The sequence below is a fragment of the Thermotoga caldifontis AZM44c09 genome (genome assembly GCF_000828655.1).
Taxonomy (GTDB): domain Bacteria; phylum Thermotogota; class Thermotogae; order Thermotogales; family DSM-5069; genus Pseudothermotoga_A; species Pseudothermotoga_A caldifontis.
In genome coordinates, this window is sequence record NZ_AP014509.1 from 1 (window position 1) to 230,686 (window position 230,686).

At 50.8% G+C, this 230,686-nt stretch carries 223 protein-coding genes, 3 tRNA genes, 1 pseudogene and 1 CRISPR repeat array (1 of these 228 cut by a window edge); of the genes and pseudogenes, 112 read left to right on the top strand and 115 right to left on the bottom strand.

Going from position 1 to position 230,686, the window contains the following annotated elements; genetic code table 11:
- The first annotated feature begins 151 nt into the window (after positions 1–151).
- Positions 152–1,474, top strand: coding sequence for a chromosomal replication initiator protein DnaA (gene dnaA, locus TSP01S_RS00005; RefSeq protein WP_041075394.1), 1,323 nt, complete (start codon positions 152–154; stop codon positions 1,472–1,474).
- Here the strand turns inward: dnaA and TSP01S_RS00010 are convergent.
- The 10 genes from TSP01S_RS00010 to TSP01S_RS00055 form a co-directional block, all read right to left on the bottom strand.
- Positions 1,443–2,453, bottom strand: a complete 1,011-nt coding sequence (locus TSP01S_RS00010; RefSeq protein WP_041075396.1) for an NAD(P)H-dependent glycerol-3-phosphate dehydrogenase — start codon at positions 2,451–2,453, stop codon at positions 1,443–1,445. The genes dnaA and TSP01S_RS00010 overlap by 32 nt on opposite strands.
- Complete coding sequence (gene trmB, locus TSP01S_RS00015; protein ID WP_052463414.1) at positions 2,450–3,379, bottom strand: tRNA (guanosine(46)-N7)-methyltransferase TrmB; 930 nt, start codon at positions 3,377–3,379, stop codon at positions 2,450–2,452. Before trmB ends, TSP01S_RS00010 begins: the two co-directional genes overlap by 4 nt.
- On the bottom strand, positions 3,379–4,539 hold the full coding sequence (locus tag TSP01S_RS00020; RefSeq protein ID WP_041075398.1) for a tetratricopeptide repeat protein: 1,161 nt from the start codon (positions 4,537–4,539) through the stop codon (positions 3,379–3,381). Before TSP01S_RS00020 ends, trmB begins: the two co-directional genes overlap by 1 nt.
- Positions 4,536–6,074: an NAD(P)H-hydrate dehydratase gene (locus TSP01S_RS00025; RefSeq protein WP_331708170.1), complete on the bottom strand. Its 1,539-nt coding sequence runs from the start codon at positions 6,072–6,074 to the stop codon at positions 4,536–4,538. Before TSP01S_RS00025 ends, TSP01S_RS00020 begins: the two co-directional genes overlap by 4 nt.
- Complete coding sequence (locus TSP01S_RS00030; protein WP_041075402.1) at positions 6,071–6,553, bottom strand: lytic transglycosylase domain-containing protein; 483 nt, start codon at positions 6,551–6,553, stop codon at positions 6,071–6,073. Before TSP01S_RS00030 ends, TSP01S_RS00025 begins: the two co-directional genes overlap by 4 nt.
- A gap of 23 nt (positions 6,554–6,576) precedes the next feature.
- The gene (locus tag TSP01S_RS00035; RefSeq protein WP_041075404.1) at positions 6,577–7,290 is read right to left on the bottom strand and encodes a prepilin peptidase; all 714 of its coding nucleotides are present in this window, start codon (positions 7,288–7,290) and stop codon (positions 6,577–6,579) included.
- Positions 7,275–8,348, bottom strand: a complete 1,074-nt coding sequence (locus TSP01S_RS00040; protein WP_041075406.1) for a tetratricopeptide repeat protein — start codon at positions 8,346–8,348, stop codon at positions 7,275–7,277. The genes TSP01S_RS00035 and TSP01S_RS00040 overlap by 16 nt, the downstream gene beginning before the upstream one ends.
- 320 nt (positions 8,349–8,668) lie before the next feature.
- A complete protein-coding gene (locus TSP01S_RS00045; RefSeq protein ID WP_231848568.1) occupies positions 8,669–9,451 on the bottom strand; it encodes a DUF4895 domain-containing protein in 783 nt (260 codons plus the stop codon).
- A gap of 2 nt (positions 9,452–9,453) precedes the next feature.
- Positions 9,454–10,632, bottom strand: a complete 1,179-nt coding sequence (locus TSP01S_RS00050; RefSeq protein WP_041075410.1) for a vWA domain-containing protein — start codon at positions 10,630–10,632, stop codon at positions 9,454–9,456.
- Positions 10,629–11,693 carry an AAA family ATPase gene (locus tag TSP01S_RS00055; RefSeq protein WP_041075412.1) on the bottom strand — a complete coding sequence of 355 codons (1,065 nt, stop codon included), beginning with the start codon at positions 11,691–11,693 and terminating at the stop codon, positions 10,629–10,631. Before TSP01S_RS00055 ends, TSP01S_RS00050 begins: the two co-directional genes overlap by 4 nt.
- Positions 11,694–11,834: 141 nt before the next feature.
- On the opposite strand from TSP01S_RS00055, the gene rlmN reads away from it, so the two are divergent.
- Genes rlmN through ltaE form a run of 8 tightly spaced genes read left to right on the top strand, consistent with a single transcriptional unit; the run spans position 11,835 to position 20,562 of the window.
- Positions 11,835–12,848: a 23S rRNA (adenine(2503)-C(2))-methyltransferase RlmN gene (rlmN, locus tag TSP01S_RS00060; RefSeq protein WP_041078201.1), complete on the top strand. Its 1,014-nt coding sequence runs from the start codon at positions 11,835–11,837 to the stop codon at positions 12,846–12,848.
- Positions 12,845–13,327, top strand: coding sequence for a PASTA domain-containing protein (locus TSP01S_RS00065; protein WP_231848569.1), 483 nt, complete (start codon positions 12,845–12,847; stop codon positions 13,325–13,327). The genes rlmN and TSP01S_RS00065 overlap by 4 nt, the downstream gene beginning before the upstream one ends.
- The gene (gene rsgA / locus TSP01S_RS00070) at positions 13,302–14,201 is read left to right on the top strand and encodes a ribosome small subunit-dependent GTPase A (protein ID WP_171816790.1); all 900 of its coding nucleotides are present in this window, start codon (positions 13,302–13,304) and stop codon (positions 14,199–14,201) included. The genes TSP01S_RS00065 and rsgA overlap by 26 nt, the downstream gene beginning before the upstream one ends.
- Positions 14,198–14,854 (top strand): ribulose-phosphate 3-epimerase, encoded by a 657-nt coding sequence (gene rpe / locus TSP01S_RS00075; RefSeq protein ID WP_041075417.1) that lies wholly within the window; start codon positions 14,198–14,200, stop codon positions 14,852–14,854. The genes rsgA and rpe overlap by 4 nt, the downstream gene beginning before the upstream one ends.
- Positions 14,842–15,426 (top strand): RdgB/HAM1 family non-canonical purine NTP pyrophosphatase, encoded by a 585-nt coding sequence (rdgB, locus tag TSP01S_RS00080; protein ID WP_041075419.1) that lies wholly within the window; start codon positions 14,842–14,844, stop codon positions 15,424–15,426. The genes rpe and rdgB overlap by 13 nt, the downstream gene beginning before the upstream one ends.
- Before the next feature lie 14 nt (positions 15,427–15,440).
- Entirely contained in the window at positions 15,441–17,888 is a 2,448-nt protein-coding gene (gene leuS / locus TSP01S_RS00085) for a leucine--tRNA ligase (RefSeq protein WP_041075421.1), read from the top strand.
- A 38-nt stretch (positions 17,889–17,926) separates the two neighbouring features.
- Positions 17,927–19,516: an N-acyl-D-amino-acid deacylase family protein gene (locus tag TSP01S_RS00090; protein ID WP_052463594.1), complete on the top strand. Its 1,590-nt coding sequence runs from the start codon at positions 17,927–17,929 to the stop codon at positions 19,514–19,516.
- Between the two features lie 11 nt (positions 19,517–19,527).
- Positions 19,528–20,562: a low-specificity L-threonine aldolase gene (gene ltaE, locus TSP01S_RS00095; protein WP_041075425.1), complete on the top strand. Its 1,035-nt coding sequence runs from the start codon at positions 19,528–19,530 to the stop codon at positions 20,560–20,562.
- A 3-nt stretch (positions 20,563–20,565) separates the two neighbouring features.
- Here the strand turns inward: ltaE and TSP01S_RS00100 are convergent, their stop codons facing one another.
- Positions 20,566–20,883, bottom strand: coding sequence for a cupin domain-containing protein (locus TSP01S_RS00100; protein WP_041075427.1), 318 nt, complete (start codon positions 20,881–20,883; stop codon positions 20,566–20,568).
- Between the two features lie 69 nt (positions 20,884–20,952).
- Here TSP01S_RS00100 and fdhF point away from each other — a divergent pair, with 69 nt between their 5' ends.
- From fdhF to TSP01S_RS10355, 5 genes are all read left to right on the top strand, one after another.
- Positions 20,953–23,643 carry a formate dehydrogenase subunit alpha gene (fdhF, locus tag TSP01S_RS00105; RefSeq protein WP_041075429.1) on the top strand — a complete coding sequence of 897 codons (2,691 nt, stop codon included), beginning with the start codon at positions 20,953–20,955 and terminating at the stop codon, positions 23,641–23,643.
- The gene (gene mobA / locus TSP01S_RS00110) at positions 23,640–24,206 is read left to right on the top strand and encodes a molybdenum cofactor guanylyltransferase (RefSeq protein ID WP_041075431.1); all 567 of its coding nucleotides are present in this window, start codon (positions 23,640–23,642) and stop codon (positions 24,204–24,206) included. The genes fdhF and mobA overlap by 4 nt, the downstream gene beginning before the upstream one ends.
- Positions 24,197–24,883: a formate dehydrogenase accessory sulfurtransferase FdhD gene (gene fdhD, locus TSP01S_RS10000; RefSeq protein ID WP_052463415.1), complete on the top strand. Its 687-nt coding sequence runs from the start codon at positions 24,197–24,199 to the stop codon at positions 24,881–24,883. Before mobA ends, fdhD begins: the two co-directional genes overlap by 10 nt.
- Positions 24,880–25,683, top strand: coding sequence for a formate/nitrite transporter family protein (locus TSP01S_RS00120; RefSeq protein WP_041075433.1), 804 nt, complete (start codon positions 24,880–24,882; stop codon positions 25,681–25,683). The genes fdhD and TSP01S_RS00120 overlap by 4 nt, the downstream gene beginning before the upstream one ends.
- A 326-nt stretch (positions 25,684–26,009) precedes the next feature.
- Positions 26,010–26,213: a hypothetical protein gene (locus TSP01S_RS10355; RefSeq protein WP_231848570.1), complete on the top strand. Its 204-nt coding sequence runs from the start codon at positions 26,010–26,012 to the stop codon at positions 26,211–26,213.
- A gap of 596 nt (positions 26,214–26,809) precedes the next feature.
- Here the strand turns inward: TSP01S_RS10355 and TSP01S_RS00130 are convergent.
- The 3 genes from TSP01S_RS00130 to TSP01S_RS00140 all read right to left on the bottom strand — a co-directional run bounded on the left by TSP01S_RS00130 (position 26,810) and on the right by TSP01S_RS00140 (position 29,099).
- Complete coding sequence (locus tag TSP01S_RS00130; RefSeq protein ID WP_041075437.1) at positions 26,810–27,580, bottom strand: glucose 1-dehydrogenase; 771 nt, start codon at positions 27,578–27,580, stop codon at positions 26,810–26,812.
- The gene (aguA, locus tag TSP01S_RS00135) at positions 27,574–28,665 is read right to left on the bottom strand and encodes an agmatine deiminase (RefSeq protein WP_041075439.1); all 1,092 of its coding nucleotides are present in this window, start codon (positions 28,663–28,665) and stop codon (positions 27,574–27,576) included. Before aguA ends, TSP01S_RS00130 begins: the two co-directional genes overlap by 7 nt.
- Before the next feature lie 167 nt (positions 28,666–28,832).
- Positions 28,833–29,099, bottom strand: coding sequence for a cupin domain-containing protein (locus TSP01S_RS00140; protein ID WP_041075441.1), 267 nt, complete (start codon positions 29,097–29,099; stop codon positions 28,833–28,835).
- A 61-nt stretch (positions 29,100–29,160) separates the two neighbouring features.
- Here TSP01S_RS00140 and TSP01S_RS00145 point away from each other — a divergent pair, with 61 nt between their 5' ends.
- Positions 29,161–29,496: a cupin domain-containing protein gene (locus TSP01S_RS00145; RefSeq protein ID WP_041078207.1), complete on the top strand. Its 336-nt coding sequence runs from the start codon at positions 29,161–29,163 to the stop codon at positions 29,494–29,496.
- Positions 29,493–30,146: a DUF429 domain-containing protein gene (locus TSP01S_RS00150; protein WP_041075443.1), complete on the top strand. Its 654-nt coding sequence runs from the start codon at positions 29,493–29,495 to the stop codon at positions 30,144–30,146. The genes TSP01S_RS00145 and TSP01S_RS00150 overlap by 4 nt, the downstream gene beginning before the upstream one ends.
- A gap of 48 nt (positions 30,147–30,194) precedes the next feature.
- Here the strand turns inward: TSP01S_RS00150 and groL are convergent, their stop codons facing one another.
- Both groL and groES read right to left on the bottom strand, forming a co-directional pair.
- Entirely contained in the window at positions 30,195–31,811 is a 1,617-nt protein-coding gene (gene groL / locus TSP01S_RS00155; protein ID WP_041075445.1) for a chaperonin GroEL, read from the bottom strand.
- A 15-nt stretch (positions 31,812–31,826) separates the two neighbouring features.
- The gene (gene groES, locus TSP01S_RS00160) at positions 31,827–32,096 is read right to left on the bottom strand and encodes a co-chaperone GroES (RefSeq protein ID WP_041075447.1); all 270 of its coding nucleotides are present in this window, start codon (positions 32,094–32,096) and stop codon (positions 31,827–31,829) included.
- A gap of 184 nt (positions 32,097–32,280) precedes the next feature.
- Here groES and TSP01S_RS00165 point away from each other — a divergent pair, with 184 nt between their 5' ends.
- Genes TSP01S_RS00165 through TSP01S_RS00180 form a run of 4 tightly spaced genes read left to right on the top strand, consistent with a single transcriptional unit; the run spans position 32,281 to position 35,102 of the window.
- The gene (locus TSP01S_RS00165; protein ID WP_052463416.1) at positions 32,281–33,171 is read left to right on the top strand and encodes a YitT family protein; all 891 of its coding nucleotides are present in this window, start codon (positions 32,281–32,283) and stop codon (positions 33,169–33,171) included.
- Between the two features lie 14 nt (positions 33,172–33,185).
- Complete coding sequence (locus tag TSP01S_RS00170; RefSeq protein WP_041075451.1) at positions 33,186–33,386, top strand: hypothetical protein; 201 nt, start codon at positions 33,186–33,188, stop codon at positions 33,384–33,386.
- Between the two features lie 43 nt (positions 33,387–33,429).
- Positions 33,430–34,440, top strand: a complete 1,011-nt coding sequence (mreB, locus tag TSP01S_RS00175; protein ID WP_041075453.1) for a rod shape-determining protein — start codon at positions 33,430–33,432, stop codon at positions 34,438–34,440.
- Positions 34,440–35,102, top strand: coding sequence for a hypothetical protein (locus TSP01S_RS00180; RefSeq protein ID WP_041075455.1), 663 nt, complete (start codon positions 34,440–34,442; stop codon positions 35,100–35,102). Before mreB ends, TSP01S_RS00180 begins: the two co-directional genes overlap by 1 nt.
- Here TSP01S_RS00180 and TSP01S_RS00185 read toward each other — a convergent pair.
- From TSP01S_RS00185 to TSP01S_RS00215, 7 genes are read right to left on the bottom strand one after another with little or no spacing between them, the layout of a single operon-like run.
- Positions 35,050–35,880, bottom strand: a complete 831-nt coding sequence (locus TSP01S_RS00185) for a tetratricopeptide repeat protein (protein WP_041075457.1) — start codon at positions 35,878–35,880, stop codon at positions 35,050–35,052. The genes TSP01S_RS00180 and TSP01S_RS00185 overlap by 53 nt on opposite strands.
- Before the next feature lie 10 nt (positions 35,881–35,890).
- Positions 35,891–38,245: a lipase family protein gene (locus tag TSP01S_RS00190; protein WP_041075459.1), complete on the bottom strand. Its 2,355-nt coding sequence runs from the start codon at positions 38,243–38,245 to the stop codon at positions 35,891–35,893.
- Positions 38,246–38,249: 4 nt separating this feature from the next.
- Positions 38,250–39,092 carry a polyprenyl synthetase family protein gene (locus TSP01S_RS00195; RefSeq protein ID WP_041075461.1) on the bottom strand — a complete coding sequence of 281 codons (843 nt, stop codon included), beginning with the start codon at positions 39,090–39,092 and terminating at the stop codon, positions 38,250–38,252.
- Positions 39,073–39,627 (bottom strand): bifunctional nuclease family protein, encoded by a 555-nt coding sequence (locus TSP01S_RS00200; protein WP_041075463.1) that lies wholly within the window; start codon positions 39,625–39,627, stop codon positions 39,073–39,075. The genes TSP01S_RS00195 and TSP01S_RS00200 overlap by 20 nt, the downstream gene beginning before the upstream one ends.
- A gap of 12 nt (positions 39,628–39,639) precedes the next feature.
- Complete coding sequence (locus tag TSP01S_RS00205) at positions 39,640–40,377, bottom strand: lysophospholipid acyltransferase family protein (protein ID WP_041075466.1); 738 nt, start codon at positions 40,375–40,377, stop codon at positions 39,640–39,642.
- The gene (locus TSP01S_RS00210) at positions 40,374–41,042 is read right to left on the bottom strand and encodes a HesA/MoeB/ThiF family protein (protein ID WP_052463417.1); all 669 of its coding nucleotides are present in this window, start codon (positions 41,040–41,042) and stop codon (positions 40,374–40,376) included. Before TSP01S_RS00210 ends, TSP01S_RS00205 begins: the two co-directional genes overlap by 4 nt.
- 1 nt (position 41,043) lies before the next feature.
- Positions 41,044–41,331 carry a hypothetical protein gene (locus TSP01S_RS00215; protein ID WP_041075470.1) on the bottom strand — a complete coding sequence of 96 codons (288 nt, stop codon included), beginning with the start codon at positions 41,329–41,331 and terminating at the stop codon, positions 41,044–41,046.
- Positions 41,332–41,362: 31 nt separating this feature from the next.
- Here TSP01S_RS00215 and TSP01S_RS00220 point away from each other — a divergent pair, with 31 nt between their 5' ends.
- A complete protein-coding gene (locus TSP01S_RS00220) occupies positions 41,363–42,148 on the top strand; it encodes a PfkB family carbohydrate kinase (RefSeq protein WP_082021606.1) in 786 nt (261 codons plus the stop codon).
- Here the strand turns inward: TSP01S_RS00220 and TSP01S_RS00225 are convergent.
- From TSP01S_RS00225 to TSP01S_RS00235, 3 genes are all read right to left on the bottom strand, one after another.
- Positions 42,132–42,593, bottom strand: coding sequence for a hypothetical protein (locus TSP01S_RS00225; RefSeq protein ID WP_041075472.1), 462 nt, complete (start codon positions 42,591–42,593; stop codon positions 42,132–42,134). The genes TSP01S_RS00220 and TSP01S_RS00225 overlap by 17 nt on opposite strands.
- Before the next feature lie 51 nt (positions 42,594–42,644).
- On the bottom strand, positions 42,645–43,208 hold the full coding sequence (locus TSP01S_RS00230) for a hypothetical protein (RefSeq protein WP_041075474.1): 564 nt from the start codon (positions 43,206–43,208) through the stop codon (positions 42,645–42,647).
- Positions 43,209–43,269: 61 nt separating this feature from the next.
- Complete coding sequence (locus tag TSP01S_RS00235; protein WP_041075476.1) at positions 43,270–43,899, bottom strand: HAD family hydrolase; 630 nt, start codon at positions 43,897–43,899, stop codon at positions 43,270–43,272.
- A 130-nt stretch (positions 43,900–44,029) separates the two neighbouring features.
- On the opposite strand from TSP01S_RS00235, the gene cysE reads away from it, so the two are divergent.
- The 8 genes from cysE to TSP01S_RS00275 all read left to right on the top strand — a co-directional run bounded on the left by cysE (position 44,030) and on the right by TSP01S_RS00275 (position 51,604).
- Positions 44,030–44,656: a serine O-acetyltransferase gene (cysE, locus tag TSP01S_RS00240; RefSeq protein ID WP_041075478.1), complete on the top strand. Its 627-nt coding sequence runs from the start codon at positions 44,030–44,032 to the stop codon at positions 44,654–44,656.
- Positions 44,559–45,434 (top strand): cysteine synthase A, encoded by an 876-nt coding sequence (gene cysK / locus TSP01S_RS00245; protein WP_041075480.1) that lies wholly within the window; start codon positions 44,559–44,561, stop codon positions 45,432–45,434. Before cysE ends, cysK begins: the two co-directional genes overlap by 98 nt.
- Entirely contained in the window at positions 45,431–45,814 is a 384-nt protein-coding gene (locus TSP01S_RS00250) for a GIY-YIG nuclease family protein (protein WP_041075482.1), read from the top strand. Before cysK ends, TSP01S_RS00250 begins: the two co-directional genes overlap by 4 nt.
- A gap of 4 nt (positions 45,815–45,818) precedes the next feature.
- Positions 45,819–46,952, top strand: coding sequence for an anhydro-N-acetylmuramic acid kinase (locus TSP01S_RS00255; protein ID WP_197538902.1), 1,134 nt, complete (start codon positions 45,819–45,821; stop codon positions 46,950–46,952).
- Positions 46,953–46,955: 3 nt separating this feature from the next.
- Positions 46,956–48,035, top strand: a complete 1,080-nt coding sequence (locus tag TSP01S_RS00260) for a radical SAM protein (protein ID WP_231848571.1) — start codon at positions 46,956–46,958, stop codon at positions 48,033–48,035.
- Positions 48,036–48,129: 94 nt separating this feature from the next.
- Positions 48,130–49,812 carry a 2-oxoacid:acceptor oxidoreductase subunit alpha gene (locus TSP01S_RS00265; RefSeq protein ID WP_041075484.1) on the top strand — a complete coding sequence of 561 codons (1,683 nt, stop codon included), beginning with the start codon at positions 48,130–48,132 and terminating at the stop codon, positions 49,810–49,812.
- Between the two features lie 2 nt (positions 49,813–49,814).
- A complete protein-coding gene (locus TSP01S_RS00270; RefSeq protein ID WP_041075486.1) occupies positions 49,815–50,645 on the top strand; it encodes a thiamine pyrophosphate-dependent enzyme in 831 nt (276 codons plus the stop codon).
- On the top strand, positions 50,642–51,604 hold the full coding sequence (locus tag TSP01S_RS00275; protein ID WP_041075487.1) for a redoxin domain-containing protein: 963 nt from the start codon (positions 50,642–50,644) through the stop codon (positions 51,602–51,604). The genes TSP01S_RS00270 and TSP01S_RS00275 overlap by 4 nt, the downstream gene beginning before the upstream one ends.
- A gap of 106 nt (positions 51,605–51,710) precedes the next feature.
- Here the strand turns inward: TSP01S_RS00275 and TSP01S_RS00280 are convergent, their stop codons facing one another.
- Positions 51,711–52,976: a sensor domain-containing diguanylate cyclase gene (locus TSP01S_RS00280; protein WP_041075489.1), complete on the bottom strand. Its 1,266-nt coding sequence runs from the start codon at positions 52,974–52,976 to the stop codon at positions 51,711–51,713.
- A gap of 164 nt (positions 52,977–53,140) precedes the next feature.
- Here TSP01S_RS00280 and TSP01S_RS00285 point away from each other — a divergent pair, with 164 nt between their 5' ends.
- From TSP01S_RS00285 to TSP01S_RS00295, 3 genes are read left to right on the top strand one after another with little or no spacing between them, the layout of a single operon-like run.
- Complete coding sequence (locus TSP01S_RS00285) at positions 53,141–53,905, top strand: metallophosphoesterase family protein (RefSeq protein WP_041075491.1); 765 nt, start codon at positions 53,141–53,143, stop codon at positions 53,903–53,905.
- A gap of 25 nt (positions 53,906–53,930) precedes the next feature.
- Positions 53,931–55,127, top strand: coding sequence for an FprA family A-type flavoprotein (locus TSP01S_RS00290; RefSeq protein ID WP_041075493.1), 1,197 nt, complete (start codon positions 53,931–53,933; stop codon positions 55,125–55,127).
- A 5-nt stretch (positions 55,128–55,132) separates the two neighbouring features.
- Positions 55,133–56,212 (top strand): NAD(P)/FAD-dependent oxidoreductase, encoded by a 1,080-nt coding sequence (locus tag TSP01S_RS00295; RefSeq protein WP_041078215.1) that lies wholly within the window; start codon positions 55,133–55,135, stop codon positions 56,210–56,212.
- Between the two features lie 3 nt (positions 56,213–56,215).
- Here the strand turns inward: TSP01S_RS00295 and TSP01S_RS00300 are convergent, their stop codons facing one another.
- The 6 genes from TSP01S_RS00300 to zwf form a co-directional block, all read right to left on the bottom strand.
- On the bottom strand, positions 56,216–57,517 hold the full coding sequence (locus TSP01S_RS00300; RefSeq protein WP_041075495.1) for a DUF438 domain-containing protein: 1,302 nt from the start codon (positions 57,515–57,517) through the stop codon (positions 56,216–56,218).
- An 87-nt stretch (positions 57,518–57,604) separates the two neighbouring features.
- Positions 57,605–57,766, bottom strand: coding sequence for a rubredoxin (gene rd, locus TSP01S_RS10130; RefSeq protein ID WP_070098349.1), 162 nt, complete (start codon positions 57,764–57,766; stop codon positions 57,605–57,607).
- Positions 57,767–57,775: 9 nt separating this feature from the next.
- The gene (locus TSP01S_RS00305; protein ID WP_041075497.1) at positions 57,776–58,171 is read right to left on the bottom strand and encodes a class II SORL domain-containing protein; all 396 of its coding nucleotides are present in this window, start codon (positions 58,169–58,171) and stop codon (positions 57,776–57,778) included.
- 11 nt (positions 58,172–58,182) lie between these two features.
- Entirely contained in the window at positions 58,183–58,695 is a 513-nt protein-coding gene (locus tag TSP01S_RS00310) for a rubrerythrin family protein (protein WP_041075499.1), read from the bottom strand.
- 85 nt (positions 58,696–58,780) lie between these two features.
- Positions 58,781–59,446 (bottom strand): 6-phosphogluconolactonase, encoded by a 666-nt coding sequence (gene pgl, locus TSP01S_RS00315; protein ID WP_041075501.1) that lies wholly within the window; start codon positions 59,444–59,446, stop codon positions 58,781–58,783.
- The gene (gene zwf / locus TSP01S_RS00320; protein ID WP_041075503.1) at positions 59,431–60,939 is read right to left on the bottom strand and encodes a glucose-6-phosphate dehydrogenase; all 1,509 of its coding nucleotides are present in this window, start codon (positions 60,937–60,939) and stop codon (positions 59,431–59,433) included. The genes pgl and zwf overlap by 16 nt, the downstream gene beginning before the upstream one ends.
- A 173-nt stretch (positions 60,940–61,112) precedes the next feature.
- On the opposite strand from zwf, the gene TSP01S_RS00325 reads away from it, so the two are divergent.
- The 7 genes from TSP01S_RS00325 (at position 61,113) to TSP01S_RS00355 (ending at position 69,584) form a co-directional block, all read left to right on the top strand.
- Positions 61,113–62,426: an HD domain-containing phosphohydrolase gene (locus tag TSP01S_RS00325; RefSeq protein ID WP_041075505.1), complete on the top strand. Its 1,314-nt coding sequence runs from the start codon at positions 61,113–61,115 to the stop codon at positions 62,424–62,426.
- Between the two features lie 20 nt (positions 62,427–62,446).
- Complete coding sequence (locus TSP01S_RS00330; RefSeq protein ID WP_041075506.1) at positions 62,447–64,267, top strand: heme NO-binding domain-containing protein; 1,821 nt, start codon at positions 62,447–62,449, stop codon at positions 64,265–64,267.
- A 224-nt stretch (positions 64,268–64,491) separates the two neighbouring features.
- The gene (locus TSP01S_RS10005; RefSeq protein WP_052463419.1) at positions 64,492–66,792 is read left to right on the top strand and encodes an HD domain-containing phosphohydrolase; all 2,301 of its coding nucleotides are present in this window, start codon (positions 64,492–64,494) and stop codon (positions 66,790–66,792) included.
- A gap of 2 nt (positions 66,793–66,794) precedes the next feature.
- Positions 66,795–67,853 carry a sensor domain-containing diguanylate cyclase gene (locus TSP01S_RS00340; RefSeq protein WP_041075508.1) on the top strand — a complete coding sequence of 353 codons (1,059 nt, stop codon included), beginning with the start codon at positions 66,795–66,797 and terminating at the stop codon, positions 67,851–67,853.
- Between the two features lie 86 nt (positions 67,854–67,939).
- Positions 67,940–69,343 (top strand): alpha-glucosidase AglA, encoded by a 1,404-nt coding sequence (aglA, locus tag TSP01S_RS00345; RefSeq protein WP_082021608.1) that lies wholly within the window; start codon positions 67,940–67,942, stop codon positions 69,341–69,343.
- A gap of 67 nt (positions 69,344–69,410) precedes the next feature.
- Positions 69,411–69,503 (top strand) — tRNA-Ser (locus TSP01S_RS00350).
- A gap of 4 nt (positions 69,504–69,507) precedes the next feature.
- Positions 69,508–69,584 (top strand) — tRNA-Arg (locus tag TSP01S_RS00355).
- A 141-nt stretch (positions 69,585–69,725) separates the two neighbouring features.
- On the opposite strand, the pseudogene TSP01S_RS10405 reads toward TSP01S_RS00355, so the two are convergent.
- Positions 69,726–70,436 (bottom strand): annotated as a pseudogene (locus TSP01S_RS10405) (Ppx/GppA phosphatase family protein); the annotation flags it as partial.
- Between the two features lie 62 nt (positions 70,437–70,498).
- Here TSP01S_RS10405 and TSP01S_RS00365 point away from each other — a divergent pair.
- Genes TSP01S_RS00365 through TSP01S_RS00415 form a run of 11 tightly spaced genes read left to right on the top strand, consistent with a single transcriptional unit; the run spans position 70,499 to position 80,856 of the window.
- Positions 70,499–71,491 carry a MotE family protein gene (locus tag TSP01S_RS00365; protein ID WP_231848572.1) on the top strand — a complete coding sequence of 331 codons (993 nt, stop codon included), beginning with the start codon at positions 70,499–70,501 and terminating at the stop codon, positions 71,489–71,491.
- 23 nt (positions 71,492–71,514) lie between these two features.
- Positions 71,515–73,539, top strand: a complete 2,025-nt coding sequence (locus tag TSP01S_RS00370; RefSeq protein WP_144380591.1) for a flagellar hook-length control protein FliK — start codon at positions 71,515–71,517, stop codon at positions 73,537–73,539.
- Positions 73,523–74,179: a flagellar hook assembly protein FlgD gene (locus TSP01S_RS00375; RefSeq protein ID WP_052463420.1), complete on the top strand. Its 657-nt coding sequence runs from the start codon at positions 73,523–73,525 to the stop codon at positions 74,177–74,179. Before TSP01S_RS00370 ends, TSP01S_RS00375 begins: the two co-directional genes overlap by 17 nt.
- Before the next feature lie 6 nt (positions 74,180–74,185).
- The gene (locus tag TSP01S_RS00380) at positions 74,186–75,856 is read left to right on the top strand and encodes a flagellar hook protein FlgE (RefSeq protein ID WP_041075514.1); all 1,671 of its coding nucleotides are present in this window, start codon (positions 74,186–74,188) and stop codon (positions 75,854–75,856) included.
- Between the two features lie 11 nt (positions 75,857–75,867).
- Positions 75,868–76,092 carry a flagellar FlbD family protein gene (locus TSP01S_RS00385; protein WP_041075516.1) on the top strand — a complete coding sequence of 75 codons (225 nt, stop codon included), beginning with the start codon at positions 75,868–75,870 and terminating at the stop codon, positions 76,090–76,092.
- A 3-nt stretch (positions 76,093–76,095) separates the two neighbouring features.
- On the top strand, positions 76,096–76,884 hold the full coding sequence (locus tag TSP01S_RS00390; RefSeq protein WP_041075517.1) for a motility protein A: 789 nt from the start codon (positions 76,096–76,098) through the stop codon (positions 76,882–76,884).
- The gene (locus TSP01S_RS00395; RefSeq protein WP_041075520.1) at positions 76,884–77,753 is read left to right on the top strand and encodes a flagellar motor protein MotB; all 870 of its coding nucleotides are present in this window, start codon (positions 76,884–76,886) and stop codon (positions 77,751–77,753) included. Before TSP01S_RS00390 ends, TSP01S_RS00395 begins: the two co-directional genes overlap by 1 nt.
- 10 nt (positions 77,754–77,763) lie before the next feature.
- Complete coding sequence (locus tag TSP01S_RS00400) at positions 77,764–78,267, top strand: flagellar basal body-associated FliL family protein (RefSeq protein WP_041075522.1); 504 nt, start codon at positions 77,764–77,766, stop codon at positions 78,265–78,267.
- A 14-nt stretch (positions 78,268–78,281) separates the two neighbouring features.
- Positions 78,282–79,265 (top strand): flagellar motor switch protein FliM, encoded by a 984-nt coding sequence (gene fliM / locus TSP01S_RS00405; RefSeq protein ID WP_041075524.1) that lies wholly within the window; start codon positions 78,282–78,284, stop codon positions 79,263–79,265.
- Positions 79,262–80,260 (top strand): flagellar motor switch protein FliN, encoded by a 999-nt coding sequence (gene fliN, locus TSP01S_RS00410; protein ID WP_041075526.1) that lies wholly within the window; start codon positions 79,262–79,264, stop codon positions 80,258–80,260. The genes fliM and fliN overlap by 4 nt, the downstream gene beginning before the upstream one ends.
- Positions 80,257–80,856 carry a hypothetical protein gene (locus TSP01S_RS00415; protein ID WP_041075527.1) on the top strand — a complete coding sequence of 200 codons (600 nt, stop codon included), beginning with the start codon at positions 80,257–80,259 and terminating at the stop codon, positions 80,854–80,856. The genes fliN and TSP01S_RS00415 overlap by 4 nt, the downstream gene beginning before the upstream one ends.
- Here the strand turns inward: TSP01S_RS00415 and TSP01S_RS00420 are convergent.
- On the bottom strand, positions 80,841–81,587 hold the full coding sequence (locus tag TSP01S_RS00420) for an MBL fold metallo-hydrolase (protein ID WP_041075529.1): 747 nt from the start codon (positions 81,585–81,587) through the stop codon (positions 80,841–80,843). The two genes, TSP01S_RS00415 and TSP01S_RS00420, sit on opposite strands and share 16 nt — an antisense overlap.
- Before the next feature lie 57 nt (positions 81,588–81,644).
- Here TSP01S_RS00420 and TSP01S_RS00425 point away from each other — a divergent pair, with 57 nt between their 5' ends.
- A complete protein-coding gene (locus TSP01S_RS00425) occupies positions 81,645–82,649 on the top strand; it encodes a polysaccharide pyruvyl transferase family protein (RefSeq protein ID WP_041075531.1) in 1,005 nt (334 codons plus the stop codon).
- Here TSP01S_RS00425 and TSP01S_RS00430 read toward each other — a convergent pair whose 3' ends face one another.
- Positions 82,650–83,435 (bottom strand): family 1 encapsulin nanocompartment shell protein, encoded by a 786-nt coding sequence (locus tag TSP01S_RS00430; protein ID WP_041075533.1) that lies wholly within the window; start codon positions 83,433–83,435, stop codon positions 82,650–82,652.
- 1 nt (position 83,436) lies between these two features.
- Positions 83,437–83,778 carry a ferritin family protein gene (locus TSP01S_RS00435; RefSeq protein ID WP_041075535.1) on the bottom strand — a complete coding sequence of 114 codons (342 nt, stop codon included), beginning with the start codon at positions 83,776–83,778 and terminating at the stop codon, positions 83,437–83,439.
- 137 nt (positions 83,779–83,915) lie between these two features.
- On the opposite strand from TSP01S_RS00435, the gene TSP01S_RS00440 reads away from it, so the two are divergent.
- Genes TSP01S_RS00440 through TSP01S_RS00470 form a run of 7 tightly spaced genes read left to right on the top strand, consistent with a single transcriptional unit; the run spans position 83,916 to position 91,944 of the window.
- On the top strand, positions 83,916–84,764 hold the full coding sequence (locus TSP01S_RS00440) for a VIT1/CCC1 transporter family protein (protein WP_331708172.1): 849 nt from the start codon (positions 83,916–83,918) through the stop codon (positions 84,762–84,764).
- 3 nt (positions 84,765–84,767) lie between these two features.
- Entirely contained in the window at positions 84,768–85,568 is an 801-nt protein-coding gene (locus TSP01S_RS00445; protein ID WP_052463421.1) for a helical backbone metal receptor, read from the top strand.
- Positions 85,569–85,573: 5 nt separating this feature from the next.
- Positions 85,574–86,830 (top strand): SLC45 family MFS transporter, encoded by a 1,257-nt coding sequence (locus TSP01S_RS00450; protein WP_041075537.1) that lies wholly within the window; start codon positions 85,574–85,576, stop codon positions 86,828–86,830.
- Positions 86,831–86,846: 16 nt separating this feature from the next.
- Positions 86,847–87,983 (top strand): aspartate aminotransferase, encoded by a 1,137-nt coding sequence (aspC, locus tag TSP01S_RS00455; RefSeq protein ID WP_041078228.1) that lies wholly within the window; start codon positions 86,847–86,849, stop codon positions 87,981–87,983.
- Between the two features lie 4 nt (positions 87,984–87,987).
- Positions 87,988–89,715: an ABC transporter ATP-binding protein gene (locus tag TSP01S_RS00460; protein WP_144380592.1), complete on the top strand. Its 1,728-nt coding sequence runs from the start codon at positions 87,988–87,990 to the stop codon at positions 89,713–89,715.
- Entirely contained in the window at positions 89,712–91,286 is a 1,575-nt protein-coding gene (locus TSP01S_RS00465) for a hypothetical protein (RefSeq protein ID WP_041075540.1), read from the top strand. The genes TSP01S_RS00460 and TSP01S_RS00465 overlap by 4 nt, the downstream gene beginning before the upstream one ends.
- The gene (locus tag TSP01S_RS00470; RefSeq protein ID WP_052463423.1) at positions 91,258–91,944 is read left to right on the top strand and encodes a tRNA1(Val) (adenine(37)-N6)-methyltransferase; all 687 of its coding nucleotides are present in this window, start codon (positions 91,258–91,260) and stop codon (positions 91,942–91,944) included. The genes TSP01S_RS00465 and TSP01S_RS00470 overlap by 29 nt, the downstream gene beginning before the upstream one ends.
- On the opposite strand, the gene ackA is transcribed toward TSP01S_RS00470, so the two are convergent.
- The 13 genes from ackA to glgD are packed head-to-tail and all read right to left on the bottom strand — an operon-like array spanning position 91,931 to position 103,184.
- Positions 91,931–93,151, bottom strand: a complete 1,221-nt coding sequence (gene ackA, locus TSP01S_RS00475; RefSeq protein WP_041075542.1) for an acetate kinase — start codon at positions 93,149–93,151, stop codon at positions 91,931–91,933. The two genes, TSP01S_RS00470 and ackA, sit on opposite strands and share 14 nt — an antisense overlap.
- 6 nt (positions 93,152–93,157) lie before the next feature.
- Positions 93,158–94,177, bottom strand: coding sequence for a DNA-processing protein DprA (gene dprA, locus TSP01S_RS00480; RefSeq protein ID WP_041075544.1), 1,020 nt, complete (start codon positions 94,175–94,177; stop codon positions 93,158–93,160).
- Positions 94,164–94,451: an RnfABCDGE type electron transport complex subunit B gene (locus TSP01S_RS00485; RefSeq protein ID WP_041075546.1), complete on the bottom strand. Its 288-nt coding sequence runs from the start codon at positions 94,449–94,451 to the stop codon at positions 94,164–94,166. The genes dprA and TSP01S_RS00485 overlap by 14 nt, the downstream gene beginning before the upstream one ends.
- Positions 94,452–94,460: 9 nt before the next feature.
- Positions 94,461–95,036 carry an electron transport complex subunit RsxA gene (gene rsxA / locus TSP01S_RS00490; RefSeq protein WP_041075548.1) on the bottom strand — a complete coding sequence of 192 codons (576 nt, stop codon included), beginning with the start codon at positions 95,034–95,036 and terminating at the stop codon, positions 94,461–94,463.
- Complete coding sequence (rsxE, locus tag TSP01S_RS00495; RefSeq protein ID WP_041075550.1) at positions 95,033–95,635, bottom strand: electron transport complex subunit RsxE; 603 nt, start codon at positions 95,633–95,635, stop codon at positions 95,033–95,035. Before rsxE ends, rsxA begins: the two co-directional genes overlap by 4 nt.
- On the bottom strand, positions 95,632–96,300 hold the full coding sequence (locus tag TSP01S_RS00500; protein WP_041075552.1) for an RnfABCDGE type electron transport complex subunit G: 669 nt from the start codon (positions 96,298–96,300) through the stop codon (positions 95,632–95,634). Before TSP01S_RS00500 ends, rsxE begins: the two co-directional genes overlap by 4 nt.
- The gene (locus TSP01S_RS00505) at positions 96,297–97,271 is read right to left on the bottom strand and encodes an RnfABCDGE type electron transport complex subunit D (protein WP_041075554.1); all 975 of its coding nucleotides are present in this window, start codon (positions 97,269–97,271) and stop codon (positions 96,297–96,299) included. The genes TSP01S_RS00500 and TSP01S_RS00505 overlap by 4 nt, the downstream gene beginning before the upstream one ends.
- Positions 97,268–98,581 (bottom strand): electron transport complex subunit RsxC, encoded by a 1,314-nt coding sequence (rsxC, locus tag TSP01S_RS00510; RefSeq protein WP_041075555.1) that lies wholly within the window; start codon positions 98,579–98,581, stop codon positions 97,268–97,270. The genes TSP01S_RS00505 and rsxC overlap by 4 nt, the downstream gene beginning before the upstream one ends.
- The gene (locus tag TSP01S_RS00515) at positions 98,581–99,471 is read right to left on the bottom strand and encodes a radical SAM protein (RefSeq protein WP_041075557.1); all 891 of its coding nucleotides are present in this window, start codon (positions 99,469–99,471) and stop codon (positions 98,581–98,583) included. The genes rsxC and TSP01S_RS00515 overlap by 1 nt, the downstream gene beginning before the upstream one ends.
- Positions 99,468–99,761, bottom strand: a complete 294-nt coding sequence (locus TSP01S_RS00520) for a hypothetical protein (RefSeq protein ID WP_041075559.1) — start codon at positions 99,759–99,761, stop codon at positions 99,468–99,470. The genes TSP01S_RS00515 and TSP01S_RS00520 overlap by 4 nt, the downstream gene beginning before the upstream one ends.
- Positions 99,758–100,798 carry a DUF4899 domain-containing protein gene (locus tag TSP01S_RS00525; protein WP_041075560.1) on the bottom strand — a complete coding sequence of 347 codons (1,041 nt, stop codon included), beginning with the start codon at positions 100,796–100,798 and terminating at the stop codon, positions 99,758–99,760. The genes TSP01S_RS00520 and TSP01S_RS00525 overlap by 4 nt, the downstream gene beginning before the upstream one ends.
- A 6-nt stretch (positions 100,799–100,804) precedes the next feature.
- Entirely contained in the window at positions 100,805–102,067 is a 1,263-nt protein-coding gene (locus tag TSP01S_RS00530) for a glucose-1-phosphate adenylyltransferase (RefSeq protein ID WP_041075562.1), read from the bottom strand.
- A gap of 10 nt (positions 102,068–102,077) precedes the next feature.
- Entirely contained in the window at positions 102,078–103,184 is a 1,107-nt protein-coding gene (gene glgD, locus TSP01S_RS00535) for a glucose-1-phosphate adenylyltransferase subunit GlgD (protein WP_041075563.1), read from the bottom strand.
- 60 nt (positions 103,185–103,244) lie between these two features.
- Between glgD and TSP01S_RS00540 the strand changes: the two genes are divergently transcribed.
- The 4 genes from TSP01S_RS00540 (at position 103,245) to TSP01S_RS00555 (ending at position 108,151) form a co-directional block, all read left to right on the top strand.
- Positions 103,245–104,045 carry a GTPase gene (locus TSP01S_RS00540; protein ID WP_041075565.1) on the top strand — a complete coding sequence of 267 codons (801 nt, stop codon included), beginning with the start codon at positions 103,245–103,247 and terminating at the stop codon, positions 104,043–104,045.
- 64 nt (positions 104,046–104,109) lie between these two features.
- Positions 104,110–105,669 carry a tetratricopeptide repeat protein gene (locus TSP01S_RS00545; protein ID WP_231848574.1) on the top strand — a complete coding sequence of 520 codons (1,560 nt, stop codon included), beginning with the start codon at positions 104,110–104,112 and terminating at the stop codon, positions 105,667–105,669.
- Complete coding sequence (locus TSP01S_RS00550; protein WP_041075567.1) at positions 105,645–106,853, top strand: 2,3-bisphosphoglycerate-independent phosphoglycerate mutase; 1,209 nt, start codon at positions 105,645–105,647, stop codon at positions 106,851–106,853. The genes TSP01S_RS00545 and TSP01S_RS00550 overlap by 25 nt, the downstream gene beginning before the upstream one ends.
- Positions 106,850–108,151, top strand: a complete 1,302-nt coding sequence (locus TSP01S_RS00555; RefSeq protein ID WP_041075569.1) for a ComEC/Rec2 family competence protein — start codon at positions 106,850–106,852, stop codon at positions 108,149–108,151. The genes TSP01S_RS00550 and TSP01S_RS00555 overlap by 4 nt, the downstream gene beginning before the upstream one ends.
- Here the strand turns inward: TSP01S_RS00555 and TSP01S_RS00560 are convergent.
- The 4 genes from TSP01S_RS00560 to TSP01S_RS00575 form a co-directional block, all read right to left on the bottom strand.
- Positions 108,076–108,537, bottom strand: a complete 462-nt coding sequence (locus TSP01S_RS00560) for a Fur family transcriptional regulator (RefSeq protein ID WP_041075571.1) — start codon at positions 108,535–108,537, stop codon at positions 108,076–108,078. The genes TSP01S_RS00555 and TSP01S_RS00560 overlap by 76 nt on opposite strands.
- 13 nt (positions 108,538–108,550) lie before the next feature.
- Positions 108,551–109,585 carry a transcription termination factor NusA gene (gene nusA, locus TSP01S_RS00565; RefSeq protein ID WP_041075573.1) on the bottom strand — a complete coding sequence of 345 codons (1,035 nt, stop codon included), beginning with the start codon at positions 109,583–109,585 and terminating at the stop codon, positions 108,551–108,553.
- A 12-nt stretch (positions 109,586–109,597) separates the two neighbouring features.
- Positions 109,598–110,041: a ribosome maturation factor RimP gene (gene rimP, locus TSP01S_RS00570; protein ID WP_041075575.1), complete on the bottom strand. Its 444-nt coding sequence runs from the start codon at positions 110,039–110,041 to the stop codon at positions 109,598–109,600.
- A 48-nt stretch (positions 110,042–110,089) separates the two neighbouring features.
- Positions 110,090–110,180: transfer RNA gene (locus TSP01S_RS00575), tRNA-Ser, on the bottom strand.
- A gap of 110 nt (positions 110,181–110,290) precedes the next feature.
- On the opposite strand from TSP01S_RS00575, the gene TSP01S_RS10140 reads away from it, so the two are divergent.
- The 3 genes from TSP01S_RS10140 to TSP01S_RS00590 all read left to right on the top strand — a co-directional run bounded on the left by TSP01S_RS10140 (position 110,291) and on the right by TSP01S_RS00590 (position 115,907).
- Positions 110,291–112,033 (top strand): HD domain-containing phosphohydrolase, encoded by a 1,743-nt coding sequence (locus tag TSP01S_RS10140; protein ID WP_070098366.1) that lies wholly within the window; start codon positions 110,291–110,293, stop codon positions 112,031–112,033.
- Between the two features lie 49 nt (positions 112,034–112,082).
- Positions 112,083–114,086 (top strand): methyl-accepting chemotaxis protein, encoded by a 2,004-nt coding sequence (locus tag TSP01S_RS00585; RefSeq protein ID WP_041075577.1) that lies wholly within the window; start codon positions 112,083–112,085, stop codon positions 114,084–114,086.
- A 414-nt stretch (positions 114,087–114,500) separates the two neighbouring features.
- The gene (locus TSP01S_RS00590; protein WP_041075579.1) at positions 114,501–115,907 is read left to right on the top strand and encodes an MATE family efflux transporter; all 1,407 of its coding nucleotides are present in this window, start codon (positions 114,501–114,503) and stop codon (positions 115,905–115,907) included.
- Here TSP01S_RS00590 and TSP01S_RS00595 read toward each other — a convergent pair.
- Entirely contained in the window at positions 115,900–116,799 is a 900-nt protein-coding gene (locus TSP01S_RS00595; RefSeq protein ID WP_041075581.1) for a hypothetical protein, read from the bottom strand. The genes TSP01S_RS00590 and TSP01S_RS00595 overlap by 8 nt on opposite strands.
- Positions 116,800–116,832: 33 nt before the next feature.
- Here TSP01S_RS00595 and TSP01S_RS00600 point away from each other — a divergent pair, with 33 nt between their 5' ends.
- On the top strand, positions 116,833–118,191 hold the full coding sequence (locus TSP01S_RS00600; RefSeq protein WP_041075583.1) for a serine hydrolase: 1,359 nt from the start codon (positions 116,833–116,835) through the stop codon (positions 118,189–118,191).
- A 4-nt stretch (positions 118,192–118,195) separates the two neighbouring features.
- Here the strand turns inward: TSP01S_RS00600 and TSP01S_RS00605 are convergent, their stop codons facing one another.
- Positions 118,196–119,287, bottom strand: a complete 1,092-nt coding sequence (locus TSP01S_RS00605) for a hypothetical protein (protein WP_041075585.1) — start codon at positions 119,285–119,287, stop codon at positions 118,196–118,198.
- A 68-nt stretch (positions 119,288–119,355) separates the two neighbouring features.
- Between TSP01S_RS00605 and TSP01S_RS00610 the strand changes: the two genes are divergently transcribed.
- Together TSP01S_RS00610 and TSP01S_RS00615 are read left to right on the top strand one after the other, a co-directional pair.
- A complete protein-coding gene (locus TSP01S_RS00610) occupies positions 119,356–120,141 on the top strand; it encodes an SAM hydrolase/SAM-dependent halogenase family protein (RefSeq protein ID WP_041075587.1) in 786 nt (261 codons plus the stop codon).
- A complete protein-coding gene (locus TSP01S_RS00615) occupies positions 120,138–122,771 on the top strand; it encodes a CBS domain-containing protein (protein WP_041075589.1) in 2,634 nt (877 codons plus the stop codon). The genes TSP01S_RS00610 and TSP01S_RS00615 overlap by 4 nt, the downstream gene beginning before the upstream one ends.
- Here TSP01S_RS00615 and kamE read toward each other — a convergent pair.
- Together kamE and kamD are read right to left on the bottom strand one after the other, a co-directional pair.
- On the bottom strand, positions 122,734–123,477 hold the full coding sequence (kamE, locus tag TSP01S_RS00620) for a lysine 5,6-aminomutase subunit beta (protein WP_041075591.1): 744 nt from the start codon (positions 123,475–123,477) through the stop codon (positions 122,734–122,736). The two genes, TSP01S_RS00615 and kamE, sit on opposite strands and share 38 nt — an antisense overlap.
- Positions 123,474–125,042: a lysine 5,6-aminomutase subunit alpha gene (gene kamD, locus TSP01S_RS00625; RefSeq protein ID WP_041075592.1), complete on the bottom strand. Its 1,569-nt coding sequence runs from the start codon at positions 125,040–125,042 to the stop codon at positions 123,474–123,476. The genes kamE and kamD overlap by 4 nt, the downstream gene beginning before the upstream one ends.
- A gap of 100 nt (positions 125,043–125,142) precedes the next feature.
- On the opposite strand from kamD, the gene TSP01S_RS00630 reads away from it, so the two are divergent.
- The 10 genes from TSP01S_RS00630 to TSP01S_RS00675 are packed head-to-tail and all read left to right on the top strand — an operon-like array spanning position 125,143 to position 134,838.
- A complete protein-coding gene (locus TSP01S_RS00630) occupies positions 125,143–125,646 on the top strand; it encodes a DUF6512 family protein (RefSeq protein WP_231848575.1) in 504 nt (167 codons plus the stop codon).
- A gap of 48 nt (positions 125,647–125,694) precedes the next feature.
- Positions 125,695–127,443: an aspartate--tRNA ligase gene (gene aspS, locus TSP01S_RS00635; RefSeq protein ID WP_041075594.1), complete on the top strand. Its 1,749-nt coding sequence runs from the start codon at positions 125,695–125,697 to the stop codon at positions 127,441–127,443.
- Positions 127,440–127,772, top strand: coding sequence for an STAS domain-containing protein (locus TSP01S_RS00640; RefSeq protein WP_041075596.1), 333 nt, complete (start codon positions 127,440–127,442; stop codon positions 127,770–127,772). Before aspS ends, TSP01S_RS00640 begins: the two co-directional genes overlap by 4 nt.
- A 1-nt stretch (position 127,773) precedes the next feature.
- Positions 127,774–128,448 carry a (d)CMP kinase gene (gene cmk / locus TSP01S_RS00645; RefSeq protein WP_041075598.1) on the top strand — a complete coding sequence of 225 codons (675 nt, stop codon included), beginning with the start codon at positions 127,774–127,776 and terminating at the stop codon, positions 128,446–128,448.
- Positions 128,429–129,259, top strand: a complete 831-nt coding sequence (gene ispH / locus TSP01S_RS00650) for a 4-hydroxy-3-methylbut-2-enyl diphosphate reductase (RefSeq protein WP_041075600.1) — start codon at positions 128,429–128,431, stop codon at positions 129,257–129,259. The genes cmk and ispH overlap by 20 nt, the downstream gene beginning before the upstream one ends.
- A gap of 6 nt (positions 129,260–129,265) precedes the next feature.
- Positions 129,266–130,873 carry a 30S ribosomal protein S1 gene (locus TSP01S_RS00655; RefSeq protein WP_041075602.1) on the top strand — a complete coding sequence of 536 codons (1,608 nt, stop codon included), beginning with the start codon at positions 129,266–129,268 and terminating at the stop codon, positions 130,871–130,873.
- 3 nt (positions 130,874–130,876) lie between these two features.
- Positions 130,877–132,187: a ribosome biogenesis GTPase Der gene (gene der, locus TSP01S_RS00660; RefSeq protein WP_041075604.1), complete on the top strand. Its 1,311-nt coding sequence runs from the start codon at positions 130,877–130,879 to the stop codon at positions 132,185–132,187.
- A gap of 4 nt (positions 132,188–132,191) precedes the next feature.
- Complete coding sequence (plsY, locus tag TSP01S_RS00665) at positions 132,192–132,791, top strand: glycerol-3-phosphate 1-O-acyltransferase PlsY (RefSeq protein ID WP_041075605.1); 600 nt, start codon at positions 132,192–132,194, stop codon at positions 132,789–132,791.
- Positions 132,788–134,386, top strand: coding sequence for an NHL repeat-containing protein (locus TSP01S_RS00670; RefSeq protein WP_041075607.1), 1,599 nt, complete (start codon positions 132,788–132,790; stop codon positions 134,384–134,386). The genes plsY and TSP01S_RS00670 overlap by 4 nt, the downstream gene beginning before the upstream one ends.
- Positions 134,383–134,838: a tetratricopeptide repeat protein gene (locus tag TSP01S_RS00675; protein ID WP_041075609.1), complete on the top strand. Its 456-nt coding sequence runs from the start codon at positions 134,383–134,385 to the stop codon at positions 134,836–134,838. The genes TSP01S_RS00670 and TSP01S_RS00675 overlap by 4 nt, the downstream gene beginning before the upstream one ends.
- Here TSP01S_RS00675 and TSP01S_RS00680 read toward each other — a convergent pair whose 3' ends face one another.
- From TSP01S_RS00680 to TSP01S_RS00735, 12 genes are all read right to left on the bottom strand, one after another.
- Positions 134,839–135,465: a sigma-70 family RNA polymerase sigma factor gene (locus TSP01S_RS00680; RefSeq protein ID WP_052463426.1), complete on the bottom strand. Its 627-nt coding sequence runs from the start codon at positions 135,463–135,465 to the stop codon at positions 134,839–134,841.
- Between the two features lie 4 nt (positions 135,466–135,469).
- Positions 135,470–136,267 (bottom strand): HAD-IIA family hydrolase, encoded by a 798-nt coding sequence (locus TSP01S_RS00685; RefSeq protein ID WP_144380593.1) that lies wholly within the window; start codon positions 136,265–136,267, stop codon positions 135,470–135,472.
- Between the two features lie 153 nt (positions 136,268–136,420).
- The gene (locus tag TSP01S_RS00690; RefSeq protein ID WP_041075611.1) at positions 136,421–137,710 is read right to left on the bottom strand and encodes a glycosyltransferase family 4 protein; all 1,290 of its coding nucleotides are present in this window, start codon (positions 137,708–137,710) and stop codon (positions 136,421–136,423) included.
- Complete coding sequence (locus tag TSP01S_RS00695) at positions 137,707–138,534, bottom strand: MurR/RpiR family transcriptional regulator (RefSeq protein WP_082021611.1); 828 nt, start codon at positions 138,532–138,534, stop codon at positions 137,707–137,709. Before TSP01S_RS00695 ends, TSP01S_RS00690 begins: the two co-directional genes overlap by 4 nt.
- Positions 138,524–139,717: a glycosyltransferase gene (locus tag TSP01S_RS00700; protein ID WP_052463427.1), complete on the bottom strand. Its 1,194-nt coding sequence runs from the start codon at positions 139,715–139,717 to the stop codon at positions 138,524–138,526. Before TSP01S_RS00700 ends, TSP01S_RS00695 begins: the two co-directional genes overlap by 11 nt.
- Positions 139,717–142,242, bottom strand: coding sequence for a glycoside hydrolase family 38 N-terminal domain-containing protein (locus TSP01S_RS00705; protein ID WP_231848639.1), 2,526 nt, complete (start codon positions 142,240–142,242; stop codon positions 139,717–139,719). The genes TSP01S_RS00700 and TSP01S_RS00705 overlap by 1 nt, the downstream gene beginning before the upstream one ends.
- A gap of 2 nt (positions 142,243–142,244) precedes the next feature.
- Positions 142,245–143,318 carry an ABC transporter ATP-binding protein gene (locus TSP01S_RS00710; protein ID WP_041075615.1) on the bottom strand — a complete coding sequence of 358 codons (1,074 nt, stop codon included), beginning with the start codon at positions 143,316–143,318 and terminating at the stop codon, positions 142,245–142,247.
- 8 nt (positions 143,319–143,326) lie between these two features.
- Complete coding sequence (locus TSP01S_RS00715; RefSeq protein ID WP_041075617.1) at positions 143,327–144,121, bottom strand: carbohydrate ABC transporter permease; 795 nt, start codon at positions 144,119–144,121, stop codon at positions 143,327–143,329.
- Complete coding sequence (locus TSP01S_RS00720; protein WP_041075619.1) at positions 144,118–144,972, bottom strand: carbohydrate ABC transporter permease; 855 nt, start codon at positions 144,970–144,972, stop codon at positions 144,118–144,120. Before TSP01S_RS00720 ends, TSP01S_RS00715 begins: the two co-directional genes overlap by 4 nt.
- 60 nt (positions 144,973–145,032) lie before the next feature.
- Entirely contained in the window at positions 145,033–146,295 is a 1,263-nt protein-coding gene (locus TSP01S_RS00725) for an ABC transporter substrate-binding protein (protein WP_041075621.1), read from the bottom strand.
- A gap of 389 nt (positions 146,296–146,684) precedes the next feature.
- Entirely contained in the window at positions 146,685–147,197 is a 513-nt protein-coding gene (locus TSP01S_RS00730) for a hypothetical protein (RefSeq protein WP_041075623.1), read from the bottom strand.
- 69 nt (positions 147,198–147,266) lie between these two features.
- Positions 147,267–147,914 (bottom strand): class II glutamine amidotransferase, encoded by a 648-nt coding sequence (locus TSP01S_RS00735; RefSeq protein ID WP_041075625.1) that lies wholly within the window; start codon positions 147,912–147,914, stop codon positions 147,267–147,269.
- A gap of 143 nt (positions 147,915–148,057) precedes the next feature.
- Here TSP01S_RS00735 and TSP01S_RS10395 point away from each other — a divergent pair, with 143 nt between their 5' ends.
- Positions 148,058–148,186, top strand: coding sequence for a hypothetical protein (locus TSP01S_RS10395; protein WP_269450319.1), 129 nt, complete (start codon positions 148,058–148,060; stop codon positions 148,184–148,186).
- 7 nt (positions 148,187–148,193) lie between these two features.
- Here the strand turns inward: TSP01S_RS10395 and TSP01S_RS00740 are convergent, their stop codons facing one another.
- Positions 148,194–148,964 carry an SDR family NAD(P)-dependent oxidoreductase gene (locus TSP01S_RS00740; RefSeq protein WP_041075627.1) on the bottom strand — a complete coding sequence of 257 codons (771 nt, stop codon included), beginning with the start codon at positions 148,962–148,964 and terminating at the stop codon, positions 148,194–148,196.
- 188 nt (positions 148,965–149,152) lie between these two features.
- Here TSP01S_RS00740 and TSP01S_RS00745 point away from each other — a divergent pair, with 188 nt between their 5' ends.
- From TSP01S_RS00745 to hflC, 13 genes are all read left to right on the top strand, one after another.
- Positions 149,153–149,419, top strand: a complete 267-nt coding sequence (locus tag TSP01S_RS00745) for an ArsR/SmtB family transcription factor (protein WP_041075629.1) — start codon at positions 149,153–149,155, stop codon at positions 149,417–149,419.
- A gap of 22 nt (positions 149,420–149,441) precedes the next feature.
- Positions 149,442–149,654, top strand: coding sequence for an ATP-binding protein (locus TSP01S_RS00750; RefSeq protein WP_041075630.1), 213 nt, complete (start codon positions 149,442–149,444; stop codon positions 149,652–149,654).
- Complete coding sequence (locus TSP01S_RS00755; RefSeq protein WP_041075632.1) at positions 149,647–150,003, top strand: hypothetical protein; 357 nt, start codon at positions 149,647–149,649, stop codon at positions 150,001–150,003. Before TSP01S_RS00750 ends, TSP01S_RS00755 begins: the two co-directional genes overlap by 8 nt.
- A 283-nt stretch (positions 150,004–150,286) precedes the next feature.
- Positions 150,287–151,213: an aspartate carbamoyltransferase catalytic subunit gene (locus tag TSP01S_RS00760; protein WP_052463428.1), complete on the top strand. Its 927-nt coding sequence runs from the start codon at positions 150,287–150,289 to the stop codon at positions 151,211–151,213.
- Positions 151,176–152,297, top strand: coding sequence for a dihydroorotase (locus TSP01S_RS00765; RefSeq protein ID WP_041075634.1), 1,122 nt, complete (start codon positions 151,176–151,178; stop codon positions 152,295–152,297). Before TSP01S_RS00760 ends, TSP01S_RS00765 begins: the two co-directional genes overlap by 38 nt.
- Positions 152,269–152,925, top strand: a complete 657-nt coding sequence (locus tag TSP01S_RS00770; RefSeq protein ID WP_041078243.1) for an iron-sulfur cluster-binding protein — start codon at positions 152,269–152,271, stop codon at positions 152,923–152,925. The genes TSP01S_RS00765 and TSP01S_RS00770 overlap by 29 nt, the downstream gene beginning before the upstream one ends.
- Entirely contained in the window at positions 152,916–153,719 is an 804-nt protein-coding gene (locus TSP01S_RS00775; protein ID WP_041075636.1) for a HisA/HisF-related TIM barrel protein, read from the top strand. The genes TSP01S_RS00770 and TSP01S_RS00775 overlap by 10 nt, the downstream gene beginning before the upstream one ends.
- A 14-nt stretch (positions 153,720–153,733) precedes the next feature.
- A complete protein-coding gene (locus TSP01S_RS00780) occupies positions 153,734–154,891 on the top strand; it encodes an iron-containing alcohol dehydrogenase (protein ID WP_041078245.1) in 1,158 nt (385 codons plus the stop codon).
- Between the two features lie 15 nt (positions 154,892–154,906).
- On the top strand, positions 154,907–155,515 hold the full coding sequence (gene pyrF, locus TSP01S_RS00785; protein ID WP_082021612.1) for an orotidine-5'-phosphate decarboxylase: 609 nt from the start codon (positions 154,907–154,909) through the stop codon (positions 155,513–155,515).
- Entirely contained in the window at positions 155,508–156,062 is a 555-nt protein-coding gene (pyrE, locus tag TSP01S_RS00790) for an orotate phosphoribosyltransferase (RefSeq protein ID WP_041075638.1), read from the top strand. Before pyrF ends, pyrE begins: the two co-directional genes overlap by 8 nt.
- Before the next feature lie 86 nt (positions 156,063–156,148).
- Positions 156,149–157,204, top strand: coding sequence for a hypothetical protein (locus TSP01S_RS00795; protein WP_041075640.1), 1,056 nt, complete (start codon positions 156,149–156,151; stop codon positions 157,202–157,204).
- A 48-nt stretch (positions 157,205–157,252) separates the two neighbouring features.
- Positions 157,253–158,170 carry an FtsH protease activity modulator HflK gene (gene hflK / locus TSP01S_RS00800; protein WP_041075642.1) on the top strand — a complete coding sequence of 306 codons (918 nt, stop codon included), beginning with the start codon at positions 157,253–157,255 and terminating at the stop codon, positions 158,168–158,170.
- Entirely contained in the window at positions 158,167–159,015 is an 849-nt protein-coding gene (hflC, locus tag TSP01S_RS00805; RefSeq protein WP_144380594.1) for a protease modulator HflC, read from the top strand. The genes hflK and hflC overlap by 4 nt, the downstream gene beginning before the upstream one ends.
- A gap of 6 nt (positions 159,016–159,021) precedes the next feature.
- On the opposite strand, the gene TSP01S_RS00810 is transcribed toward hflC, so the two are convergent.
- On the bottom strand, positions 159,022–159,462 hold the full coding sequence (locus TSP01S_RS00810) for a GNAT family N-acetyltransferase (protein ID WP_041075644.1): 441 nt from the start codon (positions 159,460–159,462) through the stop codon (positions 159,022–159,024).
- Positions 159,463–159,527: 65 nt separating this feature from the next.
- On the opposite strand from TSP01S_RS00810, the gene TSP01S_RS00815 reads away from it, so the two are divergent.
- The 5 genes from TSP01S_RS00815 (at position 159,528) to TSP01S_RS00835 (ending at position 164,638) form a co-directional block, all read left to right on the top strand.
- A complete protein-coding gene (locus TSP01S_RS00815) occupies positions 159,528–160,736 on the top strand; it encodes a M48 family metallopeptidase (protein ID WP_041075646.1) in 1,209 nt (402 codons plus the stop codon).
- Between the two features lie 67 nt (positions 160,737–160,803).
- Complete coding sequence (locus TSP01S_RS00820; protein ID WP_041075648.1) at positions 160,804–162,291, top strand: ABC transporter substrate-binding protein; 1,488 nt, start codon at positions 160,804–160,806, stop codon at positions 162,289–162,291.
- Entirely contained in the window at positions 162,288–163,241 is a 954-nt protein-coding gene (locus TSP01S_RS00825) for an ABC transporter permease (RefSeq protein ID WP_041075650.1), read from the top strand. Before TSP01S_RS00820 ends, TSP01S_RS00825 begins: the two co-directional genes overlap by 4 nt.
- Positions 163,242–163,244: 3 nt before the next feature.
- A complete protein-coding gene (locus TSP01S_RS00830) occupies positions 163,245–164,066 on the top strand; it encodes an ABC transporter permease (RefSeq protein ID WP_041075652.1) in 822 nt (273 codons plus the stop codon).
- Positions 164,067–164,116: 50 nt separating this feature from the next.
- On the top strand, positions 164,117–164,638 hold the full coding sequence (locus TSP01S_RS00835; RefSeq protein ID WP_041075654.1) for a hypothetical protein: 522 nt from the start codon (positions 164,117–164,119) through the stop codon (positions 164,636–164,638).
- Between the two features lie 584 nt (positions 164,639–165,222).
- Here TSP01S_RS00835 and TSP01S_RS00840 read toward each other — a convergent pair.
- From TSP01S_RS00840 to TSP01S_RS00870, 7 genes are all read right to left on the bottom strand, one after another.
- Positions 165,223–166,023 carry a carbohydrate ABC transporter permease gene (locus TSP01S_RS00840; RefSeq protein WP_082021705.1) on the bottom strand — a complete coding sequence of 267 codons (801 nt, stop codon included), beginning with the start codon at positions 166,021–166,023 and terminating at the stop codon, positions 165,223–165,225.
- Positions 166,024–166,079: 56 nt separating this feature from the next.
- The gene (locus TSP01S_RS00845; RefSeq protein WP_052463430.1) at positions 166,080–166,970 is read right to left on the bottom strand and encodes a carbohydrate ABC transporter permease; all 891 of its coding nucleotides are present in this window, start codon (positions 166,968–166,970) and stop codon (positions 166,080–166,082) included.
- A gap of 58 nt (positions 166,971–167,028) precedes the next feature.
- On the bottom strand, positions 167,029–168,255 hold the full coding sequence (locus tag TSP01S_RS00850) for an ABC transporter substrate-binding protein (RefSeq protein ID WP_041075657.1): 1,227 nt from the start codon (positions 168,253–168,255) through the stop codon (positions 167,029–167,031).
- 91 nt (positions 168,256–168,346) lie between these two features.
- The gene (locus tag TSP01S_RS00855) at positions 168,347–169,042 is read right to left on the bottom strand and encodes a hypothetical protein (RefSeq protein WP_041075659.1); all 696 of its coding nucleotides are present in this window, start codon (positions 169,040–169,042) and stop codon (positions 168,347–168,349) included.
- A complete protein-coding gene (locus tag TSP01S_RS00860; RefSeq protein ID WP_171816791.1) occupies positions 169,030–170,046 on the bottom strand; it encodes a LacI family DNA-binding transcriptional regulator in 1,017 nt (338 codons plus the stop codon). Before TSP01S_RS00860 ends, TSP01S_RS00855 begins: the two co-directional genes overlap by 13 nt.
- 113 nt (positions 170,047–170,159) lie before the next feature.
- Complete coding sequence (locus tag TSP01S_RS00865) at positions 170,160–171,578, bottom strand: DUF4127 family protein (protein ID WP_041075663.1); 1,419 nt, start codon at positions 171,576–171,578, stop codon at positions 170,160–170,162.
- Positions 171,575–172,924, bottom strand: a complete 1,350-nt coding sequence (locus tag TSP01S_RS00870) for an FAD-dependent oxidoreductase (RefSeq protein WP_041075665.1) — start codon at positions 172,922–172,924, stop codon at positions 171,575–171,577. Before TSP01S_RS00870 ends, TSP01S_RS00865 begins: the two co-directional genes overlap by 4 nt.
- Positions 172,925–173,649: 725 nt before the next feature.
- Between TSP01S_RS00870 and TSP01S_RS00875 the strand changes: the two genes are divergently transcribed.
- Genes TSP01S_RS00875 through TSP01S_RS10200 form a run of 5 tightly spaced genes read left to right on the top strand, consistent with a single transcriptional unit; the run spans position 173,650 to position 180,970 of the window.
- Entirely contained in the window at positions 173,650–175,356 is a 1,707-nt protein-coding gene (locus tag TSP01S_RS00875) for an NAD(P)/FAD-dependent oxidoreductase (RefSeq protein ID WP_052463431.1), read from the top strand.
- The gene (locus TSP01S_RS00880) at positions 175,346–176,998 is read left to right on the top strand and encodes an FAD-dependent oxidoreductase (RefSeq protein ID WP_052463432.1); all 1,653 of its coding nucleotides are present in this window, start codon (positions 175,346–175,348) and stop codon (positions 176,996–176,998) included. The genes TSP01S_RS00875 and TSP01S_RS00880 overlap by 11 nt, the downstream gene beginning before the upstream one ends.
- Positions 176,976–178,529, top strand: a complete 1,554-nt coding sequence (locus TSP01S_RS00885; RefSeq protein ID WP_041078255.1) for an FGGY-family carbohydrate kinase — start codon at positions 176,976–176,978, stop codon at positions 178,527–178,529. Before TSP01S_RS00880 ends, TSP01S_RS00885 begins: the two co-directional genes overlap by 23 nt.
- A gap of 10 nt (positions 178,530–178,539) precedes the next feature.
- Entirely contained in the window at positions 178,540–180,240 is a 1,701-nt protein-coding gene (locus TSP01S_RS00890) for an FAD-binding oxidoreductase (RefSeq protein ID WP_041075669.1), read from the top strand.
- 16 nt (positions 180,241–180,256) lie between these two features.
- A complete protein-coding gene (locus TSP01S_RS10200; protein WP_082021615.1) occupies positions 180,257–180,970 on the top strand; it encodes a GntR family transcriptional regulator in 714 nt (237 codons plus the stop codon).
- 464 nt (positions 180,971–181,434) lie between these two features.
- Here the strand turns inward: TSP01S_RS10200 and TSP01S_RS00905 are convergent, their stop codons facing one another.
- From TSP01S_RS00905 to TSP01S_RS01035, 26 genes are all read right to left on the bottom strand, one after another.
- Entirely contained in the window at positions 181,435–181,986 is a 552-nt protein-coding gene (locus TSP01S_RS00905) for a hypothetical protein (RefSeq protein ID WP_144380596.1), read from the bottom strand.
- Positions 181,987–182,701: 715 nt separating this feature from the next.
- Entirely contained in the window at positions 182,702–183,733 is a 1,032-nt protein-coding gene (locus tag TSP01S_RS00910) for a reverse transcriptase family protein (RefSeq protein WP_041075673.1), read from the bottom strand.
- A gap of 234 nt (positions 183,734–183,967) precedes the next feature.
- Positions 183,968–184,674: direct repeats of the CRISPR family, unit length 36 nt; unit sequence CTTTCAATTCCGTTCTACGGAATTTGGTCTTGAGGC.
- Between the two features lie 182 nt (positions 184,675–184,856).
- A complete protein-coding gene (gene cas2, locus TSP01S_RS00915; protein WP_052463434.1) occupies positions 184,857–185,144 on the bottom strand; it encodes a CRISPR-associated endonuclease Cas2 in 288 nt (95 codons plus the stop codon).
- Complete coding sequence (locus tag TSP01S_RS00920; RefSeq protein ID WP_041075675.1) at positions 185,141–186,727, bottom strand: CRISPR-associated endonuclease Cas4/Cas1; 1,587 nt, start codon at positions 186,725–186,727, stop codon at positions 185,141–185,143. Before TSP01S_RS00920 ends, cas2 begins: the two co-directional genes overlap by 4 nt.
- 9 nt (positions 186,728–186,736) lie before the next feature.
- Positions 186,737–188,758 (bottom strand): type I-D CRISPR-associated helicase Cas3', encoded by a 2,022-nt coding sequence (gene cas3, locus TSP01S_RS00925; RefSeq protein WP_041075677.1) that lies wholly within the window; start codon positions 188,756–188,758, stop codon positions 186,737–186,739.
- A 14-nt stretch (positions 188,759–188,772) separates the two neighbouring features.
- Positions 188,773–189,498 (bottom strand): type I-D CRISPR-associated protein Cas5/Csc1, encoded by a 726-nt coding sequence (gene cas5d, locus TSP01S_RS00930; RefSeq protein WP_041075679.1) that lies wholly within the window; start codon positions 189,496–189,498, stop codon positions 188,773–188,775.
- 6 nt (positions 189,499–189,504) lie between these two features.
- Entirely contained in the window at positions 189,505–190,491 is a 987-nt protein-coding gene (gene cas7d / locus TSP01S_RS00935; RefSeq protein ID WP_041075681.1) for a type I-D CRISPR-associated protein Cas7/Csc2, read from the bottom strand.
- Positions 190,466–193,030: an HD domain-containing protein gene (locus tag TSP01S_RS00940; protein WP_041075683.1), complete on the bottom strand. Its 2,565-nt coding sequence runs from the start codon at positions 193,028–193,030 to the stop codon at positions 190,466–190,468. Before TSP01S_RS00940 ends, cas7d begins: the two co-directional genes overlap by 26 nt.
- A gap of 66 nt (positions 193,031–193,096) precedes the next feature.
- Complete coding sequence (locus TSP01S_RS00945) at positions 193,097–194,089, bottom strand: helix-turn-helix transcriptional regulator (RefSeq protein ID WP_041075685.1); 993 nt, start codon at positions 194,087–194,089, stop codon at positions 193,097–193,099.
- A complete protein-coding gene (gene cas6, locus TSP01S_RS00950) occupies positions 194,064–194,801 on the bottom strand; it encodes a CRISPR system precrRNA processing endoribonuclease RAMP protein Cas6 (protein WP_041075687.1) in 738 nt (245 codons plus the stop codon). Before cas6 ends, TSP01S_RS00945 begins: the two co-directional genes overlap by 26 nt.
- 247 nt (positions 194,802–195,048) lie before the next feature.
- Complete coding sequence (locus TSP01S_RS00955) at positions 195,049–195,624, bottom strand: sulfurtransferase TusA family protein (RefSeq protein WP_041075689.1); 576 nt, start codon at positions 195,622–195,624, stop codon at positions 195,049–195,051.
- A gap of 71 nt (positions 195,625–195,695) precedes the next feature.
- Entirely contained in the window at positions 195,696–195,959 is a 264-nt protein-coding gene (tusB, locus tag TSP01S_RS00960; protein ID WP_041075691.1) for a sulfurtransferase complex subunit TusB, read from the bottom strand.
- Positions 195,960–195,970: 11 nt separating this feature from the next.
- The gene (locus TSP01S_RS00965) at positions 195,971–196,324 is read right to left on the bottom strand and encodes an intracellular sulfur oxidation protein (RefSeq protein ID WP_041075693.1); all 354 of its coding nucleotides are present in this window, start codon (positions 196,322–196,324) and stop codon (positions 195,971–195,973) included.
- A gap of 9 nt (positions 196,325–196,333) precedes the next feature.
- Positions 196,334–196,690, bottom strand: a complete 357-nt coding sequence (locus TSP01S_RS00970) for a DsrE/DsrF/TusD sulfur relay family protein (RefSeq protein ID WP_041075695.1) — start codon at positions 196,688–196,690, stop codon at positions 196,334–196,336.
- A gap of 25 nt (positions 196,691–196,715) precedes the next feature.
- Positions 196,716–197,714 (bottom strand): YeeE/YedE family protein, encoded by a 999-nt coding sequence (locus tag TSP01S_RS00975; RefSeq protein ID WP_041075697.1) that lies wholly within the window; start codon positions 197,712–197,714, stop codon positions 196,716–196,718.
- 15 nt (positions 197,715–197,729) lie between these two features.
- Positions 197,730–197,969 carry a sulfurtransferase TusA family protein gene (locus tag TSP01S_RS00980; RefSeq protein WP_041075699.1) on the bottom strand — a complete coding sequence of 80 codons (240 nt, stop codon included), beginning with the start codon at positions 197,967–197,969 and terminating at the stop codon, positions 197,730–197,732.
- Positions 197,970–198,257: 288 nt separating this feature from the next.
- Positions 198,258–199,103: a MurR/RpiR family transcriptional regulator gene (locus tag TSP01S_RS00985; protein ID WP_041075701.1), complete on the bottom strand. Its 846-nt coding sequence runs from the start codon at positions 199,101–199,103 to the stop codon at positions 198,258–198,260.
- A gap of 168 nt (positions 199,104–199,271) precedes the next feature.
- Positions 199,272–200,177 carry an ROK family protein gene (locus TSP01S_RS00990; protein ID WP_052463435.1) on the bottom strand — a complete coding sequence of 302 codons (906 nt, stop codon included), beginning with the start codon at positions 200,175–200,177 and terminating at the stop codon, positions 199,272–199,274.
- Positions 200,161–200,790, bottom strand: a complete 630-nt coding sequence (locus TSP01S_RS00995; RefSeq protein ID WP_041078265.1) for a bifunctional 4-hydroxy-2-oxoglutarate aldolase/2-dehydro-3-deoxy-phosphogluconate aldolase — start codon at positions 200,788–200,790, stop codon at positions 200,161–200,163. The genes TSP01S_RS00990 and TSP01S_RS00995 overlap by 17 nt, the downstream gene beginning before the upstream one ends.
- A gap of 2 nt (positions 200,791–200,792) precedes the next feature.
- Entirely contained in the window at positions 200,793–202,283 is a 1,491-nt protein-coding gene (locus tag TSP01S_RS01000) for a tripartite tricarboxylate transporter permease (protein ID WP_041075703.1), read from the bottom strand.
- 12 nt (positions 202,284–202,295) lie between these two features.
- Positions 202,296–202,850 carry a tripartite tricarboxylate transporter TctB family protein gene (locus tag TSP01S_RS10410; RefSeq protein ID WP_082021617.1) on the bottom strand — a complete coding sequence of 185 codons (555 nt, stop codon included), beginning with the start codon at positions 202,848–202,850 and terminating at the stop codon, positions 202,296–202,298.
- A complete protein-coding gene (locus TSP01S_RS01010) occupies positions 202,771–203,706 on the bottom strand; it encodes a tripartite tricarboxylate transporter substrate binding protein (RefSeq protein WP_041075707.1) in 936 nt (311 codons plus the stop codon). The genes TSP01S_RS10410 and TSP01S_RS01010 overlap by 80 nt, the downstream gene beginning before the upstream one ends.
- A 324-nt stretch (positions 203,707–204,030) precedes the next feature.
- On the bottom strand, positions 204,031–204,723 hold the full coding sequence (locus TSP01S_RS01020) for an ABC transporter ATP-binding protein (RefSeq protein WP_041075711.1): 693 nt from the start codon (positions 204,721–204,723) through the stop codon (positions 204,031–204,033).
- A gap of 12 nt (positions 204,724–204,735) precedes the next feature.
- Complete coding sequence (locus TSP01S_RS01025) at positions 204,736–207,360, bottom strand: FtsX-like permease family protein (RefSeq protein WP_041075713.1); 2,625 nt, start codon at positions 207,358–207,360, stop codon at positions 204,736–204,738.
- 315 nt (positions 207,361–207,675) lie between these two features.
- Complete coding sequence (locus TSP01S_RS01030) at positions 207,676–209,445, bottom strand: GmrSD restriction endonuclease domain-containing protein (protein WP_041075715.1); 1,770 nt, start codon at positions 209,443–209,445, stop codon at positions 207,676–207,678.
- A 200-nt stretch (positions 209,446–209,645) separates the two neighbouring features.
- Positions 209,646–209,846, bottom strand: a complete 201-nt coding sequence (locus tag TSP01S_RS01035; RefSeq protein WP_231848576.1) for a nucleotidyltransferase domain-containing protein — start codon at positions 209,844–209,846, stop codon at positions 209,646–209,648.
- A 164-nt stretch (positions 209,847–210,010) separates the two neighbouring features.
- Between TSP01S_RS01035 and TSP01S_RS10340 the strand changes: the two genes are divergently transcribed.
- Positions 210,011–210,181 carry a zinc ribbon domain-containing protein gene (locus TSP01S_RS10340; RefSeq protein WP_144380598.1) on the top strand — a complete coding sequence of 57 codons (171 nt, stop codon included), beginning with the start codon at positions 210,011–210,013 and terminating at the stop codon, positions 210,179–210,181.
- A gap of 206 nt (positions 210,182–210,387) precedes the next feature.
- Here the strand turns inward: TSP01S_RS10340 and TSP01S_RS01040 are convergent, their stop codons facing one another.
- Positions 210,388–211,287, bottom strand: a complete 900-nt coding sequence (locus TSP01S_RS01040) for an AraC family transcriptional regulator (RefSeq protein ID WP_144380599.1) — start codon at positions 211,285–211,287, stop codon at positions 210,388–210,390.
- A gap of 128 nt (positions 211,288–211,415) precedes the next feature.
- Between TSP01S_RS01040 and TSP01S_RS01045 the strand changes: the two genes are divergently transcribed.
- The 6 genes from TSP01S_RS01045 (at position 211,416) to TSP01S_RS01070 (ending at position 216,833) form a co-directional block, all read left to right on the top strand.
- A complete protein-coding gene (locus TSP01S_RS01045; RefSeq protein WP_041075719.1) occupies positions 211,416–212,417 on the top strand; it encodes an aldo/keto reductase in 1,002 nt (333 codons plus the stop codon).
- Positions 212,418–212,428: 11 nt separating this feature from the next.
- The gene (locus tag TSP01S_RS01050; protein WP_041078267.1) at positions 212,429–213,628 is read left to right on the top strand and encodes an MFS transporter; all 1,200 of its coding nucleotides are present in this window, start codon (positions 212,429–212,431) and stop codon (positions 213,626–213,628) included.
- Positions 213,629–213,651: 23 nt separating this feature from the next.
- Positions 213,652–214,512 (top strand): aldo/keto reductase, encoded by an 861-nt coding sequence (locus TSP01S_RS01055; RefSeq protein ID WP_041075721.1) that lies wholly within the window; start codon positions 213,652–213,654, stop codon positions 214,510–214,512.
- On the top strand, positions 214,439–215,572 hold the full coding sequence (locus TSP01S_RS10365; RefSeq protein WP_231848577.1) for an alpha/beta hydrolase: 1,134 nt from the start codon (positions 214,439–214,441) through the stop codon (positions 215,570–215,572). The genes TSP01S_RS01055 and TSP01S_RS10365 overlap by 74 nt, the downstream gene beginning before the upstream one ends.
- A gap of 236 nt (positions 215,573–215,808) precedes the next feature.
- The gene (locus tag TSP01S_RS10370) at positions 215,809–216,411 is read left to right on the top strand and encodes an alpha/beta hydrolase (RefSeq protein WP_231848578.1); all 603 of its coding nucleotides are present in this window, start codon (positions 215,809–215,811) and stop codon (positions 216,409–216,411) included.
- A gap of 14 nt (positions 216,412–216,425) precedes the next feature.
- Positions 216,426–216,833 carry a cupin domain-containing protein gene (locus TSP01S_RS01070; RefSeq protein WP_041075723.1) on the top strand — a complete coding sequence of 136 codons (408 nt, stop codon included), beginning with the start codon at positions 216,426–216,428 and terminating at the stop codon, positions 216,831–216,833.
- A 281-nt stretch (positions 216,834–217,114) separates the two neighbouring features.
- On the opposite strand, the gene TSP01S_RS01075 is transcribed toward TSP01S_RS01070, so the two are convergent.
- Genes TSP01S_RS01075 through TSP01S_RS01095 form a run of 5 tightly spaced genes read right to left on the bottom strand, consistent with a single transcriptional unit; the run spans position 217,115 to position 222,410 of the window.
- The gene (locus TSP01S_RS01075) at positions 217,115–218,056 is read right to left on the bottom strand and encodes an ABC transporter ATP-binding protein (RefSeq protein WP_052463436.1); all 942 of its coding nucleotides are present in this window, start codon (positions 218,054–218,056) and stop codon (positions 217,115–217,117) included.
- Positions 218,032–218,982 carry an ABC transporter ATP-binding protein gene (locus TSP01S_RS01080; protein WP_041075727.1) on the bottom strand — a complete coding sequence of 317 codons (951 nt, stop codon included), beginning with the start codon at positions 218,980–218,982 and terminating at the stop codon, positions 218,032–218,034. Before TSP01S_RS01080 ends, TSP01S_RS01075 begins: the two co-directional genes overlap by 25 nt.
- A gap of 5 nt (positions 218,983–218,987) precedes the next feature.
- Positions 218,988–219,800 (bottom strand): ABC transporter permease, encoded by an 813-nt coding sequence (locus TSP01S_RS01085; RefSeq protein ID WP_041075728.1) that lies wholly within the window; start codon positions 219,798–219,800, stop codon positions 218,988–218,990.
- A 6-nt stretch (positions 219,801–219,806) separates the two neighbouring features.
- Positions 219,807–220,781 (bottom strand): ABC transporter permease, encoded by a 975-nt coding sequence (locus tag TSP01S_RS01090; RefSeq protein ID WP_041075732.1) that lies wholly within the window; start codon positions 220,779–220,781, stop codon positions 219,807–219,809.
- A gap of 51 nt (positions 220,782–220,832) precedes the next feature.
- Complete coding sequence (locus tag TSP01S_RS01095; protein WP_041075734.1) at positions 220,833–222,410, bottom strand: ABC transporter substrate-binding protein; 1,578 nt, start codon at positions 222,408–222,410, stop codon at positions 220,833–220,835.
- Positions 222,411–222,906: 496 nt separating this feature from the next.
- Here TSP01S_RS01095 and TSP01S_RS01105 point away from each other — a divergent pair, with 496 nt between their 5' ends.
- Complete coding sequence (locus tag TSP01S_RS01105; RefSeq protein ID WP_041075738.1) at positions 222,907–224,679, top strand: DUF505 domain-containing protein; 1,773 nt, start codon at positions 222,907–222,909, stop codon at positions 224,677–224,679.
- Between the two features lie 269 nt (positions 224,680–224,948).
- Positions 224,949–225,425: a hypothetical protein gene (locus TSP01S_RS01110; protein WP_269450323.1), complete on the top strand. Its 477-nt coding sequence runs from the start codon at positions 224,949–224,951 to the stop codon at positions 225,423–225,425.
- A gap of 361 nt (positions 225,426–225,786) precedes the next feature.
- Here TSP01S_RS01110 and TSP01S_RS01115 read toward each other — a convergent pair whose 3' ends face one another.
- On the bottom strand, positions 225,787–226,869 hold the full coding sequence (locus TSP01S_RS01115) for an AAA family ATPase (protein ID WP_041078273.1): 1,083 nt from the start codon (positions 226,867–226,869) through the stop codon (positions 225,787–225,789).
- A gap of 157 nt (positions 226,870–227,026) precedes the next feature.
- Between TSP01S_RS01115 and TSP01S_RS01120 the strand changes: the two genes are divergently transcribed.
- Positions 227,027–228,415 carry a winged helix-turn-helix domain-containing protein gene (locus tag TSP01S_RS01120; RefSeq protein WP_041075740.1) on the top strand — a complete coding sequence of 463 codons (1,389 nt, stop codon included), beginning with the start codon at positions 227,027–227,029 and terminating at the stop codon, positions 228,413–228,415.
- A 697-nt stretch (positions 228,416–229,112) separates the two neighbouring features.
- Here TSP01S_RS01120 and TSP01S_RS01130 read toward each other — a convergent pair.
- The 3 genes in view from TSP01S_RS01130 to TSP01S_RS01140 are tightly spaced (at most 23 nt apart) and all read right to left on the bottom strand, a layout consistent with a single transcriptional unit that may run on beyond the window.
- Entirely contained in the window at positions 229,113–229,355 is a 243-nt protein-coding gene (locus TSP01S_RS01130; RefSeq protein ID WP_041075743.1) for a thioredoxin family protein, read from the bottom strand.
- Positions 229,356–229,368: 13 nt separating this feature from the next.
- Positions 229,369–230,439: a permease gene (locus TSP01S_RS01135; protein WP_052463599.1), complete on the bottom strand. Its 1,071-nt coding sequence runs from the start codon at positions 230,437–230,439 to the stop codon at positions 229,369–229,371.
- Positions 230,440–230,462: 23 nt separating this feature from the next.
- Positions 230,463–230,686 carry the 3' portion of an ArsR/SmtB family transcription factor gene (locus TSP01S_RS01140; RefSeq protein WP_041075747.1) on the bottom strand. Its footprint extends 103 nt past the window's final position, so only the last 224 of its 327 coding nucleotides appear in the window; its start codon lies off the right edge, out of view; it ends in the stop codon at positions 230,463–230,465.

Here is a 230,686-nt window from a genome sequence, read left to right on the forward strand (position 1 = left end):
AAAGAGGCGGACCTCCGCCTCTTTTCTTTTCCCTCTCACCCCGGTGGAAGTTTTTTAGAACATAAACAATTCTGTTCCTTGATCCACCCCATCTGCTGGATAGATAATAATAGTGCTCGCTCACTCTCTCAGACAGATTGGGGTCTCATTCATGAAAGAAAAGATCGTAGAGGCGCTCAAAGCCAAGCTGAACCGTCGAACCTGGGATAGCTGGTTCAGCACGTTCGATGTCAAAGAAATAGGGGAAAATCTTGTCGTCTTCGAGGTTGGCAATCTCTTCATAAAGGATTGGCTCGAGATGAAGTATGGTAGTCTCATAGCCCGTACGCTGAAAGAGGTCTTCAATCGCCCGATGGAGTTCAGGATAGAGCACGCACCGCTACAGAACCAGCCCGAAGAAGACGAGCGTGAGCCTTTGGTCAGGAAAAGGCCGCTCGTTCTCACCCCACTGAATCCCATCTTCACGTTCGAGAACTTCGTGGTGGGACCTGGCAACATGTTCGCTTACAGTGCCTGTTTGGAAGTTGCGAAGCATCCGGGCAAGTACAATCCTCTGTTCCTGTATGGGGGCGTGGGGCTGGGAAAAACTCACCTTCTGCAGGCCATAGGCCATTATCTGTTCAAGCACCAGCCAGAGATGAGGGTTGTCTATTTGACCAGCGAGCGGTTCTTGAACGAGCTGATAGAGGCCATCCAGAGGGGTACCGCTCAGGAATTCAGGGAGCGTTACAGAACGAAGATAGACGTGCTGTTGCTGGACGATGTACAGTTCCTCATCGGTAAGAACGGCATTCAGACTGAGCTGTTCCACACCTTCAACGAACTCCACAACGCCGGTAAACAGATCGTGATATGTTCCGACAGAGACCCGCAAATGCTCGACGGATTTCAGGATAGACTGATAAGCCGCTTCCAGATGGGTGTGGTTGTGAAGATAGAAAAACCGGACGTTGAAACCTGCTTCAAGATCGCTCAGAAGATGGTCAAACTCGAAGGAGGAGACCTGCCAGACGACGTCTTGATGCTCATCGCGGAGAAGTTCAACGACAACATGAGAAGACTGAAAGGCGCCATCGCGAAGCTCCTGATGCACAAGCAGATCTACAACGAGGATATCAACGTTTCAAAGGCGAGACAGATACTCTCGATTGAGCCAGAAACGGTGAAAAAACCCATAGAAGAAGAACTCTTCGAAGTCCTATGTACGATCTTCAACGTTACACAAGAAGAACTCAAAGGGAACAGCAGAAAGAGTAACGTTCTCATCGCTCGCCAGCTCGGTATGTACGTGGCGAAGAATTACCTCGGACTATCCCTGAGAAAGATAGCGGAGACATTCAACAAATCCCATCCCACGGTGTCCAACGCCATCGAAAGGTTCGCGCTGAATCTGAAGAACAACAAATCGCTTGAATCGGCTTTGAACAAGGTTCTTGAACACTTCAGAGGCAAAACGGCGAACCAATTGATGTGAGACTGCTCTCCACCTTCAAGGGTCTTTTCATCAACTGCTGAATGCTCAATTCTGGATTCTTCCTTTCGAACAGTATCTCGTAAACCTGTTCACATATTGGCATCTCGACGTTCAAGCTCTTCGCCAGTTTCAACAGTGGTCCTACGGTGTGAACGCCTTCCGCAACCATCTTCATCTGTGAGAGCACCGCGGACAGTTCGAACCCTTTCGCGACCATCTCACCGACATACCTGTTTCTGCTGTACGGGCTGTTGCACGTCACCACGAGATCCCCAACACCGGCGAGCCCCATGAACGTGAGAGGACTCTCCGCGCCGAACGCCAGTCCGAAGCGGGCCATCTCGTGCAGACCCCGCGTGATCAACGCGGCCTTGGCGTTGTACCATCCTCCCAATCCATCCACGACACCCGCAGCGATCGCGATAACGTTTTTGATCGCTCCGCAGACCTCCACACCGATCACATCGTGACTGATGTAAGATCTGAAATAGGAATTGCTGACAGCTTTCTGTAAGATTTCGGCCTGCCTCAAATCCTTCGATGCGATGACCACGGCTGTCGGGCGTCTGCTGGCCACTTCCACGGCATGACAGGGGCCTGAGAGCACCGCGTAGGTCGTTTCAGGCCAGATTTTGCGAACGATCTGACTTACCGTTTTCAGATCCTCGTTGATCCCCTTCGACAGATTCAGAACCACTTTCGGTGCAGGGTGTATTCTTTGCAAGATCTCTTCTGTGTGTTTCACAGGTACGGCTATAACCAGGAGATCGGAAAAATTTCGTATTTCCTCGAGATCGTTCGTCGCCCTCAGCTGATGCGGAAGCTCCATTCCTTCGAGGTATTCACTTCTGTGCTGTTCGTTGATCGAATCTGCAGTTTCAGTTCTTCTTGCCCACAAAAGAACCTCGTGACCGTTTTCGACGAGCAATTTCGCGAACGCGGTTCCCCAGCTGCCAGCACCAAGAACTGAAAATCTCAAGTGCTTATCACCTCTGCAACCTTCCTGACAGAGAACTTCACAACGAAGGTTCTGTACGCAAACGCATCTGGATCGAGCTTGACGAGCCATCCTTCAGGTTTCTTCTCGACACTGATGAAGTATCTCTGCTGGAAGTTCGACTCGCTGGAGACGATCCTCAGCAGGTATTCGTTTTCCGAGGTGTAGACATCCTTGACGACGAACACACCCCGTTCGTGCTTGAACACCTGCTCCTTCAGTCCGAGCAATTTTTGTCTGTCCACATCTTTGACGTGTACGTGTGGCACGGTTGTCTCCCCCCAGGTCCATCTCTCAACCGTTCTGTGATCGGTTTTGACAGCCCTCAACGTGTAACTCACTTTCCCTTGAGACAACCATTTTCTCTCGTAACGTGTTCCCAGCACGATGCGATCGTTTGTGAAAATGGAGACTTCCCCGAAGCATCCGTTTTCCTCCATGAGCGAGGCCATATCGCGAACGTACCATTCAACATCGCTCGTCAGATGGAACCTTCCACCCTTCTTCAGAACCGCGGCCACGGTCGTGACGAAAGCCTGGTTTGTGAACCTTCTCTCCGCGTGCGCCTTCTTGGGCCAGGGACAGGGAAAGTTTATGTAGATTTCCTGCACGGAATTGTCCTCAAAGAACTCCCTCAAACCGAAATGTCCATCAACCATGAAAACGCGAACGTTGTTCAAACCTTCAGAATGAATCTTTTTCTGGATCTTGACAATGCTCGTGAGGGACGTTTCAAAACCGATGTAGTTTCTCGAAGGATCCTGCTTGGCGAGTCCGACCAGGAATTCCCCATTACCAAAACCGAGCTCAACTACGAGCTCGGCTTCTCTGTTGAACAAACTTTCCCAATCTATTGGAAGCGGCAGCTTTCTCGCGTCGATACAGTAGGAAAAGACTCCAAGATCCATCACTCAATTTTACTCAGAAAATATCTGGCGTGTGGTGCGTAGAGACTCTCTGGATACCTTCGCAGAAAGTCTTCAAACGTTTTCTTCGCTTCATCCTTTTTGCCTGCAGAGTAATAGCTCAGCGCCATGTAGTAATACACATCGTCCTTGAAGTAAACCTCATCGCCCAGCTGGTCAAAAAGGTTTTTGAGAATCTCTGCAGCATCCAGATAATAGCCCCTCTTGTAAAGATCGTATCCGAACAACCAGAACGAACGCGCTGTGTTGAGATCGAACTTCGAATGCACGCTGTACTGAGCTTTTTCGTTGGCCGCACCTGTACCAGCCAGCCGATCGATTCGTCCCGATAATTGCCTGATTTCGTTCATGATTTCATCGCTCTTCTGTTCGCCAGACTGAATCCTCGCAACGATGTCGTTCACGCTGAGCTTCAGTTCCACGAGACTCTGCGACAGCTCGAGCTGTGTCTTTGACATCCCTTCAAATTTCGATTCTAAGCTCGTCAGGCTCTCGGCCAACCGATTCGATGTTTCTCCCAATCTTTCAACCTTTTCGGAAACGGGTGATATCTGTTCCTTCACGACCGCCTCGATCGCAGCCTTGCTGGGTCCTGAACGTAACAGTCCAACGACGCTGAAAACCAACGTAGCACAGATGAGGACTAAGATGACGAGATCGAAAGATCTTTTCTGTGTCCCCTCCACCCTCCTTGAGAGGGATGGATGCGACGCATCGAGCTTCCTCAGGAGCTCTTCGAAGATCTTCTCGCGCGCTTTGTCCCCCTTCCTGCGAGCAAGCTCCAGTTTCAGTGCAACGACTTCTACCAGCTCCGGATAAGACTTGGAAACGGCCTCCAGGATCGCCATCGCACCTTCAAGGTTCGCCCTGTCCATCTCTTCGAACGAGTCTTTGACGTCTTCTTTGTAGTTCTCCCTCACCCTCTCTTGAGCAGTTTTGTAGAGCGTCTTGTACTCTTCCTTCTTTTCCTCGCTCAAACGCTCGTAAATTTTTAAAACAGCCATCCAGTTTCCAGACGCAGCCTCGAGTTCGAGCAGAAGGTGAGGATAATCGTCATGAAAGATACTCAGAACTCCCCTGGCGCGTGAAAGTTGATTTTCCCTGATCAGATCCCTCACCAATCTTTCAACGGCGTCACTCATCTGGCCACCTCCTCAATGGCGTACGGTATGAGATCCGGCAGCTCGCTGACGAGCATCGTACCTTCACTCGCGTTGTACTTTTCACTCGCAAGACCGTGAATGTAAACGCCAAGGATGCTCGCTTCCAGCGGTGTTACACCTTGAGCGAGAAAGCCACCGATCACGCCGGCAAGGACATCGCCACTACCCGCCTTGGCGAGCGAAGTGTTTCCTGTAAGATTGTAATACGTGTTCTTCCCATCTGTGACGATCGTCGTTGCTCCTTTGAGCACCAGAATGACACCATAACGATGCGCAAACTGCTCGGCCAGCACGTAGTTGTATCTAACCTGTTCGACAGGTTGCTTCACTAAACGGGCAAACTCTCCAGGATGCGGTGTCATGACGATGGGTGCGCTCAGTGAACCGAGGACGCTCAGATCGCGTGAAAGACAGTTCAAACCGTCCGCATCGATCAGGATAGGCTTTTCAACCTGTTTCAAGAAGTTCACAACGAACTCGCACACGCTCGGCTCGTCGGTCAAGCCCGGTCCCAGTACGATCGCATCCGATTCCTGTGCGAGTTTCAACGCCGTGTCGATGTCCTTCGGTGAGAAACTGTCAGCCTCGATAGCCGTGAACACCAATCCAGGTTCCCGACCAACCGCGAGTTTCCCGACTTCTTCACAGCTGAGCAGCCTCACGTAACCACACCCTGCCCTCAGTGCCCCCAGGCACGTGAGCACAGGGGCGCCGAGATACCGACGAGAACCCGCTATTACGAGCAGACTACCGAAGGTTTTCTTGTGAGAATCTTTCTTTCTCTCCGGCAGGATCTTCTTCACCATTCCCTTGGTGACGATGTTCCTCCTCAGGTTCATGGACTCACAAAGGACTCTGGGTATCCCTATGCTCGCGACCTTCAACTTACCGGTGAGTTCCCTTCCGGGAAACAGCACGTGGCAAGGCTTTGGAAACGCGAACGTAACGGTCAGATTCGCCCTGACGGCCATACCGAGCACCTTTCCTGTATCGCACTCCACGCCGGAAGGGAGATCTACAGAGACAACGTAACTCGCGTACAGGTTCACGAGCTTTATAACGTCCAGAATCGGGTTTTTCACCTCACCACGTGTGCCGGTACCGAGCAGGGCATCTATCACTACATCGCTCTCCTTGATCAACTCAGCCAGGCCGTCAAGATCGATGTCTACCCCTAACTTCTTGATATCGACGCCGAGTGACTTCAACCTCTCAAAATTTTCGCGAGTCAGGCTGGTCATCTTTTCCTCTTCGCCCACAACCACACAGCTGACCATGTCGGTGTGGTCCAGCAAATTCCTCGCCACGACCAGGCCATCGCCGCCGTTGTTACCGGTCCCACACAGCACCAAGAAAGATCTGTTGGAAAGCTCGCCGAACTCCTGCTCGAGCGCTAAGACCACCGCGAGCCCTGCACGTTCCATGAGAAAAGATGCCGGAATCTTGAACGACTCTTCCGTCAGGCGTTCAAGTGTCTTCATCTCTTCGGAGCTGATGACTTTCAAGTGTCTCACCTCAACCAGAAATACAGGATCTTGTAAACTCTGTAGTAATTCATAACCTTCTTAACGTAAGCGGCGGCTTCACGTTCAAACTCTCCCACCCTGGATGGTCCAACGTAGTAGGCCGCCAGCGCCTTTTCAAGATCACCATTGTACAGGTTCAGCAGATAGCTCAAATAGAGCAAACCAAAAGTGATGTTGTCTTCAACCCGGTGAATGTCTCCTTCCAGCTTGAACCTCTCTTTCAACCAGGAGAACGTTGAAGGCATCAGCTGCATCAATCCCACAGCGCCAGCCGGAGAAACTGCGTCTTCCCGAAAACCGCTTTCAACCTTTATCAATGCCATGACGAGCAAAGGATCGATCCCCTGAGCTTCTCTGACCACTGTATTGTAATACCTTATGGGGAACAGTTTGTAAAGCACAAGGATCGAAACAAACACTGAAAAGATAAAGAAGGCAAGAAAGTATTTGAGGCTCGATTTCTCCATCGCTGACCCCCTTCAGAACACCCTTACACGAGTGAGTTCACCAGCAAGATCGCGTACCCAGCCGGTGCCAGAAAGGTTCCGAAGGGAATCTTCTGTTTCGGATCGAGTCTTCCTTTTCCCTTCACGAGTGCGTAGATTATGGCGGACACCGATGACGCCAAGAGCACGTAGAAAGATTCGATGAACCCCACTCCTATTCCTATCGCTCCTATCAGGACTACGTCTCCTTCCCCCATTCCTCCTCTGTAAACGATCCCAAGCAGCCACAGAAGAAACATCGCTGCAGCGGCTCCGACAGCGTTCCAGACAGGGAAACCCTTCATCCACCATACCAGAAAACCTGCAACCCAGCTGAGAACGAGTGTCACGTCGGGTATGGCTAAGAATTCGAAATCGATGCAACTCATCACTATGGCACAGGAGGCGAACAGACATAAAGAGAGATAGACCACCAAATTCGGTACGAAAGAGTTGGCCAGATAAGCCAGGGCACTCACCGTTTCGACCAGAGGATACCTGACACTTATTGAAGAACCGCAGTTTCTGCACTTTCCTCTCAGAATGAAATAACTGAGGATAGGTATGTTGTCGTACCACGCGATCTGTGCGCCACACTTCGGACAGATCGACCTTGCAGGCTTAAGAATGCTCAAATGACTCCTCGGCAGTCTGTATATCACCACGTTCAGGAAACTCCCTATGATCGCTCCCAGCACGAAGTTCAAAAGATGCCACAAGTGCGCATCTCCTCCTCGTTCATGAACTCTGACAAGAATTCCCTATTACCGTACAGGAACCACGGGCTGTGATCTTTGACCTCGAGGAACGCCTGCCTGGCTTTCTCCAGCTTTCCTTGTTTCAAATCACAGAGCGCGGACAGCAGTTTCACATAAGGCTTCATTCTTTCTGTGTCTGGCAGCAGGTTCAGAAATTCCTGGACACGCTGGTAGTTACCGTGTTTCAGCTGAACTCTGGCCCACGGTTCGATATCCTCCGCACGGGTCGGCCTCGTTTCAAGGATCCTCTGTTCGATACGTTGTGCGTCTTCATGCCTTCCGGCATCCCTGTAAGCCTGAGCGAGCTGGAACATCGCCACGATACTTTCAGGATCTCTCTTCAACAGTCTTTCTAAAACGTCGCAGACTTTGTCGTAAGCTTTGATCTTCCTGTATGCATCCGCGAGCATGAAGTAGGTGAGTCTGTTGTCCGGCGCGTACTCGATCTCCCTTTCCCAGTAGGAAGCCGCTCTCAGGTAATCTCCACTGTTGTAATACGCCTCTCCAAGCGAAGCGTAAGCCGGTACCAGCCACGGATCGATCTCGATCGCTTTGTCCAAATACTTGATACCCTGCTCTATTTCTCCCTTCTCGATGAGAAGAGAACCGTAAAGTTCGTAGGCGGGAGCATAATTCTTGTCTACCTCCAGCATGTACCTGACCACTTTGAAAGCTTCCTCGTGCAAATCTCCGTCGGCGTAGTCCAGTGCCAGATCGTAAAGTCCCGCCAGCGAGGCATGAACGAAATCCTTTGGCAATATGTTCTTCTCCTCGAACCAATGTTTCAGCTCATCGAAGCACACAGGTTCGTATATGATCTCGTTCAGCGATACCACGTTCTCCTCGATGAAAATGCACTTCTCGATCTCTTCGATTATGTCCTTTTTCTCCTTCAAATCCTGCATCATCGTGTGCCAGTCTCCATCGTAGAACAGATCCCTCACCATCACCACCAGGGGTGTATCAGTGGTGATTTCGATGTTTCTGTCACGAATGATGAGATCGATGACTCGTCCCACCGAACCACTCCCTTGAAATCTTTGCTTTACCTCTACTTCACATTATAACCCATGCTTTCAAGATTTCACACCCCAAGAAATATGAATGTGCGGATCATGTACCCCGATTGAGCATCTTTTTCGAACCGATCTGATGGCAAATTAAAGGATCGCAGAAGAAATACATGTTACACCACGCAACACAGTAGAAAAGCGAGGATTAAGGGACTGAAAAACGCCTCAGGGAGATGTTATCATGGAAGTGAAAGCGCGGACGGCCACCAGCAACCTCTACCCATACAAGCACCTTCTCACACGTTGGGGGGCGTTGCCCCCGTTTTTTAAATACTTTTTATCACACACCGATAAGCTTCCATCAATTTCTTTGAAAACTCGTGGCAAAAGTCTTTCACATCGAAACCAGAGAACAACCTTTCGTACTCGATGCAAACGCTCGTCAGAACAGGTGAAGTGAAATTGATGCTCTGATACTTCGCCTTGCACGCGAATCTGTATTTAGATTTGAGCAGTTGCGCGATTTCCGCGAGCAAGGGAACGTGCGATCTATCCACATCCTCTGGCGCTCTCAACAAACACAGGATCCCCTCATCCAGCAGGCGAACCGTCACCAGGTCTATCGAAGCGTTGTTCAAAGACAGCAGCTGTCTGTAGATAGATTCATCAACGAGTTCCGCGAAAGACAGTTTTCTCTCTCCATAAATCTTCTCCTTGAAGATCTCCTTACCGAGAAAATCTTCATCGCCCACACCGCAGATCATCTTGAAATCGAACGGGAGCCTCACGATGCCGCATCTGTGAAAAGCTGGGCTGACCGAGAACAAACGTTCGTAAACGTCTTCAACTTCCACTCGCGACTTCAACGAATATATCGGTAAATTCTTCTCGAAGGGATTCACGATCGACAAACCCGCCGTTCTTCTTCCAAGATGGTCCACGGCCACGAAAAGGTGAAAATTCTCTGATCTTCCAGCAGAGAAAAGCACCACGTGCCTGTGGTACTGGTCCAACTTCTCCTTGAAGGCTTCCATCTGAACCAGGAAATCGCCGACCTCGATCCTTTCGAACACCCTTTTCAATTCGTTCGCAACACTGGCTGGCCCCACGCTCACCAATCCAGAACCACCACGCTCGAACGTCCGTACGTCTCGCGTGCCTGCATCAAGAACTCGTCGCTGTGATATTTGGACAGAACGAAGAGAACTCTCCTTCTCACCTTTGGAAGGTCCGCATACCCGTCCGTGAAGATCACCAGCCCCTCGGGCCTGTAGTTGTGCTCGAGGTAATCCACGGCAGGTTGAAGGTCCGTCTCTCCACCACCGACGATCTGCAAGTTCCTCCACATGCCCCTGGAGTAGTTCACTTTCAAATTCACCGCTCTGTCGACCTGCACGAGCACCAGACTCGTGTCCACGTAGCGTGACAGCGCCTCTATCTCGGTGAAGAAGGCATCCAACTCTTCCTGAACTATGCTACCACTCGTGTCGACGATGAGCCCGAGCCTGGCCGCACGTTCCACTTTCCAGCCTGGCTGATCCTCGTAACGCCTGTTCGGTTTCAGAGGGGTCATGTACCTCTCACCGTATTCGGAAACGCCGGCGAACCGCCTGAGAGTGTCTCGCCAGTTCAAAACAGGTTTGAGAATGGAAAGTTCCACCATCCTCCTCACACCCGAGGGCAGTTCCCTGCCGTAAAGGTTGAAAGCCTTGGAGAGCATGCTTTGACTCAACTCGAGCATCATGTCCACGTTGTCGCACGTGCGCATCTGCTGGTGAGAATCCAGACTGCTTTCTCGCAGTTCTGCAACGACCAGAACATCGAACTTGCCGAGTCTTTCCATCTCCTGCAGGATCCAGTTGTGGTATTCTTCTGCGGACCTGTCTGGCATCCAGTCGGGAGGGAGAACGAAGAGGTTCTCGTTGTCCACACCGTGACCTTCTTCGACGAGCAGGTTCAGAGGGACACCGAACGCGGCCAGCTCCGGGATGTGCTGATTGATGGCGGCATCCATCGCCAAGTCCCATATGGCCCTGTCCCGATCGTCCTTCGGTTTGATGAGAAAATGCAGGTTTATCAAATGCATGAGCTGGTGGAGCAGGAAAGCCTCAACGAACTGCTCGGACTTTCGCTCGATCCAGCGCGGGTTGTAAACGATGGTGAATCTGCCGTTTTTGAAAGACAGATAGAGCTTCTCCGCTTCGAGTGAAGGCTGAACCGACATGTTCAGAAGCAGGTACATGTAGAAAGGGGAACGTCTGGCGAGGTTGATGAAAATCTTTTCGATCATAGATCCTTCAGCGCCGCCCTCGTGTTGTCAAGGTTTGAGAGCCTTTCGAGCAGTTTTTCGAAGAATTCGGAGTTACGCTCGTCCTTGTTCGCCCTGTCCACGATGAACCTCACCAACGCATAGAAAGAGTCCTTCGGCAGTATCGAAGCGAGTCTATCTATATTCTGAGCCACCCTCGAAACGTGTGCGATCAGAAGTTCTGCTTCCTCACTGCTCAATTTGGAGAAGTAGTCTATCAGTCTGAGGATCAACGAGTTGGATCTGTCGAGATCGCTCTTGTAAACTTCCTCAACACCTTCGAGCAGAACCTTGCGCGGCATGGGTACAGATTCGGACCTTTTGAACTCGATGAAGGCCTTCGCCGCCTCGGCACCCACTATCGCCGATGCGAGTGTGTAGCCGTACTTTTCGATCTCCTCTTCCGACATGTATTTCAAAACCTTGCTGAGCTTGTACCAGCTCCTCGGGCTCGGTCTCAGCTCGGCTCGAAGGGACAACGGATTGCTCGCATAAAGGAACTCTGGATAGTTCGTGATGAACTCCAACACCTTCGAGTCGACACCGTTGAGTTGCGCCCACTCTCTCCATTCCTCCACCGTGGGGTTCACGTAAAGGACGAAGAAGCGCGACAGAAAGGCTGGATCCGTTATGAGGTCGGCCTGGTCGTACTCTTCGTCTGGCGGGTTCATCGTGGCCATGATCCAGACTCCGTCCGGTAGAACATGGTTGTGAATGCGCCTGTCTATAAGGAGCTGCATGATCGCGTTCCTTATCGATCTGTGAGCGCGGTTTATCTCATCCAGAACTATCAGATAATCCCCGTTCTCCGGCCACCAGTCTGGTTTCAGGAAACTCGTTCTGTCTTCTTGCTTCGAAGGAAGTCCTATGAGGTCTCCGGGCTCCATCTGTGAGAGGACCAATACGACGATCTTCCTGTTCGTCTCGGCGGCGATCTGTCTGGCCACGTCAGTTTTACCAACGCCGAAATGTCCAACGAGCAGGGGAACTTCTCCCGCCTGCATGATCTTCTTGCACAAAAACTTTGCTTCGTTCACCGTCAAATTCATCACTCCCGATCACAAGATTATAGAACAACTACGAGAGGCTTTTTTGTGTTCAAAACACCATCGAACAAAATTCATCCAGAGTTCTTCCACGCAGTCTATAATCATTGTTGAGGTGAGAGTTTGAACCTGCTCGAGATGAGTTACGATGAAGTGGTCAATGCCGTAACCCAGATGGGCCTTGAAAGGTATCGTGCAGATCAACTGCTCGACTGGGTCTACAAAAAACGTGTCTTCACCTTCGAGGCCATGACGAACCTATCCAAAGAACACAGGGCCCTGTTCAGGGAGAAGTTCACCATAAGATTGCCCAAACTGCTCGAAAAGAGAGTGTCGAAGATAGACAAAACGACAAAGTTTCTGTACGAACTCGAGGACGGCAACACCATCGAGTCGGTCCTTCTGTTCCACGAAGGGTACGCCACCGCGTGCATCTCCACGCAGGTGGGTTGTCCCATAAAGTGCACCTTCTGTGCCACGGGTCAGAGCGGTTTCGTGAGGAATCTGACCGTGGATGAGATCGTGGGACAGGTCCTCGCGGTAGAGAACGATTCTGGAAGAAACGTCAGAAACATCGTTTACATGGGCATGGGAGAACCGTTCCTGAACTACGACAACGTGGTGAAGAGCATCAGGATGTTGATACATCCGAAGATGAAGGACGTCGGAGTTCGCAGGATCACGGTCAGCACGGTGGGTATCCCGGACAAGATAGTGAAGTTCGCCGAAGAGGGGCTCGACGTTCGACTCGCCATATCGCTTCACGCGGCGAGCAACGAAAAACGGGACGCGATCGTCCCCATCAACAGAAAGTATTCCATCGAAGAAATACTGCACGCGGTCAAGATATACCAGGAGAAAACTGGCAGGCGTGTCACGATCGAGTACATACTCATAAAAGAGTTCAACGATTTCGACGAGGACGCGCGAAGGCTCGCGAAGCTCCTGAAAGATCTGAAAGTGTATGTCAATTTGATTCCCGTTAACCCCACGATGGCCGGCTTCGAAAAACCATCCCGATGGAAGATGACGAGGTTCAAAGAGATTCTCCTCGAGAACGGGATCGAAGCAGAACTAAGGCAGGAGAAAGGAGCGGACATCGAAGCGGCATGCGGTCAGCTCAGGCTCAGAAAACTTCAAGCAAAGTCTTGAGAAACATCCTCAATTTCACCGTCTTCTTGTTCATCGGTTCCTTCCTCGGTGCACTGGCTTTCTTCATCTTCTTCTGGATCAGGCCGGCACAGACGGTCGTTCCCAACGTGGCCGGCACGAGTGTTGAACAAGCGAGGAAGATGCTCGAAAACGCTGGCTTGAAGGTCGGTCAAGTCCATGGGGAAGGGACCGTTCAATTCACCGTTCCGCAGGCGCAGAGTAAAGTGCGAAAAGGCAGAACGGTGAATCTGTTCTGTGAAGAACCGCGCAAATTTGTGGTACCGAATCTGGTCGGGGTACCGAGAGAAACGGCCGAAACCATATTGCGGGGTATGGGTTTTAAAGTTAGAATAGTTCAAATGCCCTTCAAGGGCGTGGATGGTAGAGTGATGGGCATACACCCACCGCCAGGCAGCGAGTTGAAAAAGGGTGAGGAAGTCTCCATTCTCATAGATGTGGGTGAACCGGGGAGGGATTGACATCAGGAACAGAGGCATAGTGGTCAAATTCATGTCGAACGCTCTGCTCGTGGAAGACATCAACACCAAAGAGAGGATAAGGTGTGTGCTGAGAGGAAGGTTCAGACTGTCGAACCTCAAACCGGTCGTCGGAGACATCGTCGAATACGTGCGCGTACACGACACGGGCGTGGTGGAGTCCATACTGAAGAGGAAGAACGAACTTCCAAAACCTAAAATCGCGAACGTGGATCAGGTGGTCTGCGTCTACACGTTGAAGAGACCTGAAGTTCCACTGCTCGTACTCGACAAACTCCTTGTGCTCGTCGAGGAAGCGAACCTGAACGCACTCATCGTTCTCAACAAGATAGACTTGCTCGGCGAGGAAGATGAGGAGAGGAAAAGATATTTTCTGGAAACGTATTCAAAATTGTATCCCGTGGTGATGACGAGTGCCAAGACCAAGGAAGGCATAGACAAACTCGTGGAACATTTCAAAGATAAAGTTTCTGTCTTCGCGGGGCTTTCCGGTGTCGGTAAGAGCAGTCTGCTCAACGTCATCTGCCCGGGTGCCAATTTGAGGACGCAGGAAGTTTCAGAAAAGCTCGAGCGTGGTCGGCACACCACCACGGCCGCCGAACTGCTACACCTTCCCTTCGGTGGTCTGGTCGCCGACACACCCGGTTTTTCACTGATAGAGATCGATCACATAAGACCGGACAAGTTGAAGTACTACTTCAAAGAAATCAGAGAGCACGGAAACTGCCTCTTCAAGGACTGCAACCATGTGGATGAACCGGGATGCAGGATAAAGGAACTCGTCGAAGAAGGTGTGATAGCCAGAACCCGCTACGAAAACTACCTTGAAATGTTCAGGGAAGTGAGCAAAGGATGAGGATGATTTCTGCTTCCATCCTCGCCTGCGATCTTTCAAGGCTCGCCGAAGAAATCAGGAGGGTTCAACCCTACGTGGACATGATCCATCTCGATGTGATGGATGGCGTGTTCGTGCCGAACATCACTTTCGGTTTTCCACTGCTGGAAGCGGTCAAATCCTGCACGAACTTGCCGATAGACGTTCATCTGATGATCATCGATGCAGACAAATACGTAGAAAGTTTCGCCAGATCTGGGGCATCGTGGATCGGGGTTCACTACGAAGCGTGTGTGCACCTCCATCGCACAGTACAGAAGATAAAGGAAAACGGTGCAAGAGCGTACGCGGTTCTCAATCCGCACACGCCCGTGGAGGTACTCACGGACATCCTTGTGGAACTCGACGGCGTGCTCGTGATGACGGTCAATCCCGGTTTTTCGGGTCAGAAGTTCATAGAGTGGACCGTTGAGAAGATCAAACGGCTCAGGCGCATGATAGATGAAAGGTCGCTGGATGTGAAGATCATGGTCGATGGCGGTGTTAACGAAGAAACGATGGAAAAAGTTGTCTGCGCCGGTGCCGAAATACTCGTCATGGGTTATGGCATATTCAGAAATCCAGATCCAGCTTCGGTGAGAAAGATGCTGGAGGGGATCGAATGCTCCTGTTAGCGACCAGGAACGAACACAAAGTCGAAGAAATCAGGAGGTTCGTCCCTGAAGGTGTAAAGATCGTCACGCTGAAGGATCTCTGTATTAAAGCTGAAGCCGAAGAAGATGGAGAAACTTTCACGGAGAACGCCGTAAAGAAAGCGATGTTTTATGCAAGAAAAGCGAATCTTCCAACGATCGCTGACGATTCTGGTCTGGTGATAGATGCACTCAACGGATTTCCAGGCGTTCATTCTGCGAGGTTCATGCCGAAAGCCAGTTACGAAGAAAAGATGAGGTTCATCCTGAAGATGCTCGAAGGTAAGACTGATAGAACCGCACGATTCGTCTGCGCCGCTGCTTACTACGATCCTGTTGGAAAGCTGCTGGTCTGCACAGAAGGGATCGTCGAAGGGCACATAAGTGAGGAGATACGTGGAAAATATGGTTTCGGTTACGATCCGATCTTCATCCCAGAAGGTTTTGCTCAAACGTTCGGAGAACTCGGCCAGGAGAAGCATAACGTGAGCCACAGGTACAGGGCGTTTTCGAAGCTCTTTTCGTTGCTGAATGATATAATCTTAGCTAAGTAGCTGGAGGTGGTGCTGTGCCGAAGTACGAACCGAGTGAAATAGAACCGAAATGGCAGAGGTACTGGGAGGAGAGAGGCCTTTTCAGAACACCTCAGAGGAGTGAAAAGCCCAAATACTACATGCTCGTCATGTTCCCTTATCCTTCTGGAACACTGCACGTCGGACACGTTAAGAACTACGTGATAGGCGATGCAGTTGCGCGTTACAAGCGCATGCGTGGTTACAACGTGCTGCATCCGTTCGGTTACGACGCCTTCGGATTGCCCGCGGAGAACGCCGCGATCGAAAGGAAGATCCATCCAAAGGACTGGACTCTGAACAACATCAACACGATAAGAAAACAGATAAAACGTCTCGGGATCAGCTACGACTGGGATAGAGAAATAATCACGTGTCTCGAACCTTACTACAAGTGGACCGAGTGGGTCTTTCTGAAACTGTACGAAGCAGGTCTTGCGTACAAGAAGAAGGCTGCCGTGAACTGGTGTCCAAAGTGTATGACCTCGCTCGCGAACGAGCAGGTGAAAGATGGAAGATGTGAGCGCTGCGGAACTCCCATAACGATAAGGCACCTTGAACAGTGGTTCTTCAAGATAACCAATTACGCAGAAAGGCTTTTGAAAGATCTGGATAAGCTCACGGGCTGGCCCGAGCACGTCAAAACGATGCAGCGAAACTGGATCGGTGAGAGCAAAGGTGCGAAGGTGAAGTTCAAAGTCGAGGGACTCGATGTCGATATCGAGATATTCACAACCAGACCGGACACGCTCTGGGGTGTCACTTTCATGGCCCTCGCGCCGGAATCACCGTTGGTGGAACAGATCGTCCTGCCAGAACTCAAACACGACCTTGAACAATTCCTTGTACGCGTCAGCATGCAGGACAGGCACAGAAGGGGTGCGCTCGAAGCAGAAAAGGAAGGCTTCTTCACCGGCAGGTACGCGATAAATCCCGTGAACGGTGAGAGGGTTCCCATCTACGTGGCGAACTACATCCTCATGGAGTACGGTACCGGCGCGATCATGGGAGTGCCGGCACACGATCAGAGAGATTACGAATTCGCGAAGAAGTACGGCATACCGATAAGGCAGGTCATACAGCCTTCCGAACCGTTCAACGAAGATAGAGCTTACGATGGGCCGGGCATCATGGTGAACAGTGGACCATTGAGTGGAACGAAGGTTCCGGAAGAGATGGAGAAGGTCATAGAATGGCTCGAAGAACGTGGGATCGGAACACGCTCGGTACAGTACAAATTGAGGGACTGGCTCATATCCCGCCAGAGATACTGGGGTGCCCCGATACCCATCATCTACTGTGAAAAATGTGGCGTAGTTCCAGTGCCTGAGAAGGATTTACCCGTGACGCTCCCGTACGACGTCGAATTCCTGCCGACGGGACAGTCCCCACTGGCGCTGAAAGAAGAATTCAAGAGAACGACCTGTCCGAAATGTGGTGGTCCGGCCACGCGCGAAGTGGACACGATGGACACCTTCGTCGATTCCTCATGGTACTTCTTGAGGTACATCAATCCCGATTTGGAAGACGCCCCGTTCAAAAAAGAAGACGTGAACTACTGGTTGCCGGTCGATCAGTACGTTGGCGGAGTGGAACACGCCATACTCCATTTGCTCTACTCGAGATTCATCACGAAGGTCCTGCACGACCTTGGTTATCTCGACTTCGACGAACCCTTCACCAACCTGTTCACGCAGGGCATGATATACAAAGACGGTGCAAAGATGAGCAAGAGTAAGGGGAACGTCGTTTCTCCCGACGACATGATCGAAAAGTACGGTGCCGACACGTTGAGGCTCTACATACTGTTCATGGGACCTCCCGAGAAGGATGCCGAGTGGAGCGATGCGGGCATCGAGGGTGTACACAGGTTCATCAGAAGGGCCTGGAACCTCATAGACAAGATCATTTCACTCGAACCTAAGAATTCGTCGAACTTCGGTCCTCGAGAAAGAGAACTCAGAAGGAAGTTACATTCTGCCCTGCTGAAGATCACGCAGGACATGGAAGGCGGTTTCAAATTCAACACGGCCATCAGTGGCTTGATGGAACTCGTCAACGACGTGTCGGATTATCTTCAGGAAGTTCCGGAAGATTCGTGGCACGTGCCGCTGTTGAAAGAGTTTGCTGAGAAGTTCGTTTTGATGATCTCTCCGTTCGCACCGCACTTCGCTGAAGAACTCTGGCACGCGATGGGCAAAACGACATCGATCATGGAGGAACCATGGCCAGAGTACGATCCCGACGCGCTGAAAGTCGAAGAAGTGGAGATCGCGGTCCAGGTGAACGGTAAACTGAGAGACAGGGTGAAGGTCCCCATCGACGCAACGAAAGAAGAAGTCCTCAGGATCGCTTTGGAGAGCGAAAAGGTGAAGAAATTCGTGAGCAACAGTCCGAAAGATGCCGTGTACGTTCCAAAAAGATTGCTGAACATCATCGTGTGAGCGCGCAGTTGCGCGCTCTTTTTTCCGGAGTGATGATCGTGTACGACGTGCTGGTAGTGAACGGAATGGTGGTGGATGGAACGCGTAATCCCTGGTTCTACGCAGATCTGGCCATCGAAAACGGAAAGATAGTCGAGGTAGGAAAACTCGGCCGGAGGAAAGCGAAGATAGTGATCAACGCGAAGGGTATGTTCGTGTGCCCAGGTTTCATAGACATACACAGCCACTCAGACTTCTCTGCCTTCGTGAATCCTTTCTGTGAGAGCAAGCTGAGACAGGGTGTCACCACCGAACTCGTCGGAAACTGCGGTTATTCTCTCGCCCCACTGCTGGGTGACGCACTCGAAGAAACGAAACAGTACTACAGAGACATGTACGGCGTTGAAGCGGGCTGGCAAACCGTTCAAGATTATCTGAACGCGCTCCAGGACGCGAAACCTGCGATAAACTACGCCACCCTCGTCGGGCACGGAACGGTTCGAAAGTCCGTGATGGGGTACGAAAACAGAAAGCCCACGCCTGAAGAAATGAAGAAGATGAAGAAACTCGTGGCAGAATCCATGAGACAGGGTGCGTTCGGCATGAGCACCGGTTTGATATACCCACCGGGAAGTTTCGCAGACATTGACGAGATAGTTGAACTGTGCGAAGTTGTGCACAGGTACAATGGTTTTTACGCCACACACATGCGTAGTGAGAGTGCGAGGTTGATCGAATCGGTTCAGGAAACGATCGGGATCGGTAAGAAGAGCAAAGTTTCCGTTCAGATCTCCCATCACAAAGCCTGCGGAGAGAAATACTTCGGCAAGGTGAAAGAAACGCTCAGGATGATAGAGCAAGCACGCGTCGAAGGTTACGACGTCACGTGCGACGTTTACCCTTACACGGCAACGTCGACCGATCTGGACGCGATACTGCCAGACTGGGTCCACGAAGGCGGGCTCGAAAAGATGCTCGAAAGGTTGAGAGATGCGAAGATCAGAGAAAGGATCAAACAACAGATCGATCCTGTGCAGAAGGCCATGGGTGGTTACGATAAAATACACATCAGCTACGTGTTCAGCGAAAAGAACAAGCCGTTTCAGGGAAAAATCCTCAGCGAGATCGCAAAAGTTCTCAACAAAGATCCGCTCGAAACCGCGTTCGATCTCATCCTTGAAGAACGGGGTCGGGTCGGGATGATAAGGTTTGCGATGGACGAAGAGGATGTCAAGCTCGTCATCAAAAGCCCTTATTCGATGATAGGCTCGGACGGCAGTGCGCTTTCAGTTTCCGGACCGCTCTCACACGGCCATCCACATCCGAGGAACTTTGGGACCTTTGTGAGGGTGCTGGCGCGCTACGTCAGGGAGCAGAAGCTTCTGAGCGTGGAAGAAGCCGTCTGGAAGATGACGGGTTTCCCTGCGAGAAAGATCGGACTTTTCGACAGGGGCATCCTGAGACCGAAGATGGTTGCGGACATCGTCGTGTTCGATCTGGAAAAAGTTCAGGAGCTTGCAACCTTCGAAGATCCAAAAAGGTATCCCGAAGGCATCGTGCACGTTCTCGTCAACGGAGTGGTCGTGTTGCGCGATGGACAGTTCACGGGTGAAAGACCTGGCAAGGTTCTGAGAAAGTTCAACCACTGAGGAGTGATAGCGTGCTCGATCTTCGTTCGGACACGGTCACGAAACCGACACCTGAGATGAGAAAGGCGATGGCCGAAGCCGAAGTCGGCGACGACGTCTACGGTGAAGATCCCACAGTGAACAAACTCGAGCAACTCGCCGCGGAGATGTTCGGCAAGGAATCTGCCCTCTTCGTTGCGTCTGGAACGATGGGAAATCAGGTCAGCATCATGGCACACACGCAGCGTGGAGATGAGGTGATACTCGAAGCGGACAGCCACATCTTCTGGTACGAGGCCGGCGCCATGTCTGTCCTCTCCGGTGTCATGCCGCACCCGATAAAAGGTAAAAACGGTGCGATGGATCCAAACGATGTCAGGAAGGCCATAAGATCGAAGGACATACACTTTCCAAGGACCTCACTGATAACGATAGAAAACACCCACAACAGATCGGGCGGTAGAGTCGTCCCACTGGAAAACTTCAAGGCGATATACGAGATCGCAAAAGAATATGGGATAAACGTTCACGTGGATGGAGCGAGGATCTTCAACGCCTCGATCGCGTCCAACGTTCCCGTCAAGGAGTACGCTAAGTACGCCGATTCGCTGATGTTCTGTCTCTCCAAAGGTCTCTGTGCCCCGGTAGGTTCGATAGTCGTGGGAAGCAGGCAGTTCATCGAGAAGGCGAGAAAGGCGAGGAAGATCCTCGGTGGGGGTATGAGACAGGCGGGCGTTCTGGCGGCGGCAGGCATCATCGCCCTGACCAGGATGGTCGATCGGTTGAAGGAAGATCACGAGAACGCGAAGTTCTTAGCGATGAAACTGAGGGAGATTGGTTATTCGGTGAACGTTGAAGATGTGGAAACGAACATGGTGATATTGAAGACCGACAATCTGAAAGTCAACGCACACCAGTTCTTGAGCGCGATGCGGGAAAAGGGTGTACTGGCAGTTGCATTTTCAGACACCTCGATACGACTCGTCACACACAACGATGTGTCGAGAGAGAATATAGAGGAAGCCCTGAACGCGTTCGAAGAACTCTTCAGAGAATTCAGACGATGAAGCTCAGGATTTGATCATCACCAGAACCATTTTGAACTTCTCAACAGCGTTCACTGCGTGTGGCTCGTTCGCGGGCATCACTACGAATTCTCCCGCCCTGAGACGGTACGGCTTGTTCGATATCCTGATCTCACACTCACCATCCAGAACGTACACCAGTGCATCGAACGGTGCCGTATGCTCTGAAAGCTTTTGGTCTTTGTCGAAGGCAAAGACTGTCACGTTCCCCGTCTTTTTGTCGAGGATCGTTTTGCTCACTATCGCACCATCTTGGTACTGAACCAGGTCGGAGAGCTTTCCTGAAGGTACTTCCAGAGTCATGCTTGGACCCTCCTTTTCGCAATTGTACTATAATTGTGTAAAAATCACATTCCCACAGGGGGTGAAGGTATGATCATCTTCATTAACGATCGAGCATACGAAGCCAGGGAAGGTCAGACCATCTATGATGTTGCGATAGCAAACAACATAGACACACCAATTCTGTGCCACCATCCCGCACTGGAACCTATAGGTGCCTGCCGGATCTGCGTTGTTGAAGTACAGGGTATGAAAAACCTGCAAACGGCGTGCACGACGAAGGTGACTGACGGAATGCGTATCTACACCAACACAGAGAGAGTCATCAAAGCAAGGCGCATGAACCTCTTTTTACTCCTGAAGGTTCATCCAAACGATTGTATGACGTGCGACGCAAATGGAAACTGTAAATTACAGGATCTCGCCTACCTGTACAATGTAAAAGTTCCCATAGACCAGATCGAGCTGAGGAATCTCCCGATCGATGACAGCAACCCGTTCATAGTGAGAGATTTGAACAAGTGCATCCAGTGTCAGCTATGTGTCAGGGTATGCGACGAGATAGAGAACATGTCCATCTACTCCATGGTGGAAAGAGGGTACGAAACTTTACCCCAACCAGCCTTCAATTTGCCACTCGCAGAAAGTGGTTGTGTCTTCTGTGGCCAGTGTGCCACTGTCTGTCCTGTCGGTGCGATAGTGGAGAAACCTGCCCTTGGGAAAGCCAGATGGTGGCAGGTGAAAAAGACCACGACAGTTTGTCCTTACTGTGGGGTTGGTTGTCTGATAGATGTGTACACCCACAAGCAAGAAGTCGTACGCGTTCATGGGTCTGGTTACAATCCAGACGTAAACGATGGTGTTGCCACGTGTGTAAAGGGCAAATTTGGTTTAGACTTTGTGAATGATCCCGCAAGACTCAAGAAACCTCTGATCAAGAAAGATGGAAAGTTCGTCGAGACCGATTGGGAAGAAGCTCTCGATTATGCGGTTCAAGGGCTTAAGAAAGTCATAGAGAAGTACGGTCCGGAAAGCGTGGGAATTCTTTCCTCTGCGAAGTGTACCAACGAGGAGAATTACCTAATGCAGAAGTTCGCCCGTGCGGTCATCAAGACGCCCCATGTGGATCACTGCGCCAGACTCTGCCATGCCTCAACTGTAGCAGGATTGGCACGAGCTTTTGGTAGCGGAGCAATGACGAATAGCCTGAAGGACATCCTCGAGGCCGAAGTCATTCTTGTAACTGGTTCTAACACGACAGAAGCTCATCCTGTCTACGGTTCAAGGATTAAGAGGGCTGTCAGGAAAGGCACCAAACTCATCGTTGCCGATCCAAGAAAGATTGAGCTGGTCAAGTATGCGACGATCTGGTTACGGCAGAGACCAGGAACCGATGTGGCCCTGTTCAACGCAATGCTCAATGTGATCATCAAGGAAGATTTGATCGATGAGAAATTCATCGCTGAAAGAACGACAAATTTCGAAGAAGTTAAGAAGGCCATCGAAAAATACACTCCGGAGTACGTCGAACAAATCACGGGAGTACCAAAAGAAAAAATCGTTCAGGCCGCTCGTCTGTATGCGTCAGCGAAGAGGGCTGCAATAGTCTACGCAATGGGAATAACACAACACGAGCACGGTGTGGACAACGTTCTCGCTTTAGCCAACTTGGCACTTGCAACCGGGAACATCGGAAAACCTGGAGCAGGGGTGAATCCACTCAGAGGACAAAACAACGTCCAGGGAGCTTGTGACATGGGGGCTCTACCCGATGTGCTGCCTGGATATCAAAGAGTGACCGACGCACAGGTTGTTGAGAAATTCGAAAAGGCCTGGAAAACGACTATCCCAGCCAAAGTTGGCCTCACGGTTGTCGAGATGATCCATGCAGCTCTGGAAGGTAAGATAAAAGCCATGGTCATAATGGGAGAAAACCCGAGACTTTCGGACCCGGACGCATCTGTCGTGGACGAGGCGCTCTCACGACTCGAGTTTTTCGTGTCCATAGACATGTTCGTAAATGAAACGAACAAACATGCTCACGTCGTATTCCCAGCGGCTTCTTTTCTGGAAAAAGACGGTACCTTCACCAACACCGAACGACGCGTTCAGTTACTCAGAAAAGCTTTCGAGCCAATAGGTGAGAGCAAGCCAGACTGGCAGATCATAATGGAACTCTCCAGAAGGTTTGGCTACCACATGGAGTACCGTTCAACGGCCGAAATCATGGAAGAAATCAGATCACTCACGCCCATCTACGGTGGAATAACACACGAAAGAATAGAGCTCCTGAAGGGCATACAGTGGCCTTGCAGAACCACAGAAGATACTGGAACGCCCATACTTCACACCAGCAGGTTCAACACACCCGACGGTAAAGCGAAGTTCCACGTTGTTGAGTACAGACCTTCTCCTGAGCTTCCGGACGATGAATATCCTTTTTTCCTCACCACAGGTCGATACCTGTTCCATTTCCATACCGGTACCATGACTCGAAGAAGCACTATTGCGAAATACACGAACGAGCCGTTCATCGAAATCAACCCTGTGGATGCCGAGAAGCTAGGTATCAAGAACGGTGACGAAGTGTACGTGGTGTCGCGACGTGGAAAGGTGAAGGGTAAAGCGAAAGTCACAGAAAGAGTGCCACCAAAGACTGTTTTCAGTACTTTCCACTTCTACGAAACACCCATAAATGAACTCACCATGGCAAATCCGCTGGATCCTATTGCAAAGATACCGAATTTTAAAGTCTCAGCTGTGAGGATTGAGAAAGCTTGATAGCCATCGTACTGAATGGTGGTAGTTCCCACAGGTTCGGTTCTGATAAATGTAGTTATGTCTTCCGCTCGAAGCCGATGATAGAAAACGTGGTAGAAAGGCTCAGGCTCGTTTTCGATCGTGTCGTGCTGGTTGGAAGGACTTATGGAGACTTCGAGTGTATCGAAGATGAGCTTTGTCGTGGGCCCGTCGGTGGTGTGATGATAGCCTTGCAACGTTTGAAAGATGACGTTTTCGCTGTTGGTTGTGACATGCCACTTCTACAACCACACGTTATCAGTTTCATGTGGGAAGTGTTCCGAAGCGGCGACTCAGATGCCGTTGTAGCGAGATTTTGCGATGGGATACACCCGCTGCACGCTTTCTATTCAGTGAGGATGATGGAACATTTTCGGTGGAGCATTGAGCAAGGTGACGGCTCTTTCAGATCAGCCCTCGAGCGTGCAAAGGTTGTCTGGCTGTCGGAAAAGCATCTCTCGCACCTACCCAACTGGCACGAAAGCTTCTTCAACGTGAACGTTCCGAGCGATCTCAATAGAATTGGGGTGGAAGAGTGCTGCTGAAGATCTTAAGGATAGAATCCAGTGGTAACTGTGTGATCATGAACGATGAGCTGATCGAAGACTCGCTTCTGGATTTCTATGTGAATGACGTTTGTGTAGAACGGTTTCATTGCCTGGCACAGGACCTTGAGGAACTCGCGCTCGGTCATCTGATATACATGGGTACAAGGCCTAACAGATGGAGCGTGAGGATCGACAACCGTTCGATAAGAATCTTTCTGGAAGATCACCAGAAAGTTGAAGATGAACTTTTGCCTTTCAAGACAAAAGTGAGCGCAAGAAAGATCATAGAGGCAATGGAAGACCTTCTGAATGACCCACTGCATAAAACGACCGGTGCGGTACACATCGCAGGATTGTACGATAAAGATGGGAAAAGATTGGTGAGGTTCGAAGACGTTGGCAGACACAACGTTGTCGATAAAGTGATCGGCTGGATAGTGAAGAACGACGTGCCGGCCGAAGGGAAAATGTTGCTTTGCAGCGGTAGACTTCCGGCGGACATGGTGTTGAAATGTGTCAGGGCAAGGGTGGAAATTCTGGCATCAAAAGCCCCAGCCTTGATGAGCGCGATAGGGATGGCCCAGCGTTACGGTCTCACGCTGATCGGCTTCGTGAGGGAAAAGCGAATGAACGTGTACACAAACCCAAGCAGGATAGAGGAGGTGTCCGTATGAAGTCACCTGTTGAGGTTCAAAAAGCTCTCATCGAAGAGGTTGGTGTGAAGAAAGCGAACCTCAGCTTCACTCAAATGGCTTTGCTCGGTGTCCTCGCAGGCATGTACATAGGTTTTGGTGGGATCATGGCGCTCACTGCCATGACTCAGGTAGAACCGTACGGGTTGAAGAAAGTCCTGGGTGGCGCTGTCTTCACTGTGGGCCTGATGCTTGTTGTCATCGCCGGTGCGGAGCTGTTCACGGGTAACGTGCTGATGCTTGGTTCACTGTACGCGCGAAAGATTTCACTCAAACAGATGCTCAGGAACTGGATCGTTGTCTACATTTTCAACTTGATAGGTTCCCTATTGATAGCATGGATGCTCGTTCAAACTAAACTGTGGGGTTCGGCAGGTGCGATCAACGATTTTGGAAAGACCGCGATATCGGTTGCAAACGCGAAAGTGTCGGCCAGCTTCGGTGCCATATTCTTCAGAGGAATTCTGTGCAACATTCTGGTCGATCTCGCAGTGATTCTGGCTCTCGCTGCAGACAGCGTTGAAGGTAAGATACTGGGCATCTTTTTCCCGATCATGACCTTCGTTGCCATCGGTTTTGAGCACAGTGTTGCAAACATGTCGTTGATACCGATCGGTCTTTTCATAAAATCTGCTTCAGGTTTCGGACCGGAAACACTCACGTGGGCTGGATTCTGGAAGAACATCGCTGCAGCAACTCTGGGTAACATCGTTGGTCCTGGTGTATTCACTGCGCTGTTCTACTATCTGAGCTACTACAGACCAAACGTTCAAAAAGGTTGAAGGTTCAGCCGTTCACTCACGTTCCAACTTCAACCCTTGATCGAGAAGGGGGGTATGCGTTCATGCTGCTGAAAGTTTTTGCATTCGGTCTTGTGCTCATTTGTTGTGGCTTACTGGCACAGGAACTTTTTTGCCTGAGTCATCCTTCGATCGACACCATTCAGAAATGGGACGAATCTGCGGTTTTCATCACTTTATCGTACGTCTCGGGTGGATTCGTACCTCACAGATCGAAGCTGTATATACAAAAAGTTAATGGTCGTTTCGTGTGCAGAAAGATTACAACAATGTCAGAGTCCTTCTTTGAGCTCGATCGAGAACGCATCATGAAAGTTTTGGATTATCTGAGATTCCTCCCCCCAAACACTGTCCTCGGTGAGCCCAGGACCAACTGTGACATGTACAGGGTAACAGCGTTGCTTGAGAACGGAAGCGTCGTCATCTTGACCATTTATACGCCCCCGGGATCATCAATCGAACTTCCGGATGAACTTGCCAACTTGCTCGCTCTGGTGAGAGAAACACCGTGAGATTCAAGCCCCCACAACCAGTTCGTATCTTTGTACAAACAAAAAGAAAAAGCGGGCCATGCCCGCTTAGGTTTCTTCACCATCCTTGATTCACCATCGAAAAATGTGTTACCGGCTTTCACTGTCTCTTTCTGGAAGATATTCTTCAAAGGTGTTCGGTTTGGACCGAAAACCGTGACGGTCAATCCGAAACCCGAATGGGTAGACTTATCCCACTGTACGCTGTGGTTCTGAGAGCTTTCAGTCCGGCGCGCCTTTCCACTACATATATACGGAGTGATAAAAACTAACATTCGAGGTGAACTCTCTTTCCAGAAGGTAAAAAACACACGCAAGTTTCAAAACCCCGCCTCGAATCAAACATGCAAGAATGCACGATCGAAAACGAACGATGGGAGACTTCCAGACACATCGAACGACCAAACTGAAGAAGTCACATCTATCGAACTTGAAAGTGTGCTTATTCCCAGAGGCCTGTACCTCATCGACGCGATCGAACAGATCGAACACATCCACTCATTCGGAACGAACCCAGAAAAAAGATATCCGAGCCCGAAGTCGTCCTGGTGGCTTCAAAGCCGACGATTCGTTCATACTCACTCAACGTAGATCATCTTCACGGTCATGCCTCCATCGACTGTGAAGTTGACACCCGTGATGAATCCAGATTTTTCGTTGTCCGCCAGGAACAAGCACAGGTTCGCGATGTCCATGGGATCTCCGACGCGACCCGCCGGGTGTTGTTCGTGATCGATCGGCCTCAATTCTGGCTCTTTCCTCAGAGAGCCCTTCTTCCACCTCGACGTCTCTATCCATCCCGGACTGATGCACACGACCCTGATTCTGTATTTGGCCAGGCTTATCGCGAGTGAATGGGTCAACGCAACCACACCGCCCTTGGATGCGGAGTAGGGCTCGGTGTCTGGCTCCGACATGAATGCCCTCGTGCTGGCGATGTTTATTATGACCCCACCGCCTCTCTTGATCATCTGCTCGCTGCAATAACGTGCGCAGATGTAAGGACCTGTCAGGTTCACACGTATGACCTTTTCCCACTCCTCAAGAGTCCTTTCAAAAATACTCTTCGTGGAACTTATGGCTGCGTTGTTCACCAGAACATCCACACCACCGTAAAACTGCAGGGTCTGTTCGACCATCCTCTTGACGGATCCTTCGTCAGACACATCGGTTCTTATGAACTTCACATCGTACCCGCTGGACCTCAGAATGCTCTCACGCTCGATCCCAGCCTCTTCGTCTATCTCTGCGATCACCACTTTCATACCGTTCTGCGCGAACACTTGGGCTATGGCGGCACCTATGCCCTGCCCACCGCCCGTCACGATCGCCACCCTGTTCTTCAACATCTTCTCACCCCTAAAGGTTGTTGTAAAGTTACGCAGTGGATCGCTCCTCCCCCGAGCAGGATCTCGCGCGCATAGACGGGAACGATCTTTCTGTCTGGTAGAATCTCTCTGAACTTTCTCAGCGCTTCTTCGTCTTTCGGATCGTTGAAGATGGGAACGATCAAAGCACCGTTGGCGAAGTAGAAGTTGACGTACGACGCGGGCAACCTGTACCCCGCAGGCCTTCTGTGCGTCCTCTCTGAAAAATCAACACCGTTGGCCTCTTCCTCGGTCACGTAGATGGGTGATGGTTGGTGAATCAAATGGATCTTCAGCTTCCTTCCCTTCGCATCGGTTTCGTTGGAAAGTATTTCGTAATTCTCCCTGCTGATCTCGTATTGCGGATCGTTCCTATCTTCGGTCCAAGTCAGAACGACTTCGCCCGGCCTGACAAACCTGCACAGGTTGTCCACGTGTCCACTCGTTTCGTCGTTGTACACACCACGCTTCAACCAGATGATCTTCTCAACACCGAGATAGTCTTTCAAGAATTGCTCTATCTGTTCCTTTGAAAGCTGTGGATTTCTGCTTGGGTTCAGAAGACACTCCTCGGTCGTTACGAGGGTCCCTTCACCATCGACATCGATCGAACCACCTTCGAGGACCATGGGGGCTTGGTAACAGTCCATTTCTTCCATATCGGCGACTTTCAGAGCCACGAGCTCATCCTTGACCCAGGGAAAGTACAGTCCTCCCCACGCGTTGAACTTCCAGCGCACCGCACGCACGATCCCCTCGTCGTTCACCACGAAGGTTGGACCAACATCGCGCATCCACGCATCGTTGCTCGACATTTCGACGATTCTCACGCGTGAGGGAAGTTTCCTTCTCGCGTTGTAGTACTGATCGTGCGAGACGCACAGGGTGACTTTCTCGAACTGGCTGATGGCCTCAGCGACCTTCGAGTAAGCCTCCTGCGCCGGTTTTGCACCGTTTCTCCAGTTGTCCGATCTTTCTGGCCAGATCATCCAGCACCTTGAATGAAGCTCGAATTCTGAGGGCATCCTGAAACCGTCCTCACGCGGGATACTTTTGAGTAGGTTCATCTTCAATCTCTCCCCAGTTTACAATGAATTTACAAACCCGAACTGAACCGTCCAGAAAAACACATCGTCTAAAGTGTGGAACCAGGGCGAGACCCCCCACCCTCCTTTGACAAGATAGACACGCGGATAGAATGTTTCTTGGGCGATCGAAAGATCGCCCATATTTTTTAGCCGATCCTGTAGTGCTTGAAAATGGGTTTCTTCACGTGCCAGGTGCACCTCATTCCCGCCGGGAACTTCACCATGTCGCCTGGTCCAAACTGTATTTTTCTACCATCTTCCAGCGTGACCTCCACCACTCCCTCAACCACGTAGAACTGTTCATCCTCATCGTAGTACCAATCGAAAACGCTTTCTTCCTTCGACCAGGTGGGCCACTTCTTGGCTTCTCTCATTTCCTCTTCGCTGGGTTTCCAAACCTTCACTTCTTTCATTTGAATACCCCCTTACAGGTATTGTACAGCAAGTGCTGTAATATCTCTGGGAGGGATCGTGGTGCTGATCAAACACTGGAATGAAGTACAACCTCAAAAGCTCATGGACGGTAAGATCTTGAAAAGGGTTCTCATCGACAAAAACGAAGCGCCAACCTTCGTCATGAGGTTGTTCACTCTCGAACCGAACGCGTCCACCCCGTTCCATTCGCATCCATGGGAACACGAAGTGTTCGTTGTCGAAGGGAAGCTCAAGGTGGTATCCCAGAACGAAGAAAGAATTGTAGAGGAAGGATTCTTCGTCTATGTGGCTCCAAACGAACTCCATCAGTTCGTCAACATTTCAGATGGACCTTCGTCCTTCATCTGCGTCGTGCCGAAGGAAGGTGAAGTGTGAAGAGACATTTCGATCATTTCTGCGGCATCGATCCTTCTTGGACAGGAAAGAAACCTACCGCTGTTTCTGTTCTGGACAGACAGTTCCGTCTGGTCGATTTTGTCTACAGTAAAGATATCGAACGGATCGTTCAACCGTTGAGGAACTATAAAAACGCGGTCATCGGTGTGGACGCACCCTTGGTGATTCGGAACGAAACCGGGCACAGACCAAACGAGAAGGAATTTCTCAAGCACTTCGCAAGGTTCGGGCTCTCTCTTTATCCTGTGAACAGAAGAAGGTATCCCTTCTTTTTTCCCGAAAAACTCTACGAAGCCTTGAAAACCATCGGGTACAGCTTTCAAAAGGGCAACATCTTCGAAGTCTACCCTCACGCCACGATCTTGGTCCTTTTCAACAACATGAGAGTGTTTCACTACAAAAAGTTGCGATCTGAAGAAAAACTCGAGAAACTCGAATACTTGAGAAAGAAAATCGAAACGTTCATCGAAATACCAGACGACTTCGATGCAGTCCGGGGCGATGTCAAAAGTTACGAAGACTTCCTCGACTCACTGGTCTGTGCGATCACGGTCGGGCTCGCGAGCGAAAGATCGTTTCTAACGTTTGGCAACGAAGATGTGGGCATCTTGCTGGTGCTCACACCATGAAAAAGAGGAGGGCGGGCTGCCCTCCTCTCTATTTTCTATCGATCTTCATCAGTATTCAGGTGGCATGTGCGTTGTTTCTTTCTTTTCTTCGGGTTTTTCGACGACAAGGACCTCAGTTGTCAGCAACATGCCGGCGATGGATGCAGCGTTCTGCAGCGCACTCCTTGTGACCTTCGCTGGATCTATGATTCCAGCCTTGAACATGTCGACGTATTCTCCTTTGAGAGCGTCGAATCCGAAGCTGAAGTCCTTGGAGCTGAGCACACGCTCGACTATAATCGCTCCATCGTAACCGGCGTTCTCGGCGATCTGTTTGATGGGTGCTTCGAGCGCTTTGTAGACGATGAGGGCTCCGATCTTTTCGTCACCATCGAGTTTGTTCAGCAGCTCTTCGACGACTTTCCTGGCCCTCAACAGCGTCACGCCACCACCGGGTACGATACCTTCCTCAACGGCGGCCCTCGTCGCGCTCAGGGCGTCTTCAATCCTGTGTTTCTTCTCCTTCAACTCGGTCTCGGTTGCTGCTCCGACCTTTATGACGGCGACACCACCGGCGAGCTTCGCCATCCTTTCCTGCAACGTCTCCTTCTCGTACTCGGAGGTCGTCTGCTCGATCTGGGACTTGATCTGAGCGATCCTCTTTTTGATTTCCTCGGGTTTACCCTTACCACCGATGATGATCGTATCGTCCTTCTTAACCCTCACCAGGTCGGCCCTTCCGAGGTCTTCGAGTGTGACATCCTCAAGGTTGATTCCAAGTTCGTCGCTGATCACAGTTCCACCGGTCAGTATCGCGATGTCCTGCAGCATCGCTTTCCTTCTGTCACCGAAACCGGGTGCTTTCACGGCGCAGGCCATCAACGTACCCTTGAGCTTGTTGAGCACCAGCGTTGTGAGCGCTTCACCTTCTACGTCTTCCGCGATGACGAGCAGTGGCCTGCCAGTCTGAGCGACCTTTTCGAGTATCGGTATCAGCGGCCTGACGGCGCTCAGTTTCTTATCGGTGATGAGTATGAACGGCTCTTTCAGTTCAACTTCCATTTTTTCGGCGTCCGTTACGAAGTACGGTGAGATGTAACCCCTGTCGAACTGCATGCCTTCGGTGAACTCAACGTAGGTTTCCAGTGTCTTGGAATCTTCCACCGTGATGACTCCATCCTCGCCAACTTTGTCCATTGCCTCAGCGATGAGTTCACCGATCTCGGGATTGTTGGCACTTATCGCTGCAACGTGCGCTATGTCTTCCCTACCGGAGAGCTTCTTCGCGTTGTCCTTGATGAATTTGGCAACGACTTCTGTAGCTTTGTCGATCCCACGCTTGAGGAGTATCGGGTTCGCACCGGCCGCAACGTTCTTCAGACCTTCCCTGATCATCGCCTGTGCGAGCACGGTGGCCGTCGTTGTACCGTCACCAGCAACATCGTTCGTCTTCGACGCAACTTCCTTGACGAGTTGGGCTCCAAGGTTTTCGAACTTGTCTTCGAGTTCTATTTCCTTAGCGATCGAGACTCCATCGTTCGTGATGGTCGGTGAACCCCAACTCTTCTCGATGACCACGTTTCTACCCTTGGGTCCAAGCGTGATCCTCACAGCATCCGCAACTTTGTTAACGCCTCTTTCGAGTGCTCTGCGCGCTTCTTCATTGAACTTCAACAGTTTGGGCATAACCTCTCCCTCCTCTCAGTTTTCGATTTTCGCCAGTATATCGTTGGCATCAATGATGATGTACTCAACATCATCGATCTTGATTTCGGTACCGGCGTACTTCGAGTAAATAACTTTGTCACCGGGCTTTACATCGATGTTCTCAACTTTTTCCCCAACGGCGATCACTTCTGCCTTCATGGGTTTTTCCTTGGCCGAATCTGGCAACACGATCCCACCTTCGGTCTTCTTCTCCTCCTTGATGGGTTTGATCAAAAGCCTTTCACCGAGCGGTACAACCTTCATAGCCACGACCTCCTTTCGAATTTTATCACTCTGTATATCTGAGTGCTAATTATAGAATACACCACTTTCCGTGACAAATCAAGTCCACATTTTTGGCGTTTATGACTCAGTAATTCCGATTGTAGGCGATTACTCCGAAATATTTTCCAAGTAAACGCTTTTTCTCCCGAAAACTAACGCTTTAATGGTAAAATCTTTCCTGTGCGGAGGTGAGAATGTGAGCAGGAAGTACATCCTCAAAGAGTACGTACTCGCCACTCTTGGTGTGGTCATCACGGCGATCGGTGTGGTCTCTTTCCTCATTCCGAATTCGATCGCCGCCGGAGGCGCGAGCGGTCTGGCGATCGTTCTCAACAAACTCGTGGGCCTTCCTGTGGGTGTGTGGATGTACATCATAAACGCTCTGCTCTTCCTGGTTGGTTTCATCACGGTGGGAAAGGACTTCAGCCTGAAAACGATATACTGCACGTTCCTCCTCAACTTTTTCGTAGACTTCTTCGACAGGATCGTTCCGACCCCGAAATTCACCGACGATCTCATCATCGCCGTGCTCTTCGGTGACATCATCACCGCGGTTGGCATGGCCCTCACCTTCACTCAGAACGCGTCCACGGGCGGTACCGACATAGTCGCACGCATCTTCAACAAGTTCTTCGCCGCACCCATGGGTACCACGCTCCTGATAGCAGACCTGCTCATAGCGATCTTCGCTGGTACCGTCATGGGAACGAAACTTGGAATGTACGCCGTGCTCGCCATACTGATCAACGGAATGATGATAGACTTCGTATTGAAAGGTATCGAATCCTCAACTCAGGTGATGGTGGTCTCGGACAAACACGAGGAGATAGCCAGCTTCGTCCTCAAAGAGCTTAAAAGGGGTGCGACTTACATAGAAGGTAAGGGTGCGTACACCCAGAAGGACAGGAAGATACTGCTCATAGTCCTCAGAAGGAGAGAGCTTGGAGAACTGATATCGTTCATTCGAAAACTCGACAAAAATGCGTTCATAATAATCAGTGAGGCTCGCCACGTGATAGGTGAAGGTTTTCAGAACATAGGGAACGTGTTCTGAGGAGGTTTGAAACCTTGAGGACGGTCTCGAACATTCTTTTCTACGCGGGCTCGATCGTTCTTCTGTTCGCAATCATAAGCTTTGAACTGGGTCTGAAGGCGATGAGAAACCAGGAAAATGAGAAGATGAGGGATCACAACAGAAGAGGCTGGAAGGCTTTGCTGATCACAGCTGTACTGTATGGCCTGTCTTTCTTCACCGCTTACTTCGCCTGATGGTAAAATCGATTTAGTGCGATAAAAAAGGACGGTGCGCATCGTGGTGAGGAAGGATCTGGGAATCGATCTCGGCACGGCGAACACCCTCGTTTACGTGAAAGGCAAAGGTATCGCGATAAACGAACCCTCCGTTGTTGCCATAAATGCCGATACTGGAGAAGTGATCAAAGTGGGTCTCGAGGCGAAGATGATGCTCGGCAAAACCCCAGCTTCCATCATCGCCGTCAGACCACTCAGAGACGGTGTCATAGCCGATTACGACGTGGCACTCGCAATGCTCAAGTACTTCATAGGTAAAACGAGGACCTCGTTCTCTCTCTTCAAACCGAGGGTTGTCATAGGTGTTCCCATCGGCATCACCGATGTGGAGAAGAGGGCCATTCTGGAAGCTGGCCTCGAAGCGGGTGCAGCCCGAGTGTTTTTGATAGAAGAACCCATGGCGAGCGCGATAGGGCTCGGACTCGACGTTGAGGAACCCAACGGGAACATGATCGTCGACATCGGTGGTGGAACGACGGAAGTTGCCGTCATATCGCTGGGTAGCATCGTGGTCTGGGAATCGATAAGGATCGCCGGCGATGAGATGGACGAAGCGATCGTCCAGTACGTTCGGGAAACCTACCGTGTGGCGATCGGTGAGAGAACCGGTGAAAGGATCAAAATAGAGATAGGCAACGTCTTCCCATCACCGGAGTATGACGATCTGGAGACCACGGTGACCGGTATAGACCTTTCGACGGGTCTTCCAAGGAAGATCACGATAAGGGGAGGGGAAGTCAGGGAAGCTTTGATGGTACCTGTGAGCGCCATCATCGACGCGATCAAATCCACACTCGAGAGGACTCCACCAGAGCTGGTCACGGACATCGTCGAAAGGGGTATAGTCACAACAGGTGGTGGTTCCCTCACCAGAGGCATCGACAAACTCATAGAAAAAGAAACCGGTATCAAAGTCGTCAGGGCGGAGGATCCCATGAGTTGTGTTGCGGTTGGGGCTGGAAAGGTGCTCGATAAGGTGGATATTCTGAAGAAACTCCAGCAGGTGGACTGATGAGCACCCGTCAGCTCAATTTCTTCATCGCGTATCTGTTCATTTTTGCCACCATTTTCGCCCTGAATGCCGTTTTTCTCTCAAAACCGGCAAAATTTCTCTTCCGTTTTGTTCATTCCATTGTGTACCCTGCAAACGTGTTGAGGCACACGCTTCACAAGTTGAACGAAGCCGTCGCGCTGGTGCTCCAAGGCGTCGAACGGGAGAACGTCATCAGGATAGGTGATGTCATTTTCGAACAATCGAACGTTGTTCTGGGTTTCAGACAGAACTACTTGATAGCGACTGGGCAGGCCAAGGCGGGAGATATCGCGATAGATCCAGAGAACAAAAGGTTCGTAGGGATCGTCAGACACACCAGCGATCACGTGTGCTGGGTTGAACTTTGGAACTCTCCAGAATTCTCGATGCAGGTCACCGTCGAATCGAGTCAGGTGAGCTTGGAAGGTGATCTCACGGGTGGAACGAGGCTGTACGTTTATGAAGACATCGATGTTACAGGCTTCACCGTGAGGATCTCCGAAAGTTTCAGCAACGGCAAGCTTCTCAGGGACATGGGGTGCGACGTGCTGGGCGAGGTCGTCGGAAGACAAGGCGATTCGTTCGTCGTTAAGACTGCTTTCGTTCGTCCGAATCGTCTGTGCTATCTTCCGGGTTATTGACGAGCTGCTGCATGATCTGAGACAGTATCTTCGCGTCTTCTTCGCTGTACTGGTCTTTTTCCTCCATCTTCTTCAGGATGGCGAAAGGATCCTCCCCAATGGAAACCTCTGCTTCTTCCTTCTGTCCTTCTCTGGAGATTATCTCCTGAACGATACTCTCGATCTGCGCCTCGAGTTTCTGTAACTCTTCGTCAGTTTCAAAATCGATGACTGTCTTACCTTCCTTCAGGCTGTTCGAAACCATACCGATCTCTTCGAGTTGGCGTTCGAGCTTCTCCTCCACCGTGGGCTGCTCCTGCTCAACGGGCCGTTTACGCCTCAACATTCTCAGCAGCAAGAAAGAAAGCGCGAAACTGATTACAAACACACCCACGGCGAGCAGCACAGGAGACCTCTTCTTCGTGACCTGCACCTGTACAGGACCGGGGGGAGGGATTCTCGATCTCAACCATTCCATCCATTCTTCGCTTCTTTCTGTACCTTCTCGGATCGCTTTGAGCACGTTCGCGGCCACAACGTTGCTCGATTCGTACGGTTCCAGATAAGCCCTGGCCTTCGCGTAATCTTTGAGCGCGAACGCGCACAGACCCATTCTGAGCTTCAACAGCGGATCGTACGATTCTATGCTCGGATCGAGCTTCAAAGCCGTTTCAAACCACTCCAGCGCGTTTTTGTAATCTTTCTGCACGTAAGCGTTCAGGGCAGAGTTGTAATACTCCATCGCGCTCGCGAGCACCAGTGTCGAGAGTAGGGCGAACACGCAGATGAGGTACCTCACGTTTCATCCCTCACTTCAATTTATACACCTCCACGCGCGATTCTGTCAGAACGTAAAGCTTTTCACCATCGGTGGTGATGGCGTTCATTCTCTCCGAAAAGGACTGATAAGAAGATCTCAAACTCAACCTTTGAAGGTCAAAGGCGAAGATTGTAGATGTACCAGCGATCAATACAGTGTTCTTGAGGGACAAAAATACTTCCGGGTCGATCCAGCCTTCCGCACCCCAAGTGTAAGTTCCGGTCCTTAGATTGTACACGAGCAGGCTGTAACCCCTGAGGCCCACGAACAGAAGGTCAGAAGCCATCAGGCAACTTTTGAAATCGACGGATCTTCCCTCGATTTTGATCTTCGACGAATCTAAAAGTTTTCTCAGATTGCCGGCAGAAAAGTCATAGATCTCCCTGTTCGTCATCAACAAGAGTGGAGAACCATCGATGAACTTCCCATAGACTCCCGAAAGGATCTGGACTTGCTTCCATCCATTCTCCCAGCGGGCCAGAACGAGACTTTCATTACTCCTCAGCAACGCGAATATGCCACCATCCGTCGCCAGAACATCTTCCACACCCGCCAGGTCTATCCTTCCAAGATCTGTGACCTTACTACCGCTGAAACGATAAAGTCTGTCGTTCGCGACGAAACTGATGCCATCGTTGAGGACGTGGACGTAACGAATCGTGCCAGGTTGTACCCTTTTTCCATCGCTGTACAGGCCATCCTCGAGCACGTAGAAGAGCTTTCCCAGGGCGAAGTGTATACTCCTCGCACCTTTGAGGTTCAGCGTCTCGAGTTTCGTAAGAAGCTGGGACCGTTCGAATCTGACCGGCAATGAGACGCGCGACTGAACGGTTCCTTCTCCCTTCGTTTCCACCTGCGTTGGACTCTTTGTTTCCGTTGCGGGTTTGACTATTCTTTCCGTCTGCTGAGCCTGAGGCGCCCTCTCGGGATAGGTCTCTTCTCTGTAGCTCGGTATCTCCACCCGGGTCTGGGCAAGAAAATCTTTCAGTTTGGCATGAAAGGCGGGATCGAGATAGCAATCGAAGAACGATCCGTTCAGAACGATCTTGTCGGCTCCTTCTATCGTTGCACTCTCGTGGCTCACGACCCCGTCACCCTTACCCTTAACGAGTTCTGGATAAAAGATCTCGAGCTGTGTTCCGGCTACATCTATCGAGGCTGGAGGTGAGTTCCCCACAGCCACGAGATACCTCACATCTTTTCTGACAGTCTTGTCAAGCTTCTTGAGCAAATCGGAACCAGTGAGTATCTCAGAGTAAACCGGACCGAGCGCTTCGAGGTAGTGTAGAAGGTGTGATTTCATCGCATCCACAACGAACCGATCGAGTCCAAAGTTGTTCGCCACAACCTGCGAATCCTTTCTGTAAAGCAACGCACCGTAGTAGAGCGGATTCACCACGTTCGTCCCTCTGTTGGGAGGACTCACCAAGATCAAACTCCGCACGTTCTTCACTTCAGGATGCAATTCCACGGCGAGCCTCGCGATTATGGCTCCCACACCGTGTGCGACGATGTCGAACTCGAAGTTCTTCAACCTCACCAGCTCCATCGCGAGTTTTTCAGCCTCGAAGAGCAGATAACTCGGCATGTTTCGTTGCGCAAAACTGCGGAAAGAGTTCATGTACGAAACCGACCGCGTGCCTGCAAGGGGATACTCGTAGTACATGATCGTTCTGTCTGGAAAGAGTTCGATCCAGAAGTTCGTCGCCTGCGAAGAGTTGACGAAACCAAGGAAACCCCTGTCCACGTCGGGAATCAGCAGAAGAACAGGTTCGATGGTTCTCTCTCTTTCAATAAGGAGCTGCAAGCCGAGTTTTTGCTTTTCAGGAACATCCGCGATCAATCCCACGATAGATGTGTGAAATGCGTGAGCTTCTATGTAAGCACCTCTATCGTCGAAGCCCATATTCGTTCCGCCGAAAACCCTGTAGATGGGTTGCTTAGGGTCGGGTATGTACGCCAGTCTCACGTTGGCGTAGTCTGCCCCGAGGTAAAGGTCCTTCGGGAGCCTGTAGACGATCCTGATCGGCTTCATGGCGAACTCGTCCACACCATCGGAGGGCGAAACCTCGTACAGATCCCCCACGAAGATGTTGGCGATCGTGGGAGACAGACTATCGCGCGACACGCGCTTGACAGCGAACGCTTTTTGAGTGCTGTACGATCCATCTGGTACAACGACGGTGAGCGGAACGGCCGTCTCTTCGCCCTTCTTCACGATCTTTGGCCGGGTCGAATAGAAGCGCCACAGCATGAGGGATACGAAGAATGCTAACGCTGCGAGGAGCGTTATGAGCAACAACCGCCTTCTGAGGATCGTTAAGAAAAGCTCGGAAAATTTCATTCTTTCACCTTTTCATAAAATCTTCGAGCAACTCCCGCGTGAAGTGCAGTTCGTTCCTCTTCAAACTGTGCATGAGAGATCCGAATAGTTTATCGGCAAAAACCTCGCTCCGTTCAAGACCGAGGAGTTTTACAACGGTGGGCTTACCGAGGGCAACATCCCTGCCAACTGGTTTTCCGAGTTTGGTTTCATCGCCCCTCGCATCTTCGATGTCGTCCCTAACCTGAAACCAGATTCCGAACGCTTCACCAATTTTTGAGAATCTGTCAACGCGATCGAACCTTCCGGCGAGGATCGGGCCACAGGCGAAACAGAACGAAAACAGTGCGCCGGTCTTTTCAGCGTACATTCTCAGAACCTGTCCGAGGCTCGGCTCGGCACCGGTGTACTCCACATCCAGCGCTTCCCCAAGGAGCACCCGATATGTGGCCCTTGCAAAGTACTGAAACAGCAGTTCCTTCCTGGTGGCGTCTGCACACGAATCGGCCAGAACGCAGAACGCTTTGAGCATGAGACCGTCTCCTGCGAGGATCGCCGTGTCGTTGCCGAAAACGACGTGGCACGAAGGTTTGCCCCTCCTCAAGGGGGAATCGTCTATCTGTGGAAGATCGTCGTGGATCAAAGAGGCGGTGTGAAAAAGTTCCACAGCGAGTGCAGGATGCCACACAAACTTCAGATCGACGTTCATATCTCTGCAGATCGACCATATCAAGAGTGGCCGGAGCCTTTTGCCCGGCGTCAGTGCGCTGTAAGCCATCGCCTGCTCTACCTTGCAGCAGGCGTTTTTCATCTCCTCTTTCAAAAGTTCTTCGAACCTGCCCAGAAATTCAGTCTCTGTCTTCTTCATCTTCCGCCTTCGGTTCGTCCCTGAGCATCTTTTTGAAAGCGTCGATGTCAAGGTTTTCGACGAACTTCTTGAACTCCTCGTCGCTCGATTCTTCGGGCATTTCAAGGTCTATGGCGTGCTCGTCCACGATCTCGTTGCTCACATAGATGGGCACACCCTTTTTCACCGCGAGCACTATCGAATCTGATGGCCTGGCGTCCATCTCTATGATCGCGTGATCGTCCGATTCCTCGTCTTCTCCCTCGATCGCTGCGAGGTCTCTGATCATCAGCGTCGCGTAATAGACGTTGTCCTTCACACTGTGTATGACTATTCGTTCCAGCCTCGCGTCGAGCGCATCGAGTATGTTGAGTATCAGATCGTGGGTTAGGGGCCTTGGAAACTCGAAACCTTCAAGGCTCATGGCCAGCGCGTTCGCCTCACACGCACCGATCCATATGGGCAGAACTTTGTTCGTACCTTCGATGCCCAGAATGACGACCGGAGAGTTGTGTATTTTGTCCAGAACGAGTGCTTTCACCCACGCCTTTCTCATCGAGATCACCCCCTATTGAAGCCTCCCGAGTTCTTCGACACCTTTTCTGACTGTGTCCTCGACTGCCTTCGCCAGTTCGACCTCATCTTCGAACTGTGCAGGATCGACTGGCGCATGAACTTTCATCAACACCGTACCGGGATTGAGCACGAGGCTCTTCTTGGGTACCAAGAACATTGTACCCCATATCGAAACTGGGAGCACCTTCACTCCGAGTTTCTTGGCGATTTTGAAAGCGGCGGTCTTGAACTCTCGAACCGAGCCATCTTCGCTCCGTGTACCTTCCGGAAAGATCAAGAAAGATTCCCCTTTTCTGAGTAGATCCATCATCTCTCTTATGACTCGTGCACCCTCGGACGGGTTTTTCCTGTCGAGGAAAATTCCCTTCATGTAACGAATGTACCAGCTCACTCCAGGCACCCAGGCCAGCTCCTTCTTCGCCACCATCGGCATCGGATCGATGTAACCCAGAATCAGAGGTATGTCCATCAAACTCTGATGGTTCGGTGTGACGATGTAGCTGGTGCCAGGTTTGTAATTTTCCAGACCGAGTGCGATCACCTTACAGAACATGAACCTGAAGGTGTTCTTGCCGAAAAGCTTGACCTGTTTGAGAACGAACCTTCTCGCTTTCTGTTTTCCCACAAAGAAACCCAGAATCCATCCCAGAAAGAGCACCAGTGCGCCCACCACCACGACGTAGATGACGGCCGAGACGAGAAAATAGATCGTGATGAGTATTCTTTTCATGTTGCACCACTCCGAATCGCTACAGTTTCAAACCTCATGTTGAAGAGATCTATCAGCATCAGCTTGCCGTTCAACAGAGGTTCCTGTCCGCAGAGCAACCTCACCGCTTCGCTCGCCTGCAAAGATGCGACGAGAACGACCAGGGGTGGAAAGATCTGTCTCGCTCTATCTTCTTTTGGAGGTGTGGGGAAGATCTGTCTCAATCTCAAAGAGCCTGGTAAGATCGTGGTCAATTGTCCACAGAATTTTTCGACACCCGCATGCACCAGCGGAACCTGTTTTTTCTCGCACAGAATGTCCAGTGCGAATTTCGATTCGAAGCTGTCCAGGCAATCGATCACCACGTCGACGCTCGGAAGGCAAAAATCGACGTCGAGCCTGACGTCCAGTGGGACGATCATGGACTGGGGATTCATTTGAGACAGTTTCCTTTGAGCAACCACCACCTTCTTGTGTCCGAGGTCAGATCTGTCGTAGAGGATCTGTCTGTTCAAATCGGGTTCATCCACAACGGCATCATCCAGTAGATAGACCTGTCCAGCCCCGAGACGGATCAAGAGCGACGAGACCGTGCAACCCAGCCCTCCCACACCAGCGATCAGCACCTTAGCTTTGAAAAGCTTTTCCATGCATTCTCCGAGCAACTGGCTGTGGCGCTGAAACATCTCATCCACCACTGACCGGGACGAACACCACGAGCTCCCCATCCCAAACGCTCGAGGGCGAAAGATCGACCACGTTGATCCCGTTCAACAGTGCGATGACCCAGCTCTTCCTGGCCGTTCCGTTCTCCTCCACGATGAGGTACGCACTGTCGTCTTTGATGTCCAGTCGAACCTTTTTGCCGGCCACGTGGGAGATCTGTTCGAATATTTCTTCCTTCCTTCCCGGTTTCACTTCGATTTCTTTCAATCCCACCATTGTGTCAGCCAGATTCGAGAATTTCACTCGCACCTTTTCACCTTCCGATTTATTATATATTCTGATGAAAACCAAGATCGCCGTGCTCGGTGGAAGCTTTGTGGATGTATACATATATGGTAACGAGCCACACAGGTGTGAGATCCTTGAAGACTGCGGTGGTTCGGGACTGAACGTGGCGTTCGCCCTTCAACAGCTCGGCTTTGAAGTTGTGTTCTTCTCGAACGTCGGAGATGATCACAGGGGAGATTTCTTTCTCAACAAACTGAAGAAGCTCGGCTTCGACACGAGTTACATCAAACGTAAACGTGGACCGACCGGCCTTCACATCTCTCTCAACGACAGAACCGTAGCCGTCGAGAGAGGAGTGAACAATCTGGAGCTGGATCTGGACTGGAAAATCCTCTCTGAATGCCGGCTCGCTTTCGTCAACACCGAGATTCCCAGAGAAACCATAGAACGCTTCCTGAAAGACTTCCAGGGCACGGTGTTTCTCGACGTCGGTCCCAGAAGGATCCTTGATCCCAGCGTGAGGTCACTTCACCAAGATCTCCTCTTGATTGGGAACGCATCGCAGTGTGAACTCCTACCGTGTGATATCGTCAAGATGGGTTCGAGCGGGGCAAAATGGGGCGAGCTGTTCGTCCCTACAGACGGACAGGCCCACCCCTACACGACCGGCTGTGGCGACGTGTTCGACGCCGTACTCATACACTGCCTACTGCAGAGTAAGGACCGAAAAACTGCGCTCGAAACGGCCGTCAGGGTCTCAGAGGAAGCTGCAAAAACCTTCAAAACCGCCTTCGCGAAGGCTCAAGCTGTGAAAGATCTGCTCAGTGCATCACTGTGAACACCGTGACGATGTGAAAGCCAGGTGTGGTTTCGTCTCTGATGCTGAACAGGCCCACCCCGAAGTGTTTGTAGCGGTCAGGTATGTCGATCCCGAGGATCTTCTCAAGCAAAGCGATCAGGGTTCCGGGCTTTTCGATCGTGCCCGCGTTCGTCGGTACCAGATCCCAGACCACGCTGACCCTCAGGTATGCACCGGAGAGTGGTGGCAGAGGGTTGGGAACGTCCGAAGTGTCGATCTTCAAAAACGCAGAATACGGTCCCAGACCCCATTTGGCCGGTGCATTGCCATAGTTGTAGAGAAGAACTCCTTTGTCTTGAGGAAGGCCGGAGAAGAAAACGAGCGTTTCTGGAACTACGGCGAGTTTCGACACTTTGATAGGAATCAGCTGTTGAGCCAGCACGACCGTGACCAAGCAGGCCAGAAGAAGTACCGTGAACCTCATCGATATCCCCCCCTTTCACTACTTTTTTAGCGGGGGGAGATTAAAAAAACATTAGAACGAATAGCCAATCCTCAGCAGTGCGAAAGGCACAAAACCGCTGAGCCTGATCGAATCCGATTCTCTCACCGAAAAATACCTGAGCCCTCCTCCGATGGCCACTGACAGATTCTCACTCAGAAACTTTTCGAAAACCGCCTTCCCCGCAAAGAGATTTCCCGTGTAACTCGCCTGTGACAGCTGGCCATCCTGACAGGAAAATGAGTTGATCACCCAGTGCGTTTCACCGGATATCTGTAAGACGATGTCCAGAAAATCCATCGCAAAAAGACCCTCGAGCCCTGCACACAGTAAGCTGAAGTTGAGAATTTCACCCGCGAACCTCACTGAGAAACTCTGAGATGAAAATATCGCCCCGAGTCTCAGGCCCCTGTGCAGACCGTAATCGAGGCCGAACTGCAGGCCATAATTGGTGAGCACGTCGATCTGCTTGCGCTCTCCTTCAACCACAAGGTCGTTGGACACACCAAACCCGAGGAACGAATCGAAGTTCGCAAAGACTCCTGCAAAAACTGAGGAAACGAACACGAGCATGAGACACAGCACGATCCTTTTCATCAACTCACCCCCCAGAAAATGATACCGCCAGAAAGGTTCGATTCAACTTCATTTTTTCCAATCACTTCTGTGTGGCTCCTTCTGCCTGATCCCATCCTTCCAGAACTCTTCTCAGCTCTTCTTCCAAGTCGATCTGGTCTGTGACGTGTACGGTTCTGAAACCGAGCTCTCGCGCGACGTTGACGTTCTCGAGCTTATCATCGATGAAAACGCTCTCCTGAGGCGCGATACCGTACCTTCGGATCAGCTCGAGGAAGATCTCTTTTTCAGGCTTCGCGAGCTTGACGTGTGAAGAGATGATCATGCCATCGAAGAATTTGAAAAAGTCGTACTTCTTGTAGACCGTATCGAAATGCCTTTCGCTGAAGTTGGACAGAACGTACAGTTTGAAACCTTTCTCTTTGAGCTTTGGGAGAAGTCTCACGTTTTTCTCTATCGGAACTAAGAGCTCTATCACCGCTTTCTTCATGTGCAGTATGTACTCTTTCAGATGTGGTAGCTCTTCCGTCTTCTTCTGCCACAGCTGTTCTTCGTTCATGAGCCCCTTATCCATCAACCAGAAATCCCTGCTCTCAAAGATCTTTTCGTTCATCTCGTCCGCCACGTGCTTTGGAAACGTCTTCAGCATGTACTGGTACGGCTCCCAGCTGAGCAAAACCCTTCCAAGATCGAAGACGATGTTTTTGATCACATCGAATCCTCCTTCAACCAGAATGCTGGTGGATCCTGTTTTTGATTATAAACGCTCCTTAAACGTCCGTTCGCAATGTTCTGGTATCATAAAATCAGACTTCATAAGGAGGTGTTTTTATGCTCGTGGGGTGCGTTGGTTCGTAAAGGCCGTCAAGGAAGATGTGAAGGCGTACCTTCGCCTTGATCCTGCCACCTCGAACGTGTTCCAGCTGATTTTCTTCAACGCTTCCTTCCAAGGCTTACTCCTCTACAGAATCTCCCACCTCTTCTACCGATGGAAAATTTACCCTCTGGCCTATGTTTTTCATTATCTGTGTCGCGTGCTCTTTTCGATGGACATCCACCCGGCCGCGGAGATCGAACCCGGTGTGGTCATAGACCACGGGATCGGTGTGGTGATCGGCGCGACCGCAACCGTGAAAAGTGGTACCGTGATCTACCACGGTGTGACGCTGGGTGCGAAACGCATCTGCTCTGGAAAAAGACATCCTGATGTGGGCCGAAACGTGATCATCGGAGCCGGAGCCAAGATACTCGGTCCGATAAGAGTTGGTGACAACTCCGTCATCGGAGCGAACGCCGTTGTTCTGAACGACGTGCCGGAGAACTGTCTCGCTGTGGGAATTCCCGCAAGGATCGTAAGAAGGAGGGATGAGAATGCTGAACTTAGTGGGCAACACACCGATTGTGAGATTGAAAACGGAACCGAGGGTGTTCGTCAAACTCGAGAGGAACAACCCGTGGGGAAGTGTTAAAGATAGACCGGCCCTCTTCATGATCGAAGCGGCAGAAAAGAAAGGACTGATAAAGAATGGCGTCATCGTCGAGCCAACCAGCGGTAACATGGGCATCGCCCTGGCCGCGATAGGTGCCCTGAAAGGGTTCAAGGTGATACTGACGATGCCAGAGAGCGTGAGCCAGGAGAGGGTGAAACTTCTGAAGGGCTACGGTGCGGAGGTTGTTCTGACACCCGCCGAAAGGGGCATGAGCGGAGCGATCGAGAAGGCGCATCAAATCGTTCAAGAACTGGACGCCTACATGCCCAACCAGTTCGAAAATTTCTACAACGTGCTCGCGCACGAGACCACCACGGCGCACGAAATTCTCACCCAGATGAACTACAGAATCGATGCCTTCGTTGCCGGTGTCGGCACGGGTGGAACCATCACCGGGGTGGGAAGGGTTCTAAAAAAACTCTACGGAGAAAGGGTCATGGTCGTGGCTGTGGAACCTGCGAGCTCTCCGGTTCTTTCGAAAGGCGTGGCTGGAAGTCACAGGATCCAGGGCATAGGTGCGGGATTCGTACCGAAGATTCTGGATCTGTCCGTAGTTGATAGAATAGAAACGGTCACAGACGACGAAGCGTTCGAAACTGTGAAGTTTCTGATGAAAAAGGAAGCCCTGGCCCTCGGCATCTCGAGCGGGGCGAACGTGGCGGTGGCCCTGAGGATCGCTCGACAGCTCCCCGAGGATGCGCGCGTGGTCACGATCGCCCCGGACGGGTTTGAAAAGTACCTGAGCGTGTTCTCATGAAAGGCACTTATCTGCTGGTTTTGAAGCTCGAGTACGGTGTTTCCATAAAAGATCGCTGGCGTCTCGAGCCTGGACTGTACGCCTACGTCGGTTCTGCCATGAACGATCTCGTCGCGAGGGTTTCGAGACACCTTCGAAAGGAGAAGAAAAAACACTGGCACATAGATCATCTGCTGGAACACGCAAAGATACTCTCCGTTATCATGATTCCGTCCGAACTCAGGCTCGAGGAAAGTCTTTCGCTGGCACTTTCCAAAAGGTTCGACGGCCCTGTGGGCTTCGGTTCGAGCGATCTGAAGGTGAAGACGAACCTCTACAGGGTGGACCAAATCGACGAACTGTTCAAAGTCATCGGTGGCTTTCTCCAGAGAGGGGGATAGATCGGTGAACCATTTCGTCAGGCTCGGGAACTGGGAGGAACTGCTCCAGCTCTTCGAGAAGAAACAGCACGTCGTTCTGGGATTGATGTCGGGAACGTCGGCGGACGGTCTGGACATAGCCCAGGTGAAGTTCTCCTGGAACAGACAGCTCAACTTCGAGCTTTTGAACGCGGTGACGGTGAGTTACGAACAAACGTTCAGAGAAAAGATCGTTCGCTCCTACGACAGGCGTTCTTCCAGCGTCGATCATGTCACCGTGCTGAACTACGAGATCGCTCGAAAACACGCCGAGATGGTGAAGACTTACAACTTTCAGTGCGATTTCGTTGCCTACCACGGTCAAACCGTGTGGCACGCCCCGACGCAGGGTGCGACGCTCCAGCTGGGAGAAGCGGACGTGCTCGCGGTGGAACTTCAAAAACCCGTGGTCCACAGTTTCAGGACCAAGGACGTGGCGCTGTCCGGTGAAGGGGCCCCCATAAGCGCGTACTTCGACCTGGTCTTCCTGATAGGTTCGGATCCTTCCACAGCAGTGCTGAACGTGGGTGGCATCGCGAACGTCACGGCGATCGATGAAAAAGGTAATCCCATCGCCTTCGACACCGGGCCTGGAAACTGTCTGATAGACACGGTCGTTCGAAACTTTCTCAACAGAGACTTCGACGAGGGCGGTTCACTCTCGAGGGAAGGCAGGATAAATCCAGATCTGCTAAGCAGGATGATGGAACACGAGAGAGATTACATACTCAGAAAACCACCGAAGACAACCGGAAGAGAAGTGTACAACATGGAGTTTTTGAAAGAGGTCGGAGCCACGAGAATGTTTCAACCGAAGGATACGTTGAGAACTGTCGTGATGTTCACAGCGAAGATGGTCAAGGAAAACCTCACCCTCCATTTACCACACGTGAAACGCCTCATCGTCACGGGGGGAGGAGCGTACAACCAGACGCTCGTTGAAGACCTCCGCCAGCTCGGCTTCGAAGTCAAGATTCCGGAAAAGAAGTTGATAGACTTCCGTGAAGCTGTGGCGATCGCGTTCCTGGGTGAACTGTTCGTGAAAGGCTTAGCCCCTTCGAAAAACGTGACCGGTGCGCGAAGAAGCTGCGTGATGGGCAAGCTGGCCCTGCCGTGGTGAATCGTGCTTGAAACCATCAGGAAACGCTGCGTCCTGTGTGGGTTCGAATCTGAATCGATCGGCAGTTCGTTGAAAGTCTGCGTACGGTGTCTGAGAGAAAGACCAATCGAATCTCTCGAAATCGTTCGAAGAACGCGGGCCAGATGGCGTCGATCGATCGACCTTCCGGTTAGTCCACCGCGCGGTGGTGAGAGATGTTTTCTGTGCGTCAACGAGTGTGAAATTTCCCAGAACGACACAGGTTACTGCGGAGTGATCAAGAACGTCGATGGTAGATTGATCTTTCTGACAGACAGCTTCGACGAAGCTTACCTTCGCTACTATCTCGATCCCCATCCGACCAACTGCGTCGCGTTGCCCGTCTGTCCGGAGAAGGACCACAGAGGCTTCTTCAACCTCGCCGTGTTCTTCGCCGGGTGCAACCTGGATTGTCTCTTCTGCCAGAACATAGACCACAAATACATGATCGCGGGCGGAACGATGAGAGACGGCGAACGGGTGTCGGTTGAAGAACTCGTCCGCGTCGCCGAACAGAACAGAGTCAGCTGCGTTTGCTACTTCGGAGGAGATCCGGTGCCCTGGTCATTTTTCACCCTGAAGGCTTCGAGAAAGATGAAGAAAAGGATCTGCTGGGAAACGAACGGTCTGATGAACGATTCGATCGCGAAACAGATGGCTTCGATCAGCCTCGAGACGGGTGGGATCATCAAGATAGACTGGAAAGCGTTCAGCCCGTCCGTTTACGAAGCCCTCACCGGTGTGGATGGAGAAAAAGCTGTCGATAGGTTGAAACGCAACGTCGAGCTGATCGCCAAGATGGACGTAAGAAAGGAACCACCGTTGCTCGTTGTGAGCACACTGATCGTTCCACACTACGTAGACGAGTTCGAAGTCTTCAACATCTCCCGCTTCCTCGCCCAGATCGATGAGAAAATACCCTACGTCCTGCTCGCTTTCGCACCCCAGCATCTGATGCACGATCTGCCCACAACGAGCAGAGAACAGATGAGGAGAGTTCTGGAGGCTGCCAGATCGTCAGGTTTGAAGAACGTGTTCGTCGAGAACGTCTGGCTCCTGAGCTGATTTTCGGTGTGTTTGGTCCGAAGGTGCAACTTTAATTCCAGTTTAAATGCTACAATAAAATTGAATCTTTCTAAGACATGCTGGGGGTGTAAACATGCAACCGCTCGAAGAAGTCAGCGTCCTCATAAGTGGTGCGGCGGGACAGGGAATTCAGACCGTCGAACAGGTGCTCACGGCCATCGTCAAGGACTCCGACCTTTACGTGTTCGCAACGAAAGAGTACATGTCGCGCGTTCGAGGGGGTAACAATTCCACAACGCTCAGGATTTCGTGCAAACCCGTGTACGCCAACATCGACCGTGTCGATCTGCTCCTGGTGCTGAACGAGAACGCCATCGAAAGGCACAGATGGAGAATGACCCCCTCAACGATCGTTCTCGGAGAGGAGAAATTCGTCAGAGATGAACCCAACCATGTGGTCGTGGAGTTTTCGAAGCTCGCCGAAAGTTTTGGAAACAAAATCTATGCGAACTCTGTCGCGATCGGAGTACTCGCCGGCATCATGAACCTCGATGTGGAAGCCGTCTCGAAGAACATTGAACGGTACTTCTCCGGAAAATCGAAGCAACTGGTCGATGCCAACGTTTCATCGGCGCTGAAAGGTTACGAAATCGGAAGATCGCTCGGACTGAAGCTCGAACTGAGAAGGTGTGAGGAAGTCAAGGGAAAGAGACTTTTGAACGGTTCGCTCGCCGTGGCACTCGGTGCCGTGGCGGGAGGCTGTAACTTCGTCTCCTCGTACCCCATGTCCCCCTCCACGGCCGTCTTCACCGAGCTCGCGAAACTCGCCAGAGAGCACGGAATAATAGTAGAACAGGCGGAAGATGAGATCGCGGCTGCAAACATGGTCATCGCCGCGTGGTACGCGGGGGCCAGAGGACTGGTCACGACGTCGGGTGGGGGATTCGCGCTCATGTGTGAAGCGATCAGCCTGGCGGGTATGATCGAAACGCCTATCGTGGTGCATCTGGGTCAAAGACCCGGACCTGCCACGGGCCTCCCGACGCGCACCGAACAGGCCGATCTCAACCTGGTGTTGTACGCGGGTCACGGTGAATTTCCCCGCGTGGTCTACGCGCCCGGCAGCATAGAAGAAGCCTACGAGTTGACGGCTCGAGCCTTCAACGTCGCGGACAAGTTTCAGATTCCCGTGTTCGTCCTGACGGATCAGTACCTGCTCGACTCTTACTATCTGGTCGGTGAACTGAAGAGCGTTCCTGTGGAAAGGTACATCGTCAAGACGGATTCGAACTATCGCAGATACGAAGTGACCGAAGACGGCATCTCACCAAGAGGCATCCCAGGTTATGGCGAAGGGCTGGTGAGAGTCGACAGCGACGAGCACGACGAGTTCGGTCACATCACCGAGAGCGCCCTCGTCAGACGAACGATGGTGGAAAAAAGGCTCAAGAAGATGAAGAAAATAATCGAAGAATCCGTTCCGCCAAAATTCTCAGGACCCGATGACTACGAAACACTCATCGTGAGCTGGGGATCGACCTATCTCATCGTGGAGGAGGCTCTGAAGCTCCTCAACGAACCTCGAATCGCTCACCTTCACTTCTCTCAGGTCTATCCTGTACCGCCCGTGGCAAGAACGTACTTCGAAAGAGCCAGAAGAACCATCTTCATCGAGCAGAATGCCACGGGACAGTTCGCAAACTTGATAAAACAGACCTTCTGCATCGACACATCGGAGAAGATTTTGAAGTACGACGGATTTCCCTATTCCGTCGAACAGATCGTGAAGGCTGTTCGAGAAAAACTGGGGGTGTGAGCATGTTCAGACCTGAAGATTACGACATCCCAAACACAGACATCGCGTGGTGCCCTGGCTGTGGAAACTTCGGCATCATACGCGCGTTGAAAACGGCTCTCGCTCAGCTGAACATACCGCCACAGAAGGTCGTCATCGTGTCTGGAATAGGGCAGGCAGCGAAGACGCCACAGTACGTGAAGGCTCACATGTTCAACGGGCTACACGGTAGGTCCTTACCGGCGGCCGTTGCGATAAAGATGGTCAACCCGGAACTGGTCGTGATCGCGGAGAGTGGTGATGGCTGCACGTACGGTGAGGGAGGAAACCACTTCATCCACACGATCAGGAGGAACCCAGACATAACCAACATCGTGCACAACAACCAGATATACGGCCTCACCAAGGGGCAGGCGTCTCCCACCACGCCGAGGGGACAGGTCACCACACTCCAGATCGACGGTGTGTACGTCGATCCTTTCAATCCCATAGCCGTCGCTGTGGCCTTGGACGCATCCTTCGTGGCGCGCACCTTCTCAGGTTACCTCGATCTGACGATTGAGATATTCAAGCAAGCGATCCAGCACAGAGGTTACGCCTTGGTGGACGTGTTTCAGCCGTGCGTTTCCTTCAACAAGGTGAACACCTACGAGTGGTACAGGCAGAACACCTACATACTCCCGGACAGTTACGATCCTACGGACAGAGAACTGGCATTCAAGGTTGCGAGTGAAACTGGAAAATTCGCGCTCGGTATCATTTACAAAAATCCGAACAAACCGATCTTCGAAGAACAGCTGATTCCCTACAGGAACGACAAAACTCCCGTTGCTCTGAGGGGGTTGGAGGTATGAAAAAGTTGGCGGAATTTTCTCTCATGGATGACACCGATCGTTCCTTCAACAACCAGAACCTTCTTGGAGACTACTGGGTGATCTATTTCTATCCGAAAGCCGGAACTTCGGGCTGCGCCATGGAAGCACAGCAGTTCAACGAGCTCTTCGATGAGTTCGACGGTCACATCGTGGCAGTTTCCCCAGACTCCGTTCAAGCACTGGCTTCTTTCAGAAAAAAGTACGGTTTGAAGTTCGTCCTGCTCTCCGATCCAAAGCGAGAGCTGGCGGAAAAACTCGGAATCGTGAAGGATGGAAAGCTGATCCGCTCGACGTTCATCATCGATCCGTGGGGAAGGATCAGAAAGGAATGGATCGGCGTGAAGATCGACGGTCACGCACGGGAGGTACTCGAAGCCTACAGAAAAATCAAGGAAGAGGATTTTTCGATCAACCCTTCGATCCTTCAAAGAAGGGCCTTTCGCGGTTTGAGAACCGATCCCATCGAAGATGAAAAACTTTTCAGACTCTTCGAAGCTGCGCATCTTGCCCCGTCCTGTGCGAACAAACAGCCTTGGAGGTTTCTGGTAGTGAGAACGAGGGAAAACCTTGAAAAGTTACACGAAGCGTTGCCCGGGGGCAATTACTGGATGAGGTACGCACCGGTGATAGTGATCGTCCACACGAAGGACGAATTCGATTGCCAGCTGAGCGACAACAGGAACTACGCGTGGTTCGACACGGGTCTGGCCGTTGGCTTCCTTCTGATCCAGGCGACACAGATGGGCCTGGTAGCACACCCCGTGGCTGGCTACGATCCCATCAAGGTGAAGGAATCGTTCGGCATAGACGGGAGCATCGTGACGCTGATCGCCATCGGGAAGTGGGGAAAGTTCGATCAGCTGAACGAAAAGCATCTCGAAGCCGAGAAAAGCCCGAGGAACAGAGTGCCGCTCTCACAGGTGGTGAAGTTCGTTTGAAAAACTCCGTTCCTGTGTGAGCTTCCCCATCTTCGACGTGCTCGAGAAAGTCCTATCGATGCCGTGCGGGAGTTTTTATCGATCACCTCAGTATCGAACCGGATCTTCAACCCTGGATGTCCAAGGGGGCTTTCTTCGCCTTCTTCATCCGGTACATCGCCTCGTCCGCTTTCTGAAGGACCTTCAAATGATCGGCACCCGGCTCAAGTTCAGCCACACCGTAGCTGATGTCCACGTTCAACCCAAGTTCTTTCGAAACCGCGACTTTTTCTCTTATCCTCTGAGCGATCTGTTCAGCCTGCTTTTCACTGGCATCGTGGAGCACGACGATGAACTCGTCCCCACCGTAACGCGCGGCGAAATCGGAGGAACGGATCGAACTGGCGATGCACCTGGCGACGGTCTTGAGCACCTCATCACCGGTGATGTGCCCGAAAGAATCGTTGATCTTTTTGAAATCGTCAACATCGATCATGATGAAGGACAGTGGAATCTTACAGAGTGCGGCATGCTTGGTCTGTCTCTGGATCCACTCGTTGAAGTGTGCCCTGTTGAAAAGGTTCGTGAGGGTGTCACGGCGCGCCACTTCCTCGAGATGTTCTCTTTCTCTGTTGAGCTCTAAAAGCAGGGACTGAACAGGATCCTTCAACGAATTCACGATCACGCCGTTCAAAATCACCAGGTAAGAGACGAACCTGAACACGTGGCCGAGGAAGTTGAAAAAGCCATAGACGTCCACGTACAGCGTGAAGGAAAGCTCACCGAGGATCGTGAAGACGATCGCCGATACGATTGACCTTCGAAGCACAGAAATTGAAGTATCCCTGCTTCTCATGCACTTGATCAGTACGAGCAGAAGGACAGAGACCATGAGGTATTCCATAGCTATCTTGAAAACTGTGAGCCCAGAACCTTCAACGAAACAATCCGGAAAGAATCCAAACCAAACTGCCGAAATCAAGAACGCCGTCAGTGGACCAAACAGAAAGAACAGTGCCCGTTCGGTGATTTTTGGAAAGAACAGGATGAGAAAGAACCCCAGTACCTCGAGCGATCTGCCCGCTATCCAGAACTGGGTGGGTTGGTTTGCAGTCCAGTTTCGAAAAACACCCATCCCTTTGTACGCGAGCGTGTGGAGAAAGTCAACGATCGGAACGAAGAGATAAACGATTCCAAACTTCATGAAGATCCTGTTCTGGTTGAACCCGCGCGTCGCGAAGGAGACCAGACTGATCGACAAGCCCGTGAATATCGCAAAGAACTCTATGATCGAATGGTACAGCAGATAGTTCTTCCGGGCGACAAAAAGCAAAGCAATGAAGATCGACGTATACGCAGCGATGATCGCAAACTTTTTAAGGATATTTCTCAACGCTAATCACCTGAGAAAAATGTATCACAGAAAAACCCTCAAATACAAGATGGACGCACCGGTTTCGTCTGCGAAAGTACGCTCGCCAGAGTTTTCCTTGTCCGTCTTCCAATCTATAAAGGAATCGAAACACAAACCTGCTATATTGAAGTTGAGGTGAAAGGATGCTCCTCGCCTTTCTGGGTGACGTTCACGCCAACCTGGAGGCGCTGATGGCCGTTCTCGAAGACATCGAAAGAAGGAAAGTGGACGAAGTCTACTGTCTCGGGGACCTTGTCGGGTACGGTCCCGATCCCGAAGAGGTGGTTAGAGAGATCGAAAAAAGAAGTATCAAAAGCATCATGGGAAACTACGACGATGCGGTCGGCCATTCTAAGAGCAGCTGCGGTTGCAGTTACTCTCCAGGGAGAGAAACGGAAGTTGGAGACATCTCGCTGAACTGGACCATAGAACACACTTCCGAAGAGGTGAAAAGGTTTCTGCGAGCCCTTCCGAAAAGACTTTCTTTCGAAGTGGAGCACGTGAAGTTCCTCCTGGTCCATGGAAGTCCCCTGAACGAGCTGCTCGAATACATCAAACCGGATACACCTGCGGACAGGTTGAGAGAGATCGTTCAGGCCGTTTCTGAGGACATCGTCGTGATGGGACACACCCATCTTCCCATGGTGAAGTACGCCTTTGGAAAACTGCTCGTGAATCCGGGAAGCGTGGGACGACCGAAAGATGCAGACCCGAGGGCCTCTTACATGATCGCACGTGTGGAAAAAGGCGTGGTGCAGTTCGAACTGGTGAGGGTCGCCTACGATGTGAAGAAGACGATCGAGAAGATCGTGAGCCGTGATCTTCCGTTAGAACTCGCAACGGTGCTGGCCCTGGGTCAGAGTTTCAACATGGGCCGTGGAAAGGTCGACTTCTCTCTGAATCTGTGAAACGATCAGAAAGGAAGGTGTGACGATGGTGAAGGTTTGGATCGAAAAGGTTCTCACCGATCCAGAGGTTTATCTTCTGAGGATCGACGATGGAGAGATCAAATACTTCGAGGCCAGCTGGGACATTCCAGAAGGTATCAGTTACAACGCTTACCTTGTGAAACTGAACGGTGCAAACGTTTTGATCGACGGCTGGAAGAAGAACTACAGCAACGATTTCCTCAAGGCACTTTCAAGCCTCATCGATCCAAAGGACATCACACACATCATCGTCAACCACAGTGAGCCGGACCACAGCGGAACGCTTCCTGACGTACTGAACGCGAACAAGAACAAAGCGAAGGTGATCGCTTCGAACTTCGCCAAGAAACTCCTCGAAAGCTTTTACGGCATCACGAACGTGGAGGCGGTCTCGGACGACCAGCAGATGCGGATCGGCGAGAAAACCTTCCGTTTCGTCATGACGCCCTGGCTGCACTGGCCAGACACGATGGTGACCTACCTGGAGGGAGTTCTGTTCGGCTGCGACGTTGGAGGAGGTTATTCGTTACCAGCAGCCATCGACGATTCGGACGAAAGGATCGTGGAGGAGTACCTCCCGTACGTGACCAAATACATCGTGACCGTGATAGGACATTACAAAAGCTACATCGTGGAGGGCGCGAAGAAATTATCGAACCTCGACATAAAAGTCTTGTTACCCGGCCACGGACTGATATGGAAAAAAGATCCTCAAAGACTTCTGCAACACTACGTGAACGTCGCAAACGGCGTGGCTCAGGAAAAGAAGATCCTTGTCGTTTACGACTCCATGTACGGTTTCGTCGAGAACGTGATGAACAGAGTCCTGGGCGTGTTGAAAGAAAAAGGTTACAACCTTGTCGTTCACAGATTCACCGATCAACACGACTCTCCCCTGAGCGAAATCCTGAAAGATGTGCCTGACAGTCGCGCGCTCGTGTTCGGTGTTTCGACGTACGAAGCCGACATCCATCCCAAGATGAGGTACGTCCTCTACGAGATCATGGACAAGGCGAACTACGAGAAACCCGTGCTCTTTTTCGGCGTTCATGGCTGGGCGGCGTCCGTTGAACTCACGGTGAAAAAAATTCTGAAAGATTCAAAATTCAAGTTCGTGTCCTTCGTCGAAACGAAAGGCGGCAGAGTCGACGAAGAAAGAATGAAGCAGGCGATGGAAGGATTTTTGAAGGAGCTGGAGTGAAGAGTATGAAAGTCGTGATCGTTGGGAACGGCCCCGGTGGGGTGGAACTCGCGAAGCTTTTAGCGAAAGAACACGACGTGACGATCGTCGAGAAAGAAGAGATACCTCACTACGTCAAGCCCATGATGAGCCACTACGTGGCAGGAGATGCCGACAAGTCACAGCTGTTTCCGTATCCGCTGGACTGGTACAGGAAGAACCGCATAGAACTGCTCCTCAAGACTGAAGCGAGAAGGATCGACGCCGAAAACAAGATCCTTCACACCGACGCGGGTGCTCTGAGTTTCGATGTGCTCGTGCTCGCAACGGGTGCCAGGGCCCGAAAAATAACGGTGCCCGGTGCGGAGAACATGCTCACGCTGAGAACTTGGCAGGATGCGGAGAAGCTCAAAGAAAGGCTCGAAAAAGAGAAAGAGCTGTTGATCGTTGGGGCGGGCTTCATCGGACTGGAACTGGCTGGGAACCTTGCGAAAAAAGGCTACAGGATCAGAGTGGTTGAGAAGACAAACTCTCTGCTCAATCTCGAGAAGGAACTGACCGAAAGGATAAAAGAGAGGCTCGAAAGTTACGGTGTCGAGTTCTTCCTCGGTAGGGACATCGAAAGGATAGAGAAAGACGTCCTGGTGACGGACAAAGAAGAGATCCCCGCAAGGCTGATACTCTGCGCGATCGGTATCGTTCCCGAGATCGAGCTCGCGAAAGAAAGCGGTGCGAAGGTGAACAGGGGCGTTCTCGTCGACAAAAAATTCAGAACGTCCCTGCCGAACGTTTACGCCATAGGGGACTGCGCCGAATTCGAGGGGATCATTTCAGGCACGGCGAAAGCGGCCATGGATCAGGCAAAGGTGCTGGCGAACATCCTGAGCGGACTATCCAACGAATTCGATTTTCAGTTCAGATCCTCCTACTTCAAATTCGCCGACCTGCCGGTGGCGATCCTTGGTCGTCTTGAGGGCGAGCCGAGATGGATAGACGAACGCACCAGAGCTTTTTATAAGGACGATCGCATCGTCGGTGTTGTCGTCCTTGAGGACATCAAGCAAGCCCGCGCGTGGGAAGAGAGGCTCAGGAAAAACTCAGTCTGAATCCTATTGATCCTTCCAGTCCAGCAACCTCTTTTCACCTTCGAGTTTTTTGATGTCGGTGACATCTTGGACGAGTTCCAATGTTCCCAGATATTCGCCGTTTCTGCTGTGAACCGGAAAGTATCTTATGTGAACCAGCCTTCCACCGAGGTTTATCCAGAACTCCGCCACTCGCTTTCTTCCCTCTTTGAAGGATTTCAAGATCCTGTTGACGATGTGCACGCTCCTCGGCGGATGACAGAACTGAACGGGTCTTCCTATGACCGTGATGGCTCTGTGGAATATCCTCTGGCCGTGCGAGAAGAACTTGACCCTGTCGTTCTCATCGATGAAGGTGATGTCCAACGGCAGGGTCCTGAAAATGGCTTCGAGTTCTTCAACGTTGAGGAAACCGCTTCTAAACTCGAGATCTTTTTCTTTACGCACCATGTAATTGTCTGGAGTGAGTGTGCCGACAACTTTTCTGACCTCTTCCGGCATCTTTCGGTAGGTTTCTTCGTCCACTCTGGGATCTATCTCGAACGGTAACAACGGCTTCTGTGACGGTTGCCATTCTCTCTTCACATCAATCTTGTAGAAGCCGATCTCCTCTTCGAACTGGCTCACGGCAGCCCACTCACCTTCCGAGAGGAGCACCAGCAAGGTGGGATAGAGGATGTTGTTCTCTCTGAAGACCATGTCCGCCATCATGCGGGACAGCTCGAGTGATTCCTTCTTCAAACGTTCTTCATCTTTTGAAGTTTCGTACAGATCCAGAACCAGTTTCACCTTCAACCTTATCTCATCGTGTTTGGACCAGAGGACACTCGGTACTGCGGTGATCCCTCTCCTTTCCAGATAAGGAAAAACAAGCATCTCTTCTCTGGTGTAATGTGTGAACCCTATGTTTCTCATCTGTCTCAAGAGTTCCTTCAACCTGCTCAAAAGTTCGCCTTTCTTTTCCCCTTCAGGCAGCGAGAAGGCAGTCGAAGCCAGCAGAGAGAGCGCTTCTGAATCTTTCAGGATTTCCTTGTTTTCCTCGAACAAGTTCCTCAGAGGATGACCCTGGGGAAGTTCCTCAATCTTGCTCGATGCTCCGCTCACGGCCCCCCTGAATAGCTCCACGTGAAGGTCGCACATCTTCACGATGTCTCTCACCGTTATCTCGCCTTCTCTGAGGAGTTCCTGCTCGATGGTGGCAATCTCGAAGGGTGAAAGCTTCGAGATGATCTCGCCGAACTCTTCCTTCAGAGATTCGATGCTCTCACCCTGATGAAGCCTCTTCAGAATGGTCTTGAAAAGTTCTACCTTTTCCTTCTGTTCCACGGATCCTTCCCTCCTTTTTAAAAAAGCCCCCTCGCGGGGGCTCCATTTTTTGTGAAAGACTCGGTTCGATCGGCGCAATCAACGCGCTCATTCGACCGGTTCAAACTGGTCTTTCGAAGCTCCGCACAGCGGACAGACCCAATCGTCCGGCAACGCCTCGAAAGGTGTTCCCGGAGGTACGTTGGCATCAGGATCGCCCACTTCTGGATCGTAGATGTAACCGCACAGCATGCAGCGATATTTCTTCATGTTTCCACCTCATTCTTCAACGACGATCTTCTTGCTGCTCTCCCAGAGACCGTGTATGTTGCAGTAAGACAGTGCCAGTATGGTGCCGGATCTGTTCAACTTCACCTTGCTCACCACGACGGGTTCTGTGTAGACCGCGCCCGTGTTCGGACCCTGGACGGATTCTCCGTGTGCGCTGAATTCGTACTTTCCTACCTCGTAAATGTAGGGATCACCATCTGGCTGGAAGAAGACCTGAATCCATCTGATGTGATGCTCCGTCGTGTTGGGATGTGGAATTTCTTTCCCGACGGTGACCGTGATCTGGACTGGTTCGTTCTTCTTAACCTTATCGGGTGCCTCGATGACCGGAACGTGCTTTTCCTTTTTGAAATCTTCACTCTTGATGAAATCTGCCAGTTTCATGTTTTCCCTCCTCAAACGGAGAATTCCCTGTAGGAATTCTTCGGAGCCCCACAGACTGGACACTTCTCGGGTGGTTCGTTCTCGACCGTGTGGCCGCAGACAGGGCAGATGTAGATCTTCGCGGCTGGATAGTCTTCTTTCTTTTCGACGAGCTGCTTCGCCTTCTTGTACATCTCCGCATGGATCTTCTCAGCTTCCCAGGCGAACTTCGTGCTCCTCTCTGCACCTTTCTCCTGCTGAAACTGTGCGACCGTGTTGTAGACCGGATACATCTCGTTGATCTCGAACGTTTCGCCGTCGATGCACTGCTGCACGTTCTCAGGCATTTCCCTGTAGATCTTTCCGAGTTCTCTGTAATGATTCCGTGCATGAACAAACTCTGCGTAGGCGATGGCTCTGAAAAGGTTCGCGAGTTTCTTGAGTCCTCTCTGTTCGGCTTCCTCCGCGAAGATCAAATACTTCATGTGTGCCATGCTTTCTCCCGCGAAGGCGTCCTCGAGGAACTTCTTCGTCATCTCCCTCACAAGACCACCCCCTGAAAGCTTTCTCAATTTGATTGTACCACATTTTTTCTGAATGGAACCATTTCAATGTTCAAACGATTGAAGTTCACCGTTCAGACACGAACCACACCGTCTCGCGTTTTCCACGAACGTGGCGCGCCGGGATTGGACTATCGAGCAGGACCTCGGCGAGCCTCTTCTTTTTCTCTTCCCCTCCGATCACGAAAAAGATGTACTCTGCACTGTTCAGAGCGTTGAAGGTCAGCGAAATCCTACGAACATGAGGATCTCCTGCGGCAGGGGTCGTGACCACCCATCTTTCACTCTTACCGAGTTCCACATCGAAGATCGAAGCGACATGACCGTCCGGTCCCATGCCGAGGATACAGACGTCGAAGTGGTCGGTGGTGTTCCTTATTTCTCTTTCGTACCTCTCTGCACACCGTTCCAAAGGCAGATTGGTATCGACGAAGTGAACGTTTTCGTCTGGAACAGAAACTTTTTTGAAAAGCGCTTCGCTGATGTTTTTGAAGTTGCTCCGTTCAGAATCGAGCGGCACGTACCTCTCATCGCTCAGAAAGAAGTGTATTTTCTCCCACTGTATGTTGTAGCGAGCGAGGGTCTCGTAGACGGGGATCGGAGTCTTGCCACCCGCCAGAACGATGAAGAGTTTTTCTTTCTCTGAGAGTAGAGATCTGAGCTTTTCGAAGATCACGTTCGCCGTGAACTCGACGAAGCCTTCATCCAGAAGGTAGATCACGGTCTTAGCCATCGCCTGCCGTCCCTCTCTATCAGTTCGTCGGCCTCCTTTGGTCCCCAGCTGCCGGCTCTGTAGATCTCGGGCGCGAAACGCTCCGGTTCTCTTTCCCAGGCCTTCAGGATTGGATCGAGCAACTGCCAGGAAACTTCCAGATCGTCCTTCCTCATGAACAGCGTCGGATCGCCCAGCAAAACGTCCAGAATCAACCTCTCGTAGGCGTCCGGCAGTTTCACACCGAAGTGATCTTCGTATTTGAAGTCCATGCTGAGCAACTGTGGAACCATTCCAGGGCAGGGACGTTTGAGCTGAAAGCACAGGGATATACCCTCGTTCGGTTGAATCGTGAAGATGATGGCGTTCGGTTCGATCTGTTCAACGGAAAGGCTTGAAAACACCGAGTGGGGAACTTTCTTAAAGACCACGGCGATCTGCGTTATTTTCTTTGCGAGTCTCTTTCCTGAGCGCAGGTAGAACGGCACACCGCTCCATCTCCAGTTGTCTATGAACAGTTTCATGGCGACGAAGGTCTCGACGTTCGAATCCGGAGCCACACCGGGTTCTTCTCTGTAGGAAGGAATGTATTTTCCATCGATCACGTTCGAACCGTACTGACCCCTGACGATCCAGTTCTTCAGTTCCTCCACTTTGAAAGGCCTAATGGATCTGAGAAGCTTGATCCTCTCGTCCCTGAAGCTTTCGGCGTTGAAGCTGGCGGGTGGCTCCATCGCAACCAGGGCGAGCAACTGAAGCATGTGGTTCTGGAACATGTCTCTCAACAGGCCTGTGGTTTCGAAATAGCCGGCTCTGTGTTCCACGCCGATATCTTCCGCGATCGTTATTTGAACGTGGTCCACGAACTTGTTGTTCCAGATCTCTTCGAAGATGAAGTTGGCGAATCTGAACACGAGGATGTTCTGCACCGTTTCTTTTCCAAGGTAGTGATCGATCCTGTATATCTGGTGTTCTCTGAACGATCTCTGAAGCGTTTCTTCGAGTGCCCGCGCGGAATTCAAGTCCTTCCCGAACGGCTTTTCGATCACGATCCTCGTTTTGGGATTCTCTTCACTGTTCAGACCGACCCTCGAGAGATTCTCGATGATGGGAACGTAGACGTCAGGAGGGACGGCCAAATAGAACACCAGTGTCTTCGCATGTGTTCCTTTCAAAAGTTTTTCTAAGGAATCCTTCAGGTGCCTGAAGCTCTCTTCGCTTCGATAATCGATCGACGCGTAGTAGCACTTGCTGGAAAACTCAGAATCCACTTTCAAACGTTGCCTGAAATCTTCGTCCGACATCGGCGTTCTCGCCACACCGAGCACGAAGAAATCCTTTGGAAGAACGTTCGCCCTGAACAGACTGTTCAACGCCGGCACGAGCTTTCTCTTCGTGAGGTCTCCCGATGCACCGAATATGACCATGCCGAAAGGTTCGTTCACCTTTGGAAAACAACTCAGATCCGTGACCACGTTCTCGGGACATGTCTTCGGTTCAACTCGACAGTTCAAAATTCCACCTCGATTCTATTTTAACCACGATAGTTCAAAGCGGATTAAGAAAGCTCAAAAACGCTACAGTTTCCTGGAGAAACTCGATTTCTAACGGTGAACCACTGTGCCGAGAGAAGACGGTAACCACACGTGTTAGAATAGGTGTAGATAGAAGATTGGAGTGAGGAAGTGTGGATCTCACGATCAAAGTACCTCTCAAATCTTTTGTTAAGCTTTTCAGAGAAATGAAAGTCTTAGAATACAAGTATTTTGTGAAACATTCCATACAGGTAGCGAAATTAACGATGAAGATCGCAGAGAAGCTGGATCTTCCTTACGATAGAGATAACGCGTATCTTTTAGGCCTGTTCCACGACCTCGGGCTGATCTTGAAGGCGTCGATTGAAAACTACGATCTGTTCGCCGACATGTTCAGAAGGGTTCCAGACCTGGAAAGGGTGGTGACAACGCTCGACAGGCAAGATCAGCACTCGGCCATCTCCTACATGATAGCACGCCAGAGTAAACCTCTCTGTCCTGTCTGCGCGAGGGCTATCCTCTATCACCACACACCCTTTCAAAAGATAAAGGAAGACGATGATCTGATCCTCTTATCCAGTAGTATCAAAACGGCCGATTTGATTTCGCTCGCCGCTCTGAAACAGGAAGAGACGAACAAAGAACTGGACGCGGAGTTCTTCACCCATGTGATTTCTTCGATCAAGAAGGATGCAGGCATACCGGACGATGTGAAGAAAGCCGCCGTCGATGTACTGCTTGACGTCATCGCGAACTCTATCATCAGCGACGATGATCTGTGTTTCGATTCCGACCAGAAGCTAGACATCACAGATTTCAAACAGCTCGCCAGAATAATTGCCACCTTGCTGGACTTTCGAAGCCCGTACACGAGAAATCACACCTTCGTCTGCATGAAAATAGCGGAAATACTCAGTGGAGAAACGCTGGGCGATGCGGACGTAACTTTGATCAGCACCGCCGCCTTGCTACACGATATAGGAAAGATCAAAACCCCACTGAGCATACTGCACAAGAGAGGCAGGCTCGATGCGGAGGAATTCGTTATAATGAAGAGACACGTGGTCGACACGTATTACATGCTGGAACGTGCGGACCTCAGAGTTTTTTCCATCATCGGTGCGGCGCACCACGAGAGACTCGATGGGAGCGGTTATCCTCTCGGATTGAGAGATGAACAGCTGCTGTACCACCAGAAGATCATACAGATCTGCGACGTTTTTTCCGCGCTCGTGGAAGAAAGGCCATACCGAAGTGCGCTGAGCATCGAAGAAGCGCTCGGGGTGATCGAAAAAGAGGTTGCACACGGTAAACTCGACGCAGGCATCTTTGAAAGGCTCAAGGCAATAGCCCGCAACTACGACCTTAAAGAACTAATCTCTTTCAAACACGTGTTTGAAGAACTGTTCCAAGAGGATGTTGATGAAGTGAGTCAGATGATCAGCCTGGAAGCGGAAAAAATTTAATCTTTCCGGGAGGGAAGGACATGAAAGGTTTCATCGTCAACGTTTGGTTGCAAACCTGGTCCAGAATGTTCGGCGCAGAGACCGTGAAGAGGTTGAAGGAAAAGTACGGTGTGCCCCTCGACACTTTCTACAAACCGATCGAAGACGTGCCGGATGATCTACCTGTCAACATGTCGAAAGAACTGGCAGCGATGAAGAATCTCACTTACGAAGAACTCTGGTATCGAACTGGTAAGGAAAACCTGAGAACGTTCTTCGAACACTACCCTGAATACTTCAAGAAATCGGGTTTTCTCTCGTTCATGGCCGCGATGGACGCGGTCCACAGGGTGCTGACCAGAAGGATCAAGGGTGCGACGCCACCGAGGGTCTTCTTCAAACTGGTCGATCCGCACAGAGCGATCGTGAGGTACGAGTCCAGGAGAAACTTCAAGAACTACTTTTTGGGCCTGATGGAGGCGGCCTCCGAGCTGTTCAACGATCCAGTGAAGTACAAAATTTTACGGGAGGGTAGTGCCGACGGAAAGAATTTCCTCGAGGTTCAAATAGAAGCGACGAAAGCGTACGGAAGGTTCGAAAAGCTCAGGAGCCTGACGGTTCTGGGTCTTGGGTTCATCAAGTCGATCGTTCCCATCAACGTGCTGATGATCCCGTTGTTCAGTTTTCTCATCGTGTTTCTGGTTTTCACCTTCGTACCAGCTGGGAACCTCATCAGATCGATCATCAGTGCTCTGGGTATCTCTGCCCTGATGTTTTTCGACGTCAAAGGTTTGGAGAAGGGTTTGAAAGTGCTGAAAGAGACTGTGGGGTTGATCTCCAGAAAGAACTTCGATAATCCCGTTTTGATCGGCAACGTGAAAGAATTCTCCGATCTCTCTGAAAGCCTGAACGAATCTGTGGAGAAGATCAAGGAAGTGTTCCTGGGAATATCCGGTGACATCCAGGAGATAAGCACCTACTCGTCTAAGGTGATAGACGCCGTGAACAGCATGAGAGAACAACTCGACACCATGGGCTCGCTTTCGAACGAGATAGCCAACACCGCGGTACAGATAAGCAACGACACCGAGAGGATCTCGAACGCGGTGACGTCGAACGTTGACACCATCACGGCCATAATATCTGAACAAACGCAGATCGTGAAATCTCTCAACGAAGCTGTTTCACTGATCGTCCGTTCGGCGGGCAACGTCGAGCAATCCGCAGACGGCATAGTCAAAATGAGTCAGAGGTTCTCCAACCTCGTGGAAGAGGCAAGAAAGTTACAAGAACAGGCCGGCATGATCATGCAGGTTGCGGCGACCGTGTCGAGCATCGCGGAACAGACCAACCTGCTCGCGCTCAACGCCGCTATAGAAGCCGCGAGGAGCGGGGAAGCGGGAAGAGGCTTCGCGGTCGTGGCAGACGAGATAAGAAAGCTCGCCGAGGAGAGTCGAAATTCTTCTTCGAAGATAGCCGAATTCCTCTCGTCCATAAACACTGGCATCGACAGATTGGTTCAAACCATCCAGGCAGAGTTCAACGAGATGAAGGAACAATCGAACAGATTGCTCGAAAGCTCCGAGAAAAACAAAGAATCCAGTAACGTGATCTCCAACATATCGCGCAAACTCAACGAACTGATAGACACTCTCAACGAGCAGGCCAGCAAACTCAACGGCATAACGAGCAGCATTCAGAACCTGCTCGCGATCTCCGAAGAGAGCTCCGCGACGGCAGAAGAGATAAGTTCTTCGATACAGAACTTCTTCGCGCAACTCAAAGTCGTGCTCGACAACGTGAACGAAACGATCAAGTTGCTCTCGATGATAAGGGAGAACTTCGAAGGAATGGTCCTGTGACCCTCACGGTTCAGCGATTTTCGAGATCCTCTATTCTTAGCCCTTCGCGGATCTGAGAAACGAACGTTCCGTCTCGAATCGGCCCTGGCGGCCGTTGGGAACTTCCCGGCGGACCAGTCAGTGAGTGTCCGTGCGTTCATTTTGCAGTATAATTACAGGAGTGAAATATTTTTGCACAACCCAATCAGGAACGAAAACGGTCGAAGGGTTGGGAGGTTCGCAGGTTGAAACGTCTTTCGACGTTGATGATCTTAACTGGTTACTACGTTCTCACCCTCGTACTCTTGTTCTGGGTAAGGCTGGACATTGTGATCATCGCGGGCATGCTCCTACTTCCAATGTTGCTTGCGGCGTTCTTCTGGAAACTGAAAGGTGCCGTGGTTTCGGCTCTTATAAACTCTTCACTGTTCGTTCTGGCATACTCAGCTTTCAAGCCGTTGAGCTTTCCAAGGCTCCTCGTCGCTGCGATTTCTTATTTGATCGTCGGACTGGTACTCGGTGTGCTGATGAACCTCCTCGAAAAAGAGAGGAAGAAGCTTTTTGCGAGTGAACAGAGATACAGGAGATTGTACGAGGAGTTGAAGACCTACCTTGAGCTGGTTCCCGTCATGGTTGTCGCCCTCGATCTTGAGGGTAACGTCAAATTTGTGAACAAAAAAGCCTGCGAGATACTCGAGTGCTGTGAAGAGGAGATCGTCGGTAAGAACTGGTTCGAAAATTTCCTGCCCGATCCGATCAAAGACGAAGTCAGAGAGGTCTTCGAAAGAATCAAAAATGGAGAACTCGAGCCGGTCAGGGTTCACGAGAATCCCGTGATCACCAGAACGAAAAAAGAGAGACTGATCCTCTGGCACAACAGTTTTCTCAGAAGCGAAAACGGCCAGATCGAATTCATCGTCAGCGCTGGGATGGATGTCACCGAGCGCAGACAACTTGAATCCAAACTCGAGGAAGAATTCCGGATGACGCAGATATTGCTCGAAACGGCAACGGGTTTGCTGATGAGTGATCTGAACGCTGAAGAAAGGGCAACGATCGTCACGAAAACCTGCGTGGAAAAACTCGGAGCTTCCCTGGCCTGGGTCGGCTACGCTGCTCCCGACAGGAGCGTACAAATATTTGGAACCTATCCACCGAACCATCCCTACGTGCAGGGCTTGATCGTCCGCTGGGACGACAGCCCATACGCGCAAGGAGCGGCGGGTAGGTCCATCAAAACGGGTAAGCCTCAGAAGATAGAGGACACCTTGACGAACCACAGGTTCGAAGCCTGGCGCGAGAAGATCGCCCCGTACGGTTTGAGAACACTCGCGGCGTTCCCAATGATCGATCCGAAGGGCGTCTACGGTACGCTCGTCGTCTACAGCGACAAACTCGGGTTCTTCGACGAGACCAGAATGCGGTACTTTGAAATTCTGGCTCACATTTCCGCCGCAGCTTTGGAGAACGCGAGACTGTTCGAGGACTTGAAGAACAGTTTTCAGAAGCTGCAATCTGTACAGAAGGTGGATAGAGCGATCCTCACGTCGAAGGATCTGAAAGAAAGCCTGAACGTGTTACTCGATGAGATCGTGAGCCAGCTCAGAGTAGACGCCGCGGCGATCCTGCTGTACGATCCCGAGGAGAAAACGCTGGTATACTCTCTCGGAAAGGGTTTGACGGACGTGTCAGTACAAACGATCGCCTCCAGAAGGGCGAGGTATACAGACTCAGGGCAGATAGATCTGGAAGATGAACACATCAAGAAAGTCATGGAGCAGGAAAAGTTCGCATGGCGCTATGCTCAACCACTCACGACGAAAGATGAACTTCTGGGAGTTCTGGAGCTGTTCGGCAGGTCACACTTCGAACCCGATCACGAGTGGCTCGAATTTTTGAAGCTGATCGCCCAACAAGCGGTCATAGCGATAGAACGAGTTTTCATGATCGAAAAGCTCGAAAAAGCCAACACTGAGTTGCTCAAGGCCTACGATGAAACCATCGAAGCTCTGGTCTACGCGATAGACTTGAGGGATGAAGAAACGGAGGGACACAGCAAAAGAGTGGCGTCACTGACCGTTGAAATCGCGAAGGAATTCATGAACGAAGAAGAGCTCGTTCATGTCTACAGAGGAGCGCTCCTGCACGATATAGGTAAGCTGGCGGTTCCCGATCACATACTGCGGAAACCTGGCAGGTTGAGTGACGAGGAGTGGAAAATAATCAAAATGCATCCGGTTTACGCATACGAAATGCTGTCCAAGATCGAATATCTCAAACCGGCGCTCGATATACCCTACTGCCACCACGAAAGGTACGACGGAACTGGTTATCCGAGAGGGTTGAAAAAAGAAGAGATTCCCCTGGCTGCGAGAATTTTCGCCGTTGTGGACGTGTACGACGCACTCACGCACGACAGGCCCTACCGAAAGGCGTGGTCAAGACAGCAGGCGATAGAGTACATCAAAGAAGAAAGCAATAAACAGTTCGATCCGAAGGTTGTGGAGGTTTTTTTGAGAGTCATCGAAGAGAAGGGTTGGGAGTAAGTATGTCAGCAGATCTCGAAGCGTGTGTGGAGGTATTCAGAGAGATAGGCGCGATAGCGTCGATGCTCCTGAGCGAACAAACAGAGGATGTTTACCAGCAAATCCTGGAAAGGTCCATCAAGATAGTACCGGGCGCCCAGGCTGGTTCGGTACTCGTGAGAGAAAACAACAGGTTCAAGTACGTTGCGGCGGCTGGCTACGATCTTGAACAGCTCAAGAAAATCAGTTTCAGCGTTGAAGAGGAGGAATTCTGGGCCGGAAAGGATAAGGATCACGTTATTCTCGTCAGGGATAACGTGATCGCGTTCAACGAAACCATTGTGAAGGATGAACGCCTCGAAGTGTTGAAGGAAGCCGGCAGCCTCAGGAAAGTCAAATCCACGCTCGTCATACCCGTGAGGGTCAAAGGTGAGCTCAGGCTGGTGCTGAACCTGGACAATTTTGAAAGCAGCGAGGCGTTTGACAGCAACTCTGTCATCATCGCCAAGGTGCTCGCAAACATGCTGGCCACGATCTTCAAAAGGCTCGAACTCGAAAAGGAACTCATGGAAAAGAATCGACTGCTCGAGTACATGTCCTACCACGATGTTCTGACGGGACTTGCGAACAGGAGAATGTTTGAGGAGTTCGCCGAGAAGATGCTTTTACTCGCGAAGAGAGAAGAGAAAACGCTGAGCGTTCTGTTCCTGGACCTTGACAAGTTCAAAAGCGTGAACGATCTGTACGGACATCACACGGGAGATGAGGTTTTGAAACGCGTCGCCTGCAGGCTCGAAAGGTGCGTGAGGGCGAGCGACATGGTGTCAAAGTTCGGGGGAGACGAGTTCGTGATCTTGGCGTACGACTGTTCAAAACCAAAGGCAAAGCTCCTCGCAGAAAGGCTCATAAAGGCTGTAGAAGAACCCATAAAGGTGGGCGATCTCACCTTCGAACTGAGCGCGTCGGTCGGCGTTGCCACCTTCCCGGAAGATGGTGGCGAACTGGCCGAACTGATACGTCTCTCGGACGAAAGACTTTACATGGCCAAGAAGGGCCGTTCGAAAATCGTTGTGAGCGGTTGAATCTCTGTCATCTTTCCCTCACGTTGAGGACATCCTGCGTGTTAGAATGCCTACTGTGATGAATCATCTCCTGGGAGGAACGAGCGATGCTGAAGATCGTTTTTGTCGGTGCTGGAAGTGTTCGGTACACCATAAAACTGGTTGGGGACCTCGCCACCCAGCAAAAACTTCACGGTTCAAAGCTCGTTTTGATGGACATAGATGAAGAAAGGCTGAAAGCCACGCACGTTCTTGTGAGAAAGTATTTAGACGAACTCGGCGCGGAGTTCGAGGTGGAAAGCACCAGGGATCTTGAACGTGCACTCGAAGGAGCGCAATTTGTGATAAACACAGCGCTCGCGCGAGCCGAAGGGCACGAAGATGGTTACGTTCAGTACGAAATCGTGAGGCAGATTGGAGAAAAACATGGCTATTACAGGGGCATAGACAACGATGGGTTGAACATGGTCTCGGATTACTACACGCTCTCGAACTACAACCATTTGAAGATGAACTTGGAAATAGCTAGGGCTGTCGAGCGAGTCGCACCGGACGCGTGGCTGCTTCAAACTTCGAACCCGGTTCTTGAAATAACTCAACTCGTTAAACGACTCACCAGAGTCAAGATCGTCGGCCTGTGCCACGGATACGCGCACGTGTTCAACATCGCCAGAACGATCGGACTCGATATCGACAAACTCGACTGGCAGGTCGCTGGAGTGAACCACGCGATATTCCTGAACAGGTTCAGATACGACGGAAAAAACGCCTATCCCATCCTGGACGAATGGATCGAGAAGAACGCGAAGAGCTTGGAATCGAAAAGCCCCTGGGATCTGGATTTTTCCCCTGCAGCGATAGATATGTACAGATTCTACGGCATGTACCCCATCGGCGATACGGTCAGATCGGGTGGATGGAAGTACCACTTCGATCTGGAGACGAAGAGAAGATGGTACGGCGAGCATGGTGGTATAGACAACGAAATCGAAAGGCCCAGGTTCTACGAACAGCTGAGAGAAACCAGAAGAAAACTGATTCAGCTCGCAAAGCAAGTGGAGGACGAACCTTCGATATGTTTGACCCGAATGTGGCCGGAAGTGTTCACGATCAGAGGTGAAAGCGTCGAACAACACGTTCCGTTCATCAACGCCATCGCGAACGGTGAAAGAACACGGCTCGTCCTGAACGTTGAAAACAGAGGTACCATCCCTCATATAGCAGATGACGTCGTGGTGGAAGTTCCTGTGATCGTCGATGGGAACGGACTCCACCCTGAAAAGATCGATCCACCATTGAATGAAAGGATACTGAAGTTCTATTTGATTCCAAGGATTTTGAGAATGGAATGGGCACTGGAGGCGTTCATCTCTGGCGACAGGAGAGTGCTCGAAGAGATCTTGTTGAGAGACGTCAGAACCAGATCCTACCATCAGGTGCAAACGGTGCTCGACGAAATAATGGATCTGCCGTTCAACAAGCGAATGAAGGAACATTATTCGGCGAAATGAGAAGCTGTTGAAGACCGAGTTCTTCACTTGCAATTTCTCGAAGTTATATTATAATGAAAGTTGGCCCGGAGAGGTGGCCGAGTGGTCGAAGGCGCTTGCCTGCTAAGCAAGTGTGGAGGGAATTCCTCCACCGAGGGTTCGAATCCCTCCCTCTCCGCCAGCGCGTGCCCGTAGCTCAGCTGGATAGAGCGCCAGACTGCGGATCTGGAGGCCGGGAGTTCAAATCTCCCCGGGCACGCCAAGGCCTTTCGATCCTTCCCCTTTCCAGCATCCTCGCCAGCGTGTACCTGAAACCTTTCGTCGATACGATCATTGGTTCGCATTTTGTTATCGCCAGCGCCACCGCGCATCCCGCCACGATCGTTCTTTCCCTCCCTGCTGGGATCACTTTCCAGTCCCTGACCTGCTCCAGTGTGTTACCTTTCAGTCGCTTAAAGGCAGATTCAACGTCGCCTTGGTTCAGGACGATCCCATCGAGAGCCTTCAAATCCCACGCGCCCAGTTTCAGTGCAGCGATGGCAACGAAGGAACCTCCTATGCCAACAGGGTTTTCGAAATCTGGCAGCCTGCTCTCGACGTGTTTCACCGCCTCGTGGAACTGGGGAGCGTTCGGCAACGAGAGATCGAACAAACGGTTCAGAACGTGTGTTCCCAGCGGAAGACTCACGAACCAATCCTTTCTGACGATCTCCAGACTTCCCCCACCGAGGTCGAACACCGTGATATCCTTATCGAAATTCGGATCCACGCTCATGTACGTGAAATAAGCCTCATCCTCTTCAGACAGGATCTGCCCGTTGAGATCGAACGCTCTGAGGATCCTTTCGAACAGCGCTGGTCTTTCACGAAACACGGCCGTCCCGAAGGCGTACAGAGTGAGGTCGGGAAATCTCGCCTTGATCCGCGAGATCACCCGACTCGCCAGTCTGAAAGCCTCTTCTTCATCTTCGACAGATCTCAACCCGACTTCGTAAACTTCTTCGAGGACCGTTCGCTCTCCTTCCTGAACGAGCAGTATGAAAGAATTCGAACCGAGATCGAGCACGCCGACCGTAAGAACCACCCCGCGAACGTTCATCACACTGAATACCATACCACGCCCCGCGATCGAGAGAACACACGAGCCAGCGTCGCCGAAGCTGGTGTTAGGAGTCGATGAAGGGTTCAGAGAAGAATTTTCTGGGAGGATCGATTCTGCCAGAAAAGGAGAAGAGGAAAGGCAAACTACGGGCGTTTTTGAAGGCGCTCGCCATAGTGCTCATTTTAGGCTTCACCGTACTGGTGTACGGTTATTTCGCTTTCGAGTTTCAGAGGCTTCAGGGTCTCGGGATAAGGCCGATAGAAGATTGGAGGAGCTACATCTCTTTCCTCCTTTCGAAGATACCTTACGTGAACAGATTCATCAAGTACGAACCGTTACAGATCCTTCTGCCTTCGCAGTACTTCGAAAGGATGGCGAGCGCCACCACGGAGAGGGTGCAGCAGATGTTGCAGCAACTAAAACAGGAAAGAGAACAGCTCGAGAAGGAGAGACAGAAGATCGAGGCTGAAAGAAGACTGGTTCTCGAGATGAGAAAGACCTGGGAGGAGAAAAACCTTCAGCTCGAAGCTGCACTGAGGAAGGCGCAAACCCCTGAAGACGTCGAGAAGGTCTCGCAGACCATCGCGAACGCAGATCCTGCGGCGATCGCCCCAGTTCTGGCGAGCGAGAGTTACTCCGTTGAGTCCATCGCTCTGGCGCTTTTAAGGCTCGATGCGACGACCCGTGCGGACGTGATCACCGAGCTTGGAAAGTTGAACCCGAACAAGGCTGCCGAGATCATGAACAACATCGCCAGCTTTGAGATGATAAGCAAAAGGCTCGGCGAGCTGAACAAACAGCTCGAAGAAAGACAGAAACAGATCAACGCGCAGCTTTCTTCCTTGATCGAAGCGAGCACGATCCAGACTCTGTCAGTCGAGTTCCTCAGACAGCTGAGCGACAACGAAATACTCGACATGATCGAATCATTATCACTCGATGAGAACGCCGTGATGGTGTTATTTTCCAAGTTCCAGCCTGATCGCATCAAGGAACTGATGAAAAAGCTGAAAGATCGCAACGAGCAACTGTTCCAGAGACTCATCGTTCGGGGGGTGGGCCTATAAAACCCCAACCTGTGAACGAGCAAGTGCAGATCGTTGTCGAGAACAACAATTTCACCAAGAAAGGTTCGATCTCCTTCGCCGAAGTTTTGAAACTTGTTCAGCAGAGGATCATGAACCAGCAGAACGAAGGCTTCTTCACGCTGCAGAAAGTTCCGAACGCACAGGGATCGACACAGGAAGACTCGAAAAAAACCACACCACCGGTTCTTCAGAACGGTGTGAAGCCTTCGAACTCTGTGACGGTGGAAGATATCCCTAAACGGGCTGACGCTCCGATTCTCAAAACGATCACGGATCAGGGCTCGAAAGAAGATTCGAGCAAGACTGTCGCTCAAGCCAGGAACGATCCGGCCCAGAACGAAGCAAACTCCACGACTCAACTTCCAAAAGACAACACTTCCACGGTGCAGAACGGATCTGTTCAAATGGGAACAGCTTCCCACACGAAACCATCGGGCGACGATCATGTTGTGTCAGAGCAGGAAAAAGATTCAGAAAACTTCGATTCAGCAAAACCACTCGATCTCAGACCTTCTGGAAAGGAAAAAATCGAACCTTTCTCGCAACCGAACCGTCCCGCTGCCCAGAACACGACAGCCTTGAAAGAATCAGACACACAAAAACTGTTATCCCGCCCTTCAAACGATGTTGTTCCGAACATGCAAAGAACAACCGTGAACCAGAACGGTGCCGAAGCGTCATTCCAGTTCGTCCAAACTGGCTCTGCTTCACAGAAAAAGGAAACTTCGGATCGAAACGTTCAAAGTTCCACCGTTCATGAAACCCACCACGTCGTCGATCTGCTGCAAGTAAGAAAGAGCGATAAAAAAAGCGTTCTGACTGAAAACGACACACCGATCCGACAGCAAAATCTCACGATGATCCAAACACAATCTGAAGGCACAGAAGTTCAGGCAAATTCGTTCGACATTCCCCATCACGTGAACTCACCGAATGAACGAACAAATCCATTCAAGCTTTTCACACAACCACAATCATCGCGACAGGAGAACCTGACAACGGTCTTTTCAGAGAATCAGTTGAAGGTGAAAAACCATCCGATCGAGTTGAAGGGAGAGAAAGAAACCGAACAGAACCAACTTTTGAAGAAGTTCTCGATCCACAACGTTCCGAAAACTTCAGATACGAAACCTGAGAGTGAGTCTGTAGAAGCGGAAACGATCAAACCGACTGGACACAGGATCGTGCTCTTCGTACAGCAAGTGCAGATCGAATCGAACGGTGCGAAGAACGATTCTTCAACGAGAACAAACCTTTCAACCGTTCAATCCACCGCCCAGCCTGTGGCAGTGCTGAGTGCCGCACAGGTGAGGCTGATCGTCGACAATCTTTCTCGCTACGTGGAAGAAGTGAGCAGCGAAGTGACCCAGTTCAGACACGTGAAACGGGAACTTCCAGAGACGATCAAAGTCACAGAGCCCATCAAGATAGAGACCTTCAAACTCACGATTGCGAAAGAGATCAAACGGATCGATCAGGAACCGTTCCATGTGAAAACCGAAAGGATCGAGAGTGCCGAACAGCTGAAGGAGGCTCTGAACAACAAGCTCGCGAAGAAAGCCTACGAACATGAACAGCCAGCCGTTCAGCACCTCAGAGTCGAAGAGAGAAACATCGATCAGGTGGTTCTGAGAGTGGAGCGAGAACAGAGCTCTGACAATCTTCAGACCATCGTTGAAACGATCAAACAGCTCAGAGAAACCTTCACGGAGAAGGCTGAAATCCAGCTCTCACCACCATCGCTCGGAAAACTCGAGATAGAGCTCGTCAAACAGCAGGACAGATTGACCATCCTCATGAAGGTTTCCACACCGGAGGCCAGAGAACTCATCGAAAGCAGTTCCAAGGAATTGGTCTCCAGGCTCTCCAGTCTGGGTTTCAAAGTCGAACAGATCGAAGTCAGGATGAACCCGAGGCTCGAACAGGAACAGACCGGCGAAGAAAGACAACACAACCAGCAGTTCGAAGACCAGCAACAGCGCCAGCAGAGGCATCGGGAGGGTGATGAAGATGATAAATCCGATTGATCCTTATTCCAGTTTCTACGTTCCTTCTCAGCGAACGGCGAGCAAAGAGCTGGACAAGAACGCGTTCCTGCTTCTGCTCGTGACTCAGTTGAAAAACCAGAACCCCCTGGAACCCATGGAGAACAGAGAGTTCATCGCACAGCTCACCCAGTTCTCCACGCTCGAACAGATCGCCAACATGACGAAGTCCATACAGGATTTCCTGAAGCTTCAGCAGGGAGCGCTCCAGGCACAGGCCGCTTCGCTGATCGGAAAACACGTCGTCGTGCAGTCGAACCAGATCAACGTGTCCAACCAGCGGGCTGAAAGCATCGTGTTCGAGCTCGACGAAAGAGCACCTGTGGTTGTCAGGATCTACGATTCGAACGGAAATCTCGTCAAGCAGGCCACGAGCGGTGTGCTCGATGCAGGAGTTCACGCCTACGTGTGGGATGCGAGAAACGATTCTGGCCTTCCTGTGGCCAACGGCACCTACACCTACACGGTGAGCAAGATCACCTCGAGCGGTGAAGTAACGATAGGCGGTGTGCAGTCAGGCGTTGTGGAATCCGTCAAGTTCAAAAACAACCAGATCTTCGTGTACGTGAACGGAAGAGAGTATCCCTTGGCATCCGTCATCGAGATTTCACAGGAGGGGTGAAATGCCATGATGCGCTCGATGTTCAGTGGCGTTTCCGGTATGAGAAACTTCCAGTACGAACTCGATGTGATCGGCAACAACATCTCCAACGTCAACACTGTGGGTTTCAAAGGTTCGCGCGTCACCTTTCAAACGGCTTTGCTCCAAACTTTGAAAGCCGCACGCGCCCCGCAGAACAACATCGGAGGCACCAACCCGATACAGATAGGGCTCGGTTCACAGCTCGCAACCGTGGACAAGGTCATGACGCAGGGCTCGTTCCAGAACACGGGTAGAAAACTCGATCTCGCGATACAGGGTGACGGGTTCTTCGTGCTCGGCGACGGTCGCGGTTATTACTACACGCGCGCTGGAGCGCTCGACGTGGACATGAACGGCACGCTGATACACGCCTCTACAGGTTTGAAGGTGCAGGGCTGGCGCGCCGTACAGGATCCGGCCACAGGTTCACGCTACGTCGACACGAACCAGCCTATAGGCGACATAGTCATAAGTGCGGGAATGACCATGCCGGCGAGGGCAACGACCGCTGCAAGGATAGAAGGGAATCTGAACTCGACTTCTGGAATACTTCCGTTCTCCATGACCGTCACGGACGACGGCGGCAAACAGCACACGGTGAGGTTTGTCTTTTCGAAAACTGAAGCTGACATCAAAGAACAGGACGATCCGTTCGCGGAGAACCAGAGATACACCTGGACGGTGTACGATGAGAACAATGATGAGATCGCCAGCGGTTACATCGTGATCAACCAGTTTGGAAGGGTAGTCATATCTGAGGTGTTAAGTGGAGGAGCGGGAAGCGAAATAACAGCCATCGGAGGTGGCGCCAACATCACCATCCCCACCGCCGGTGAGATCAGATTCTACGAATCCGACAATCCTTCCAACTTCGTCACGGCGCAGTTCAACAGCCCAAGGTACGTGACCGCAGTTCAGGTCTACGACACGCTCGGAAATCCGTATTCTCTGCACATCGAGTTCATCAGATTGGGAAAGTTCGACACCATGAACAACGCCTGGATCTGGAGAGTTTACACGGCGAGCGGTGAACCCATAACCTACATCGATGCGGAAGGTGATGAGAACTACGCAGGTGGTATCATCGACTTCAACGATTCCGGGCGCATCACGGCCATGTACGGTTTCAGTTGGAATGGGACCGACTTCACTGTCGGCAACACAGAACTGAGAACCATTCGGTTCGACGCTTCACACATGGGCGACGGCACTGTGACGATCAATCTTGATCTCACAGCACTCACCCAGTTCGCCGGTGCCAACAGCGCTTCGTTCACCTGGCAGAACGGAAACGCCCTGGGAGCGTTGCAATCTTTCGCCATCAACGAGAACGGCGAGATAATAGGCACCTTCAGCAACGGCTTGACCGACATCCTCGGACAAATAGCGCTCGCGGTCTTCAACAACCCTGCGGGCTTGACCGAGGTCGGCAACTCGCTGTATCTACCGTCTGCGAACAGTGGACTGGCACAGATAGGGACCGCGGGAAGTGGTGGTAGAGGCACGCTCATCCCTGGTGCGCTCGAGATGTCGAACGTGGATCTTGCGGAAGAGTTCACACGGATGATCATCGCCCAGAGGGGATTTCAGGCGAACGCGAGGGTCATAACCACCGCCGACACCATACTCGGTGAACTCGTGGCGCTGAGGAGATAAGGTGATGCGCGATGATCTGGCTGACGCGCCTCAAAGGTCAGAGGTTCGTGCTCAACGCCGAGATGATAGAAACAATTGAAGCTCTACCGGACACGACGATAACGCTCTTCAACGGCAAAAAATACATCGTGCAGGAGAGCGTCGAAGAGGTCGTCCGCCGAGTGATAGAATACAAAAAGCAAGCCTATCCGGTGCTCGATTTGCTCAGGTATATCCCTCACGAGAGGGAGGGATGATGCGTGGATCTATCGACGGTCCTTGGAGTGTTGATGGCATTCGGAATGATATTCTTTGGGATATTCATCGGAAAATCTGCTCCATCCGCCTTCTTGGATCTGCCATCCGTGTTCATAACGATCGGTGGCGCGTTGGCCTCCACGATCGCTTCGCACCCCAAGGAACGAAGTTTCAGAATCTTCAACGTGATCATGTCCACGTTCAAAGAACCGAAGATCGACAACATCGGACTCGTGAGAACGCTCGTGTCTTTCTCGGAAAAGGCGAGGAGGGAGGGTCTGCTCTCTCTGGAAGAGAACCTGAACGAGATCGACGATCCTTTCATGAAGAAAGCGTTGCAGCTGGTGATAGACGGCACGGACCCGGAACTTTTGAAGAGCATGATGGAGGCCGAGATGGACCTCATAGAAGAGGATCTCATGGCGAACAAGGCGATGATGGATTCGGCTGGAGCCTTCGCCCCCGCGTACGGAATGATAGGAACGCTCATCGGTCTGATAGGCATGTTGAGGACTTTGAACAACCCAGAAACCATTGGACCGAACATGTCCGTCGCACTGGTCACGACCTTCTACGGCTCGATCCTCTCGAACGCGGTGTTCCTACCCATGGGTGAGAAGCTCGGAAGGAGGGCGATAAAGATTCTGAGACAGAAACAGATGATCCTCGAGGGCGTGCTCTCCATCCAGGCAGGAGAAAACCCGAGAGTACTGGAAGAAAAGCTCAAATCCTTCCTCACCGCTGAAGAAAAGGCAGCCTACGAAGCTTCACTCGGCAGGGAGGCCGCCTGATGCCTCGAAAGAAGAGAAGCTACGAGGCACCGAAGGCGAGCTGGCTCACCACCTACGGTGACATGGTGACGCTGCTTTTGACGTTCTTCGTGCTCCTGTTTTCCATGTCCACGATAAGCCCTGGAAAGTTCCAGCATATCGTTGTCGGTTTGAGATCGCCACTCACGGGAATGCCCCCGAGCGTCCTGACGGGTGGAAAGAGTCTGGCAGAGGAGCCCCTCATCACGTCAAGGCGGGGAGTTTACGAAGAACTCATGAGGATCGGCGAAGAATACAAGGGCAAGATCACGATACAGGAGAGGGATGAAGGTACGGTCATAATCATGCAGGACATGGCGTTCTTCGAACCCGCGAGCGCCAAGCTCACAATCGAGGCGAAAACACTCCTCGGAAGGATCGGTTCTCTGATCATCGAGCACACGATGAACGTGATACAGGTTTACGGTTACGCCGACGATCGTCCGGTCCCGGCAGATTCCATCTACGCTTCGAACTGGCATTTGAGCAGTGCGAGGGCCGCGAGTGTTATACAATTTTTTACGGACGAATTGAAACGCCGCAGGGCCGTTGAAAGACTGGCGGACGTCAGGGCGGGCAGATTCGATCCGGACTACTTCTACGATCCCCAGAGGTTCTACCCTATAGGAATGGGAGACTGGCCGATAAGAAAAGAGATAGAGGCACTCCAGAAAGAAATAGAGATCGAAAGGAACCTGCTCTTGGAAAAATTCAGAGCTGGAGAGATCTCGAGAGAACAGTACACAGCCTCGCTGAACGAGCTGGATAACCGTTACGAAGCGCGTCTGAACCAGCTTCGGAACGTTTACCGCAGGATAGACATACTCATAAAACGCGAGAGGGCAAAGTAGGTGATGATGAATGGCTGACGAAGAAGTCAAGGAAACCAAGAAAAGGGGTATAGGTGGTTTGCTGATGTCGATCATCGTACCGGCCGTCGTTGCCGTCGGCGCAACTGCTGTCACCATCATGTTGCTGGGCACGAACCTGACACAGCCAAAACAGCAGCCAGTTCAGCAGGCGCCGACCGAGATCAAGGCGGTGGTCATTCAGCCCGGTACTTACACCACGTTCATGCTCAAGGGTGGAAAGGAAGTGGCCGTGATAGATTCTTTAACGTTGACCGTGGCGAGCGATGCGTGCCGGGCCGCGATCGCGGAACGTAGAGACATGATCATGGACGGTCTCATGCTCATATTTCTGAGCAAGGAAAGGTCAGAGCTCAACACGGCCGCGGGCATAGAACTGCTCAAGAAACAGATACGCGCCATGGTGAACGAAGTCACCGGGTTCACGGGTGAGAGAGAAAGGCTCGGAGTCATAGGGGTTTACCTGTACATAAAGGCCATCAGCTCCGTCGAGTGAAGGGGTGATGGTGCTTGTCCGACGTCCTCAGCCAGGATGAAATAGATCGGCTGTTGCAGGCACTGAAATCCGGAGAACTCTCGGCCGAGGAGATCAAACGGGAAGAGAAGAAGGTCAAAGTCTACGATTTCAGAAGACCGAGCAAATTCTCGAAGGAACACATCCGCGTGTTCGACATGATACACGAGAACTTCGCACGCTCGGTCTCAACCTACTTGTCCGGTCGCGTGAGAACCTTCGTGAGCATAAATTTGGCGAGCATAGACCAGATCACCTACGAAGAGTTCATAAGGTCTCTGCCAGCCCCGGCGTTCATAGTTGTTTTTTCGGCTCCAGAATTCGTTGGCAGTGCGATCCTTGAAATGAACCTCGAGCTGTTCTACACGATCCTGGATCTGATCCTCGGAGGACCTGGCATTCCGAACGTCAAGCGACCCCCTTCAGAGATAGAGATAAGCATCATGAGAAAGGAGATCATGAACATCCTCGCGAACCTGGCACAGGCGTGGAGCGACGTCTTCAGCTTCTCACCGACGATAGAGAGCATCGAGAACAACCCGCAGTTCGTGCAGATAGCCCCGCCGAGCGAGATGGTCCTTCTGGTTTCGCTCTTTCTGACCATCGGAAAAACGGAAGGTTTCATGAACGTGTGCTGGCCATCGTCCCTGACGGAACCGTTCATGGACCGGTTGAGCTCCCGCAACTGGTTCAAGGTGGCCAAGAAAGAACAGGTTTCCGAAAAAATGCAAAAGGATCTGTTGACCAACCTGAACCAGATGAACATCGTTTTGAGTGCGGTGCTCGGCGAAGCGATCCTGACGGTACGGGAAATACTGGAGCTGGAAGTTGGAGACGTGATCAGATTGAAGTCACACAAAGACGAAGACATCGTCGTGAACGTTCAGGGTAAACCGAAGTTTCTGGCGAGACCCGGAACTTACAAAGGCTACAGGGCCGTGAAGATCACCAGGATCATCGAACCGGAGGTGGAAGAATGAGTGATTTTCTCTCTCAGGATGAGCTCGACGCGTTGCTGAAAAGTTTCTCGGAATCGCTCCCGGAAGAGGATAAGAAGATGATAGAAAGCATAGTCACGTTGATCTTCGATCCCGCTTCTTCCGCTCTCGGCATGATCGTTGGGAGAGAAACGCGGATAAAAATCACTCAAGTAACGCAGACGTCTCTGAAAGACTTCATCACGAAGGCGACAGAAAGGATCGTCCTTGCCGACATCAAGCTGAGCGATGCTCTGCAGTTGAACATGTCCATAGCGATGCCTGCATCGTTGGTGTTGAAGATGGTCGATCTGATGATGGGTGGCTCGGGCGAACCCACCGATCAGAACATCGACGACATAAAACTCAGCGCGTTGAACGAAGCGTTGAACCAGATGATCGGTGCGAGCCTGACGCTCCTGGCTGAAAAGGCGAAAGGCAAAGTTTCCCTGGCAAAACTCGACATCAAGCCCGTGGACGATATCGAAAAGATCAGCACGCTCTTCAATCCCACAGAACTCCTGGTGTGCGCTGAGTGCCGGGTAGAAATGGAGAACTCTTCCTCGTCGAGTTTGTGGCTGTTCGCACAGCTGACAGCTCTCAGGGAAGTCAACGAAAAGCTCTTTCCGAAAAAGAAGGAAGAGAAAGTCAAGGTCCAGCCTGCGAAGTTCGAAGAGTTCACACCGGCCGAGACGGAGGTCCCGTTGCAACCATCTGAGATCCAGCAGAAGCTCGAGCTGCTATTCGATGTGCCTTTGAAGATCGTTGTGGAACTCGGCAGGGCGCGCATGACATTGAAGCAGGTCATGGACCTGACGGTCGGATCGCTCATAGAACTGGACAAACTCACCGGTGAGCCCGTGGACGTGCTGGTCAACGGCCGGTTGATAGCGCGCGGAGAAGTTGTTGTCATAGACGAAAACTTCGGTGTGAGGATCACGGAAATAGTGAGTCCGAAGCAGAGACTCTATTCGATAAGGGAAACGAACGGCGTATGAGAAAGTGTTTCACCGTCTTTCTTCTCGTTTGCTCGGTGCTCTCTTTCTCTGCAAACTATCTCTTCGATCTCGTCGAACAACTGGCAGGTGTCAGGGACTTCGTTGTGGATTTCGATCTGACGGCGGAAGTGAAGCAGAACGCCGAGAGCAGAGTCTTTCACACATCTTGTCTGCTCGCGGTCAGGAACCTTGAAGACTTCTACTTCCTTGTGAAGAAACCGGATTTTCTTTCGAATCTGTCGTTCATGTACCTTTCACGCACCAGAAGACTCGTGTTCGGCACCGGAACATCGCAGGACTTTGAAACTATCGATATTCCAACCGCTTACATAACACAGTCTGTTCTGTCAGCGCTCAGACTGTTGCAAACACCTCTGGTCGGTATAAGGTCTGAAGGTGACTATCTCATCCTGACGTTTTCGAAACTCGTGGCGCAGCAGGTGGAAGAACCCATCAAGGTGAGGCTCGAAATCAGAGATTCACAGTTGAAATCGATCGAGATACTCAGCCCATCTGAGGAAGAGAAGATAAGCGTGAAGATCAACAGACTGGTGCTAAACGCGAAGACAGACGAGTACTTTCAGCTCCCGCGCTGATGTAGAAGGTTCTCCAGGCTCCAGCCGAAGAGCTCTGGAAACCTCCTCTTCGAAAAATTCTCGTCCGACATGACGTCCTGAAGGTTCAAAGCCCCCTCAATGAGCCTCTTCATTTTCATCAGATAACGCTCCATCGCCTTGAGACTCTCCGTATTCGCGATCTCACCGTGTCCTGGAACGATCCAGACCGGTTTCAACGTCTCGACGAATTTCAAAGCGTCGATCCACGCATCCAGGTCGCTGTCGGCGACGATTTCAGGATGAAACCCGTTGAACAGCAGATCGCCCGCGACCACGAGCCTTTCCTGCTTGAAGAAGACGATGGAAGAATCGGGTGTGTGACCACCCAGCCGTTTGACCAGCAGGTTCCTGTCCTCGTACTCTTCGTCGAACAGGAAGCTGGGAGTGACGATCTTATCGATCCTCGGCAACTTCGACAGGTACTCTTCGTCGAACGATTCCATGAGCGACTTCGTGAGCTCACTCGAGACTATTTTGAACTCTTCAAAAGCGACGTTTCCGAAGGTGTGATCCGGATGGTAGTGCGTGTTCACGACGAGACCGATCGGCCTTCTGAAAAAGTCGTTCACGAATTCTTTCACTTTCCTGGCTTTTTCTGGAAAGAGCGATGTGTCAACGACGACGACACCATCCTTAGTCAAAACAGCCGTCACGTTCGATGAACCTTCCGCACCGATGACGACGGTCCGATCGTTCAGGGCCTTTATCAACTCCAAACACCTCCGGTATAATTCATTTGATACTTCTCGCTGAGGAGATGCTTTTCCTTGACGACAGCCACGTTGTTCGGTTACTACGGTTACGACAACCTCGGAGACGAACTGCTCTGCGAGGAGAGCATCAGAATCCTCAAAGAGGCAGGTTTTGAAAGGATCTACCTTCTGCTGAGAAAAGAAAAGCTGAAAAGTTTCTCTCGACCAGGCGTGATTCCCATCGACAGGTTCAATCCCGCAAAAGTTCTTGGAGCGATCCTGAGAAGCAAAGTGGTCGTGTGCGGTGGAGGAGGAATCCTCCAGGACGAAACGAGCTTGAAGAGCTTGATTTATTACTGCTCCATAATCTACGCCGCTTCGATCCTGAACAAACCTGTACTGCTCTTGGCGAACAGCCTGGGGCCTTTGAAGCACGGGATCTCCAGATGCCTCGTGAGTAACATCCTGCGCAGAAAGAACGTTTTTTTCATCGCCCGCGACAGGGTGAGTTACAGGTACGCCAGACTCGTCGGTGCGAAGAACGTTTCCCTCGGAACAGACCTCGCGATTGGGGCTATGGAGTATTTGCAATCTCAGGAGAAACAGAGAAAAATCAGCCTGTGCCTGAAGAAAGAATTCGACCTCGATCTGATAATAGAATCGGCGAAGCTCTACGGCTTCGAACCCGTCCTCGTTCCACTGAGCCCGCAGGACGAGCCCGCGTGTCTGAAACTGGCGAAAAAATACAGTTTACCGATCTCTCACCAGCTCGTGAAGGACCTTCTCTCTTCCTCGCTCGTCGTATCGCAACGTCTGCACGGTTGTCTTTTGGCGGCTCTGACCGGCTCACCCTTCATTTCTCTGAACAGCTCGAAGAGCAAGAGATTCCTTGAAAGATACTTCCCCAAGTACGAGGGTTTCTGCATGAAAGAAGACCCAGCGCAGATCGTACTCGCCATGGTGAGACTGAAAGACATCAGGCTCGAAGCGAAGAAGATGGTCGAAGATTTCACGAAGATGCGTCAGGAAGCGATCGACCTTCTGAGAACCGTTTCGAGTAGAAAAAAGGAGAGGGGCTGATCAGCCCCTCAGCGCGCATATCGAATTGGGTTCTTTCACAAGCAACGTCAAGCTCTCAGAGACGTAGAACTCTAAAGCGTGGTCCTTCGGACCGATGAAACCTATCGACAGATCCTGACCGAGGATGAGGGAAGCGTAGAGCGGAGAATCGCAGATCAGTACTCCAGAATTCTGCAGAATCGGTGCCTTGTAGATCTTTTTGACCATCGTGAGCAGATGTTCCATCTCCGTCTGGTTGCCATTTTCGTACCTTCTGAACAGTTTGTTGTACCTGTCCGGAGACAACGCGAGCAGATAAGGACCGTGAAAGCCCGCTTCATCCAGTTTCGTGATCGCCGTGATCACGTCTTCCACCGCCTGACCAACCTTTTTCCAGTCGCTCAGGTTCACTTCCACACCCGCCAGGCTCAAGAGTCCTTTCTGGTCAGCTATACCGTGGAAGATCAACTTCTCTTCGAATTGAACGCATTCCAAAACCGCCCTGGTGAAATCCGAAAGATCGATCGCGACCTTCTCTCTTTCGAACGCGGCGATGTCCCTCACGGAGAGCTCGAACGTTCTGTGCACGTAGTAAAGTGGCAGACTCTTCGAGACGAACACACCGTTCTCAAGCTTTTCGTCCGCCAGAGAAACCTGCTTGACACCGACACCGAGCGGTCCAACGAGGTTCAAAATCTTCCTTCCGGTGAGGTTCGCCTTCGCCAGTTCCAGCATGGATTCGTTCAACAGCTTCCACAGTTCCTCACTTATCGGTGCTTCTTCCTGCATCAAATACCTGTTCGCCACGTCAATCACCTTCTTTCAGCGAACCAACGGTTGGCTCCTCGTCGTCCCCTTCGGCCATCAGTTGTTCGACCTCTTTGAACCCTTCTTCCATGAACTTCGCCTCATCTTTCGTGAGTATGTCCAGAAGCTTCGTGAACTCACCGATGTGCACCCTCTCTTCGTTGGCTATGTCGATGAGAACCTTTCTGGCCAGCGGATGATCCGTCGCATCGGCGATCGCCATGTACTGATGGACCGCTTCGTGCTCGGCGGCGATGTTCAACCTTATGGCGCGGACGAGTTCTGACAGCGTGAGCTTCCTGTCCGGAACCTTTCCACTGAAAGGATTGACGAATTCAGGCATTCTATCACCCCTTGTCAATTGTAGCACAAAAATGGATCAAAACCATTCCTTAGGCTTTGAGAAAAAACACAGTTCCAGATCCCCGGTGTTGTTCGTTCAACGAATTAGATTTAGAATTTGAACAGGAGGGAAACGGTTTGGAACCGAGTGGCGATAAAACCGTCCTGCTGAGAATGCAGAAGGCGGAGATGACGGAATACATAGTCTATTCAAAACTTGCCAGAATGGACGAGAAGAACTCCGAGGTTCTCTCGAGGATCGCGAAAGACGAGCTGGCGCACTACAAGAAGCTGAAAAGCTTCACGCAGACCGACGTGACACCGAGCTGGTGGAAGGTGATCTTCTATCTCTTCCTCGTGAAGCTTTTAGGTATAACCTTCACCTTGAAGCTGATGGAGCAGAACGAAGAGGAGGCGCAGAAAAAGTACAGCGACATCGGGCAAACGGAACTGCTGAGCGACGAAGAGGAGCACGAAAAATTGTTGCTCAAGCTTATAGACGAAGAGAGGATCGAGTACATAGGCTCGATGGTCTTAGGGTTGAACGATGCGCTCGTGGAACTAACGGGCGCGCTCGCAGGTTTAACGTTAGCGATACAGAACGCGAAGATAGTGGCGCTGTCCGGTATCATCACGGGACTCGCCGCCGCACTCTCCATGTCCGCGTCGGATTATCTGTCGCGGAAGTCTGAAGGTGGAAACAAGAAACCCTTGAGGTCCGCCCTCTACACCGGCATCGCGTACCTGATCACGGTACTGTTTCTGGTCTTTCCGTACATCGTTCTGAACCGTCCCATCGTGTCGCTCTGCTGGACCATAGCGAACGCAGTTCTTGTGATATTCGTTTTCACCTTCTTCGTGTCCGTGGTCAGGGAGGAAAACTTCAAGAAGAACTTTTTGGAGATGCTCTCGATCAGCATGGGCGTCGCGGCCGTTTCGTTCTTCATAGGGCTGCTGGCACGAAAGTTTTTCAACATAGAGGTATAGCACGTGAAAATCTACTGTGAACCTCTCATGCGAAAGGTTGAACTTTCAAACAGAATCGAGAGGATCGTGAGCCTGGTTTCAGGATTCACCGAAACCATCTTCGAGATGGGCCATGGCAGCCGTGTGGTGGGCGTGTCGAAGTACTGTGCACGGTACGTGAGGAACCTCAACGCCGAAGTGGTTGGAGATTATCTGAACGTCGATCTTTCGAAACTGAGATCGCTCGAACCGGACCTGATACTCTTAACGACGGGTGTTCAAATGAAGCTTGCGCTCGATCTGGTACGGGAAGGCTTTCCCGTCTTCGTCCTGCCTTTGCCGAGGAGCATCAACGGTGTTTGGGAGAACGTGGTACTGCTGGGCGGTCTTTTGAACGACGTAGAAGCTGCGCGCAGGCTCGTCATGGAATGGCAGAAGGTGTTCCTGGAAGGTTGCGAAACCCATCGGGATAAACCTTCCGCCTATGTGGAGCTGTGGTTCGGAAGGCATCTGAGAACTGTGGGTGCTATGAGCTTTGTGAACGACGTCGTCGAATACGCAGGACTGAAAAACATCTTTTCGAGCGTCAACGAAGCGTTCTTCATACCACCCCTGGACGAAGTGAGTTCACAAAGACCGAGGTTCGTCATCTTCTTCCACGAACCGGAGTACCCCGTCGATCCACGAGAGCTCATCGCATCGAGAGGTTGGAACTGGGATATGAAACTGATAGAATCCACGGTGGAGGCCGGAAAAAACCTGATACACGACGGACCATCGATGATGCGCACGGTGAGATGGCTGAGGGAACAAATCTGGAGGTGAGTCAGTTGAAAGAGTTCAAGTACTGGAAGATTTACCTTCTGGGACTTGGGTTCTTCGGTATAAGTGTCCTGTGGCCACTGTACAACGCTTATGTTCCCATCTTTCTGAAAGACTTCGCCTTGCCATCGTTCATCGTAGGCTTCATCATGACCATCGACAACCTTTTCGCGATCTTCATGCTTCCTTACATAGGAACGCTGAGCGATCAGACCAGGACGAAGCTTGGAAGAAGAAAACCGTACATACTCTTGGGAGCTCCACTGGGTGCTCTGTTCTTCGCGCTGATTCCTTTCTGCAAGGACTCCGGTTCTCTCGCTTTGATGATGTTCGTCATAATCCTGATGAACTTCTCCATGGCGCTGTTCAGATCACCACTGATCGCGCTCATGCCAGACATAACTCCCTCCGAGAAACGAAGCCAGGCGAACGGGATCATCAACTTCATGGGAGGTCTCGGAGCCTTACTGGCTTACTTTGGAGGCAAGCCCCTGTACGATGCCAACAAGGCCTATCCGTTCATCGTGGGCGCCACGCTGATGCTGGTGGCCAACTTGCTGGTGGTGATGTTCATCCAGGAACCCAAGCAGTACAGAACCAAGATGGAAAAACTGAACGTCGTCGAAACAGTGAAGAAAGGTTCCTCCGAGCTGGTAGAAAACCTGAAGGACGTGTTCGGTTCCGAGGAAAAGAGTTTGCTGATGATGCTCCTTTCCATCTTTTTCTGGTTCGTCGGTTTCAACGCGATAGAGACCTTCTTCACCAGCTACGCAAAGTTCCACATGAACATCAGCGAGAGCACGGGAGCGCTCGTTCTGGGCGTGTTCTCACTCGTCTTCATGGTGTTCGCACTGCCTGCAGGTTTCATAGGCGCGAGGCTCGGCAGGAAGAGGACCATAAGGTTCGGATTGACCACGATAGTCGTGTGCCTGCTGGTGGCGGTCTTGATGTCACGCCTCCTCCCCAGGAGCACGCTCCTTTATTTGTTCTACGCGATTTTTGCCATCAGCGGTGCTGGCTGGGCGTTGGTGAACGTGAACTCTCTGCCCATGGTGGTCGATATGACCAGGTCCGAAAAAGTTGGTGGCTACACTGGACTTTACTACTTCTTTTCGATGGCTGCCAACATCGTGGCACCTCCACTCGCAGGTGCTTTCATAGATCTGACTGGCTACGGCTCGCTGTTCGTCTTTTCCATAGTCTTTCTGGTTCTGTCGTACGTGACCATGGGCTTCGTGAGGAGAGGAGAAAGAATTGAAGAATGAGAGGAGGAATTGCACGATGATTTCAAAAAGGATCAAGAGCGTAGCTGGTTCTAAAACCCTTGAGATCAACGCACTGGCACAGTCGATGAAGCAGAAAGGCATCGACGTCGTCAACCTCACGGCGGGTGAACCAGACTTTCCAACCCCTGAACCCGTCGTCCAGGCGGCGATAGAAGCTTTGAAGGCTGGTCTAACGAAGTACACAGATTCTTCTGGAATTCCACAGCTCAGAGAGAAAATCGCCGAGTACGTTTCCAAAAGGCACAACGTACCGTGCACTCCAGAACAGATCGTCGTGACCAACGGAGGAAAACAGGCGATCTTCAACTGTCTCGCTGCGCTCGTGGAAGAAGGCGACGACGTACTGATCATAGATCCGTGCTGGGTGAGCTACGAACCGATGGTCCGCATGCTGGGTGGCAACGCCGTGCACGTCAAGACGAACTTTGAAAGCAACTTCATACCGAGTGTGGAACAGATAGAACACGCCATCACTCCCAGGACGAAAGCTATCGTGCTGAACAGCCCGAACAATCCCACAGGTGTCGTGTACGATGCCCAGCTGTTGAGGAAGATACACGCTCTGGCGATGGAGAAAAACATATTCATCGTATCGGACGAGGTCTACGACTGTTTGGTGTACGACGGTGATTACGCCTCCATGTACGCCATCGCAGGTGGAAAGAACGTCGCACTCGTGAACGCATTTTCGAAATCCCATTCGATGACCGGATGGCGTGTCGGTTACCTCGTGGCACCGATCGAGATCGCCAAAGCGGCCGCAAAAGTACAGGCACACACCACTTCGAACGTGAACACGATCGCTCAGTACGCAGTCCTCAAAGCCTTCGAGGTGGATACGAGCTACATGTTCGAAAAATTCAAACAGAGGCGAGACCTCGTCTGCAGGCTCCTCGAAGAAGCCAGGTTCAGTTTTGTCAGACCGAGTGGTGCGTTCTACGTGCTCGTGAACGTGAGCGAGTTCGATGAGAACGACGTGAATTTCTGCACACGACTGTTGCAGGAAGCCCACGTGGCACTGGTGCCTGGTTCTGCGTTCAACGCGCCCGGATTCGCAAGGCTTTCGTTCGCGACGAGCGAAGAAAATCTGATCAAAGGAATCGAGAGAATGAAGAAGTTCGTTGGAAGGTGATGCTGTGCTCAGAGATTTTGTGAAGAAACACTGGCCCAGCTACCTCGCCGGCGTTCTGGTTTTGATCATCGTGGATCTTCTCCAGTTGTACATCCCGAGGTTCACAGGTCAGGTGGTGGACCACTTAAAATCTCCACAAGCTTCGATGAACTTCGTGACGGTGATGGTCGGCTGGATCCTTGGAATTGCGATCGCGATCGCTATCATGCGTTTCCTCTGGAGGTACTTCATCATAGGAAATTCGAGGCGCTTCGAATATCTCGCCCGAAGGGTGCTGTTCGACAAACTTCTCTCGCTCTCCTTAGGATACTTCGACAGAACCAGGAGCGGCGATCTGATGGCTAAATTCACGAACGATCTGCAGGCGGTTAGAATGGCCCTCGCTCAGGGTGTCGTCATGACGGTCGACGCAACCTTCATGGCGATCATGACCGTTCTGTTCATGGGTCGGACCGTCAGCTGGAAATTGACCTGGCTCGCATCCATCCCGCTACCGGCGCTCGCACTGGTCGCGCTCTTCTTTGGACGGATCATCCACAAACGCTTCATGGAAGTTCAGAACCAGTTTTCAGCGGTGAGCGAGCTGACCGAAGAAACGATCTCAGGCATAAAGATCGTCAAGAGCTTCGCCGCGAACGACAAGTTCTCGCAGATGTTCCAAAACCGCTCCTGGAACAGTTACAGGGCAGGGATGTCCCTCGCGAAGGTCTCGTCCGTGTTCTTTCCCTTGATGATGTTTCTGGCTTCTCTCGCCCACGTGTTTGCGCTCCTCTTCGGTGGGCCCATGGTGGTGCGCGGTCAGGTCAGCCTCGGTGAGTTCATCGCCTTCAACTCTTATTTAGGCATGTTGACCTGGCCCATGATGGCGCTCGGATGGGTTCTGAACATGGTTCAAAGCGGTAGAGCTTCATACAAGAGGATCATGCAGGTGATGAAAGAAATGCCGCAGGTTGAAGAACCGAAACGTCCTATCAGGATAGACCGCATCGAATCGATAAGGTTCGAAGACCTCACGTACAGATATCCAGGTACCGAAAGATGCGTGTTGAAGAACGTCAGCTTTTCCATCAAGAAAGGCGAGATGGTGGGAATCGTCGGCACAGTGGGTAGCGGTAAGTCCACCATCGTGAAACTGCTCGCGAAACTGTATCCGGTTGAGCGTGGTAAAATTTTCATCAACGGTGTGGACATCAACGACGTAAGTTCTGAAAACGTGCGCAGTTTGATAGCCTTCGTTCCGCAGGAATCCTTCCTGTTCTCGGATCAGATAAAGAAAAACATAGCCTTCGCGCAGGAGCACATCGACATGGAAAGGGTCATCGCGTGTGCGAAACTGGCTGCCGTCCACGACGAGATAATGAAATTCCCGGAAGGTTACGACACGATGGTCGGCGAGAGGGGAGTCACGCTCTCCGGTGGACAGAGGCAGAGAGTTACCATCGCCCGAGCACTGTACACCAACAAGGATGTGCTCGTGTTCGATGACTGTCTCTCCGCGGTCGATCCCGAAACGGAAGAGAAGATCATAGACTCGCTCAGGAATCAATTCAGAGACAAAACCATGATCATCATCACGCACAGGTTGAAGGTGCTGAAAGATGCCGATCTGATAATCGTTCTCGACGAGGGAAGGATCGTCGAAACCGGCACGCACGAACATCTCATGAACCTCGATGGCCTGTACGCACGCATGTTCAGACGGCAGATGATCGAAGAGGAGCTCGCAACATGAGGAAGATCACCTTCCTGTTGTTACTGGCAAGCTGCGTTCTACTCGCCTCGGTGAGCTACCAGTTCAAAGGTTCAAAACTGTTCATACTCGGGCTCGATGCCTACGATGAGGTCGAGATAGAAATAGAGGGTAAAAAGAGTGTCCTGCGGACCTCCGAGCTGGTCATTCCCTGGAGGAAGAACTACAACACGACGCTGGTGCTGACACCCATCAAGAACAAGGTCAGAGGTGAGAACGTACGCCTCTACATCGATGCGAGCAAGGACAGACCACCCTCGGTCAGATTGAAAGTTCCAAGCTACGTTCCGCTGGGAAAACTGGTGCTGGACCTTTCGGTTGAAGACGACTGGGATGAACCGCAGATGCTCCGTTTCAGCGTCTATCTGGACGGCGTGAGAATCGATCCTCCCAAGGACAACAAACTGGTGCTGGACACGTTTTTCATGCATTCAGGTGAGAGGAGACTCAGGATCGTCTGCAGAGACAGTGGCTCAAACGTCGTCGATCAAACTTACAGGTTCGTCGTCACTCCTCTGCCACCGGCTCCCCCACAGCTCGGTCAAGGTAAGATACTTTCCAGCCGCGTTCACAGAATCTACGTCGTGCAGGACGGGACGATCCAGACGTACGAAACCAGATCGAACGAGTTGAAAGAGCTATTCGCCTTCGTGTGCGATCTGGATGCTGCGGGCAACGAGAGTTTCCCCGCGTTGCACGTTGGAGAAACGAATCTTGCAGAGTTTCAAAGTCCCATCGTCATGAACCTCAACAGCAGTTGTTCACTCTCGTCCGAGCACAGCGTCTTCGGTAAGGTCGTCGTCCCTGCCGATCAAACCGTGGTTGTCAGGGCAGGTTCCACCCTGAGGTTGAACGCGGGCTGTGAACTGCTGGTGCGCGGAACGCTCGTTCTGCAAGGCGGTTCGAAATTGATAGGTCCTGGAAGCCTGTCGGTGGTGGATTCTGGCAGATTGATCGTGACGGGCGGTACGATAGAAACGAACGTCTCGATAGATGGCGCGACAACCGTGTGGTTCTCGGACGTGGATCTTTCGAAAACGAACCTGAGAATAGGTAGATCGCTGCTCTTCGCCATGAAGAACGTTAGGGCGGATCGATTGAATCTGGAAAACACGAGAAAAATCTGGATAGATTCATCGAATTTCAAAGCCCTGGAGATCTCCAGCTGTCACGACGTGGTGATTTTGAATTCGAAGATGTCGCAGCTGAAGGTTTCCCGGAATTCTCGTGTGAGGATGCACTCCTGCTCGATCACCTCGACCGGGACCGCGATGTCTGTGTCGGATCTCTCGATCCTCGAGATCGTCGACAGCTGGGTCAGTGGAAAGACGGGAGTGAACGTGGAGAATTTCTCGATCTTCCGTGCGAGGAGTTCTCAGATCAACGCCGACACGGCCCTTTCTGCCAGCGGTTATTCCGTGATAGACAGCTTCGCGTCCGTGTTTGCAGGCACGAGAGCTCTCTGGCTCAGAGACACCAGATTCACGTTCTCCAAAACGCAGATCCTCGGAGGGACGACGAAACTTGGCGTCGTCGAGTTCGTTGAGAGATGAATTCGACCCGGATGTCCTCAGATGCGTTCTCGTTCCTGACGCTGGCAGAGAGCACAGACCCACTCACGCGTCCAGCCTGCTCGCCTGGTACACGAGGCCTAAAAGGAGCGACCGCATCGTCGAGCTGGGTTGTGGAACGGGCATAGTCTCAGCCTACCTCGCGATGAACCACGACGTTGAAGTCCACTGCATCGAAAGGAACGAACTTCTGGCCAAATTGGCGTGCGAGACGGTGAAGATGAACTCGCTCGAAGGCAGAATGTTCGTTCACCACGCTTCGTGCGCTCAGGTAAGAGAGCTTTTCCCCGCCGAGCAGTTCGACATCGTCGTGTCGAACCCTCCTCACCACCTGACGGGAATGCCGAGCCCATCGCAGCTGAGGAGAGAAACCAGATCGATAGACTTCAACGAGGCAGAATCTTTCGTGGAGGCCACCGCGTACCTGCTGAGAAACAGAGGAAAATTCGTCTTCGTTCTGTCCTGTGAGTATCTGATGTTCTGGCTGAACGAGTTCGTCAAACGGAAGTTGCAACCCAAACGTCTGATACCGATCTACGGCGATCCCAAAAGAAACGCGATCCTGACGATCATCGAAGGTGTCAAGAACGGGGGCATCGGCCTGAGGCTCGAGCCCCCGATCGTGCTCAAAAGAGTCTGAATTCCTTCACTCTGTTCTCGACTATGTACTTCGTGTCGCGCGCGATGACGAGCTCTTCGTTGGTGGGGACTATCAGCACGGCAACTTTGGAATCTGGAGTGCTGATGATCCTTTCCACACCCTTCACATCGTTCAGCTGTCTGTCGATCTTCACTCCGAGGAACCCGAGGTACTCGCAGACCTTTTCCCTGACGTAGGGTGAGTTCTCGCCGACACCCGCGGTGAACACTATCGCATCCACCCCGTTCATCGCCGCCGCGTAGGCGCCGATGTACTTGGCGATCCTGTATATGTAGATGTCCAAAGCCAGCTGGGCGATCTCGTTGCCCGCCTGTGCCGCGTCTTCTATATCCCGCATGTCAGAACTGAGGTTCTTCGTGAGCCCCAGCATCCCACTCTTCTTGTTCAACAGATCGTAGACCTTCTCGACCGACATGCCCAGATTCTGCTGCAGGTAGATCACGATCGCCGGGTCGATGTCACCGCACCTGGTTCCCATGACGAGACCTTCGAGCGGTGTGAAACCCATCGAGGTGTCGATGGATTTGCCGTGCCTGATGGCCGCTATCGAGGCACCGTTTCCCAGGTGGCACGTGATCACCTTGAAATCGTAATAATCTCTCCCGAGTATCTCCGCTGCCCTTCTCGAAACGTACCTGTGGCTCGTCCCGTGGAATCCGTACCTCCTGATCCTGTACTTCTCGTACAGTTCGTAAGGCAAACCATAAAGGTACGCCTTCTTCGGCATCGACTGGTGGAACGCCGTGTCGAAAACCCCGACGTTCGGAACGTTCGGCAAAAGTTTTTGAATCGCCTTGATTCCCATTATGTTGGGTGGATTGTGCAGCGGAGCCAGATGCACGTTCTCTTCCAGAACCTTCAACACCTCGTCGTCGATCAAGACAGAGCTTGCGAACTTCTCACCACCGTGCACGACCCTGTGTCCAACCGCATCGATCTCCGAAAGGTCTTTGATGACTCCAATTTCCGGATCGATCAGTACTTCCAGGACGATCTTGAGTGCTTCTTCGTGGTCCTTCATGGGCCTTTCGATGACGTGCTTGTCGTTGTTCACCCTGTGCACGAGCCTGCTTCCTTCAATACCTATCCGTTCCGCAAGGCCTTTGCACAGGACTTTTTCTCCGTTCATGTCGATGAATTGATACTTGATGGAAGAACTACCGCAGTTCACAACGAGTATCTTCAACGCGATCTACCTCCCCACAATATGATAACGTCCATCTTCGAGCTTCACCAGCTTGCCATTCAGCTCGTACTCGGTGAGTTTCACCAGAAGCTCTGCAGGATCCATCCCGAGCATGTTCACCATTTCGTCAAACATGAGAGGTCCCTGAGAAAAGATCTTCAAGAAATCGTCCTGACCACGATCTGAGCGATCATCGAGCCCGTAATATTGCAGAATCTCTGAAGGATGTGTGAGTGGTATCGCTCCGGCTTTCAACAACCAGTTACAACCCTCACTCGAAGCCCTATCGACATCACCGGGCACAGCGAACACGTCTCTGCCCATGTCTGCGGCAAACTGCGCCGTGATCAGCGCCCCACTGTCTTTTGGAGCTTCAACGACAATCGTGGCTCTGCTCAAACCCGCGATGATCCTGTTGCGCGCGGGAAAGTTCTGTTTCGCCGCCTTCGTTTGCATGGGAAATTCGCTCACAATGCATCCATCCTGAGCGATCCTTTCGTAAAGCTTCCTGTTCGAAGCCGGGTAGGGAACGTCCACACCGGTTCCGAGCACCGCGATCGTCTTTCCACCGGCTTCCAGTGCGGCACTGTGAGCGCAGCTGTCGATACCGAAGGCGAGTCCGCTCACCACGACCAAACCCGCCCGCGCCGCTGTGAAAGCTGTTTCGTGTGCGATCTTCTTTCCATAACTCGTCATCCTGCGCGTTCCGACGATCGAAACGCACTCTCTTTTCAAAAGCTTCTCGTCGCCGAGACAGAAGAGAACCACCGGAGCCGATGAAGATTCTCTCAGAAGCGGTGGATAGCCTTCATCCCAGAAGCTGATGACCTTCGCCTTCGCCCTTTCAACAGACCTTTGCTGTTCTTCTGCGAACCTCCTCACGGCGTCGAAGTCGATGCGTTCAAACTCGAAGAGCTTCGATCTGGACGCTTCTTCGAGGCTTTCGAACCTTTCGTCGAAATTCTTGAGGGTTTCAAGATCGTACTTTCCAAACTTCCAGAGCGAGAAGATCTCAACTGGGCGCATTCTGTTTCAAAATCTCCTTTATCTTTTCAGCCACACCCGACGCCCTACCGGGGGTGCACATGTCCGGCGTAACCTTGCCAGCGACAACAGCTTTCGCGAACGCCTCACAACCGGCATAACCACATGCCCCGCAGTTCGCACCGGGTAGGGCTGCCTTCACCATTTCTACGCGCGGGTCTTCTTTCACTTCGAACTTCTTCGCTGAATACGCAAGAAAGGTGCCGAAAGCAAAGCCGAGGATCGCCATGAGCAACGTTGAATAAACGATCAGCATCTTACCACCTCACAGTTTTATGAGCCCCTGAAATCCCATGAACGCCATGGAGATGATGGATGCGAGGATCAGAGCGATCGGAAGTCCCTCGAACGGCTTTGGAAGTTCGTAGAGCTCGATCCTCTCTCTGATGCCTGCGAAGATCACCAGAGCTAAGAGAAAACCGAGTCCGGCTCCCAGCGCATGGAAGATCGCTTCGAACAAGCTGTACTTCGCCTGCGCGTTCAGTATCGCAACGCCCAGGATGATACAGTTCGTCGTGATCAGCGGAAGGTATATTCCGAGTGCCTCGTACAGCGAAGGACTGTTCTTCTTTATGACGAACTCAACGAACTGAACGAAGGTTGCGATGACGAGTATGAAGGAAACCGTTCTGAGAAATTCGAGTCCCGCAGCAACGAGAAGCTTGTTGACGAACCATGTTATGACGGAGGACATCACCAGCACGAAAGTTGCCGCAAAGCCCATTCCAACTGCGGTATCCAGTTTCTTCGAAACTCCCAAGAACGGGCAGATGCCTAAAAACCGAATGAACACGTAGTTGTTTATCAGAAGCGCCGAGAAAAGTATCAAAAAGACTCTCATTTCTGTTCACCCCTCTTGCGTTTCAGAGAGATCGCAGTGAAGAGCGCCGCGAGCAAACCAAGCATCATGTAACCACCAGGAGGAAGTATCATCGTGAACACGTTGAAGTTGTTCCAAAGCTTGATACCGAAGATCGTTCCGTTGCCCAGGATCTCCCTGATCGAGCCGAGGAGCACGAGCGAGCCCGTGAAACCGAGCCCCACACCCAGTCCATCCAGCGCCGAATTCAGCACGTCGTTCTTCGATGCGTAAGCCTCCGCACGTCCCATGATGATGCAGTTGACAACGATCAGGGGTATGAAAATACCCAGCGCCTTCCACAGATCGTACAAGAAAGCGTGCATGAGCAGATCGACTATGGTCACGAAGGTCGCTATCACAGTTATGAAGATGGGAATCCTTATCTTGGCAGGTACACCTTTTCTGATGGATGAAATCACGATGTTGGACATGGTGAGAACTGCGGTGGCGGCGAGTCCCATACCGAGTCCGTTGGTCGCGTTCGTAGTCACGGCGAGTGTGGGACACATACCCAGCACCTGAACGTAAGTGGCGTTCTCTTTGAAGAAACCTTTCGTGAACTCTCTCAGTCGACTCATCTTTTCACCCCCGACAGGTAACGGAGCATCGCGTTCAGGGCGTTCGCCACAGCACGCGGCGTGATCGTGGCACCCGTCATCACGTCGCTCACCTTGGCTACACCTTGCTTCTTCGCTTCTTCAGGTGAAAGATGCGTTAGATTCGCGTCCTTGTCGACCCTGATGCCGTTCGTGAGCGCGGAAGCTTCCATGGGATAGAACCTCTTCTGAATCTCTACATCCCCTATCTTCGCTCCAAGGCCGGGTGTTTCCTGAGAAAAATCCGTCACCTTCAGAGAAAACAGTGCGAAACCTTCGGGCTTCTTTATAAAACACGCCACGACCGTCACAGGCCCACCGTATCCCAGACTCGAACCTGTGAGCACGTAAACCTTACCGAGGTCCGAATCGAACTCATAGACAGGAGAATAAACCTTGCCCTCTGAACTCTCGAAGATCACCTTCGATTCCTGATCGACCTTGCTGACGGCTGCCCTGAGCTGATCCAGAGAGACTATGTAGTTGCCTGATTCGTCTTTGAGAACCTGCTCGACGGCGCCGAGTTTTTCCTGAATTTCAGTCATCGCGATCCTGTCCTTGGTTATCTGATAAACCACCCCAAGCGCGAGTCCCGCAACGACACAATAAACCATCAATATGAGACCAGTTTTTATGTATTCTTTCATACTTTGACCTCCCCGAAGATCTTCGGCTTGAAGGCCCGATCGATGAGCGGTACCAGAGCGTTCATCAAGAGGATCGCGAGCGACACACCCTCAGGATATCCAGCGAACAGTCTGATGATCATCGTCACCACGCCACAACCTATTCCAAACACCGCCTGGCCCTTGATGGTCATCGGGCTGGTTACCATGTCCGTCGCCATGAACAGGGCCCCGAGGAAAAGTCCTCCGCTGAGTATGTGGAAAAGCGGTGTGCCAAACTTTTCGGCGTTCACCAAGTACATGATGCTCGCAAAGGCGAAGACGGTACCTATGTAAGTGGCGGGGATGACGGGATTGACGCGCTTCCTGACTAACAGATAGATGAATCCGAGCAGGAGGACGAACGCGCTCGTTTCACCGATGCATCCACCCACGTTTCCGAAGAACAGATCTGTGTAACTGAACCTTTGGATGGCTGCCGAAAAACCGGAATTTTTCAAAATCCCCAGGGCAGTCGCGGAAGTCATCGCATCCCAGACGGATTTCGTGAAGCCTCTAACCGGAGAAACCCATCTGGTCATCAACGTCGGGAAGGATATCAGCAGGAAGACTCTTCCAACGAGGGCAGGGTTGAATATGTTCTGGCCTATTCCACCGAAGGCATGCTTGGCCACGCCGAGCGCAACGAGAAGGCCTATCAACAGCAGCCACCACGGGGCGGTAGGAGGAAGGTTCATCGCGAGCAACAGACCCGTCACGGCCGCGCTGAGATCGAAGCTGAAGTCTTTCTGCCCGCGCAGCACTCTGACGATGAACCACTCGATCAGTTCTCCGACTACCGCACCGAACAGGCAAAGGAACAGCGCGTACCAGCCGAAGAAGAACGTCGCCACAGCCACAGCCGGTGCGAGCGCCAGGAGTACGTCCAGCATGATCGACCTGACGGAATCTTTCGTCCTTATGTGTGGAGCATCGCTCTGGATCAGTTTCATTTCTTACCACCTCTCAGTGCCTGGTAAACCCTCTTGGTGAGCTTTATGACCCTGACATGGTCGATTTTCGATGGGCACACGTACGCGCACACACCACACTCTATGCAGGCCATCAGGCCTTCCTCGACCGCCTGATCGTACTTCTTCTTGTTGCCGAGCAGATACAGCAGATAAGGCTGCAATCCCATCGGGCACGAAACGACGCACTTCGTGCACCTGATGCACGGCTTTTTGATCGGTTCCTTCTCGTGGGCGAGCACGGTGATGCCGGACGTGCCCTTGAGGATCGGGATGTCGAGTCTGTTCACCGCGATGCCCGTCATGGGACCGCCCATGATCAGTTTCTCGGCGTCTTCCTTCATGCCACCCGCGAAGTCCACGAGCTGCTGGATCGTTGTACCGACACGTGCGACCACGTTCATCGGATTGTTTATCGCTTCACCGGTTATCGTCAACGCACGCTCGATCAGCGGTTTCCTGTCAACGACCGCTTCCTTTATCGCGATGACGGTTTGAACGTTCTGCACGACCACTCCAACGTCCATGGGTAGTCCTCCGACCGGCACCTTTCTCTGCGTGATCGCGTAGATGAGCTGTTTTTCCGCTCCCTGGGGGTACTTGGTTTTCAGCAGGACCACTTCCACGTCGCTGTCGGCGCAGACCTTCTTCAAATGTTCGTACGCGTCCATCTTGTTCGATTCGACCCCGATGTAAGCCTTCTTGGCGTTGAGGATCTTCTTGACTATCTTCACACCGAGCACAAGATCTTCGGCCCTCTCGAGCATGAGCCTGTGATCTACCGTCAGGTATGGTTCGCACTCGGCTCCGTTCACGATGAAGGTATCTATCGTCTTTCCAGCGGGCGGATTGAGCTTGATGTGCGTTGGGAACATCGCTCCTCCCAGCCCAACTATTCCCGCCTTTTTAACGATCTCCAGGAGCTGTTCTCTGCTGAGCGTTTCCCAGTCTGAGTGCTCGAGAAGTTGCCACTGATCCTCGTCGGTCCTTTCGATCACGACGACCTCCATGGGCCTACCCTGCACGGGATGATAGAGTTTATCTATCTTTCTCACCACGCCAGTCACGGGCGAATGCAGGTACGCAGAAACGAAACCTCCAGGTTCGCCTATCACCTGTCCCGTTTTCACAACATCTCCTTCCTTAACGATGGGCTTCGCGGGAGCCCCGGCGTGGTTCGACAAAAACACATAAACAAATTGCGGTGGATCCATCCTCACGATGGCTCTGTCTTTCGCCAGTTCTTTCTTCTCAGGAGGATGGGTTCCACCCTTGAACGTTAAAAGCTTCATCATATCACCTCCAGCGAGTTCAGCATTCCTTCACTGTGCACGTTGTAAAGAGGCCCTGATGGATTCTCGTTGTAATAAGGCCTGGTACAGCCCGGACAACCACTCGTCATGAAGGCCCTGTTGAAATCGTCTGGCAGAGTCCTGAAACCTCTGATGGAATCGTTCTCGAACTCGATCAGATTTTCGAGTCCTCTGTACACCAAGAAGCGCGCCAGCTGAACCTTTCTGTACCTTTCGAGAGAGGGCCTCGGATGGTTCTCAAGAGGGGTACCTTTCAGGGGGATGAAAGCGAACAGCGCGGTTTCGACACAGATGTCTCTCAGCCAGAGCATCGTTTCGAACAGTTCCCTGTCGCTCTCACCGAGACCAACGATGAGGTGCGTGGTGATCCTTCCAGGATGATTCTTTGCCAGCTGTTGTATCACCCGTTTGAGTTCTCGAAGGCTCCCACCTCTGTACTTTCTGAACAGTTCCTCGTTCACCACATCTATCGCTATTCCGATCCTGTCGACACCGCTTTCGAACAATTTTTCACCGAATTCGACATTCGTCACGCGAACGGAAACCGACACGGCTTTTCTCGAATTTTTCAGCCGTTCGATGAGTTCGAGCAGGTCCATTTCGAAACCTTTGTAAGAAACGACCTGAACACACACCCTCTCAAAATCGCTACGACTCAGTCTTTCGAAAAAAACGTGCTGATCCTCCACTTCGGGCCAGAGAACTCTGCTGAGGAAGGGAGATCTTCCAACAGTCGAGGCGTGTGTACAGTAACCACAGTTGAACTGGCACACACCATCGAGCATCAGGTACGCCGTTTTCATGGGTCCAGAGGGACCTTTCCTCAAACCAAGTTTGTACAGCGTCCCCGCAGACGATCTCAGCTTCAACGTGGCTCACCTTCGTACTCGTATCCAAAAACACGATCAGCGATCCTCAACACAATCTTACCATCACGCAGAGTCAATTCAAAACCGTTGAGTACCTCGGGCTGTCCACAGCCTGCCAGATCTCTCACCATCACGTTCGTGACCGTCCGATGCGCCAAATCTGAGAGGTACAATTTATCCACAACGGACCTCTGATTCTTCGTCCAGGCAAAAACCACCAGTGCCACGATCGAGACAACACACATCCCCACTACGGCGTCGAGCAGAACGAAGCCTCTTCTGTGTTTCATATCAGGAAGAAATACGATGCGATCAGTAGAATTCCGATTATCAGAAGCGTTATCAGGAACGCTATGAGGAAATCTCCGCTGCCGACCTTCGTCGGCGAGGACACCTTCACCTCCGCTCTGGAAGTCTGCGAAGGTTGCTGAGAAACCATCTCGTTCAGTTTCTGTTCCCAGTTCTGCTGGACGTTCGCCATGGAAGAAACTTTTTCCTGAAATCTCGAGTAATCCGCCATGACCTTTATCGACTTCGGCACCAGGCCCTTTCCGATCAGTCCTTCTCCAAGATCGACTTTTATCAGGTAGTATTCACCTTTCTTGCCCTTGACGAGTTCTTTCCCAATGAGCGCACCAGACAGGGGAACGACGCCTTTCGTCTGCGAAAAATGTTTTGGGTACATCTGTTTCAACTTCTCAAGCTTTTCCTTGTCCTTCACGCTCAATATCAGGAAGAACACGGTATCTCCCAGATCGAACTCGGAAAGGGGCTTGCCGAGGACTGGATCCACCAGAGGAAAAACCTCAGGATAATCGGCCAGATCGGGACGCGTCATCAACTGACCGAGCCCTTCAGCCTCGAAATCTTCCCACAGTTGCATGTAGCTTTCGGCAGAAATGTCCTCGTAGCTCACCTGCTTGAAAAAGGCATCGACTTCGATCTTCGGTGCCCAGTCTTTGAACAGTTCCTGAACGATGTAACGGACGAGTTCCTCATCGTTGTCCCTCACGGCCGCGGTGAGCTCCGCACCCAACAGCTGTGGGCCTCGCATGTTGATGGTGCTCCTCAAATGGCTGAGCAGCTCCCTGGACATGTCCTCGGTCTCTGGATACTGCGAGAAGAATCTGTTCTTCTGCTGCGCGAAGGCCTTCATGAACGAACTGTAGTCGGCGTTCAGATCCAAAACGATCTGATTGAGCAGTCTCGTGGGAACGACGAACACGTCGTACTCGGGCGCGTCGTTGCTCTTACCGAAGAAATATCCAACGCCGAATTCGGCCGTTACCCTGCTCTTCAATCTGTAGGTCACGAAGTAAAAGTCCAGAACCGATCACTCCCTGTGGAGGACGAACCCGCCCGAGGGGAGTTCCTTCGAGGTGAAGTCCTGCTCCGTCACACCCACACCCACGACGCAGTTCTTTCCGATGCGCGTATTTTCAGGAATTCTTGAATACATACCTATCACGGTGATCAGGCCCGTGTAGACTTCCGGGTCCAGACTGCTGGGCGCGTCTTCTCCCACACCGATCTGCACGTTGTCAGCGATGATCACCCTCTCGGCTACGATGCTGTTCTCTATGAAGCAGTTTCTCCCGACGATCGTGCCGGTCATGACCACGCTATTTTTGATGACGCTCCCTTCTCCAACGTGAACACCCTGGAACAGCACGCTGTTCTCGACGGTTCCGTGTATCTCACACCCTTCGCTGATGATGGAGTTGGAGATCTTGGACTCCGGCGCGCAGTAAGCGGGTGGCATCTCTTCGGTCTGCGTGTAGAACCTCCAGTGTCTGTCGTAAAGGTTCAACGGGGGCAGAGGCCTTGTGAGCTCGAGGTTGCTCTCCCAGTACGATCTGATCGTTCCCACATCGCGCCAGTAACCGCTGAATCTGAATGCGAAGATGCGCCTGCCTTCTCTGATCATCCTTGGGATGACGTCCTTGCCGAAATCGTGTGAACTGTTCTCGTCCTGAGCGTCCTTCATGAGGTACTCTCTCAAGAAAGACCAGTTGAAAACGTAGATACCGAGCGACGCCAGGTTGGACCTCGGTCTGGCGGGTTTTTCCTCGAAGTCCACGATGCGAGATTCCACGTCCGTCACCATGATCCCAAACCTGCTCGCTTCGTCCAAGGGAACTTCCATGCAGGCGATGGTCCCTTCGGCGTTCTTGAGTATGTGAAAATCGAGCATGTCGTTGTAATCCATCGCGTACACGTGGTCTCCTGAAAGTATCAGCACCCTTTCTGGATTCACCTCATCCACGAACTCGATGTTCTGATAGACCGCATCGGCCGTTCCCCTGTACCATCCCGCAACCCCACCGAGGTAAGGCTGAAGAACGAACAGCCCACCCTTCTTCCTGTCCAGATCCCACGGCCTGCCGATACCGATGTGGTTGATCAGAAGGTGTGGTCTGTACTGCGTCAGCACCCCGACGTGGTATATTCCCGAATTGACGCAGTTGCTCAGTGTGAAGTCTATGAGCCTGTACTTTCCTCCGAAAGGTACCGCCGGCTTCGCGATCTTCTCCGTTAGTACACCAAGCCTTTTTCCGTGACCACCCGCAAGGATCAGCGCCAGCACGCGTCTCACACGAACCACCTCATAAGACTGCCCTCTTTTCCATAACGACCAGTTTTTCTTTTCCAACGAGCCTTCCTTGCTGTCTGATCAGCACTTCCTTGTCTAAAATCGCGTTCTTCACCACGGCACCCTCTTCGATCACCGTGTCCTGCATCACTACAGCGTTTTCCACAACAGCCCCGGCTTTGACTATCACTCCTCTGAAAAGAACGGAGTTTTCCACATGACCGTTGACGATGCAACCGTCCGAGATGATGCTGTTCTTTATGACGGCGCTGGAACCGATCTTCGGTGGTGGCAAATCTTTCAGCTTCGTGTAGACCTTGCCGTACTTGTAGAAGAGTTCCTCTCTGATTTCCTTCTTCAGTGCGTCCATGTTTATCCTGAAGTACTCGTCGATACCCTTCTTCACGTTCCTCCAGTAACCTTCGAAAACGTAACCGTGAACCTTCAGTCTGCCGAGCTGCGATACGATTATGTTGAGCAGATCGTTCTCACCCTTCGTCACGTAGTTGTAGAGCAGCTCCATCAGGAGGTACTTGTTCATGAAGTAGATGCCCAGAAAGGCCAGATTGCCCTTAGGACGTTGAGGTTTTTCTTCTATCGAGACGATCCTGTGCCCTTCCATCTGAACGATGCCGTACTGAGTCAGATCGTAAGTTTCATCCAGGTACTTCACCAGGAGTGTGATGTCCGCACCGGTCGAGAAGTGGAAGTTGAAGACCTGCGTGAAATCTATTTTGTATATGTGGTCTCCCGAGCCGATGAGCACGTAATCTTCCTCTCCACGCCTCAGTATCGTCATGTTCTGGAAGATGGCGTCGGCCGTGCCCTTGTACCAGTACGAACCTTCCGCGCTCACGTAAGGTTGAAGGATGAAGAGTCCGCCGTTCTTCCTGTCCAGGTCCCACTCCTTACCGGAGCCAAGGTGGTCCATCAAACTCCTTGGGTTGTACTGCGTCAGAACGCCAACCTTTCTGATGCCCGCGTTGACCATGTTGCTCAGCGTGAAATCGATGGCGCGGTACTTTCCGAACACCGGTAGCGCGGCGCTCGCACGCTTCGAAACGAGTGGACCTAAGGATTCGCTGTGCCCGCCCGCCAGGATCAAACCGAGGACTCTCAAAAACACCCCTCCGCGATTATTCTACCACCACGATGCTACAATCTTCTGGGAGGACGCAGCATGTGGTATCCAGGTCACATGGCTAAGGCGTCGAAACAACTGTCTAAAATCGTCAAACTCGTCGATGTGGTCATAGAGCTGCTCGATGCCCGGGCGCCTGTGGCCACCCGATCTTACAGCAGAGCGCCCTTCAAAGCGAAGAAGAACCTGATATTCCTCGGCAAATCTGACCTGGCAGACGCGAAGACGACCGAGCTGTGGAGACAGCACTTTCAGAGCCAGAAAGAGGCCGTCTTCGTGTTCGACAAAGACACGGACAGAAAGAAAGTGATAGATTTTCTCGCGAAACACGTGGATCGAGGTTCGCTCCTGGTCGTCGTCGGTGTGCCAAACGTGGGAAAATCGACTCTGATAAACAAACTCAAGGGCAAGCGTTCGGCCCAGGTGGGTGCCGTGCCCGGCATCACGAGATCTCTACAGTGGTTCTCCGTGGAGGGCCTGTTCAGAGTGCTGGACACGCCGGGTCTGCTCTTACCGGAACTCTGGAGCGTCGAGCTGGGTGCGAAACTGCTTCTGATCGGGAGCCTCACCGTCGAAATGGTGGATGAGAAGGTCTTGCAACGCGCGTTTCAGATATACTCAACCGTTGCGGGCATCGAAGATCATGATCTCAACAGCTTTCTGGAGAAGTACGCACTCGAAAAGGGCATGCTGCTGAAAGGCGGCGCACCCGATTTAGACAGGGCGAAAGTCAATTTCTTCAACAGCATCGCGCAGGCAAAATTTGGAAAGATAAGTTTCGAAACTCCGCAGGAGGTGGATCAAGATAAAGGCGATAGTCTATCTTCCGCTCAAACCTGACCGTGCGAAACAGCTGAACCTTCCCATAAAGCTGCCGGTTCTCGCCGAGGACCTGCCTTCGATCGTGGATCAGGATCGGATACCGCTGGACGTGATCGTTCGCGGACTCGAGGCGCAGTACAGCGTCTCGAAGGATCCGTACTACGAATCTTACCTGCTCTACTTCTACTACGAAAAAGTGAAAGCCGCCCTGAACGTGGACGATCTGGACACAGCGAACGACTACGTCGAGCGGGCTGGGAAGATCTCGAAGGATTACAGGTACGACTTCTTCAAAGGATTGATCTACGTCAAGAGACAGGAGTTCGAGATGGCGGAGATCTGTCTGAGATCGTGCATTTCGAGGAATCCAAACTTCGCGCTGGCACACTACGAACTCGGGAACATCCTGCGTGCCAGAAAAGAATTCGAAGACGCCATAGAAGAGTACCAGAAGGCTTACGAACTCGACCAGCAGTTCCTCCTGCCCGTCGTGAGGATAGGCGATTGTTATTTAGAGATGGGAGAAACGAGGATCGCGTGCGATTTCTACCAGGTTGCCGCGCAGAAGGACCCAAATTTCCACCTCGCGCACGCAAGGCTGGGCGTCGCGTGTAACATGCTGCAGAAATACTCCATGGCGGAGAAAGCGCTCAAGAGGGCTCTGGAGCTGAACGGTGAGGATCTGGAAAGCGCCTTCAACCTCACTCACACGCTCTCGAGGCTCGGAAAGCACTTCGAAGCATTGCAGATCTTCAAAAAGCTGATCGAGAAAAACCCCGAAGATCCTGTGCTGCTCAACGAGTACGCGCTGTGTCTCAGACGGCTCGGCTTCTACGAAGAAGCTAAAGAACAGATAGACAGAGCGTGCAAGTTGAGCGACGAGGCCTTCATCCATTACAACAGGGCACTGCTCACACTCTTCGTCGACAGAAAGAGGGCCATCGAACTGCTCGAGAACGTGCCGGAACAGTTCAAGACCAAGGCCCACGAGCTGATCGACTTTCTGAAGCTCTGGAAAGGCAGATTGAAGCCTTCGGCGTGCGTTGAAGAGATGGTTTCGAAGATCGAAAAGTGTATCGTTCGAGGAGAACTGAACCTTCAGAGGCTCGCGTTCGTTTTTCCAGACAGCGAGAGATCGAGAATGATAAAGCAGGGCCTTTTGACCATGCAGGACGAGCAGATCGACGATGCAAACTGGATGAAATTCCTGCTCGCCGTTGCTCTGGCGAGCAGTGAAGATCCCGTTCAGATGGAGAAGAACGTCACTATGGCGGTGGTCGCATTCTGTCCGAGTGGCATCATGCTCGCCGTCGCGATAGCTCTGATAAGGCTTTTGATGCACGTGAGAGTTCATGCGGGATTCGATCTGGAATCTTACATCGACGATGTGGTGCACGATCTTCAGGAGTACCACTGGGAGTTCGCGAGGAAGGTCTCCCAGATCGAAGATGAAACCTTCTCTCTCGAAGAGATAGAGAACGGAGACTTCACGACGGCGAGTGAACTGTTCCTCACGCTGCTTAAGGTTCTCTCGACGGATCCAACCCTCGATGAGGTGATTGCAATGAAGGATGAAAATCTGAAATGTCTTTCTACCAGCGTTCTGGAGGTGATAAGGTGTACGACAGACAGCAGCTTCTGAGTGAGCTGGTTCAGACTGCGAACAGCAAGATCGTTCTGCTGGTCATGGACGGTGTGGGAGACATCCCGGCAGAGAACGGTAAGACGCCGTTGCAGGCCGCGAGAAAACCGAACCTGGACAGGCTCGCGAAGGAATCGGACCTCGGTCAGACGATCCCCGTGATGCACGGCATCACCCCGGGGAGTGGTCCGGGACACCTCGCGCTGTTCGGTTACGATCCTGTGAAATACCAGATCGGTCGCGGCATACTCGAAGCGCTCGGTTCGGACGTGCCGGTGGATGAGAAGGACGTCGTAGCGAGGGCGAACTTCGCCACGATCAGGGAAAACGTCGTCGTCGATCGCAGGGCGGGCAGGCCCTCGACGGAAGAAAGCTCCAAAGTCGTTGAAAAGCTTGCCAAAGCGATCCAGTCCATCGAAGATGTGAAGATCTCGTTCTATCCTGGAAAAGAGCACAGGTTCGTGGTGAAGCTCACGGGCGAAGGACTGGACGACAGACTGAGCGATGCGGATCCACAGAAAGAGGGAAAACCCTTCGTCTACACGCAGGCTTTGGTGAAGGAAGCGGAGAAAACTGCGCGCATAGTGAACAAATTGCTCGACGAGATAAGAAAGGTACTCTCGGACGAGCCGAAGATGAACTGCGCCCTCATGAGGGGATTTTCGAAGTATCCAAAGCTTCCGCAATTTCCAGAAATCTACAAGCTGAAGGCTGCCGCGATCGCCACGTACCCCATGTACAGAGGCATAGCGAAGCTCATCGGGATGCAGATCGTTCAGACGGGCAACACCGTGAAGGAAGAGTTCGAGACTCTGAAACAGGTGTGGAACGACTACGATTTCTTCTACGTGCACGTTAAGAAGACAGACTCCTACGGAGAGGACGGTAACTACGAAGGCAAGGTGCACGTCATCGAAGAGGTCGATGAGGCCTTACCGACACTGCTGGAGCTGAAGCCGGACGTGCTCGTCGTCACGGGCGATCATTCCACTCCGGTGGCCCTGAAGGCGCACAGCTGGCATCCCGTACCACTGATGATCCACTCGAGGTACACGAGGAAAGGGCTGAGCAACGCGTTCGATGAATTCGAGTGCGCCAGGGGGAGTCTGGGAACGATCTACGCCGTCGACGTGATGGGACTGGTACTCGCTCACGCGCTCAGGCTTGAAAAATTCGGCGCATGAAATTCTTCTGGCTCACAGCGTTCGTCGGTTTGTCGACTGGGGTGATCCTCTCCCCAGTCTTTCCTTTAACCCTTCTGGCATCCTTGCTGTTGTTCTTCAAGAAGAGGTACCTGATCGCCTTCGTCGTCTTCTTCTGTCTTGGAAATTTTCTCGCATCGGTACAGAGAATCAGTGGATCTTGCGAGATCGTGGGCTACGCCACGGTGGAAAGGTCGAACCACGTGATCGCCACGAACGTCAAGGTCTTCTCGAACGGTGGATGGGAAAGAATTCTGCACAGTGTGAAAATCTACAGCGAAGACATTCAAGCAGGTGAGAAGTTCTACGCTTTTGGAAATCTCAGTTTTCAGTTCGCCTATCCCGCGTTGACGATGAAGGCAGACTTCGCTTCATCGACGAGGTACGGAAACGAAGGTTTCGAGAAGCTCCATTCGAAGCTGATCGATTTCAAAAGGAGGATCGTCGATTTCTTCCGCAAGAACGTTCCAGACTACGCCGAACAACTCTCCACGCTCGTCTTCTCGGATCCTTCCTTCGATGCGTCCCAGGCCGAGAGAGTGAGGAAGAGTGGCCTGGCACACCTGTTCGCAGTTTCCGGACTGCACGTTGGGATCGTTTACACATTGTTCGACTTACTCGTATCGCTCTTCACCCACAACCTCTTCGTGCGGAGACCTCTGTCCACCCTGCTGACCTTCACGTTCGCACTCATGACGGGACCTTCTCCATCGGCGCTCAGGGCCGCGACGATGCTCGCGGTGTGGAACCTCTTCAGGTCGATCGATTATCCCATAGAACCGCTGAACCTGCTCGGCCTGGTTGCGACGATGAACCTTCTGTTCGAGCCTTTCGTGGTTCTGTCTCCATCTTTTCTGATGAGTTATTCGGCCGCCGCAACCCTCGTCGCGATCCAGGAAAGGTTGAGAAATCTGCACGGTGCGATCAAGAATCTTCTGATCTCTCTGTTCGCCTTTGCGGGCGTGGCACCGTTCTTGCTACTCTTTTCCACATTGAACCTTTTCGCTCCGCTGCTCAGCGTTCCAGCCATTTTGATCGCCACGCTGATTCTTTGGACGTGCGTTCTCGTCATGTTCCTGCTCACGATGAATCTACAGAGCGCCGCAACCATCCTGATCCGCGGCGCCACACCCCTGTTCTGGTCTCTGCAGGGATTGATCGATCTGTCCTCGAAGTTTTTGAACCTGTCGGGTAACTTCGTGGTTTATTTGATCTCCTCCGCGTTGCTCTTGTTTTTACTCTGGCACTTCGGACAGAGTCCGAAGAACTTCACGTCGTAATCCATCACGGTGTAACCTGTTTGTTTTTCAACGTTCCTCACCAGCTGCTTGACGAGCTGCTCGTCTATCTCCAGCACTTCACCACAGCTCTTGCATATCACGTGCTGGTGCACCGTCTCCGCATCCGGCGCGGCCAGTTCGTAGCGGTACACGCCTTCACCGAATTCGAGTCTCCTCAAGAAGCCGAGCTTGCTCAAAAGCTCCACGGTTCTGTAAACGGTCGCTTTGCTTATTCTGTACCTCTTCTCCAAAAGTTTCCTGTACACATCCTCCGCGCCGAGATGCCTTTCACCCGATTCGGCAAAGACCTTCAGCACGATCTCCCTCTGGGCGGTCATTCTATACTTCCTCGATCTCAGTTCTTTTCTCAGCGATTCGTAGAGCATGTTTTACCTCCCTTCACACGTTCATGACGGGCTTTATGTCTATCTTCCACCCGGTCACCTTCGCCGCCAGCCTGGCGTTCTGTCCACCCTTACCGATCGCTAAGGACAGCTGCGTCGGTGGTACCAGGACTCTGGCCGCTTTCCTTTCCGAATCGAGGATCTCAACACTCACAACCGAAGCGGGTGCGAGCGCGTTCGCGATGAGCTGTTTTGGATCGTCACTCCATTTGAACACGTCGACCTTCTCGCCTTTGAGTTCTTTCAAAACTGCGGCGATCCTGCTGCCACCCTCTCCGATGCACGCACCGACGGGATCCACCTGCGGGTTGGTCGAAATCACACCCACCTTGGTGCGGACACCGGGCTCCCTCGCGATGGCCTTCACCTGAACGATTCCGCTCTCGACTTCGGGAACCTCGAGCTTGAGAAGGCCTATGACGAACTCTGGAACGATCCGGCTCACCAAGATCTTCGGACCCTTCTTGTCCTTCACCACGTCCACGATGTAGACCTTGATCAGATCGCCCGGCCTGATCGTCTCACCGGGGATCCAGTCCCTCTTCAAAAGTCTCGTTTCGATCTTTCCCACCCTGATGTCCGCCCAGTCCGGCGTGACGCGCATCACCTCGCAGGTGGTCACGTCGCCGGCGAGCGCGGAGTAATGCTCGTACTGCCTTTCTTTCTCGAGTTCTCTTATCCTCTGTATCAACACCTGCTTGGCGGTCTGCGCGGCGATCCTGCCGAACTCCTTGACGTTTATCCTCTTGTAGACTTTCTTCCCAATGTCTGCCAGAGGATCGAGCTTTCGCGCCTCTTCGAGGCTCATCTGGGTCAGCTCGTCGGTCACGTTCTCCACCACGTCGAAAACCTGGTAGAGCTGTATGTCTCCCGTCATCCTGTCTATCTTGACCTCGACGTTCTTGCTCGTACCGAAGTTCTTCCTGTAAGCGCTCACGAGCGCTTTTTCCAGAATTTCTATCACTTCATCTTTCGAGATGCCCTTTTCCTCCTCAAGCTGTTCCAGGGCCTCAAGAAGGTTCAGATTCATGATCTCCACCTCCTAAAACTCGACTTCGAGCCGACTGCGTTTCACATCCTCGGGCCTGAACGTGACCTTCTCCCCAGACACGTCCAGAACGATCCGACCTTCCTCCGCGCTCTCGATCCTGCCCACGTGCACCTGACCGTCCACCAGCCAGAACTTCGCGAGTCTTCCGACGAACCTTCTGTAATCGTTCAGACCCCGAAGGGGTCTATCCAGTCCTGGCGACGAAACCTCGAGCACGTAACTGTGCGGGATGGGATCCTCACGGTCCAGATAATCGGACACCTTCACGGAGACGCTCTCGCACTGCGATACGCTCACGTATCCGTTCGGATCGTCGATGACGATCCTGAGCACCCAGCGGCCGCGCTCCTTTTTGAAAGAGATATCGAAAAGCTCAAGGCCCATGTTCTGCAGGATCCTCTCGACCTCGGGTCTGATACTGTCCAGCACGTCCATACATATGCCTCCCTACTACTGAAAAACCGGGACAGACGTCCCGGTACCTGGCGGAGAGGGTGGGATTTGAACCCACGGGTGGCTTTTGACCACCACACGCTCTCCAGGCGTGCGCCTTAGTCCGCTCGGCCACCTCTCCGATCTGATCCTTTGCACTCTTATTTATACCACATCCGACCCGGACTATGGAAGTGTCCTTTTTCTAGTGGTATACTAAGATGAGTTCAGAGGTGGAAGGCGGCCGTGTCCGTGAAGAACAGGCAAGCTTCGAAAAAATCTGATGAACTTCCAAAACTCGCAGACTTTCTGGAAAAACGCGTCGTTCGTCTCGCGACGGTGATCGTGAGCATCCTTTCGCTCGTCATCTTCTTCACGTTCTTCAGATTGACTGAACGATCTTTTCTCGACCAGGAACTCTCACGCGTGCTGCAGTTAGAAAAAGAGTGGTCCAGCAGGATAGATTCCTTCGGGAAACTTCTGTGTGTTCTCTCTGTGCAGAAAGATCTTTTCCAGGATGAAGAAAAGCTTTTGAAAACGCTCGAAGAAATATACAAACGCTACTCACCATTGGTTGCCTATCCAGCCTTCGGAAGGGCAGACGGGAAAATGCTTTCCTACCCGCATTACGATTACGGCCCTGAGTACGATACGAGGAAACGGCCCTGGTATCAGGCCGCACTTCAAAATCCTCACACTTACGTCGTGGTCAAGCCGTTCATGCATGCCGTACTGAACGAGCCAGCGATCGCCGTGGTGAAGGCTGTGCTCGACGAAAACGGTGAGGTGCTCGGCGTGCTCGGACTCGATCTGGTTTCGAGCCGTCTGGCAGAGGCCTTCCTCACAGACGGTTCTTACATCGTGGACGAAACGGGACAGACCATCGCAAAGAAAGGCCGCATCAAAGCCATCTTCGATCCAGGATCGGTTAAACAGGACCTCACGACCCACCTGAGCGGCTTAACTCACTACGTCGCCAAAGCCTCCATCGCTGGAACGTACGTGGTCGTTGAACACAGCATCGCGAACCATCTGATCTTCTCCCTGATCCCATCTTTGAGCGTGTTGGGCACTCTGTTCGTTGTGAACTTCTTTGTCAGTCGCAGGATCAGGAGAACGTTGAAGGACAAGGTGGTTTCTCCCATCGAGAAGATCACGAAGGCGGCGCAGGATTATCTTTCAAAAAGGCACTTCGATCTCGAGCATGTAGAAGATGATGTTTACGAAATCAAAATGATGATCAACGAACTTTCAGACATGGTCACGATCATCGAATCACAGATGCAGGAGCTCGAAGCAAGTTACAGCGAGCTCGAAGCCTCACAGTCCCAGATCGAAGAAGCCTACGAGATCCTGAAAAGAAAAGAGAACGAGATCGAACAGGCGTACAGAGCGATCGTGGAAAAGCTGGACATGATCGTTGAAAAGTTCGATGAACCTACGGGAAAGCACGTTGTGAGGGTGAGCAGGCTCTCTCGATTCTTGGCCGAGAAACTCAACCTTCCCAACGAACTGGTCCGTCAGATCGAACTCTACTCACCGCTGCATGACATAGGAAAGATCTTCGTTCCAAAAGAGATCCTGACCAAGCCGGGTAAACTCACGAAAGAAGAGTTCGAAATCGTCAAAACCCACACGGTGCAGGGTGCGAGCCTTTTCGAAAACGACGAAAGGTTCACCGTGGCCAGGAACATAATCCTGTACCACCACGAAAGGTACGACGGTTCCGGCTATCCTTTCGGTCTCAAAAACGGTGAGATCCCCATAGAGGCACAGATCGTGGGTCTGGTGGACGTCTACGACGCCTTACGTTCAGAAAGGCCTTACAAAAAACCTGTGAGCCACGAGGAGGCTTTGAAGGTTATACTGTACGGTGACGAAAAGACCAACCGAGCACAGTTCTCCCCGGAGCTTTTGAAAGTTTTTCTGGAACATGCGGATGAAATAAACAAAATCTGGGAAGAATGTTCTTCTCCTGCTGCTATGTTAGAATAAAACTAAGCCCGCAGGATTCAAACATCCCACGCTTCAGGGAGGTGAAGGTGTGAAAACCCTGCGAGGTAGAATGTTGCTTTTGATCTTGCTTCCCGTGGCCGTGCTCTCTGCGCTCATCGCCTTTTTGACCTACCAGCAGGTTAGAACAAGCACCACGAAGATTATGGAAGAATCAGCATTCAAGCTGGTACATTCTGTGTCACACATAATAGACGAATGGATCAACGGGATCGTGAGCGAAGTCAAAACCTTCGCTGAGAGAAACGTCGTGATCAACGCGCTCAAAACGGGTGAATGGAAAGATCTCATCGAAAAAGATCTGAAGCCAAAAGTTGCTGAAAGACCTTACATCGAGATGTTCTTCATAGCCTATCCGAACGGGGATGCTCCAACTACGCTTGGAAACGTGATCAACGTTGCAGACAGAGACTATTTCAAAAAGATCATGCAGCAAGGTGCCGATCTTGCCATAAGTGACGGGCTGGTGTCCAAAGCAACTGGCAAGAACATCTTTGCCGTCGCTGCACCAGTAAAAGATGAAAACAAAAAGACGATCGGTTTGTTCGCAGCAACGATCCTGCTGGACAGTCTGAACGAGAGACTCAAAAACGCACAGCTGACCAGATCTACCACGGTTTGGGCTTGCGATTCTTCTGGTTTGATCATCGGAGACACGAGCGGGCAGTTCTGGATGAAGCTGAACATAAAGGAAGCTTCAAAGATGGACATGCCAGATCTTGAAAAGGCAGCTTCCAAGATCCTTTCCGGTGAGAGTGGTTCTTTCAAAATGAAAATGCCAGACGGTTCGATAGATTACAATTACTACGTACCAATAACCGCAGTGAAGGGCTGGGCTTTGGGTGTGATGATACCTGAAAAAGAACTGCTTGAGGGAGTCAACCAGCTGTTGAGAACCGTTCTGATACTGTTCATCGTTCTCATCGCCGTAGCTGCAGTGGTGATCTTCTTCGTATCGAACAGCATCTCCAAGCCCATCAAAGTTCTCGCAGGAAGGGCACTGGAATTTGGCAAAGGAGACCTCACGGTCAGGTTCGAAGCGAAAGGCAGAGACGAAGTTGCACAGATGGCCCAGGCACTCAACCAGATGGCAGACACCTTGAGAGAGTCCATGAAGATCATAAACGAATCTTCCACGCAGGTCCACGATTCTGCACAGAATCTTGCAAGCACTGCACAGGAACTGAGTGCTTCATCACAAGAACTTGCATCGCAGATGGAAGAAGTCAACAGATCTGCCCAGAACGCGTCCGCTTCGATAGAAGAAGTCACAAGCGGCATAGAAGAAGTTGCAGCCAGTGCACAGAACGTATCCAAAGCTGCCCAGATGCTTTCTGAAAGATCCAGCCAGGTGAACGCTGCTGCGAAGGAAGGAGAGAAGGCCATAAAGAACATAGTGGAGATGATAAAACAAGCGAAAGACAAAGTGGAACAGACGGCTTTAGTAGTGAGCGAGCTGAATGAACAAGCGAAGAACATAGGTCAGATACTTCAGACGATCAACTCGATAGCAGAGCAGACGAACCTTTTGGCGTTGAACGCGGCGATAGAGGCAGCGAGGGCGGGAGAAGCAGGCAGAGGTTTTGCGGTGGTTGCGGACGAGATAAGGAAGCTTGCAGAAGAGAGCAAGAGAGCGACGGACCGGATAGGGCAGATACTGAGTCAGATAAGTCAGGGTGCGATGAAGGCGGATGGGGCGACGAAGGAAGTTGTGGGAGTGGTTGAAGGGATAAGCAAAGATGCAGAAGGGGTGGAGGGTCAGTTCAGGAAGATAGCGGAGCAGATAGACGGTATGGTGAGTCAGATAGAGAGTCTGGCTGCGAGTGCAGAGGAGCAGAGTGCGGCGGCTGAAGAGATGAGCAGTGCGATGGACACGGCGACGAAGTCGATCAGCACGATAGCACACCAGATAGAAGAGATGGCGAAGGCGGTGAAAGAGCAGGCGAACGCGAGCCAGGGTGTGAGCGGTTTGTCTGAAGAGATGTCTTCGATCGCGGAGAGTTTGGTAGAGCAGGTGAGAAAGTTCAAAATCTGACGAATCCGGTTCAAAAGAACAAAAGGTCCCCTTCTTGGGGACCTTTCTCTTTTTCGATCCTTCGCGTTCACCTTGATAAAAACTTAATGAATTCATCTTCTCTTTCCAGCTTCATGAGGACTTCGATCGACTCGTTTCATGGTCAGACGTTTTGATCTTCCTTGTTCGCCACACAGAGGGAGCGCATTATCCTTATTTTTATAGTTCAACTCAACGAAGTTTCCCGCAAAGACTCAGACCATGCCCAACGCAACACCGAACCACACGGTGTCTTTCAGGAGCGCTCCCCACTTATTAGATACGCTTACCTGCTTTGAAAAGAAGTAACGATACGCAGACAGAAAGATGAAACCAACGGGACCCGCACCCGCCCGGGTTAGTTTTATGTTCGGAGTGCGAACAGGGGTGTGAGCAATGGAGCGGCAGACGAAAGGCGTTGAACTCCTCAGGTCCGATCCGAAACGAGCGATAATGAAACTCTCGTTACCCATGATGACCGCCATGCTGGTGCAGGCGCTCTACAACCTCGTCGATACGATCTGGGTCTCGGGTGTGGGACCTGAGGCCCTCGCCGGTATCGGGCTGTTCTTTCCCATCTTCATGGTCATACTCGCCTTCGCAGGAGGCATCGCGGTCGGTGCGAACTCGCTCATCTCCCGGAAAGTCGGTGAAAGGAACAAGCCAGAAGCCGACAGGGCCGCGAGTTCCGCGATAGTACTGGTGTTGATCTTGGGCTTGATTGCGAGCGTGGCTGGAAATTTAGTCATGAAACCGTTGCTGAGCCTGACGGGTGCCTCTGGCCAGACGTTGAAACTCGCTATGGATTACGCTAACATCCTTCTGACCTCCATCACGTTGTTGATGTTCAACAACGTGGTGAACGGCATTCTCAGGGGCGAGGGCGACACGAAGAGGGCAATGTACGCGATCAGTTTCGGTGCGGTTCTGAACATGTTTCTCGATCCACTGTTCATATACACCTTCAAGCTCGGTGTGAAGGGCGCGGCCTACGCGACCGTCATCTCCATAGCCGCGTCCTCCATGCTGATGATCCACTGGCTCTTCATAAAGAAAGACACGTACGTATCGATGAGCTTCAGACACCTGAAAGGCATCAGAAACACGATCTTCGAGATCCTTCGCGTTGGTGTTCCTTCGTCCTTCGCACAGATCATCATGTCCACCTCGATCTTCATACTGAACGTGTTCATCGTGAAAGCTGGAGGAGACCTTGGGGTTGCGATCTTCACGAGCGCCTGGAGGATCATCAACTTCGGGACCATACCCATGATGGGCATCGCGGCCGCCGTAACATCGGTCACGGGAGCCGCGTTCGGTGAGAGGAACGCCGTGAAGTTGAAATCAGCTTATCTTTTCGCTGTCAAGTTCGGCCTGCTCGTCGGTCTGTGCGTCAACCTGCTGGTGCTGCTGTTCGCTCCGAAACTCGCGCTCCTCTTCACTTACTCGGAAAGCTCGCGCGTCATATTCGACGATCTCGTCAAAGCTTTGAGAGTTCTGAGCTTCTTCATTCCCACCGTGCCCTTCGGTATGTTCACCTCCGCGATGTTTCAGGGGATCGGCCATGCCTTCAAGGGCTTGGCGGTCTCCATCTTGAGAACGGTGGTGCTCCACGTGCTCTTCTCGTACCTCTTCGTGTTCGTGTTCAACCTCGGCCTGATCGGGGTGTGGCTGGGAATACTGATGGGCAACGTCGTGGCGGAAGCGATCACCTTCCTGTGGGGTTTGGCAACTTCGAACAGGCTGAAATCGCAGTTCGAAGCGAAGCTGCAAGAGCAGTTCAACCAGAGCAGGTCTATCTGAATTTCTCGATCAGGAGTGCGAGCACGGTGCGGCAGAAGAGCACGCTGGTTTTAATCTGTGCCAGATCCACAGCTTCGAACAGATTTTCGAAGTAATGAAGGTTCAGTAGCTCGAAAGTGTACAAATCCTTTTTTCCATCCGTGTTCAGAAGAGAGTCCGCATCGGCGAGGATCTGTCCCAGGCCAACGGAAACGGCCCTGACAGATCCGTTTTCGACTTCACACCTGAACGCCGCCGGAAAGAACCTCGATTCTCTGTAACAGATCGCCAGAACCAGCTCGACTGGAACCGTTGAAAGATCGACCTCAGGAACGAAGAAACTCGATTCGATCTGCGACGATCTTTTCAATTCTATGTTTGAAGAAGATTCACAAACTCCTGTCAGAAACTCTGCGTAGAGCGGGATGTCTTCCTCACTCACACCGATGGAGTATTTTTCACACCATTGGTAGAAAAAGCCTCTGTTTCTCCAGTCGTTGATCAACAACGTTTTGACCCGTTCGATCAGTTCGGAGCGAACCGAACCTCCTTCCACGTTCCAGTCGTTCGCAGCCGCCGGTCTGTCGAAAAGATCGACGAGTGCTGCGGGCGAAGTTCCATCGATCGAAAGACTGTCCTTCAGAACGTTCAAAATCCTTTCATCGTAGACATCCCACGCCTTCGTTTCAATGAGCTTAGGAAAACTTCCAGTTTTGAAATACTCATAGTAAGCGAGCACCTCATCGTCGTAGTCTGTGCGTTCGGCGATCTGCGCGAGCGTTTCCTTCGACAGACCGTAGCCGTACCTGTAGGCGAGCACGGCGTAGCGAAGAGCATCTTCGCTCGTGGAATTCTCCATTCGCACACAGGAAAACAGAAAGAGCGATAGGACAACGATCAAAACCAGCTTCACGACCTATATAATACCAGCAAGGGGGTATGGTGTGTGGAGTTTTCGAAGCTCGAAGATTTCATACTCGAAAAGATGAGACAGACCAAAATGCCCGCTCTGAGCATCGCCCTGATCCAGGACGGTCAAATCGTCTACAAAAGAGGGTTCGGCTTCAGAGTTTTAGAAACGTACGCGCCAGCGGACGAGAACACCGTGTACGGTGTGGGATCCATCACGAAGAGTTTCACTGCGCTCGCGATCGTCAAACTCGCGGAAGAAGGCAAGATCGATCTCGAAAAACCGGTCGAGGAGTATTTACCGATCAAACTCAGGCCCTTCGGTGAACCGGTGCGGGTGAAGCATCTTCTCTACCACGCTTCTGGAATCCCCTCGCTCGGTTATGCGGAAGCCTTCATCGACGGTGCGTTCGGTCTCGGTGACGGTTGGCTCCCCGTGAAGGATCCACAGGACGTCCTTCTCTTCGCGAAGGATGCAGAATCGTGGGCTTTCACGAAACCCAACGAGAGATTCTTTTACTCGAACAGTGGCTACGTGATGCTCGGAAAGATCGTCTCAACAGTCACAGGGATGTCGTACGAAGAGTACGTGAAAAGATACATCCTCGAACCGCTCGGAATGACGCGCTCTTATTTCTCCAGAGACGAGGTGGAGAAAGATCCGAACGTTGCGGCCGGTTACGTTCTCGATCCACAAGGACACCACGTGAGGAAGCCGTTTCCCTACGGCATCAGTTCGGATGGGGGACTGCTCAGCAACGTGATGGACCTCTCCAGATACCTGATCTTCTACATGAACGGAGGAGAGTTCGAAGGGAAACGCATAGTTTCAAAACGGTCCATCGAAACCATGGTCACAGGCCACATCCCCGCACCCTGGGAAAGTTTCGGAGACGAAACCTACGGCTACGGCTGGATCGTTCATCCGAACTTTCTCGGTGAGAGGTTGATCGAGCACAGTGGTTCGGTGTTGATCTACACGGGTTTCGTCGGCTACGTTCCTGAAAGAAAGATCGCTGTTGCGGTGCTGTCGAACTGTGCGGGCTATCCCCTTTCGAACATCGGCATGTACGCGCTCGCCCTCATGCTCGACAAAGACCCGGAAGAATCGCTCGAGTTTGTCAGATCTGACAGGGTCCTGCAGAGCCTGGTCGGTCGGTACGAGGGCTACAGGAAATCCGTGGCGTTCGACGTGAAGAGAAGTGGAGAATTTCTGATCATGGAAATGGTGAGCAGGAACCTGAAACTGAGTTCTATCCTCGTGCCCGAGAAGGTGGAAAAAGACTACGTCAAATGCTTCACGCTGCAGAATTTCAGAAAGATGGATGTGGAGTTCTTCATAGAACCGAACAGGATCGTTCTGCTCTACGAAAGGTACAAACTGATCAAGAGCTGAACCATCACTTTGAAAGCGAGCCAGTTTCGAGAGCGATCACGTAGATGTCTTTACCCGTGATCGGGTTGTCCGATTCGCCGTAGAGCAGGATCTGCTCGTTCCACAACAGCAACCCTTGAATTGATTGATCGTTCGGTAAGGGTACAGTTTTTGTGTTTCGCAACACTCCATTTCGATCGAGCACGAGGATCACGGGATCAAAACGCGTCTCTTTCTGCCACAACGTTCCGTACACGAGCAAGCGATCCTCGACAACGGCCATGCCTGAAGGTGAAAAGTCCGATCCCAGATCGAGGAGTTGCTGATTGAGGATCTTTCCTTTCTCAGAGAGCTGCAAGAGCGTTCCGCACCTGTAGGGTGCGTAAGACGTTGTCCAGCCGAGCACGTGTATCTTTCCATCGAATTCGATCGCATCGATCGCCTTGTCCCAATCTCTTTCACCGAAGGTGCGTTCGAAGATCTTTCGTCCCTTTCTGTCGAACATGCAGATCAGCATGTCGCCCTTACCTTTACCTCTGCTCTCGGTCGAACCGACGCATAAAAGGTTCGAACCCACGAACCTGACGCGGTGGAACCAGTCGTCCGACAGTCCCCCAACCGTTTTGTACCAGGCAACATCGAAGTTTCGATCCAGCCGAAGCAGGAGCGCATCGAACCAGCCTTTCGTGAGCGTGTTGTAACCACCCGCAACGTAGAGAGCGTCCCGTTCATGAACGAGACTTTCAGCCCAGGCCTCCGCGCCCGGAAAATCCAGCGTCCTCTGCCTCAAAAGCTTTCCATCCGCATTGAACCAGCAAAGATAGACCGATCTGTGGTACGGTCCTCTCAGCGAATATCCCACCACGATCAACCCTTCTTCAAACAGCGCGGCGTCGTTGATCCTCTCCGCTTTCACACCGTCCATTCGTCTGATCTCAGCGACTTTCAAAGCTTCATCCAGCAGGATGAGAAAGACTTCCTTGCTGAGATCTTCCTGCACTACGAGGAAGAAACCAGCTTCACTCCGAAACAGGGCGATGGCCCTTTCCTGGCCTGGAAGCGCTATCGAAGTGGCGAGAAGGGTGAGTGGAAGAAACAAAAGAAGGAGCGTGCGCAAAGGATTCCCCCCTTCTGGATCTTCGCAGTGTTATGATACCATTTTGCGTGTGGAGGTGACATGGAAAGATGATCGGTTTTCTCACCGACTGGTCCGTCAGGAGCCATTACGTTGGAGTGGCGAAGGCAGTCATGAAGAGAATAAATCCTTCTGTGGAGATCATAGACATAACCCACGAGATAGAACCGTTCAACGTGAGGATGGCCTCACACATACTCCTGAGGGCTTCGAAGGATTTTCCGCCCGGTTCCATATTCGTCGCGGTGGTCGATTACGGGGTGGGCACGAGCAGGAAGGCCATCTGCATGAGGACGAAGAATGAACAGTTCTTCGTGGGCCCGGACAACGGCATCTTCACGCACGTCGCGCTGGAGTACGGTGTGAAGCAGGTAAGAGAGTTGAACAACAAGAAATATCACTACGCTTCTTCGTACACCTTCCACGGCAGAGACATCTTCGCACCCGTTGCGGCGCACCTTTCCAGGGGTGTGCCGTTCGAGGAGCTGGGAGACGTGCTACCAAACTTCGTCGTTCTTCCCGCGAAACAGGCCGAGATCGTGAACGAATCCATCGTCGCGGAGATCGCCTACTTCGACAGTTTCGGAAACGTTCAAACGAACGTTCCGATCCAATTCGCAGAGAGGCTCGAATGGCAGATGGACGATGTGATCCTCATCAACGAAACCTTCGAGGCGACCTACGTGAGAACGTTCGGTGATGTTCCAAAAGGCGCCCTGTTGGTACATCCGGACAGCTCTGGATTCCTCGAGATAGCGATAAATCAGGGTTCGGCCGCAGAGAAACTCAAACTCAAACAGGGTCAGCAGATAACTTTGAGGAGGAAGAAGGCTTGAAGCTCATCGTGGGTCACAGGAACCCGGATTTCGACTGTTTCGCTTCGGCCGTGGCGGCACAGAAGCTCTATCCAGACCACACGGTGCTCCTCAGCGGGGTTGCTCAGCAGAACCTCGCACAGTTCCTCGCTATCTACGAGGAAAAGTACAGCTACATCACCGAGAGCGATCTGACCGACGAGGGCGTGGAATCTCTGATCATCGTCGACACGGCTTCCTTCGAAAGGCTCGGCCAGAAGGTTCAGAAGATCCTGAACAGAGCTTCGAGAATCGTGATCTACGATCACCATCCGGACATCAAGGAGCAGACCATAACCGGCGAAAAGAAGATAGAGAGCGTTGGGGCAACGGTGACACTGCTCATCGAAGAGATCGCGAAGAGAAACATCGACATCGACTCGATCGATGCGACCCTGTTCGCCATAGCGATCTACGAGGACACGGGCAGTTTGCTCTACACGAGCACAACGCTGAGAGACCTCGAGGCTGTGAAGTTCCTCCTGCAAAGGGGAGCGAACCTCTCGGAGGTTGCGGAGTACATAAGGTACGATCTCAACTTCGAACAGAAGCAGTTACTCGAACAGCTGCTTTCGAACGTCGAATCCCATCAGATCGACGGCTTGACGGTCCACATCGCCACCGCGGAGACGGAGAAGTTCATCGGCGGACTCGCGGCCGTTGCGAGCAAGCTCTGGAACCTTGAAAACGTTGAGACTCTCGTGTGCATAGTCCGCACCGGCAAAAAGATCCACGTGATCATGAGGACCTCCTCCAACGAAGTGGACCTCGGAGGGGTGGCGAACGAGCTCGGAGGGGGAGGTCACAGGAAGGCTGCGAGCTTCACGGTGAACGATTCAAACATCGCGTCGATCAAGAAGATCGTCCTCGAAACGTTGAAACGCTACGTCAACAGGGGTATCCTTGCGAGAGACATCATGTCTTCACCCGTTCGTGTGGTCTATTCCGATATGAGCATCGGTGAGGTCAACAAGATCATGGAACGCACGGGCCACAACGGACTGCCCGTCATAGAGGGAAACAGGCTGGTGGGGATCGTCACGAAGAAGGCCGTCGACAAGGCGATGAACCACGGGATGCAGAACCATCCTGTGAAGGCCATAATGTCGAGCAAACTGATCGTCGTGGACGCCAACACACCGCTGAGCAAGGTCAGACAGATCATGGTCGAGAACGACATAGGACGCATACCCGTGCTCGAAAACGGTATACTGGTGGGCATAATAACGAGGACGGACGTGATGAGATCGAGCTTCGCGGATGCCGTGAAGAAAGTTGCGAGGAAGGCCGTTTACGAAGAAGACCAGCAGCAGTTCGTGGACGTTCGAAATCTGCTCATCTCGAAGCTTCCAAGGAGGATCTGCGATCTTTTGAGGCAGCTGGGCCGATTCGGGGACGAACTGAACCTGCCCACCTACATCGTCGGAGGCTTCGTCAGGGACCTTTTGATGGGCAATCCCAATTTGGATCTGGACATCGTCGTGGAGCGTGACGGGCTCGCTTTCGCTGATCATGCTGCAAAGAACCTCGATGCCACCCTGGTCAAACACGAGAAGTTTCTCACAGCTTCTCTGTTTTTAAAGGATGGAACGAGAATAGACATCGCCACGGCACGGACCGAGTACTACGAAGCTCCAACGGAACTTCCCCAGGTGGAGATCAGCACGATCAAAAAAGATCTGTACAGGAGAGACTTCACGATCAACGCGATGGCGATAAAGCTGAACCAGAAAGATTTCGGCCTGCTCTTAGACTTCTTCGGTGCGAAGAAAGACTTAGAGAACAAAATCATCAGGTGCCTCCACACACTGAGCTTCGTCGAAGATCCCACGAGGATCCTCAGGGCTGTCAGGTTCGAGACGCGCTTCGATTTCCACATCGAAGAAAGGACGGCACAGCTCATGCTCGACGCCGTGAGACAGGGTTACCTCGAGAAGGTGAGTGGACAGAGACTGCGTCAGGAGTTCGAAAAGATCCTGGAAGAACCCAAGTGGCTCTCCGCATTGAGAAGGCTCTCGGACTTCGAAGTGATCAAGCGCATGTTCCCGGGCGTTTTTTACACGGTGACCATGGAGCAGAAGCTGAGATCGCTGGCAGACTTTTTGCCGTGGGCTGAGGAATTTTTCGAGAAAGTGGACAGGTTCTACGCTGTGATGTTCGTCTTCCTTGAATACCATGGAGACACGGCCATAGAACAGATGAAAGAAAGGTACGGTCTTTCGAACAAATTCGTGGACGAGCTCAAACTGCTGAAGAGGATGATAATCCCGCTTTCGAAGGTCGTATCGAACAGGTTGAACTTCTCGGACATTTACAAGATGACCAAGGGTATCTCTCCGGAAGGCTTCTGTTACATCGCGAGTTATTTGGATCCAGAATCGCAGGAATACCTCAAGCAGTTCCTCGAAAGACAAAGGAACACGAAGCTGGTGCACGTGGACGGCAGAACGATCGTGGAGAAGTTCGGCCTCAAGCCGTCCAGGCTCGTCGGCGAGCTGCTCGAAGAGGTTTACTGTGCGAAGCTCGACGGGTTGATCAGCGACGAGCAAGAGCTACAGTTCGTCGAGAGGAAGCTCAGAGACCTCGCTTCTTCAAAAGCTCCTGGACGATGAAGTTCGCCACCTCGCTCGGGGTCGTTCCACTGCCGAAACCTGCATCGTAACCCAGTTCGAGCGCCAGTTCGTGTGTTATCCTCGGACCACCCACTATGACGAGCAGTCTGTCCCTCAAACCTTCGGCGTAAAGCAGTTCCATCAATTCTGTGAGGTGCTGTATGTGAATGTTCCTCTGCGTCACAACCTGCGAAACGAGGACCACGTCGGCGTTCACTTCCCTGACCTTCCTGACCAGCTCGATGGGAGGAACCTGCGCCCCCATGTTGTACACCCTGAAGGCCTTGTACCTCTCCAGGCCGTAGTCTCCATGGAAACCTTTCATGTTCAGTATGGCGTCGAGGCCTATGGTGTGGGCGTCGGTTCCGATCGTCGCACCCACCACGACGATGGGACGCTTGAACTTTTCCAGGACCAGCTCGTCGATCTTTTCCCGCGGAAGTTTTTGGATCTTCGGCGCGACCACTCTGATCGACGAGAGGTCCACAGAGACGTCAGTCTTTCCGTACACGACAAAGAAAGTGAAACCTTCGTTGAGGTCCTCCATCGTCGCTATCGTGACTTCATAAAAACCGAGTTTTTCGCACAACTTCTTCGCCGCTTCCCTCGCGAGCGGCCCGTAGGGAACTGGCAGGGTGAAGGAGAGCTGCACCGCTCCATCGTCCATCTGATCTCCGTACGGTCTCACGAACCTGCGTTCGTTCATTCTTTCACCCCCAGTTTGCGTTCGAGCGCGTCGCGGATCGGATTCTCGTAAGTTTCACTCTTTCTGAACACTCCTTCCAGTCCTTTCCCGCCGTTCCTGCTCCTTTTTATGTCGGCGAACACACCCTGCTCGATCGCGCTGAACAGTCCCACATCGCTTATGTGTTCCAGCAGTTCAACGGCCTTTCTCAAAACCTCGTTCGCCCTTCTCTCTATGAACCCTCCCGGTTTGAACAGGACCTCGTCGCCCAGATGTCTCGTGGCAGAGAAGACGTAATTCGCGTTGACGAGCGCGAGGTATCTGTCGTGCATGTACGGTGTGTGGATGGCCTCCGTGAGGATACCGAGCAACTGGATGGCCTGACCGGTCATGGAAGACACGAGATTGAAGAGCGTGTTCATCGCGTAGCCTTTGAATATGTTGCCCGTCATGTACCTCGTGGGTGGCATGTACTTGACGGGACAATCCGGGAACAATTCGCGCGTGAGCATGGCGTGCGCTATCTCGTAGAGCAGAGAATCTTCAACGTCCGGGTTTATCTCGAACGCGTGTCCAAGGCCCATCAAATGGGGCTTGAGACCCGCTTTGATGGCGAACTGTTCGTTGATGAGCTGTGAAGCGGTGACGGTGTGCGCTTTCTCTATCGCGTCCGCGGTCGTCAAATAGTTGTCCTCACCCGTGTTTATCGTGATGTTCGCGTACGCACACACCAGTCTTGAAATGTACTGGTCCGTGAAGGTTCGGAGCATGTTGATGTCTCTGAACAGAATGCCGTACATCGCGTCGTTCAGAAGGATGTCCAGTCCCTCGAATGCGGCCATGACCGCGATTTCTGGCATGCACAGGCCCGAAGCGTAGTTCACCTGCCTTATGTAACGTCCCACCTTTCGCGCCGCATCGTCCAGGGCCTGTCTCATGATCCTGAAATTCTCCTGAGTCGCGTACGTTCCACCGTAACCTTCCGTGGTCGCACCGTAGGGCACGTAATCGAGCAAGCTCTGCGCTGTGGAGCGTATCACCGCGATGATGTCCGCACCCTGAAACACCGCGGCGCGCGCCTGAACGACGTCCTCAAAGATGTTTCCCGTCGCCACGATGAGGTACTTGTAGGGTTTCGGAGGATCCCCGAGCTCCTCCAGCAGTGCGTCCCTCTCTTCGCTCCTGCGTTTTATTCTCTCTAAGGCCTTCTCGACCAGCTGTTGGGAGAACTCCTCGTAGACGTGCCTCTTCGGTTGTGGCAGCGTTCGCAGGTCCAGCCCGTCCGCCACAGCCTCACACACCTGCTGGACATCTTTATCGAGAACGATCGAAGCGCTCACGATGGGCCTGAAAACTCCACCATCCAGCATCTTCCACTCTTTGAGCTTGTCCACGACCACGTTCACCAGAGGTATCTGATCCTCACCCACCACGCCGTCCACACCCAGAATTCTGAGCGTGGCGCGCTCGGTGGAGACAGTTGAGTGCTCGTCTATGATCTTCTGGACATCGTCGGTGATCTTCTTTGCGAGCGATCTGGCGTACTCAACGAGTTTCGAATCGAGCTTGATCGTTGGTCTCGCCACCCAACCACCTCCACCGTTATCGTATCATATTTATTTCATCCACGTGAATTAGTGAAACGACACCGTAAAGATGATAGAATTTTTCAGAGGTGATCTCGACGTGAAGGCCTTCTGGAAGGTTCTCATCTACATGGTCCTTTTTTCCGTTTTCCACTTTGGATACGAGCTCACAGGCTGGAACTTTCTCAGGATTTTCTGCGGCACGGACGAATCGGTCTTTGAACACCTCAAGATGGGATTCTGGGCGTACTTCTTCGCGAGCACCATCGAATTCGCCGTCGCGAAGAAGAGAGAGAACTTCTGGCCCTCAAGGCTGTTCTCAACCATCCTCGTACCCTGGTTCATAGCGATCGTGTGGTACATGGTGCCGGCGATCTTTGGAAAGCTCGAAAGCCTGGCGCTCGAACTGATCTGGGCCTTCGCAGTCGTGATCATCTCGGGTCTTTTCGGGATCGCTGCAGAAAGACAGCTCGAAGCTGTGAGAGTTTCGAGAAGCTTCAACACGATCTTAGCGATTCTCTTCATCGTCTCGGTGGTGTTCTTCGTGAGGTTCTCTTTGACCAAGCCCTGGATAGACCTGTTCGTTGACCCGTCCACGTTGTGAGACTTTGCTGTATTATTTTCTAAAAGGGAACGCACAGGAGGTTGGTTTATGCTGCGAACACACACGTGTGGAGAACTCAGAATCAGCGATGTTGGGAAGAAGGTTAAACTGGCGGGCTGGGTCGACAGGATCAGAGACCTCGGCGGCGTGAAGTTCGTCATGCTGAGAGACAGGTACGGTCAAACCCAGATCGTGCTGTCGAAGGATTTCGATCTCGATCTGAAACGAGAAGCCGTGATCTCAGTCGAAGGTATCGTGAAAGAAAGGCCGAAGGACACGATCAACAGAGAACTCCCAACGGGCGAGATCGAAGTGATGGCCGAACGCATCGAGATCCTCTCTTCACCTGAAAAGGAACTTCCTTTTTATCCTGGAGAATCGACCCTGCCGAGTGAAGAGGTCAGGCTGAAGTACCGATACATCGATCTGAGAAGGAAAGAGATGATGGACAGGATCATCACACGGCACAGGGTGGCTCAGGCCGTAAGACAGTATCTGAGCTCGCTGGGATTCATCGAAGTGGAAACGCCGTTCCTGACGAAGAGCACGCCGGAAGGTGCCAGAGACTTCCTGGTCCCATCGAGGTTGAAGCCCGGAACCTTTTACGCCTTACCGCAGTCCCCCCAGCTGTTCAAACAGCTCCTCATGGTCGGTGGTCTGGACAGATACTTCCAGATCGTTCGCTGCTTCAGAGACGAAGATTTGAGGGCCGACAGACAACCCGAATTCACGCAGATAGATCTGGAAATGTCCTTCGTCACGAGAGAAGACGTGCTCGAAACGGTCGAAGGTATGGTCAGATACGTGTTCAAACAGGTTTTGAACGTGGATCTTCCAGAGAAGTTCGACAGGCTGAGTTACGATCACTGCATGAACACCTACGGATCGGACAAGCCGGACAGACGGCTCGGCATGGAATTCGTCGATCTGACGGATCTGTTCAGAAACGTCGATTACAACATCGTGAAAAGCATCATCGAAAACGGTGGGGTTGTGAAAGGTTTCGTCGTCAAGAACTTCGCTTCCAAGATGAGCAGAAAGGTTGCAGAAGAATTCGAAGCGATCGTCAAAAAGAACGGACCTGGCGGTATACTGTGGTTCGCACTCGACGGAGAGATGAAAGGCAGTGCACTGAAACATCTGAAAGACACCTACGAAGAGGTGGCGAAGACCACCGGAATGTTGCAGGGCGATGTGTGCCTGATGGTCGCGGGAAAGCTGAACGAGGTGAACGTCGCGCTCGGAGAACTGAGAAAGACCATAGGTGACACTCACTTTGCCCATTTGAAAACCGGTTTCGACGTCTTTTGGGTTTTGGACTTTCCCATGTTCGAATACAGTGAAGAAGAAGGTAGATACGTGGCGCAGCACCATCCCTTCACGATGCCGAACCTTGAAGACCTCGAGCGTTACAAGGACGAAGACCTCTCCAGAATAAGGGCACAGTCTTACGATCTGGTCATCAACGGTTACGAGGTGGGCTCTGGAAGCATCAGAATACACAACAGAGATCTGCAGAGGGAAGTGTTCAGGCTCATGCAGCTGACGGAAGACGAGATCAGGGTCAAGTTCGGTTTCCTTCTGGAAGCGTTCCAGTACGGTGCCCCACCGCACGGCGGCATCGCGCTCGGACTGGACAGGCTGGTTGCTATAATCTGTAATGTGTCGTCGATAAGAGAAGTGATAGCCTTTCCGAAGACAGCCAGCGGCGTGTGCCCGCTCACGGGGGCACCCGATGTGGTCAGCGAACGGCAGCTTAGGGAACTTAAAATAAAGGTTGGAGGGAACGAAACATGATCGATCTGACCATCAACTTCGAAGAAACGAACGACAAACTCGTCTGCAAGATCAACGGAGATTTCGACGCGTACAACTCGGCGGAGATCAAGAAGCAGATAAAGGAAAGGTTGGAGAATTCGAAGGCAACGAAAGTCGTGGTGGACATGTCGAACGTGCCTTACATCGACAGCGCCGGCCTGGGAGCCATGGTCGCCATACTCAAAGATGCCAGACACATGGGTAAGGAAATAGTCCTGCTGGCTTTGAGACAGAACGTCAAAAGGATCTTCGAAATGACCCGCCTGGACAAAGTCTTCAGAATCGTTGACGTACTGGAGGAGGCCTGAGTTGAGCAATTTTCTCATCGCCATAGACGGTCCTGCAGGCTCTGGGAAATCCACCATAGCAAAACTCCTCTCAGAAAGGCTCGGTTTCAACCATCTCGACACGGGCGCCATGTACCGCGCCGTCGCGCTCTATTTGGATTCAAAAGGTCTCTCACCGGAAGATGACCTCACGGAAGAACTGGACGAAATAGACATGGACTACGTAGACGGTGAACTGTACCTGAACGGTGAGAAGGTGCGCGAGGAAGAGATCAGATCTGCGAGAGCGGGACAGCTCGCTTCGAGTTTCGCGACCGTTGCGAAGGTCCGGGAGAAATTGACCCAGCTTCAGAGGAAGATCTGCGAGAATGGAAACTTCGTCGTTGAAGGTAGAGACATCGGCACCGTCGTTCTACCGCACGCGCAGGTGAAGATATTCCTCACAGCCTCCTTTGAGGAAAGGGTCAGGCGGAGGCTGGAAGAGTTGAAACGAAAAGGTGTGAACCTCTCCTTCGAAGAAGTGGCGAGACAGATCGAGGAGCGAGACAGGAGAGATTCTTCCAGGGATCTCGCCCCATTGAAAGCTGCCGAAGACGCCATCGTCATAGACACGACGGGCAAGAGTATCGAACAGGTACTCGAAGAAGTGATCGAAGCTGTGAACCGGAGGAAGAAGGATGAAGCTGTGCGTTGCTGAAAATATAGGTTTTTGCTTCGGTGTGGAAAGGGCCATTCGAATCGTAGAAGAATGCCTCGAGAACGAGCGCAGCGTTTACAGCCTCGGCGAGCTGGTCCACAACAGGAACGTTCTCGAGAGATTGAAGCAGAAGGGATTGAAGATCCTCCACGAAAGTGAACCGCTACCGGAGGATGCGAAGGATTCCGTGCTCGTTGTGAGGGCGCACGGGGTGGCTCCCGATGTCGTGTACGAGCTTGAAAAGAGATTCAAGAAAGTGATAGATGCGACCTGTCCAATCGTCCTGAAGCTTTTTGAAAGGGCGAAAGCTGCGAGACAGGCCAACTACACGGTCGTTGTCTACGGAGACGAAAAACACGACGAAATGAAGGCCCTGAAAGGTCACGTCCAGGATGCGATCGTAACGATGCAACCGCTGCGTCTGGAGGGCAGGATCTGCGTTCTGTCCCAGACGACCATGTCGCTGGAAGACTTTCTGAGCTTCGCCGCGGAGACTTTGAAATCTTCCGAACCAGTGGAGTTCTTGCTTTTGAACAGCGTGTGTGAGGTCACGCACAGGCGTGAGATCGAAGTGAAGAAGATGGCGTCCACGTGCGACCTGATCGTCGTGGTAGGGGGTAAGAACAGCTCGAACACGAAGAAGCTCGCGAGGATCGCCTCGAGAGTGACGGAAGTTGTGCACGTGGAGAGCGCCTCGGAACTCGAAGGGTTCGATTTCAGACGTTTTGAAAAGATCGGAGTGACCGCCGGGACGTCCACACCCCTGGAGGACGTCAGGCTGGTCGTTGAGAAAATTCATCAGGGAGGTTGAGTTCTTATGGATAATGAAAAGCTGAACAACGATTTTGAGAGATATCTGGATTTCAACGAGTTCAGTCCCGGCCAGGTTGTGGAGGCCACCGTCACAGCCGTCGATCCAGCCGAGGGATTGTCCGTGGATTTCGGAGGCAAGCAGGAGGGCAGGATCCAGCCATCGGAACTCGTTCGAGAACCTTCGAGTTACAAGGTTGGAGAGAAGATCACCGTCCAGATACTCAAGATCAACGACGAGGAAGGTTACGCGTTGCTTTCTGAGATCAGACCGTACAGAAGGCTGGCCATGGACAAGATCAGAGAGGCGAAGGAAAACGGCACGCCCGTGAAGGGACACTTCGTTCAGCAGGTGTCAGGTGGTTACATAGTGAGACTGTTCAACGTGCTGGACGCGTTCCTGCCAGGTTCAGAATCTCTGCTCAGAAGGGATGCACAGATGCCGCAGGGAGAGCACGATTTTCTGGTGATAGACTACGTTCCTGGTAGGCGAGGCAGGATCGTCGTATCGAGGAAAGCCCTGGTTGAAAGACAGATCCAGTCGTTCTTTGATTCCCACAACGTGGGTGACGTCGTTGAGGCAAAGGTGGAGCGCATCAGGGCTTCCAACGCCACGTTGAAGATCGGTCCTATAACGGCCGTTCTTCCAAAAGAAGAGGTCTCACACGATCCTTCGATATCCATACGTGACGTGCTCAAGGAAGGAGAAACCGTCAAGGTCAAGATCACAAAAATGGATCCCGCGCAACGCTCGGTTGAAGTCAGTCTGAAGGCCCTCGAGCCCGATCCCTGGCAGATCGCTGCCGAAAAGTACAGAGTCGGTACGATCGTTCAGGGCGTCGTGAAGAGCATCGTTCCTTTCGGTATTTTTGTCAACCTCGAACCTGGCCTGGATGGGCTCGTGCACATATCGGAGATCTTCTGGGGCAACAAGAAGGTGGACCTGAAGAAATTCTTCAAGCCTGGACAGATGGTCCAGGTCGAAGTGATCGAGGTAGACCCTGAAAAACGCAGACTCGCCCTCAGTTACAAGAGGGCTCAAGGTGATCCGTGGGAGAACATCACCGAGCGTTATAAAGAGGGCGATGTCGTGAGCGGAACGATTTTGAAAGTTTTGCCCACAGGCGTGATAGTCGAGCTCGAAGACGGTGTGACGGGGCTCGTACCCAAATCGGAGCTTTCGTGGAACAGAGTGAGCGATCCAACGGAGCTGTTCAAAGAAAAGCAGAAAGTGAACGTGAAGATACTTTCCATAGATCCGCAGAACAGGAGAATGAGGCTCAGCATAAAGCAGACCATGCCAGATCCGTGGGAAAGGATCGTCGAGACTCTGAAAGAAGGCAGCGTTGCGAAAGCGCTCGTCAAGTCGAAGCTCAACTCCGGTTACGTGCTCGAACTGAAGGACTTCTCGGTCGAGGCCTTCATGCCCTCGACGCACGCTTTGGGAGAGATCGAAGAAAAGTCTGAGATCGAGGTACTGGTGCTGAGAGTTATACCCGAACGCAGGAAGATACTCGTCAGCCAGAAGAAGCTGGAGGAAATGAGGGACTACGAAGAATACAAGAAGCAGGTGAAAGGCTCTCAAAAAACGCTCGGCGATCTTTTGAAGAAGTGAACCATGGCGAAAGTGGTCATCGCGGGAAAGACGAACGTGGGTAAATCGACACTGTTCAACAGGCTGGTGGGTAGAAGGAAAGCCATCACGGAGAAAGAAGAGGGCGTCACCAGGGACACACTCAAGGGCATCGTGGTCCACGGTGACGCCGCCTTCACCCTTTTTGACACCTGCGGTGTGTACGAGAGAGCGGACGACGAGATGCTCCAGTCAATGAAGCAGAGGGCTCTGAAAGCCTTTGAAGAAGCGGACCTCATCCTGTTCGTGGTCAACGGAAGAGAGCCGATCACTTCGGAGGACGAATACGTCGCCCAGGTGCTGAGGAAGCTCGGAAAAAGGGTGATACTGGTCATCAACAAGGTCGAGAATCCGAAGCTCGTGGAAGAGAACCTGCCAGAGATCTTCAAACTCGGTTTCGACGATTACGTACTCGTCTCCGCACAGCACGGTTTGAACGTGGATCAACTGCTCGACAAGATCGTGAACACGTTGAGAGAAATGAACGTGCCGTTGGACAAGCCCGAGGAAGAGAGGAACTATCCTGCGGTCGCCATCGTCGGCAAACCCAACGTCGGTAAATCTTCGCTCTTCAACGCCATCCTTGGTGAGGATCGTGTCAACGTCACCCCGATCCCGGGCACCACGAGGGATCCTGTGGATGAACTCGTGGAGATCGATGGCAAGAAATACATCTTCATCGACACGGCGGGTTTGAGGAGAAAGAGCAGGATCGAAAAGAAGAGCTTAGAGTATTACAGTGTGAAGCGCGCCATAGACGTTATCGAATCTGCGGACGTGGTGGTGTTACTCCTCGACGCCACGGAAGGTGTTTCCAGGCAGGACAAGAGGATCGCGGGTCTTGCGCTGGATCGAGGAAAGGCGTTAGTGATAGACGTGAACAAGTTCGACCTCGTCGAGGCTAAGAAGAACGAGTACGAACGCTTCGTCAAGGCAGAGATGCCGTTCGCGGATTTCTGCAGGGTGGTTTTCACGAGCGCCGTGAAGAGACAGGGATTGAAATCCCTCTTATCGGCGATAGACGAGGCCTACGCGTCCTACTGCAGAAAGATCGAACAGTCGAAACTGAACAAACTGCTCTTACAGCTTCCAGTGCTCGCACCGAGTTTGTCGAACGTGAAGGTCTACTCGATCAAACAGGTGAAGATCAAACCGCCCAGGTTCGTCTTCACCATCAACAAAGAGGAAGAAGAGATAAGGTCAGAAACACAGAGGATGCTTCAAAGGCTCATACGAGAGCGTGTCGATCCGTTCACGGGTTCCCCCATCTTCATCGAATTCAAGCCGAGGAGGTGAACCCTTGCACTACATCCTTGTGGGGCTGATCTGCTATCTGTGCGGGGCTGTCCCGTTCAGTTATCTGCTTCCGAGACTGAAGAAGGTGGACGTCAGGAAAGTTGGCAGCGGGAACGTGGGTGGTACCAACGCCCTGAGGGCCGCCGGACCCGTTATAGGCTTCAGCTGCATGGTGCTCGACGCGCTCAAAACGTTCATACCTGTGCTCATCTTCGCTCAACTGTACCAGTACGACAGGAACATCATCGGAATCGCCGCGATCAGTGCGGTGATCGGCCACGACTTTCCCGTGTTTCTGAAATTCAAAGGTGGGAAAGGTGTCGCGAGCACCTGCGGTGTGTTCTTCGCGCTGTGTCCAACCTGTGGTTTCGTGTTTCTGGGAAGCTGGCTGAGCCTCACACTCCTCACCAAATACGTCTCGCTCGCGTCCATAACGAGCCTGTTTCTCGCATCCATCATCGCTCTTTTCTTCAACAGGGACGTCGCGGTTCTGTTCTTCCTGTTGTCGGCACTTTCGACGTTCAGACACTCGGACAACATACAGAGGCTGCTGCACGGCACCGAAAGGAAAACTGACCTCATCGCCATGGTGAAGAAGAGATGAAAATCCTTCTCGTGCTGTTCATCGTCGCGGCATCCATCTGCTTCGGCATCGTGAACGAAGAGCAGGCACGTGCCCTCTTCGCACAGGCGCTGGAGAACTGGTACGCGGGCGACGTGGTAGAGGCACGGGAGCTGATGTCCCAGGCCCTCTCGGGTCTCATCTACATCACGGACATTCCAGATTTCTGGTTTTTCACGGCGAAACTCGACATCGACGTCGGTGCTGTTGATAGAGCGCTTGAAGACCTCAGGACCATACTGGTGCTGGTTCCCACGAAGGACGAGGCACTCTCACTCGTCAAAGAAATAGAAACTCTCACGAACCCTTTACAGGCTTCGACCCCAACCCTTTCACCGGAACTCATGAAGATCGATGGCTTCAGAAACTCTATAGAGTACTTCTACTCACCCGTCGACGCGACGGCCCTGGGAAGAGACGTGTGCATCGTCGATCAAGTGAACAACCGTTTGATCGTCTACAACCCTTCAGGTTACAGAATCTACAAGCTTGACTTCAAGCCAGAAAGCATCGTTTCGAAGTCTTTCAGATACCTCTACATCGCCGGTGACGGAAAACTTGTGGTGTTCGATCCGGAGACTGCCCGCACCGAAACCATCCATTCGGGGTTCATCAGGCCTATCCTGGCAGGCTTCGACCGCTTGGGAAGACTCTGGGGTGCGGACGTGGACAGACTGTTCTGCGTTGAAAACGGCAAGGTCAATTTCTTCGAGCTGGACGATTTCTATTCCATTCAGGATGTCGAGGTGGGTCTGAAGGGCATCTGGATTTTGGACATCCTCAAAGACAGGATAGTGCTGTTCGACTTCAGTCTGAAAAGAGTGCTCGAACTGCCCGCCCACGGAGCTTGGAACTTCGAGCTGACGGTCTTCGAAGAACCCTTCGTGCTCAAAGACGACACACTGTTGCTCGTGCGTCAGGATGGGGTTGTAGAGCTTGGGAGGTTCGCACAGACGTTTCTGACGATGGAATACAACTATCCTTTCCTGTTCCTGATGGATTTTCAAAACCACAGCGTGCACGTAACATCGTTCAAAGGTAAAGAACCGGTACTGGTGAAAATAGATTCACTGAGTTTCGATCAAGATTCCCTGATCCTTTCGGTTCGCGTTGAAAACATCTTCGCCGACCCCATTCCGATCCTCGGTGACATGTTCCAGGTCCGTGAGGGTGGAGGGCCCGTCTTTTCCGAACTGAAGCTGTCGTACAGGAACGCCGTCTGGCTGAACGCAGATAAAGATTTCTTCAGAAAGACTCTGCCGAGCCTGAGACGTGGGAGCAGCTACGCAGTGGTGCTGGCAGACGCTAAGGAATTGAAGAGGAGCGATGTGGTGACTCTGAGAGGAAAGAACGTGCGCATCTTCACGCAGTCTTCCTCCACGGAAGAAGTGCTCCTCTGCGGTGGTTTTGGACATTTCAAATCCAGTTTCGAGCTCCTGCAGCCCGTTTGGAACGTCAGGTTCACCAGGACCAGACCCGTACCTTCAGACATCGTTCCCGTGAAGTTCGAGGTGCGTCTGGCTGGAGAAGTCTTTTCGGACACGGTCTATTACACCAAGGGTATGGTAACAAAATGATCGAAGAGATCTTCAAAAGGGCACTCGAAGCGAGCAACAGAGGAGAACTCCAAGAGGCAGAAAGACTGTACAAAGAATGTCTCCACGTCCAGGAAAGCCCCGAGGCTTGGAACAACCTCGGCAACGTCTACGTGCGCATGGAGAAATACGCCGAGGCGATGGAGTGTTACAGGAAGGCCATCGAGTGCGATCCGTCCTTCCCCACGGCCTACATCAACCTGGCGTCTCTCTTTTTGAACCTCGAAAGGTTCGCCGAGGCAAAGCTTCTGCTCATGAGTTTGATCGAGAAAGGTTTCAAAAACGACCAGACCCTGGCGATGCTCATCGTCTGCGATCTTGCACTGAACGATTTGGCCGGGGCGGTTCGACTTTACAAAGGCAACGCATCGGAAGGTCTGGACAGAGAACTCGCAGATTACGGTGTGCTGGAAAGGCTCAGACAGCTTCTGTGATCATCCTTCCCTGAAGAAACTGTCGAGGAGCAGGGGGTCTATCCTTTCCCTCACGATCCTTTTGACCTTCTGGACGGTGTTGTCCACCTTCTTGAAGTTCACGTTCAGCACCGACTGGATCTCTTCGTAGCTGAATCCATCGAGCCACATCTGGAGTATGTTGACCTCGAGTTCGTTCAAAAATTCCTTCACCCGTTCGACGATCACCTCGGCCAACGCGTCTCGTGCCGTGGAACGTGCCCTGTCCTCGAAGGAGTAACCGGTCTCCTCGGAGTCTTCCGAAGAAGCGAGCAAATCGACGCTCACGGCATCCGTGAGCAACCTGTTCTTCTTCCTGTTGAGAAACGTCAGGAAGGATTTCAATTCCGATTCCACACTCCTCCAGGCGAAGGAGGTGAACCCGCTCTTGTCCGGCTGGTAGTAGTACACCGCCTTGATGAGCCCCACGAGCGCGCTCTGCACCATGTCCTCGAACTCCGCCCACGGTGCGTAATATTTGGAACAGATCTTGCAGACCATGGGATAGTAACGCTCGACGAGCAGATCGAGCGCTTCTTTCAGACCCGCCTGCGCGAGGCCGACCAGCTCTTCGTTCCTCTTCGATCTGAGCCTGTGCTTTATGGACAAAGCGTCAACCTCTCCTCAACATGCTCGCCAGAACACCTACGTTTTCCACAACGAGGTGTGGTTTCGTGTCGCTCTTTTCGAGATCTTCCTTCGTCGTTTCACCGCTCAGCACCAGGATGGCCATGGCCCCGGAGTTGATCGCGAACTCCATGTCCGTGTAAAGTCTATCACCCACCATGGCGATCCTCGAAACTGGCAGGTTGAACCTCTTCGAGATGATCTGCATCATCAGCGAGTTGGGTTTCCCCACCACGTAGTCTGGAACCCTTCCCGTGGAACGTTCTATCAAGGCGATGAAAGAGCCGGCGTCTGGCAAGGGGCCTTCTTCCGAAGGACAGTTTATGTCGAAATGCGTGGCGATGTAGGGTAAGCCTTTTCTGACCAGCAAGCACGCCTTCGCGAGCTTCTCGTAAGTCACCTCTGTATCGTAACCGAGCACCACGATCTGCGGCTCGCTCCAGTCCACGACGTGCCCGTAAGAAGCGAGTGTTTCTTGAAGGGCCTTCGTGCCCAGCACGAAGAGTTTCGCTCTACCGTAACGTTCGAGCAGAAAGAGTGCCGTCGCCTCGCCGGAAGTGAACACGCAGGATTCGTCCACGCCCACTCCGAGCCGTCTCAGTTTTTCGACGTACTGCCTCGGCCCCTTGGACGAATTGTTCGTCAGGAACATGAACTTCTTTCCTGAAGATCTCACAGTTTCGAGAAATTCCATCGCACCAGGGATCAGCCTTTCTCCCACATAAAAAGTGCCGTCCATGTCGAGGAGGAAAAGTTCTATGTCTTGTAAGTTCAAAGGATGCACCTCCCGGCGACAAACAAAAAAGCAGGGCTTTTGGCCCTGCTGTTTTATATTATACCACAACCGAAATTTCCTGTCAAGCACCTTTTTCCACCGGTGTGTCTGTTTCTATAATACCACATTCCGTCGCGCGGTGCAACCTCAAATTCACCTTCATCATCTCAGCGTTTTCAAGATCTGCTCGAGTCGCTCTCGCAAGCTTTGAAGTGAAAGGTGCTTCTTACCGAGCTCAAAGTTCTTCTGCACGATCCTGGAAAGTTTTTCCGGTTCTGAGATCAGATCCTTCAACCTCCGTGCCGCTACCTCCAGCTTCGATTCGTCAACTTTGTAGAAACCTTCCGTTGCGTCGTAGTGCGCCACATCACCGAGCGAGATGAATTCAAACCCAATTGGTGCGATGTCGCTCTTGTAAACGGGATATTCGAACACCACCAGCGGTTTTCTCGCAAACACCGCTTCGATGAGCTGGTTCCCCCAGCCTTCGAGCACGGAAGTGTAGGTGACGACGTCACAGGCCGCGTACATGTCCCAGAGCGAGTAGTACTTCTCTTTGTTCATGAACCTCTCAGACCTCACCATGTCGAAGACAAAGTGGGTTTCGTAAGGCATACGCTTCGACTTTTCCACAATCTTACGGTAGTACTCTCGCGACTCTTCTTCCGGAAAACCCGCCACGACGAAATGAACTTTGCCTTCAACCATCTCACACAGCCGCGCAGTGAAGTCCATGGCGATCTCGATGGCCTTTCTTGGTACGATCCTGGTGGCGTGAAGGACAAAGAGATCTTTCCCTATTCCAAGTTTCGACCTCAAATCCTCGTTGTACTCATCGATCTGCCAGGCCGCCTGATCGAAATCGAACACGTTCGGCACCACCACGGACTCGATCCCTTTTCTTCGAAAAAGTTCCTTCTGAGCCAGTGTGTTGATCGTGACGTGTCGCATCTTCTCACCCTTTGGAGGAAAGTACTCCTCAAGGACCCTCCTGACGAACCCGCACTGAGGTCTGGAATACCTTTCTCTCTCCCAGTAGAAGTCGTGGTGGTGACCCAAGATCCTCACATCCTTTTCTCTCGCCCACCGCGCCAGTGCGACGGCCGCTGCAAGGTTGAATCCGAGCGAGAAGATGTTGTTGACGATGAGCAGATCAACCTGTGGCATTTTCTCTTCCAGCTCGTTCTTTATGGTTTCTGCGTATCTTTCGAACCTTCGCTGGAAGGTCTCTTCGTCGACGCTCAATCTTTCAAAGGCGTTCCTGTGGATCCAGAAGTTCTCCTCATTCTTCATCGAGATGGAAGAAATCTCAATCCCTTCGGCTCGATCGAACTCACCCGCCACGTAGATCACTTCGTGTCCGAGCCCTTCGAGAACTCTCTTCCACTTTTCCATTTCCAGAGAAACCCCGTCGGTGAAACCGGCTCTGAAGTGCACGAGTGCGATCTTCACCTTGCTTCCTCCTCGTACCTCTTTGGCCTGAGCACCTCGGACAGTCCGTTGAGGTACTCCTCTTTCTGGGAGTAGATCTTCTTCAGGATCGTTCGGAACAGTATCTCAACCACGACCAGTTCTCCCAGATTTCCCCGCAAGAATTCGTATTTCTCGAAGCTCGTTGCAGGACTGTAGAGAACTATCTCGGCGGTCGAGGCCAGCGGTGATCCGATTCCCGCAGTTATGGCCACGGTCCTGGCTCCGACGTCCTTCGCCACCTGGGTAGACTTGACGGTGTCCCTTATGTTTCCGCTGTGACTGATGGATATCACCAGGTCCTTCTCACAGAGGCTCGTAGCCACGATGACCTGAGCGTGTGGATCGTTGTAGTAAAAGGACGCAAAGCCAAGCAGCGACAACAGCAAACTTCCATACTCCGCCGCGACGGCCGAAAGCCCAACACCGAAGAATATCGTCTTCTGAGATTGCAGGACCAGATCTGCAACCTTCTCCACATCATCTTTTTTGAGCGTGCCAGGTAAACGCTCCAAGAAAGACCTCATCTGGTCTAAGTATTCATCGAAAGCGTCTCCGCCCTCTTTTGGATAGACCTTCGCACCGCTGGTCTGCCTGATCAGTTCAATTTTGAAAGACTGGTACCCGTCGAACTTCAACTTCCTGACGAGCCTGTAAATCGTAGTCTCGCTGACCCCGACGATCCTGGCAAACTCCGTTATCGAGTAGTGGATCACATCGTCCGGTCTTTCGAGGATGTAGGAGGCAACTTTCTTCTCAGCTTCGCTCAACCTGTTGTACATGCTGAGCAAACTTTCAAGTATCAACGAACCATCTCCTTTTGAACACCTCTTTCATATCCATGAATATGTGAAGCTGTTCTTCGATCAGTTTTTCCGCCACAAGGCTGTCCATGTCCCTCGTTCTCTCGACGAAATCCGCCACGCGCGCAAAATAGAAAGGCAGAAGGTCCACAACGAGCGATTCATTCCTCTCTTTTCTGTACACCAGCGCGAAATCGTAGACCGTCTCGGCCCACTCCCGCGCTCCCAGCGTGCCGTTCTGCAGTACAGATTCTAATATTTCTCTCCTCAAAGACAGTTTTTCCGCCAGTTCTTTCGATCTTTCTCCCAGAATCTTCTTCGCCTTCTCTTTCAAACCGGCAAGATCGACGATGATCTCTTCAACTTTCTGGGTCGGCTGTTCGCCGTGAACTTCTATGTCCATCAATTTTTCAACACTTTTCCACCGGTTCTGGTACTCGATCATCAGTTCGAAGAGCGTTTGAACGACCTGCACGAACATGCCCTGCAGCTGTTTGCCCGGATCTTTCACATCGTGCACCTTCGCGCCAAGCGCCGCCTGCACGGGGGGCTTTTTCGATTCGTTGATCGCGATCGTCGTCATCCATATGTCGATTCCGAAGCGTGCCACGTTGCTCTCCCAGACCCGTTCTGGTTTCTTCAGGTAGGTTTCGACCAGGCTCGAACCCACCGCGAAGTCTCCACCGATAGGCTGGCGCACTTTCACACCGTACAGTGCCGAGGTGAGCGGATAACAGACGTTGTTCGTTATCGTGCCGTCGTACTTGTGTCGCAAATACATCGGTGCGACGTATTCCGTTCTTTCCTCCAGGATGGGCAGCGCCATGCGCTCGATCCACCAGGATTGGACGCTCCTCAGATCCGCATCCAGCATTATGAAAACTTTCGCCTTCGCTCTGTGTGCGATCTCGAAGAGTGCCCTGACCGCACTGCCCTTGCCGGGTATACCTTTGTATCTGATCGAAACTTTCGGTAATTCGAACGTATCTGCACTCAGAAACGCATCCACGGTCCCATCAGTCGATCCTCCGTCAGAGTTCGCGATCAGACCTTTCAATCCCAGCTTCTTGATGCCTCCTGCGGCAGTCGTAGCGACATAACCTATGGTGGCGGCGTTGTTGAAGCTCGGTATACCCACCACGATGTCACAACTTTCAATTTCCGGTATGTCGTTGCGATAGTTCATCAAGATCCCTCCCTCAAAAGCTCGATGACGTAATCGTAGATCCTCCGTTTAGCCCTGAGTTCGTTCAGCCGTCTCATCAGGCGTACTGGTACTTTTCCTCGAACGAGCGCGAGCGAGACCTCAAGTTCGAGCAAGGTTCGTTCCCCACTGAGCAAACGGTGCTTCGTTTCGTGGTACCGTTTCGAAGTCTTCTCGATTTTCTTCAATTCATCTCTGAGCATCTGGACTCTTTTTCGAAACTCTTCTATCATCGCTTCGAGGCGTATTATCTCTTCTCTCACGACTTTTCTGAAAACAATCTGCGGAAACTTCGGAAAGTTGAACATCCTGATCTTCACCCTGCCTTGATCTACCCTTGGAAGATCCGATGCGAGAGGTAGCGTGCCGATCTGGTGCGGTTTCAACCCATGGGTTTCTCTTGAGTAGGGATTGTAAACGAGGATCCCACCGTCCTCCACGCACACCCAGGGCAGGTTGAAGGAGAAAAATCCGACAGAATCGGCACCGGAGTCATCTTCCCTTTCCACCGAAAACAGCACTGGAGGATCGTCGAAAAGGTTGAACCATTTGAAGAACTCTTCGGTTCTCACCTGCGCCTTCGACTGGAAGAACGCAAGTTCAAAATCTATGGCTGCTTCACACCTCGCGTCGGGGACATACATGAGAGGTCCCGCGTCACCGGTTCTACCCCCCACACCGCTCTTTGCGATCCACTCAACGCTTCTGACAAGATCGATTTCGATATCTCCCTCTTCGTTCACCCCGTACTGGTGCACACCCTTCGCCATGATCGCCGTCGTCTTTTCACTCTGCAGGGCAACGAATCCCTGGAACGGAAATTTCCTGATGGAACCAACCTCTCTTGCAGCCAGCAGCACGGAACTGAGCTCACCGTTTATATCGAGCGGGAGCAGGTCCTCATCGATCCTGTTCCTTTCGACAACGTCGAACGGCATTTTCGCGAGCACTTTCGAGTCTCTGTCTTTCGTCTTCGTGACGAAGCTCAGAAGGTAGTTCTTTCCCGAGGATTCGACGGTCAAAAACCATTTGACGAGCGGTGTCTCGTCGAACACGATCCTTTCCTTCGTTTCGATGAACACGTCCTCAGCTTCAACAATCCTCTCCAATCGAACGATCTTGTGTTTCTCACCAGACCTCTCAACTTCGATCTTCAGCACACGACAGGAGAACTCCAAACGTTCTGTATCCGTCGAGTAACTGTCTCCGAGCTCCCTCTCGAGTTTGAAAATTCCAATCATTGTGTCGTTGATCTTCAGTGTGCCATCCGGCAGGAAAGACGCTTCGTAATGGTCGTTCCTGAAAGAAAGTGTCTGATCCGCTCGAGTTCTGTCGAACTCGTTCACCCTGAAAATCCCGGCGCCGTCGCTCTTCAGCCTGTAACAGTACTCGCCGTCACAGTACCAGTGATCGTATTCGAACGGTGAGAAAGAGAGCACGTAAACGCCTCTTCGAAGACCCCCTGCAAGTTTGCTCAGTTTCTCTGCGAAAGATTTTCTGAGTGATGAATACAGTTTTCTGTAAGTCTTCGTCATATCTCTGTGGATCTTGTCGATGCCAACCCCGCAGATGTTGTCGTGAATGAGGGTTTTCAAATACATCCTGTGGAGTTCGTCGATCCTTTCTTTATCAAAGAAACTCAGCAGCTCGACGTACCTGAGAAGCTTGGCGACCGTGTGAGACTGAAGCTTCAGATAAACTCTCGTCGAGAGTGTACCTGGAAAGACGCACGCGTATTTTCCACTCAGCAGTTCCCCTTCCACCTCGGGAGGGCGTGAAACCTTCAAGAAAGCTTCCCTCAAAAAGTCCTGAGGCGTTGAAACGATGATCTTCTCACCCAGTATTTCACGCGGATCTTCGGGTTCTGTATCCAAATCGTACCCATCCAACAGCGGCACGCAGCCGGAGAGTGAGAAAACTCTGAGCTTTTTTATCTCATGCTGCAATCTCTTTTCAGCAAAAGCTTTCGTTCTTGACAGTCCGAACAGATTCCTGTAGCCACCTATCAAAAAGATGCATTTCACGGAAGAACCGTCCTTCGATCTCCACAGAAACTCGATGGAAGGTTTTTTAAGGTTCACACCTCTCCAAATGAACGCGCCTTCGATGCCGTAACGATTGAGCAACTGTGGAAGCTGGGAGATGAATCCGAAATTATCCACCATCCAGGCGATGTTCATCTTCGTACCGAATTTCTCCATGTCCTTCTTTCCCATTTCAAAGTTCTTGATGATCGCTATCTCAGGAGAGAGCCTGAAGTCTATCTGTGCGTAAAGCGGCCCCATCAAGAGATTTCCAGAACAGACCAGCTCCCTGATCCTCCCCTCAAACTCCGGTGCCACACTCAGCAGGTCCTCGACGATGAGCGTCTGGCCATCCAGCACGTAGCGGTAATCTTTTCTCTTTGACACCAAATCGAAAAGTCTTTCGAATAGCTCTTTGAGCCACGCGTTCGTCACCGAAGAGGGTGCGAACCACTCTCTGTCCCAGTGCGTGTGACAGATCACCTTCAAAGCTCGATCCTCTCCTGCGTGTTCGGATCGAAGAAATGCATTTGATTCAGATCGAGATAAACCTTCATCCTCTCGCCTTCCTTCGCGTACAGATCGTACGGTACCTTCACAACCAGATTCTTCTCCACATCTATGGAGAGATGGAGCACCGTTTCAGACATCAATTTCTCGGCGAAGTACACCGTACCTGTGGCTTCCACACAGTTTTCGTTCCTCTGCAGGTAAACATGTTCCGGCCTGATTCCGACGATCAGTGAAGGAAGATGTGGATCCTTCCTTAAAGGAATTCTCAAGCCGAAGTTTTCGGCATAGAAGTTTGTTCCGGAAGACACGACGTTCATCTGCAGAAAGTTCATCTGTGGTGAACCGACGAAGCCTGCCACGAACACGGTTCTCGGTTTCTTGTATATCTCTTCCGGCGTACCGTACTGAACGATCCTGCCGGCATTCATGACGGCGATTTTGTCACCCATAGTCATGGCCTCAGTTTGATCGTGCGTGACGTATATCGTGGTGACCCTCACCCTTTCGTGGAGTTTTTTCAGCTCGCTCCGCATCTTGACCCTCAGCAGCGCATCCAGGTTCGAAAGCGGTTCGTCCATCAGAAGTACTTTGGGTTCGTGCACTATGGCCCTGGCCACCGCGACCCTCTGTCTCTGACCACCGGAAAGCTGGGCGGGGAACCTGTCCAGAAGCTCGCTTATGTGAAGCAACTCGGCGGCCCATTTGACCCTCTCCTCTATCTCTTTCTTAGAAAGTTTCTTGAGCTTCAGAGGATAAGCGATGTTGTCCCTCACCTTCATGTGTGGCCAGACCGCGTAACTCTGAAAGACCATCGCCACGTTCCTGTCCTTCGGTGGAACGTTCGATACGTCCCTATCGTCGAAGAATATTTTTCCTTCCGTGAGCTTTTCGAGTCCAGAAATACATCTCATCAAGGTCGTCTTTCCGCAACCGGAAGGACCGAGCAGAACGACGAAACTCCCTTCCTCGATCACCAGGTCGATCCCATCCAGTGCTTTCACGCTACCGAAGTACTTCTTCACACCTTCGATCACAACTCTTGCCATCCTACCACCTACTTCAGCGAGATTCCCCACATGGAGATCAGATATTTTCTGATCATGAATATGAACACCAGCGCGGGCACGGCCATGATCGTGCCGGCCGCGAACTTGAAATAATCTGGAGAGGCCATCGCGGTGCTGAGGATGTGTGCCGGCAAGGTTCTGTTCGTTATCGCGAGCACAGAGGCCGCGAACACCTCATTCCACGACATGATGAACGCGAAGATTGCAGACGCTGCAAGACCTGGCAACGCCAGTGGCATCGTGATCCTGACGAAGGCTCCAAACCTCGAAAGCCCGAAGACCATGCCAGCTTCTTCGTACTCAACGAAGACCCCAGAGAAGATGCTCGAAGTGATCAGCACGACGAAGGGAAGCACCATGGCTGCGTGTGCGAGACCCACACCGAGCACTGTATCAGCCAGGTTCAACCTCAGATACAGCGTCACGAGCGAGACAGCGATGACAACCAAAGGAACCGATCTCGTGAAGAGCATGACGAGCTTTATCATGTTTTTGCCACGGAATCTGTAACGCGTCAGGGCGTATCCCGCAGGAATGCCGAGCGCGAAGGAAATTCCGATCGCTATGCCCGCCACCTGCACGCTCGTGAGCAGCGCCCGCCAGCCGCCCAGGTTCACGAGCAGTTTTTGTATGTGTTCAAAGGTGAGTCTGGATGGGAGGATCTTGCTCCAGTCGTAGAAATCCGAAGCGGGTGTTAGAGATGCGAGGAATATGAAGAACAGAGGTCCAAGGAACCACAAAGAAACCGCCGTGAAAGCGAGCGCGTAGAAGAACTTTTTCATTGTCTGACACCCTCCTCGAGGTGCTTCGACCGGATCGTTCCTATGTAGAACCAGCCCACGACGAAGGTGACTAACGCTATCACGAGCGCATACGTGCTGGCGACGTTTCTGTTGTTCCTGAGAACGTACCAGTAGTAGGTCTCACCGGCGAGTACGGGGATGTCCCTTCCGGCTAAAAGCCACGCGACACCGAAGATCTGAAACGCGAACAGTGTTCTTATGAGCAACGCAGAGACGATGGACGGCTTCAATAGTGGGAGCGTGATCTTGACGAACTTTTTCCAGGGTGAAAAACCGAACACGTCCGCCGCTTCGAGGTACTCCGTGTTTATGGACTGCAAACCTGCGAGCAGTATCACGAACACCAGGGGTGTTGCCCTCCACACTTCGGTCAAAACGATGACAAAAAACTCTCTGGATTTGAACATGTATCCGAAGAAATACAGAGGTCTTTCGATCCAGTTCAAACTGAGCAGGATCTTGTTGAGATAACCGTTCGGTGCGAAGATGGAATAGCTTATCAGGGCGGCAGTTACGTCACTGAGCGCGAGCGGAGCGGCGATGATGTACAGCAACGTTCTGTAACCAGCCCATTTTTTGTTAACCAGAAGCGCGAGGGCAATCGCCAGCGCGAGCTGAATCGGTATGACGATGGCTGCCAGAATCAACGTGTTCAAAAGGGCATTCTGGAAATCTTTCGATGAAAAAACGTACTTGAAGTTCCCGAGCCATCCCTCAGGACTGCTGAAGGAAAGCTGAAAGGTTCCAACTATGGGGAAACCTATGAACACCACAAGATAGATCAGGGCAGGAAGGATCAAGAGAAAAGGAACAAGGTATTCACGCCTCATTCGAGTAATCACTCCCTGAGGAGATTGAAAGGTGGGCGGTTGAAGCCGCCCACCACATTGTCAAAAGAGACTCGAATCTGGTTGCGGCAGTGGGGCTCCTACTTCTTTGAAGAGACGTCTGATCACTTCACCGAGCTCTCCTATCACCTTCACAGGGTCTTCCCTGTTGAAGACGATCCTGGTGAACGCCTGGCGGTACGTTTCGTTGAACTCTCCACCCTTTGCACCGAGTCCAGGAATGAAGCAAACGATCGAGTCCGGCGCCGAAGATTGCCTCACAACACCTTCTGCAAGGATCTTCAATCCACCTTCAGGTATGCGACCTAAGGCTTCCTGAACGACCGGGAAGAAACCGACATTCTCGAGTACCGCGGTTTGAGCTTCTGGACTCGTCAGAAAGTCCAGAACCTTCAGAGGTTCTGTCATGTCAGCGTTCTTCGGGATCGAAAGACCGACGAGCACTATGATGTAGCCTCTACCCATCGGTCCTCTCGGAACGGGCACCACGACGAAATCGTTTGGCCTCTCGACGATCGCCTGCTTCAACCTCGCGGTGTGATCCCAGGCGATCATGACTTCACCCCTCAGAAGTGGCTGGTCCATGTTGTCCCAGGTGGTGCACGCCGGGTGGACGTATTTGAACAGTTCGCGCAAATAGTTCCACATCTCGACCGCCTTGACGCTGTCAAATTTCACAGCCTGTGCACCCGTGTAGGAAGGATAGATGTGGCCGTGCAGGAATCTATGCCATAGACCCTTAGGACCGAGCGGGAAACCGAGCTGCGGCTGCTTTGTCTTCTCTTGCAAATTCTTCGCCCATTCCAGGAGCGCGTCGTAGGTCCATTTCTCGGTTCCGTTGATGACGTCCTGCTGCGTCAAGCCCTTCGGCAAATAATCGAACGCCTTCTTGTTGATAGCCATCGCGTACGTTGCCTGCAACCAGGGAACGAAGACCTTCTGATTGCTGACGTACGTGTACCTCTCGAAGGTGGGAACGAACGTTTTACCTTCGAATTTGACGCTCGACAGATCCGCGAGAAATCCACTTGCACCCATCGTGTAGAGCCCACTTTGCAAGTCCGCAATCAAGTTCAGCACGATCTTTCCAGCCTTCTGTTCCGCTTCGACCCTGCTCAAAAGGTCCGTGTACTCGAAGTTCAAAAACTCGATCTGTATGCCCGATTTCTTCGAGAAATCGCCCAGCAACCTGATCATGAACTCCCTTTCAGCTGCCGGGGTCATCTGAGTGGAACCGAAGTTGACTTTTGCAAAGCTGAAGGCAACGAGTGCTACCAGCAGCAAACCAGCCAGCAACTTCCTCATACCGACACCCCCTCGTATAGGTGAAACTTTTTTTCATCTTCGACCTTCTTAGAGAAAACTTTCTACTCCACTTCTACCACATGTTACATGGTATGTCAAGTAGCTTAACATGATGTGCGAGCCCGAAACATTCGTATGGCCACGCTATAAAAACAAGCCTGGCCGGGAGGCCAGGCTTCACTATCGCTGTTCAGTTCTCGCCGCAAAGGTACTCTTCAACCTACGATTTCGTACCAGAATGTCATGTAGAACCCGAACGGTATGCCGTTCCATCATGATACCAGCCACCGCTGTTTCCTTCAGTGTTTTTACCGTCTGTGTGAACACGTACCCATCGAACCTCCAATATCGTCAGCATACTCGGCGTCATTGGGGAGTGGTTCTTCAGCTCAACCTGGTATGTCGTACCAGTACGTTGCGTAGAAGCCGAACGGGATCTGGTCCCACCACGTGATACCAGCCATCGCTCTTTTGCTCGGCGTGTTGATCGTCTGAGTGAAGATGTAGCCGTCGAACCTTTGATCGTCATTCTTGTTGTTCGGTGTGTTGGCAAAATCGACGAAGAAAACTATCCTGTGACCTATGTTGGTGTTCTTTCCCGTGTAACCCGGTCCCGTCATACCGAGAACGTTGTCCTGGGGATTTTTCAGTATCACGTACTCGAGATTGTACCTCTTTCCACCCGTTTCGATGTAGCCAACTCCGCCTTTCTGGAGCACCAGTGTGCCTTCCCATCCATCCCAGAAGATCTTCCAGACGGATCCGTACGGACCGAGAACCTGCGTTTCCTTGATCGTGGTAGACAGCAGTGGGGTGAACGGTATGTGCGGAACGAGCGGCTGAGCCTGCGCGAAGATCAAACCACTCAGAACGAATGCCACCAGCAACATAACCTTCTTCATTGTCTCGCCTCCTGAAGTAGGATGATTCATTCTAAAGCGATGGCATTAGAAAACCATTAGAACACGTGGTCAAACTTTCAAGATCTTCTCGATCACACCATCCTTCACAACGAACATCGTTCTGTTCCCCATCGGTTTGAAGGTCTCATTCAGAGGTTCCGAAGCCACGACGAAACCATCTTCATCACTGTACCAGAGCGTGTAGTAATCCTCGTTCTCACTGTAACCACAGTAGACGATGAGCTCACGATCGTTCACCATCAAAAAATTCATTCCCGTGTGTTTGTAACGATCCGCGACGCTTCTGACCTTCTGCACCAGTTCATCGTACGTGAGAAAATCCTTGATCTTCATGAAATAAGCGAACGTGTCGCTCTCGATGGAAACGAAAGGTATATCGTAGATCGTGCCGTTGTGGCAGAACGCTTTACCTCTGTTGTCTATGAAGGGATGAAGTTGCAGAAAACTCACAGGCAAATGCTCCGAAGCCTTCCTCGCGTGCAGAATTCCAACAGATGCTTTCAGCGGGACGATCTCATCTTCGTAGGCTGGTTTCAGTGAGCGATGATAGATCACAGCTTCGTTCTTCAGAGCGTAGATTCCCCAGCCGTGACCGTGAGGCGCGTTCTTGCCAAACTTCGCCATGTACTGTAAATGTCTGAACAGAACGTCCATCTGCCGGTTCGTCTTGAAAGAAAAGCCAACCATCCTGCACACGATCTGTTCACTCCCATTCGAAAAGTTGTCGAAGTGTATGATACCGGATTCTCAAGATCTTTCATCATCTTGATCACTCACGCAAGGTGATGTGACCCGTAGAACTGATCAGGACCGCGATCATCTGCAAAGTGCTGCACTGAATGCAGGACCACAAGCGAGACGAACTTTGCGGCGATAGAAAAGTTCAAGTGTTCGAAGAACTGGACGAAATCAAAAAACAGACGGACAGACTGATCGACGTGCTGAAATTTGGTTTGCTCGAACGATGAAACTCTCTCAACCAGCCATGAACCTCGCGATCAACCTGTCGGGCAGCAACTTTTTCGTCACCACGCTGATCAGTTTGTTCTTGAACGCAGGAACGTAGACTGGTTTTCTCTTTTCAAAGGCTTCGAGCGCACCAGTCACGACCCGTTTCGGATCCATAAGGTTGCCGAAGGTGCGAAGATCTTGACTTTTGAACGCACGTTCGAAGAACCTTGTCTTCGTCGGACCCGGTGAGACGCACAGCACGTGCACGCCGTACTTTTTCAGTTCCGCCCACAGCGCGAGGGACAGATTGTACACGTACGCCTTCGTCGCGGCGTAGGCGTTGAAGTAAGGAAGCGGGATGTATCCTGCGATGGAAGAGACGTTTATTATTCCTCCTCTTCGCCTTTCAACCATCTTCCTCGCAAAATGATGGCTCAATGTGGTGAGTGCCTTCACGTTGACCTCGATCATGCTCACGATCTCTTCGAGTTCGAGCTTGACGAACTCACCGTAGAGTCCAAAACCTGCGTTGTTCACGAGCAAATCTATCTCGAATTTTGAAACGTCCTGGACGAATTTTTCCACGTTCTGCGGCACCGACAGATCCACCACGTGCGTGACGATCTCAACGCTGAATTTTTCCTTCACCTCTTTTTCCAGTTCCCTCAGTCTCTTTTCGTCCCTACCGGTGGTTATCACGTTCAGACCTCTTTTCGAAAGTTCCAGCACGAACTCTCTACCGATCCCGGACGAACCACCCGTCACGACCGCCCACTTGAAGTTTTCCAAGCCCATCACTCCTTCTTCGTGAAGATTCTACGATATCGTCCGACACGATAAGCTCGCTCAGGCTGAATTCAAAGTGAACGCGTTTGAAACCTGGTGTGAGAGCACCACCTTCGTGGATTCACTTTTTCTTAACGGAGCTGGCGTGTGGCACGTTACTTGGTTAGTTGTACAATTGTGCAAGAAGGAGGAGAATGATGGATCCAGAAAGGATCTTCAAAGCTCTGGCATGCAAAAGAAGAATAGACATCATCAAGCAGGTGGCGAAACAGGACCTTTGCATCTGCGAACTCGAAGTCGCGAACCACATCGACAAAACGACCATCTCGAGGCACATAGCCGTCCTGCAGAATGCGGGGATCATCGAACTGAGAAGGGAAGGACCGAGGAAGAGAATCGTCCTCAAAGATCCAAGAATTCTCGAACTGATCGATCTGGCGGAAAAGATCTCTGAACAGAAATGAGTGCCGTGAAGGAGGAGACGGCATGGCAAAGAACTGGTATCCCATCATCGATTACGAAAAGTGCGTTGGCTGTCTGACCTGCGCGAATTTCTGTCCCCACGGAGTCTACACAGTCAGAGACGGAAAACCCGTCGTCACCAACCCTTTAGAATGCGTTGAGTTCTGCAGAGGGTGCCAGAAACTCTGCGACTACGGTGCGATAACTTACTCGGCGGAGGTGAAAGCACATGGGTAAGAAGGGATTGTTACTGTGTGTCTGTCAAGGTACATGCCCATCTTTTCAGAAGATGAACGTTTTCGAAGTCCTGAACGCGATAAGAAGAGAGAACCTTGTCGATTTCGTTGCACTCCATCCCCAGCTCTGCGCCGATGACGGAGATATGTACCTCAAAACGCTGACCAAAGATGGAGAGATAGAAAAGCTCTACGTTGCGGGCTGCGATCCTGCGATGCAGAGAAAAATGTTCCGTGACGCGTTCGAGGCGAGCAACTTCGACAAGTCCAGGCACCTTGGTGTCGACATAAGGAACATGACCACAGAGCAGGCGATCGAAGCCATCAAAAATCTTATAAAGAACAGCTGAAAGGATTCCGGGCGCGCTCACCCGACCGAACCTGTCGAAGATCATCTGAATTCAAACCTCACGAAACGAAGCTGAAACACACACCCCCATATCCCGGTTTATAATCTCAACTCAGAAAACGGGGTGAGCGCGTGCGAGTAAAGACAGTGATGAAACTCGACCTGATTCTGAATAAATGTAAGCTCAGTCCAGAAGGGGCTTTCAAAGCCCCTTTTATTTTAAAGAGCGTGAACTTCCAAAGGGCCGAAAGGCCCTTTTATTTTGCCTCAACGGAGGTGGAAGGATGAGACACCTTCTTGACATCAAAGATCTCAGCAGAAAAGAGATCGAAGCCATCCTCGAGCGCGCGATGCGGTACAAATCACTCAAGAATTATCCAGAAACACTGCGAGGGAAGTTCGTCCTGACAGCCTTCTTCGAACCTTCCACGAGGACCAAGGTCTCTTTCCAGAAGGCCGCGTTGAACCTCGGAGCGCACGTGGTTGACTTCGCACCGGAAAGTTCTTCCCTCCAGAAAGGCGAGACCGATCTGGACACGATCCTGACGCTCAACATGATGAGCTTCGATTGTCTCGTCATCAGAATCAGGAGGAACGGTGCCCCAGCGGAGTTCGCGAAGTACGTGGACTGTGCCGTGGTGAACGCGGGCGACGGCACGAACGAACACCCCACTCAGGCGCTGCTCGACGCCATGACCATGCTGGAACATTTTGGAACGCTGAAACTGAGGGTCGCGATCGTGGGAGACATCGTGCACTCGCGCGTCGCAAGATCGCTGACAGAGCTTCTGAACAAGTTCGACGCCGAGGTGAGAATGGTGGGACCAGAAGGGTTCGTTCCGGAAAGCTTTGACGGTGTGAGCTTGATTACGCATTCTCTCGAAGAGGGCCTGCACAATGCTGATGTCGTCTACGCGCTGAGGATTCAGAAAGAAAGGCTCGAACAGAGTTATTCGAACATCGATGACTTCTTCCGCACGCTACAGATAAACTCCAGAACGATCCAGATCGCACCCAGGCACGCCGTCCTGATGCACCCGGGCCCGTTCAACAGGAACGTGGAAGTCTCAGACGATGTGGTCTACTCTGAAAGGTCGAAGATCCTCGAGCAGGTCAGAAACGGTGTGTTCGTGAGAATGGCGGTTCTCGAGTACGCGATGGGAGTGATCGAGTTTGAGAGCGTACGATCCGTGGAAACGTCGCTGGCTTGACGTCGAATTGGACCTGCCCGAACGAAGAAAAGCCCTTCTCGCCTGCCCCGCGTTCTTCGACATGCACACACACGTGAGGTTGAACGGACAGGAAGACTACGAATCGCTCCAGAAGGCGGCGATCGCCGGCGGTTTCGGTGCCCTTCTGATCCAGCCGAACACGAAACCCGAGCTTTCGAATCCAGAGGTTCTGAATCTGCACGTTCAGCTCGCGAAAGACAAGATCGTGAAATTCTACTGGGCCGTGTCCCTGTTCGGAGAACTGGAGCCGGACGGAGAGAGAACGCTGTGCTATTCCAACGACGGTATAGCGTACGACACGACGAAGATCCTCAACGCGTTCAGAAAGAAAAAACCGCATCTTCTGCTCGATCACAGCCAGCTGCACGAACTTGGAGGCATCCTCTACGAACCTGCGGAACTGAACTTGCCCAAACGGCCCGTCCACAGCGAGGCCGTCTCCATCTTCAGGAACGTGATGCTTGGAACCGAGTACGGTTTCAGCAAGTTCCACATTCAGCATGTTTCGACGGAGCTTTCCATCGAGACGATACAGCATCTTCGAAGGTACACCGATGTGAGCTGTGAGGTGACACCGCACCATCTTTTCTTCACCATCAAAGATGTGAAAAACACGAACTTCAAGATCAACCCACCACTCGCCACAGAAGAGGACAGGAGGGTCCTCCTCGAGGCCGTTCGAAAGAACATCATCGATGTGCTCGCGACGGACCACGCGCCACATCCGGAAAAACCAAACGATTTTCAAAGCGCTCCCTTCGGAACCAGCAACATCGAGGTGGCCTTCAGCGCGTTCTACACCGTCATCGGTCAGCTCGAAACGGTGGCGGAAAAGCTCACCGCCGCCCCACGCAAGGTATTGGGACTTTCGGGAACCTTCGATCTGGGCAACGTGACCGTCATCGATCCGAACGCCGAATGGGTCGTCGATGCGAAGAAATTTCACAGCAAGGGAAAAAACTGCGTCTTCGACGGCACCAAATTGAAAGGGAAGATAATAGGTGTGAAGCTTTCAAACAGGTGGGTGTACTGGGATGGAGAATTTCTCTCTGAGCAGGTGTGAATTGATTCGGCTCAACAGAGACACGTTCATCGTCACGTTCAACGAAAAGATCGATTTCGAACCGACGCAGTTCATCATGATAGAGACCGAAACCTCGATCGTCAGGAAACCTTTCGGCCTTGGACGTTGGAACGACAGGCTCGCGATAGGTGTGCAAGTCATCGGACCCGGTACCGCTTACATAGTGCGACAAGAAAAATTGAACGCCCATGGACCCTGCGGCAAAGGCTTCGTTCCACCGAAAGGCCGTGGCGCAATGATCGCGACGCTCGCCTGCCTACCCATGGCCTTCGATCTGCAGGAAAGGTACGACTGCGACGTGTTCATCGGATCTGTGGACGAACCATGGATCGAAGTTCCTTTCCCAATCGTCGTGGGAGACGAGGCGTTTCTGAAAATGCTGCAATCCTTGAATGGTTACGACTGGTTCCTCGTGATCGGTTCGGACCAGATGGAAAAGATCGTCTACGATGCGTTGAAAGATAAAGCAGAAGTGTTCGTTTCCTTCAACGAATACATGGCCTGCGGGATCGGCGCGTGCAGAGGCTGTGCGAAGGTGACGAAACATGGCTTGAAACATCTCTGCATCGATGGACCTGTTCTGAGGGGTGAAGAAGTGTGGAGCTGAGACCACCCATCGTGATCGCTTCTGGTGTTGGAGGCATGGGAGAATACCTCAAACTGATAGATCCACGATACATCGGTGCCTACACCCTCAAGACCATCACCTTCAAACCGAGATTGGGAAATCCTCCACCCAGGCTCATCGCCACGGAGCGTTATCTGATCAACAGCATAGGCCTCGAAAACGTCGGTGTGGAGAAGTTCATCGAAGAGCTTGAAAATGGACTTTACGAAGAGTTGTTCAGAAAGGTCAAGGTGATCTTCAGCTTCGCAGGGGAAGATTTCGAAGAGTATCTGAAGGTCGCAGAGAGAATGGTGCCCCACCAAGATAGATTTGTGGCGTTCGAGTGCAACTTCTCCTGTCCGAACGTGGACTTCAACCCGCTCTCGGACACAAGCCAGTTGAAGAAGATGCTGATCGAGCTGAGGAAAAAGCTCGACGTTTTTCTCATCGCCAAACTCGGCATCGAAGGTGCGTTCATCGAACAGCTCGCCGAGCTCGTTGAAGAGTGCGGTTGGAACGGTGTGACGATCATCAACACGATTCGGGCGTTGCACATCGACGGCGAAACCCTCATCAAGGGTGGCATCTCCGGACCCATTCTGAAACCCATCGCGCTGAGGGCTGTGTACGAAGTGAGAAACAGAACGAATCTGTACATCATCGCGTCTGGAGGTATCATGGACGAAACAGACGCTCAGCATTTCTTCGAAGTCGGTGCGAACGCAGTGAGCATCGGAACCGCTCTGTACAGAGATCCGACGATCGTTGAGAGGATCGCGAAAAGATTTTTGTGAAGGAGGAATCTTTCATGTTCACAAGCTATCTTCCCACGAAGATCGTTTTCGGTGTCGGTGCGATCGAAAAGCTTCCGAATCTCGTGAAGAACTATGGACGAAAAGCCTTGATCGTCACGGGAAGAAAGAGCACCAAGCAAACCGGACTGCTCGACAAAGTCAGAGGCATGCTCGAGGCCGTGGGGATCGGAACCGTGGTGTTCGACAAGGTTCAACCCAATCCCATCAGCGACGATGTGGACGAAGCTGCCAAGATCGCGATCGAGCAGAACGTGGATTTCGTGATAGGGCTCGGTGGAGGAAGCGCCATAGACTCGGCCAAGGCCATCGCGATCGCCGCTGCGATGAAGGATGCCTTCTGGAACTACACACACGCCGGAGCCGGCAAGAAACCAGGCAGGGCCCTGCCCATCGTCGCGATTCCCACCACGCACGGCACCGGCACCGAGGCCGATCCCTTCGCGGTGATAACCAATCCCAGGACTAAAGAAAAAGTCGGTATAGGCTACGATGTGATCTTTCCGAAACTTTCCATCGTCGATCCAACGCTCATGGTCAGTCTTCCAAGGGACCAAACCGCCTACACCTCGATGGACGCGTTCTACCATTCCTTGGAGGCCTTTCTGAACATCAACGCTAATCCCTATTCCGATCTGCTCGCCGAGGATTCCATGAAGAGGATCGTCTCCTTCCTCATGAGGGCCTACACGAACGGTCAGGACATCGAGGCCAGGACGAATCTCGCCTGGGCCAGCACCGAAGCGGGCATCACCGAAACTCTCACGGGCGTCATAGCGAACCATGCCATAGAGCATGGACTGAGCGGATTCAACGAAAAACTCCCACACGGTCTTGGCCTGTGCATCACAGGACCGTACCTGCTCGAGTACATGTTCGAAGAATGCAAAGAACGGCTCGCGGCGCTGGCGAAGGAAGTTTTCAACATACAACAGTACAGCGTCAGCAAAGCGGCGAGACTGTTCATCGAAAAGCTCTACGAATTCCAAGAACTTTTCGATCTGAACCAGAGGCTTTCGAAGTTCGGTTTCAAGGAAGAAGACCTTCCCGAGATCGCGGCCGTTGCGTACAGGATCATGAAAGGCGTGGTCGTGAAGAGTCCAAAGAAGCTCGAAGAGAAAGACCTCGTTGAGATAATGAAGAAGGCACTGTGAGTGGGGGTGAAGGCCTTGCAGTTGGTGTTGAGTCTGGACATGGATGAACCGCTCTCTTTCATCGAACGGTACGGCAGTTTCGAGCATGTGAAAGTCGGTCACAATCTGGCGGTGCTTGGAAAAACTGTGCTCGACGAACTGGCGAAGAGGGAACTCAAGGTCATACTCGATCTGAAGTTCGTCGACATACCTTCGACCGTGGCCCGTTCCATCAAAGCGTGGGACCATCCCGCGATCGTGGGCTTCACCGTCCACGCCGCCGCGGGGGTCGAATCGATAAGGGCGGCGCTGGAGAGCACGGACAAGCTGATCTTCGTCGTTGTGAAGCTAACATCGATCGAAGGCAACCTGGAAGATTACATCCGACAGATCGAATCGCTCAGGTTGCTGGGTTGTTCCTTCGTTCTTCCAGGAAGATGGGCTGTGAAACTGCGCAAGATCATTTCTGGCAAGATCCTCGTACCCGGTGTGCGCATGGAAAGGGGCGCCGACGATCAGAAAGACGTTGTGACGCTGGAGCAGATCAAGACTGTCGCAGACTACGCCGTGATCGGACGCGAGGTTTACAGAAACACCGACCCGAAGGCAACGATGGAGAAGATGAGGAGGCTGGCTTATGCTTGATCTGCTCGTTCAAGCTGGTGCGATCTTAGAAGGACATTTCCTGCTTTCGTCTGGAAAGCATTCATCGCGCTATATTCAGTGTGCGAAGATCTTCGAACGTCCAAATTATGGAGAAAAGATCGGCAAGGCCATAGCAGAGAAGATCGCACACCATGAACCGCACGTCGTGATAGGTCCGGCGCTCGGCGGGGTGATCCTCGCCTACGAAGTGGCACGCCATCTGAACGCACGTGCGATGTTCACCGAGAGAGAAGATGGACAGATGAAGCTGAGGAGGAACTTTCATATCGAGCGAGGAGAGCGAATTGCCATCGTCGAAGACGTCACGACCACCGGCAAATCCGTCCTTGAGGTCGCCGAGGTCGTTCAAAAACACGGTGGCATCGTCTGTTGTATCGCGAGCATCGTGGACAGATCCATCGAAAAACTCTCCTTCGATGTTCCCTTCTACTTTCTGGTGAAGCTGGAACTTCCCATATTCGAACCCGACGATTGTCCACTGTGCAGACAGAACGTACCATTGATCAAACCGGGCAGCAGGAAGTAGCCAGCTTGATCCTGACCGACGAGAGGGGCCCGACGGCCCCGTGTTGTATAATGGTTTATCCTTAACCATCCAAGGGGGCGATCGGGATGAAAAAATCGGTCTGGTTGTTTGCGGTTCTTCTCGCGAGCCTGAGCTTTGCACAGATCAAACTTCCCTTGACGCACGTCGTACCGGGTGGCTTCACGGTCTCGTCCATCGAGATACTGACCAACCCAGAGACCTTCTACGGCCAAGACACAATCAGTGTGGGTGTGAGGATCAATTTCATGCGCGTCATGGCGCAGGCCGCGACCTACCCTTTCGATCTGAAAGAGAACGAACAGAAGCTCATGAGCTTGAGACTCATAGGACTGAAGCTCAGCGAAACCGAAACTAACACGCTCCTCTACTACGGTCCGACGTCGATCTTTCCAGCCAGCTACCAGTACGGCGGTTTTCAAATCGTGGGTTTCTACGTCACGAAGGCCGATCTGGACGCAGGATACAAAGAGATCTGGGGCTGGAGGACCGCCTCACCTTTGGCGTGCAGGAACTTCAGCATCATCGCCGATCTGGACATGGACCCGGTGTACGGTCAGCCGATGGCCGGTGCTCATAAAGGTGCGCAGGCAAACTGGATCTGCGTTCAGAAAGTCACCGCCCCGATGCAGAAATGCCAGTTCGTCCGGCAAGATCAAGCCTCACAGAGTCAGACTCAGCAGTACTACCAGGTCGAACAGATACTCGACATCGTCGTGGAACCTGAACCGTTCGAATCCGGGCAAGAACTGAGAGTCACCGTGATCGCAGATTCCAGGCCCACCACCCAGCCCTGGGAACAGTACTTAGTCTACTGGGTCACGGTGAAGTACCAGAACGGTCAGACCAGCACCATCCCGCACTCGTTCGGCAACTTCAATCCCAACTCTGCGATCGTCATCACTTCCACACCTGGGGCGGGCGATGTGAGATACTTCATCTTGAACCAGGCTGGAGCCGTGAAGTACGTGCTTCCGGAGACCATAAAGATACCGTTCAACACTTCCATCGTCGAGGTCGAGATCAAGATGCAGATCTGGGCGGGTCTGGACGTGGATCGCTTTTCTCCATACAATTTCATAAAGCGCTGGGTCGCAAAGACCGTGTTCGTGCCAGCGCGTTGAAGGAGCAGACACAGTTAGCTATATTTTGTGTGACGGGGAGGTTGAACGATGAAGTTCAAGTTCGTGATTTTCATCGTTATCGCGGTGGCTGCCGTCGTCTACTTCATGACCGGCATCTACCAGGTCGATCCGTCACAGGTGGCACTCGTTAAAACCTTCGGAAAGTATTCTTACACCACGGGGCCAGGCATCCACATCCACGCACCCTATCCGTTCCAGTCACACGTGATAGTCGATGTCCAGACGATCCGAAAGCAAGAGATCGGCTTCAGAACGATCAGACCAGGCCAGTACGTTTCGAGAAAGGAAGAGGCCCTGATACTCACCGGCGATGGAAACATCGTCTCGGTGGAGGCGGTGGTGCAGTTTCGTGTGAGCGATCCGGTGAAGTTCGTCTTCAGTGTTGAAAAACCCGAAGAGCTGGTCAAGTTCACCACAGAATCAGCGCTGAGAGAACGCATCGCGAAAAGGACCGTTGACGAAATACTCACCGCCGAGAGGGACAGAGTGGCTTACGAGGTTCAGGAAATGACGCAGCAACTCCTCAACGAGTACGACGTGGGTGTGACGGTGCTCAACGTGTTGCTTCAAGAGGTCGTACCACCGGAATCGGTCATAGCAGCCTTCGACGATGTCAACAACGCCAAGCAGGATAAAGAAAGGTACATCAACGAGGCAACGAGGTACGCCAACAACTTGATCCCAATTGTCGAAGGAGAAGCGAAAAAGATCGTGCTCGAAGCCGAAGCTTACGCTCAACAGAAAATACTGCAGGCGATTGGTGAGACTCAGAGATTCTTGAGCATCCTGAACGAGTACAGGAGCGCACCGAAGATCACCGAAACCCGGCTCAGGATCGAAACGCTCGAGCAGGTACTCCCGAAGGCCAAGACGATCATCTTGCTGGACGATTCTCAGAAGATCACCTTCCTGAACATAGACAGTCTTTTGGGTGGTGAAAAATGATGAAGCTGACGATAATCCTGGCCATCGCTGTCGTCGGAATTGTGGCGATCGTTTTCGCCGCTCTGTCCTTCTTCGTGGTGGATCAGACCCAGTACGCGATAGTCCTCAGGTTCGGGGAGATAAGGAAGGTCATCTCCGAACCGGGTCTCTCCACTCGCACACCGTTCATCGACAACGTGGTGCGTTTGAGCAAGCGCTACTACATATACGACATTCCGGTTGAGAAGATCATCACTCTGGACAAGAAAACCATGCTCGTCGATTCGTACGCGATCTGGAGAATTTCTGATCCAAAAAAGTTCCTCGAATCTGTGAGGACGGTGAGCCTGGCGCTCTCGAGGATCGACGATGCGGTCTATTCCGGTCTCAGGAACACGCTCGCCAAGCTCGATTTCGACGATATCGTCACGGGTGAGAGACAGTATTTGACCGACATCACAGAATTCGCAAGAAAAAACCTCGAAGAGTTCGGCATCGAGATCAGAGACGTGAGGATCAAGCACACGGACCTTCCGCAGGAAAACCAGCAGGCCGTCTTCGAGAGGATGAAGTCCGAGAGACAGAGCATCGCCGCGCTGATCAGGGCGGAAGGTCAGAAAGAAGCACAGAGGATCCGTTCCGAGGCGGGCAAGCAAGCCACGATCATCAGATCACAAGCCATGAGCGAAGCCGAGAGGATAAAGGGCTTGGGTGAAGCCAGTGCAACGCGCATCTACGCCGAAGCCTTCTCGAAGGATGTGGAGTTCTTCAAACTGCTCAGAACGCTCGAAAGTTACAAAACGATCATCCCGGGCAGTATCGTGATCGTCGGGAAGGATCTGACCATACTCGAGCAGATGAAATGAACTGAATCACTCACGTCCGAAATTTTCTCTCAGAAGACCATAGATGTGTATGTCGTGGTATCGACCGGTGTGGTATTTGGCCTTCCTCATCACGCCTTCGAGTTCAAAACCGATCGATCTCAACAAAGCGATGGATGCGTCGTTGTAATCGTAGACCTCGGCCGTGATCCTGTTCATGTTGAGCGTGTCGAAGGCGAACCTTACCGCTTCGAGCACCATCGCCTTTCCAAGTCCCTTTCCCCTTTTTTCTGGCACCAGATAGTAAGTGATGTACGCGTTTCTGTTGATCCACCTCACATCGAAGCTCACGAACCCAACGGGCTGATCGTTCTCAAAGAAGTTCAGCACGATTTTGCGTAGAAGGTTCAAAAACCTCGTTTCAGAAAAATGCTTAAGTTCGTCCGTCGTGATCTTCACCAATTCTGTGTCCGAAACTTCGAACCTCATGACATCCCCCACAGTTGAGCATTATAACTGAACTGTGGCAAAATTGTTCTGGAGGCGTTGGGGGAATGTTCAAGACTGCGTTTTTGATTCTTCTGATCGTCAACGCGACTTGGAAGACGATCCTCGAATGGCTCAACATTCTTCACACCAGCAAGATGAAACCGGAGGATCTGAAGACTCTGAGAGACAAGGTTAGCGAAGAAGAACTTGGAAGGGCGAAGTCTTACCTGAAAGAAAGGTCCATCCTGAGGATCGTTTCAGAGCTCGTCGAGCTGGCGTTGGTTCTCTACCTCGTCACGATCGGCCTTCCAAGGTTGGAAAAATTCTTCGCCCAGTACCGCTTCCAAGCGTACCTATTCTTCGGCACCGTCGCTTTGATCCTGTATTTAGTGAGACTTCCTTTCAGGGCCTATTCGATCTTCGTGATCGAGAGCAAGTACGGTTTCAACACCACAACCACGAAGACGTTCCTCAAAGACCAGATTCTGACGGTCCTACTCTACGTGGTCTTCGGCCTCATTCTCGTACCTTTACTGATGTGGCTTTTGAGCTATCCAGTTTGGTGGTGGCAGCTTTCGATCTTGGCTTTCGGTTTCATAACGTTCTTCTGGTTCATCCAACCCGTGCTCATAGCACCGCTCTTTCACAAGTTCACGAAGTTCGAAGATGAGAAACTGGCCCAGAAGTTGAAAGAGCTCTTCGAAAAGGCGAACACGAAGGTGCCAAACATCTACAGAGTCGACGCCTCGAGGAGAACGAAGAAGCAGAACGCCTACGTGACGGGCATCGGAAAGTCCAGAAGGTTGGTTCTCTACGACACGATCCTCGGCTATCCTGAGGACGAAATTTTGTCCATCGTCGCACACGAACTGGGCCATCATGTGAAGAAACACGTTCTGAAAGATATATTCCTCTTCTCGGCTTTCGCGACGATCGTGTTCTATCTCACTAACCTGGTGTACGCGCACATCCTGAAAACTAACCTGTTCAGCATCGAAAAGCCCCACACCGCATTTTTGTACGCACTGCTGTTCGTTTCCTCGCTGACTTATTTCCTCATGCCCATCGTGAACTTTCTTTCCAGAAAAATGGAATACGAAGCCGACGCGTACTCCGCGAAACTGGCTGGAGTCGCCCCGCTCGTGCGCGCTCTGAAGAGGCTGGTCAAAGAGAACCTCTCCAACCCCAACCCGTTGCCACTCTACAAGGTCTGGTACTACACCCACCCTGCACCCGAGGAAAGGATCGAGAAGCTACTGACAAAGGGGCGTTGAACCAATCAGGTGATATAATATCTGTGGGAATTTGTAACATTGTAATGACATTTGGGAGGTGTGAAGCATGAAGAGGTTGCTGATGGCGTTTGTCCTGTTCGCGAGCGTTGTGCTCCTCGCCTCAGGAAAGCTCACGATCGCGGTGGATGTCGAACCCGTGGGCCTCGATCCGCACCTGGTCACCGCGTTCGCGTCACACAGGATTTTGGAGAACGTCTACGACGGCCTACTCAGATTCGGAGAGAACCTGGAACTTTTGCCAAACCTGGCCGAGAGTTACGAAATACCCGATCCCTACACCATCGTTTTCAGGATCAGACAGAACGTCAAGTTCCACGATGGCACACCCCTGACGGTGGAAGATGTGATCTTCAGCTTCAAAAGGATCCTCGATCCTGAGACGAAATCACCCGCTGCGGCCTTCTACCAGGACGTCGATTCCATCGAAGCGGTCGACGAAAGAACCGTGAAGTTCAAACTCAAGAAACCAATGGCCAGCGCGATCCTTCCCAACTTCGCTGGTGTGAACAGCTCGATCATCAGCAAGAAATTCTTCGAATCCGGTAAGAACCTCCAGCTCGAGACCAACGGGACTGGACCGTTCTACCTGGCGGAATACGTGGCTGGGAACTACATCGTTCTGAAGAAGAATCCGTACTATTTCGTTCAGGGTCAACCAGTCTTGGACGAGATCAAGTTCGTCTTCATGCCCGAAGAACTTTCCAGGGTTGCCGCGCTCAAGAACAGAGACGTGGACATGGCGAAGATCAGCGAGCCTTTGAACGTGAGACAGTTCAGCACGGACAAATACAACGTCTTCAAATCTGCAACGTTGAGTTACTACCTGATCGGCATCAACACTACCAGAAAGCCCTTCGATGATCCGCGTGTGAGGAACGCTCTCAACTACGCGATAAACAGGGACGCGATCGTCAAAACGGTGGCCTTTGGTGAAGGTGTTGTCACTGGTCCGATGCATCCGTCGATCAAAGCCTGGGCGCTTCCTCCAGAGGAATTCGAAGAGTACAAGTATAACCCAACGAAGGCGAAGGAACTGCTCGCACAGGCGGGTTATCCGAACGGGTTCGAATTCAGCATCGTGACCTCCGCACGGTACAACTTCGACAAAGTCGCACAGGTCATCCAGGCTCAGCTCGCGCAGATCGGCGTGAAGGTGAACATCGAGCTGGTCGAGTGGGGCATCTTCATAAAGAGATGGCGTGAGAGCGACTTCGATGCGTTCATCTCTATGAACAGCGGTTCCATGGAACCAGACATTCAATTCTACAGACACTTCAAAACGGGCGGCTCGACCAACGTGTTCAAATTCTCGAACCCGAGGGTGGACGAACTGCTCGAGCTCGGAAGGAGCACCGTCGATACTGAAAAGAGGAAGCAGATTTACAGCGAACTCCAGAGACTCCTCGTGAAAGAATCGCCGGTGATCTTCCTCTACTGTGCGAACCAGTTCTTCGTTGCCGACAAGTCCGTCGAAGGTTTCAAGCTGTTACCGAACGAGAGCCTGATCTTCCTTAGGGAGACGTACAAGAAGTGACACTCGGTTACGTTCTGAGAAGGATACTCGTCTCCGTTCCGACCGTCCTCTTAGTCGTTCTGATGGTCTTCGTTGCCATCCATCTGGTGCCGGGCACCGTGGTCGACATGATGCTCGGCACCCAGAATTATTTGACAGAAGAACAGATAAGACAACTCTACGCCCAGTATGGTCTGGACAAGCCTTTGATCGTTCAGTATTTCGCCTGGCTGAAGAACACGGTGAGCTTCAATTTCGGTGTTTCGTTGAGGACAGGAAAGCCTGTGTTGCAGCTGATCTTGGACAGATTGCCGGTCACTCTGGAACTGGCGGCCCTCTCGATGGTCATCGCTCTGACTCTGGGTATCGTTTTCGGTGTCGTCTCCGCCGTGAAGAGGAACAGCTTCGTCGACGACATTATCAAGGTTTTCAGTTTGATCGGAATATCTTCCCCCGCCTTCTGGATCGGTTCCATATTCATCGTTCTTTTCTCCGGCCTCTTCACGGAATTCAACATCTTCGGTTACGTTCCAATCAATCGCGATCCTCTGAAAAATCTTCAATCCATGTTCCTTCCATCCCTGACACTGGGTTTGATGATCTGTGCGCAGATCGTTCGCGTTACCAGAGCTTCCATGCTCGACGTGCTGAGACAGGAATACATCAAGACGGCGATGGCAAAAGGTGTGAGCAGAACCGCCCTGATCTTCAAACACGCGCTGAAGAACGCGTTGATCCCCGTCGTCACGGTTTCTGGTATCCAGCTGGGCTATTTGATCGGTGGGACGATCGTCATAGAGAACCTCTTCGCGTTACCGGGCTTGGGAAGATTGCTCCTTCAGGCCGTGAACGAGAGGGACTATCCTGTGGTGCAATCGATCGTACTGTTTGTCGCCATCATGATCGTGGCGTTGAACATACTGATCGACTTCGTGTACACTCTGCTGGATCCGAGAGTGGAGTTGAAATGAATCATGAAGGTGCTACACAGGATCTTGAGGAAACCTTTGAACGTCGTTGCGATCGTGTTGATCTTCACCATCGTATCGATGGCCTTCTTTCCAAAGTTTTTCTCGACGCACGATCCGCTCGAAATGGACTACGGATCCATCCTTGAACCCCCTTCGAGGGAGCACTTCTTTGGAACCGACCAGTTCGGTAGGGACATGTACTCGCGCTGCGTTCACGGCGTGCAGAAAAGTGTTGTCGTGGCGTTCTCTTCGAGCTTGATAGCCTGTTTCTTCGGAACTGCACTTGGTTTGATCTCTGGCTACTACGGAGGAATTTTGGATCTTCTCATCATGCGCGTGTGCGACAGCTTCTTTGCGTTCCCAACGCTCGTGCTCGCACTCTTCATCGTCGCCCTGTTCGGGAACAATCTCTTCAACCTGATCATCGCCATAGCGATCGTCTACACACCGATCTTCGCCAGAACGATGAGAGGTTCGGTCCTGTCCGTGAAAGAGAATCTCTTCGTGAAGGCTTCAAAAACGCTCGGCTCGAGTGATCTCAGGATCATGCTGTTCCACGTGCTTCCAAACGTTTCTTCCATCCTGATTGTCACCTTCACCACGAACCTCTCGACGGCCTTTCTCACCGAAGCTTCCCTCGGTTTTCTCGGCCTCAGCGTACCTCCCCCACAGCCAACGTTGGGTGGGCTCGTCGCCCAGGCCACGGCGTTCCTGACCACCGCGCCCTGGATGGCACTCTTTCCAGGTTCGATCATTGCACTGATCGTGCTGGGTTTGAACGTGCTCGGCGACGCCCTGAGGGACCTCCTGGACCCAAAGCGGTAGGTTGTAAAATATTAGGAAAAGTTGGACCGCTTTCACCGAGGGGGAACGGTATGAAAAGGTCAACGCTTTTGCTCGCCTTGCCTTTTCTGCTGTTGCTGTTCGCCCAGAACACTTGTTCGTCCACGAGCGGTGGGACACAGCCTGGCGATGGAAAATTCAGGGTGTTCTACGTCTCACCGACGGGAGACAACAACAACCCGGGTACGAGAGACAAACCATGGGCTACACCGGGCTATGGGGCACGGCAACTCAGAGCCGGCGACACGCTGGTGATACTCCCTGGTCGCTACATTCTCAGCCGTTACGACGAAGACATCATCGTGCCACAGAACTCCGGAACGCCGCAAGCGTGGATCACGATCAAAGGCGAAGAAAATGACAAACCCGTGCTGGTGGGGAGAAACGATCTGCTGGTCGCGATAGACATCTCGGGAAAAAGCTACATCAGGATCGAGAATTTAGAAATAACGAGCGACAACAACGCACCGTTCAGAAACGGTATTCAAGCGCTTGGAAGATCCATCAGGAACGTCCACATCCACTCATCTGCGCAAGAGCGTTTGATATTCTAAGTTTTCTGGTTTCCTCGAAGGAACTTTGCTCATGTGAGAACCGCTTCCATAATTTCGAGACTCACAACCGCGACTAGTATTTGAAAGTATCGTGTGTGGCGCATAACTCGAGAATTGCTGAGGTGTGTCTCTGGGTGGAATAAGCTTGAACTTGAAATTCATGAGCAATTTCTTTAAGCGATTGCTTAGCGTCGTCTGGGTTTATGAATGATAACTTCCTGGTGAATAAACAGAAGCCATTCCAAGAAACAAGAAAAGTATGGTTTTTCGGACCATTCCTTGGAAACGTTACACAAGTTTTCTCCAATCCACTGCTCGACTCGAACACGGTGAACAGTTTTTTGTATTATATCACGAAATAAGCTGCTGCTGAGCAATTTGGTATCAGAAGGTGTTCAAGCAATCTGGTAAGCGTCACAACAAGGAGTCTTGAAAGTTTCAGAGAGAAAACCCACAGATAACAGGAGTGAAAGAAATTTTGTATTTCCGGAAAGCAGTTATTCCTAACTCATAATAAAAATCAAGTATTCTGAAGTCATTGAGCGTGACTTCCTGTTGCCCTGCTTGACATAGCATCAAAAGTCTTACTTTATGCCAGACGTTAGATTCATACTTATGAATTGCCTTTGGAACAAGAGGAAAATAACAATTATCGGAACTGACGATATTACAGTGGCGGCCATCAGCGGTCCCCAGTCGTTAACAAACCTTCCTTTAAAGATCTCAAGCCCAAGCTGAATGGTTCTCATCTTATCGGTTCTTGTTATAACAAGTGGCCAGAGAAAGTCATTCCAGGTTTCAGTGAAGGTGAATATGGCAAGGGCACTCAGACCAGGCTTGCTCAATGGTAAGAATACTTTGAAAAAAATGACAGATTCACGAGCTCCATCAATACGCGCAACTTCTAAAAGTTCCTTCGGAAACTGACTGTAAAATTGTCGCATCATGAATACTCCGAACGCTGTCATAATATGAGGTATAGCAAGACCAATATGAGTATTCAGTAGGCCAGTCCCGCCTCTACCAAAGATATCATTTCCTCCACATAATGGCAAATTCTTTACAAGTAGAAAAGTTGGTATAAGCGTGATCTGCACAGGTATGATCATTGTAGCAAGTATGAGAATAAAAAATAGCTTCTTGTAGGGAAATTCCAAACATGCGAAAGCATAACCCGCAAGAGAGCAAAAGAAAACATTTATCAACATTGATAATACCGCTACTATTACACTATTGAGAAAATACCTGCCAAACTTGAAAGTCGATATCGAATGCACGTAATGCTCAAAAGTAATACTGCTCGGTAAAATTTTCGGTGGCCACGAAAACAGTTCACTGTTGGGCTTGAAGGAAGAAAGTAACATCCAAAAGAAGGGGAACCCCATCAAGATTGTAGTAACAGTCACGATAGTGATGAGAACCAATGAGCTTAATTTTCGCTTCACATCGCTATCTCCTTTCGACGAGACACGGCTAGGATCGAGACAAGCATGATAATGGTCCCGACGACAAATGACATAGCCGAGGCATACCCCATGTCCATATAGTCAAAAGCTGTTTTGTATATCAGTAGACCAACCACTGTTGTCGAATTTATGGGACCTCCCTGTGTCATAACGTACACTTCGGTAAAGGTTTGAAGGGTACTTGCAAGACCCACAAGTAACACGTACATGTGTACTGGTCTCAATAGCGGTAATGTTATCCGTGCAAACTTTTGTAGCGAATTTGCCCCATCAATGGAGGCAGCTTCGTAAACTTCTTTAGGTATAGACTGCAAACCCGCCAAGTACACGATCATATTCCAGCCAACACCCCGCCATACTCTCATCACGACAATCGAATGTAGTGCAGTTGACATATTTCCAAGGAAATTCACTGGTCCTATTCCAAACAAATTTAAGACAAAGTTGAGTATACCAACATTTGGGTCGTAAATCCATGTCCAGATGACACTCGCAGCAACCATTGGAGTTATAACCGGAAGATAGCAGATAGATCTTACCAGGCTGATACCAACCATTTTCCTATTGATTAGTAACGCTAGTAAAAGCGAAAGCAACATGTTTGTTGGTAAGACTTCCGCAGAGAACTGCAAAGTTCTGAGCGTAGAAAGCCAGAATTCTTTGTCCGCAAACAAGCGTTGAAAGTTTTCTATACCAACAAACTTCGGTGTTCCAAGGCCTGAGAACTTTGTGAAGCTCAAATACAAGGAATAAATGATCGGGTAAATTCTAAAAACAATGTTGTAAATAACAACCGGAAAAATAAAAATTAGAGCTGTTCTTGCAATTTTTCTGTACATTCTGCTTGTGGAGGTAGCCGTTTTCAACGGATAACGTCCTCCCAGAGAAAAAGGCAGATGCCGCGAAGCATCTGCCTCAAAATTGTTACTTTAATTTTCTAATTTCTTCCACGGCTTTGTCTAATGCTTCTTTGGGTGTCACGATGCCTCTCACAGCCATTTCTATGTACCGGCTAAGTATGTCCCTTGCCCTCGTCCAAAATGGCACGTTGGGATTCCAGAAAGCATATTTCATTCCTTCAATGAACAGGGATATAACGGGATCGGAGCCAAATCTTGGGTCATTAACAGCTGATTTTCTTGAGGGAATGCCACCTAAAACGTAGCTAATTTCAGTTATGGAAGACTTCGAGGTTAAGTAAGAAAGAACCTTGATGGTTGCTTCTCGATTCTTTGTGAATCTGGATACCATAAATCCGCCAAATGAATAGAACGTCGCTTTTTTGATTCTCGCAGGGGGAAAACTTAGCTTGATCTTTTCATAAACGTCTGGTGCATATTTCTTCGCCGCTGCCATAGTCTCGGCGGTGACGAATGCCATAGCAGCCGTGCCAACAACAATTGGATCAAGATTTGCAACTTTTGGAAGGCCAGCCTCTGGATATACCTTATATTTGCGCACAAGTTCAGTGAAGTATTCTAGAGCTTCAACACCCTGTGGAGAATTAAAAACTGGTTCAAACTCCTCGTTGAAGAATTCTCCACCATTTGATATTAAAAAGATGCCCCAGACTTGTTGGCTGGGTACCTCCAAATCTATACCGGCAACCCTTATTCTGCTGCCTTCCCATTCAGTCAATTTGATCGCGTATTCTCTAAGCTGTTCCCAAGTTGACGGCGGTTTAGACGGATCGAGCCCCGCTCTTTCGAACAGATCACTCCTGTAAGCTAAGAGTCTTCCCGAACCATACACAGGCACAAAGTAGAGATGACCCTTGTAGCGGCCTGCTTCTATTACTTCACCAAAGTCTCCGATGTCTTCAAGTGCCTCAACGTAGTCATCTAAGGGCATCAAAACACCATTTTCTACAAATCCGGCTACTGCTGCCTGACCATGCATGAATATATCAGGTCCTATACCTCCTGCAAAAGATGTTGCCAACTTGACTGAAAGCTCTCCCCATGGAACAAACTCCACCTCAACGTCAATATCAGGATTCCGTTTTTCAAACTCTTTGACTAGTTTGTCGACACAATCGGTCAATGCTTTATCCGTACCTGCAAACCAAACTAAAACCGTGCTCTTAGAGAAAATACTTACAGCCATGAGAGTCATAACCAATACTACAAGAAATTTTCGCCACACGTACATACTTTCACCTCCCCACAGGCCTAAAGCTGTCCGCACACTTTAATAACGCTTGATGGTGCTTCTCATTACATTCTTTCACCTCCTCATGGGTTTAAAAGCTGTCCATGTGCCGCCGAAACGCCTGAACAGCTCGAACAAACTCCTTCAAAGAATTACCTGTAACGATCGAACCTATGATTAGACCTTTAATCCCACAGGCCAGCACAGATGTGACTTCATCCGGGTGTATTTTCTTTTCACTTGGCACAAAGCATGGAATAGGACTATTCTTAGCAGCATAGGAGTAACGTGTCAGATCCCATAACGTGAGCCGTTCGCCGTAATGTTCTTTGGGCACTATGGAAAGCTCAAGAGCGTTAGCACCAAAGTTTTGAACAGCCTGAACATAAAGAGCCTGAGAGAAATCGCTCAAAGCAACCATTTTTGCTAGTCTTGTGTTCAACACATAGGTTGGAGCATCATTAATAAAAAAATCGATAAAGGAAATCCCCATCTCTTGCATCTCCAATAAATGCTCCTCGGCTGCAAAACCATTTTCATCACCGGGGACAATACCAACACATATACCTAACTCGCATATTCTTTCAATGTTTCTTCTGGCAGCAGGCCAACCTGGAAATGCCCTTCCTGTACCTTTGTGAGTTACATTCACATGTAGCTTAACAGCATCTGCACCAGCTTCAATAGCTGCTCGAGCAAACTCCAGATTGTTGTCCGGTAAGCTCACTATTAGAATATGTCTCTTGCTGTTGAGTAACAATCTAAAATCACTGATCACTGCTGACACAGTGTGCCTCCCCTCAAAATAGTTGGTTCCACAAAAACGGTACCCCCACTTTCTTGGCTGCCCGCAATCAGTTCCGAAAGCATAGTAAAAGCGATTTTACCGATCAGATAAGGATTTAACTTTACACTTGTCAAAGGAGGCGTGGTGTAATGACACATTCGAAGTCCTCCAAATCCTATTACTCCTACTTGTTGCGGAACAGCTATTCTCATTGTTTTCAATGCATCAAGCGCTCCTTTAGCTAACCAATCGGTGGTAGCAAAAATCGCTGTGCCTGCGTTTGTTCTAAAATACTCCTTCTGAGCAAGTACTGCCTGTCTGCCACTTTTTTCATCAAAATCGTTGCATTCAATTACCCGAACCTTGTCTATTGAAAGATTATTTCGTCTGAAAGCGCTCATTGCCCCTTCAACTCGATCGGCAAAAGTGCATATTTTGAGAGGGCCCGATAGTATCACAACATTCCTATAACCGTGGTGGATGATTTCCAATCCAGCGAGATAACCACCTCTGACATTATCATTATTAACTGACGGCAGGTGCTCCAGATCCTGGTATTTACCGACCATCACTGTAGGAAGATTAGTACTCTGCAGGAATCTTTTGACGAAGGATGGCATCGGTATACCACCAATGATAATTCCATCGATGATTTCTGTTGGAACGTTGAAACTAGCAGGATTCTCGGGTTGAACTATGTTAACTAGACATGGTACTCCACTGTTTGTTGACATGTCAGTAATTCCTTTTTGGACTGAATTGAAGAATTCATCTGACTCGATTGATCCTTTGTGGGGGTTGATTATAACAAGAGCTATTGTTCTTAGATACTTGCGTTCGTTCAAGGTATATCCGAGCTTTTTTGCCATAAGTATTACAGTGTTCCTGGTATGTTCGCTGATTCTTGGATTATTACTTAAAGCTCTCGAGACAGTAGACACTGAAACTCCAACTGAAGATGCAATGTCTCTCAGCGTTACGGAAGTTACCCTGCGTGTTCGCAACAAGTGAACCTCCCCAACTTGCATTTTAACTTGCTGGTTACAGACGGTCAAGGAAAGCGAAGTGTACACTTGTGCAAATTGTGCAACACATGGGAATCTCGATAATCGACATATCAGAGTTCCTCAGTCTCAATTTGAACACTAACTTTACACTCAAAGGTTCTATTCCATGGTAGTGCGAAATAGTTGAGAGAAGCGGATTTCAACAACCAGGTCTTATTGTTAGCTCGAAAAATCCTGCCAGCAAAATTATTCAGAAGGTTATTCGATTCTATAGTAAACTCAGAAGTGAAAACCCTCATGATATCCGAATTGGGACCAATATTATACTTGTCTTTACCATAGGAATTTAGCATATCTTCGAGCTTACGTCTGTATACCGATTGATAAAGGTAATCATCTACGAATCTTTCAAGCATGAATTTCAATAGTCGTAGTTCATCCTTAGTAGACTTCCACGCTGCTTCTGCCAACAGAGTCCCCAGGCGATTGGATGCGGTATTCCAAGCAGAAAAACCTTTCAGAAAAATCGCCGGGCTGTTTCTAATCATGCTGAGAAGTTCGTGCACAAGATGTTCGTCAGCGCCGTTGGGGTGGAAGAGATCGAGCAGATATATTTCTTTACCTTCCTCGACCAATTTTTCAAGTGTATGTAAACCCTTTTCCAAGTTAGAGCCAATTATCAATATCGCTGTATTCGAGTCAGGGCGGACAGAAAAGCCAGTAAGAGAGACATGAGACAGTAGATTCTTCACAAATGGTTGATGTTCAAACTCCATAATTCGCATCACTGTTTCACCTGAATCAAAATGAAGTTCCACGTCCCTTTGATTAAAGACTCTTACGAGCAGCTCTTGCATTACTTCATCTGCCCCATTGTGTATGTAAACTTTACCTTGAAGACCTAAATGAATCACCTTTGCCTTCAAGACGTCTACCTCCGGCTCATGAGGTCCGTGCGGAAAAGTATCTTCAACAGCCAGGACGAGGGTATCCACTACGCCGGTTGCTACGAAGTCTACGCATAGTTTGTTAATTTCGTGATTTCTACTTCGAAGTTGTCGGTAGTATTTCAAATACTCATCGTCAAAGTCGCTCATTTGGACTTGGCAGTTCTCGGTGGCGGACTTCAAGTATTCTGTGAGCGCCTTCCACTTGTTCTCTGTTTCTGCTGAATTCACTGTAATTGAAGCTCTACGCACAATAGAAGAAGCAAAGATTAACGCCTGCGGATTTTCTTTTCTCAAGGCTTTCAATGTTTCCAACCTTCTTATTGCTTGGTCTAGGGAAGTATCAGCTTCTCTGGACGCAACCAGGCCTCCGTAGCACAACATTTCTGTAGAAATCAAAAACGCTTCGGCTTCTTGATTCAAAAGCCAATCATGCAACCAATCCACATCTCCTGGTATCTTATAGTAGCCAAGTTTTCCAGCTGGTGGCAGGAGAATGTCTACGTCATACATGGTTGCAAAATCGATGAGAAAATCGTAGTTTGGGGGTCGGTTGTCCATGGGAAGAACTGCAATTTTCATAACACTCCCCCCATTTCAATTATCCTCTTGCGGAGGCGTAAATAATCAACTTTTCTGATATCACCATCCACCTTAGTAGCTAGTGCAGCACAAATACCCGCAGCCATCCCAATGGCTCCGGCTACAGCGCTGACACGGGTTGCCGCATAAGCTAGATGACTTGCGCTAGCGTTCCTACCTGCCAATACAACATTTTTCAGTTGTTTTGGTAAGAGTGTCTCCAATGGAATTTCGTACTCACCGGGATATGGTATTTTTATGATTTTAAGTCCACCACATGTACTTTGATGAACATCTATCGGATATGCACCAATTGCTATTGGTTTCTCGAACTTCTTAGCTGATGTGATATCTTCAAGGCGCAGAGTATAGTCAGCAGCAACGTGATTGGTCTCCCTGACTCCTATACTTCCTGTTTGAACTAGCTCAGCATTTCTGAATCCTGGCACTTCTCTCCTCAGGAACTCCATAAAACGCCAAATCTCCGACAGAGCAAGTGCTTGTGCTCTAGTTAGCTCTTCTGGGTTTGATGCATAACCAGGATAACGGTTTGTGTTTATGAGGAACTCATCTTCCTGAAATGGTACCTGGAAAAAGAGTATTCTGTCTCTCTTGAAAGAAAGGTTGTATTTGTGAAACAATTTCGCCCTTGTGTAAAATCCAGAAACAGCAAGATATGAGAAATCAATTTTCGACGGTTCATCACGCAATTGAAAATCTTCTGGATGTTCTTTTATGTATGCTATTATTTCCTGCTTATCAACTCCAGATACCCTTAAAATCAAACTCATAGGCTGGCATTCCTTCGTTAATTCGTCACCTACCCAGTACGCAGCACCCGATTTTATTGAGAGGGAACCGTCGCCTGTTGCGTCAACAAATACTTTTCCTTCAAAGCTATATTGTTTTACTCCGTAAGGGACAGTTACACTGCGAACAAACCCATCCTCAACAACAACATTAGCAACCGGTGCCCCCAGAAAATAGGTGACACCAGATTCATTCACGATATCAAACAGTACTGCTTTTAGTTTTTCATGAACAAAGGGTGTTATGGTTTCGACAAAACCTGTTGGATCTTTAACGTGCCCACAAGAACCCCGAATAGTGATCAGCCTATCCACGATCTCCTGGAGAATACCCTTAGAAACTTGTCTTTGCGGTGAGTGAAAAGTCATCATTGGTCCGACCAAAGAATCAGTTAATACCCCGCCAAGATTCATACTCTTTTCAATAAGCAAAACAGTTGCTCCTTGACGTGCTGCAGCCACGGCAGCACACACGCCAGAAATACCACCACCGATCACAACTACATCAAAGGCAGTTAATCTAACTTCACCAGACAATACATTCACCTCCATGAGGAGAAATCTTCCAAGTGGCCGTTGATAATTATATTGTGACAGTTTTCACCATTGCTGCATTACGACTCATCAGCTTGTGCAAATTTGCAAGAGGCTTAGTAAGTACCAACGTGTAGATATCAATGAGTGGTAATCATTTTTGGTCTGAATCTGGTTACCCGTGAGAAATACTGTGGTTGATTGCACGAGCCGAACTGCCTCAGTAAACAAGGAAAAGAGTGACAGAACTGGGAATCTGATTAAACTGAAACTATGCCCCATCATTATTGTGAAAAAACAGAAGTTATCTTGGGCCTACAACAATATGTTCATCCTCGTTTACTTCAAAAATTAAGGAGGTGATCCCACTTTAGTTATCAGAAAAAAGTTTCAAAAAGAAGGTCAGCTCATCGTGGAGAACATCGAAAACACGAACGCCAACATTATCGCTACTTCAAGCTCATACGATCTTGTTGTGGGAAAGTGAGTGTCAATCGTGCTCAGTATTGATTGCGGAAGATGTTCCCACGCAAAACCACTTTCTCACCCATTTCGCTGCGAAAGTACATCGTTTCAAATGAGCGTTCGTTTTCACTCATTCTACCCACTCTTCCACTTTGTATCTCACCGTCACGTCCTGTTGCGCGTTCTTTCACTGTTTGACCACGACGCCATGACATGCTATCATACGGATGTACGGACAACAGTATCTCAGGGGGCATCGACGCGTGAAAAACATCGAGCAGTACCTTTCAAAGAAGTTTTCCACACCCATCCACTGTGAAGAGAAGAACGACGCCCTCTTTCTCTACGGCAAGGTGGACAGCTGGGACAAGGTCGTGAGCATAGGCAAGGAAGCCACGAAGTTCGGCTTCAGGGGCGTTGTGAACAAGATCGAGTGTGAGGGCGTGAGGATCGCCGGCCCGAAGGTTCCCAGCGTTCGTGATCAAAGCCTTCACGGAACAAGGGTGGACGTGCTGATCATCGGTGCGGGTGTGGTGGGCTGTGCGATCGCACGGGAGCTCAGCAGATGGAAACTCAACATCCTCGTCGTGGACAAAGAATCAGACGTCGCGTGCCACCAAAGTTCCCACAACGCTGGCATGATGCACCCACCCATCGCACCGCACCCAAAAAGCAAGAAGGCCTACTACAACAGGAAGGGACTGGATCTGATCGAACAGCTCTCGCGCGAACTCGATTTTCCATACAAGAAGAACGGTCTGGCGATGCTCTTTCCCAGCGTCGCATACGCTCTTTTGTTACCTTTCATCAAGTTCAGAGAACACAAGAACCAAGTCAGAGAAACGCAGTTCATGAGCGCATCGAAGCTTTTGAGGATAGAACCGCACCTGAAGAGACACTTCGCCTGGGCCTACGTGGTGTGGGAAGCTGGAGTGGTGGATCCCTTCCAGATGACGCTCGCCTTCGCCGAGAACGCTGTTCAAAACGGTGCGAGGTTTTCCTTCAACACCTTCGTCGAATCGTTCGTGATCGAAGACGAAAGGATAGGAGCCGTCGTGACGAACAGAGGTACGATCCTTCCAAGACTCGTGGTGAACGCGGCGGGCGTCTGGGCAGATCACGTGGCGGCGCTCGCGAACGACGAGTTCTTCACCATCCACCCGCGCAAGGGTGAGATGGCGATAATAGACAAAAAGAAATCCCATCTGTGCCGCATGACGATCTCCAAAATCTCGCTCAGAAACATCGGTTCTGTCACCAAAGGTGGTGGACTCATTCCCACCGTGCACGGAAATCTACTGCTTGGCCCCACCGCGATCGAAGTTCCACAGAGGGAAGATTACAGCACAAGCCTCGAAGCTCTGGAAGAACTGTTCAAAAAACACGCCGCAATAGAGGGACTCTCCAAGAACGATGTCATCAATTACTTCGCTGGAACGAGGGCGGCAACGTACGAGGAAGACTTCATCGTGGAACCCTCAAAGAGGATCAAGAACTTGGTGCATGCTGCGGGTATCCAGTCTCCAGGTTTAACCAGCGCCCCCGCCATCGCTATAGACGTAGCCAGCATGTGCATCGAGAAATTGAAGACAGAAATGAAGATCGTACCCAACGAAAGATTCTGTCCTGTCAGAAGGAAGGAGCCAGACTTCAAAAAACTTTCTCTACAAGAAAAGCAGAAGATCATAGAGAAAAATCCTGCTTACGGCATCGTGATCTGCAGGTGCGAAACTGTGACCAAAGGCGAAGTGCTGCAGGCGCTGAACGGTGAGATACCCCCCACCACGTTGGATGGCATAAAGTGGCGCACACGTTGCGGCATGGGCAGATGCCAAGGTGGCTTCTGCACACCCTTCTTAGTCGAGATACTCCAGCAGTTCACAGACCCACTTTCGATCACCAAGAAAGGCCCAGGATCAGAACTGTTCGTGACCAGGACCAGGCCGGGAGGTATCGAGCATGATCTATGACGTTGCGGTGATAGGGGGTGGACCGGCTGGACTCGCCGCCGCGATCTCGGCGAACAAGAACAAATCAACCGTGGTGCTCATCGAGAGGGAACCGGAACTTGGAGGCATACTCAAACAGTGCATCCACGACGGTTTTGGAATCCTGCACTTCAGAAAAAGGCTCACCGGCCCGGAGTACGCGGAAATCTTCGTCGAAGAACTGTTGAAGACCAACGTGGAAATTCTGTTGAGCACCTTCCTACTCGAAGTTCGGCGCAAGGAGAAATTCTTCGAACTTCTCGTTCAAAACGCGCGGGGTATCTTCACGATCGAATCGAAATCCATCGTGCTCGCGACAGGTTGCAGAGAAAGAACTTCCAGACAAGTCTTCATCCACGGAGACAGACCCGCTGGCATCATGACGGCGGGCACCGCACAGAAGTTCGTGAACCTTATGGGACTTCTACCGTTCAAACGCTGCGTCGTTTTGGGCAGCGGGGATGTCGGTCTGATCATGGCGCGAAGATTGACCTTGGAAGGAGCGAAGGTGCTCGGAGTTTACGAGATCAAGTCTGAAGTTTCTGGCCTTCTGAGGAACGTCTCTCAGTGTTTGAACGATTTCAACATTCCCCTCTTTCTCTCCCACACCGTGAGCAGAGTCTTTGGAAACGGGCGGGTTGAGAAGGTCGAAGTGGTGAAAGTCGACGAGAAGTTCTCGTTCGTTCCCGGCACCGAGAAACAGATCGCCTGCGACGGACTGCTCCTCGCCGTGGGTTTGATCCCAGAAAACGAGATTGCGGAGAAACTTTCTCTCGAACTCGATCCGAGAACCGGTGGACCCATCGTGGACCAGCACACGATGGGAACCGTGGAGGGTGTGTTCAGCTGCGGCAACTCTCTGCACGTGCACGATCTCGTCGATTACGTCACATGGACGGGTTTCGAGGCGGGAAGATGCGCCAGCGAGTACGCCAAGGGCAATCTGAAGGTTCGAAAGAGAATGCAGATCGAACTCGATCCCTCACTCAGCTACTGCGTGCCGCAACTGCTCAGTCTTCCTCACTCGGGAAAGGTCCGCATCTATTTCAGAGTGAAAAGCAAAGTTTCCAACGCCGAGCTGTACGTTCTTCAATCTGGACGCATCCTCGCTTCGAAGAAGTTCAAAACCTTACGACCCCAGCAGATAGAATTCATCGACGTTGCCGCTCAACTCGACGAAGCACCGCTCAAGCTTTCGATCGAGAGCGCCCTCACTTTGGAAGAACAACCTTTCAAGAGCTTGGTGTGCATCGTGTGCCCGAAAGGCTGTGAGATCGAAGTTTACGGCGATCCTTCCAATCCACTTTTCAAAGGTCACGGTTGCGAAAGGGGACTCGAGTTTGCAAAGCAAGACCTTGTCAATCCAAAGAGAGTTCTCTGCTCGACCGTCCTGACAAAAGATCCTCTCAAACCTCTTCTGCCGGTTCGCACAGACAGAGAAATTCCGCTCGAATCTTTCGAAAAGGTGATGGAAAGAATAAAACAGCTCACGCTGGACAAACCTGTACACCGTGGGGAGATCATCGTGGAGAACATCGAAAACACGAACGCCAATCTCATAGCCACCTCAAGCTCGTACAATCTTGTTGGGGGGAGAGTGAATGTCGATCGTGCTAAGTATTGACTGCGGTACGCAGAGTTTGAAAGCGCTGGCGTTCGACGAAAACGGAAACCTCATCGACATGTGCAAGGTGGAATATCCTCAAGCTTACGTCTCACCCAGGCCTGGCTGGGCGGAACAGGATCTCAGCGTCTACGAATCTTCACTCGCGAAAGCCTGCAGGATCCTGCTGGAGAAAGGCAAGATCAAAGTCAAAGACGTTCTCGCCATCAGTGTGACGAGCCAGCGCGATACGTGCGTTTTTCTTGATAAAAACGGAAAATCCCTCAGACCTGCCATCCTGTGGCTCGATCAGAGAATGGCCGAATATGATCTCAAGCTTCCTCTGCACTTCAAAATCGGTTTCAAACTCGTCGGAATGGAAAAAGCGGCGATCGTATCTGCCAAAAAGTGCAAGGCGAACTGGGTCAGACAGAACGAGCCGGAGATCTGGAAAAACACCCACAAGTTTTTGCTCCTTTCGGGCTGGTTCAATTACTTACTTTCTGGAAAGTTCGTCGATTCCGTCGCAAGCCAGATAGGCCACATCCCGTTCAACTACAAAAAACAAACCTGGGCAGATCCCAAATCAGACTTTCATTTTTACCTTTTTCCCATCGAGAAAGACAAATTGCCAGAGCTCGTGGCACCGGGCACGATCATCGGCGGTTTAACAAACACGGCAGCGGAGCTCACTGGCCTGAGGCAAGGAACGCCCGTGGTCGCGTCCGGTTCAGACAAAGGTTGCGAAACTCTCGCGGCTGGCTGCGTCGATGAATCGATGGCGTGCGCCAGCCTGGGCACGACGCTCACGCTCCAGATAACCAGCAGCAAATACCTCGAACCAATCAAGTTCATGCCGTCTTACCCTGCCGTGATCCCCGGCAAGTTCAATCCCGAGGTTGAAATATTCAGAGGCTTTTGGATGGTGACATGGTTCAAAGAACAGTTCGCCGCACCGGAATGCCAGATCGCAAAGGAAAGGAACGTGTCTGCAGAAGAAGTGCTCGAAGAGCTCCTCTTGCAGACTCAGCCTGGCAGTTTCGGGCTGGTGCTTCAACCGTACTGGGGTGCGGGATTGAAACAACCTGAAGCACGCGGGGCAATCGTCGGATTCGGAGATGTGCACAACAGAGCTTATCTGTACAGAGCGATCATCGAAGGGCTCGCGTATGCACTGAAGGATGCCGCACAAAAGATCGAAAGAGTTTCGAAAGTACCCATCAAAGCCGTGGTCGCCACGGGCGGTGGTTCGAGGTCGAAGTTGGTCTGTCAGATCCTGAGCGATGTCATGAACAAAAAAGTGCTCCGAACGCACGTGTACGAAGCCGCGGGTCTGGGCGCCGCAATCGTCTGTTTCCACGCGCTCGGTTTTTACAAAGACTTCGAGCAGGCAACAAAGAAGATGGTCAGATACACTCACGAATGCGTTCCGGACCCTGAGAGATCTTCACTCTATCAAAAACTCTACGAGAGCGTGTACAAAAAGCTCTATCCCCGCCTCAGACCACTCTACAGAGCCATGCAGAGAATAACGAACTATCCAGAGATGTGAGGTGAGAACCGTGAGCTGTCCAAAGTGGATAGAGGAAGTCGCACCCGAAAGGAGCTACAGATCGATCTTCAGATGGGGCGATCCGAAGTACTTCAAACACCCGAACGAGAGGCTGTGCAAGCTCATGAGAGAAGCCTTACAACTTTCAGACGAAGACTTCGCCTCACCCAAAAATACAGGTTTCGAAACCGTCGATGTGGAGTTGCCCATCAGGCTCGAACCGAAGCACGTAGAAGCCTTCCAGAAGATCGTCGGGCCGGAGAACGTCGCGCTGGACAGTTACAGCAGGATCAAAGCGAGCTACGGAAAGACTCAGTACGACGTGCTCAGACTCAGACACAAGATCATCGAAAACGTTCCGGATCTTGTGATCTACCCGCGGAACAAACAGGACGTTGTGGAGATCGTTAAGTACTGCAACGCCAACAGAATAGCGATCTACCCACGCGGTGGAGGTTCCGGCGTGACGAGGGGAACAGAGTGCGTCAGAGGCGGCGTGAGCCTGGATTTGACAAAACACATGAACAGGATACTGAAGCTCAACGAAACCAACTGCACCGTCACCGTCGAGCCTGGCATCTACGGCCCTGCGCTCGAAGAAAAGCTGAACAGGGCACCGGAGTACTTTGGAGCCAAACATCGCTACACGTGCGGCCACCTGCCACAGTCCTTCGAATACTCCACCGTTGGTGGCTGGGTCGTGACGCGCGGGGCTGGTCAAAACTCCACCTATTACGGCAAGATAGAGGATCTGGTGGTCTGCCAGGAATACGTCACACCCGTCGGGGAGATAAAGACAAAAGAGTATCCGCGCGCGGCGATCGGACCTTCCATCGACCAGATCATGATAGGCAGTGAGGGAGCTTTCGGAGTTCTCGTGTCCGTCACGCTGAAGATCTTCAGATACATGCCTCAGAACGATCAGAGGTTCAGCTTCGTCTTCAAAGACTTCCACAGCGCCATCGAAGCGTGCAGAGAGATCATGCAGTCGAACTTTGGTTTTCCTGCGATCATGAGGCTCTCAGATCCGGAAGAGACGCACATCGCGTTCAAACTCTACGGAGTCGAAGGTACCGTCATAGACAAGTTCGTGACCTCGATGGGCTACAGACCCATGGAAAGATGTCTCCTGCTCGGCGTGGCACAGGGCGAAAAGAATTTTGCGAAGAACGTCAAGAGCAACATAAAGAAGATCGCGAAATCTTACGGTGCGATCTACACCACAGGCTACGTCGCGAAGGCGTGGGAGAAGGGCAGGTTCACCGATCCGTACCTGAGGGACGATCTGAACGATTTCGGCATACTGATCGACACGCTCGAATGCGCCGTGGCGTGGGACCAGGTCGAACACGTCTGGCGAACGGTCAGGGAGGTGTGCAAATCCAGACCGAGAACGATCGTGATGAGCCACTGCTCCCATTTCTATCCGCAGGGCACGAATCTGTACTTCATCTTCATAGGCAAGTTCGAAAGTGTTCAGGAGTTCGTCGATTACCAGGCAAAGATCATAGACAAGATCGTCGAAAGCGGCGCATCGCTGAGCCACCACCACGGCGTTGGGAAACTCTTCGCACCCTGGCTCGAAAAGTGCATAGGTAAAAACCAGCTCGAAGTGTTTAAAGCTCTGAAACGCCACTTCGATCCGAACAACATCATGAACCCCGGTGGCACGCTCGCGCTGGATCTGGAAGAAACCCACATGGTAAAATGAAACCAGGTGAAAGGCCTTGCTCGACAAGAGCAGTGCGGTGCCACTCTACGCACAGCTTGCAGAAAAGTTGAAGGAAAAAATACTGAAGGGCGAGTGGAAGGACAACGAAAAGATCCCACCCGAGTTCGAGCTCATGGAGCTCTACGGCGTGAGCAGGGCGACCGTCAGGGCCGCCATAGACACCTTGGTCGCCGAAGGTTTCCTGGTGAAACGCCACGGCGTTGGAACGTTCGTGAGAAAGTTCAGACCCACGTTCAGCTTCGAACCGCTGATAAGCCTCTCCTACGCGCTCGAAACCTTCGGCTTCGTGAGCAAGAACATTCTGCTAAAAAAAGGATACGTGAAACTCGATGAGAAGCTGTCTCGAGCGGCGAGATGGAAAAACGTTCAGGAATGCTTCTTGGTCAAGCGGCTGAGGTACGTCGACGAAGTCCCCATCGTGGTGGAAGAATCTTACTTTCATCCTGAGGTTTCAAAATCGTTCGAAAACGAAGATCTCACAAAATCCCTCGCCAAACTGTTCTTCAACAGTCTGAAAGACGCAAAGATCTCCCGAATCGAGCAGGTCATAGAACCATGCACCCGGCAGGAAGCGGAACACGTGCAGGATCTGATCGACGCCGAAGAATTTTTGAAGATGTCCCGCTGGATCTACGTTGAAGGCCGCGACGAACCGGTTTATTATCTACTCCTCTTCATGCGCGCCGACCTTGACAGAGTGAGAGGCTGACAAATCCACGTTTGACCTCCCCCGATGCATCAACTAAGTATGATTCGCAGCCATGGCCGGTTTTCAGAAGGATTTTTGCCAAGTGCAGGTTATGCCGGCAAAGATCAAGATCAAAAAGAAATCATCATCGTTCCAGCTTCGACAAACCGAACTCAAGAACTGAATCACCGCACCGTTTGCAGAAGAAGCGATCATCCTCATCAAGCTGTCGATTGAGTTGAAGGATCCAACGGTGTTCCTTTCAACTTTGTTTACTGAATTTAGCCCCGAGCGTCAGTTTTCACGACAGGTGCACACATCACTCGCCATCGTTCGAATTCCTCACAGGATGATAAGGACCCGAAAAGAACGTCTGGGTCGGCGTTCGATACTTGCGAGTTCAAATTCCTCACAGGATCGTAAGAACGATTGACCTTTCAAAAAAAACAGCGCCTGACGGCGCTGCCAATTAGTTCCTGCGAGCCTTAACTTAGCTCCGCAAACTGTCCAAATAGTTCGGGTAACACGATAGCGTCTGAAATTGTTATCAGCTCCGTGAACTCAAGCTTACCGTTTGCACGCAAGATCCAAGTACCGTCTTTGACCACAAGCAGTTTGTCGTTTCCATGTCTGAACGCTTTACCAAACGCGATCTCTACATGTCTTCCAATCTCAGCCTTGCGTGCTCGTCTGTTGAATCCTCCAAACGCCAATGCACACTTAACGTGAGCGATCGCGTAGGCGAAGATTTCAGCTCGCTTGTTATTAACGATACTGTTATTGTTGATGATCACACCAGCTTCATCGATCGGTGCGTTGAGCTTTGGAATCAGATATCCTGCGAGGAGCATCAAACCGATTTTGAACTTGTTAGACGCGGCTTGGGTTTGCTCCCATCGTGACTCGCTGTCGTCTTTCAGCAAGACTTCGAATCGCTTGTCTTTCCACACACCGTGAACTTTGTTTTCTGGCGTGATGGTTCCACAAACGCGGTTTACGTACACACTCTCCGTCTGAGACGGATAGATGTACAGCAAGCTCTTACGATCAAGATGTTCTCCAATAAAGATGTAGTACCCATTTTTGGGTAATTTACGTTGTTCCTTAAACCGCGGCACTACTCATCACCTTTTGTTCGAACTTATGTGGGCGTAGCGCCCACGCATTCGCTACGTTCCTTGGCAACAAGACTGCGTCGAAATTTGCACAACTAACAAAGACTGGCTACGTCAGCTACCACGTTTTCCCTTTAGACTTGCCATACGGGCGTTTCGCCCTTTTGTGCTTTACCTTCTATACCACCGAAGGTGCTGTCGTACCACTAACATTACCCTTCCAGGGCTTCTTTCCCTTTCCCTTTCTCTTCCTCATCTTTTCTGTTCTTTGCTGAGTCTCACTACTTGAAGAACTATTTCACAAGGATGGGGAACGAGATCTGTATATGTGTGGCTGGCAAACTGTTGTGGTGCGTTTCGATCCCGTGGAGCTGGGTACCCACCTTATGCATTGCGGAGCCGAGATCCTCTTCCTTTCCTATATCTCTCCTGCTTTTGCCTTCCCTGTCTCTCAGGTACGACAATAGATCGTACTTTCAAAACCACCTCCTTTTGGTTAAAGGTATGTTCCAATCGAAGTTATCCTTTGCCACCAAAAACGCTGCTAGTTCTTGGTTAACTCACAATCCTCTCTATGACGCTTGTATCGCAACTCTATTATCTCATACCGCCAACCTCTTTGAGCATGGAGATCCAGTCATTCTCCTTCTTCCTCACTGACGTACAAAGACTTCCACTCGCTCACTCTGTTTGGGTCGAATTTTCTAAGCTCCTCATACAATTCCAATAGGCTTTCAATGTGTGGATTCACGAACAAGCAGTACGCGAGTTTGCCCATCAGCTTTCTTTTGTACCGAATCGGATCTTCTCCCTGCGGAAGTGCATGCTTTCGAACAAAGTTGTGCACCATCGCCCTTATGAGCCTTCGTTTCTGTTTCGGTACGTTCGGCTTGGCATTGACAATTAAGCCCAGCACATAGTGCGGCTCGTTCGGGCCATAAATCTTGATCTTCTTCGCGTTCCATTTGAACGGCGCGATGATCTGGCTGGTTTCTTCGACGATCTGCTGAATCATTTCGTCTGTGACTTCCTGATCCGTGCTCACAGTGACATCGTCTGCGTATCTTGTGTACACGAACCCGCGTTCTTCAAAGTACTTTTGAAGCTTCTCATCATACGGTTTGAATGCCACATTCGAAGCCGCAGGGCTGGTTATTGCACCTTGCGGCAGCACACCCTTGAACGCCACAAGCCTTGCTATGAGCCATGCACCGGTGTCTTCAAAGCCTTCTCTCTTCAGTTGCCTAAGCACCATATCCGAAGTCACAGACGGGAAGAAGTCCTTGATGTCCAGAGAGATCACATACTTTTTGCCAACATGCTTTCGCGCGCAGGTCACGATGCTTTCGTTCTTTCTAAATCCAAAGACGCAATCCGGCAACGGAATTCGATCAAGCAGCTCTTTCAGCTTCCTGTGCACCGTCTTCAATTCCTGTGCTGCTCGGACCAGTTTTTCTAGCTCTGCATCGTTCTTTTTCAACGTTCGAAGCTTATTTTTGAGCCTTGCTTGGGCTTCCTTGGAGTCGCACAGATAGACGCAGATCTCTCTTTTACCGCCACTGCGCTTGGAAATGTAGTACTCCACATACAACCGGTTGCGGATCTTCTCAAGGTAGGTCAATTTCTTCAACGGCTCTTGAATTTCCAACGCCACAGCTTCCGCATTCATAAGCTTCGCTCCAGTTGAAATGAATTCAACACAAAAATAAGGAACTGATGCAAACAGTATCCCCATTTGATGAATTATACCAGCCAGGTTTTCGTCTTCAAGTTCTCTATAGGACGATAGAGACTACTTCCAGAAACGCGAGCGATGACCAAACCTGTTTCGTTCAAATTCCTCACAGGATGATAAGGACAGCAATGCCGTCAACAGCATTGGGAAGAGCGATGTTCACGATATCTTTCAATTCCGTTCTACGGAATTTGGTTTTGAGACTGCTCGAACGGTGTAGACATGAACGCCCGTTTTATGAGCCTTTCAATTCCGTTCTACGGAATTTGGTCTTGAGGCCCCGGATCAAGTGCCGCAATGTGCGTCGCTTTCACACCCTTTCAATTCCGTTCTACGGAATTTGGTCTTGAGGCACTGGCACACTCACAATCGTACGCGTCTCCAAGATTATTGACTTTCAATTCCGTTCTACGGAATTTGGTCTTGAGGCACAACCAGCACAGGCTCTTTTTTTGCCTCGATTTCCACTTTCAATTCCGTTCTACGGAATTTGGTCTTGAGGCTTTGGCTAGCCGTTCTATCATTTGCACTCATCCCCAAACTTTCAATTCCGTTCTACGGAATTTGGTCTTGAGGCTTAGATTACCCACCTTTGCCTGTTAAATTAGATAATACTTTCAATTCCGTTCTACGGAATTTGGTCTTGAGGCGGTGATTCTATGTCTGAATGGTCAATAATAAAAGATCTTATCTTTCAATTCCGTTCTACGGAATTTGGTCTTGAGGCATTGCTTCTAATCGGTTATCGTATGTTCCAGTCCATGGCTTCTTTCAATTCCGTTCTACGGAATTTGGTCTTGAGGCTTCGCTATGGGAGCATTATTGGCTTCACTTATACACTTTCAATTCCGTTCTACGGAATTTGGTCTTGAGGCACCGGGCGATAAAAATTATTTTCCTATGATGATTTCGGAAGTACTTTTTCGCAGACATTCTTTCTACTACATTGGATAGAATACAGCTATCAGAAACCGGTGCCTCTCAAATCGGCTTTTAGAAAGCCTCAACGACCGCCCGCGAAGGGTGGCGGCCTTTCAGAAAAAGAAGGTCTGCGTAATCAGACGACCCTTTTAATCTCAAAATTTGGATCGTTTCTCAGCGTGCCTATCACGTACTTTTCCCAATCCTTTTCGAGTGGAACGGCGATCACAGAATCTGTCTTTTTGTCTATGATCTTTTCTAATCTCATCAAAATCTGCAGCAGTATTTTCTTTTCAATAGGGCAGTAGAAGCAACTGTACTGCACGCGCACTCCGTACTCTTTCATGATCTTCTCAACCTTGTTTCGTAGCTTGTCCTGTGAGACGTCGTACGTAACTATGTAGGCCTCTCTGTGATCGTTCATTTTGTCACCGTGAAAGGAATGTAAGTGCTGATCTCACCAAGTATGCACTTTTCAAAGACCCGTGCTTGCGCCTCAATAATCCTGGCGTATTCGACTGACATTTTCAACAATGGGTGATAGTGCTTTGTCTCAAGTTTCTCTTTATAAGCCTCTACAAATTTCTTGAGACCCCTATCAGTGAGTGTATAAGAACCTTCCAGATTCTCAACAAAATCTGAAAGTTTGATGTGCCCGAGATTCACCAGAGAAAGCACGAGCTGATCCACAAGGATGGGACGAAACTCTTCCATCAAATCGAGCGCGAGTGAAAATCTTCCGTAATGATGATTGTGAAGAACGCCTATGAGGGGATCGAAGCCCACACCCAGCACCGCTGTGAGCACCGTGCCGTGAAGCATCATGTACCCGAAGCTCAGCAACGCGTTTATGGGATCAGTGGGGGGTCTTTTGTTCCTGTTGACGAATTTCCAGGAATCGTCAAAGGCCTTGGAGTAAGCGTCAAAATACTCACTCGCGAACAGTCCTTCCACACCCATGAGTTCCTCGATGCTTCGGCATGACTCAACACTCTGCAGCAACTCTTTAAATCTTTTCATCCTCGAACCATCGATCAGAGACTTTCTCCTCAGCACGAACAGTTGATTCTTCAGCTTACCAAGTACGATCTGTTTTGCGATCTTCAATCTTTTTTCAGGATCCTGTCTGGTCTCATACTGCTTGAGTCTCAGGTTGATGTTCTTCGAGCTTCCCGAAAAGCACAGGAACGAAAAACGTCCTGCCGTGTCGCTGAAAACTATGGGAATTTCGGATTCTGCAAGCATTTTCAACGCATGCGTTGACACCTGAACGTTCCCAAACAGATAGAGCGCGTTCAAGAGAGACTTGTGCAACCTCAGCAGTTCCTCTCCCGCGTAGGTTACCTGCACGCTTTCTCCCATTTTGCCTATGTAGGCTCCCTGTGTGCAGACAAACAATGGCCGTGTCAGCTGGTTGGTCGGCATGATCTTTCGCTGCACGTTCCCTTCACCTTGATTCTTTTCGGGCATGCATATGTTGATCAACGAACATGGATCGCATCTTTTTCGAGAATACTGTGGCTTAGGTGGATTACTCGAAAGGCTTCTTATGGATTCAACGACAGAGCGTAACTTTCCCAGCAGCTCGTCGTTTGGAAGAACTTCGAAAGTCTTTTGAGAACCGAGATACACCAATTTGCCACTCACTTTTTCGAGCTCGATCTCGAAACTTTCCGAACAGCAGACCATGTAAGCCAGCAGCTGCAGAACATCGTTTTCATACGGTCGATCTGCGGCACCCTTTTTCGTCTCGACGATCACAATCCTGTCCTGCTTAACAACAGTCTGATCTATGGTCCCGTAAAGACCATACCTTCGTGATTGAACAAAAACCTGAGATTTTTTCTTGTAATCCTTGGTCTGCACTTTTTTCTCGATCTTCTGGGACAGGAAACGTCCTTCTTCAACGTGTGCGTTCGTCACGAACTGACCCTTCACGTATTCTATGTAACATCTGTATGGACAGTATAGATAGGCATTTATGGCAGATACCGGAATTTCTTCCATAAAATCGCCTCACTGGGGAAAAAGGTCACATTCCCAGGGCTTCTCGGAAAGATAGCTGACAGCTTTTATCGCGTCGGTTCCTATGACAACTTTCTCTTTCCATCCGTTGATTTCGGCTTCTCTCACAGCAAGATCCATGAAGAAGCATTCGCTTTCTTCCTCTGGACTTAAACGGTAGACAGGTAGACCGTCGAGTTCTAGAGCCTTCATGTCGAACATCTGTGACTCCACCTTGGTCGGTATGAAGAATTTCTTTTCCGATCTGGTCACGATGCTCAAATGAACCTTTTCCGGCTTTTCGAGAGGTTCCAGAAGCTCGTACGCTTCGTTGACTATTCCTCTCATGTCGACGGGTATAACGCTTTTCCCCAGCTTTCTCACCCTGTATCGAGTTAACACGAAGAATTTGTCGTAGACGAAGCGCTCCGTACCGCAGAATTTTTTTGGATCAACAACGTATACCTTCTGTGTGAACTCACTTCTGAAACTCAGGATGAGCTTTTCCACAAATTTTCTGTACACAGCACATGCTCCACACAATTCATCGTCCTGATAGGTCGTTCTGATCTTTTCACGCAGCTGCGGTGATCTTTCCAGAACATGTTCGGCACTCTCACATTCTTCATCCAACAAACTTTTTGCGAAGTAGTAAAAATCCAGTTCGATCCTCCTCGAATGCCGACTCAGAAAATTCCTTTCAAGGCCAAACAGAGATTCGAGCAACTGGAAATACTCTCTTAAGAGATCTTTGTAATCCTTCGGAAAGAGGAGTGTGAAGAAATCCTCGTAGAACGCCAGGACCAATCCTTGAGGTCCCAAATACTCTCTTTTCAAGTTCTCGACGGACAAAGACAGCTTGCTCTGCACACTTCTGGCGAACCCCAACCTGTCGTTTGATTCCTCAAGTATCTTCTGAACAGCCGAGAAAATTCTCGCAGGAACGAACATGTACGCGTAGGCAGGGACGTCCGTGCGGTTCTTACCCAGCACCCTGCCCACACGCCCGAGTCTCTGAACTATATCTTCAGCTGTTGATGCTTCAAAAATAACGACGTCTAATCCCTGACGGTCCTTTTCTGGCCTGCTGATTTCGTACCCGACATCTATGGTCGTTGTGGCGAGTATCAGCCTTTTACGCAGGGCCGTGATCCTCTCTCCGCGCGACATCGGACCAGTCACCATTCCAAATTCGATCCCATTGCTTCTCAAATAGTGTGCGAGTTTTGCGAGACGAGAGAGCGAATCGGACACGATCAGAATGTCTTTGTCGGCGTGTTCTTTGACGATCTGCAGGATCAGGTCCATGTGTTCATCCAGTTTCCCAGAACCACGCACAAGCTCGACGTACACGGGTGAAGCAGCCGGTTTGAAATCTTGCGAACTGTTTTCTTCTAACCCAATTCGGCTCACCCTTAGTCCCAGCTTGGTAAAAGCGTTGTCCACGTATCTACTCGGTGTCGCCGTCATGAAGATGTACTTCTGCCTCAGGTTAAAGTAACGGGAAGTTGCGATCAAGGCGAACGCGAAAAACAATCTGCCAGGATCGTACACGTGAAACTCATCAAATACAACAAGCTGAGGAAATTTGAACAGCTTCACCAGCAGATCTCCAGATCTTGCTCTCGCACCGTACCTTTGAAGAAGAACGTAGAAGACTATGTCGGGGTTCGTGATGGCTATGGCTCTTTCTGCCGAGAGGATCGATCTAAGGGCACGTGAGTGTGACGAACTATCCATTTCCTCAAGGCTCTGCGAGGTCACAAGAAAGACTCTGTGCCCAAGCCTGTGTTCCTGCACGAATCGTTCCACAGTAGCTTCGTACTGGTTTATCAATTCGTTCACTGGAGCGATGATGAGCACTCTGTCAATGTTCAGCTTTCTGATGGCGTTCAACACTGCCAGCGTCTTACCAGTTCCCGTTGGATAGACGTTTATGACTACGTCGCTGTTTTCCAGCTCCCTGTACGTTCTGACCTGATGGTCTACCCACGTTCTCCCATCTTCCTCCAGTACCGGTACCGAATAACCCATCAACTGTTTCAGTGCTAACCACTCCCCGATGCGAAATAAAAGACCTGGCTTGGCAGAAACACATTTTGCTCTATGCTCTGATCGGTGATCGTTCGAACCTCCAGGTATCTACCGCGCATTTTCACGTTTTCGATCAATGGAACAGGTTTCATGGAAATGACCTCGTAGCTGAGTAGATCGTACGAGCTCGGCAAATCTATCGGATTTATGGGATGCTGGCACACAAATTCACCTTCACGCTCTTTTGCTTCCAGCAGTTCAACGCTCAGCTCGCATTTGCTCATCAGCTTGCCGAGCCGTATGAACTTGGGAAACGCGATTTTCTCGGGTGTGAGAACGTAGAAGATCGCCACACTTTCCGGTGCGACCATCTTGAACTGCCCGAGCTGTGGAGAATTTCGCGGCCTCGGTTTTTTCCCGGCATGTTCTCGCAGTACGGTTGCATCGACCACCACGTTTTCTTCCATACTGAGGAAGAATCCTTCACCTATCGAGTTGAAACTCGTGGTTGTCCAGTTGTACTTCACGAATTTCGCGGGAAACACGTAAGCTTTCACACCACTCAAGTCTTTCTGGTAGCGAGGGGTATCGAATCCCACGTAGCTTTGCTGGGCAAAGCCAAGCGCGTAAGCCAGGGCGTAGTTTCCTATGAAAGGAACCGTCACGAACATCGAAGAAACTTCCTTGCTGGCAAAGAAAAGTTCCTCATGCGTTGTTAAAACGCATCTGTAAAGGTACATCGTGGATCATCTCGCTTCGGCATCAATTGGAAGTTTCTTTAAGTTTTTTAGAGCATCAACAAATCCCTTTTCTACGGGATTTGCGTAAATCTCACGTATTTCCTTGAGCAGATCTTCAAGTTCCCGTTCCTTCAAGATCTGCACAGTTGCCGGTGCATCTTTTAAAGATTCCTCAACGCATTCCAAAAGTGCCTCCTTCACTTTATCGTGGGGCAGTGGGTGCTGTTTCACCGGTGCATCAAGTTTGTCCCAAACAGCCTTCGTCAGTTGCAGGGAGCTGAGTAGCTCTGCGTCGGAACCTATGATCGCAACTATTTCGTTTTTCACTTTACCGATCCTCGAAGTGACCGCACCGTACCTCGTCGTTCTCAGAATGTTGCCTAAACAGTAGACAAACTCTTCTTCACGAACGTCTCTGAGAGTTTCTACATCGACAAAATGCGTTTCAGGTTTGACGCACTCCACGCTCGCGAGGCTCTCTCGCATTTCCAATCCCTTCTCGGTAACTTCAGTCATGGTGCCCAACTCGCTCAGAGCATTGATCGTGAGAATCTCCGTTATCTCCGACGCCGGAAGAATGGAATAGGCTGTGTCGGACAGGACCCTCGATTTCAGGCTACCTTTCGACGTGCCTCCTTTCTCGGCCGCGGCAAAACCGTACAGCTGGCAATCCACACACTTTCCGCACATCTGTCCGTTGATCGAACAGTCCACATCGAACAGCCCGTAAAACCTTAAGAACTCTCTTCCCGTTCTCCTCTCCGGTGCCACGACTTTCCTCTTGGAGAACACAACTCGAGTTTTGATGTTTTTGTCCGCGAATCCCATGTACGTCAGTTCTTTGCTGATGCCTTCATCGGTTCGAAGAATGAGTTCGGATTCTGATTTTCTCAACACGACGATGCTGACGAAGCGAGATTCTGGTTTGACTGGAAATTCGCCTTTGACGAAGAAACTTCTCAGCTTCTCAGATACTGGACTTTTCAGAACCATCTGGCTCACCCTCCTCACCGGATTTTTCACCTTGAGCTTTCCTCTCAAGCGAAATCAGCCTGATGTTTCCCAGAAACACGTTCTTGTACTTGGAAAAATCGGCGATAAGTATCTCCCTGCCTTTCAAGAGATCACCGTTCCCGATAGTTTTGAGAAAGTTTAGAAACTCGTCAACGAACGCCTTTGCCTGATCAATGCCCGCGTTTTCTGGTAGGGACCTTGAAACGGATTCCAGCAGGAGAGCTTCGAGGTCTTTTTCGTCTTCGCCCAGCTTCGGATCGAATTTCCTCACGGCCGAGAAAGCGTCTGTGAAGGGCTTCAGGTACTGATGATCACTCACCTTCGGGCTGTCAGTTCTCCGATGGGCCCAGCTTCTTGCAAGTTTTGCCATCTCCTGGATCTCTCTCATTTCATCACCCCCGAATATCTTGAACAGATTGAACGCGACATCGTTCCTGATCGTTTCTCCCCACAGTCTGCCCACCAGCGCGGCTCTATCGATGTTCGACGGCTGTTTTACAAATTCAAAGAATTTTTCAAGAACCCTGCCGTCATCGAGATATCCAGCGAACTGAGCCCACATATCCCTGCTTGAGGAACTTTCCAGAATCTTCTGTGCAACCGCGGGCAAATCCTTGATGTACACGTCGGAACTGAATTCGATGTCATCCTGTAAAAGTAGCACGTCCGTAGTGACGAGTACCCTGACCGGCAGGTTCCGAACGATCCTGACAGCGTGTAAGGCTGCGAGAGCGGCGAGTTTTTGCCAGCTATCTGCCGCCGAGGAGGTGAAAGAAAAGTATGTCATGTTGCCGAAAACGGTGTGCGGAAGCTTTCTGGACGTTCCAGCAGGTCCGTAGATGAGGTTCATGATGTTCTGCGGGATCTTCGAGCGCCTTCCTTTTGATGGCGCATTCTCAAGCTCATCGTAGCTTGCCTTGAGTATCTCGAGAAACTCCTGGGGATAGAAGTTGGACGGAATCAAAATGAACAGAACTTCCTTTTCACCGCTGAATGGTAGCTTTGCCTTCGTTGCCAGGAACTGTAATCTGCAGAACTGACAGACCATCCTTCGAGGTTCTTTCACCGCGTGGGCTGTGAGCCTGTTCGTGAAATACTGAACTTTCAGCTCAGGGCCCTCCGCCGATCTGATCTCGACTATGCGACCCTTTTCTGCACTCATTCCACACACGGAGCAGGTTGTTTCGTATTTTCCGTAATGTGCGAATGCATTTTTGAATATCTCGGATCTTGGTAACCAGAAACCGTTCAGCTCGAGCGTCGATTCGAGGTATTCTCTCATCACCGCTTGGAGCGTTGGACTCTTTTGTTTGCTCTGGAAAACTCTGTACACTCCTTCGAGCGACATTAACTTTTGCACGAGTTCATCCAGCTGGTCGTTCTCGATGGAAATCTTTTTGGATATTTCGGAATAGACAGCCTCGAGTTTCCCCGACCTTGGTAGGTCATTAGGATCATCAGGATCGACACCCACAATTTCCTTGAACACAGCACGAGCTCTTGTGTATTCTTCACTCTTTTCGGACAGTTCCTCTTTGAGCTTATCGAACAGCTTTCTCAAGCCATCCACGAAAACTGCGCTCGCTTCGTATTTGGATTTCCTCGATACAGATAAAATTCTGCTCAACAAACTTCGCCAGTCCAGTTCAAAAGCGCTGTCTGAGAATCTGACACCAGTTGGCGAGAAGGTCGCTGCCGCATCGGCAACGGCGTTCGCAAAGGGAGAATCGTTGAGAATCCTATCCGAAAGTTCGTCAACAAACTGTTTGTAACTCTGTTCATCGAAATTCACTCTGCGTTTTGACAGATAAACGGTTCCGTTTGGAAACCGTGCGATGGCGACCATTTCGAATTTTTCTTCCAGCAACCTGTTCATCACTTCGTAGATGATTTCGGTCAGAGCCCCCCTGTACTCTCTGAGCTTGAAGTAGAACAGGTGTGTGAACTGAAATTTTTTATTTGTCAATTCGCTCAGCTCTTCGAGGACTGCTTCGCACGATGCTTTCAAACTATCATCGATTGACAGATCGACGTCCTTGAAGTTGTCAAACTTGTCTGCGAACTTGACAATCCTCGTCAGGATCTTTGCTTTTTCGTCAAAAGCACCCTTGTTGAAAAGAAGTTCCATCCCGCTGAGTCCACTCGCTTGATGAAGACCGACACAAGCCTGCAGAATTTTCAGACTCTCATCGCGGAGAACGTCCTCGTCACCGACATCGAGTCTTTCAAGAATTTGCCTTATACTTTCCAGGTCCGCACTCTGCCTTAAGGTGCTTTCGAGGATCTTGTTGGTGTCGTGGATCAAACCAGCGTAGAACGAAAGCTTCACGTGCTCAGGCGGAAGTATTCCCAGACTCTCACACAGTTTTGCCAACTGATAGCTTACAAGAGCCACGTTCACGAAGTGATCCGCAAAAGATCTTCCAGCCTTTGGCCCGCTTGTGTGATATTGAGACCCGTAGAATTTCTCTACGTTCAGGATGGCTCTAACCATTCTTGCCCTATCTTGCTCCGTCATCTTTCAGTTCACCCCCCATTTTCAACGAGGAATATAATCGACCTGAAAATGGTGTTCTAAAAACGACTAATGTCTGTCGTCTTGAGCGTAGATGGCTCTCATACGGTTTATCTCGTCGATCACTTTTTTCCTCATCCACTCTGGTGACAGCAGTTTGGCCTCCGCCCCCCACGATAGAACCCACGAGATGAATTCTCTGTATCCACAAATGTTCACAGAATAGATCAGAGATCCGTCCCCAAGCTCCCGAATACGCTGGGTTTGATGCCTTATGGTTTCCCGCACCTTGTTTGCGACCTTCTTCGAGAACCAGACCTCGATCTGATAGCTGTTGTTCGAGAAGTGCGTACCCCAGACCTTGGAAAGCTTAGATTCTATCTCGTGAGTCGTGGGCATTGAAAAAGTCTTACCCGTGGCCTGCACTGGCGGATGTATGCGCGACACACGCAGAAGTAGCTCGAAGTTTCTCGAGACTTCTCGGCAGAATAAATACCAGTGCTCGTCGGTGAAAACGAACCTGTACGGTTCGACAGTGTAGTTCCTCCATCCAAGTATTGGATGTCTGTAGTTGAAAGAAACGACGTAGCGACGCTCCATCGCTTCCTCTAAGACTTCGACGGTGTTTCGATCTATGAATTCAGACTTCGGGTTCAGCAGGTAATAATAATCGACCCTCGTTGCGTATTTCCAGAAGAAGCTATCCAGCTGTAGCGAGTCGCGGATTTTCAGCTCTATTTCCTTCAAATCATCGAAGTAGAGAGTACCAAAATACTTCTTCGCCAACTCCACGATCAGCAAGAGTATCTTCTTCTGCCTCGCTGTGAGCGACAGTGTATAGTCATGGTCCACGACGAAGTCTTTCTGCAGCTCGACAACCCCACGGCGATTAACTACGGGAATACCCGCCATCTTCATCTCCTCGATGTATCTTTCGACCGTGCGAAGCGTCACGTTCAACTCCTCGGCGAGTTGCCGAGTGTGAACTTTTGCACCTTTCATCAATTTGCTCATGATCCTGTAAATACGGTTGATCTTATTCTCTACATCTCTTCGCTTCATGGTTCATGAACCTCTGGTGCCGTCTGGAAACTTCTTCATCCAGCGGCACCACACCCCTGACAATGACTGAACCGAGGCCCCTGGCAGTGGAATAACCCATTCCTGCAAAGTGGAACAGATGAAGTTCACGGAGCGGTTTGTCGAAGCGCACGTAACCTGTGAAGCCTATAACAACGTGTTTCGCAAAGCTCACCGCTTTGGTCTTGATGCACGCTTCTTTCAGTGGCGGTAAGTCCACAGCAACCCCCAGCAGGTTCGATAGATTCCTGGCGATTCTCTCCGGATCAGGCAAAGGGAGGTTTTGATTTTTGGAAATCCTGAAAGTCGTTGGTGAAATGAAATAAATTGTGTCCATAATCGATTCGTCAAAGTTGAACTCCGTGGCCGTTCGAACTTCGATCACTTCGAAATCCACATCCCGCAGTTTCAATTTCGGGTTGAGCGCGAGCTGCTTGAGGAAACCAATGTGAATGTCATCAGACATCGAGGTGATCCTGAAGAAATAAGTTTCACCCTTCTTGAAGTGCCTGACTGAAGCGAGGGAAAGATCGTAGATGAGAGATAAAGAGAAGCGATCGCGAGACGGTCCGTGGATCTTTTCGATCGAGAACTTGCTTGCTATCGTCTTTATTAAGGCTCCGTGGAGTCTTTCGGTTGGATTATCGATGAAGACATCCGTGCACGGTGATATGAAAATAAAACTTTCGATCAAACCTATCCCCCACAAATGTGTAAAAACAAGCGAGGCTATAACTGCGAGGCGTGAGATCGCTCAGATCCTCACTTTTTATTTTATCACACGGAAATCATACAGGCTTTCGAGGACAACGCATGTTGCTCTTCAACAACAAAGCGTCGGTGTGTCGGATCAAAGTTGTGAAGACCTACGGCACCAAGATACGAGGTTTTTCAGATTCATGCCCTTACAGTATCGGCTGAGTCCATCAGACTGTGGCAATTCACCCAGAAGAAGTTGAACCTTTCTGGCTGTCTTCCGGCAGGGATATGTAGATCTTCGTGACTGGCCCGAACTTTTCAACGTTCAACCTGTAACCGTTTCTCAATGCGAAGCTCGTGATCCTTTCTGCCGAGAGCGGATAATCGCAGAGCACGAACAACGTTTCTCCAGGTTGAAGTTTTTCCAGTTCCTTTTTGGTCATGATCTCTGGCACGGGGCACATCTGACCACGCACGTCCAAACACTTTTTTGACTGTGTGAATTCATTGACCTTTTGACTCTGTACGTCGAGGTCTTCTCCATCTTCGTACACCAATCCCACGGCCTCTTCGAGCATTCTTAGCACCCGAACGGAAGAGAAATCGTATCTGTCCCCGCTGGGAGTTTTAACGACGTTGAGTATGCCACTTTCAACCATTTGGCTGAGATACCTGCAGGCGGTCGAAAGATCGATTTTGAGTTTTTCGGCCACTTCGGAAGCTGTGAGGCAGCTTTCCCTCAGGAGCATGAGGATGTCGAGCCGCGTCTGGTTGGACAGGATCTTGAAAAGATTCAACACACCCTTTCCACGCTTCACGAAGTCTCACCTTTTACAAAAGCCGCGGTTGACCCGCGGCCTTTTTCATCCACATTTTTATTTTACTAGCTTCAGCCTATGAATTTTTCCTCACTTTCCAGAAGGTCGATGAATTCGCTGTAGCTGATCAGATTCACTTTCGCATCTTCTTCGGAGTATCCCCTCGCGAGGAAGTCGTCCTTGATCGCGTAGACTTTCGCAGGTGTTTCTAAATCTTTCAAAGCCCAGTAGACGCCGTTCTGTATGAGCACGATCTTGTCTTCGGCCTTTGCAGATTTTATCTTGAGCTGTTCAACGGAATGATCCGTTCCGTACTTGACGAGTATCAAAGCCATCCTGCGTCACCTCACATGAAGATAACGTAGTCGAAGCTGTGCAAGAACTCGGACAAGTTGGATTCGTCTATTATTTCCGCTCCGAAGTTCTCATCCAGCTCCTTCACCCTGTACTTCTCAAGGTGCTGCTTGACTGCGTAAACCTTCGTTCCGTAGTTCTTGATGTATTTGTGACAGATCGACAGCGGCAGCAGACCGAGCCTTTCAGGTTTCGTGTTCTTCGAGAGTGCCACAGAAGCTTCTTCGATCAAGAGCACGCTCGGCTCCAGATCTTCTCCGTACATTCCGAAAGCAGTCCTGAACGCCTCGTTTACCCAGATGCTTCCAACCGGTGATTGATACGCCACGAACAGCAGCTTTTTCATGGTCTCACCTCAAGCCATAAGGCTTATGAACCTGTCGCAAGTGGCGATAAGGTTCGCAAGCTCAGGCAGTCCACTCGGCTTCGAGCCTTCTATTATCATGTTCGGTGTTATACCCCTGTAGTCCATGCATATACCGCAGATGTGAACTTCGAACTTGCCTTTTTTCGACATCTCTATGAGCTTCTGCGGAATGTTTCGATCTATTCTCAGCGGCTTGATGTTCTTGTTGGTACAAATGACAGAGTCTGCGAAGAGAAACAGCGTGACTTCGTGGCCCTTTTCCAATGCCGCCTCGGCGATCTTCATCGCGGTATCGAGGTCTTCGTACGTGTAAGGCGGCACCATCACCTGGATCCCAATCTTCATGATAGTTTTTCCTCCTCTTGAAGTTTCACTTCTGCCTTCCAAACATTATCCAAGCCATCGTCCAGTTGCCGAGGATGAAGAAGATGGACGCAACTATCGAAGAGATCGCCAGCGTTGGAACACCAGTCAGGAAGTGGCCTATGTTGCATCCATTAGCCGTCGTGGCACCCAAACCCATGAGGAATCCTCCAACGAGCACCTGTACGTAGGTCAGTGGGTTCTTCGGCATTCTCAGTTTGAACTCTTTGCCCGCAACGGCAGATATGGCAGCACCGATGATTATTCCAATGATCTCGGCACCTTCCCAGTTCAGTTTCGCGTTGGTTGTGTAGACCGAGATCAGGTTGATCCATCCGCCGGTGATTCCAAGACCGTAGTTCCTTCCCGTCTTCGCGCTCGTCCACCAAGCTATGGGTGCGAGTATCGCTATGAGAACTGCCGCAGCGATCCAGTTCAGTTTGGAAGATCTTTCAGATTTGTTCTTCACGCCGAAGGCGTACCAGATCAAGAGTGCGGCGAAGATTATCGTAACGATCCACGGATTGATTCCAAGAACGGTCGCGATGGTTGGACCTATTTTCTTAGCGTACACCGCATTTGTGCCATCGACCGTTATGTTGTACTGGTTCACCCATTTCAACCAGTTCGAGAACAGACCACCCTGTGTCGCACGCGCCGTCAAAGCGAAGGCCAGGGCCGCAAGCCATGCCGTCGTCATACCTTCACCAGAACGGTAGGTAACACCGGACGCACAGCCACCGGCAAGAACCATGCCAAGTCCGAAGATGTATCCACCAACGATGTTGCCCAGCCAGTTCAGCGGCTTGGGCGCGAGCGTTATGATGCCAGCCTGAGCGAAGATCAAAAGCGTGATGGATTCAAGAGCGAGGGTCAGGGCTGCGAGTCTCATCAGGTAGTTGTCCTTGAAGATCAAAACATCTCTGAAAGCCGAGTTGAAGCAGATCCTACCGCGCTGAAGGATTACACCGAATATGATTCCGATTATTAGTCCGGTCCAGACCATAACATCTGCACCTCCTCACTTCACCTTGATGTAGATCTTCCATTCGCTCGGACCGACTTCTTCGATCTCCAGAACCTCGTGCCCGAGTTTCTTCACCGTCTCCGGGATCCTCTCCTTGGACATCGGATAATCGATCCACACCTCGAGGATCTCGCCTGGCTTCATGCTCTGCAGAGCCCTCTTGGTCTCAACGTCTGGTACCGGGCAAACTTCTCCTCTAACATCCAAACTCTTCGTAACCTGATACTTCGCCATACATCACACCTCCTCTTGTGAAAAAATGCTCAATCTTCCAGAAAAATACTAACATTACCACTTTTCGTCATTGTTGACTTTAATTACGACTTGGTAAAACTTGCAAGCACACGAAGGTTGCCCACCCAAGCTTTCAACCGGCATCAGGCCATCGTGAACCCACGAAGGGATAAGGTAGAGTGGACTTTCGGAAAAGGTCAAGACTGGTTATAACGCATCTCGAGAGAGGATGTCTTTTGTGAAAACGATGATTCAAAACGGTTCTTGTCGGTTTTAAATCGTTCAGGATCACTCAAAGCCGTACTCTTTGCGGATCTTTTCGAGGTTTCTGAGGTTCTCGAGACTCGCCCCATTGATGGCAGCAAACTCAAAAAGCAGAGCGTCAGACATGATGACAGGTATGGCCATCGAACGATAGCTACCTATTCCTCCACGATCTGTGACGATGATTTCGTCTGCAAGCTCACTCAGCTGACTCAGTGGCTTGTCTGTGAACAGTATGTTCTTCCCTCCTCTCTTGTGAGTTTCCGAGAACAGTATTCTCAGCTCAAAATTGGTCCTCCTGTAAGCAAAGCCGATGGAAACATCGTTTTCACGTATGTTCACTATGTTTTCAAAGAAAGAACGACCCGTTGTATTGAACAACCAGGTTTTTTTGCCAAACCTGTTCAGCCAAAAAGACAGTTCTAAAGCAGGCACCAGAGCGGCACCTTCTCCGAAAACATAGACGTCGTTCCCTTCAGAGATGATTTTCGCGGCATTCTTCAGCCTCTTGGTGATCTCCGATATGTTCATACTTTGAAAGACCGCTTGGTGCGTCTTCACGAGTTCTTCGAGTACAGACTCAGGTGAAACTGTCTTTAAACCCTCTTCAACCTTCTTAGAAGATGTGAGATTGTTAACCAACGCACGCTGAAATTCTTCTTTCATATCGGAATACCCGCGATAACCAAGGGCGCGAGCAAATCTTATAACAGTCGCCTCGCCAACGCCAGACGCTTTGGCAAGTTGATCGGCACTCATCAGCGTGATCTTGGACGGATTGTCGATGATGAACTCAGCGATCCTTCTTTGGCTCTTCGTGAGCTTTGAGTACACCTTCTGGATCTTCTTTTTGTATTCGTCAACGTCCATAGAATTCGAACACCTCCGCTTATGGATCTATTCGGAACCACTCTGTGGACTCGGTCCGATCATTGAGTACTCCTGTGTTACAACGATTCTTTTTCTGATAACGTACAGGCGGAAGTTTCGTCGAACGTGATTTTCCCGACTTGAAACATCTTCGTTGATTCAAAAAACTTACCGACCGGTGTCACCTTTTATCCCATTGAAGATTTCGCGAGCCATCAGCAACACACCTACGACGCCCGGATTCGGCTCAACCTTAGAAAGTTCCAACGAGACCACTTTGCCCGGCGGACGATAATAGTTCTGCTGAACGTACTTCAGCACCCTGCCGACGTAAAACTCGTTCTTTGTCAGTCCACCACCGAGCACAAGGACCTGTAAATCAAGCGCATCGACGATGTTGGTCAAAGTTCTTGCCAAAACCTGTGCACCGTGCAAAACCACCTTGAGGTACGGTTCTATTCCGTTCCGTGCCCTCAGAAGTATCTCTTCGCAGGACAGTTTCTCTCCCGTTATCGACTGAATAAGATTCTCCAAACCTCTGCCTGAAGACAACGCTTGTAGACAACCTCTACGGCCACAACTGCACACAGGACCTTCTTCTTCCACGATAGTATGGCCTATCTCTCCGGCCGAAGAATGTGATCCACGAAACACCTTTCCTCGCAAGACCAACCCCATGCCGATACCAGTACTCACGGTCACGTAAGCCAGATTCTCAGATCGTCGCACCCAAGATTCAGCATAAGCGGCAGCATTGCAGTCATTTTCCACAACCCCACTGTCACCGAAGATCTCGCTGACGACCTTTTTCAAAGGAAGATTCTTCCAGCCCAAATTCGGCGACCACAAGAGATTGCCGTATTCATCAACGGCTCCGGCTGTGGAAATACCCCAAACTTTTGGACGGTTGCCACCGAGAAGCTCTTTGCTTACTTTCACCAGCCTGTTCAGGAAATCTTCAAAACCTCTGTGAGACTGTGTGGAGAATTGCACCACATCACGCGGAGTGATACTATCATCATCAAAGACGGCGACGAACGTTTTGGTACCACCGATATCAACACACAGGTCCATTCGAACCACCTATGATCTGCTTTATCTTCCTGACACGTTCCACCAGTTCTTTGAACCTTTTCTCCCTCAGCAGTTCTTTGTTCGCTATGTAGGAGCCTATGCCAACTGCGGATGCACCAGAAGAAAAATACTGGGCGACATTTACATCCGTGATGCCGCCAAAGGGCACGAATCTCACCTTTGGGAACGGCCCGCGGTAGGATCGGAGCAAGTTCAGATCCGCTGGATAAAGCTTCAGTAGATCGAAACCTAACCCCAAGGCACTCTGAACATCCGTCGATGTGAAAACTCCCGGTATGTAAGATATTCGATCTCTCTTTGACAGCTCCGCCACTTTCCAACTCAGACCCGGGCTCAACACGTAATGAGCCCCGGCCGCCAACGCTTCGTAATAAGTTCTTTCTTCGAAAACCGTTCCGGCCCCAAGGAACAATTTTCCATCGAAAGATGACTTCAGAGCACGTAGCACATCAGGCGCATCTTCATCCGAGAAACTGACCTCCACAAAGCTCACACCGTTTTCCGAAAGTATGTGGCAGAGATCTATCGATTCCTTCACGTTGAGACCTCTGATCACCACCAAGATCTTGCTTTCAAGGAGTTTTTCTAACAAGATCATCTACCTCCGTTCGTCGCCTTTTTCTTCAAAGTGGATGTCAACAATGATATAACTGAGAGAATTATCAACACCAAAGAAATCGGCCTTGTGAAGAAAATGGTAAAACTGCCCCGACTCAGAATCAAAGCTCTTCTCATGTTGGCCTCTGCCATTGGACCCAGTATCAACGCAAGTACAATTGGTCCGAGTGGCACATTGAGCAATCTGAAAACGAACCCAGCAACGCCTGAGATGAACACAATCAGAAGATCGAACGCGCTGTTGTTAATTGCGTAACTTCCAACGAGGGACAGAATGATTATCGTTGCCCAAATGAAACTTTGCGGCAAGGAGAGAAATTTCGTGAGAATCTTTGAAACGAAGAAGCCCACGGCAAGAAAGGCGATATTTGCCAGCACCATGAGGGTTATCACCATATGGACGAAGCTTGCGTTGTCCCTGAACATGACCGGTCCGGGCTGCACACCGTACATTATGAAAGCCCCTATTAAAACAGCGGTAACGGCATCTCCTGGAAGGCCGAGCGCCATCATCGTCGTGAGAGCCCCGCCAAGGCAGGCATTATTTGCGGTAGTTGACGCGGTCAGCCCTTCAAGAGAGCCTTGTCCATACTCTTGCGGCTTTTTTGCAACTCTCTTACTTTGATCCCATGCCACTAAACCGGCTATGTCAGCACCTGCTCCCGGGATGACACCTATGATTATTCCTATCAGGGCCGACAAGAGTGCCACAGGTGTGAGATCCTTTATTTCTTTGAAGGTTGGTACCACTCTTCCAAGTTGAGTTACTGGTTGCGTGCCTGTTGAAACAACTTGCCTTCTTGAGAATATCTGGTAGAAAACCTCACCAACTCCAAACAAACCAATCATCACAGGTATGAACGAGATACCGTTCAAAAGTTCCATCCTACCAAAGGTGAATCTTTCGGAGCCAAATATGGGATCAAGGCCTATCAGCGAGATCGAGAAACCCAAAAATCCGGCAATCATTCCCTTGAGTATGGATCTGCCGGAAACGGCTACCATCGTCGAAAGTCCGAAGATCGCGAGAGTGAAATACTCTGCGGGCCCAAAAGTTAAGGCAAACCTCGCCAGAGGAAAGCCAACAACGATCAACGCGAGGACACCCAAGATTCCACCGACAAACGAAAAGACGACGTTTATACCGAGCGCGAGACCAGCCATACCTTTCTTGGTGAGTGCGAAACCATCGAAGGTCGACGCGATTGAAGCGGGAGTACCTGGTGTGTTGATCAGAATCGCGGAGATCCCACCAGAAAAGATGGCAGAATTCCACACTCCTATGAGCATTGCGAGTCCTTGGTTCGGCGGCAGCCAAAAGGTCAAGGGTGTGAGTATGGCGACTGCCATCGTGGCCGTCAGTCCTGGAAGAGTCCCGATAAGGAGTCCTGAAAAGGTACCCAAGAGTAGATAAATTGCGGCCCGCGGATCAATGGCTTGGAAGAATCCTTGAATGAACTGTTGCATGCGATCACCCTTTCAGAAGAAGAGCACGTGAAAGATCTTTCCAAATAACAGAAAAACACTGATGCTCAGAACCGCAGAACCAATCAATGCGAAGTACCACTTCCAACCAGTAACAACTTGAATCAAAAACAACAGGACAAAGGTGTTGAGCAGAAAATTTCCTTTATTCCAAAACAGAACATACAAGAGAATGAACAGGATAGTCGATATCGTCTGGATCCATTCCCCTTGAAGAGAGGGACATTTCCTTTTTTTGAAAAATCTCCAAAGGCTCGAGATCAAAAGGCAACAAGACAGAACGAGAATTATGAAAGCTACCAACCTGGGGAAAAAGCCAGGTCCTGGCATGTTGGCAATGCCTTCAGGTAACTTCGAAGATTCCACAAAAAGAAATATTGAATAAGCGATTGAAATCAGTGAGAAAAACAGGTCACCCATCTTCGTCACCTCAACGTTGAAGGCTGCCCCAGAAGGGGCAGCCGGAGGATCATTTACCCAACGCTTTCGGGATGAGTTCCATGAACATGTTGTACTGCGATATGGCGAATTCTTTGAATTTCTCACCATCGAGATAAGCCGGTGTCATACCTCTATCTCTGAGGAATTTTTGAAAGGTCTCGCTTTCATACGCTTTTTTGAACGCATCTGCGAGTATTTTGTAAACCTCTGGGTCTACACCCTTGGGCAGTGCAAGGCCTCCCCATGCCGCTACCAAAACGTCATAACCAAGTTCTTTCAATGTCGGTACATCTGGGAAGAGTGGAGACCTTTCATCACTCATCACGGCGAGGATTCTCAGTTGACCTGATTCCACACCGGACTTGACCTCGGTCGGGCTGACGGTGACGGCAGTGATGTGTCCTCCCATCAGAGCTGCAACCGCAGGTGCTGCACCATCGAACGGCACGTGGACAAGCTTTGTACCTGTGGCCTTCTCGAAACTGAGCGCAGCGATGTGCCAGATGGAACCAGGACCAGCATTACCCACTGTGACGGTGCCCGGATGAGCCTTTACGTACTCAATGAATTCCTGGATCGTTTTCCACGGCGAATCAGCCCGGACGGTAACCGCCGCAGGTATCACCATTATTCTCATGAGTAGGTCAAAGTCCTCTGGTCCAAAGTCTGCATATCCCAGAGCTTTGAGCATCGAAAGCTCAACGGGCACGTACCCCATCGTGTAGCCATCTGGTTTGCTGGTTTGAAGTCTTTTCATCGCAATTGCCCCAGACGCGCCCGTGATGTTTATGCAGTTGATTGGTACCTTCAAGATTTCCTGTGCGATGGCTGTGATGGTTCTTGACACCATGTCTGATGCCCCACCAGGTGCCGCTTGAATGATGAAAGTGATGGGTCTGTCGGGATAGGCCGCAAGAAGCAGGGTCGCAAGAATCAGCGAGACAGCCACCAGAAGTCTCTTCATAGTAAAACCTCCTTTGGAGTAAATGCTTCCAATGGAAAACCATTTGGAAGCTTTTGCTTCAAAAATATCACATCGTGCGTCACACTTCAAGTGCAGATGGACAGAGAAATCCCGCAGATCAGAATGATTTTCACAGATATTTCGTGGGGAACTTTTCTTTTCTCTCCGTTGCTTTGATTTTCTCTGAAAAACATGTTCAGATATCGAGAACACGCTCTGGAAAACAGATGAAAAAAAAGTAAGCTGGTAGATTCAGAAACGATCAGGAAAATCACATCGAGACGATGAACCGCTCTGAAAAACACCGCGAAGGTTTTGATCGCATCAGCCTGAGCTTTCACCTTTTTTGATTGTTCTCAGTATCCTTCCGTCCCTGAAGACGAAGATTCTGTCCGCCTTCTGAGCGATCTTTTCATCGTGGGTGACGACCACCAGGGTGGTTCTGTTTTCGAGGCGGATCGTTTCGAGCAGTTCGATGATCGCCGCGCCGGTTTCTGAATCGAGATTGCCCGTCGGTTCGTCCGCCCACACGATCTTGGGATTGTGAACCAAAGCCCTCGCGATGGCAACCCTCTGTTGCTCTCCACCGGAAAGCTGCGATGGGAACTTGTCCTCCTTTCCAGAAAGCCCCACCTTCTTGATCATTTCCAGCGCCCTAACCGTCACGCTCTTTCCCTTCTGGCCGAGGATCCTCAGAGGCAGTTCGACGTTTTCAAGGACAGTCAGAACCGGTATCAAATTGAAGAACTGGAAAACGAAGCCCATGTTCTGCGCCCTGAACTTCGTCTTTTCTTCCTCGCTCAAACGGTGAAATTCTACTCCGTCGAAGAAGATCTCCCCCTCGGTGGGCGAATCGATGCCCGAAAGACAGTTCAGCAAAGTCGTCTTTCCAGAACCCGACGGACCGAGTATCGCCACGAACTCGCCCTGTTCTATCTGAAAGTCCACGCCCCTGAGGGCTTCGACCTTCTTTTCACCTTTTCCGTAAACTTTCCAAAGGTTCTTGACCACTATCACGTTCCTTCCTCCTCAGTCTGGTGCCCTCAAAGCCTCGGCCGGGCTCTTCTTCGTCAAAACGATCGGAAGCGACACCACAACGACCACGACGGCGTAGACGGCTGCAAGCAGAATCAAAAAGTTCGAAAGCGGGAACGAAAATTCTCCAGAACCGAACAGGGTGAAGATCAATTTTGAAACATCCCTCGATTCCAAATAACCTGCAAAGCATCCAACCACGATCCCGAGAGACGCTATGACGATGTTTTCGAGGATGAAAGCTGCAGAAACGCTCCTGCTGGACATCCCGACGGCCCTGAGGGTGCCGATCAAACGCTTTCTGACGATGACGCTCCTGAGCGAATGGAAAGCGATCCCGCTGAAACCGCTTATCAATCCGAAGTAGAGCAGCGCGATCGCGGTTTGAATGAGCATGTTCATTCCGGTGAAGAGCCTGTTGAGCTCTTCGTTTATGTAGATCGGAAAGTCGAAGAGCTTGCTGTAAAATTTCTTCACCTCGGCGACTTTCTGAGGCTCGATCTTGGCGAGCAACACGGGTATGACACGAACTTCCTTCGGCATACTGTTGATCGACGCAACGTACTTGACCGGCACCATCGCCTTCCGCATGTCGAAGGCATCGACGATCTCAAAATCCATCACTCTCGTTCCGCCTATTCTGAAAGGAGATTTAACCCTCCTTGTGACCGTCTTACCGACCAAGTTAGAGGCTTCTCCCTTTTGGGAAAAGCCAACGATCGCCTTGCCAGGTTCGAGCAATCTTTCACGCCACTCTTCGTTCGTTTCGAACGGCACCAGTGCGCTCTTCAAAAAATTTTCATCGACGAAGGCTATCAGATCGTTTTCGAATTCCGCGATGTAGACCCTCGAATGGCTCGTCAGGCCCTCCGCAACTTCGATTTCGCTTCTTGAAAAGATCAGTTTCAACGGGTTTCGAACCACCATGAAGTCGTAGCCGAAAAGGCCGTTCTTCAACCGGTCCTGAACGAAGTTCTGAACGTTGTGCGGGACCGTCACGACTATGGTCATGACGAAGACGATCAAACTGAACATCGAGGCTATGATGAAAGAATTTCTCAAGTTCCTCTCAACGTACGAGAGCGCTATGAAGCTTGAAACAGATGTTTTCACGAGCGATTTGGATAAAAACTTCCTCATCAACACGATCGCGTATATGAAGATCAACCAGCTTCCGACGAAGAAAACCGCTCCCCTCTGAAGAATCTCCCATCCGCTGACAGCTTCACCCGGAGCCGAATAACTCACCAAAACGATCGCGACGATTCCAAGCACCAAGCTCACCGCCGGATGGAAGAAAATCAGGAACGTTCCAACGAAGATGGAGAGCAGACCGAACAGCCAGAAGCTTTTCAATGTGATGGCCAGAACGATGCCGAAAACACACATTCCCGCACCGACGATTCTTCTGAACTTTCCAAACGTGAAGCTGCGCGGTTCTGATTGAAAAGCTGAGAGCATCTGTACGGGAGATCTTCGCGTTATCTGAAGGATCCTTCTTGCGAATATCAAAACCGGAACGATCAGGCCGGCCGAAACACCGAGAAACACCGTGAGTGGAGAAACGTGGAGCTTAACATCGTTGAAGACGGGTCCAAAGCCGGCACTGAAAACGCTGGTCGTTGCCAGAAATCTGTTCAGCAAGTACCTCGCCAGGAAGATGCCCAGCGCTCCACCGAAGATTCCAGACACGATGAGGTAAGCCAGACCTTCTATCAAAAGGGTTGCGGCTACGTGGTGCGTCTTCATCCCCAGTATTCTCAAAGTCGCCATGACCGTGGTCCTTTCTTCGACGAAACTCTGAGCGAAAAGATAGACCAAAACGAAGGACGCCAGAATGGAAAAACCGCTGAAGGCGATCGTCAGATAACCCAGAGCCTTCGTGGCCGGTGAATTCAGCAAGTTGGCTTTCATTGCGACGGCTCTCACGTTCAAACTTCTTCTCAGTTCGTCGACTATCAGCTGGTGTTCCTTTATTTCACCGTGCAGATTCAAATACACCCTCGTAGGAAAATTCACAAATTTGGAAAGATCGTCTAAGTGAACGAAGACGGTTCCAGCGTAGTGAAGGTTCTCACCGCGAAAGTTCAAAAAGCCCTCCTCACCGATCCCTCCAACAACGAATCGTTCCTCACCCGCACCGATGTTGAGGATGATCTCGCTGTTCCTGGAGAGGTTCAGAAAGTCTGCGATCGTTTTCGAAACGATGACCCTTCTTTCAGAAAGTTCGATCCTCTCTCCCAGAAAGCTTTGAAGATCTTCGGGCCTGAGTGCGATGATCAGACAATCCAAAGCTTTCTCACCGAACTCGATCCTGCCGAGCGTTTCTGAAACGGGAAGGATCTTCTCAACGGCAGGGAAATCTTTCAGGGAAGAAACAACCTGTTCGTCCAGGGCCATCTTCATGAAGATGTTGTTCCTTCTGTTCTCGACGAAGGCATCGGCGGGATCGAAGTTTTTCGAGAAGCTCGAAGTGATCCAGTTTGCGATCGTATCGTTTATGGAAAGACCACCGACTATGAGCATCGCAGGAACGCCGATCCCGACGATGAGCACCAGCGCAGTTTTGATGTGCATCCTGAAGTTTCGAAAGGCTATCTTGAAGATCGATTCCGTCACGGCTTCATAACTCCTCATTAGATTCTATCATCGTTCGAAAGGTTTTACTCTCGAACCGGAGCAGACATCGTTCGACCCGAGAGACGGATCGGAACACTTTTCGAAGAACCACGCACGATCGAACAATTTTGCAAGAGACACAGTTTGGGGAACCTTTCTTGAAAGGCCTGAGTGAATGTGCCTTTTGCCTGGTTCTGTAAACGAAGGATGCGATGATATTAAATTGGAATCAAATTCATCATCTGTCGCACTGGAATCGACAACAAAAACACCGACACGCCATTTCGTTCGGACGGAAGATATCCAGCTTTTCAATCACACTGCCAATTCTAACTTCAAACTCTCGAATCCTTTTCGAATGATTTCTGCCATTCGGCGTCGGCGCTCTTCCAAAAATGTCCCGTAACCCATGTTGTACCAGGCTTCGGGCAGGGCATGGTACCAGTACATTTCTTTGAGTCTCTCGGGTGGAAAACGACGTTCATACTCGGGTGCGTAATCTGAGGGAGGGCGATCTCCTATATCAACGTTGTCGCGCCATTCTACCAGTGCGAAATTGGCAACCTGGTTTATGTCGTGTTTATCTTTGATGCCCAGTTTTTCAAGGTATTTGCGTGGAAAGGGATGGTGTCTTTCCACAGCTAATCTGTGCGGTTGTGATGTGGGATCGAGCAGGTCACGAACTTTCATGGATGAATAAAGCACCGGAGCATCGAGCAAACAGAGAGCTGCAAAAAAGGCGAATTGACCCGGGCTGCGAGCGGAAGCTGTGGCCAGTTCGTTGGGGAGCGTGACGTTCCAGTAATCGTTTGTTAGGACCGCCGATATTTCCTGTTCCAGTGTCCGAACGAACTCTTCTGAACTGGAACAGCCTCGTATCAATGCGAGATCCTGTTCCATACGAGTTTCAGCAGAAGAGGAATAGCGGCTGGTGAGCGAACTCATGAAGAACCATCGCGCCATCAAATCGCGAAGGGTGTGCTGGTCCAGACCAAAGTCCTGTTTGCCGATGAGCCAGAGGGAGTAAGCGTAAACTAACGCCATTTCAGAGGTAATAAGATTGGGATGGATATATCCGGCGCGTTTTACAACTTTCAAAAAGTCGTGCCAGTTTTGCAGGTTGAGAACTTCATTCTGTGCTTCTTCCAAGCGATCAAACTGTTCATCACGACGTTCAGGAGAGAATTCACCGGTCTGAAGATCTTTGCCCCGCAGAATGGAATACACATGTTCCAATCGGGCACGACGAAAAGCCATTGCCACATCGACTCTCAGTAGCTGATCTGGCTGAGGTTTGAAGTATGGATTATAGGGTGAAGGACGGTTATCCGAGGGTGGATTCTTAGCCTGCCGGCAGAACTCTTCCAGCTCTTTACGGCCTTCGTCCCAGAAAACGGACATCAACGTCAGGATGAAATCGGCCTGATTGAGTGTACGACCTCTGCTGTTTATGCGAACGAAGATTTCAGAAACCTGTTCTTCTGTAGCACTGGCGGAAATTTCCAGAGCGGTCATTGGATAATTGACGAGGTTGACCAGCTTTTGAATGGATCGAGGAATACGCTGCCGTTCTTCCTCAGTTAGACCACGGCGTTCCTCCAATCTTTTCATGAAATCAAAGATGAAGTCGTATAGCCTGAAGCCTTCCTGCCACAGGATGCTGATATCAGCTATCCAGTTGAGATCTCGTTCTATCGACGTGTTGGTGACCTCAAATTTTTCCTCCAGAGGGTTAAAAGCTATTCTCAAACGTTTTTGATCAAAATTCTTATCCACAATTCGCACACCCTTCATCACAGCGTAGAGGGCAGTGAGTCGCTGTTGACCGTCCACAACGAGCAGACGAGGTATTCTCTGCTTGGTGCCTGTTCCAATAGTGCGGTGTTCACCAGGGAAACCGTTCTCCCAGAAAAGAAGCGTTCCGATGGGATAGCCACGGTACATAGAATCGAACAGATCACGTACACGGGTTGTATCCCAAACAAAGGGCCGTTGAATATCAGGAAGACCTATCTCACCGCTATCGATATTCTCCAGCAGTCCACCTACACTGTAATCTACCTTCTTAAACAAAAGACCGTTCACGATTTCTCCCCCCAATCCCCTGAAAGGGATAGATTCTTCATTCCCGAACTGGTCAAAGCCCTTATTCCTATGTTTTCGAGTTCGAGGCTCAAATTCACTTTTCTAAAGCAGTTTTGCGTCGTCAAGACACTCTCTTGCTCTTCCATACAATCACACCTTCTTTTTCAACGTTGACGAGAAAAGGAAGGATTTTCCTGTATCTATCCCACTCCTTCCTCGAATAAGCGCTCGCATCCAGAACTATCTCTGTCCAGTATCACAAAAGCATCGATATCCGACTCTTCTCTTGCATCGTCCCTCGCACAAGGATCGAACAGAACGACCTTTACCTCACCAAGCTTTTCGAAATTCTTTTTTGAGTTCCGACAGTATTTCCACCATCCCCCACCCCAGACGGTCACAAAAAAATCCCATTAAACCCAGGCCACAAAAAATATCAGATTTTGTCAAACGATTTTTACTCTTGGAAAATGATAACATGGTTTCAAGGTAATGACAGGATCCTGCTCACAGCATCAAAAACAAACCCTGCCTCTGGAAAACATGAAGGTGTTATGAACATTTCTTGGAGGATGACAGAATCGTACCGATCTTCCAAGAACGGTGGAAGCTTTGTGGAAAAAAGCTCCACTACAGCGTCCAACCTGAGAAAATCGACCCCAACTACACCTCTCAAACCTGCTCTGTGTGCGGTCACGTCTCAAAAGACAACAGACCAGACCATGCACGGCTTTAAAAGCACTCATCGAAGACCAGGAGGCCAACTCCCAGAAACTTTTAGGATGAGCTGTCAACCGGCCTGGTGCTCACCCCTTCGCGAGGTTGAGCAAGCTTCCATTTCTCAAGTAGAGGTGTAATGTCACGACAGGAGGACACATACCAATTTCCAGCTACTGCACGAATAGGACAAGGATCTTCTCAAAAGCCTCTCTTTGCCGATCCTCAGTGAACCACATCCATTAAGCGACCGTTCCTCAATCTCTTCGCATCCTGTGAAGGAGATATACCAAAGAATCTTTTGTACTCTCTACTGAACTGAGAGAGGCTCTCGTATCCCACCTGGTAAGCTGCGGTTGTGACGTCTTGACCTGCCATGAGGAGCTTTCTTGCCTCGCACAGCCGAAGTTTCTTCTGGTACTGAAGAGGAGTCATGCCGGTGAGAGTCTTGAAGTTGTGGTAAAAATTCGATACACTCATTCCCACCATCTCTGCAAGCTCCTTCATGTTCACGGGTTCGCTGAAGTGTTCTCTCAGATAATTCAGTGCTGTTACCACATCGTTCCTTCCAGACAACGCGATCTGGATGAGTCTCGAGCCCTGTTCGCTCACGAGGAGCCTGTAGATGACCTCTTTTTTTATCACGGGAAGGAGTGCGGAAACGTGTTCCGGTTCATCGAGGAGATCCAGCATCCTTCTGAATGCGTCCAGGAGCTGATGAGTGACTTTCCCCAGCGATGTACCGCGGGATGATGTGATTGGTTTTGTATTGAGTTTCTGCTCAACAACGATCTCCATGACGATCTCCATGTCTATCTCCCAGGTCATGCCGATATAAGGTTTTTCCTTAGAGGCTTCTATCACCTGGGCAATGACGGGAACGTCGAAGGAGTTGAGAAGAAAATTCTCCACGTCATAAACGTAGTACTCTTCTCCAATGAGAACGCGTTTTGCACCCTGAACAGCGATGCATATCGATGGTGGAAGGATGTAAGTGGAGGGTTCTGTAGGGGACTCTCTCCTGCCCACAGTCAGACCAGGGAGCGGCCTCACCACGGGCTGCTTTTCTGTGAGGTGTAAAATCCTTTCAATCAGCTTTTTCCGAACGTGGTCGAATTCACCCACGATTCCTTTCATCTCATTTCTGTTGAAATTTTACCCCTTGATGGAAAATCAGGCAAATATTCGAGAATATCTTTCTAACGTTTCCTGAGTAGACAGCGGTATGTTTTAGAGAGAAAGGAGGGAAAAGTATGGGTATTCCGAAGAGAAAACTTGGAGAGAGAGGACCTGAGGTTTCTGCCGTAGGGCTCGGCTGTATGAGAATGAGCTTCGGTCAGAAGAAACTTCCAGACAGAAAAGAGATGATCAAACTTATCAGAACGGCGGTGGAGCTCGGCATCAACTTTTTCGATACAGCAGAAGTTTACGGTCCTTACACGAACGAGGAACTCGTGGGCGAAGCACTCGAACCGTTCAAAGGTGAGGTCGTGATTGCAACGAAATTCGGTTTCGAGCTGTACGAAGATGGAAGGCCTGGCTGGAAAGGTCTCAACAGCAGACCGGAACACATCAAGAAGGCAGTGGAGGGTTCTTTAAAAAGGCTCAGGGTGGAAGCCATAGATATTCTCTACCAGCACAGGGTGGATCCAGCCGTTCCAATAGAAGAAGTGGCTGGGGCTGTAAAGGAACTCATAGAAGAGGGTAAGGTGAAGCACTTCGGACTTTGCGAAGCTTCTGCCGAAACGATAAGAAGGGCTCATAAAGTGTGTCCTGTCGATGTGGTGCAGTACGAGTACTCCATGTGGTGGAGAAAACCTGAAGAGGAAATACTTCCCACCTGCGAAGAACTGGGAATAGGCTTTGTGGCGTACAGTCCTCTGGGCAAAGGGTTTCTTGCAGGAGCCATAGGTGAAAACTCCGAGTTCGATGAGGAAGATATTCGAAGCAGGATTCCACGCTTTCAGAAAGAGAATTTGAAGCAAAACCTTGCACTCGTAGAACTCCTCAAAAAGATCGCTGAACGAAAGGGTACAACACTATCACAGGTAGCTCTCGCATGGCTTCTTGCACAGAAACCCTGGATAGTTCCCATACCTGGCACAACGAAACTGAGTCACCTTCTGGAAAACATCGGAGGGGCTTTCGTTGAACTCACACCGGAAGAACTCCAGGGAATAAACGATGCTCTCTCAAGAATAGAAATAAAAGGTGGAAGGTACCCTGAGGAGATGGAGAAGATGACGTATCTGTGAGGTAGAGTTTGATGAAAAGGATGGGGATTCTTCTTGGAATATGTCTTGGGCTCACCAGTTTTTCAATACTTCAGGGATCGGTGTTCGGAGCGGTTCTTCCCTCCATTGTGGAAGAATTCGGCGTGGATTGGAGCATCATGGGAGCTGCTATGAGTGTCTGGACGGTTATTTCTGCTCTCTCACCCATGTTCTTTGGAAGATTTGTTCATAGATTATATCCAATGAACTCCATGGCTCTGGTCATGATAATGCTCTCTGTTCCAACAATTCTTGTTGCTTTCGTGAAAGACTTTTTCTCCCTAAACGTTGTGAAGTCAGTAGGGAGCCTGGCTGTTCCCTTCTCTTATCCTCTTGCTGCAAAAGTAGTGGGGATGTATGTGGACTCCAGAAAAAGAGGAATCGCAACTGCCATATACAACACAGGTTCTATGATCGGACTTGCACTCGGATACGCTGTTGTTGCGTTCGCAGGTGGTTATTGGAAAAGATCCATGATCGCTGGAGGCTTTCTCGGTGTTATTTACGTTCCTGTTGCATACATTCTGTGGAAACGCTCCCTGGAGTCAAAGGCACAGAGAAAGCCCGAGTGGAACGATTCTCAAAAGAGATCACGTGTTTCTTTCAAACGAGTGTTCTCCATCGTTCTGTGGCTTTCCTTCGGTCATTTTTCCGCTGTTTACACCTGGAGTCTCATGTTCAATTGGCTCTCCACTTTCCTTGTTCGTGAGATCCAGCTGGGTTACAGTTTCATAGCCCTTGTACTTGGAATCATGGCTGTTGTATCGAGCATACTGGAGGTTTTCGTTGGGTTGTGGTCTGACCGGGTGAGAGGAATGCGTGGAAGGTTAATTCCCCTGTATGCCGGTCTGTTTCCGTCGGCTTTTCTTTTAATACTTTCCACTCTCTCAACCAATCCTCTTCTGACATCCATTCTGATGGGGCTTTCCATCCTCTTCTGGAGGCTTTCAACACCTTCTTTCTGGGCGATATTTGGAGATCTCATTCCGCAGGAACACTTCGAAAAAGCGAGCAGTATCTACGTGGGAGCTGTTCTTCTTTCTGGTATCGCTTCTTCTATTGTGAATGGTTACATAGTCTCGTTGGCAAGTTCGATGAAGTACGCCATACTCCTTTCGGCTTCCATACTGATTCTTTCTCCGATCTTTTTCACGGTAGCGGGAAAAGTTGGTACGAGAACTTTAGAAGCATGAATTCATCGATGGGAGGTGTTACCATGCAGGTTCCAAGAATCACCCTGAACAACGGTGTAGAAATGCCCATTCTGGGATACGGAGTTTTCCAGATACCACCAGAGCAGACTGAGGAATGTGTCTATGAGGCTATAAAGGTGGGATACAGACTCATAGACACAGCAGCAGCGTACATGAACGAAGAGGGAGTGGGAAGAGCGATAAAACGCGCGATTGACGAAGGAATTGTCAAAAGGGAGGAGCTCTTCGTCACGACCAAACTGTGGGTGTCGGATGCCGGTTACGAATCCGCAAAGAGGGCCTTTGAAAAGTCCTTGAAGAAACTGCAACTCGAATACATAGATCTCTATCTCATTCATCAACCTTTTGGGGATGTACACTGTGCCTGGAGAGCTATGGAGGAGCTGTACAAAGATGGATTGGTAAGAGCCATAGGTGTGAGCAATTTCTATCCCGATCGGTTGATGGATCTGATGGTTCATCGCGAGATAGTTCCGGCGGTGAACCAGATCGAGATACATCCGTTTTATCAGAGGCAAGAGGAAGTCGAATTCATGAGAAATTACAACATCCAGCCTGAAGCCTGGGGTCCTTTCGCTGAGGGAAGAAAAAACATTTTCCAGAACGAAGTGCTCAGATCGATCGCGGAAAAGTACGGCAAAACGGTTGCACAGGTCATTCTGCGATGGCTCACTCAGAAAGGAATCGTTGCCATTCCCAAAACTGTGAGGAAAGAGAGGATGGTGGAAAACATCAGTATCTTCGATTTCGAACTGACGCAGGAAGACATGGAAAGGATCGCAACGCTCGATGAAAGACAGAGCGCATTCTTCTCCCACAGGGATCCGGAGGTCGTCAAATGGATCTGTTCACGGAAAATATAGTTTTCTGGGGGTGGTAGAAACGAGAAATATTTCGATGATCGTGTTGACCCTTCTGGTGTGGACTCTGGGCTTTGGAAGTAATAATGCGGTATCAGAAGTAATGAATATAAAGATTCCTCAGGAATTGAAAGAGATTCCAAACGAATACTTCAGACCATCATCTCAACCAGGAACATTGGTGGAATTATATTATGACACCTATGAATCTTTCTCCTACTCCGAAAGATCAAAGACCCTTAAAAAACGTGCAATCGTATATCTTCCTTATGGCTATGATAAAAACCGAAAATACGATGTCTTTTATCTGATGCACGGTGGTTGGGGAGATGAAACCACCATGCTCGGCACTCCAGATAGACCCTCTCCGCTTAAGAATGTCATTGACAATGCAATTGCTGCAGGAGAGATAAAGCCGCTAATAATAGTGTGTCCGACTTATAACAACACGAACGAGAATGGACTGGATTCTGCCAGCTTTTCTCTGGCAATGCAACTGACAAGGAACTACCATAATGAATTGGTGAACGATTTGATCCCTGCAGTGGAAGGGACCTACAGCACTTATGCTGCAAGCACGTCAAGAGAGGACCTAACTGCTTCCCGTGACCATCGTGGATTCGGAGGGTTTTCCATGGGTGCGGTTGCAACCTGGCGAACATTCCAATACGCCCTTGATTACTTTCGCTATTTCCTGCCGATGAGCTGCGGTACCACTCTGGATGATGAGGGGATCTTTGCCGCAGCTCGCGGACATGATCTGAATGATTATTTTGTCTTCATTATTACAGGAACAAATGACTTTGCGTACAGCTACGATAAAGCCAGAGTGGAGCTTATGAAAAGGTCCCCTTATTTTATCAATATCGATGAAAGACATGACGGTAATTTTGCGTTTCGTGTTAAGGAGGGATATTCTCATGATACGAGGGCTACGATGGAGTATATCTACAATGGGTTGAAAACATTTTGGGGTGTTCAAAATAATATCAATTTGTCGGGGGCTAAGACGAATTTGCAGAAGAGCCAATCTCAAAAGGATTTCACTGTAAATACGAGGTAATTAAATATCCAGCTTTTAAGGATTTTGGTAGACTTCTTTTTCCAACAAACAAAAATTACTACAGTGGAGATACTCTTGGAGAACTTTCCCTCACGTGGTATAGCAATATCAATCCAAGCAAAACGGTAGAAATTGTTAATTATCTTAAAAGACGAGCTGATGCAGGGGAAACTATTTTCTATGATATCTACTCCGATGAAGAAAAATTAAAGGATCCAAGCAAAAAAGACACAGGGTTGTTTTTCTTTCGTGGTAATGACGGTGCAAAGACAGCTATTATTGTTGCGGGTGGAGGATTTGTATATGTCGGAGCAATGCAAGACAGTTTTCCACACGCTCTTGAACTCAGCAAAAGAGGATACAACGCTTTTGCTTTAATTTATCGTCCAGATCCTCAGGCTGCTTGTGAAGATCTTGCAAGAGCAATTGCGTTTCTACATGAGAACGTTGATGAACTTGGAATAGACATGCAGGATTATTCATTGTGGGGTGGCTCTGCTGGAGCCCGTGTTGTAGCGTGGGTCGGAAGCTATGGTACTGAGAGTTTTGGAGAAAAGAGATATCCACGTCCGGCAGCTGTAATAATGCAATATACTGCTTTGACAGATGTTACTGGGAAAGAACCACCAACATTCGCAGTTGTAGGAACGAACGATCCAATCGTACCTTACAGGGTTATGATGGACAGGATCAAAAGGATTAAGGAAAATGGAACTGATGCAGAAATAATTGTTTTTCCTGGGCTTTCACATGGCTTTGGGCTTGGAGAAGGTACCATCGCAGAAGGATGGATTGATAAAGCAACAGAATTCTGGTTGAAACACCTGAAAAATCACTAAGAGGAGGTACAACCGTGGTAGATAATATCATTGAAAGGGGTTCTAAAGGTTCGAGCGACTTCTTCACGGGTAACGTCTGGGTGAAGATGTTAGTCACAGACGAAAACAAGGTATTCGACACACAGGTATACAACGTGGTGTTCGAGCCGGGAGCGAGAACACACTGGCACAGCCATCCGGGAGGGCAGATCCTGATCGTAACCCGGGGAAGAGGCTTTTACCAGGAAAGAGGAAAACCCCCGAGAATGTTGAAAAAAGGTGATGTGGTGGAGATACCACCGAACATAGTTCACTGGCATGGCGCAGCACCCAATGAAGAACTCGTACATATAGGTATCAGTACACAGGTTCATCTCGGCCCTGCGGAGTGGTTCGGACCTGTCACAGAAGAAGAGTACCGGAAGGCCACGGAAGGAAAGTAACGAGTTCCTCCGTTTCATTCGCTCAGAATCTTCTCAAGCTCCGGATCAACTGTTCTGCATCCGCTCTGCGTTTTTTGTACGAAGGACATCTTTTCCAGAGTCTCGAGGAGCGAATACAAACGTGAACCACTGACGAAATCACCATTTGCGTGAGAAACATTTTTCAAACTGTGCCCTCATAGTATGGAATAAACATTTCATCTCTTGCTTTCCTTCTCGAGCTGATTCACCCCAAACAGAGCAAGGTATCGTCACAATCACTCGCTGCACGATGAAATCGATCACACATACATGATGCACCTTACCTTTCTGTCGTCCAGCTGGACCAACTCTTCGAACTGCGCACACTCCTTCTTCGCGTAGGGGCATCGCGGCATGAACGGACAACCTGGAGGAGGATCGATGAGACTTGGAGGTTCACCGGTGTTGTTCAGTTTGAAATTCAACCTTTTCGGATCCGGGGCGGCCAGCTTCAACAGTTTCGTGTACGGATGGAGCGGTTCGTCCACGAGACTTCGTGCGGGACCTTCTTCAACGATCAAACCCGCGTACATGACGCAGATCCTGTCCGAAACGTACTTCGCCGCCGCGAGATCGTGCGTGACGTGGATCATCGAAACGGAGTGGTCCTCTTTCAGTTTCAGGAGCAAGTTAAGTACGCCCGCCTTTATGGAAACGTCCAGCATGGAGGTGGGCTCGTCCGCCAGCAAAACCTTCGGTCTCGGCAGGATCGCTCTGGCTATCACGATTCGCTGTTTCTGTCCACCCGAAAGTTCGTGTGGAAATTTCTGGAGCGTGTCGATCGGCAACTCGACCTCTTCGAGCGTCTTTTCGATGAGGTTTCTGTCCAGCTTGAAGATCTTGACGGGCCGTTCGAGGATGCTCTTTATCCTCTTGGTTGGATTGAGTGCGGAGAACGGATCTTGAAAGATCATCTGAACGTTCCGTCTGTATTCGAGTTCTTCTTTCCTGCTGAGCTTCTTTTCCACCCTCTTTCCGAGCAGGAAGATCTCGCCCTCGTCCTGAAGGTGGATCCTCGCGAGCACGCGCAGCAGCGTGGTCTTCCCACAACCGCTCTCACCGACGATGGAGAGTATCTCTTTCTCTCTCAGTTCGACGTCGACCCCTCTGAGAGCTTTGAGCTTCAGAACCGTGAACCCGCGCCTGATGTCGAAACTTTTCTTCAGACCCTTCGCGATCAGTACAGATGACAAGCCACCCACCTGCCTGGCTTAACCTCTTTCAAACCGGGATGCTCGAGTCTGCACACGTCCATCCTCGATCGGCACCTTTCGTAGAAAGAACAACCCGCGATGGACTGGGACAGGTCGGGGAGTCTACCTGGAATGCTCTTGTACTCCTTCAACTCGCCGTAGATGCTCGGCAGAGATTCGATCAACCCGACGGTGTACGGATGCAGCGGTTCTTCGTAGACTTCTCTCGTGGGGCCGTACTCGACGATCTCACCGGCGTACATGATCGCCAGATGTTTCGTGATCTCGAAGAGCAGAGATATGTCGTGGGTAACGAATATGGCTGAAAATCTCTTCTGAAGCTGAAGTTCGAAAATCTTCTCGATGATCGACCGCTGGACCACCACGTCGAGGGCGGTCGTTGGTTCGTCGAAGATCACGAGTTTCGGTGAGAGAAGCAGAGACATGGCGATCACGACACGCTGTCTCATGCCCCCAGACAGCTGGTGTGGATAACTTTTGACGCGCTCTGGGGGGATTCCAACCAGCTGGAGCATGTCCACGATGAGCTGGAGCGCCTCTTGTTTGGTCATGCTCCTGTGCCTGAGGATGACGTCCATCATCTGGTCTCTGATGTTCAGAACGGGATTGAGCGAGTTCATAGAACTCTGCGGCACGTAGGAGAACTGCTTCCACCTCAGCCGGTCCAGCTCCTCCTTGGACAGCTGGTAGAGATCGACCCCGTCGAAGATCACCTTCCCCGATTCCACGAAACCTGGACTCTTGAGGAGCCTCAGGATGGCCATCACGAGCGTCGTCTTGCCGCAACCCGATTCGCCGGCTATGCCGAGGAAATCTTCCTTTCCAACGTTCAAGCTCACGTTCCGTACCGCCCAGACCTTTTTCTTTTTGAACATATAACCCGCGTTCAGATTCTGAACCTGCAGCACGTCCATCACCTTCAACGTTTCCTCAACCTCGGATTGGTGAGTTCATCGACCCCGAAGTTCAAAAGAGCGAAGGCCGCAGCGAGCGTCATGATCGAAAGGCCCGGCGCCAGCACCCACGCCCACATGCCGTTCAAAAGTGCGTTCGCACTCTGGGCCCAGTACAGCATGGTGCCCCAGCTTATCTTGCTCACATCTCCAAGTCCCAGGAACGACAGCGAAGCTTCACCGATGATCGCGTACAGAACCGCGCTGAAGAAGTTCGAAGCCACGAGGGACAGCATGTTGGGAAGAATTTCAAAGAATACTATCCTGAGGTTCCTCTCGCCGGTGACCTTCGCCGCGATGACGAAATCTCTGTTCTTCAAGGACAGAACCTGGGCCCTCATCACGCGGGCACCACTTCCCCAACTCGTGATCGCGATGACCAGTATCACGGTCCAGAAACTCCGAACCCTCATGTACGCAGATATCACGATCATGAGCGGTATACCCGGTATCACGAGAAAAACGTCCGTTAGGGTGGACAGGATTCTGTCGACCAAGCCTCCGTAGTAACCTGCCACGAATCCTATCGTGGTCGAAATGAGGGTCATCAGAAGGCCCGTCATCACGCCTATGAAGAGAGAAAGCCTTGTGCCGTAGATCAGCTGTGAGAAGATGTCCCTGCCGAGCCTGTCCGTACCGAGCAGAAACCGCATCGACGGCCTTTCATAAGGCACCGAAACCATCTCGTCAGGTTCGTACGGCGCAAGAAACGGGGCGAAGATCGCAACCATAACGAAGAAAATGACTATTCCAGCTCCGATCAGCACCTTCTTCGGCATGCTCGATCAACCTCTCACGCGTGGGTCCAGAAAAACGTAGATGAAGTCCATCAAAAGGTTCGCTCCGAGCACCGACAGGGTGATGAAGAAGAATATCGCTTGAATCAGCGGGAAATCCTGTGTGATGGCGGCCCTGTAGAGTTGATAACCAACTCCCGGATAAGAAAAGACGATTTCTGTTAAGAGGGCACCGCTCACCACGAAACCGAGAGATATACCGAAAGCCGTGATGCTTGGAAGCAGAGCGTTCCTCATCACGTAGTTCTTCAAGATCTCTTCTTCCGAAAGCCCCTTCGCCTCAGCCAGCACGATGTAATCTTCCGCGAGCACCGAGACGACGTTGTTCCTCATCGTCAAGATCCATGAACCGAGTGAAGCGAAGATCAGAGTGATCGAGGGCAGTACGGCGTGGTAGATCACGTTCAAGGCCAGCCTCCAGCCGGTCAGAAATTCCTTGGTGGTGTGGGCTCCCGAAAGAGGAAACCATTTGAGAACGAAACCGAAAACGTACAAAATCATCATCGCGAGCCAAAAGTAAGGAAAGGCTCGGATCACCAATGCCATCGTGGTTAAAATCAGACCGGAAGGTTTGTCCCTGTTCCAACCTGCGTAAACCCCCAGCCAGGTGCCCAGCACGAAACTGATAAGAGTGCTCAGTCCCACCAGACCTATCGTCCAGGGCATAGACATGGCGAGGATGTTTTTGACGGGAACCGGATAGTAAAGAAACGAGATACCGAAGTTACCACTGAAACTGTTCTTTATGTATTCCAGATACTGCACCAGCAAGGGTTTGTTCGTCTCCAGACCCAGTGCGATCCTCAAGGCCTCGACTGCGCTCTCGCTGACCTCCGCACCGAAACGCATCAGTATCCTTTCGGCAGGATCGCCAGGCATCAGCCTGGGAATCAGAAAGTTGAGCGTGAGGGCTGTCCAGAGTGCGATCAGAAAAAAGAGAATTCTCTGGGCTATATACTTCAAACCGAACGCACCTCCGAAAGGGCCGGGGGAAACCCCCGGCCACATCGTTGTTCATTTCGGCTGCAGGTGCATGACTAAGTAGATCTTGTCCATACCGGTGATTCTGGGTTCAACGTACGGGTTCTGCTCGTTGGGCCAGTTCGTGAAGTTCTTCGTTGAATATATGAACCACACCGGATTGTAGTAAAGCGGTATGGCCGGCAAATTCTCGAGCACGATCTTCTGAAGCTCAGACATGATCGACTTGAGCTCGTTCAGATCGGCAGTCTGCGAGAGTTTGTCGAGCAGTTCATCGGTTCTTTTGTCTATCCATCCACCCCTGTTGCTGCCGGTGTAAGCGTTTCTGGAGTGCAAGTAATTTATGTACGCCGTGTACGGGTTCGCACCGTAGTTCACCCAGCTGATCGCCACGTCGTAGTTCTTTTCCCTTATCATGGACAAATAGACTCCGAAATCTATTGGGGTCACGTTCAGTTCGATTCCGATCTTTTTCAACTGTTGCGACAGAAGCTGACAGACAGCGATCCAGTCGGTCCAACCCGCCGGAACGATCAGATCGTAAGAGAGCTTCTTGCCGTCCGGTGACACCAGAATCCCATCTTTGCCGGGTTTGAACCCGAGCGCTTCGAGCTCCGCTTTGGCCTGCTTCGGATCGTAAGGATACCACAGATACCTGAGGCTATCGTCGATCAGGTACGAATAACCTGCCTTTATGATCACCGGGTTCGCTTTCACAGCGTAGTTCGTCATGCCGATTTTGACGAGTTCATCAGTGTTTATAGCCTTCGCGACGGCTTTTCTGAAGCTGCGATCACTGAACGGAGCTCTTTCTAAGTTGAAGAACAGAAACACCGGGTTTCCTTCCGGGAACCAGAACCTGATGTCCTTGTTGGGCACGTTTTCGATTCTCGGATAGTTGATGCCTGCCCAGTCTATTTCACCGTTCGCCACCGCGAGCTGTGCAGATTCGTTACCGCTGAACGCCGGTATCCTGATCCTTTCTACCTTCACCTTGTCTGCCTGCCAGTAATCTGCCCTCTTCTTCAACGTGAAGACCTGTGGTGTGAAGTTTTCAAGAACGAACGCACCCGTGCCGACAGGTTCTTCGTTGGTGAACTTGCTCGGATCTTCCACCTTCTCCCAGATGTGTTTCGGCACGATGTAGACTCCCGCGATTCCGTAGATGATCAACGTGTTGACACGCGAAAAGTTCAGTTTCACCGTGTAGTCGTCGATCTTCTGGACCGACTCCAGACCGCTGGTCCACAGACGGTTCGCGTCCATGGCGGGGAACTTCCTGAGCATTTCAAAGGTGAACACCACATCGTCCGCCGTGAACGGTTTTCCATCGGACCAGGTGACGTTCTTTCTGAGCTTGAACAGGATGCTTCTGTAGTCGGGGCTCCACTGGTAGGATTCTGCGAGCCACGGTATGATCTGACCGGTGTAGTTGTTGGAGTAAATCAGCGTTTCGTAGATGAACCCTGCCGCCGCGTAACCGGTGCCACCGGCGAAGTACGGGTTGAAGTTCCTTGGGTGTGGTCCTGTGACCGAGATGACCATGCTCAGTTCGCTGGATACCGCGAAGATCGCAAGGCTCAGAAGTGCGAGAACGAACAGTTTTTTCATAGACGTACACCTCCCCCTGAATGGCAGTTTGTCATAAACAAATTACATGTCTTCAGAATATATTATACCAAGTTTTTGAACAAGCTGTGGAAGAGGGTAGACCTCGCTTGACACCAAAAGAAACCCTTGCTCATCCATCTCCTTCTTTCAGCGAACAGAAAAGTGCCAGCAAAAGGTGCACGGTAAAACCACATTGGGCCTGTTGTGTGAGCAAAAATTCACGCTCGATCCGGCCGGCTCGATGGAAGACACCGTTCGGACCGAGTTCATTCGTCGTCCAGAACCGCCTTTGAAATCCTGGGCTTTCTGGTCCGTGGCTGTGAACGAAAGACGAGATAACGTTGAACTGGAATTGAATTCACCGCACGTGAACAGGTATTGACAACAAAAACAGCGACACGCTGTTTAGTTTGAGCGGAAGAAAAACGTGAGCGATCGAGCGGTAGAATAATATTTGAAATGTTTGAGAAGATTCATAGAAGCGGAGGTGGCAGGGATGATCGTAACGAAGAGGCACGCACTCGTGCTGAAAAAGCTTTACGAGAAGGGAGAAGAATTCAGCGTAAGGGAATGGGAAGCCTTTGACAGAGAAACGCTGTGGCACCTCGAACTCGCAGGGCTTGTCAAACCGGTCGGTGTTGAGATGTATGATTTGACCTTTGCTGGTAACATTCTGGGAGAACTTCTCACCGAAATGATAAGAGAAGGTGTTTTGAAGGATCCGAAGGAATGGGACGATTCTTTCAGATGGATCGGCTCCGAAGTCATTTCCATGATCAGATACTCAAAGCTGGCTCGGTCGATGGTGAGAGGAGAAATAGCCAAGGCGCTTGAAGAAAGAGGATTCGTGAAGGAAGGAAATTTCACACCTTACGCTTACACTCTCGATGAGGTTTACTATGCTTCACATCCCAGGTTGATCGTGAGCTCGAAACTTGCAGAGTATCTGAGGAAAATGGTAGAAGGTCCGGGCGAGTCCAGCACGCTACCTGTGGGTGGAGATGAACTTCTCCAGCTCGAGGCGATGAGAATGATAGCCTTCTCCGTTCCAAAGTCTGACATTTACGCCCTCACGGGGCTCGGGCAGCAGATAAGAGCGGCCCTCAGGAAAGGCCTCCTTGTGACGGATGAACTAGTTCTCGATGAACTGGTTCTGGACACCGTGGCGAAAGCTTACGAAGGAAACCAGTTGAGCGACTTTGAGAGAAATGTGCTCCTCGAAAGAGGGCTCATCGACTGGACAGGAGAACTTCACCCAATGGCGGAGCATCTCTACCTCGCATGGAAGATCTACAAAAAGGGTCCTTACCTCATGACTCCCGCTTTCCAGATCTCGGAGGACGAAGCGAGACTTCTGGAAGTGATCGACAAACTCTGGAAGAGGCATGAAAAGGAAGAAGACGTCTTCCCGGAATTGAAACAGATAGAAAAAGAGGTGGATTGGGAGTGGAAGAGAAAGGATCTCACTGTGAAGCTTGCACTCTACAACCTTGAAGGTTTCGGCCTTTTGAGATCAAGAGAGCACAGACACGGAGCAAGAAGGACTCTCGTGTACGAATTAACCAGCTACGGTGAAGAAGTGCTCGAAGATCAGAGGAAGAACCTCAGGAGTGTTACAGCCGTCGGTGTGAAATCTATCACCATGACAAAGAAAGAGTTCGCGGCTCCAAACGTGGAGTGGTACGAACAGGCAAGAAGAGAGGGTCTTGTCAGCGATGCTGCTCCCACTTCTTCTGGTCACCTCTACACGAGGCTTTCCGTCGAAGTTGAGAGAAAACCACTCATAACAGGCACGGAAATGAAGGTTCTCAGAAAGGTTCCGTACAAGGCGGGTGTTTTCATCGAAGATATGATCCTTTCGGAGGAGGAAAGAACCGCACTCGACAGTCTTGAAGCAAAGAATCTGGTGGAGATCCTGCCCACAAACGTTGCCACACTCACAGAAGCTGGCCAGCTTATGAAGAGGTCTCTTTCAGCCGTTCCCGATGACGTGGAGGTGCCGGTGACACCGCTCGTGGTCAGACTCCTTCAGGCCATCAGAAAACACGGTGGACTTCAGATGAGAGAAAAGAGAATCAGAATAAATCCAGAAAGCTGGAAAGTTATAGAGAAAGAACTCAACGTTGATCCCGAGACCTTAAACAATACCATCCTCCTTGCCAGAATATCCAAGCTCATCACAGAGGACGCACTAACCGAGGCGGGAGTAGCGTTCCTTCAGGCGGTGGACGAGTTGGCAAGGAAAGAGTATCCGTGGGTCGAATTTTAATAGATTCAAGGCCCCACCGGCGGTGGGGCTTTTTTCATGCTCGAACTCCACTGGGGGATAAATATGTGAGTATCCATTCAGGGGGGCGTAACAATACCAGATATAAAATTATAGTTGCGATACTTTCGAACCAAGGAGGAAGTGGTATGAACAAAGGAAAGTTTGTCACCATTCTGTTGATCACTACCATATTCTTCTTACTCTTTGCTCTTGTTAGCTGTACTTCTCTGAGTGGTGGAGATACACCGACTGATGAAAACACATCAGACATGATTACCTGGCAAAAAACGTACGGTGGCAGTGGTGAGGATGTGGCATATTCCATTCAACGAACATCCGATGGAGGTTACATCGTGGCTGGGTATACCACTTCGTTCGATGCTGGTGGAAGAGACGTCTACATTTTGAAACTGGACAGCAATGGAAACAAAGTGTGGGAAAGAACGTACGGCGGCAGCGACTGGGATGAGGCATATTCCATTCAACGAACATCCGATGGAGGTTACATCGTGGCTGGGTATACCACTTCGTTCGATGCTGGTGGAAGAGACGTCTACATTTTGAAACTGGACAGCAATGGAAACAAAGTGTGGGAAAGAACGTACGGTGGCAGCAACTGGGATGGGGCATATTCCATTCAACAGACATCTGATGGAGGTTACATCGTGGCTGGGGGTACCGGGTCCGTGTTTGATTTTAATATGGATGTCTACATTTTGAAGCTGGACAGGAATGGAAATCTATAATTCAAAATAGCAGGAACGAGGCGTAGATAGTAATCCGAAGAAAGAAGTAAGAAGCTCGCGTCGTCTTCGAATAGAGAAATCAGAAACTCTGTCAGACACGTGGAAAGTTTGTGAAGAAACTGAATCTTACTCAACGATCCGGCCAATATTACATTGGGCTGGACAAAGGTGATGCTTTCCTATCGTTACAGGGTTTAAAGGTTCCTCTTTCAGGGTTCATCTTTCGTTCCAAACTTTGACATCTGCCTTCGATTTCATATTCGTCCTTCGTTTGTACTGCTACTATTTCTACAAAACTACCAGCACATTGTGAAGTGTGCACTCAAATGCACTTCGGCAAGCGATGCCAGAACTCTATGTTTCACTCACCCAGAATCTTTTCGATAACTGGATCAACCATTCTGTATCCACTCTGCGTTTTTTCTACGAATGACATCTTTTCCAGAGTTTCGAGGAGAGAGTACAATCGGGAGTCACTGATGAAGTCGCCTTTTGCGAGGAAGATGTTTTTCAAAGCAGACCATGTGTTTATACCCCTTGCGATCTGCTTCAGTATGAACGGATACCTTTCGCTCCTTTTTCTGAGCTCTTCCATTTCCTTTTCAAAAAGGGCCTTCACAGAATGGAATACCTCTTTCAGTGCTTCATCTTTATCCTTCTTTTCGAGGTACTTCACTCCAAAAAGGACGAGATACCCCACTATACCGTCTATTTCTCTCACGATTTCTTCCACGTCGAAGTTGATCTTCTCTCCCACTTCGCGGAAGCCTTCCATGAGGAAGTCCACGGATTGATCGAAGGTGAACGGTCTCAACGTGAGAAAACCTATTCCGCGGCCATGGAGGGGTGAGCTGTAGTCTTCGAGTTTCAAAAAATCGTGAAGAAGGCCGACCTCTGAACCACTGATGATGAAGCGTACATTCTCGAAATTATCGTAGCAATAGGCAAAAAGTGCCAGAAGATCGCTTCCACCACGATGGCCGTAATATCTGAGATACTGCGCCTCATCGAAGAAAATGACTATCTTTTTCTTCTGTCTCTTTGCCGTTTCGTTCAGCTTTTCGAGAAGATCAGAAAGACTGAACTCCTTCGGATTGAGTTCTATCGATGTTCCGCTCACAGTGATCCCACGAACCCTTTCGAGAACGTTCAGAAGTTTCTGAGATTTCGATATTCTGGATAGCTCTTCTCCGAGAAGCTTTGTGAGATGATGGGATGAGATGTTGCCTTCCGATGTTTCGTAGAGTCTTCTTCCGTCCACGGTCATGTGTAGAAAATCGTTTTCGTTCAGAAAGACCTTCACGAGGGAAGACTTTCCAACCCGTCTCAGGCCGGTGATCACAACGATCGGGTAGGTTTCGAGCAGTTTTTCGAGGTCTTTCAGTTCCCGTTCCCTGCCGAAGAGATCTTCTTTCTTCGTCTTAGGAGTGAGAGAAAAGAGCAAGTCGACCACCTCCATGCTTATCATATCACTTCTGGGGGCGGAAGTAACTTCCGGTACCGGAAGCAACTTCCGGGGTCGGAAGTAACGTAGAAGTTTTTTTCTTTCAGATTTTGAAGTGGTAACATATCTGTGAGGAACTCCGCAGGGAGTGATAGGCGTGAACTTCAAGGAAGTGGCACGTCTCATTCTGGAGAGAGAAAAAAGACCAATGAGCGCATTAGAAATAGCGAAAATAGCATTGAAAGAGAAGCTGATCGATTCTCCGAAAGATCTGATCAAATTGAGATGGAAAATCTACGAAGTCATGTACAACGACTTCAGGTTACGCGGTGATTCTTCCACGTTTGTTAAAGTTGGAAGGGGAATCTTTGCACTGAGGGAACACAGCACAGAGAGAAGAAGAGAAAGTTCAGAACTTGAAGATCTGATCAGAAGGCTGGAAGAAACACAGTACAAAAGCGCGTCACCATCGGAATTTGAAGAGACTTTGAGGGCTGCTTTTTCTTTCCTGGGATTCGAGACGGAACTCATAGGAACGCCTGGAAACACGGATGTACTTTTGAAAGCAGAAGTGGGAGAAAAGTCGTACAGCGCAAATGTGGATGGAAAAACAAGCAAGCGCGGAAAAATCGATGATGTGCAGATAGATTGGCTCTCCTTGAAAGATCACAGAGAGAAAACAAAAGCAGATTTCGTGGTCGTTGTCGGACCCGATTTCGCCGGAGGAAACCTTGAAAAGAGGGCTCAACAGAACAGAGTTGTGCTTTTGAAGACGAAAGATTTGATAGAGATTTTGAAAGAACATGCCCGTTTTCCCTTCAACTTGATCGAACTCAGAGAACTTTTCGAAACACCGGGCAACTCTTCACAAACTGTGGAAAAGGTCATAGAGAGGCATCGTGACAGAACCAGGTTTCTTGAACAGCTGAAACTCCTCCTCGATGAGATGAAAAATCTTCAGAAGAGTTATCTTAGATACTTCTCGATAGACAGTCTCTCGGCAAGAGAGAAGATTCAGGAAGCCGGATTGAAACCACAGGAAGTGGAAGAGATCATCAAATTCCTGAAATCACCGCTCATAAGAGCTATAGAAGAAAATCCTGTTGGGAAATACTTCCTCACAATGAGCAGAAGGAACGTTTCTGAGATCTTCAGAAGGATTTCTGAATGTCTGGAAGAGGTTCATCACGTGAACGATGAAGAGAGTACTTTGAGGAAGTCGTTGAAAGATTATCTCCTTCAAAATAAAGATGTCCCACGCCGGATCAGAAAAGTCCTGCTCCCTCTCTGTTTGAAACTTGGAACCGTGACCCGAGAGACAATAAAAAGGGAACTCGTAAGGCAAGGCGAGGCGAAAGACATGCAACAGGCAGGGATCGTTCTGTCAACCATCTCGAAGAGTATAAACGACCACGATTTTTTGGGAAGAGTGATCAGATACGATAAACTAAAACCATGGATAAAGGAAAACTACAGAATCGCTGAAGAATACGCAGGAATGGTCAAAGATGTTCTGGATGAGATTGAAGGTGCCAAAACATCTTAGTATCTTTCCGTCACAAAGAAATTCGCAACGAAATGTCCCGGTGGAAATGAGAAAAAGTTCAGCAACTGTCTGAGCTTGGGAACATTTCCGTGTTATGAGAAATTAAGGCTTTTAATAGAGTAAACGAGAAGAAAATGCCTGTGAGTTAAAGGTTGAAGAAAGTTCTGCTTTGACGCCTCACGGTTGTGAGTTACTCTACCAAATATGGGGTGCAACGAGCGCTGTTTTCACTCCAGGTGAAGTGTTAATTCGTCGTCGAAGTCTCACAGTCCTTTGCTTTCTGAGAATTCAAAGGTGCTGAAGGTCCACGCGATGCTTTGCACCACTCCTGCGTTCCAATTCCATTCAGCGTTGGAAAGCGAAAGCCACGTGGACTACCGTCAGCTTCAGCCAACAGTTTCTTGCAGACATGACTTTGTAGGCCCTTTCCAGATTCAGACCGAGCATAAAGAGCACGGAGTAGTTTTCTTCTTGAATCATCTTCGCAAATACGATCCAAAATTTTTTAGCAGTTGCAAGCCAAATCGAGCCGTCCATCACGAACCGTTCAAGAGCGTGCTTTACAGTTTGTACTTTTAGCTTGCTCTGAACCTTCCTCGGGACAGGACGTGAACTGCTCTTGTATGATAGGAAAGCACATGTGAAAAGAATAGATGCCGCCTGTGAAGCCGGCTTTATCACAAACAGAGTCCAGTTTTCAAGCGTGCTGAAGAATTCGCTTGATTTCCTCCAGGGTTGGAATTTTACCGGAAATGACAATTTTTCCGTCCACCGCTACCGCAGGAGTTGCGACAACACCTCTTGAGATGATCTCGTTTATGTCCTGAACCTTTTCAACGACCGCATCGATTCGTAGTTCTTCGATCGCCATCCTCACGATTTTTTCGGTCTGCTTGCACCGTGGACAGCCTTTTCCAAATATCTCCACTTTCTTCGCCATACCGTCCCTCCTCTCAGATCGCACCGTACATCATTCCAAACAGGGTTGAGAAGCCTACCACAAGGCCAAAATAGGTGAAAGCCTTTCTCTTTCCCAAAAGTTTCGTGATAACGATCATACTCGGAAGGCTGAGGGAATTACCGGCCATGAGAAGGGCAAGGGTTGGTCCCTTTGCCATTCCAAGTTCTCGCAGAGCTTGAACTATCGGAACTTCCGTAAGAGTGGCGAAGTACATGAGAGTTCCTATGACGGACGCTACGAGGTTGGATAAGAGATCGTTGTTTCCAAGGAGTGCCGTTACCACCTGCGGCGGCAAAAGCTTGGTCAGAACGCCCGCGAAGAACACACCGATGAAGAGATACGGAAGTATCTTCTTTGCGAAATCCCAGGTTTCGTACAACCAGTTTTGAACGGTTTCTCTTTTGAAAGCGAACAAAGCCATGAAGAGTGCGGAGATTCCGAGTAATGTCATCAGGGAATATTTGAGAGTCTGGTTGATACCAAGAGAACTCGTTGCCAGAAATCCAAGCTGTATCAAGAAGAATATTATTCCTCTTACACCGTATTGATCGTCATCGGAAGTGAACGCGAGTCCGCCTTCTCCTCTTTCTTGATAGATCATCTCCATGATCAAACCTATCAAGACTGCCGCCGTCATCGTCGCGATGAGACGGGCAAGTCCCAAATCCCATCCGAGGACCCATCCAGTCAGAAATATCGCCGCGACGTTTATGGCAGGCCCGGCAAACAAGAAAGTGGTGGCAGGTCCTATACCGGCACCTTTCTTGTAGATCCCTCCAAAGAGCGGAAGAATGGTGCAGGAACAAACGGCCAGAATGCCTCCGGAAATCGCAGCGACAGGATAAGAAATGATCCTTTTAGCGTTCGGACCAAGGAGTTTCAAAACGGCGTCTCTTTTGAGCATTACCGATATCGTTCCGGCGATGAAGAACGCGGGAACGAGACACAGAAGAACATGTTCACGCGCATATTCTTGAAGCAAGTAGAATCCGTTCAGAATACTCTGATCGACAATCGGATGTCCGAACGGAACGAAATAGAAAGCCACAAAGATCAGCACCATCAGCAAGAAGATCGACACGTTTTTCACTCCTCACTCGACCGATTCGGTGAAGAACAAGATTCTACGACTCTTACTCCGTATTCCTTCTTTGCACGTTCGAGAATCGGGATCAGAAATGGATGCTCCTCGATGAATCTTTCATTGATCGAATAGTAGATGAAAGAATCTTTCCTGCTGGTTTTGACAACACCGCGGTCTTTGAGAACTTGAAGATGCTGCGAGATGTTCGGCTGTGTCGTTCCGGCGA

What these genes read in the sequence shown, in the direction of transcription:
- rsxE (WP_041075550.1), bottom strand. Translation starts at nt 95,635, where the DNA reads ATGAGTCGACTGAGAGAGTTCACGAAAGGTTTCTTCAAAGAGAACGCC.
- rsxA (WP_041075548.1), bottom strand. Translation starts at nt 95,036, where the DNA reads ATGAGAGTCTTTTTGATACTTTTCTCGGCGCTTCTGATAAACAACTAC.
- hflC (WP_144380594.1), top strand. Translation starts at nt 158,167, where the DNA reads ATGATGAAGCTGACGATAATCCTGGCCATCGCTGTCGTCGGAATTGTG.
- TSP01S_RS00220 (WP_082021606.1), top strand. Translation starts at nt 41,363, where the DNA reads ATGAAAACCAAGATCGCCGTGCTCGGTGGAAGCTTTGTGGATGTATAC.
- TSP01S_RS00540 (WP_041075565.1), top strand. Translation starts at nt 103,245, where the DNA reads ATGTGGTATCCAGGTCACATGGCTAAGGCGTCGAAACAACTGTCTAAA.
- TSP01S_RS01130 (WP_041075743.1), bottom strand. Translation starts at nt 229,355, where the DNA reads ATGGCGAAGAAAGTGGAGATATTTGGAAAAGGCTGTCCACGGTGCAAG.
- TSP01S_RS00770 (WP_041078243.1), top strand. Translation starts at nt 152,269, where the DNA reads ATGGAGAATTTCTCTCTGAGCAGGTGTGAATTGATTCGGCTCAACAGA.
- TSP01S_RS00375 (WP_052463420.1), top strand. Translation starts at nt 73,523, where the DNA reads ATGATAAATCCGATTGATCCTTATTCCAGTTTCTACGTTCCTTCTCAG.
- rlmN (WP_041078201.1), top strand. Translation starts at nt 11,835, where the DNA reads ATGAGTTACGATGAAGTGGTCAATGCCGTAACCCAGATGGGCCTTGAA.
- TSP01S_RS00365 (WP_231848572.1), top strand. Translation starts at nt 70,499, where the DNA reads ATGAAGGGTTCAGAGAAGAATTTTCTGGGAGGATCGATTCTGCCAGAA.
- groL (WP_041075445.1), bottom strand. Translation starts at nt 31,811, where the DNA reads ATGCCCAAACTGTTGAAGTTCAATGAAGAAGCGCGCAGAGCACTCGAA.
- TSP01S_RS00715 (WP_041075617.1), bottom strand. Translation starts at nt 144,121, where the DNA reads ATGAAAAAGTTCTTCTACGCGCTCGCTTTCACGGCGGTTTCTTTGTGG.
- fliN (WP_041075526.1), top strand. Translation starts at nt 79,262, where the DNA reads ATGAGTGATTTTCTCTCTCAGGATGAGCTCGACGCGTTGCTGAAAAGT.
- TSP01S_RS00120 (WP_041075433.1), top strand. Translation starts at nt 24,880, where the DNA reads ATGAAGTCACCTGTTGAGGTTCAAAAAGCTCTCATCGAAGAGGTTGGT.
- TSP01S_RS00885 (WP_041078255.1), top strand. Translation starts at nt 176,976, where the DNA reads ATGTCGATCGTGCTAAGTATTGACTGCGGTACGCAGAGTTTGAAAGCG.
- dnaA (WP_041075394.1), top strand. Translation starts at nt 152, where the DNA reads ATGAAAGAAAAGATCGTAGAGGCGCTCAAAGCCAAGCTGAACCGTCGA.
- TSP01S_RS00290 (WP_041075493.1), top strand. Translation starts at nt 53,931, where the DNA reads ATGGTGAAGGTTTGGATCGAAAAGGTTCTCACCGATCCAGAGGTTTAT.
- TSP01S_RS00180 (WP_041075455.1), top strand. Translation starts at nt 34,440, where the DNA reads ATGAGCACCCGTCAGCTCAATTTCTTCATCGCGTATCTGTTCATTTTT.
- TSP01S_RS01055 (WP_041075721.1), top strand. Translation starts at nt 213,652, where the DNA reads ATGCAGGTTCCAAGAATCACCCTGAACAACGGTGTAGAAATGCCCATT.
- TSP01S_RS00750 (WP_041075630.1), top strand. Translation starts at nt 149,442, where the DNA reads ATGGCAAAGAACTGGTATCCCATCATCGATTACGAAAAGTGCGTTGGC.
- rsxC (WP_041075555.1), bottom strand. Translation starts at nt 98,581, where the DNA reads ATGAAGCTTTTAACGTTCAAGGGTGGAACCCATCCTCCTGAGAAGAAA.
- TSP01S_RS00505 (WP_041075554.1), bottom strand. Translation starts at nt 97,271, where the DNA reads ATGAAACTGATCCAGAGCGATGCTCCACACATAAGGACGAAAGATTCC.
- TSP01S_RS01110 (WP_269450323.1), top strand. Translation starts at nt 224,949, where the DNA reads ATGATTACCTGGCAAAAAACGTACGGTGGCAGTGGTGAGGATGTGGCA.
- TSP01S_RS00815 (WP_041075646.1), top strand. Translation starts at nt 159,528, where the DNA reads ATGTTCAAGACTGCGTTTTTGATTCTTCTGATCGTCAACGCGACTTGG.
- groES (WP_041075447.1), bottom strand. Translation starts at nt 32,096, where the DNA reads ATGAAGGTTGTACCGCTCGGTGAAAGGCTTTTGATCAAACCCATCAAG.
- TSP01S_RS00020 (WP_041075398.1), bottom strand. Translation starts at nt 4,539, where the DNA reads ATGAGTGACGCCGTTGAAAGATTGGTGAGGGATCTGATCAGGGAAAAT.
- TSP01S_RS00270 (WP_041075486.1), top strand. Translation starts at nt 49,815, where the DNA reads ATGTTCAGACCTGAAGATTACGACATCCCAAACACAGACATCGCGTGG.
- rsgA (WP_171816790.1), top strand. Translation starts at nt 13,302, where the DNA reads ATGTGGGTGAACCGGGGAGGGATTGACATCAGGAACAGAGGCATAGTG.
- der (WP_041075604.1), top strand. Translation starts at nt 130,877, where the DNA reads ATGGCGAAAGTGGTCATCGCGGGAAAGACGAACGTGGGTAAATCGACA.
- kamE (WP_041075591.1), bottom strand. Translation starts at nt 123,477, where the DNA reads ATGAACGAACGCAGGTTCGTGAGACCGTACGGAGATCAGATGGACGAT.
- TSP01S_RS00755 (WP_041075632.1), top strand. Translation starts at nt 149,647, where the DNA reads ATGGGTAAGAAGGGATTGTTACTGTGTGTCTGTCAAGGTACATGCCCA.
- rpe (WP_041075417.1), top strand. Translation starts at nt 14,198, where the DNA reads ATGAGGATGATTTCTGCTTCCATCCTCGCCTGCGATCTTTCAAGGCTC.
- fdhF (WP_041075429.1), top strand. Translation starts at nt 20,953, where the DNA reads ATGATCATCTTCATTAACGATCGAGCATACGAAGCCAGGGAAGGTCAG.
- TSP01S_RS00795 (WP_041075640.1), top strand. Translation starts at nt 156,149, where the DNA reads ATGAAAAAATCGGTCTGGTTGTTTGCGGTTCTTCTCGCGAGCCTGAGC.
- rd (WP_070098349.1), bottom strand. Translation starts at nt 57,766, where the DNA reads ATGAAGAAATATCGCTGCATGCTGTGCGGTTACATCTACGATCCAGAA.
- TSP01S_RS00675 (WP_041075609.1), top strand. Translation starts at nt 134,383, where the DNA reads ATGATCGAAGAGATCTTCAAAAGGGCACTCGAAGCGAGCAACAGAGGA.
- TSP01S_RS00880 (WP_052463432.1), top strand. Translation starts at nt 175,346, where the DNA reads ATGATCTATGACGTTGCGGTGATAGGGGGTGGACCGGCTGGACTCGCC.
- TSP01S_RS00500 (WP_041075552.1), bottom strand. Translation starts at nt 96,300, where the DNA reads ATGAAAGAATACATAAAAACTGGTCTCATATTGATGGTTTATTGTGTC.
- cas7d (WP_041075681.1), bottom strand. Translation starts at nt 190,491, where the DNA reads ATGGTTCTGAAAAGTCCAGTATCTGAGAAGCTGAGAAGTTTCTTCGTC.
- TSP01S_RS00555 (WP_041075569.1), top strand. Translation starts at nt 106,850, where the DNA reads ATGAAATTCTTCTGGCTCACAGCGTTCGTCGGTTTGTCGACTGGGGTG.
- TSP01S_RS00740 (WP_041075627.1), bottom strand. Translation starts at nt 148,964, where the DNA reads ATGGGCTTGGAAAACTTCAAGTGGGCGGTCGTGACGGGTGGTTCGTCC.
- TSP01S_RS10355 (WP_231848570.1), top strand. Translation starts at nt 26,010, where the DNA reads ATGAAAGTTTTGGATTATCTGAGATTCCTCCCCCCAAACACTGTCCTC.
- aguA (WP_041075439.1), bottom strand. Translation starts at nt 28,665, where the DNA reads ATGAACCTACTCAAAAGTATCCCGCGTGAGGACGGTTTCAGGATGCCC.
- TSP01S_RS00655 (WP_041075602.1), top strand. Translation starts at nt 129,266, where the DNA reads ATGGATAATGAAAAGCTGAACAACGATTTTGAGAGATATCTGGATTTC.
- cysK (WP_041075480.1), top strand. Translation starts at nt 44,559, where the DNA reads ATGCTGAACTTAGTGGGCAACACACCGATTGTGAGATTGAAAACGGAA.
- TSP01S_RS01000 (WP_041075703.1), bottom strand. Translation starts at nt 202,283, where the DNA reads ATGCAACAGTTCATTCAAGGATTCTTCCAAGCCATTGATCCGCGGGCC.
- TSP01S_RS00560 (WP_041075571.1), bottom strand. Translation starts at nt 108,537, where the DNA reads ATGCTCTACGAATCGCTGAGAAAAGAACTGAGATCGAGGAAGTATAGA.
- TSP01S_RS00865 (WP_041075663.1), bottom strand. Translation starts at nt 171,578, where the DNA reads ATGAAAATTGCAGTTCTTCCCATGGACAACCGACCCCCAAACTACGAT.
- TSP01S_RS00745 (WP_041075629.1), top strand. Translation starts at nt 149,153, where the DNA reads ATGGATCCAGAAAGGATCTTCAAAGCTCTGGCATGCAAAAGAAGAATA.
- TSP01S_RS01095 (WP_041075734.1), bottom strand. Translation starts at nt 222,410, where the DNA reads ATGAAAAAACTGTTCGTTCTCGCACTTCTGAGCCTTGCGATCTTCGCG.
- TSP01S_RS00200 (WP_041075463.1), bottom strand. Translation starts at nt 39,627, where the DNA reads ATGAGAAAGGCGTGGGTGAAAGCACTCGTTCTGGACAAAATACACAAC.
- TSP01S_RS00640 (WP_041075596.1), top strand. Translation starts at nt 127,440, where the DNA reads ATGATCGATCTGACCATCAACTTCGAAGAAACGAACGACAAACTCGTC.
- hflK (WP_041075642.1), top strand. Translation starts at nt 157,253, where the DNA reads ATGAAGTTCAAGTTCGTGATTTTCATCGTTATCGCGGTGGCTGCCGTC.
- TSP01S_RS10365 (WP_231848577.1), top strand. Translation starts at nt 214,439, where the DNA reads ATGAAAGACAGAGCGCATTCTTCTCCCACAGGGATCCGGAGGTCGTCA.
- TSP01S_RS00130 (WP_041075437.1), bottom strand. Translation starts at nt 27,580, where the DNA reads ATGTTGAAGAACAGGGTGGCGATCGTGACGGGCGGTGGGCAGGGCATA.
- TSP01S_RS00610 (WP_041075587.1), top strand. Translation starts at nt 119,356, where the DNA reads ATGATCGGTTTTCTCACCGACTGGTCCGTCAGGAGCCATTACGTTGGA.
- TSP01S_RS00295 (WP_041078215.1), top strand. Translation starts at nt 55,133, where the DNA reads ATGAAAGTCGTGATCGTTGGGAACGGCCCCGGTGGGGTGGAACTCGCG.
- TSP01S_RS00965 (WP_041075693.1), bottom strand. Translation starts at nt 196,324, where the DNA reads ATGAAAAAGCTGCTGTTCGTGGCGTATCAATCACCGGTTGGAAGCATC.
- TSP01S_RS00730 (WP_041075623.1), bottom strand. Translation starts at nt 147,197, where the DNA reads ATGAAGAAGGTTATGTTGCTGGTGGCATTCGTTCTGAGTGGTTTGATC.
- TSP01S_RS00385 (WP_041075516.1), top strand. Translation starts at nt 75,868, where the DNA reads ATGATCTGGCTGACGCGCCTCAAAGGTCAGAGGTTCGTGCTCAACGCC.
- TSP01S_RS01050 (WP_041078267.1), top strand. Translation starts at nt 212,429, where the DNA reads ATGAAAAGGATGGGGATTCTTCTTGGAATATGTCTTGGGCTCACCAGT.
- TSP01S_RS00030 (WP_041075402.1), bottom strand. Translation starts at nt 6,553, where the DNA reads ATGGAGAAATCGAGCCTCAAATACTTTCTTGCCTTCTTTATCTTTTCA.
- TSP01S_RS00760 (WP_052463428.1), top strand. Translation starts at nt 150,287, where the DNA reads ATGAGACACCTTCTTGACATCAAAGATCTCAGCAGAAAAGAGATCGAA.
- TSP01S_RS01085 (WP_041075728.1), bottom strand. Translation starts at nt 219,800, where the DNA reads ATGCCGAAGAAGGTGCTGATCGGAGCTGGAATAGTCATTTTCTTCGTT.
- dprA (WP_041075544.1), bottom strand. Translation starts at nt 94,177, where the DNA reads ATGCGCCCAGTTGAGATCTTCTCGCTCTGGAAGTTTGGAAAGTACGAT.
- TSP01S_RS00910 (WP_041075673.1), bottom strand. Translation starts at nt 183,733, where the DNA reads ATGAATGCGGAAGCTGTGGCGTTGGAAATTCAAGAGCCGTTGAAGAAA.
- cas3 (WP_041075677.1), bottom strand. Translation starts at nt 188,758, where the DNA reads ATGGGTTATTCGGTACCGGTACTGGAGGAAGATGGGAGAACGTGGGTA.
- TSP01S_RS00820 (WP_041075648.1), top strand. Translation starts at nt 160,804, where the DNA reads ATGAAGAGGTTGCTGATGGCGTTTGTCCTGTTCGCGAGCGTTGTGCTC.
- TSP01S_RS00975 (WP_041075697.1), bottom strand. Translation starts at nt 197,714, where the DNA reads ATGGTCTGGACCGGACTAATAATCGGAATCATATTCGGTGTAATCCTT.
- TSP01S_RS10410 (WP_082021617.1), bottom strand. Translation starts at nt 202,850, where the DNA reads ATGGTGAGAAATTCAAAGAATTCGCCATATCGCAGTACAACATGTTCA.
- TSP01S_RS00810 (WP_041075644.1), bottom strand. Translation starts at nt 159,462, where the DNA reads ATGAGGTTCGAAGTTTCGGACACAGAATTGGTGAAGATCACGACGGAC.
- TSP01S_RS00100 (WP_041075427.1), bottom strand. Translation starts at nt 20,883, where the DNA reads ATGACTCTGGAAGTACCTTCAGGAAAGCTCTCCGACCTGGTTCAGTAC.
- TSP01S_RS01105 (WP_041075738.1), top strand. Translation starts at nt 222,907, where the DNA reads ATGATCGTAACGAAGAGGCACGCACTCGTGCTGAAAAAGCTTTACGAG.
- TSP01S_RS00190 (WP_041075459.1), bottom strand. Translation starts at nt 38,245, where the DNA reads ATGAAATTTTCCGAGCTTTTCTTAACGATCCTCAGAAGGCGGTTGTTG.
- TSP01S_RS00590 (WP_041075579.1), top strand. Translation starts at nt 114,501, where the DNA reads ATGGAGCGGCAGACGAAAGGCGTTGAACTCCTCAGGTCCGATCCGAAA.
- TSP01S_RS00985 (WP_041075701.1), bottom strand. Translation starts at nt 199,103, where the DNA reads ATGGACGTTGACGAATACAAAAAGAAGATCCAGAAGGTGTACTCAAAG.
- TSP01S_RS00195 (WP_041075461.1), bottom strand. Translation starts at nt 39,092, where the DNA reads ATGAAGAAGACAGAGACTGAATTTCTGGGCAGGTTCGAAGAACTTTTG.
- TSP01S_RS00700 (WP_052463427.1), bottom strand. Translation starts at nt 139,717, where the DNA reads ATGAACTATCGCAACGACATACCGGAAATTGAAAGTTGTGACATCGTG.
- TSP01S_RS00205 (WP_041075466.1), bottom strand. Translation starts at nt 40,377, where the DNA reads ATGAAAAGAATACTCATCACGATCTATTTTCTCGTCTCGGCCGTCATC.
- TSP01S_RS00400 (WP_041075522.1), top strand. Translation starts at nt 77,764, where the DNA reads ATGGCTGACGAAGAAGTCAAGGAAACCAAGAAAAGGGGTATAGGTGGT.
- tusB (WP_041075691.1), bottom strand. Translation starts at nt 195,959, where the DNA reads ATGGCTTTGATACTCGTCAAGTACGGAACGGATCATTCCGTTGAACAG.
- TSP01S_RS00990 (WP_052463435.1), bottom strand. Translation starts at nt 200,177, where the DNA reads ATGGACCTGTGTGTTGATATCGGTGGTACCAAAACGTTCGTCGCCGTC.
- TSP01S_RS00285 (WP_041075491.1), top strand. Translation starts at nt 53,141, where the DNA reads ATGCTCCTCGCCTTTCTGGGTGACGTTCACGCCAACCTGGAGGCGCTG.
- cas5d (WP_041075679.1), bottom strand. Translation starts at nt 189,498, where the DNA reads ATGTACCTTTACAGATGCGTTTTAACAACGCATGAGGAACTTTTCTTT.
- TSP01S_RS00230 (WP_041075474.1), bottom strand. Translation starts at nt 43,208, where the DNA reads ATGAAAAGGATCGTGCTGTGTCTCATGCTCGTGTTCGTTTCCTCAGTT.
- TSP01S_RS00225 (WP_041075472.1), bottom strand. Translation starts at nt 42,593, where the DNA reads ATGAGGTTCACGGTACTTCTTCTGGCCTGCTTGGTCACGGTCGTGCTG.
- aglA (WP_082021608.1), top strand. Translation starts at nt 67,940, where the DNA reads ATGCTGAAGATCGTTTTTGTCGGTGCTGGAAGTGTTCGGTACACCATA.
- cas2 (WP_052463434.1), bottom strand. Translation starts at nt 185,144, where the DNA reads ATGAACGATCACAGAGAGGCCTACATAGTTACGTACGACGTCTCACAG.
- TSP01S_RS01045 (WP_041075719.1), top strand. Translation starts at nt 211,416, where the DNA reads ATGGGTATTCCGAAGAGAAAACTTGGAGAGAGAGGACCTGAGGTTTCT.
- aspC (WP_041078228.1), top strand. Translation starts at nt 86,847, where the DNA reads ATGATTTCAAAAAGGATCAAGAGCGTAGCTGGTTCTAAAACCCTTGAG.
- TSP01S_RS00265 (WP_041075484.1), top strand. Translation starts at nt 48,130, where the DNA reads ATGCAACCGCTCGAAGAAGTCAGCGTCCTCATAAGTGGTGCGGCGGGA.
- TSP01S_RS00710 (WP_041075615.1), bottom strand. Translation starts at nt 143,318, where the DNA reads ATGGCAAGAGTTGTGATCGAAGGTGTGAAGAAGTACTTCGGTAGCGTG.
- TSP01S_RS01010 (WP_041075707.1), bottom strand. Translation starts at nt 203,706, where the DNA reads ATGAAGAGACTTCTGGTGGCTGTCTCGCTGATTCTTGCGACCCTGCTT.
- TSP01S_RS00435 (WP_041075535.1), bottom strand. Translation starts at nt 83,778, where the DNA reads ATGCCTGAATTCGTCAATCCTTTCAGTGGAAAGGTTCCGGACAGGAAG.
- TSP01S_RS00725 (WP_041075621.1), bottom strand. Translation starts at nt 146,295, where the DNA reads ATGAGGAAGTTGCTGGCTGGTTTGCTGCTGGTAGCACTCGTTGCCTTC.
- TSP01S_RS00380 (WP_041075514.1), top strand. Translation starts at nt 74,186, where the DNA reads ATGATGCGCTCGATGTTCAGTGGCGTTTCCGGTATGAGAAACTTCCAG.
- TSP01S_RS00670 (WP_041075607.1), top strand. Translation starts at nt 132,788, where the DNA reads ATGAAAATCCTTCTCGTGCTGTTCATCGTCGCGGCATCCATCTGCTTC.
- TSP01S_RS00465 (WP_041075540.1), top strand. Translation starts at nt 89,712, where the DNA reads ATGAGGAAGATCACCTTCCTGTTGTTACTGGCAAGCTGCGTTCTACTC.
- nusA (WP_041075573.1), bottom strand. Translation starts at nt 109,585, where the DNA reads ATGAATCTGAACCTTCTTGAGGCCCTGGAACAGCTTGAGGAGGAAAAG.
- TSP01S_RS00780 (WP_041078245.1), top strand. Translation starts at nt 153,734, where the DNA reads ATGTTCACAAGCTATCTTCCCACGAAGATCGTTTTCGGTGTCGGTGCG.
- TSP01S_RS00305 (WP_041075497.1), bottom strand. Translation starts at nt 58,171, where the DNA reads ATGAAACTGGCAGATTTCATCAAGAGTGAAGATTTCAAAAAGGAAAAG.
- TSP01S_RS01135 (WP_052463599.1), bottom strand. Translation starts at nt 230,439, where the DNA reads ATGGTGCTGATCTTTGTGGCTTTCTATTTCGTTCCGTTCGGACATCCG.
- TSP01S_RS00165 (WP_052463416.1), top strand. Translation starts at nt 32,281, where the DNA reads ATGGTAAAATCTTTCCTGTGCGGAGGTGAGAATGTGAGCAGGAAGTAC.
- TSP01S_RS00210 (WP_052463417.1), bottom strand. Translation starts at nt 41,042, where the DNA reads ATGTTTCAGCGCCACAGCCAGTTGCTCGGAGAATGCATGGAAAAGCTT.
- TSP01S_RS00275 (WP_041075487.1), top strand. Translation starts at nt 50,642, where the DNA reads ATGAAAAAGTTGGCGGAATTTTCTCTCATGGATGACACCGATCGTTCC.
- TSP01S_RS00395 (WP_041075520.1), top strand. Translation starts at nt 76,884, where the DNA reads ATGCCTCGAAAGAAGAGAAGCTACGAGGCACCGAAGGCGAGCTGGCTC.
- TSP01S_RS00970 (WP_041075695.1), bottom strand. Translation starts at nt 196,690, where the DNA reads ATGAAGATTGGGATCCAGGTGATGGTGCCGCCTTACACGTACGAAGAC.
- aspS (WP_041075594.1), top strand. Translation starts at nt 125,695, where the DNA reads ATGCTGCGAACACACACGTGTGGAGAACTCAGAATCAGCGATGTTGGG.
- rdgB (WP_041075419.1), top strand. Translation starts at nt 14,842, where the DNA reads ATGCTCCTGTTAGCGACCAGGAACGAACACAAAGTCGAAGAAATCAGG.
- TSP01S_RS00520 (WP_041075559.1), bottom strand. Translation starts at nt 99,761, where the DNA reads ATGAAACACAGAAGAGGCTTCGTTCTGCTCGACGCCGTAGTGGGGATG.
- TSP01S_RS00840 (WP_082021705.1), bottom strand. Translation starts at nt 166,023, where the DNA reads ATGGGGTTCCCCTTCTTTTGGATGTTACTTTCTTCCTTCAAGCCCAAC.
- TSP01S_RS00830 (WP_041075652.1), top strand. Translation starts at nt 163,245, where the DNA reads ATGAAGGTGCTACACAGGATCTTGAGGAAACCTTTGAACGTCGTTGCG.
- TSP01S_RS00485 (WP_041075546.1), bottom strand. Translation starts at nt 94,451, where the DNA reads ATGCTGATCGTTTATTCAACGTTGCTCATGGCGATCCTCGGCTTTGCT.
- TSP01S_RS00250 (WP_041075482.1), top strand. Translation starts at nt 45,431, where the DNA reads ATGAAAGGCACTTATCTGCTGGTTTTGAAGCTCGAGTACGGTGTTTCC.
- TSP01S_RS10395 (WP_269450319.1), top strand. Translation starts at nt 148,058, where the DNA reads ATGCAGGACCACAAGCGAGACGAACTTTGCGGCGATAGAAAAGTTCAA.
- TSP01S_RS00940 (WP_041075683.1), bottom strand. Translation starts at nt 193,030, where the DNA reads ATGACGGAGCAAGATAGGGCAAGAATGGTTAGAGCCATCCTGAACGTA.
- TSP01S_RS01080 (WP_041075727.1), bottom strand. Translation starts at nt 218,982, where the DNA reads ATGGACGTGCTGCAGGTTCAGAATCTGAACGCGGGTTATATGTTCAAA.
- TSP01S_RS00415 (WP_041075527.1), top strand. Translation starts at nt 80,257, where the DNA reads ATGAGAAAGTGTTTCACCGTCTTTCTTCTCGTTTGCTCGGTGCTCTCT.
- pyrE (WP_041075638.1), top strand. Translation starts at nt 155,508, where the DNA reads ATGCTTGATCTGCTCGTTCAAGCTGGTGCGATCTTAGAAGGACATTTC.
- rimP (WP_041075575.1), bottom strand. Translation starts at nt 110,041, where the DNA reads ATGGACGTGCTGGACAGTATCAGACCCGAGGTCGAGAGGATCCTGCAG.
- TSP01S_RS00945 (WP_041075685.1), bottom strand. Translation starts at nt 194,089, where the DNA reads ATGAAGCGAAGAGATGTAGAGAATAAGATCAACCGTATTTACAGGATC.
- TSP01S_RS00835 (WP_041075654.1), top strand. Translation starts at nt 164,117, where the DNA reads ATGAAAAGGTCAACGCTTTTGCTCGCCTTGCCTTTTCTGCTGTTGCTG.
- pgl (WP_041075501.1), bottom strand. Translation starts at nt 59,446, where the DNA reads ATGGCTAAGACCGTGATCTACCTTCTGGATGAAGGCTTCGTCGAGTTC.
- TSP01S_RS00050 (WP_041075410.1), bottom strand. Translation starts at nt 10,632, where the DNA reads ATGATCGAAAAGATTTTCATCAACCTCGCCAGACGTTCCCCTTTCTAC.
- TSP01S_RS00340 (WP_041075508.1), top strand. Translation starts at nt 66,795, where the DNA reads ATGTCAGCAGATCTCGAAGCGTGTGTGGAGGTATTCAGAGAGATAGGC.
- TSP01S_RS00850 (WP_041075657.1), bottom strand. Translation starts at nt 168,255, where the DNA reads ATGTACGTGTGGCGAAAATTTCTTGTAGTATTGGTTATGACTCTCATG.
- ispH (WP_041075600.1), top strand. Translation starts at nt 128,429, where the DNA reads ATGAAGCTGTGCGTTGCTGAAAATATAGGTTTTTGCTTCGGTGTGGAA.
- TSP01S_RS00140 (WP_041075441.1), bottom strand. Translation starts at nt 29,099, where the DNA reads ATGAAAGAAGTGAAGGTTTGGAAACCCAGCGAAGAGGAAATGAGAGAA.
- TSP01S_RS00920 (WP_041075675.1), bottom strand. Translation starts at nt 186,727, where the DNA reads ATGGAAGAAATTCCGGTATCTGCCATAAATGCCTATCTATACTGTCCA.
- TSP01S_RS00980 (WP_041075699.1), bottom strand. Translation starts at nt 197,969, where the DNA reads ATGGCGAAGTATCAGGTTACGAAGAGTTTGGATGTTAGAGGAGAAGTT.
- TSP01S_RS00330 (WP_041075506.1), top strand. Translation starts at nt 62,447, where the DNA reads ATGAAAGGTTTCATCGTCAACGTTTGGTTGCAAACCTGGTCCAGAATG.
- trmB (WP_052463414.1), bottom strand. Translation starts at nt 3,379, where the DNA reads ATGGATCTTGGAGTCTTTTCCTACTGTATCGACGCGAGAAAGCTGCCG.
- TSP01S_RS00720 (WP_041075619.1), bottom strand. Translation starts at nt 144,972, where the DNA reads ATGAGGCGTGAATACCTTGTTCCTTTTCTCTTGATCCTTCCTGCCCTG.